General features: G+C 43.2%; 163 protein-coding genes, 3 tRNA genes, 1 pseudogene and 2 riboswitches (1 of these 169 running past the window's edge). Of the genes and pseudogenes, 99 read left to right on the top strand and 68 right to left on the bottom strand.

Annotated features, from left to right (window positions below; all coding sequences use genetic code 11):
* The 5 genes from D0T66_RS11765 to D0T66_RS11785 all read left to right on the top strand — a co-directional run.
* Positions 1–206, top strand: partial view of a hypothetical protein gene (locus D0T66_RS11765; RefSeq protein ID WP_163357496.1) — the 3' end only. 460 nt of this gene lie to the left of the window's left edge; only the last 206 of its 666 coding nucleotides appear in the window; the start codon falls outside the window, past its left edge; its stop codon occupies positions 204–206.
* A gap of 25 nt (positions 207–231) precedes the next feature.
* Positions 232–1,917 (top strand): energy-dependent translational throttle protein EttA, encoded by a 1,686-nt coding sequence (ettA, locus tag D0T66_RS11770; protein WP_163357497.1) that lies wholly within the window; start codon positions 232–234, stop codon positions 1,915–1,917.
* Between the two features lie 117 nt (positions 1,918–2,034).
* A complete protein-coding gene (locus D0T66_RS11775; RefSeq protein ID WP_163357498.1) occupies positions 2,035–4,602 on the top strand; it encodes a DUF5686 and carboxypeptidase-like regulatory domain-containing protein in 2,568 nt (855 codons plus the stop codon).
* Between the two features lie 44 nt (positions 4,603–4,646).
* A tRNA-Ala gene (locus tag D0T66_RS11780) sits at positions 4,647–4,720 on the top strand.
* Positions 4,721–4,788: 68 nt separating this feature from the next.
* The gene (locus D0T66_RS11785; protein ID WP_163357499.1) at positions 4,789–5,469 is read left to right on the top strand and encodes a hypothetical protein; all 681 of its coding nucleotides are present in this window, start codon (positions 4,789–4,791) and stop codon (positions 5,467–5,469) included.
* Between the two features lie 401 nt (positions 5,470–5,870).
* Here the strand turns inward: D0T66_RS11785 and D0T66_RS11790 are convergent, their stop codons facing one another.
* The 3 genes from D0T66_RS11790 to D0T66_RS11800 all read right to left on the bottom strand — a co-directional run bounded on the left by D0T66_RS11790 (position 5,871) and on the right by D0T66_RS11800 (position 7,528).
* The gene (locus tag D0T66_RS11790; protein WP_163357500.1) at positions 5,871–6,143 is read right to left on the bottom strand and encodes a hypothetical protein; all 273 of its coding nucleotides are present in this window, start codon (positions 6,141–6,143) and stop codon (positions 5,871–5,873) included.
* Between the two features lie 122 nt (positions 6,144–6,265).
* Positions 6,266–6,898, bottom strand: a complete 633-nt coding sequence (locus tag D0T66_RS11795; protein WP_163357501.1) for a hypothetical protein — start codon at positions 6,896–6,898, stop codon at positions 6,266–6,268.
* 66 nt (positions 6,899–6,964) lie between these two features.
* Positions 6,965–7,528, bottom strand: a complete 564-nt coding sequence (locus tag D0T66_RS11800) for a hypothetical protein (RefSeq protein WP_163357502.1) — start codon at positions 7,526–7,528, stop codon at positions 6,965–6,967.
* A 131-nt stretch (positions 7,529–7,659) separates the two neighbouring features.
* Here D0T66_RS11800 and D0T66_RS11805 point away from each other — a divergent pair, with 131 nt between their 5' ends.
* Positions 7,660–7,860, top strand: a complete 201-nt coding sequence (locus tag D0T66_RS11805; protein WP_163357503.1) for a hypothetical protein — start codon at positions 7,660–7,662, stop codon at positions 7,858–7,860.
* Between the two features lie 65 nt (positions 7,861–7,925).
* Here the strand turns inward: D0T66_RS11805 and creD are convergent, their stop codons facing one another.
* The 3 genes from creD to D0T66_RS11820 all read right to left on the bottom strand — a co-directional run bounded on the left by creD (position 7,926) and on the right by D0T66_RS11820 (position 10,345).
* A complete protein-coding gene (gene creD / locus D0T66_RS11810; RefSeq protein WP_163357504.1) occupies positions 7,926–9,350 on the bottom strand; it encodes a cell envelope integrity protein CreD in 1,425 nt (474 codons plus the stop codon).
* An 88-nt stretch (positions 9,351–9,438) separates the two neighbouring features.
* Positions 9,439–9,738, bottom strand: coding sequence for a transcriptional regulator (locus tag D0T66_RS11815; protein ID WP_163357505.1), 300 nt, complete (start codon positions 9,736–9,738; stop codon positions 9,439–9,441).
* 4 nt (positions 9,739–9,742) lie between these two features.
* A complete protein-coding gene (locus D0T66_RS11820; protein WP_163357506.1) occupies positions 9,743–10,345 on the bottom strand; it encodes a hypothetical protein in 603 nt (200 codons plus the stop codon).
* Positions 10,346–10,572: 227 nt separating this feature from the next.
* Between D0T66_RS11820 and D0T66_RS11825 the strand changes: the two genes are divergently transcribed.
* The 3 genes from D0T66_RS11825 to D0T66_RS11835 all read left to right on the top strand — a co-directional run bounded on the left by D0T66_RS11825 (position 10,573) and on the right by D0T66_RS11835 (position 14,412).
* Entirely contained in the window at positions 10,573–11,772 is a 1,200-nt protein-coding gene (locus tag D0T66_RS11825) for a DUF418 domain-containing protein (protein WP_163357507.1), read from the top strand.
* Positions 11,773–11,995: 223 nt separating this feature from the next.
* The gene (locus D0T66_RS11830; protein WP_163357508.1) at positions 11,996–13,522 is read left to right on the top strand and encodes a hypothetical protein; all 1,527 of its coding nucleotides are present in this window, start codon (positions 11,996–11,998) and stop codon (positions 13,520–13,522) included.
* Between the two features lie 161 nt (positions 13,523–13,683).
* Entirely contained in the window at positions 13,684–14,412 is a 729-nt protein-coding gene (locus D0T66_RS11835; protein ID WP_163357509.1) for a hypothetical protein, read from the top strand.
* A gap of 340 nt (positions 14,413–14,752) precedes the next feature.
* On the opposite strand, the gene D0T66_RS11840 is transcribed toward D0T66_RS11835, so the two are convergent.
* Positions 14,753–17,197, bottom strand: coding sequence for an endonuclease MutS2 (locus tag D0T66_RS11840; RefSeq protein WP_163357510.1), 2,445 nt, complete (start codon positions 17,195–17,197; stop codon positions 14,753–14,755).
* A 117-nt stretch (positions 17,198–17,314) separates the two neighbouring features.
* On the opposite strand from D0T66_RS11840, the gene D0T66_RS11845 reads away from it, so the two are divergent.
* Complete coding sequence (locus D0T66_RS11845) at positions 17,315–17,707, top strand: hypothetical protein (protein WP_163357511.1); 393 nt, start codon at positions 17,315–17,317, stop codon at positions 17,705–17,707.
* A gap of 7 nt (positions 17,708–17,714) precedes the next feature.
* Here D0T66_RS11845 and D0T66_RS11850 read toward each other — a convergent pair whose 3' ends face one another.
* Together D0T66_RS11850 and D0T66_RS11855 are read right to left on the bottom strand one after the other, a co-directional pair.
* Entirely contained in the window at positions 17,715–18,470 is a 756-nt protein-coding gene (locus D0T66_RS11850; protein WP_163357512.1) for a porin family protein, read from the bottom strand.
* A gap of 9 nt (positions 18,471–18,479) precedes the next feature.
* On the bottom strand, positions 18,480–19,553 hold the full coding sequence (locus D0T66_RS11855) for a PCMD domain-containing protein (protein ID WP_163357513.1): 1,074 nt from the start codon (positions 19,551–19,553) through the stop codon (positions 18,480–18,482).
* 161 nt (positions 19,554–19,714) lie between these two features.
* On the opposite strand from D0T66_RS11855, the gene D0T66_RS11860 reads away from it, so the two are divergent.
* The 8 genes from D0T66_RS11860 to D0T66_RS11895 all read left to right on the top strand — a co-directional run bounded on the left by D0T66_RS11860 (position 19,715) and on the right by D0T66_RS11895 (position 28,233).
* On the top strand, positions 19,715–20,164 hold the full coding sequence (locus D0T66_RS11860) for a hypothetical protein (RefSeq protein WP_163357514.1): 450 nt from the start codon (positions 19,715–19,717) through the stop codon (positions 20,162–20,164).
* A 46-nt stretch (positions 20,165–20,210) separates the two neighbouring features.
* Positions 20,211–21,857 (top strand): diphosphate--fructose-6-phosphate 1-phosphotransferase, encoded by a 1,647-nt coding sequence (locus D0T66_RS11865; protein WP_163357515.1) that lies wholly within the window; start codon positions 20,211–20,213, stop codon positions 21,855–21,857.
* A gap of 125 nt (positions 21,858–21,982) precedes the next feature.
* Positions 21,983–22,492 carry a hypothetical protein gene (locus tag D0T66_RS11870; RefSeq protein ID WP_221412219.1) on the top strand — a complete coding sequence of 170 codons (510 nt, stop codon included), beginning with the start codon at positions 21,983–21,985 and terminating at the stop codon, positions 22,490–22,492.
* 384 nt (positions 22,493–22,876) lie between these two features.
* Entirely contained in the window at positions 22,877–24,139 is a 1,263-nt protein-coding gene (locus tag D0T66_RS11875; protein WP_163357516.1) for an FISUMP domain-containing protein, read from the top strand.
* A 99-nt stretch (positions 24,140–24,238) separates the two neighbouring features.
* The gene (mtaB, locus tag D0T66_RS11880) at positions 24,239–25,555 is read left to right on the top strand and encodes a tRNA (N(6)-L-threonylcarbamoyladenosine(37)-C(2))-methylthiotransferase MtaB (protein WP_163357517.1); all 1,317 of its coding nucleotides are present in this window, start codon (positions 24,239–24,241) and stop codon (positions 25,553–25,555) included.
* Positions 25,552–26,469: a lysophospholipid acyltransferase family protein gene (locus D0T66_RS11885; protein ID WP_163357518.1), complete on the top strand. Its 918-nt coding sequence runs from the start codon at positions 25,552–25,554 to the stop codon at positions 26,467–26,469. Before mtaB ends, D0T66_RS11885 begins: the two co-directional genes overlap by 4 nt.
* Positions 26,466–27,491 carry a glycosyltransferase family 2 protein gene (locus tag D0T66_RS11890; RefSeq protein ID WP_163357519.1) on the top strand — a complete coding sequence of 342 codons (1,026 nt, stop codon included), beginning with the start codon at positions 26,466–26,468 and terminating at the stop codon, positions 27,489–27,491. The genes D0T66_RS11885 and D0T66_RS11890 overlap by 4 nt, the downstream gene beginning before the upstream one ends.
* Before the next feature lie 100 nt (positions 27,492–27,591).
* The gene (locus D0T66_RS11895; RefSeq protein WP_163357520.1) at positions 27,592–28,233 is read left to right on the top strand and encodes a DUF4294 domain-containing protein; all 642 of its coding nucleotides are present in this window, start codon (positions 27,592–27,594) and stop codon (positions 28,231–28,233) included.
* A 1-nt stretch (position 28,234) separates the two neighbouring features.
* On the opposite strand, the gene D0T66_RS11900 is transcribed toward D0T66_RS11895, so the two are convergent.
* The 5 genes from D0T66_RS11900 to D0T66_RS11920 all read right to left on the bottom strand — a co-directional run bounded on the left by D0T66_RS11900 (position 28,235) and on the right by D0T66_RS11920 (position 33,057).
* On the bottom strand, positions 28,235–29,332 hold the full coding sequence (locus D0T66_RS11900) for an LptF/LptG family permease (RefSeq protein ID WP_163357521.1): 1,098 nt from the start codon (positions 29,330–29,332) through the stop codon (positions 28,235–28,237).
* Between the two features lie 12 nt (positions 29,333–29,344).
* Positions 29,345–30,475, bottom strand: coding sequence for a tRNA guanosine(34) transglycosylase Tgt (tgt, locus tag D0T66_RS11905; protein ID WP_163357522.1), 1,131 nt, complete (start codon positions 30,473–30,475; stop codon positions 29,345–29,347).
* 21 nt (positions 30,476–30,496) lie between these two features.
* Complete coding sequence (locus tag D0T66_RS11910; protein WP_163357523.1) at positions 30,497–31,837, bottom strand: hemolysin family protein; 1,341 nt, start codon at positions 31,835–31,837, stop codon at positions 30,497–30,499.
* 107 nt (positions 31,838–31,944) lie between these two features.
* The gene (locus tag D0T66_RS11915; protein WP_163357524.1) at positions 31,945–32,325 is read right to left on the bottom strand and encodes a VOC family protein; all 381 of its coding nucleotides are present in this window, start codon (positions 32,323–32,325) and stop codon (positions 31,945–31,947) included.
* Between the two features lie 15 nt (positions 32,326–32,340).
* Positions 32,341–33,057, bottom strand: coding sequence for an MBL fold metallo-hydrolase (locus D0T66_RS11920; protein WP_163357525.1), 717 nt, complete (start codon positions 33,055–33,057; stop codon positions 32,341–32,343).
* A gap of 270 nt (positions 33,058–33,327) precedes the next feature.
* Between D0T66_RS11920 and D0T66_RS11925 the strand changes: the two genes are divergently transcribed.
* The 6 genes from D0T66_RS11925 (at position 33,328) to D0T66_RS11950 (ending at position 42,368) form a co-directional block, all read left to right on the top strand.
* Positions 33,328–34,749: a Gfo/Idh/MocA family oxidoreductase gene (locus D0T66_RS11925; RefSeq protein WP_163357526.1), complete on the top strand. Its 1,422-nt coding sequence runs from the start codon at positions 33,328–33,330 to the stop codon at positions 34,747–34,749.
* A 15-nt stretch (positions 34,750–34,764) separates the two neighbouring features.
* Complete coding sequence (locus D0T66_RS11930; RefSeq protein ID WP_163357527.1) at positions 34,765–36,108, top strand: DUF1080 domain-containing protein; 1,344 nt, start codon at positions 34,765–34,767, stop codon at positions 36,106–36,108.
* Between the two features lie 740 nt (positions 36,109–36,848).
* Positions 36,849–37,634, top strand: a complete 786-nt coding sequence (gene proC / locus D0T66_RS11935; protein WP_163357528.1) for a pyrroline-5-carboxylate reductase — start codon at positions 36,849–36,851, stop codon at positions 37,632–37,634.
* Positions 37,635–37,853: 219 nt separating this feature from the next.
* Positions 37,854–39,578: a single-stranded-DNA-specific exonuclease RecJ gene (gene recJ, locus D0T66_RS11940; RefSeq protein WP_163357529.1), complete on the top strand. Its 1,725-nt coding sequence runs from the start codon at positions 37,854–37,856 to the stop codon at positions 39,576–39,578.
* An 83-nt stretch (positions 39,579–39,661) separates the two neighbouring features.
* Positions 39,662–40,399 (top strand): MBL fold metallo-hydrolase, encoded by a 738-nt coding sequence (locus D0T66_RS11945; protein ID WP_163357530.1) that lies wholly within the window; start codon positions 39,662–39,664, stop codon positions 40,397–40,399.
* Between the two features lie 58 nt (positions 40,400–40,457).
* Positions 40,458–42,368: an ATP-dependent DNA helicase RecQ gene (locus D0T66_RS11950; protein WP_163357531.1), complete on the top strand. Its 1,911-nt coding sequence runs from the start codon at positions 40,458–40,460 to the stop codon at positions 42,366–42,368.
* On the opposite strand, the gene aroB is transcribed toward D0T66_RS11950, so the two are convergent.
* The 3 genes from aroB to D0T66_RS11965 are packed head-to-tail and all read right to left on the bottom strand — an operon-like array spanning position 42,363 to position 44,639.
* Positions 42,363–43,421: a 3-dehydroquinate synthase gene (gene aroB / locus D0T66_RS11955; RefSeq protein ID WP_163357532.1), complete on the bottom strand. Its 1,059-nt coding sequence runs from the start codon at positions 43,419–43,421 to the stop codon at positions 42,363–42,365. The genes D0T66_RS11950 and aroB overlap by 6 nt on opposite strands.
* A gap of 6 nt (positions 43,422–43,427) precedes the next feature.
* Complete coding sequence (gene fmt / locus D0T66_RS11960; protein WP_163357533.1) at positions 43,428–44,399, bottom strand: methionyl-tRNA formyltransferase; 972 nt, start codon at positions 44,397–44,399, stop codon at positions 43,428–43,430.
* A gap of 6 nt (positions 44,400–44,405) precedes the next feature.
* Complete coding sequence (locus D0T66_RS11965; RefSeq protein ID WP_163357534.1) at positions 44,406–44,639, bottom strand: hypothetical protein; 234 nt, start codon at positions 44,637–44,639, stop codon at positions 44,406–44,408.
* A gap of 171 nt (positions 44,640–44,810) precedes the next feature.
* On the opposite strand from D0T66_RS11965, the gene D0T66_RS11970 reads away from it, so the two are divergent.
* Both D0T66_RS11970 and D0T66_RS11975 read left to right on the top strand, forming a co-directional pair.
* Positions 44,811–46,841: a TonB-dependent siderophore receptor gene (locus tag D0T66_RS11970; RefSeq protein ID WP_163357535.1), complete on the top strand. Its 2,031-nt coding sequence runs from the start codon at positions 44,811–44,813 to the stop codon at positions 46,839–46,841.
* Between the two features lie 70 nt (positions 46,842–46,911).
* Positions 46,912–47,544, top strand: a complete 633-nt coding sequence (locus D0T66_RS11975) for a YiiX/YebB-like N1pC/P60 family cysteine hydrolase (protein WP_163357536.1) — start codon at positions 46,912–46,914, stop codon at positions 47,542–47,544.
* 65 nt (positions 47,545–47,609) lie between these two features.
* On the opposite strand, the gene D0T66_RS11980 is transcribed toward D0T66_RS11975, so the two are convergent.
* Both D0T66_RS11980 and D0T66_RS11985 read right to left on the bottom strand, forming a co-directional pair.
* Positions 47,610–49,229 (bottom strand): ABC-F family ATP-binding cassette domain-containing protein, encoded by a 1,620-nt coding sequence (locus D0T66_RS11980; protein WP_163357537.1) that lies wholly within the window; start codon positions 49,227–49,229, stop codon positions 47,610–47,612.
* 66 nt (positions 49,230–49,295) lie between these two features.
* A complete protein-coding gene (locus D0T66_RS11985; RefSeq protein WP_163357538.1) occupies positions 49,296–50,732 on the bottom strand; it encodes a PDZ domain-containing protein in 1,437 nt (478 codons plus the stop codon).
* A 133-nt stretch (positions 50,733–50,865) separates the two neighbouring features.
* On the opposite strand from D0T66_RS11985, the gene D0T66_RS11990 reads away from it, so the two are divergent.
* From D0T66_RS11990 to D0T66_RS12045, 12 genes are all read left to right on the top strand, one after another.
* On the top strand, positions 50,866–51,465 hold the full coding sequence (locus D0T66_RS11990) for a riboflavin synthase (protein WP_163357539.1): 600 nt from the start codon (positions 50,866–50,868) through the stop codon (positions 51,463–51,465).
* An 11-nt stretch (positions 51,466–51,476) separates the two neighbouring features.
* Positions 51,477–52,115, top strand: a complete 639-nt coding sequence (locus D0T66_RS11995) for a DUF6624 domain-containing protein (RefSeq protein WP_163357540.1) — start codon at positions 51,477–51,479, stop codon at positions 52,113–52,115.
* Positions 52,116–52,137: 22 nt separating this feature from the next.
* On the top strand, positions 52,138–52,683 hold the full coding sequence (locus D0T66_RS12000; protein ID WP_185154839.1) for a nitroreductase family protein: 546 nt from the start codon (positions 52,138–52,140) through the stop codon (positions 52,681–52,683).
* A 10-nt stretch (positions 52,684–52,693) separates the two neighbouring features.
* A complete protein-coding gene (locus tag D0T66_RS12005) occupies positions 52,694–53,308 on the top strand; it encodes a DUF2238 domain-containing protein (protein ID WP_163357541.1) in 615 nt (204 codons plus the stop codon).
* 3 nt (positions 53,309–53,311) lie between these two features.
* The gene (locus D0T66_RS12010) at positions 53,312–54,244 is read left to right on the top strand and encodes a DMT family transporter (protein ID WP_163357542.1); all 933 of its coding nucleotides are present in this window, start codon (positions 53,312–53,314) and stop codon (positions 54,242–54,244) included.
* Between the two features lie 61 nt (positions 54,245–54,305).
* On the top strand, positions 54,306–54,815 hold the full coding sequence (locus D0T66_RS12015; protein WP_163357543.1) for a hypothetical protein: 510 nt from the start codon (positions 54,306–54,308) through the stop codon (positions 54,813–54,815).
* A 2-nt stretch (positions 54,816–54,817) separates the two neighbouring features.
* On the top strand, positions 54,818–55,309 hold the full coding sequence (locus D0T66_RS12020; RefSeq protein WP_163357544.1) for a hypothetical protein: 492 nt from the start codon (positions 54,818–54,820) through the stop codon (positions 55,307–55,309).
* A 56-nt stretch (positions 55,310–55,365) separates the two neighbouring features.
* Positions 55,366–56,439, top strand: a complete 1,074-nt coding sequence (gene mnmA / locus D0T66_RS12025) for a tRNA 2-thiouridine(34) synthase MnmA (protein ID WP_163357545.1) — start codon at positions 55,366–55,368, stop codon at positions 56,437–56,439.
* A 5-nt stretch (positions 56,440–56,444) separates the two neighbouring features.
* Entirely contained in the window at positions 56,445–57,077 is a 633-nt protein-coding gene (locus D0T66_RS12030; protein WP_163357546.1) for a trimeric intracellular cation channel family protein, read from the top strand.
* Positions 57,078–57,131: 54 nt separating this feature from the next.
* Positions 57,132–58,274, top strand: coding sequence for an FkbM family methyltransferase (locus tag D0T66_RS12035; protein ID WP_163357547.1), 1,143 nt, complete (start codon positions 57,132–57,134; stop codon positions 58,272–58,274).
* 17 nt (positions 58,275–58,291) lie between these two features.
* On the top strand, positions 58,292–58,939 hold the full coding sequence (locus D0T66_RS12040) for a DUF1287 domain-containing protein (protein ID WP_163357548.1): 648 nt from the start codon (positions 58,292–58,294) through the stop codon (positions 58,937–58,939).
* Positions 58,940–59,150: 211 nt separating this feature from the next.
* Entirely contained in the window at positions 59,151–59,783 is a 633-nt protein-coding gene (locus D0T66_RS12045) for a peroxiredoxin (protein WP_163357549.1), read from the top strand.
* A 562-nt stretch (positions 59,784–60,345) separates the two neighbouring features.
* On the opposite strand, the gene D0T66_RS16360 is transcribed toward D0T66_RS12045, so the two are convergent.
* Positions 60,346–60,468: a hypothetical protein gene (locus tag D0T66_RS16360; RefSeq protein WP_255489817.1), complete on the bottom strand. Its 123-nt coding sequence runs from the start codon at positions 60,466–60,468 to the stop codon at positions 60,346–60,348.
* Between the two features lie 266 nt (positions 60,469–60,734).
* On the opposite strand from D0T66_RS16360, the gene D0T66_RS12050 reads away from it, so the two are divergent.
* The 3 genes from D0T66_RS12050 to D0T66_RS12060 all read left to right on the top strand — a co-directional run bounded on the left by D0T66_RS12050 (position 60,735) and on the right by D0T66_RS12060 (position 64,312).
* Positions 60,735–62,036: a leucine-rich repeat domain-containing protein gene (locus D0T66_RS12050; protein ID WP_255489818.1), complete on the top strand. Its 1,302-nt coding sequence runs from the start codon at positions 60,735–60,737 to the stop codon at positions 62,034–62,036.
* Positions 62,037–62,468: 432 nt separating this feature from the next.
* A complete protein-coding gene (locus D0T66_RS12055) occupies positions 62,469–63,653 on the top strand; it encodes a MalY/PatB family protein (protein WP_163357550.1) in 1,185 nt (394 codons plus the stop codon).
* A gap of 92 nt (positions 63,654–63,745) precedes the next feature.
* The gene (locus D0T66_RS12060; RefSeq protein ID WP_163357551.1) at positions 63,746–64,312 is read left to right on the top strand and encodes a peptidylprolyl isomerase; all 567 of its coding nucleotides are present in this window, start codon (positions 63,746–63,748) and stop codon (positions 64,310–64,312) included.
* 57 nt (positions 64,313–64,369) lie between these two features.
* Here D0T66_RS12060 and D0T66_RS12065 read toward each other — a convergent pair whose 3' ends face one another.
* Complete coding sequence (locus D0T66_RS12065; RefSeq protein ID WP_163357552.1) at positions 64,370–65,437, bottom strand: carboxypeptidase-like regulatory domain-containing protein; 1,068 nt, start codon at positions 65,435–65,437, stop codon at positions 64,370–64,372.
* A 290-nt stretch (positions 65,438–65,727) separates the two neighbouring features.
* Between D0T66_RS12065 and D0T66_RS12070 the strand changes: the two genes are divergently transcribed.
* From D0T66_RS12070 to D0T66_RS12085, 4 genes are all read left to right on the top strand, one after another.
* Complete coding sequence (locus tag D0T66_RS12070) at positions 65,728–66,426, top strand: succinate dehydrogenase cytochrome b subunit (protein WP_163357553.1); 699 nt, start codon at positions 65,728–65,730, stop codon at positions 66,424–66,426.
* Between the two features lie 44 nt (positions 66,427–66,470).
* Entirely contained in the window at positions 66,471–68,444 is a 1,974-nt protein-coding gene (locus D0T66_RS12075; protein WP_163357554.1) for a fumarate reductase/succinate dehydrogenase flavoprotein subunit, read from the top strand.
* 82 nt (positions 68,445–68,526) lie between these two features.
* The gene (locus D0T66_RS12080) at positions 68,527–68,901 is read left to right on the top strand and encodes a four helix bundle protein (RefSeq protein WP_163357555.1); all 375 of its coding nucleotides are present in this window, start codon (positions 68,527–68,529) and stop codon (positions 68,899–68,901) included.
* 72 nt (positions 68,902–68,973) lie between these two features.
* Positions 68,974–69,729, top strand: coding sequence for a succinate dehydrogenase/fumarate reductase iron-sulfur subunit (locus D0T66_RS12085; protein ID WP_163357556.1), 756 nt, complete (start codon positions 68,974–68,976; stop codon positions 69,727–69,729).
* 44 nt (positions 69,730–69,773) lie between these two features.
* Here the strand turns inward: D0T66_RS12085 and D0T66_RS12090 are convergent, their stop codons facing one another.
* Positions 69,774–70,655, bottom strand: coding sequence for a DMT family transporter (locus tag D0T66_RS12090; protein WP_163357557.1), 882 nt, complete (start codon positions 70,653–70,655; stop codon positions 69,774–69,776).
* A 471-nt stretch (positions 70,656–71,126) separates the two neighbouring features.
* Here D0T66_RS12090 and D0T66_RS12095 point away from each other — a divergent pair, with 471 nt between their 5' ends.
* Positions 71,127–72,914 carry a chloride channel protein gene (locus D0T66_RS12095; RefSeq protein ID WP_163357558.1) on the top strand — a complete coding sequence of 596 codons (1,788 nt, stop codon included), beginning with the start codon at positions 71,127–71,129 and terminating at the stop codon, positions 72,912–72,914.
* Between the two features lie 9 nt (positions 72,915–72,923).
* Here D0T66_RS12095 and D0T66_RS12100 read toward each other — a convergent pair whose 3' ends face one another.
* The 4 genes from D0T66_RS12100 to D0T66_RS12115 all read right to left on the bottom strand — a co-directional run bounded on the left by D0T66_RS12100 (position 72,924) and on the right by D0T66_RS12115 (position 76,663).
* Positions 72,924–73,523, bottom strand: coding sequence for a DUF4625 domain-containing protein (locus D0T66_RS12100; RefSeq protein WP_163357559.1), 600 nt, complete (start codon positions 73,521–73,523; stop codon positions 72,924–72,926).
* Positions 73,524–73,676: 153 nt separating this feature from the next.
* Positions 73,677–74,519, bottom strand: coding sequence for a DUF4465 domain-containing protein (locus tag D0T66_RS12105; protein WP_163357560.1), 843 nt, complete (start codon positions 74,517–74,519; stop codon positions 73,677–73,679).
* Positions 74,520–74,725: 206 nt separating this feature from the next.
* Positions 74,726–75,547, bottom strand: coding sequence for a DUF4465 domain-containing protein (locus tag D0T66_RS12110; RefSeq protein WP_163357561.1), 822 nt, complete (start codon positions 75,545–75,547; stop codon positions 74,726–74,728).
* Between the two features lie 27 nt (positions 75,548–75,574).
* Positions 75,575–76,663: a DUF4465 domain-containing protein gene (locus D0T66_RS12115; RefSeq protein ID WP_163357562.1), complete on the bottom strand. Its 1,089-nt coding sequence runs from the start codon at positions 76,661–76,663 to the stop codon at positions 75,575–75,577.
* A gap of 142 nt (positions 76,664–76,805) precedes the next feature.
* Positions 76,806–77,049: riboswitch (cobalamin riboswitch) on the bottom strand.
* 211 nt (positions 77,050–77,260) lie between these two features.
* Here D0T66_RS12115 and mgtE point away from each other — a divergent pair.
* Entirely contained in the window at positions 77,261–78,655 is a 1,395-nt protein-coding gene (gene mgtE, locus D0T66_RS12120) for a magnesium transporter (protein ID WP_163357563.1), read from the top strand.
* An 839-nt stretch (positions 78,656–79,494) separates the two neighbouring features.
* Here mgtE and D0T66_RS12125 read toward each other — a convergent pair.
* Positions 79,495–80,589 carry an FISUMP domain-containing protein gene (locus D0T66_RS12125; RefSeq protein ID WP_185154840.1) on the bottom strand — a complete coding sequence of 365 codons (1,095 nt, stop codon included), beginning with the start codon at positions 80,587–80,589 and terminating at the stop codon, positions 79,495–79,497.
* Between the two features lie 1,474 nt (positions 80,590–82,063).
* On the opposite strand from D0T66_RS12125, the gene D0T66_RS12130 reads away from it, so the two are divergent.
* Together D0T66_RS12130 and D0T66_RS12135 are read left to right on the top strand one after the other, a co-directional pair.
* Positions 82,064–82,753: an MIP family channel protein gene (locus D0T66_RS12130; RefSeq protein WP_163357565.1), complete on the top strand. Its 690-nt coding sequence runs from the start codon at positions 82,064–82,066 to the stop codon at positions 82,751–82,753.
* A gap of 92 nt (positions 82,754–82,845) precedes the next feature.
* The gene (locus tag D0T66_RS12135; protein WP_163357566.1) at positions 82,846–83,103 is read left to right on the top strand and encodes a hypothetical protein; all 258 of its coding nucleotides are present in this window, start codon (positions 82,846–82,848) and stop codon (positions 83,101–83,103) included.
* A gap of 2 nt (positions 83,104–83,105) precedes the next feature.
* On the opposite strand, the gene D0T66_RS12140 is transcribed toward D0T66_RS12135, so the two are convergent.
* On the bottom strand, positions 83,106–84,665 hold the full coding sequence (locus tag D0T66_RS12140) for an NAD(P)/FAD-dependent oxidoreductase (protein ID WP_163357567.1): 1,560 nt from the start codon (positions 84,663–84,665) through the stop codon (positions 83,106–83,108).
* A gap of 53 nt (positions 84,666–84,718) precedes the next feature.
* On the opposite strand from D0T66_RS12140, the gene D0T66_RS12145 reads away from it, so the two are divergent.
* A complete protein-coding gene (locus tag D0T66_RS12145; RefSeq protein WP_163357568.1) occupies positions 84,719–85,927 on the top strand; it encodes a hypothetical protein in 1,209 nt (402 codons plus the stop codon).
* On the opposite strand, the gene D0T66_RS12150 is transcribed toward D0T66_RS12145, so the two are convergent.
* Positions 85,890–86,642: an RNA methyltransferase gene (locus D0T66_RS12150; RefSeq protein ID WP_163357569.1), complete on the bottom strand. Its 753-nt coding sequence runs from the start codon at positions 86,640–86,642 to the stop codon at positions 85,890–85,892. The genes D0T66_RS12145 and D0T66_RS12150 overlap by 38 nt on opposite strands.
* A gap of 205 nt (positions 86,643–86,847) precedes the next feature.
* Between D0T66_RS12150 and D0T66_RS12155 the strand changes: the two genes are divergently transcribed.
* Positions 86,848–89,268, top strand: a complete 2,421-nt coding sequence (locus D0T66_RS12155; RefSeq protein ID WP_163357570.1) for a BamA/TamA family outer membrane protein — start codon at positions 86,848–86,850, stop codon at positions 89,266–89,268.
* Between the two features lie 8 nt (positions 89,269–89,276).
* Here D0T66_RS12155 and D0T66_RS12160 read toward each other — a convergent pair whose 3' ends face one another.
* Complete coding sequence (locus D0T66_RS12160) at positions 89,277–90,095, bottom strand: MBL fold metallo-hydrolase (protein ID WP_163357571.1); 819 nt, start codon at positions 90,093–90,095, stop codon at positions 89,277–89,279.
* Between the two features lie 296 nt (positions 90,096–90,391).
* Here D0T66_RS12160 and D0T66_RS12165 point away from each other — a divergent pair, with 296 nt between their 5' ends.
* The gene (locus tag D0T66_RS12165) at positions 90,392–91,594 is read left to right on the top strand and encodes an FISUMP domain-containing protein (RefSeq protein WP_163357572.1); all 1,203 of its coding nucleotides are present in this window, start codon (positions 90,392–90,394) and stop codon (positions 91,592–91,594) included.
* Positions 91,595–91,667: 73 nt separating this feature from the next.
* Here D0T66_RS12165 and D0T66_RS12170 read toward each other — a convergent pair whose 3' ends face one another.
* On the bottom strand, positions 91,668–92,270 hold the full coding sequence (locus D0T66_RS12170; protein WP_163357573.1) for a nitroreductase family protein: 603 nt from the start codon (positions 92,268–92,270) through the stop codon (positions 91,668–91,670).
* Between the two features lie 85 nt (positions 92,271–92,355).
* Here D0T66_RS12170 and D0T66_RS12175 point away from each other — a divergent pair, with 85 nt between their 5' ends.
* From D0T66_RS12175 to D0T66_RS12240, 14 genes are all read left to right on the top strand, one after another.
* A complete protein-coding gene (locus tag D0T66_RS12175; protein WP_255489819.1) occupies positions 92,356–93,021 on the top strand; it encodes an HAD family phosphatase in 666 nt (221 codons plus the stop codon).
* 7 nt (positions 93,022–93,028) lie between these two features.
* On the top strand, positions 93,029–93,931 hold the full coding sequence (locus tag D0T66_RS12180; RefSeq protein ID WP_163357574.1) for a class I SAM-dependent methyltransferase: 903 nt from the start codon (positions 93,029–93,031) through the stop codon (positions 93,929–93,931).
* 11 nt (positions 93,932–93,942) lie between these two features.
* Positions 93,943–96,534: a YfhO family protein gene (locus D0T66_RS12185; RefSeq protein WP_163357575.1), complete on the top strand. Its 2,592-nt coding sequence runs from the start codon at positions 93,943–93,945 to the stop codon at positions 96,532–96,534.
* An 8-nt stretch (positions 96,535–96,542) separates the two neighbouring features.
* Positions 96,543–97,454, top strand: a complete 912-nt coding sequence (locus tag D0T66_RS12190) for a glycosyltransferase (RefSeq protein ID WP_163357576.1) — start codon at positions 96,543–96,545, stop codon at positions 97,452–97,454.
* A gap of 3 nt (positions 97,455–97,457) precedes the next feature.
* A complete protein-coding gene (locus D0T66_RS12195) occupies positions 97,458–97,679 on the top strand; it encodes a hypothetical protein (protein ID WP_163357577.1) in 222 nt (73 codons plus the stop codon).
* Positions 97,680–98,417: 738 nt separating this feature from the next.
* Complete coding sequence (locus D0T66_RS12200; RefSeq protein WP_163357578.1) at positions 98,418–101,390, top strand: PEP/pyruvate-binding domain-containing protein; 2,973 nt, start codon at positions 98,418–98,420, stop codon at positions 101,388–101,390.
* Between the two features lie 75 nt (positions 101,391–101,465).
* A tRNA-Cys gene (locus tag D0T66_RS12205) sits at positions 101,466–101,536 on the top strand.
* Between the two features lie 528 nt (positions 101,537–102,064).
* On the top strand, positions 102,065–103,228 hold the full coding sequence (locus D0T66_RS12210; RefSeq protein ID WP_221412220.1) for a T9SS type A sorting domain-containing protein: 1,164 nt from the start codon (positions 102,065–102,067) through the stop codon (positions 103,226–103,228).
* 16 nt (positions 103,229–103,244) lie between these two features.
* On the top strand, positions 103,245–106,712 hold the full coding sequence (locus D0T66_RS12215; RefSeq protein WP_163357579.1) for an RHS repeat protein: 3,468 nt from the start codon (positions 103,245–103,247) through the stop codon (positions 106,710–106,712).
* Positions 106,713–106,725: 13 nt separating this feature from the next.
* Positions 106,726–109,581 carry a DUF6443 domain-containing protein gene (locus tag D0T66_RS12220; RefSeq protein WP_163357580.1) on the top strand — a complete coding sequence of 952 codons (2,856 nt, stop codon included), beginning with the start codon at positions 106,726–106,728 and terminating at the stop codon, positions 109,579–109,581.
* A 12-nt stretch (positions 109,582–109,593) separates the two neighbouring features.
* Positions 109,594–112,479, top strand: coding sequence for an RHS repeat domain-containing protein (locus tag D0T66_RS12225; RefSeq protein ID WP_163357581.1), 2,886 nt, complete (start codon positions 109,594–109,596; stop codon positions 112,477–112,479).
* Positions 112,480–112,482: 3 nt separating this feature from the next.
* The gene (locus D0T66_RS12230; protein WP_163357582.1) at positions 112,483–113,013 is read left to right on the top strand and encodes a hypothetical protein; all 531 of its coding nucleotides are present in this window, start codon (positions 112,483–112,485) and stop codon (positions 113,011–113,013) included.
* 641 nt (positions 113,014–113,654) lie between these two features.
* Positions 113,655–113,728 (top strand) — tRNA-Ile (locus D0T66_RS12235).
* 358 nt (positions 113,729–114,086) lie between these two features.
* Positions 114,087–115,400, top strand: coding sequence for a site-specific integrase (locus D0T66_RS12240; protein WP_163357583.1), 1,314 nt, complete (start codon positions 114,087–114,089; stop codon positions 115,398–115,400).
* Between the two features lie 124 nt (positions 115,401–115,524).
* Here the strand turns inward: D0T66_RS12240 and D0T66_RS12245 are convergent, their stop codons facing one another.
* Complete coding sequence (locus tag D0T66_RS12245) at positions 115,525–117,255, bottom strand: hypothetical protein (RefSeq protein WP_163357584.1); 1,731 nt, start codon at positions 117,253–117,255, stop codon at positions 115,525–115,527.
* A gap of 933 nt (positions 117,256–118,188) precedes the next feature.
* Between D0T66_RS12245 and D0T66_RS12250 the strand changes: the two genes are divergently transcribed.
* The gene (locus tag D0T66_RS12250; protein ID WP_163357585.1) at positions 118,189–118,575 is read left to right on the top strand and encodes a helix-turn-helix domain-containing protein; all 387 of its coding nucleotides are present in this window, start codon (positions 118,189–118,191) and stop codon (positions 118,573–118,575) included.
* A 561-nt stretch (positions 118,576–119,136) separates the two neighbouring features.
* On the opposite strand, the pseudogene mobV reads toward D0T66_RS12250, so the two are convergent.
* The 5 genes and pseudogenes from mobV to tssD (D0T66_RS12275) form a co-directional block, all read right to left on the bottom strand.
* A pseudogene (gene mobV, locus D0T66_RS16455) lies at positions 119,137–119,851 on the bottom strand (MobV family relaxase); the annotation flags it as partial.
* Between the two features lie 589 nt (positions 119,852–120,440).
* A complete protein-coding gene (locus D0T66_RS12260; protein WP_163357587.1) occupies positions 120,441–121,235 on the bottom strand; it encodes a hypothetical protein in 795 nt (264 codons plus the stop codon).
* 6 nt (positions 121,236–121,241) lie between these two features.
* Positions 121,242–122,306, bottom strand: a complete 1,065-nt coding sequence (locus D0T66_RS12265) for a hypothetical protein (RefSeq protein WP_163357588.1) — start codon at positions 122,304–122,306, stop codon at positions 121,242–121,244.
* Positions 122,303–122,746 carry a type VI secretion system tube protein TssD gene (tssD, locus tag D0T66_RS12270; protein ID WP_163357589.1) on the bottom strand — a complete coding sequence of 148 codons (444 nt, stop codon included), beginning with the start codon at positions 122,744–122,746 and terminating at the stop codon, positions 122,303–122,305. The genes D0T66_RS12265 and tssD (D0T66_RS12270) overlap by 4 nt, the downstream gene beginning before the upstream one ends.
* Before the next feature lie 14 nt (positions 122,747–122,760).
* On the bottom strand, positions 122,761–123,189 hold the full coding sequence (gene tssD, locus D0T66_RS12275; protein ID WP_163357590.1) for a type VI secretion system tube protein TssD: 429 nt from the start codon (positions 123,187–123,189) through the stop codon (positions 122,761–122,763).
* A gap of 714 nt (positions 123,190–123,903) precedes the next feature.
* On the opposite strand from tssD (D0T66_RS12275), the gene D0T66_RS12280 reads away from it, so the two are divergent.
* The 13 genes from D0T66_RS12280 (at position 123,904) to D0T66_RS12340 (ending at position 144,544) form a co-directional block, all read left to right on the top strand.
* Positions 123,904–125,799: an FAD-dependent oxidoreductase gene (locus D0T66_RS12280; RefSeq protein ID WP_163357591.1), complete on the top strand. Its 1,896-nt coding sequence runs from the start codon at positions 123,904–123,906 to the stop codon at positions 125,797–125,799.
* 176 nt (positions 125,800–125,975) lie between these two features.
* Positions 125,976–127,169, top strand: a complete 1,194-nt coding sequence (locus tag D0T66_RS12285; RefSeq protein ID WP_163357592.1) for an AGE family epimerase/isomerase — start codon at positions 125,976–125,978, stop codon at positions 127,167–127,169.
* Between the two features lie 13 nt (positions 127,170–127,182).
* A complete protein-coding gene (locus D0T66_RS12290) occupies positions 127,183–128,268 on the top strand; it encodes a DUF4434 domain-containing protein (protein ID WP_163357593.1) in 1,086 nt (361 codons plus the stop codon).
* A 49-nt stretch (positions 128,269–128,317) separates the two neighbouring features.
* Complete coding sequence (locus D0T66_RS12295) at positions 128,318–131,461, top strand: TonB-dependent receptor (protein WP_163357594.1); 3,144 nt, start codon at positions 128,318–128,320, stop codon at positions 131,459–131,461.
* A 13-nt stretch (positions 131,462–131,474) separates the two neighbouring features.
* Entirely contained in the window at positions 131,475–133,151 is a 1,677-nt protein-coding gene (locus D0T66_RS12300; RefSeq protein WP_255489820.1) for a RagB/SusD family nutrient uptake outer membrane protein, read from the top strand.
* Positions 133,152–133,172: 21 nt separating this feature from the next.
* The gene (locus D0T66_RS12305) at positions 133,173–134,891 is read left to right on the top strand and encodes a DUF5018 domain-containing protein (protein ID WP_163357595.1); all 1,719 of its coding nucleotides are present in this window, start codon (positions 133,173–133,175) and stop codon (positions 134,889–134,891) included.
* A gap of 105 nt (positions 134,892–134,996) precedes the next feature.
* Positions 134,997–136,364, top strand: a complete 1,368-nt coding sequence (locus tag D0T66_RS12310; protein ID WP_163357596.1) for an alpha amylase family protein — start codon at positions 134,997–134,999, stop codon at positions 136,362–136,364.
* 22 nt (positions 136,365–136,386) lie between these two features.
* Complete coding sequence (locus tag D0T66_RS12315; RefSeq protein ID WP_163357597.1) at positions 136,387–137,706, top strand: alpha amylase family protein; 1,320 nt, start codon at positions 136,387–136,389, stop codon at positions 137,704–137,706.
* A gap of 71 nt (positions 137,707–137,777) precedes the next feature.
* Positions 137,778–138,992 carry a phosphodiester glycosidase family protein gene (locus D0T66_RS12320; protein ID WP_163357598.1) on the top strand — a complete coding sequence of 405 codons (1,215 nt, stop codon included), beginning with the start codon at positions 137,778–137,780 and terminating at the stop codon, positions 138,990–138,992.
* Between the two features lie 124 nt (positions 138,993–139,116).
* On the top strand, positions 139,117–140,349 hold the full coding sequence (locus D0T66_RS12325; protein WP_163357599.1) for an ROK family transcriptional regulator: 1,233 nt from the start codon (positions 139,117–139,119) through the stop codon (positions 140,347–140,349).
* A 161-nt stretch (positions 140,350–140,510) separates the two neighbouring features.
* Entirely contained in the window at positions 140,511–141,935 is a 1,425-nt protein-coding gene (locus D0T66_RS12330) for a DUF5009 domain-containing protein (RefSeq protein ID WP_163357600.1), read from the top strand.
* A gap of 86 nt (positions 141,936–142,021) precedes the next feature.
* Positions 142,022–143,131: a DUF4434 domain-containing protein gene (locus tag D0T66_RS12335; RefSeq protein ID WP_163357601.1), complete on the top strand. Its 1,110-nt coding sequence runs from the start codon at positions 142,022–142,024 to the stop codon at positions 143,129–143,131.
* 12 nt (positions 143,132–143,143) lie between these two features.
* Positions 143,144–144,544: a sugar porter family MFS transporter gene (locus D0T66_RS12340; protein ID WP_163357602.1), complete on the top strand. Its 1,401-nt coding sequence runs from the start codon at positions 143,144–143,146 to the stop codon at positions 144,542–144,544.
* A gap of 70 nt (positions 144,545–144,614) precedes the next feature.
* Here the strand turns inward: D0T66_RS12340 and D0T66_RS12345 are convergent, their stop codons facing one another.
* Positions 144,615–145,727, bottom strand: a complete 1,113-nt coding sequence (locus D0T66_RS12345) for an ABC transporter substrate-binding protein (protein ID WP_163357603.1) — start codon at positions 145,725–145,727, stop codon at positions 144,615–144,617.
* A 53-nt stretch (positions 145,728–145,780) separates the two neighbouring features.
* A riboswitch (cobalamin riboswitch) is annotated at positions 145,781–145,975 on the bottom strand.
* 5 nt (positions 145,976–145,980) lie between these two features.
* Positions 145,981–146,400: a GNAT family N-acetyltransferase gene (locus tag D0T66_RS12350; protein ID WP_221412221.1), complete on the bottom strand. Its 420-nt coding sequence runs from the start codon at positions 146,398–146,400 to the stop codon at positions 145,981–145,983.
* Positions 146,401–146,483: 83 nt separating this feature from the next.
* Between D0T66_RS12350 and D0T66_RS12355 the strand changes: the two genes are divergently transcribed.
* A complete protein-coding gene (locus D0T66_RS12355) occupies positions 146,484–148,199 on the top strand; it encodes a 6-pyruvoyl-tetrahydropterin synthase-related protein (RefSeq protein WP_163357604.1) in 1,716 nt (571 codons plus the stop codon).
* Here D0T66_RS12355 and D0T66_RS12360 read toward each other — a convergent pair.
* Genes D0T66_RS12360 through D0T66_RS12370 form a run of 3 tightly spaced genes read right to left on the bottom strand, consistent with a single transcriptional unit; the run spans position 148,189 to position 149,870 of the window.
* Positions 148,189–148,530 (bottom strand): MGMT family protein, encoded by a 342-nt coding sequence (locus D0T66_RS12360; protein WP_163357605.1) that lies wholly within the window; start codon positions 148,528–148,530, stop codon positions 148,189–148,191. The genes D0T66_RS12355 and D0T66_RS12360 overlap by 11 nt on opposite strands.
* A 3-nt stretch (positions 148,531–148,533) precedes the next feature.
* Positions 148,534–149,067 carry an RsmD family RNA methyltransferase gene (locus tag D0T66_RS12365; RefSeq protein WP_163357606.1) on the bottom strand — a complete coding sequence of 178 codons (534 nt, stop codon included), beginning with the start codon at positions 149,065–149,067 and terminating at the stop codon, positions 148,534–148,536.
* Positions 149,064–149,870: a DUF3822 family protein gene (locus D0T66_RS12370; protein ID WP_163357607.1), complete on the bottom strand. Its 807-nt coding sequence runs from the start codon at positions 149,868–149,870 to the stop codon at positions 149,064–149,066. The genes D0T66_RS12365 and D0T66_RS12370 overlap by 4 nt, the downstream gene beginning before the upstream one ends.
* Positions 149,871–149,966: 96 nt before the next feature.
* Between D0T66_RS12370 and D0T66_RS12375 the strand changes: the two genes are divergently transcribed.
* Positions 149,967–150,599, top strand: coding sequence for a hypothetical protein (locus tag D0T66_RS12375; RefSeq protein ID WP_163357608.1), 633 nt, complete (start codon positions 149,967–149,969; stop codon positions 150,597–150,599).
* A complete protein-coding gene (locus tag D0T66_RS12380; RefSeq protein WP_163357609.1) occupies positions 150,589–152,001 on the top strand; it encodes an AAA family ATPase in 1,413 nt (470 codons plus the stop codon). Before D0T66_RS12375 ends, D0T66_RS12380 begins: the two co-directional genes overlap by 11 nt.
* A 3-nt stretch (positions 152,002–152,004) precedes the next feature.
* On the opposite strand, the gene D0T66_RS12385 is transcribed toward D0T66_RS12380, so the two are convergent.
* The 4 genes from D0T66_RS12385 to D0T66_RS12400 all read right to left on the bottom strand — a co-directional run bounded on the left by D0T66_RS12385 (position 152,005) and on the right by D0T66_RS12400 (position 157,874).
* Entirely contained in the window at positions 152,005–152,502 is a 498-nt protein-coding gene (locus D0T66_RS12385; protein WP_163357610.1) for a metallophosphoesterase, read from the bottom strand.
* Between the two features lie 94 nt (positions 152,503–152,596).
* Positions 152,597–153,502: a 1,4-dihydroxy-2-naphthoate polyprenyltransferase gene (locus D0T66_RS12390; protein ID WP_163357611.1), complete on the bottom strand. Its 906-nt coding sequence runs from the start codon at positions 153,500–153,502 to the stop codon at positions 152,597–152,599.
* 21 nt (positions 153,503–153,523) lie between these two features.
* Positions 153,524–155,968 (bottom strand): DUF5686 and carboxypeptidase regulatory-like domain-containing protein, encoded by a 2,445-nt coding sequence (locus D0T66_RS12395; RefSeq protein WP_163357612.1) that lies wholly within the window; start codon positions 155,966–155,968, stop codon positions 153,524–153,526.
* A 124-nt stretch (positions 155,969–156,092) separates the two neighbouring features.
* The gene (locus tag D0T66_RS12400) at positions 156,093–157,874 is read right to left on the bottom strand and encodes an ABC transporter ATP-binding protein (RefSeq protein WP_163357613.1); all 1,782 of its coding nucleotides are present in this window, start codon (positions 157,872–157,874) and stop codon (positions 156,093–156,095) included.
* A 201-nt stretch (positions 157,875–158,075) separates the two neighbouring features.
* On the opposite strand from D0T66_RS12400, the gene D0T66_RS12405 reads away from it, so the two are divergent.
* The 11 genes from D0T66_RS12405 to D0T66_RS12455 all read left to right on the top strand — a co-directional run bounded on the left by D0T66_RS12405 (position 158,076) and on the right by D0T66_RS12455 (position 170,800).
* Complete coding sequence (locus tag D0T66_RS12405) at positions 158,076–159,464, top strand: aspartate kinase (protein WP_163357614.1); 1,389 nt, start codon at positions 158,076–158,078, stop codon at positions 159,462–159,464.
* 379 nt (positions 159,465–159,843) lie between these two features.
* Complete coding sequence (locus tag D0T66_RS12410) at positions 159,844–160,656, top strand: MotA/TolQ/ExbB proton channel family protein (protein WP_163357615.1); 813 nt, start codon at positions 159,844–159,846, stop codon at positions 160,654–160,656.
* 76 nt (positions 160,657–160,732) lie between these two features.
* Positions 160,733–161,356, top strand: a complete 624-nt coding sequence (locus D0T66_RS12415) for a biopolymer transporter ExbD (protein WP_163357616.1) — start codon at positions 160,733–160,735, stop codon at positions 161,354–161,356.
* Positions 161,357–161,381: 25 nt separating this feature from the next.
* The gene (locus D0T66_RS12420; RefSeq protein ID WP_163357617.1) at positions 161,382–162,050 is read left to right on the top strand and encodes a biopolymer transporter ExbD; all 669 of its coding nucleotides are present in this window, start codon (positions 161,382–161,384) and stop codon (positions 162,048–162,050) included.
* 24 nt (positions 162,051–162,074) lie between these two features.
* Positions 162,075–162,908, top strand: a complete 834-nt coding sequence (locus D0T66_RS12425) for an energy transducer TonB (protein WP_163357618.1) — start codon at positions 162,075–162,077, stop codon at positions 162,906–162,908.
* A 355-nt stretch (positions 162,909–163,263) separates the two neighbouring features.
* Positions 163,264–164,241 carry a PstS family phosphate ABC transporter substrate-binding protein gene (locus D0T66_RS12430; RefSeq protein WP_163357619.1) on the top strand — a complete coding sequence of 326 codons (978 nt, stop codon included), beginning with the start codon at positions 163,264–163,266 and terminating at the stop codon, positions 164,239–164,241.
* A 56-nt stretch (positions 164,242–164,297) separates the two neighbouring features.
* The gene (locus D0T66_RS12435) at positions 164,298–165,947 is read left to right on the top strand and encodes a lipopolysaccharide assembly protein LapB (RefSeq protein ID WP_255489821.1); all 1,650 of its coding nucleotides are present in this window, start codon (positions 164,298–164,300) and stop codon (positions 165,945–165,947) included.
* A 214-nt stretch (positions 165,948–166,161) separates the two neighbouring features.
* Positions 166,162–167,430: a methionine adenosyltransferase gene (metK, locus tag D0T66_RS12440; protein WP_163357621.1), complete on the top strand. Its 1,269-nt coding sequence runs from the start codon at positions 166,162–166,164 to the stop codon at positions 167,428–167,430.
* Positions 167,431–167,488: 58 nt separating this feature from the next.
* Positions 167,489–168,208, top strand: a complete 720-nt coding sequence (locus tag D0T66_RS12445) for a DUF4271 domain-containing protein (protein ID WP_163357622.1) — start codon at positions 167,489–167,491, stop codon at positions 168,206–168,208.
* Complete coding sequence (locus D0T66_RS12450; RefSeq protein ID WP_185154842.1) at positions 168,205–168,957, top strand: uroporphyrinogen-III synthase; 753 nt, start codon at positions 168,205–168,207, stop codon at positions 168,955–168,957. Before D0T66_RS12445 ends, D0T66_RS12450 begins: the two co-directional genes overlap by 4 nt.
* A gap of 1,150 nt (positions 168,958–170,107) precedes the next feature.
* The gene (locus tag D0T66_RS12455; RefSeq protein ID WP_163357623.1) at positions 170,108–170,800 is read left to right on the top strand and encodes a M48 family metallopeptidase; all 693 of its coding nucleotides are present in this window, start codon (positions 170,108–170,110) and stop codon (positions 170,798–170,800) included.
* On the opposite strand, the gene cdd is transcribed toward D0T66_RS12455, so the two are convergent.
* On the bottom strand, positions 170,797–171,276 hold the full coding sequence (gene cdd / locus D0T66_RS12460; protein ID WP_163357624.1) for a cytidine deaminase: 480 nt from the start codon (positions 171,274–171,276) through the stop codon (positions 170,797–170,799). The two genes, D0T66_RS12455 and cdd, sit on opposite strands and share 4 nt — an antisense overlap.
* Positions 171,277–171,295: 19 nt before the next feature.
* Between cdd and D0T66_RS12465 the strand changes: the two genes are divergently transcribed.
* Together D0T66_RS12465 and D0T66_RS12470 are read left to right on the top strand one after the other, a co-directional pair.
* Positions 171,296–172,252 (top strand): glucosaminidase domain-containing protein, encoded by a 957-nt coding sequence (locus D0T66_RS12465; protein ID WP_163357625.1) that lies wholly within the window; start codon positions 171,296–171,298, stop codon positions 172,250–172,252.
* Positions 172,253–172,275: 23 nt separating this feature from the next.
* Positions 172,276–173,163, top strand: coding sequence for a DUF3078 domain-containing protein (locus D0T66_RS12470; RefSeq protein WP_163357626.1), 888 nt, complete (start codon positions 172,276–172,278; stop codon positions 173,161–173,163).
* A 248-nt stretch (positions 173,164–173,411) separates the two neighbouring features.
* On the opposite strand, the gene D0T66_RS12475 is transcribed toward D0T66_RS12470, so the two are convergent.
* The 16 genes from D0T66_RS12475 to D0T66_RS12550 all read right to left on the bottom strand — a co-directional run bounded on the left by D0T66_RS12475 (position 173,412) and on the right by D0T66_RS12550 (position 190,698).
* Complete coding sequence (locus tag D0T66_RS12475) at positions 173,412–174,554, bottom strand: OmpA family protein (RefSeq protein WP_255489822.1); 1,143 nt, start codon at positions 174,552–174,554, stop codon at positions 173,412–173,414.
* Positions 174,555–174,629: 75 nt separating this feature from the next.
* Positions 174,630–175,730, bottom strand: a complete 1,101-nt coding sequence (locus tag D0T66_RS12480) for a GDP-L-fucose synthase family protein (protein ID WP_370520802.1) — start codon at positions 175,728–175,730, stop codon at positions 174,630–174,632.
* Between the two features lie 8 nt (positions 175,731–175,738).
* Positions 175,739–176,890, bottom strand: a complete 1,152-nt coding sequence (gene gmd / locus D0T66_RS12485) for a GDP-mannose 4,6-dehydratase (protein ID WP_163357629.1) — start codon at positions 176,888–176,890, stop codon at positions 175,739–175,741.
* Between the two features lie 157 nt (positions 176,891–177,047).
* Positions 177,048–178,223 carry a peroxiredoxin gene (locus tag D0T66_RS12490; protein ID WP_163357630.1) on the bottom strand — a complete coding sequence of 392 codons (1,176 nt, stop codon included), beginning with the start codon at positions 178,221–178,223 and terminating at the stop codon, positions 177,048–177,050.
* A 13-nt stretch (positions 178,224–178,236) separates the two neighbouring features.
* Positions 178,237–179,667, bottom strand: a complete 1,431-nt coding sequence (gene cls / locus D0T66_RS12495; RefSeq protein WP_163357631.1) for a cardiolipin synthase — start codon at positions 179,665–179,667, stop codon at positions 178,237–178,239.
* Positions 179,668–179,690: 23 nt separating this feature from the next.
* Complete coding sequence (locus D0T66_RS12500) at positions 179,691–180,083, bottom strand: hypothetical protein (protein WP_163357632.1); 393 nt, start codon at positions 180,081–180,083, stop codon at positions 179,691–179,693.
* Positions 180,058–180,477 (bottom strand): DUF2809 domain-containing protein, encoded by a 420-nt coding sequence (locus D0T66_RS12505; RefSeq protein ID WP_163357633.1) that lies wholly within the window; start codon positions 180,475–180,477, stop codon positions 180,058–180,060. The genes D0T66_RS12500 and D0T66_RS12505 overlap by 26 nt, the downstream gene beginning before the upstream one ends.
* The gene (gene rsgA / locus D0T66_RS12510) at positions 180,458–181,387 is read right to left on the bottom strand and encodes a ribosome small subunit-dependent GTPase A (RefSeq protein ID WP_163357634.1); all 930 of its coding nucleotides are present in this window, start codon (positions 181,385–181,387) and stop codon (positions 180,458–180,460) included. The genes D0T66_RS12505 and rsgA overlap by 20 nt, the downstream gene beginning before the upstream one ends.
* Positions 181,388–181,472: 85 nt before the next feature.
* A complete protein-coding gene (gene frr / locus D0T66_RS12515) occupies positions 181,473–182,027 on the bottom strand; it encodes a ribosome recycling factor (protein ID WP_163357635.1) in 555 nt (184 codons plus the stop codon).
* A 42-nt stretch (positions 182,028–182,069) separates the two neighbouring features.
* The gene (gene pyrH, locus D0T66_RS12520; RefSeq protein ID WP_163357636.1) at positions 182,070–182,780 is read right to left on the bottom strand and encodes a UMP kinase; all 711 of its coding nucleotides are present in this window, start codon (positions 182,778–182,780) and stop codon (positions 182,070–182,072) included.
* A 60-nt stretch (positions 182,781–182,840) separates the two neighbouring features.
* On the bottom strand, positions 182,841–184,448 hold the full coding sequence (locus tag D0T66_RS12525; RefSeq protein ID WP_163357637.1) for a S41 family peptidase: 1,608 nt from the start codon (positions 184,446–184,448) through the stop codon (positions 182,841–182,843).
* A 73-nt stretch (positions 184,449–184,521) separates the two neighbouring features.
* A complete protein-coding gene (gene coaD / locus D0T66_RS12530; protein ID WP_163357638.1) occupies positions 184,522–184,992 on the bottom strand; it encodes a pantetheine-phosphate adenylyltransferase in 471 nt (156 codons plus the stop codon).
* Between the two features lie 3 nt (positions 184,993–184,995).
* A complete protein-coding gene (gene recQ, locus D0T66_RS12535; RefSeq protein WP_163357639.1) occupies positions 184,996–187,191 on the bottom strand; it encodes a DNA helicase RecQ in 2,196 nt (731 codons plus the stop codon).
* 200 nt (positions 187,192–187,391) lie between these two features.
* On the bottom strand, positions 187,392–188,633 hold the full coding sequence (clpX, locus tag D0T66_RS12540) for an ATP-dependent Clp protease ATP-binding subunit ClpX (RefSeq protein WP_163357640.1): 1,242 nt from the start codon (positions 188,631–188,633) through the stop codon (positions 187,392–187,394).
* A 17-nt stretch (positions 188,634–188,650) separates the two neighbouring features.
* Complete coding sequence (gene clpP, locus D0T66_RS12545; RefSeq protein WP_163357641.1) at positions 188,651–189,322, bottom strand: ATP-dependent Clp endopeptidase proteolytic subunit ClpP; 672 nt, start codon at positions 189,320–189,322, stop codon at positions 188,651–188,653.
* A gap of 224 nt (positions 189,323–189,546) precedes the next feature.
* Positions 189,547–190,698, bottom strand: a complete 1,152-nt coding sequence (locus D0T66_RS12550) for an FISUMP domain-containing protein (protein WP_163357642.1) — start codon at positions 190,696–190,698, stop codon at positions 189,547–189,549.
* Positions 190,699–191,803: 1,105 nt separating this feature from the next.
* On the opposite strand from D0T66_RS12550, the gene rsfS reads away from it, so the two are divergent.
* From rsfS to D0T66_RS12565, 3 genes are all read left to right on the top strand, one after another.
* Positions 191,804–192,163 (top strand): ribosome silencing factor, encoded by a 360-nt coding sequence (gene rsfS / locus D0T66_RS12555; protein WP_163357643.1) that lies wholly within the window; start codon positions 191,804–191,806, stop codon positions 192,161–192,163.
* A gap of 71 nt (positions 192,164–192,234) precedes the next feature.
* Entirely contained in the window at positions 192,235–194,274 is a 2,040-nt protein-coding gene (gene ftsH, locus D0T66_RS12560) for an ATP-dependent zinc metalloprotease FtsH (RefSeq protein ID WP_163357644.1), read from the top strand.
* Positions 194,275–194,295: 21 nt separating this feature from the next.
* Positions 194,296–195,147 carry a phosphatidate cytidylyltransferase gene (locus tag D0T66_RS12565; protein ID WP_163357645.1) on the top strand — a complete coding sequence of 284 codons (852 nt, stop codon included), beginning with the start codon at positions 194,296–194,298 and terminating at the stop codon, positions 195,145–195,147.
* A gap of 70 nt (positions 195,148–195,217) precedes the next feature.
* Here D0T66_RS12565 and D0T66_RS12570 read toward each other — a convergent pair whose 3' ends face one another.
* From D0T66_RS12570 to D0T66_RS12590, 5 genes are all read right to left on the bottom strand, one after another.
* A complete protein-coding gene (locus tag D0T66_RS12570) occupies positions 195,218–196,084 on the bottom strand; it encodes a YitT family protein (protein ID WP_163357646.1) in 867 nt (288 codons plus the stop codon).
* An 87-nt stretch (positions 196,085–196,171) separates the two neighbouring features.
* Positions 196,172–197,131 (bottom strand): hypothetical protein, encoded by a 960-nt coding sequence (locus tag D0T66_RS12575; RefSeq protein ID WP_163357647.1) that lies wholly within the window; start codon positions 197,129–197,131, stop codon positions 196,172–196,174.
* A 6-nt stretch (positions 197,132–197,137) separates the two neighbouring features.
* Positions 197,138–198,574, bottom strand: coding sequence for an MBOAT family protein (locus D0T66_RS12580; protein WP_163357648.1), 1,437 nt, complete (start codon positions 198,572–198,574; stop codon positions 197,138–197,140).
* Positions 198,575–198,580: 6 nt separating this feature from the next.
* Positions 198,581–199,555: a hypothetical protein gene (locus tag D0T66_RS12585; RefSeq protein WP_163357649.1), complete on the bottom strand. Its 975-nt coding sequence runs from the start codon at positions 199,553–199,555 to the stop codon at positions 198,581–198,583.
* A 6-nt stretch (positions 199,556–199,561) separates the two neighbouring features.
* Positions 199,562–200,167: MBOAT family O-acyltransferase (locus tag D0T66_RS12590; protein ID WP_304487041.1), on the bottom strand; the 606-nt coding region annotated here is incomplete at its 5' end.

Below are 200,167 nucleotides of genomic sequence, written 5' to 3' on the forward strand. Positions count from 1 at the left end.
TCGATCGCATGCTGAAATATCAGGAGGAAAACCCTTTCAATCCGATGGGGATGACTCCGCAACCTTTGCTGAAAAGTGAAGAGGTGCAGGCAGAGAAGCTGACGAAGATAAAAGAGAGCTATGCCGAGCAAAAAGAAAAGATGGACGAAAAAGCGGATTACATCAGGGAAACCCGCCTCGAAAACGGATTGGAAAACAGAAACTAACTATAAATAATTATTGTAACAAAAAATGGCAGACGACAAGAAAATCATTTTTTCGATGGTAGGTGTGAGCAAAACCTATCCACCACAAAAACAAGTGCTCAAAAACATTTACCTGTCATTCTTCTACGGGGCTAAAATCGGTATTATCGGTTTGAATGGTTCGGGTAAGTCTTCGCTCCTGAAGATTATTGCCGGAATAGATAAGGAATATCAGGGAGACGTAGTTTCGGATAAAACTTTTTCCGTTGGCTACTTAGAACAAGATCCGAAGCTCGATCCGACCAAAACGGTAAAAGAGATCGTGCAGGAAGGCGTGCAGCCGATTATCGACATTTTGAAAGAATATGAAGAAATAAACGAGAAATTCGGTCTGCCCGAGAATTATGAAGATCCCGACAAAATGGATGCTCTCATGGCTCGTCAGGCCGAATTGCAAGATAAGATAGACGCTACTGATGCGTGGAATCTGGATAACAAGCTCGAACGTGCAATGGATGCTTTGCGTTGTCCGCCGGAAGATCAGTTGACCGAAAACCTCTCGGGGGGAGAAGCCCGTCGCGTGGCGCTTTGCCGCTTGCTATTGCAAGAGCCGGACGTATTGCTGCTGGATGAGCCTACCAACCACCTCGACGCGGAATCTATCGACTGGCTGGAACAGCATTTGCAGCAATATAAGGGTACGGTTATCTGTATCACGCACGACCGTTACTTCCTCGACCATGTGGCGGGATGGATTCTCGAATTAGACCGTGGCGAGGGTATTCCTTGGCAAGGAAACTACACTTCATGGCTCGAACAGAAGACTAAGCGCATGGAGCAGGAAGAAAAGCAGGCCAGCAAACGCCGTAAAACACTCGAACGCGAACTGGATTGGGTGCGTATGGCTCCCAAAGCCCGCCATGCTAAGGGTAAAGCCCGTTTGAACGATTACGAGAAATTGCTGAATGCCGACCAGAAAGAGAAGGAGGAGAAACTCGAAATATTTATACCGAACGGCCCTCGCCTTGGTAATAAGGTGATTGAGGCGCATGGCGTCAGTAAAGCTTTCGGTGATAAATTATTATTCGATAACCTCGAATTTATGTTGCCGCCTTCGGGTATTGTCGGTATCATCGGGCCGAATGGTGCGGGTAAGACGACGCTTTTCCGCCTGATACAAGGCCTTGAGAATGCCGATAAAGGAACATTCGAAGTGGGAGAGACGGTAAAGATAGGATATGTAGACCAATCACATACGGCTATCGACCCGAACAAAACAGTTTATCAGGTTGTTTCGGAGGGTAGTGACTTCATTCGCGTCGGAGGACGGGAAATTAACTCGAGAGCTTATTTGTCCCGCTTCAATTTCACCGGAGCCGATCAAGAAAAACTCTGCGGCGTGCTCTCGGGTGGAGAGCGCAACCGTCTGCATCTGGCATTGACACTGAAATCGGAAGCGAACGTATTGCTGCTGGATGAACCTACCAATGACATCGATGTGAATACATTGCGAGCCTTGGAGGAAGGTTTGGAGGGCTTTGCCGGATGTGCCGTCGTTATTTCGCACGACCGCTGGTTTCTCGATCGTATTTGTACGCACATTCTTGCTTTCGAAGGGAATTCGGAAGTCTTTTTCTTCGAGGGTAGTTACAGTGAGTATGAGGAGAATAAGAAGATGCGTATGGGTAATGTCGAGCCGAAACGTATTCGCTATCGTAGCCTGACGAATTGAAAAAAATGATGAATATAGCGTCGAAGTAAAAAAATATAGTTACTTTTGATGCTTGAAATATAGGGATTGGTGCGCGTGTAAACGCACTAATTCCTTTTTTAGACTAAGTGATGTATAATGAATAAAAGCATTGGATATAACAGTTTGCTGAAAAGTACCTGTGCACTTTTATTGTTATTACTTTTTATAACAACAAACGCCTTTTCACAAAACACAACTACTATCAAAGGAGTTGTCAAAGACTCTGTCACGCAGGAATTACTACCCTATGTGACTATCAAGTTTGCCGGTACGACTATTGGGGACTACTCCGGCGAGGATGGAACTTTCCGCATCAGTAATAATCAGAATAAAACGGAAGTTATTGTATCCTTTCTGGGGTATAAGAGTGCCAAGTTTACGATACCGGCAGGTAAAACGACTACGAAGGAAGTGTTGCTCGTAACGGAGGATAAAACACTGAATGAGGTAGTTATCCGTCCTACTAAAGAAAAATATTCCAAGAAGAACAATCCGGCTGTCGAATTGATACAAAATGTAATCAAGTATAAAAAGAAGAACGGATTTCAGGCCGAAGAATATTATCAATGTAAAGAATATGAGCGTATTCTGTTTGCACTGAACGAATTTAAGCCGGATAAAGCCCAGTTCAAGAAGTTTAAGTTCCTGCCGAATTATATGGTAACGTCGGAAATCGATAACAAGCCGATTTTGCCTTTCTCGGTGCGCGAAACAATCAGCGACTACTATTACCGGAAAGATCCGAAAACCGAAAGGCGTATCGTTCAGGCATACGATCAGGCTGGTATCGATAAGGCAATGGAGCTGGAAGGGTTGGATGTTGTTATTAATGAGGTGTTTAAGGATGTAAATGTGTATGATAATTCCATTACTTTGCTGTTTCAGGAATTTGTCAGCCCGTTGAGTGAGCATCGTGCGGTCAGCTTCTTCAAATGGTATATTACGGATACGGTGACGGTAGACGATAAAAAATATACGCGTCTGGACTTTGTTCCCTTCAATACGCGCGATATCGGCTTCATCGGGAATATGCTTGTCACCACAGACAGCACGTATGCAGTGAAGAAAGTGACATTGCGGGTACCTACCAAATCGAATATCAACTTTGTGGACGAAATGGTGGTACAGCAGGATTTTCAGAAGGCAGAGGATGGAAAATGGATTCCCGAGAAACAGCAGATGTCCATTGACCTCTCGCTATATCAGCAGATAAAAATATATGTCGATAAGACCAGGGAATTCAGCGATTTTGTCTATAACGAGCCGCAGGATTCTATCTATTCCATAAAAGCTCCCATTACTTTTGTCGAGGATTTCAACGATAAGGACAAAACGTTCTGGGACGAGAACCGTCCGGCGGATCAGCACGTAGACTACCGTATGGACGAGTTGATGGATGAACTTACGAATATCGGCTTTTTGAAATTCTTTATCAATTTCGGGAAATTTATGGGTAGCGGAGGATATATCCGCACCAACAAAGATCCGGAGAAGAACAAAGTCGATTTGGGAACGGCTTTCACGGCATACAGTTACAATTCGGTCGAAGGAAACCGTTTGCGTCTCACAGCCCGTACAACACCTAATTTCAATAAGCATCTTTTCCTGTATGGATATGCCGCTTATGGAACGAAGGACGGACGCCCTAAATACTATGGTGAGGCTACGTGGTCGTTCAAAGAGCAGAAAAAGAATAAAGATGAGTTCCCCAAGAATAATCTGGTTGTGGGCTACAAATATGATATGAATAGTCTCGGTCAGCGTTTTACGCAGAACGAACGCGACAATATATTCGGTTCGATAAGTTCGACAAAGAACGAGAAATTTACCTATAATCGTCAAACACTTGTATCATGGGAGCGGGAGTTCTATAATGGTTTCTCTTTCGCGCTGAAAGGGCAGACTTTCGACGAACGCCCTGCCGGAAAGCTGAAATTTGAGCGGTTGGATGATTTGAATAACATCATTCCCGAGAATAGTATCCGCACCACTGAGGCGACATTGTCGCTGCGGTATGCTCCAAATGAGAAATTCTATCAGCATCACCGTACCCGCTACGATGTACCTTCGCCGGGTTATTCTGTGATTCTATCGCATACTAACGGTCTGAAAGGTGTTCTGGGTGGACAATACGATTACTACAAGTCATCGCTGATGTTCGAAGGACGCCTGTGGGTAGCGCAGTTCGGTAAGATAACCACTAATATACAAGCCGAAAAAGTATGGGGCGAAGTACCTTTCCCGCTTTTGTTGTCGCCCAATGCCAATAGCTCGTATTTGCTTCAAAAAGGAGACTTTTATCTGGTCGAACCGCTTGAATTCCTTCACGATAAGCAAATTACGTGGGATGTGGAATGGCAGATGGGAGGATATATCTTCAATCGCATACCTTTGATTAACAGGCTCAAATTGAGAGAGGTGTTTGGTCTTAGAGGGGCATGGGGAGATCTCGACGAAAGAAATGATCCGACCAAGAATCACGATTTACTGATATTCCCGAATGCAGCCTTTAAAGCTGATAATAAGCCTTATATGGAATATACTGTCGGGGTGGAGAATATTTTGAGTTTCATCCGGATTGATTATGTCCGTAGGATTAACTACCGCAATCATCCCGATATAAATAAGAGTGGGGTACGTTTTTCGCTTAAATTTACATTCTAAAAGAGAATGTAATTCGAGGAAATATTTTATCTTTGTATCCGATTGGGGAATTAGCTCATCTGGCTAGAGCGCAACGCTGGCAGTGTTGAGGTGATCGGTTCGAGTCCGATATTCTCCACAAATTGAATCCTCAGACAGAAATGTTTGGGGATTTTTATTTTTGTTTTGAAACAGAAAAAAAGCATTATGATAGAAATGTTGAAGGACAAAAAAAGTATAAAAATATCTAATATAGACACTTTTAGAAAAATTGAACTTCCAATTGAACCCGAATTAATAGAAACACTGTTTATTACAGGTTCTTTTATAGATGATTTCTCTTTCTTAGAAAGAATGAGAGAAATAAAAAAACTTGTATTCTTAGCCTGCAAAAGTGATATTTGGGAGGAACTTAAAGGAAATATATCAATAAAAATTTTACGATTACATAATATAAAACGAGGTAAATTTTATTTAAATAATATTGATTTTATAAATACATTCCCTTCTTTAGAATATTTATACATCAACATGTTGGGTATAACAGAATTTCCTGATATCGTAAAGCTTGAAAGGTTACATACAATTTGTAGCTCAAACAGAAACCTGGTGGACTTTTCAACTTTGGAATATGTCCCAAATCTACAAACATTTATTGGTTGGGCTGCAGTTGACAAACATCGAACTCCTGCAGAAGCTTTTATTCCAATACTTAAGAATACTAAATTGAAGGCTTTTAATTACTCTCAAATGTTTAATGTTGAAAAGAAAAAATTAAAGAAATATGTAGATTTGTATTGTCCTAATATTTTATACCCCATGTCTACTTTCGAAGGAATTGTTGTAGATAACAGAAAAGTCATGGACATTATAAAGTTATTTTTCTAATTATAAAAATTTATAAAGCTAACAATATTCTACCAATCCTCACAAAAAGAGTTCGAGCCTTTGGTGCTGTGCTCCACAGAATTTAGAATCCTCAGGCAGAAATGCTTGGGGATTTTATTTTTTTCTTCTGCTACTTATTTTGGCTCTCTTTATGCCTTTCTTCTTAGCCCATAAATTCAAATCAGAGTTTTTATCTTTATACTGTTCCTCCAATTCTTGTTTTGTTAACCTTCTAAAATTCTTTATTGTTATGTGAATGCTTCTTGACATATAGAATGATAATTATATACTTTCTATAAAGCTAACAATTTTCTCCCAATCCTCACAAAAAGAGTTCGAGCCTTTGGTGCTGTGCTCCACGAATTGAATCCTCAGACAGAAATGTTTTGGGGGGGGTATTTTTATTCAGAAGATTCGGGGTATTCGGAGAAATAAACGTCCATTCCAATATCTCCCATTATTTTCATAGATTCAGAACTTAATACCGCTCCTCCTCCCGTAGCATCTTTTCTTATATCGAAACCAATATCAGCAACATATGAACCTTTTGGCAATATAACTCCTTTTGTTTGAAGCCATTTTTCTAATGAATCAATCTGATTTGGTAAATCCCAAATATCTTCACATAAATAATCAATACGTTCAAAATTGTCAATGTAAATATTTATTGGCATAGTTATTAGTTAATATTTTCCATAAAGCTAACAATTTTCACCCAATCCTCCCACAAACAGAGTTCGAGCCTTTGCTGCTGTGCTCCATGAATTGAATCTTCAGACAGAAATGTTTGGGGATTTTATCTTATAATTGTACCATAATAACCAAAATCATGGCTTAAAATATTTCCTGTTACAGCATCAATTATACAATATTCAGTTTCTCCAGTATCTTTTCCCATTTCATTCTTATACTGTGTCAATATATTAGTAATAGTATATACATATACATTAAAATGATTGTTAAATTTTAGCTCCGGCTCTAATACTTTTATTCCTTTTTTATTCAATATTTTTTTTGCTTTGTCTAATATTAATGTAGGACTAATAAAATTTGAAGATTTTCCTTCAAGTAAGAAATCAGGTATAAATTTATAATCAAGAGCTTCTGTTAGTTCTAACTTAGAGTTGAGTTTTACCCACATACCTCCCCTTATCCCATCAATATGAGAATATTTAAATGAATATAAAACCCATATTTCATTAATTGCGCCTTTTATTGCTTTTTTCTTCAAGAATTTACTTGTATGATTCTTCACATCAGTATAATAAGAACCTTCTGATATATCGAAATATTGAAATAAAGAATCTCCTACAGTTTTTCTTACTATATCATTAGATACACTTATAATATCTTCTACCATAATTTTTTGTGCAGATAGAATTGAAGGTATAAGCAAGAAAATGCAAATAACTACTTTTACATTTTTCATATAATTTATTTTTGTTCCATAAAGCTAACAATTTCCTCTCAATCCCCACAAAAAGACCTTGACGTTTTAGTGGCAAAAATCCTCCTTTTCAATTTTAATAGCCTGAGGGATTGAGCTTTTTCTATGCTCAATCAACTTCCATATTTCACGGTTGCTGCTAAAAACAGTTATGCCTGTTCCTTTTTTAATAGTAATATTCGAAATCGTATCTTTTGGCATATCCTTGTAATGGGTAGCGATAGTACATTGCAATAAACTGTCGGTTTGTTCAGTTTTGTATTGATACTTGTTGCAAAGGAAAAAATGTATGTCTGAAGCACCAATTTCGTTGGAAAAATACCGAAAACTGATATCTAAAGAATCACTTCCCCCTTTGACAAGCAGGTTTATTCTGTCATTGCATCCACCGCATTTACTATTGGCCGGATAATTATTCATATGGTGGGCTACATAAGAATGAATAACATATTCTCTATATCCGCTATCATTCCCCAAAATGATAGTATCCCCCTCCTGATAAGGTATCCATTCCGTATAGGTAGTGTTGAAAGGTGGGCATTTGATCATTGTCTTACACGATATGAAGCAAAATGAAACTAAAAGGACAAACAGATATAATTTATTTCTCATATTATGCAATTATTTTATTTTGATTGGATATCTTCCCAAAGATAGTAGAAATCTGTATTCTTAGCCCTTTCGGGCGAATAAATGAACCAAGTTTTTGATACATTGTTATAACCATATAGATTATATTAGCGATGAAACTATATTCGGTACTTTCCTATATAAGCCTTGCCCTATTTGCTTCCAGCATTATCCTCTGGTACATATCGGGCAATTACATGAAAGAGCGGAAACCTGCTCTATCGCGGAAGGTGACCTATATAGGCGGGTTTATGTTCTCTTTCGCTATTTTTGGCGGTCTGGTAGCCTTGATTCTTTGGGCTACTGCCGGATAGAATAAAAGAAGCGGCACGATCGCTCGCACCACTTCCCTCAAATTAATTAATCTACTAAAAACGGTCTATTCATTATCAGGTGTATAAGGCGGGGGCGTCTCTTGCGGCCGGCTTTGCTGCTGGATGATTATATGAGACGGTTTTTGAGGAGCTTTAGGCTCTTCATCTTCTCTATCCTCGTCGCTTATCCCTATTTTATACCAATCGATCTTGCGTGAGGCATACATCACGATAGCCAGTGCAAGGAACAATCCGACAGAACCGAATAGCAACGCCAGATTCTCTAATTGCAATACAATATACAGGAATGAATAAAGGATGGCTAAGCATCCGCCCATCATTGCTGCGTGCTTCTTCCGGCTGAATATCGTCAGCGAATAGAGCGAAACCATGGCTACGATGGCTATGGCTGATATCAGGTAAGAAAGCTCGAATCCGATGTGTTCCGACAAAGAGAGTAGGAGGGTATAGAAAATAATCAGGGCGAAGCTGACCAATACATACTGCATCGGGTGTATCCTTCTGCGGCTCAATATCTCCACCAGGAAGAAAGCGACAAACGTCAGAGCAATAAACATAATTGCATATTTTACCGCCCGCATATTCATCTGGTACTGGTTGACAGGCATGCGCAGGCTGACGCCGAAATTGGAATCGGAAAGCATCGAATTATTCTCTCCCGTCCACGCAAATACATTTGTGGTGTTATAATCGAATAAATCCCATTTCGCTGTGAAGCCATTCGTAAAATCCCTTTCTGTCGGGAATGTATTGCCGGTAAAAGATACTGTCGACCAATCCGATTGCATATTTACCTGCATCTCTTTAGCGGCAAGGGAATAGGACAAATCCTCTGTCCCGTTCAACAATAAATCGAAGCTGAAATTGATTTTTTCGTCCTTCTTTTTCTGAGCAAGGGACAAAGGTATGGTTATCCCCGAACCTGTGACTCCACCTCTCGGTACACCTGGCTGTACGGCTAATAATTCGCCGTTGACATTTAGTTCGATTCGGTTTTTGATTCCTTGCAAATCTGAAATACCAATCACTAAGTATGCTTCCTCCCAGTGCATTTTTTCATCTTTGATATGCAATTTTTCATTGTCGGGGAAAGAAAAAGAACCAGCTATCTTCATCTTGGCCTGATAGACCAATGCTTTGAACAGGCTGCGTCCCCGTTCTTCCGTTTGCAAATCGCTGTCTATAGTCATATTGTCCGGCAAAAAATAGGCATATTCGAGCTTAGGTTCGCCTTTGGGCGGCTCTTTTCCGGCCTGAATCCTGATTGAAGGCTCGTAGGGAACGACAAGTATAGGACCTGTCAACTGTTGACTTCCGCCCCATTTTTCGTTTACTTCGGCGTCTACCGTCACCTTATTGTTTTCGCGTTCCTCGATTAAGTTTTTGACCAATTGTATCGGTATCAGCATCACTATTATCATTAATGCTACAATCAGCCCTTTAATCAGAATGTTGTTTGAATTCATCATGTTTTGTTTTTTTAATGTTATTATATAAATGGTTGTTATTTGTTTTATTGAAAGAACTTTGAAATTCAAAGTGAATGTATAAAAAAAATTAGCTAAGAGGATTAATCAACTTTTCAAGTGCGTCGATATGTTCTTTAAAAAGCTTTTGTCCCAAAGGCGTTATACTGTACGATGTATTCGGTTTTCGTCCGATAAATTGTTTCTTTACCTCTATCACTTCCTCCTTCTCCAAAGCTTTTAAGTGGCTGGCAAGGTTGCCGTCGGTCACGTCCAGCAGATCCTTCATAGTGTTGAAATCGACACTATCGTTGACAGCCAGAATGGACATAATCCCCAGTCGGACACGGCTATCGAAAATCTTATTCAGACCTGAAATAATATCTGCCATTTTGTTAAGCCTTTTTCTCCGATTTATCGTATTTGATATACATGACTATACCGTATATTATATGCATCAGCCCGAAGCCTATCGACCAGAAAAGCAAGCCGTTATATACAAAGAATCCCGCTAAAAGCCCGAGGATAATTTCGCAAGCTCCCAATATTCTGATGTCGCGGTAGGTGCGTGCTCCCGCCTGTATGAGCGCCAGGCCATAGAATATCAGCATGCTGGCGGCCACCATGCGGGTAGCCCCCTGATACATAAGCAGCAGACAGAAGATGCCGCCGACAATCATCGGTATTGCAAAATCCTTTACTATCTGCCATGTAACAGGCATCCAGAATTTTGCGCCGCTCTTTCGGGCTTTCCTGAGAGAGAAGAAAAGTCCTGCTCCCCCTGCCAAAGCAATGACTGCCACAGCCAAAAGAAACAAATCGGTCACCACATCGCTTGTTATGGCATAATGTCCTTTCATCCTGCAATGTGCCGCTCCTGCGCCTGCAAGGGCTATAAGGCCTGCCGAAACACCGGAAAAACCGCTTAGCGAAAGGAATTTTGACGACCGTTCCATCATAGAACGGATATGTTTCAGATCATCTAACTTTGTATTCATCTTAATTTACTTTGAATTACAAAGTAAATAATTATCCTTTATATCCACAATAGTTTATGTAACTTTTTGTACTTAAAATAATACTTGCTGGTCAGTTGGCGCAAATCGCTACTTGTTTACCACATATATAGACTAAATGACCGATTTTTGATACTATAAAAAAGGGTTGTTTTCCTATATTTGTGCAGTTAAAAAAATATTATCAAATAAATACATTGAATACTATTATGCCACAATCAGTTACTCCTAAAAAACGGATAAGCTCCATAGATGCTGTCCGTGGATTTGCCTTGTTCGGCATCCTGATGTTCCACTGTATGGAACATTTCGACTTGATGCACACACCAACACTGGATTCTCCTTTCTGGCAGCAAGTTGATAACATTGTCGTCGAGACAATAACGTTCCTCTTTGCCGGTAAGGCCTATGCCATATTCTCCTTGCTGTTCGGGCTAAGTTTCTTTATGCAGATGGATTCGCAGGCAGATAAAGGCGTCGATTTCAGGTGGCGCTTTTTGTGGCGGTTAACGCTTCTCTTAGTATTGGGTTATCTGAACGGTCTTGTTTATATGGGCGAATTTTTTGTCGTGTATGCCCTGTTAGGCGTGTTTCTGATTCCATTGTTCAAAGTCCCCACCAAGGTATTGGTAGGCTTGTGTATTTTATTATTCCTGCAGATACCTGATATCATAATATTTGTCAAAGCATTCTCCGTTGATGGGCCGAGCGAACCGACAAGTCTGGTCGTTTATATGGATCAGCTCTATGTCGAATGTGCCGAATTGTTCCAGAAAGGCTCTTTCGCCGATGTGCTGGAATTTAATTTATGGAAAGGACAGTTTGCCAAACTGTTGTGGGTATTCAATAGTGCCCGCTATCCGCAATTGATAGGATTGTTTATTATGGGCATGCTGATTGGGCGCAGCGGTATACATAAGAGCGAAGAGAAGATGATAAAATACAGCACGAAGGCATTACCGTACGCCATTGCACTTTTTGTGTTTTTCTACGCTATTGTATTGTTACTTCCTCATTTAGGCATTGAGGGCTTTGCTCTTCGGACAGGAAGGACTCTCTTTAAAGCATACGCTAATCTGGGTATGATGGTGATGTATGTAAGCGGGCTTACTTTGCTATATTACAAAACCCGCGTGCGGAAAGTAATGGATCGCATGGCTCCCGTAGGACGCATGAGTGTTACCAATTATATGATGCAGGGATTTATTGGGGTGCCGTTGTTCTACGGTTTTGGACTGAATTGGGCTGTAGAGCTCAGTTTTCTGCAATGTATGCTTGTCGGGTTGGCTATTTATGCCGTACAGGTCGTATTTAGCAATTGGTGGATGAGCCGCCACTACTACGGGCCGATGGAATGGCTCTGGCGGATAGCTACCTGGTTCACCAAAGTGCCGCTCCGAAGACACTGATACCTCATTAAAGCCCGGATGTGATATCCGGGCTTTTTTATTATGGCATAATGTAAATTAATATTTTTTGCCTTAATATTTGTTAATATGAAAGCCTGTTCGTATCTTTACTTCTTCAAGCAATAAAAGTGATAGGGCGAAATATGTGAAAATGAAAATAAGGAAATCTATATTTTTTCTGGTATTATATAAGTAATAAGCAAAACTAAACAATGTACATTTTATGAAAACCTGTATTAAAACATTACAGGTAATTGTTGTTATTTTAACGGCAATTACGGTATCAGGCTATGCGCAAGCTCCGAAAGGTCAAAAAAAAGTTAAATTGACAAGTCTAACCTCTCTGTCTCCCGTGGTGGATTCGGTAGAAGATCCCAAAAGCCGCGTCGGGCTTGTAGTATACAACACGGAAGAAGATGCGAGCAAGCGGCTTTATCCGGCTACCCATGTCTGGGACGGAGACAGATGGATCAACCTGGATAAGTTCTGGTTATCGGCTTCCGAAGAGGAAATTATCTTTTCTTCGGGTACAAAGGACGTTATTAACCCTTATACGGTTTATCTGGCCTGGGCTCCCGAAAGTAGTATACCTGCGATAACGACCTCTCCTGTGCCGGGCTTCCCGGAGATACAGGGCTATATACCAGCCGTAAGGTTGGCGGGAGGTGTTGCACAGGAAGTTATTACCCCAAAACCTTTTGAGGTGATTGAAGTAGAGAATAATCCGTTTCTCGAAAAGGCGCTCGACTTGACCGTCACGTTGAAGAATGAACAAGGAGAAGAGAAACAGAAGCGAATTACACTCCGGCAGCTCGACCACAAAATATTAACAAAAGAGGCTGCCGAGTACATCATGGATGGACAGGAATATCAGTTCAATATTAAGTCGAATGCACGATGGGTGGCCGAAGTTATCGACCCGGACGGCTTGATAGCTTCGCCTAAAAAGTCGCTTCTCTTATCGGGCGATGCCAATTATGCCGAAGGCTATAATTTCCAGTTCCAGACGAAAGTTGAAAAAGGAGCGAATAAGACTGCTCATATTAAATTTACAAGCCCCGACAATTTGTTTGCCGAGTATACCGTAACCATCAAAGGAGTAGTGCCTACGCTGGATATTACGCCGGGCACGCTCCTGATTCCTGAAGGAGGCGTCGATACGCTGCCATTCAATATTACGAGCAACTCCTCTTTGCCTATCAGGATAGTAGAAGTCGCTTATCCTAACAGTGTAGAGAATAAGTGGATTAAAAATGCCTGGATGGATCCGGATAATGATAAACTTCTCTTTGTTTCGACTAAATCGGCCGGAAAAGCTCGGACAGCTACCGTAACGGTTACGAACGGTATTCTGACGAAGACAGTGGAACTCTCGCAGAATGATGTGGAAGGGTTTATTGTTGGCGATTATGTTGTAGCGCGCTACGATGTCGGCATAATGAACTATAACAGAGCTAGTAAGGCTTGTAGCGAAATGAGTCCGGCAGGAGCATGGCGTTTGCCATCGATGGATGAGGTGAATACTATCGCCGAAGCCATTTTGAAGGAAGACCCTAATGTCACCAACAAGTATCATTTCTCGCCGGGAGGAAACTATTGGAGTTCGTCCGTAAGCGAAGAAAGAAGTTCGTACCGTTTGATTGTCCGCTTCTCTACAGCCCAAAATACAGGGTTTGCGCAGGTTTCGAATCAATATGACAACGACGAGACTGTAACCAATCAGGTGCGTTGTATCCGGGATTTGGAATAAAATCGCGCTTGAAAAGTAATATATACGCGAACGGCTGCCTTAGATTGAAGGCAGCCGTTTGTTGGTTTGTATGGTGCATTTTATTATATATGATAATTGCTTAAACCTTTTTGCAGCGTTCAAGTCTTATTAATAACGATTAACTATTAAAAGACAAAGCCATGAAAAGTAGATTTATAACACTTGCCGTATTGGTGATTTTCGCATGCAATTTATATTCGCAGAGTGCAATAGAAGAAGAGGGATGGCATTTTGGGTTTCGCGGAGGTGTCGGGATGTCCTGGATGACAGGTCTGAACAAGGCAAAATCCGAAGGATTGCCAAATGTTGATTATTATATCTCAAGTGATTTCAAGGCGAAGCCCAAATTCTTATGGGAAATAGGTTTTTCGTTTCAATACATTAAACCTAAAGAGTATTTTATTCAGATAGATTATCTGGCATATACAGAAGGAGGGGCTAAATTGAATGGTGTCGGGAGAAAGTCAAATGATGATATTACTGCTCTCAATATGCCGTCTATGCAATTGAAATCGTATTTCGGGAAAAAGGTTGCTTTGAATTCGTCGGGATCAACGCGTTTTGTCGTTGGAGGAGATCCTTATTTAGCTTATCTTTTCCCCGGATATGGAGGCAGTTCGGATACCCATTATTACGAAGTGTACGATCCGGACTATGACTATTGGTACGAAGAAAGTTATTCGGTGGGAGGGGATAAGCCGGATGTTAATAACATCGAAATAGGAGCCAATATTTTGGCCGGAATCGAGTGTAAGGATACTCAGTTTGCATTGACTTTTGATTATGGAATAACAAAGCCGTTTAAGAATAGTCGGTTGAATAGCCGGAATATGTCTGTCAGGTTTATTATTACGACCTACATCTTCTAAAATTGAAATAAATCGTTAACTTATATTCGCAAGTTTATCTATAGTTAGTTACGAGGAAAAGTAACTCGATAAAAACGGCTAAAATAAGTAGAGCTTTGTTACTTTTTTGGGGAAAGCGTTCTTCAAAAACTTAGTGAACTTTGTGTAACATCTTTGAGACCTTCGTGGTTAAATAATAAAAAGTAACTTGACAAAAATACAACAAAACAAGTATACTTTTTGTATACTTTTTTATCCTAATTAGCTCATAATAAAGCTGATTGCAAGTGACGAAAGTAACAGCAGGGTGACACATACAATAGCTTCTTGGGAGGGGGCAGAATCAATTGCTGTATATCCCTTACAAGTCTACTACGGTGATGCCTGCCCCGCCGAACTGTACATGCTCGTCGGCAAAGTGCGAGACGGCAGGAACGGTTTTCAGGTAGTCGCGGATAATCTGGCGCAAAGCACCTGTACCCGTTCCGTGAAGGATGCGGACACGTGACATACCGACCAGAATAGCGTCGTCGATAAAATACATCACAGCCTGCAAGGCCTCTTCGCCCCGCATACCGCGTACGTCGATGTCCTGCTTGAAATTGAGCTTTTTCGCCCGCATGTCGTCGCTCACCGATGCCGAAACAGGCACGGCTTTCATCTCTTTTTTCGTCTGCGATTTGCTTACGTATTCCAATGTGTCGAGCTTGACAGTGGACTTTATCATCCCGAAGGCAACCACGGCATTGGTGCGCTGGATATCCATCACTTCGCCGATAGACGTCTGCCCTTTGATGCGGACATTGTCGCCTATTTCGATAATCTTTTTGGTTGGTTCCTTGATGCTTTCTTTCTTCGAGTGCTTTTTGACCTTGTTTATCTTATTGGCCAACTTGCCCGGTAGCTGAACATCTTTGTCGTTCAGTTCGGAACGGAAATCGCTTAACTCCTGACGGGCGTGGCGTGTTTTTTCCTTGTCGGCCTGCGTCTCCTTGATTGTCCGTATCGTATTCTCGATCTTCGCATTGGCTTCCGAAAGCAATTGCTCGGCCTCGGCTTTAGCTTGTCGGATTATTTCCTTGCGCTGCTTTTCTACCGAGAGCAGGTCGTCTTCGTAGGTGGCTGTTATCTCCTCCAGACGTTTCTCCTTTTTGCGTATATTCTGGCGTTTCTCCTCCCAATAGCGTTTGTCGCGGACAATGTCTTGCAGGTACTTATCCATATTGATATAGTCGCTTCCGACTATCTCCGAAGCATCGGCAATAACGTCTTCGGGCAAGCCGATTTTGCGGGCGATTTCGATAGCAAAAGAACTACCCGGATTACCGATAGACAGCTTAAACAACGGCTGCATCAGATGCCTGTCGTAGAGCATTGCCCCGTTGACAACCCCTTCGTGCTCGTTGGCGTAGTGTTTCAGATTCTGATAGTGCGTTGTAATCACACCAAAAGCGCCTTTCTCGTTGAAGCGTACAAGCAACGATTCGGCAATAGCGCCGCCTATTTGGGGTTCGGTTCCTCCGCCGAATTCGTCAATCAGCAAGATGGTTTTCCGGTCGCAATTGCGGACAAAAAACTTCATATTGGTCAGGTGCGAGCTGTAGGTACTCAAATCATTTTCGATAGATTGCTCGTCGCCGATGTCGAGGAACAGCTTGTCGAAGATGCCGACTATCGAGCGTTCGTCGACGGGTATCAGCATGCCGCATTGTAGCATGTATTGCAACAGCCCTACGGTTTTCAGGCAGACGGACTTTCCTCCCGCATTCGGGCCGGAGATAATCAATAATCGCTTATTGTCTTCCAGTTCGATGTCGAGCGGAACGATTTCTTTCTGCTGCTTCCGGTGCGAAAGGTAGAGTAGGGGGTGCTTGGCGTAATACCAGCGTACGATTTGCTTATCCTCCACCGTTGGCTTTATAGCCCCTATGTCCAACGCGAATAGCGCTTTAGCGCGAATGAAATCTATCTCGGCAAGGAACTCGTACGATTGCACCACTTCGGGAGCAAGCGGGCGCAGTTCATCCGTGAATGCGACTAATATGCGCACAATCTCGCGGCGTTCTTCCCCTTCCAGTTCGCGTATGCGGTTGTTGGCTTCTACCACTTCGGCAGGCTCTATAAAGACTGTTTTTCCCGAGGCCGATTCGTCGTGTACGATTCCCCGTATCTTCCGTTTGAAAGCTGGGGCTACGGGTATAACCAACCGTCCGTCGCGCATGGTGGGGGTAACGTCTTTTTCGACCAACCCTTCACTTTGCGCCGAACGTAAGATAGCATTCAGGCTTTTGGATATGCCACTGGATGTGTTGTGCATCTCGCGGCGTATGCGGTTTAGTTCGGATGAGGCATTGTCTTTTATCCGTCCGAATTTGTCGAGAATATGGTCGATTTGCCGTATCAGTTGCGGAAAGACGGCAATGTCTCCTGCCAGCGCCTGCAAATGCGGATAAGGTGAGTTTTCATCCTCTTCCTTTTTCAGGAAGGCGACAATATCGCGTATTGTTTGCAACGAGCGCCGTAAGTCGAATAAGGCGGTTTCGTCTATCCATGTCCCTTGCACATGTATGGAGCGCAAAGCGGGGCGCACATCTATGAAATAGTTGGACGGGAAGTCGTCTTCTTCCTGTATGATACGTATAAATTCGGCTGTCTGGCTAAGTTGTTCGATGATAATGGGATAGGAGGGGGAGAAAAGCATTTCCTCTACCTTCTCCTCTCCGAGCGAACTAAGGCATTTAGCTGCAGTGAGTTGTCGTATTTTGTCGAATCCTATTTTCGATTCGAAGTTATCGGGATATATCATGTATTTGTTTTTCGCTATATAATTGAATTGCAAAGATAGATAAATTACTTATGCTTATCTACTAAACAGTTTTGTATATTTGCATACCTGCTAATCAGGCTAATTTAATCAAAGAGTATGATTCTGAAATCCTTATTGATATGGGTATGCATTATACCGTTGGCTATTGTTAACGGCATTATGCGCGAACAGGTTCTTTCGCCCATAATAGGCGAAAGCTATTCCCTTCCGCTAAGTGGTATTTTGCTATCTCTGTTTATATTCCTTTTGTCGTATTTTACTATAAAATGGGTGGGCGTGAGAAATGCAGCATCCTGCCGGCTGATAGGCATAATCTGGCTATTGCTGACGATACTTTTCGAATTTGGATTCGGCATACTGGCATTGAATAAATCTTTTACAGCATTACTCGATGCCTACGACCCGACAACAGGGAATCTCTGGATATTAGTTGTCGCCGTCACATTCTTTGCACCCCGGCTGGCTGCAAAAGCGCGGAAAATAATATGATACGGGCTTATTTCAGCTGGTAAGATAATCCTACTGTTCCGTAGATGTTATTCATCTTGAATTTGATAGGATTCTCGTTCTTGTAGAAATATGGCAGAAGCCCCCATGTGAGGTTGGCATAGCAGCCAATCCGGTCTGTCAGGGAGAACTTTCCTCCACCGAACACGCCGAAATCATAGTCGCGCGAATTTTCGCTGAAGTCAAAATAAGCCTTGTCTATTTCTTGCTTCTCACCAGTCGGAGTACCGAGCCTGATATATCCGTCGGTCACGTTTCCGTCGAATGTATTAGATAGTACCTTGGCGGCATATATTCCCAGTTTTACAGACCATTTGTCGTTGAAGGTATATGTTCCGTAAATCGGGATTGTCAGATGTGTCATATCCACATTTGTCATATTCTTACCGACAAAATATCCGGTCAGCTTATTATCGCTGCCTTCTTCCACTTCTACCGTAGTATACATATATTTAACCTCGTCTTTTACGCGCATCCCTTTCCAATCGATAGTAGCACCGATACCGATACCCCATTTCTCGTTGATGTTGTAAGTTGTCATCACTCCTATCTGAGGATTGAACTTGGGGTTGTAGCTATCGATTTTCCTCACTTCCTCCGGCAAAGGTACGGGAGCAGTAGCACCAATATTAACACCTAAAACGAGATCAACATTCAGGTTTTTTCCCAGATCAAACTGGGCGCTTACTTTCGGCACAACAGCTAATAACAGGAAAAGTATTGCAATGTGGTATTTTATTTTCATCTTGTTTCTTTATTCTTTAAAGCTTTCGCATACTATTTCTACGTCGTCTATTGTCAGTTTGCTGCCGATGGCGCCTCTGTAATAGTCTCCTTCGCGGCTCGACGCAAATACGACAGCCAATTTATAATCGTAGGTATCGTAGTCTATCACAGCACCCTCTTTATAGACAAATGGTAATTCGAATTGTGTAAATTCGCTTTTCTCGCTGCCGTCTTGTAATTTGGCAACGGCAACTACATTACTTGCCGTGAAGATATTCGTTCCGTCCAATGTTTCGGACGAGCCTTTGGTGATATGGTAAAGCACCGAATAAATCGAACATTGGTCTACAGCGCCTGTTACTACGCCGTTTTTGTCGATAACGGTTTCGCCGGGGATGTATTTGTAATATCCAGTGAATTTCACGGGTTTACCGTTTTCTTTCGGATGTATTTGCCCGAACTTGGCTGTCGAAGGAAGATTGTTCCAATCGACAGTACCGAACTTACCACGGAATAAAGAGCCGGAGAAAATAGGCACATATCCGACAACCATAAAAGTTCCTCCCTGTAAAGTTTCGAGCAATGCAGCCTTATTTCCGGTATAGGCATCGGTTGTGTCGCGTGTAGGATATCTCGATACCCTCCCGAATTTGGCAGTCATGATGCCTTTGTTGGCAGAATCCCACATAATATCATCCAACGCAGGATATTTCCAGAGTGCACCGGCCATGTACCAGTCTTCGAAATCGTATTTTGTACTGAGTTGAGGAGTAACACTTACAGTATATTGTTTGCTGTATTTTCCGTCTTCGGATAGTACGGTATACGTTTGATCATGCGTGAAATCGAGTGTGTCGCCAGATGGCGGTGTGATAGTCGCTCCCGATGTAAGATCAAAGACAGGCGCTATTTTTTTGTAGTCCACTTCATCATTCGAAACAACCAACTGTATTCTATTCTCTGTTATCGATGATGCGATCAAAGGATCTTCACCTAATCCGATACTTAAAATATCGGCTTCTCTGTTCAATGGTTCATCTTTTATGCAGGACGGTAAAAAAGGTATGATTATTGCAATCAGAAATGATAGTTTTTTGTTCATAGTTTATGCTTTTAGTCGTATGATTTGGCAAAGGTACATATTTATTATTATCAGTAGATATATGATATAATATTTTATTAACAAATCTCACTCTTCTGCTTCTAAAATGCTATCGAAAAGGTTTTCATATTTCAAGAAAAATAGCGAAATTTGTTGCGCTTATGAAAAAATATATATTCTTATTTTTCATTTTCATATTATTCTCCGGCTGTAGGTTTGGAAGCAGGGCTTACGAACCGAGCGAGGATACCAATACTATCATGAGCGAATATCCTTGGTATCTGGATATGGATACTTTGACGATGGAGCAGGCCAATACGATTTTTGCAAGTATGGAGGCCGACACGGATCTCAATATTGATCTCTCGAAAGTGGTAATAGATGCCCCTAAAGTGAAGATTCAGTATTTCTATAAGTCGTTTCTTACAAAAGAATCGTTTATACTGAAAGCCGATAATGGCGAAAATTTTACGGCACGAGAGATATTGTTTAAAATAAACGAGAAAACATCTAAGAACCTCAAAGGGCATGACCATGTCTTTTTCGAAGGCTTGGGATTCTTGGGATATGAGGGCGATATGCCTGTTTATGAAATACATCAGGGCAGTTGATAATGAATTCACTAAATATTATATAAATAAAATTAATTGAACCAACATGACAAAAAGTGCATTACAAGTAGCCCGTGCGGCTTACAAACCTAAAATGCCGAAAGCATTGTACGGCAATGTAAAAATCGAAGAGGGTGCTCCTACACAATCGGTAGCCAATCAGGACGAAGTGAAAAAGCTATTCCCTAACACATACGGAATGCCTACACTCAGATTTGTAGAATCGTCTGAAAAAGTGAACCTCCCTGCTATCAATGTAGGTGTTATCCTTTCGGGCGGACAAGCACCGGGCGGACATAATGTGATTGCCGGAATTTTCGACGGTATCAAAAACCTGAATGCAGGAAGTAAAGTTTACGGATTCCTTATGGGACCGGGCGGATTGGTTGACCACAAATATCAGGAACTCACAGCCGACATCATCGACGAGTACCGCAATACAGGTGGTTTCGATATGATCGGTTCGGGACGTACAAAACTCGAAACAAAAGAACAATTTGATAAAGGTCTCGAAATCCTTAAAAAATTAGATATCAAAGCCTTGGTTATTATCGGTGGCGACGACTCCAATACAAATGCCTGTGTGTTAGCTGAATATTATGCAGCTATCAATGCCGGTGTTCAGGTGATTGGTTGTCCTAAAACAATCGATGGTGACTTGAAGAACGAAATGATTGAAACTTCGTTCGGATTCGATACAGCATGTAAAGTATATTCCGAAGTTATCGGAAATATCGAACGCGACTGTAACTCGGCACGTAAATACTGGCACTTCATCAAATTGATGGGACGTTCGGCATCGCATATTGCTTTGGAATGTGCTTTGCAGGTACAACCAAACATCTGCCTTATCTCGGAAGAGGTAGAAGCGAAAAAACTTTCGTTGGATGACATTGTAACAGATATCGCTAACGCAGTTGCTAAACGTGCTGCAAACGGAAACAACTTCGGTACAGTGCTTATCCCTGAAGGATTGATCGAATTTATCCCTGCCATGAAAGCGTTGATTGCCGAATTGAACGACTATCTGGCGCATCATCAGGAAGAATTTAATGCAGTACCTAAAGCAGAGCAATTGGCATACATCAAGAAAAACCTTTCTGCCGAAAATGCAGCTGTATTTGCCAGCCTTCCGGAAGGTGTTGCCCGCCAGCTGACACTCGACCGCGACCCACACGGAAACGTACAGGTATCGCTTATCGAAACTGAAAAATTATTGGCCGAAATGGTAGGAAATAAGCTTGCCGAAATGAAGAAAGCAGGACAATATAACGGTAAATTTGCTTCGCAGGTACACTTCTTCGGATACGAAGGACGTTGTGCTGCCCCTTCGAACTACGATGCCGACTATTGCTACTCATTGGGTTATACAGCATCTGTTCTTATCGGTGCAGGCAAGACAGGATATATGTCATCTGTTCGCAATACGACAGCTCCTGCTGCCGAGTGGGTTGCAGGTGGTATTCCTATCACCATGATGATGAACATGGAACGCCGTCATGGCGAAATGAAGCCGGTTATCCGTAAAGCACTTGTGGAATTGGACGGCGCGCCATTCAAATATTTCGCAGCTAACCGCGACAAATGGGCGGTAGGAACGGAATATGTATATCCGGGACCTATCCAGTACTTCGGGCCTACTGAAGTATGCGATCAGCCTACTATCACGTTGAAGTTGGAGCAAGGAAAATAATCTTCTCCATAAAAATATTAGTCCCTCCCTTAAATATTTTAAGGGAGGGATTGTTTTTATATTTATATTTGCTTTTCTATTAATCTTGAGAGCTTTATTTGATTAACAACCTAAATGAATATTCTATGAAAAAATTATGTTACATGGCTATTGTAGCCCTCTCTGTCCTGTTATTAAGCAGTTGTACCTATCGCATAGTAGACTTTACGATTATTTCAACAAAAAACTTCGATTTGTCGAGAGCCGGATCCTTCTATAAGGGTACAAACAGAATAGAAGGCGAGGATAAGAAGTATATCATTATTATCATCCCTACCGGTATTCCGAATATGAAAACAGCTATAGATAACACTATCGAAAAATGCCCGGGAGCGGTTGCCCTGGTCGATGGCGTTGTATATTCTAAATCGTGGTGGTTCCTGCTTTATGGCGAAGAATCTTACATCGTAGAGGGAACTCCGCTGATCGACCCTCAATTGGCAGGAAACGAAGAATTGCCGGACTTTATGTATATGGAACTCGACAAGCAAGGAAACGTAAAAAAACAACAAGAACTTTCGGAGCAGGAATATCTGACATTGAGAACCAAACTCATAAAATCGGATAATAAAAAGCCGCTGGAAGAATTAAATTGATAACAACCAAGAGATTAATAGACATAAATGAGAGACTGCCCTTGACATCAGGGGTAGTCTCGTTGCTTGTATTATGATGATAAATGATCTTAATAAAATTTAATTGATTCATAGGCTCGTGAAATGCATTGTATTTTTGTGAGCAGGCAAAAGTAAGCAAGCGAAAGGGCATTTTCAACTTAACAATTAATCCGGGTTAGAATTTAAGAGCAAAAGGCTATTGAAAAATAGGCCAAAATCTTGTTTCGTCGCAGAAATAAGCATGTTCGTCATGTAAATAGCCTTGTTTGTCTCAAAAATTCAAACTCAATATATTAATGATTTATTTTTGCTAAGTTGTTACAATCAGTTTGTAAGCAAATATCTAATAACAAGCAATATTATATGATGAAACCACTGTTCAAAACTACTTTGCTAATCGTTTTAGCATTTATTTCAACCAATTCATTCGCACAAGTAACTATCGGATCGGAACAACCTCCGGCTATAGGAACATTGCTCGACCTGAAGACTGAGTCGGACGGAACATCTACCAAAGGCTTAGGAATGCCTCGTGTCAAGCTGATCAAAAGAGCCGATGCGGATATCTCTCTGACTATCGAAGGAGTTGCAGCAAATGAATATACGGGCGATCATACCGGATTACTCGTATATAATGCCGTAAGCCCTTCCGAAGCCATATGTGCGGATATTGCGTCCGGATTGTATGTTTGGGATGGAGGACAATGGCAGCCGTTAGCTTCCGGTGGTGTCAAGGTTTTCACAGATCCGCGCGATGGTGAAGAATATAAATATGCCAACTTCGGTTCGGCGGGAGACTGGATGATCGAAAATCTGCGGGCTACTACCTATGCGCAGGGAGGTACTCCTCCGTTGCTATCTACATGGAGAAAGGCAGGTGAACCGGGAGGCTCTTTCTATAAGCGTTACTGCTATCCTGTGCCTGATCCCCTTCCTAATCCATTGCCGGATGGCGCGACAGGAGCAACCGACGGAACGGATGATACCTATTTCAAATTACAGCGTTCGATGGGGCTTTTCTATACGCAGGGAGCGGCCTTGAATATTGTGAATTACGACGAAACAATCAGTCCGGGAGAGATTGTCGATAATATGTTTGCTGCAGCAGAATATGAAGGTGGAGCGAACGAGCTTGCTGTTGGCTATCAGGGTATTTGTCCTGCAGGATGGCATTTGCCGAGTGATGTGGAATGGAACCGGTTGGAACAGGAAATCTATAATAATCCCGAAAAATACAGTTCATATACTTCTGCCGATTTGCCTTTCAGCCCATCGGCATGGGATACCAACTGGAATACCAGTATGTCGAACGACCGGGGCTCTTCGGCTGCTGCGGGTCATGCCAAAGCCATGATGAGCCAATGCGAAACATTATATTCTACACATTCGTTCGTAGGAAAAAGCAAAGGTGTGCAGCAAGGGGGCTTTAATGCTTTGCCGTTAGGTTTTTATTCGGCATTTAGTGGAATTCCTTATAATTATGGAGGGACTGTTTATTTTTGGACTGGAATAAGGGATTTCGGGGGTGGTAATGCCAGAGTGATCGACTCACCATATCAAGTGATAAGTAGAGATGCGGGTGTGAAACCTTTCGAAATGTTGCCTGTCCGTTGTAAGAAGAATTAAGACTGGCTCATAAAATAGATACACAGCCTCCGAAGTTTTCGGGGGCTGCATTGTATTGGTATTTATCGTATCTTTGTAGCCTATATTGTGAGAGATTAAATGATAGACAATTCTATATTCGAGAATAAGCGTGCAGCCTATCTGACATTGGGCTGTAAGCTCAATTTTGCCGAAACGTCGGCACTGGGCAAGCAATTGGCCGCAGTGGGCGTCCGCAAGGCGCGCAAAGGCGAAGTGGCCGATATATGTGTGGTCAATACCTGTTCGGTGACCGAACTGGCAGATAAAAAATGCCGTCAATCGGTGCGTAAGCTGATAAAAGACCATCCCGGAGCTTTTGTGATTGTTACCGGATGCTATGCTCAATTGAAGCCGGAAGATATAGCGGCCATCGAAGGTGTAGACTTAGTTTTGGGTTCGGAGCAGAAGCTGGATGTTATTGCCTATTTGGACGAACTGAAGAAAAAAGATAAGGGCGTAATCTATACGACCCAGACGAAAGATATAAAAACCTTTGTGCCATCCTGTTCCGAAGACGACCGCACGCGCTACTTCCTGAAAGTGCAGGACGGTTGCGACTATTATTGCTCCTATTGCACCATCCCTTTTGCCCGTGGGCGAAGCCGTAACGGGACAATCGAGAGCTTGGTGGATCAGGCAAAAGAAGTGGCAGCCAAAGGCGGCAAGGAAATTGTGCTGACGGGTGTCAACATCGGAGACTTTGGGAAGACCACCGGCGAAACATTCTTCGACTTGGTGAAACGCTTGGACGAGGTAGAAGGTATCGAACGCTTCCGCATCTCTTCCATCGAGCCGAACCTGCTCACAGATGAGATAATAGAATTTGTTTCCGCCTCGAAACGCTTTGCTCCGCACTTCCATATCCCGTTGCAGTCGGGCTCGGATGATGTTCTGAAGCTGATGCGCCGCAAATATGATACGGCTTTGTTTCGTCATAAGATAGAGACGATAAAGCGTGTGATGCCGCATGCCTTTATCGGGGTAGACGTGATTGTCGGTACACGGGGCGAAACGGACGGGTATTTCGAAGATGCCCGCCGGTTCACCGATAGCCTCGACCTATCGCAACTGCATGTATTTACCTATTCCGAACGCCCGAATACGCAGGCGCTCAAAATAGATCATGAAGTTGATCCCAAAACGAAGCACAACCGTTGCCGGGCGTTGCTGGATATCTCCGACCGCAAGTTGCGGGCTTTTTACGAGGCGCAGCAAGGAAAAACAGCCAAAGTGCTGTTCGAACATACACAGCACGACGGAATGATGTATGGCTTTACGGAGAATTATGTGAAAGTGGGGATGCCTTACGACGAAGCGCTGGTTAATAATATTACGGATGTTCGTCTGGGCGAGTTCAACGAATCCGATTCAACCCTAAAAGTTGAGAAGTTATGAATAAAGTAGTTTACTATATCTTCTACATCTGGATGTTTCTGCATGCCCTTTTGCCGTTGGGTGTGTTGTATATCCTTTCGGATGTCTTGTATCTGCTTGTTTATAAGACAATAGGCTACCGCCTGAAAGTAGTACGCCTGAACCTGAAAAATGCTTTCCCCGAGAAATCGGAGGAGGAACGGCGCAAGATAGAAAAAGACTTTTACCATCACTTCTGCGACTATTTCGTCGAGACGATAAAGCTATTCCACATCAGCGACAAAGAGATGCAAAAGCGTATGCGTTTCGAGAATATGGAGCAAGTCGAACGTATCTCGCAGGCAGGTAATTCTATCCTGATGTTTCTGGGGCACTATGGCAACTGGGAATGGGTGCCGTCTATCAACCTTTGCAAAGAAAACGGAAAGATGCGACTGGGGCAGATATACCGCCCATTGAAAAACAAGGCATTCGATGATTTATTCCTGAAGTTGCGCAGCCGTTTCGGTTCGTTCGGTATCGCTAAGAATAATACTTTGCGGGAGATTATCCGCCTCAAAAAGGAGAATATCCAGACGATGATAGGCTTTATGTCCGACCAGACGCCGTCGCTCAATAATATCCATTACTGGACGAACTTTATGAATCAGGATACACCTGTTTATACAGGAGTGGAACGTATTGCCAAGAAAACAGGCTTTGCAGTTGCTTATTTAGATGTGCAGAAGGTGAAGCGGGGCTATTATACAGCATCCGTGCGCCTGATAAGCGATAATCCGCAGGCCGAACCCGAAAATGCTATAACGGAGCGTTATATACGCGAGATGGAAAAGACGATTATGCGCAATCCTGCTTATTGGCTGTGGACACATAAACGCTGGAAGTGGACACGCGAGAAGGTAGCGGCAAAATTAGCTGAACAACATAAAAAATGAAACGCACGGCAATTGTCATATTAAACTGGAATGGCGAGCAGTTGCTCGACTGCTTTCTACCGTCGGTGCTGGACAATACACCGTCGGAAGTAGCCGATGTGATTGTTGCCGACAATAACTCGACTGATAATTCCATTCAATTGCTCGAAACGAAATATCCGCAGGTTCGGGTAATCCGTCTGGCGGAAAACTATGGATATGCCGGTGGCTATAACAAAGCTCTGGAACAGGTGAAAGCCGATTATTTCCTCCTGCTCAATTCGGATGTGGAGGTGACACAAGGCTGGATTGAGCCATTGATCGAATGTTTGGACAAGCATGCCGATGTTGTTGCCGTTCAGCCGAAGATAAAGGCTTATCGCAATAAATCACTTTTCGAATATGCAGGTGCTGCCGGAGGGTTTATCGACCGTTTGGGCTATCCTTTTTGCCGTGGGCGTATTTTCGGCACGGTAGAGGAGGACAGAGGGCAATACGATACGGCACACGATGTTTTCTGGACGTCGGGGGCATGTATGCTTATTCGTTCGAAGGATTTTTTTGAGGCGGGAGGCTTCGATGCTTCTTTCTTCGCCCACATGGAGGAAATAGACTTGTGTTGGCGGCTGAATGCGCGTGACAGGCGATTGTGCTGCCTTCCACAGTCGGTTGTTTATCATATCGGTGGCGCTACGCTGGATGAGGAAAGTCCCCGCAAAACTTACCTGAATTTCCGCAATAACTTGTTGATGTTATACAAAAATCTGCCGGAGGAATCGTTTAAGAAAGTCCTGCGCGAACGCCATTTGTACGATTGGCTGGCGGCTCTTCGTTTTGTCTTGTCGGGTAAGTTCGGTCAGGTAAAGGCTATCCGCAAGGCACGGAAAGACTTCAATAAGATGAAAGCGGAATATGCGGCCGTCCGCTCGCAGAATTTGTCGCTGACAACATGCGCGACGATTAACACTATTTACCCCCGCAACCTGATAAAAGAATACTATCTCTCCGGCCGGAAATTATTCTCTCAACTCACGGGTTTTTGATAATTTAAGAGAAAACATACAACCAAAAACGATTATTCTTGTATATTTGGCGAGAATCTGTACACAAACGTCGAGGTATTAAATTCATTGTAGGCTAAGTATGAAACGACTGTTATTCATTGCATGTACCATCTTTTTGTTTGCTTCCTCCCTCTTGGCACAGGAAGCGGCGACTGATAGCGTGCAAGTCCCTATGCGCAGGCAGTTGTTCGTGATAGTCGATTCTGATACCATTCCTTTATTCGGACTTCGTCCCGTGCATATTTTTTCTACCCGCAAATTTAAGAGCCAGAAAGAGCGATTGGAATATACCAAACTGGTTCGCGATGTGCGCAAGACGCATCCCTATGCCCGTATGATAGCCAATTCGATTATCGAGACCTATCAATATATGGAGACACTGCCGGATGAGAAAGCTAAGCAAAAGCATCTGGAGGAGGTGCAGAAATATATGATGGACGAATACAAGCCGCATTTGATGAAAATGACTAAGAATCAAGGGAAAATACTGATTAAGCTTATCGACCGCGAGTGCAATACTTCTTCTTATACCATTGTGAAATCATTACTTGGAGACCTTCGTGCCGGTGTTTATAACACCTTTGCCGGATTATTTGGGAACAGCCTGAAAACAAAGTATGATCCCGAAGGGGCGGATGCCGAAATAGAAACGATTGTTATTCAACTGGAAGAAGGGTCGCTCGATTATTATATGGCTTCCTCTTTCTACTTCGGGCAGTAGATTAATTCGGCGCTTTGGTGTACAGATAAGCGGCGATGAACGAGTAGATGATATTGGGCAGCCACACGGCAAGTATCACAGGCATAGCACCCGATACGGCAAACGACGAACTGATAGTCTGAAACAAGATGTAAGTCACGCTCAATCCCAATCCTATTCCTATATTCAATCCCATCCCACCTTTCACTTTCCGTGCCGAGAGCGAAGCGCCTATAATGGTAAGGATAAATGCCGAAAGGATAGAGGCAAACCGTTTATGGAACTCCACTTCGAAGGAGGTTATGCTGACATCGCCGACGCTTGCTATGCCTCTCGCCCGCTGTCGTTTGATGTAGTTGTAGAGGTCTGGCGTGGTCATTATCTCGAAATCGGTTGCGGAGACTACAATATCCGAAGGCGTTACATTCAGCAGGGTATCCATAGTTGTCCCTGTAATGATTCTTTCCCTGTTTCCCTCGAAGATACGAATCGAATAATTATTTAATGTCCACGAATTGCTGTCGTTGTATTGAACCCTGCGCGCTGTGAGACGCGATTTCAGGTCTTTTCCGTCGAAATAATCGAGCGCTAATTCGGCGCCGGTCTTGTCCCTGTTGTTGAACCGTCCGAGATAAAAGATGGTACCTTCACCTATCTGCATTTGTGTGCCGTTGGCGTGGGTGGTACTTTTATCCCTGATATATGTATTCATAAAGTCGATGCGCGTCTTATTGGCCGGAGGAATGATAAAGCTGCTGAGTGTAAACGTTAGGGCGGCTATCACGGCAGCCGATATCATATAAGGTTTCATCAGCCGTTTGAAGCTCATGCCGTTGGACAGCATGGCTATAATCTCCGAGTTTTCGGCTAATTTGGATGTAAAGAAGATAACCGAAATGAAGACGAACAATGCGCTGAACAGGTTGGAAAAGTAAGGGATGAAGTTGAGATAATAATCAAAAACAACAGCACGCAGCGGTGCTTCTTTTTCGATGAACTTATCTAAACGTTCGTTGATGTCGAATACGATAGCTACGGATATAATAAGGATGATGGAGAAAATATATGTCCCCAGAAACTTCTTTATTATATATCGGTCGAGAATAGATATTAGCTTCATATTCAGTTTGTTTTATAACCTTCTCGATACGTTTTCCACCATTATTTTTTTCCACGAAGAAAAATCTCCGTTTATAATATGCTGACGAGCTTCGCCGACTAACCACAGGTAAAATGCCAGATTATGAATCGAGGCGATTTGTAGTGCCAGTATCTCGTTCGTGATAAACAGATGGCGAAGATAGGCTTTTGTGTACAAAGTATCAACGAATGACGCGCCATTTTCTTCAATCGGGCTGAAATCTTTAGACCATTTAGCATTTCGCATATTCATTATGCCGTTTTTGGTGAAAAGCTGCCCGTTGCGACCGTTGCGCGTCGGCATGATGCAGTCGAACATATCCACACCGCGCTCGATGGCTTCGAGCAGGTTGGCGGGAGTGCCCACCCCCATCAGGTAGCGGGGTTTGTCTTTCGGCAAAATTTCGTTCACCACCTCTATCATTTCGTACATCTTTTCGGTCGGTTCGCCTACGGCCAATCCGCCGATGGCGTTTCCGTCCGCTCCTTTAGATGCTACATTTTCGGCAGCCCGTTTGCGCAGGTCGGGGTAGACGCATCCCTGTACGATAGGGAAAAGCGCCTGCCGGTAGCCATATTCGCATTCCGTCTCGTCGAAGCGTTTGATGCAGCGGTCAAGCCAACGTTCGGTCAGTTCGAGCGATTGCTTGGCATAAGCGTAATCCGCATCACCCGGCGTACATTCGTCGAAAGCCATGATGATGTCTGCACCGATTGTCCGTTCTATGTCCATCACCGATTCGGGCGTAAACATGTGCTTCGAGCCGTCGATGTGTGAGCGGAAAATAGCGCCTCCTTCCGTCAGCTTCCGGTTTTCAGCTAACGAAAATACCTGAAAGCCTCCGCTATCTGTTAAAATAGGCTTACTCCAACTGTTAAATTTGTGCAGCCCGCCTGCCAGACGCAGCACTTCAAGCCCGGGACGTAAATACAGGTGATAGGTATTACCCAGAATAATCTGGGCATGTATGTCTTGTTCCAATTCGGTCATATGCACGGCTTTTACCGCACCTTGCGTGCCTACGGGCATGAAGATGGGCGTTTCGATTTGTCCGTGGTCTGTCGTAATCAGTCCGGCACGTGCATGCGAATAGTTGTCGGTATATTGTAATTCGAAATCCATTAAGCGGGTTTGCTTACTAATTTATTCACTTTCTTCCTCTTCTTTCGGAAGTAAGTCTTTCATTTGGACTAATGTAATGGTTGTTTTGTTCTTTTTCAGTACGATAAATTCATAATCTTCCGAAACTAATTTATCGCGTGTAGTCGGTATCCGTCCGAATTTGTCGATGAGATATCCGGCCAGTGTATCGTATTGTCCCTCTTTGTCGATAGGATGGGGGAGATCGTCGTTGATGTCGTCCATCGCGGCAGTGGCAAGCACCTGATAAGTGCTGTCACCCGTTTTTTCCACGAAAGGCGTTTCGTTATCGTATTCGTCTTGTATTTCGCCGACGATTTCTTCCAATATATCTTCCATCGTGATGATGCCTTCGACACCTCCGTATTCGTTTATCACCATCGCTATTTGCTGGTGTTTTACCTGAAACTCCTTGAGGAGCGCACCGATACGTTTTGTCTCGGGGATGAATGTAACGGGACGGACAATAGAACGGATATTGATAACATCCTCGTCCGATTTGTTTTCGCGCATTTTGCGCAGAATATCTTTCAGGTGCACTACACCGATGGTATTGTCTATATTATCCTCGTAGCACGGGATGCGGGAATATCCTTCTTCGATAACGAAATCGAGCGAACTGTTGTCATAGTCGTTCACGTCGATGGCTACCACTTGCGTCCGCGGAACCATAATCTGCTTAGCTGTACGGTCGGAGAAATCGAACGCATTTTGTATCAACTCATAGTCGGGGCCTCCCGTTTCTTCTGAATTTCCGCTTTCTTTTACTTGGTCGACCAAGTATTTCAATTCGTCGCTGCTGTATGATTCCTGTTCGGTCACTACATGCAAGCCCACGGCTTTGATGACTAAGTTGGCTATTCCGTTGAGGACATAGATAAATGGCTTGCAGACAAGGTAGAACCAGTGCAGGGGATACGAAACGATGAGGGTGGTTTGCTCCGCCCGCTGGATGGCCAGCGATTTAGGGGCAAGCTCGCCTAATACAATGTGCAGGATGGTGATAACAACGAATGCTGTCACCAGCGCTATTTTGTGAACGATAGACGGGTCTACCGAGAGATTGAACAAATCGAGCAGGCTCAGCAACAATTTAGATACGACAGGTTCTCCCAGCCAACCTAATGCAAGGGATGAAATGGTGATACCGAACTGCGTTGCGGCAAGATAAGCATCGAGATGATGGGTGATGTGCTTGGAGAGTATCGCTCTTTTGTTACCTTCCTGGATTTTGATTTCCAGCTGGGAAGAACGGACTTTGACGATAGCAAACTCTGCTGCCACAAAGAAACCGTTGAGAAATACAAAGAAAAAAGTAATTAAAACAGAAAGAAAAATATCCATCTTTTAAATTGAATGTTCAATGTTGCAAAGATAATATTTCATTGCATCATATCTTTAATTAAATCAGACTATTTTTAGCCGACCGGCGATTTATTTATTAAAAAATCTTATTTGAGCGGGAGCACTTCAATCCAGTAATCGTCGGGGTCGTTGATGAAGTAAAGCCCCATCGACGTGTTTTCGTAGCACACAACGCCCATTTCTTTGTGGTAGGCGCGCATAGCATCATAGTCGCCTTCCATACGCATACACAGGTGACTTTCGTTCTCGCCTAACTCGTAAGGTGTACCGGCATGGTCGCGCAGCCATGTCAGTTCGAGGCTGAACGGCGACACGCCATCGCCCAGATAGACAAGGATAAACGAACCGTCGGAGGCTTCTTTGCGACGGACTTCTTTCAGCCCCAAGGCTTTGTTGTAGAATTCGATACTTTTTTCGAGATTGGTCACATTGATATTGAAATGGTCGAATCTGCCTTTTACTTCCATGTTATATATAGTTTTTTAGATGATTATACTTTCTCCTGTGGATTTCCAGCAAATATACTGACAATGATGCTTATGGGCAATAGGCTCGAATAATTTTATTTTGTCAGGGGAGGCAGTGAAATGCATAGGCGCTAATACATCGGTTTGTATGGCTTCTATAAATTCTCTGGCGCCTTTCATAAAATCTTTGCCGAGACGGGCATCTATCGGAAATATCGCTAAATCCAAGTGCTTTACTTCCTTGCTTATTTCAGCTAACTCGTTATGATAAAAGTCTTCGGCTTCTTCTACCTCTTTGGCAGTCGATTCCTCGTTCCAGTGCCAGTTGTTGAGGTCGCCTGCATGGAAGTATCTTTTGCCTTCAACTTCGATGTAAAACGATATGCCCAAATCGGTAGAGCCGTATGCTTTTATCTTCAAGAACCTGTCTTCGTAAGTCTCTGTCTTTTGCAAGTAAAAGGCATCTCCTACCTTGCTTTTCCCTTCGTCTAAAAGGTCTTTCGAGAAGATGTAAATAATATCTTCCATTGGCGTTTCCCATCGAAGGATATCGGGATTGAAATGGTCGTGGTGCGAGTGCGAAACCAATACGTACAGCAGTTTTCCACTTGCCAGAAGTTGTTCCAGATACTCATCCGTACGCTTGTCCATGCTTTTATAGTAGTCGATAATAATAGCAAAATCATCGAATTCTAATACAAAGCCGCTGTGGTATATATAGGTCAGTTTCATATCGTTTCTAAAGATAGGGAAATTATAAATATGTTCAACAACATGTTTTAATGATTCGCCGATATTTTGAGAAAAGGGCTATTATTAGTTCCTTTGTTTAGCCAAACGATTAACCAAAGTGAATAGTTCATATTCACAACCTGAAGCTTTGACCTGATAAATTTTATTTGTTAGTCTGTATTATTATGGGCTTGCGTCTCGTCATAAAATAATAGCCGAAATATATTTTAACTACTTAACTAACATATATATAATACCTCATAGAGAATTATGGTTACAAGAAGGAATTTTTTGAAGACAGCCGGACTGGCATCGGCCGGACTTGCTGTCGGAAGTATTAACCCATTGAAAGCTGAAAGTTATAAGCGGGTAGTGGGAGCAAACCGCAAAGTCGATATTGCATACATCGGTATCGGTAACCGCGGCGAGCAAATTATTCTGGGTGATTTTGAAAAGACCGGCATGGTGAATGTTGTAGCGCTTTGCGATATAGACATGGGCGCTCCGCATACACGAAAGGTGATGGCTAAATACCCGAAAGCCAAGCAATTCAACGATTTTCGCGAGATGTTCGATAAGATGGGCAATCAGTTCGAGGCGGTTGCTATTGCAACGCCCGACCATTCGCATTTCCCTATCTGTATGATGGCGATGGCCTACGGCAAACATGTCTTTGTGGAAAAGCCGATGGCACGCACTTTCCTCGAAGCGGAACTGATGATGCAGGCTGCCCGTAAATATCCGAATGTGGTGACACAGGTCGGCAACCAAGGGCACTCCGAAGCGAACTATTTTCAGTTCAAAGCATGGCAGGATGCGGGAATCATCAAAGATGTGACGCATGTAGTGGCTCACATGAACAATCCGCGCCGCTGGCATGGATGGGACACGAATATCTATAAATACCCCGAAGCGCAGCCGATTCCGAAGACATTGGACTGGATGAACTGGCATTGTGCCGTTCCATATCACGAGTATAACAACAAATATGACAACGGCGAATGGCGTTCGTGGTACGATTATGGTATGGGGGCACTGGGCGACTGGGGTGCGCATATCCTCGACACGGCGCACGAATTCCTTGACTTAGGTTTACCGTACGAAGTGAATCCGATAAAACTGACGGGGCACAACGATTATTTCTTCCCTACATCGTCGACTATACAATTCAAGTTCGGGCCGAGAGGTAATATGCCTGCCTGCGATATTACTTGGTACGATGGGGTAGACAACCTTCCGCCTATCCCCGACGGATATGGCGAGTCGGCGCTCGATCCTAATATACCGGCTTCGGGCGCAGGCGAAATCAAGAAAACAACTATCAATCCGGGCAAAATTATTTATAGCAAAGAGCTGACATTCAAAGGGGCTTCGCATGGCAGCACGCTGTCTATCATACCCGAGAGCAAAGCCCGCGATATGGCTTCGAAATTGCCGGAAGTGCCGAAAAGCCCGTCGAACCATTATGAGAATTTCTTGCTGGCCTGTATGGGAATGGAGAAAACACGTTCTCCGTTTGAGATACATGGACCATTGAGTCAGGTATTCTCGCTGGGAGTGATGGCGCAACGCCTGAATACGAAATTCTATTTCGACAGCCGCACCAAGCAGATTACGAATAATGCCTTTGCCAATGCTATGTTGTCGGGTATTCCGCCACGCAAAGGATGGGAAGATTTTTATAAACTATAATTTAACCAATATATCATGAAGAAAAATATACTATTCGTACTACTTTTTCTCTTTGCGGCTTCGTTGGTAGCGCAGGAAAAATGGGAGCCTCTCTTTAACGGGAAGAACCTGAAAGGCTGGAAAAAGCTGAACGGAACGGCCGAATATAAAATCGTAGACGGTACGATTGTCGGTACTTCGAAAATGGGTACGCCCAATACATTTCTTGCAACGGCAAAGAATTATGGCGATTTCATCCTCGAGTTCGATTTTAAAGTAGACGACGGCCTCAACTCGGGTGTTCAATTCCGCAGCCTGAGCAAAAAAGACTACGACAAAGGCCGCGTGCATGGTTACCAGTTCGAGATAGACCCTTCGGGTCGTGCTTGGACAGGAGGTATCTATGACGAGGCGCGCCGTGGATGGCTCTATCCGATGAACTACAATCCTGCCGCCCAAAAAGCCTATAAGCAGGGATGGAATAAAGTACGCATCGAGGCTATCGGCAATTCTATCTGCACGTGGGTCAACGATATTCCGTGTGCTAATGTGTGGGATGATATGACGCCGGAGGGATTTATAGCCCTCCAAGTACATTCAATCGGGAACAAAAAAGAAGAAGGCAAAACAATAAGTTGGAAAGATATCCGTATCTGTACGACCGATGTGGAAAAATATAAACGCTCGTCGACAGCACCCGAAGTAAATGCTATCACCAATACGCTTTCTCCTAAAGAGGCGCAGGATGGCTGGAAACTTCTGTGGGACGGACAAACGACCAACGGCTGGAAAGGGGCACGATTGGCATCTTTTCCGGAGAAAGGCTGGGTAATTGATAAAGGGCTGTTGAAAGTGATGCGCAGCGATGGCGGCGAATCCACCAACGGCGGCGATATCGTCACTACCCGCAAATACAAGAATTTCATTCTTAAAGTCGATTTCAGAATAACACAAGGCGCCAACAGTGGTATCAAATACTTTGTGAATCCAGACCTGAACAAAGGCGAAGGTTCGGCAATCGGTTGCGAGTTCCAGATTCTGGACGATGAGAAGCACCCCGATGCTAAATTGGGCGTGAAAGGCAACCGGAAACTGGGTTCGCTTTACGACCTCATACCTGCCCCTGCCAACAAGCCGTTTAATAAAGGGTTGTTTAATACGGCTACTATTGTGGTGAAAGGCAACCATGTGGAGCATTGGTTGAACGGAACGAAGATTCTTGAATACGAGCGCAACAACGATATGTGGAATGCCCTTGTTGCTTACAGTAAATATCGCGACTGGCCTAACTTCGGCAACTGGGCGGAAGGGAATATCCTACTGCAAGACCATGGCGATGAGGTATGGTTCAAAAACGTGAAAATTAAAGAATTACCATAATTACAAGCATACATACAAACAGCAATTTACAAGTAAAAAGTCCCGGGATTATTCTCGGGCTTTTTTTGTTAATACGGGGCAATTATGTGGCTGGAAATTTATCAGTAATTTAGTTGCGAGTTACAAGTAAACAAGTTTACGAGAAATAAGTAGAACTATGTTGCTTTTTTGCTATGTGTCCTATTTTAGTTGATTGCCTCCACTTTTAAGTGGAGGTATAGATATGGGCTCTTTGAGAAAGGCTTTAGCCAAATCTTTTTGACTAAAGTCATTGTTTCGGGGAATGAACTTTACCCACGCCTTAAAAGGCGTGGCAATTCTCTTATTTTATGAATAGGACAATGGTTTGCTCCGTTCAGCATGGAAGGTACATTAAAAGTAACTTTGTGAAAATGCCCGAGATGAGTAGAGGTATGTTATTTTTTTGTCACTTCGAACGAAGGTGAGAAGTCTCCTCCTTATTGTGTGACGAGATGCCTCAGATAGACTTCGGCATGACAAAGAAAAAAGATATACATGAAAAATATTCGAGATGAATATACTTTTTCTCTGCTGTTTTACCTTAACCAATTCATAATGAGGTCAAAATAAGGGTAGCAAAAGTAACAGCAAGGTGACAAAAAAGTAACACTTTTGTCACTTTTGAGAGGGGATATAAAAGTCAGCATTGATTCGCTTTAAACGGCAGATTGTTGTATATTTGCTTTTGATTAAGGCATTTTATTACAAAAAGAAGAAATATGAAGATAGCAATTGTAGGTGGCGGCAATATGGGAGGCGCTATTGCTTTAGGGCTGGCGAGTGGAAACTTATTTGCACCCGAAGATATAACGGTTATCAACCGCCGTCAGGAGAAAGCCGATGAATTGAAACATGCTTGCAAAGGCATAAATGCAGTTGCAAATGATTATATTTCTATCAGTCAGGCGGATATTGTTGTGTTGGCGATAAAGCCTTGGTTGATAGCAGATTTTGTAGGAGATTACAGTCCGTTTCTGAATAATCCGAAGCAACTGCTGATTTCGGTGGCTGCTGGAATCACCCTCGCCCAGCTATCGGAATGGACATCCGACGATAAGCCTGTCTTCCGTGTGATGCCTAACACTGCTGTTGCAGTCAAACAAAGCATGACATTTGTCAGTGCAGCAAACGCGACGCCCGAACAAACCCAATTGGTGATGGACATTTTTGCCGAAGTGGGAAAAGTAGAACTGATAGAAGAGAAGCAAATGGTGGCAGCCATGTCGTTGGCTTCGTGTGGAATAGCCTATGCTTTCCGCTATATCCGCGCGGCATCCGAAGGGGGAGTGGAAATGGCCTTTTCGGCATCCAAATCGAAAGATATTGTCATCCAGACTTTGCGCGGAGCTATCGAGTTGCTCGAGGCAAACGGTACGCATCCCGAAGAGGAAATAGACAAGGTGACTACGCCCGGAGGTATTACCATAAAGGGTTTGAACGAGATGGAACATGCCGGATTCACATCTGCCGTGATTAAAGGTTTGAAAGCCAGTTTTATAAAATAAATGTTAGTAAAAATTAATTATTCGGCATGTAAATTTATATCCTTGGAAGACTGATTTCATATTATATATGTTATCTTTACGAATTAAGTGGTATCTATGTTCATGTGAGAGCTTTAAGATACCGTTCTGTCGCGGAAAGTCTTGTCTGTGAGGCAAATGTAGCTCGAGTTGTGCTCCTTTCCGTACCTGAACCCTGAGAAAGAAAAAACAATATATATAATGATTTACAAATGGAATTATCATGCCCTTACACCACAACAAACAGAAGAAAGAGATAAGTTAGCACAGGAGATGTCTATCAGTCCTGTCCTGGCTCAATTGTTGGTACAACGAGGTATCACGACCGGCCAGGCAGCGCGAGGATTCTTTTATCCGAGCCTCAAGGACTTACACGATCCTTTTCTTCTGCCCGATATGGGTAAAGCGATAGAAAGAATAGAAAAAGCGTTGGGGCAAAAAGAACGCATTCTTATCTATGGCGATTATGATGTAGACGGAACAACAGCCGTTGCTCTGGTTTATAAGTTCTTACGAAAGTTTACGACAAATCTCGATTATTACATCCCCGATCGTTACGACGAAGGGTATGGTATCTCGGATCAGGGGATAGACTACGCATCCGAGACGGGTGTGAAGCTGATTATCGCCCTCGATTGCGGTATAAAATCCATTGATAAAGTCGATTATGCCAAAGAAAAAGGGATAGACTTCATCATTGGCGATCATCACATGCCCGACGAAACCTTGCCCGATGCCGTGGCGGTTATCGATGCCAAGCGGTTGGATAACAAATATCCTTACGAGCATCTTTCGGGTTGTGGGGTAGGCTTTAAGCTGGTGCAGGCGTTAGCGCAAAACAATAGGATGCCTTTCTCGGAGCTGAACGATTTGCTCGACCTCGTAGCGGTGAGCATAGCTTCGGATATTGTGCCCATAACAGGCGAGAACCGCATTCTTGCCCATTATGGACTGAAACAAATCAATGCCAATCCCAGCCTTGGCTTACGCGGAATAATCGATATCTGCGGACTGGCAGGGAAAAAGATAACGATAGGCGATATCGTCTTCAAGATAGGCCCGCGTATCAACGCCTCAGGCCGTATGATGAACGGGAAAGAAGCCGTAGCCCTTCTGCTGGCAAGTTCGGTGGACGAAGCCCGTAAAATGAGCGAGAATATCGACCATTATAACGACGATAGGCGCGAACTGGACAAGCGCATCACCGATGAGGCTAATAGCTTCATAGACGGGCATCTGGACATGCTGAAAAAGAAGAGTATCGTTATCTATAACGAGAACTGGCACAAGGGTGTAATCGGAATCGTGGCTTCGCGCTTGACGGAGAAATACCTGCGTCCGGCTATCGTATTGACGAAGTCGAATGGGCTGATTACTGGTTCGGCGCGCTCGGTTGCGGGATTCGATGTCTACAAAGCGATAGAGTCGTGCAAGGATATCCTCGAGAACTTCGGAGGGCATACCTATGCCGCAGGCATGTCGCTGAAAGAGGAACATCTGTCAGAATTTCGCCGCCGCATCGAGGAAATATCCACCGAGGCCATAGCGCCCGAAATGATGCAGCCTCAAATTGATATAGATGTGGAGTTGACATTCAAGGAGATTAACCAGAAGTTTACGGATGATTTGGCGATGCTTGCCCCGTTCGGCCCTGAGAACGAAAATCCGATATTTATGACCCGCAAGGTGATGGACTACGGTACGAGCAAGCTTGTAGGTAAGTCGGATATGCACATCAAACTGGAAATGATAGATCAGAGCACTTCTTTGCCTGTCAATGGCATTGCGTTCCGCCAGGGAGATGTGTTCGGCAGTATAAAGAACGGTAACCTGTTCGATATTTGCTATACACTCGAAGAAAATAACCATCGGGGCAAGAAAACGATGCAGTTGTATGTAAAAGACATAGATACAACTAATTATTGAGCCTTATGAGAAAGACGTGTGTTTTATCGGCTATTCTGCTTTTGCTACTGTTTGTCTCATGTAACGGAAAAAGCAAGAATAATATGGAAACAGACAATAAGAATGAAGTACCATACGAGGTGCAGTCGGGGAAAGTGATTCCGGCAGATAAATACCTTGTGGGCGAAGATACATTGTATGTTACGCTGGTGGGGCACGGCTCTGTTATGCTCGAGTATAAAGGGCAGATTATCCATATCGATCCTTATTCGGCTGTTGCTGATTATTCGGAGTTGCCCAAAGCCGATTTGATCCTGTTGACGCATGAGCATCGGGATCATTTGGATATGGAAGCCTTGAAATTGGTGGAGAAAGAGGATGCTTTGACAAGCCTCATGCTCTCACAGTCGTGTTATGATATACTGAAATATGGCGAAGTGTTGAAGAATGGTGATATTGCTTCGTGGAATGGAATAGGAATCGATGTCGTTCCGGCTTACAATATAAAGCATGCGCTCCCTGATGGCAAACCATACCATCCCAAAGGACGTGGAAACGGTTATGTCCTGAAGTTCGGTAAGCCCGGATTTGTCGTGTATATAGCCGGTGATACGGAAAATATACCGGAGATGGATGTCTTGAAAGGAAAAGTGGATATTGCATTTCTGCCACAGAATTTACCCTATACGATGGATGCCAATATGTTTGTTGATGCGGCATTAAAGGTACAGCCGAAGTATCTGTACACGTACCATGCAAAGGAGGGGGAGATGATCCAATCCAAACGCATCGACAATAATGGGATTGAGCACCTTATTCGTCCGATGTCTAATAAGAAATAGTTACAGGTAGACAAGTTACGAGTTACAAGTTGGTTATTCAGAATACCTATGAAACCGAATGGATAAGTATCATGAAGTCTTGCATCGATATTGGGGATATACTTCCTTCCGTCCGTTGCAGGAAGATATTATCCATGCCATAAGCGAGGGCAAAGACACCCTCGGGCTGATGCCTACGGGGGGCGGTAAATCCCTTACTTTTCAGGTTCCGGCAATGACAAAGGAGGGAGTGTGTCTGGTTATTACCCCTTTGATTGCTTTGATGAAGGATCAGGTAGACAACCTTCGCCAACGGGGAATCAGAGCCTTGTCCGTCTATTCGGGTATGGCCCGGCATGAGATTATCACGACACTCGAAAACGCCATCTTCGGCGACTATAAATTCCTCTACGTCTCGCCCGAACGGCTATCTTCCGACATCTTTCTGGTGAAAATGCGCGAGATGAATATCTCGATGCTCGTAGTCGATGAGGCGCATTGTATCTCGCAGTGGGGGTACGATTTCCGCCCTTCTTACCTGCAAATAGCCAACTTGCGCGAATTGCTGCCCGAAGTGCCTGTGTTGGCTTTGACGGCAACGGCTACCCCCGAAGTAGTGGATGATATACAGAATAAGCTCCTGTTCAAGCAAAAAAATGTATTCAAGACCAGTTTCGAAAGGAAGAATCTGGCTTATCTGGTGCGCCATGCGGAAGATAAGAATGAGCAATTGGTCAAGATATTGAACCGTCTGCAGGGAACGGCGATTGTCTATGTCCGAAGCCGCCAGAAGACAAAAGAAATAGCCGAATACCTGCAACAACAGGGCTTTTCGGCAGACTTCTTTCATGCGGGACTGCCTCATACGGATAAGGCGAGGAAGCAAACGGCGTGGAAGAACAACGAATGTCGCGTGATTGTCTCTACCAATGCCTTTGGGATGGGGATAGATAAGCCCGATGTGCGTTTGGTGGTGCATATGGATTTGCCCAACGCCATAGAGGAATATTTTCAGGAGGCGGGGCGTGCCGGTCGCGATGGATTGGAGGCTTATGCCGTGATTCTGTATAATAAATCGGATGCGACCAAGCTGAAAAAGCGTATTGTAGATGAGTTTCCCGACCGCGATTTTGTAGCGCAGGTGTACGAGCGTCTGGCGTTCTACTTTCAGGTGGCCGAAGGAGCAGGGTTGAATATGACCTACGACTTCAACTTGAAGGAGTTTTGTGCCAATTATAAGTTGCCGATGATACCTGTGCATAGCGCCTTGAAGCTATTGGCGTTAGCCGGATATATCGATTACAGCGACGAGATTGATAACCGTTCGCGCCTGCTGTTTACTGTCTATCGGGACGAGTTGTATCACTTCAATTTCGATAAAGATACCGATGCGGTTATCAGTATTATACTACGCTTATATACAGGGCTTTTTACCGATTATGCCCATATCGACGAAGGGGCGATTGCTACCCGTTTAGAGATGAAGCGGAAAGAGGTGTATGAGATACTGAAAATGCTGGACAAAAGGAATATTATAGACTATATCCCGCATAAAAAGATGCCGTTGGTGACATATCGGCAAACGCGTGTGGATAAGAAATACCTTACTATTCCGCGCCTGATATATGAAGACCGGAAGCTGCGCTTCGATACCCGTATAAAAGCAATGACAGATTATGCACAGCAGCAATCCGTTTGCCGGAGCCGTTATTTGCTCAATTACTTTGGCGAGGAAACATCTAAGGATTGCGGACATTGCGATGTTTGTCTGGCTAAAAACGATTCGGGGCTGACCAATAAACGTTATAACGAAATAGCGGATGCTTTGTGCGGATTGTTAAAAGAAAAACCTCTTCCGATAAGCCTGCTTATAGAGACTTTAGCCATCTTCCCCGCAAAGGATGTAACAACAGTAATCCGCTTCGAAGCAGACAAAGGTACTTTCCGTATAGATGGCGAAATGGTCGCTCTGAGTAGGCAGGAATCATAGTCCGACGCTTTCGCGCAGGAAATCAATCGATTCGAAAATATCTTCTTTACTGGCCGACTGGTCTATCTCTATTTTCCCAATATCCGACAAAAAAGTGAAGTTTATCTTATCTGCCGCAGCATTCTTCTTGTCGTGCTTCATCAAGTCGTAGAGTTGTTCGTAGTCGTCGCAGTCGAAGATAAAATCAGGGTAGTTGTCGCGGATAAAATACACCGTCGGGTAGAATTTCTCTTTCGGGAAATGGCAGTATTTATGCGATAAATATAACTCACAGACGATTCCCCAAGCAACTGCATATCCGTGTTGAACGGGCTTGTTCTTTTCATAAGAAAGGCTTTCGAAAGCGTGTCCGATAGTATGCCCCAGATTCAAAGCCTTGCGGATACCTTTTTCGAAAGGATCTTGTTCCACGATTCTCTCTTTAACCTTTACGGAGCTGAACGTGAGTGTTTTTAATCGCTCGTAGTCAATCTCCTCCGTATCGAAAGAGGTAATCGCTTTCCATTCCTTATCGCTATCCAGCAAACTGTGCTTAATCATTTCGGCATATCCCGAGAGTAAGTTCTGATGGTTGAGTGTCTTGAAAAACTCCGAGTCTATCAAAACGGCTTCGGCAGGAGCAAACGCCCCGATTTCGTTTTTCAGACCGTCGAAGTTAACACCCGTTTTACCTCCCACGGCCGCATCTACAGCGCCGAGCAGGGTAGTGGGTATATTGATACACTTGATTCCCCGTTTGAAGCAGGCAGCAGCAAAGCCGCCAATATCGGTCAGCATTCCGCCGCCCAAATTAATAAGCAGAGAATGGCGGGTTGCCCCATGTTCAACTAAATAATGCCATATCTGCGACAGGGTGTCTATGCTTTTGTGCGTCTCCCCCGAACCGATAGTGATTTTTCCGGCTTGCGCGATGTACTCATTCCCTGCAATAAGCGGATAGCAAAGCTTATCGGTGTTGACATCGGTCAGCACGAACAGTTTATCGAAACTTAGTTGTCCGATAATGGCGGATAAATCCTTGTCGAGGTCGGAGACTTTTATTATTTGTTGCATAGATTCCTATTTAAAATAGCTGTCTTTATCGAACTTGTAGCCGTTCAATACTTCCTGAATAGTCATTGCTCGTTTTCCGGGAAATTGAAGCTGTTGCACGTCGATGTATCCATCGGGGCAGGTAACATGCAGATAAGTCTTGTTGTCGGTGTGGATGCTCCCCACGTGATGAGACGATTCCGATAAAGTATAATTAGCTGCGTATATTTTCACCATCAAAGGCTCTTGGTCACCACAGAGAAGCCCTGTCCAAGCGGCAGGGTAGGGCGATAGTCCGCGGATATGGTTGTAGACTTGCCATACAGACTTCGTCCAATCAATCCGGCAAGTATTTTTGAATATCTTCGGAGCGGCTTTCAATTGACCTTCATCCGAATAAAGTTGCTCCTGTGCAACGGCATCGACTTTGTCCTCCAGAATCAAATCGACTGTTTTCTGCACGAGTGTTGCCCCCAGATGCATCAATTCGTCGTGAACCTTTCCGGCATTGTCTTTCTCGCCGATGGTTATCTTTTCTTGCAGGATGATTTTTCCTGTATCTATTTCGTGTGTCAGGAAGAAGGTGGTTACTCCCGTTTCCTTCTCGCCATTGATGACCGCCCAATTGATAGGGGCAGCCCCCCTGTATTGGGGGAGGAGGGAAGAGTGAAGATTAAACGTCCCCAATCGTGGCATATCCCACACTACTTCGGGGAGCATGCGGAAGGCTACAACAATCTGCAGGTCAGCTTCCCATGCTCTTAACGCTTCCAAAAAGGTTTCATCTTTCAGCTTTTCGGGTTGTAATAGCGGAAGGTTCTTTTCCAATGCATATTTTTTGACCGGCGAGTGCTGCAATTGCATTCCGCGTCCGCCCGGTTTATCGGGCATCGTGATTACGCCTACTATATTATAACCGTTCTCTACTAAAATACGCAAACTCTCGACCGCAAAGTCGGGAGTTCCCATAAATACAATCCGCAAATCCTGTTTGTTCATATTTCTTTATCGTGTGTGCTGAGATTGATTCGACTTGTTTTTGTTCAGTGGTTCCCCTTTGAAAAATAAGGTTCTTATCAACCACAACAAGACTGCCGCGACACAGATCAACGCTACTGTTATAGCAGCCTTAACTATCAGCAGCCACGAGATAGGATAAATATCCCAAATGGACAAAAAGGTGAGTATGGTACCGGTGATGACCACAATCGTAGAAAGTATGCCTATTGCTATCTTCATAACTAACAATTTTTAGTGTTTGGGGCTGAAAAATAATATCCATGTAAAGATATTACATTCTGCCCAAGATACCTTATCATAAAAAAGTAAAAATATAAAAAAAGGCATAGATTCCTGAAAATCGATTATAATCTTTCTATCTTTGGCGCGTCAAATTTTAATAATTAACAAATGAAACAGAGACAATTTAATCAGAATCAGGGCTTTCGCTTCAAACGATTTGTGCGGAAGTCTTATGCTGCGTTCAATAGCCTGAACAAAGCAGTTACTATCGGGGTTGTTGTCGGTTCGGTGCTGACAGTGGCGCATACCACGAATGCTGTTGCCCAAACGACCGATATTCAGCAACGTAGCGAGTTAATGGAAAAAGAGCTGGACGAGGTGATGGTGACTGCCTCGCGCGCCGAAATGCCATTGAATGAGACCGCCAAGACGATTACCGTTATCACCAAAGAGCAAATCTCGCAGGCGCCCGTCCGAAGTATCGAAGACCTCTTAGTCTATCTGGCCGGTGTAGACGTTATTCAGAGAGGCCCTCACGGAGTACAAGCCGATATATCGGTGCGAGGGGGAACAGCCGACCAGACAGCCGTACTACTCAACGGTATCAATCTTACAAACGCACAGACAGGACACTACAGTTACGACCTTCCAATCAATCTTTCCGACATCGAACGTATCGAAATCATTCAGGGTTCATCATCCCTCATATATGGTGTGAGCGCTTTTGCGGGTGGTATCAACATCATCACGAAAAAGGATGCCGATACCAGAGCCTATCTGCGCGCAGGTGCGGGCGGACACGATTTGTTTGAGGCGGAAGCCCGGGGAGCATTAAAGACAGGTATAGCGACTAATACCTTATCGTTCGGATACAAGACATCGAACGGATACATCGCCAATAGCGATTACGACATTTATAATGCCTTATGGCAGACGCGGCTAAGTCTTGAGAATCAGTCGAAGATAGACTTTCAGTTGGGATATAATAACAAGCGTTACGGGGCAAATACCTTTTATTCTCCTGCCTATCCCAACCAATACGACCGTACAGATACTTATCTGGGGACGGTGAAAGGAACATTTGGCCGCCAATTCAAAATAATGCCGGCCTTGTATTGGGTAAGGCATCACGATCAATTTGACCTAATCAAGAACAGTACATCCGGACGAAACTATCACCGAAATGACACATACGGAAGCAGCCTCAACCTGCAATATAAGTGGCGATGGGGTACAACCAGTGCCGGAGGCGAAATGCGGCGCGATGAGATATTGAGCAGCAATATAGGCAAAAATATTAGCCGCCACGGAGCATACTATAGCAAATACGACAGCCGCACGAATACAAGCATTGCAGCGGAACATTCGATGCGGATAGAACAATTTACCTTATCGGTGGGGATGATGGCTAATTATTCTTCGAATGAGGATACATGGCGTTATCTGCCGGCTGCAAGCGTGAGCTATGCACCTGACGAACGGCTGAAATTTCATACCTCGTGGAGTAAAGGGATGCGCCAGCCGACTTTTACCGATTTGTATTATAAAGATCCGACACATTTAGGCAATGATTCGCTGAAAACAGAGCGTTCCGAGAATCTGGAATTGGGTTTCAAATACCGCAATCATTTTATGTCGGCCTATCTCACCGGCTACCTGATGTGGGGCAAGGATATGATAGACTGGGCACAGCGCCCAAATTCGGATGTGTGGGAGTCTCATAACCTGTTCAAAGTGAACAAACAAGGTGTAGAAATGGGCGTCCGATTCAACCTATACTATTTGTGGGATAAGCTGGGCGAGAATACGACACTCTCGCTCGATTATGTCCGTCAGCACCAGAAAAGGAACAAGATGGAGTTAGGTGTCGATAATTCGAGTTTTATAATGGATTATCTGCGCGATAAGTTCACCGTTTCGCTTACGCATTCGATAATAGATAATCTGTCAGTCAGTTGGTATTTCCGCATGCAAAAGCGTATGGGTGGATATAAAAGATACCGCAACGGCGCTTTGGAACAGCATCTGACGCCATACCCGTTCTATAGCCTGTTGGATGCGAAAATCAATTACCGCCTCAAAGCGTTCGACTTCAATCTCTCTGTCAATAACCTCTACAACCGTCATTACTTCGACCGGGGGAATATTCCTCAATCCGGTTTCTGGATGATGGGCGGAGTATCGTATACGTTTAATTAATAGTTACGAGTTATAAGAAGAGCCTCCCTACGGGGAGGTTTGGTGGGGCTAATTAACTAAAAGACAATTTATGGAAATATTACTTACGATTATATGTTGCCTCCTGCCGATAGATACGGCAGAATTTCGCTTGCAGAATGGCGACCTTATTTTTCAGGAGGCATGTCCCAGCAACCTCGAAAATTCTATCAAAGCGGTGACAACCAGTATCGACGATTACCAGTTTACGCATGTGGGTATTGTTTATATCGATGAGAATGAGACTGTTTTTGTTTTGGAAGCGACACGGCCGCAGGTGAAGCTGACGCCACTGAATGAATATCTGTATCCCGAAAAATATAAAGATTGCTATCCTAAATCGGTTGTCGGACGATTGAAAGCGGCGTATCAGCCGCTTATTGCCGATGCTTTGAGGGAGGGTATGTTGTTGATAGGGAAAGCGTACGACTATGGTTTTGTACTCGATAACGACAAATATTATTGCTCGGAGCTGGTATATGACATCCTGAAAAAAGCGAATGACGGGAAAGATGTTTTCCCGCTGAATACCATGACTTTCAAATCGAAGGAGACAGGAGAAATAACGCAAGGTTGGAAAGACTATTTCGATTATTTGAACCTGTCTGTTCCGGAGGGCGAACCGGGTATCAACCCGGGAGCCATGTCGCGTTCGGAAGTTGTTGATATAGTGTACAGTTTCTGATAACAAAAAAGCAGGTAGCGAATTTTGCTACCTGCCTGTTATAGAATCCCTTGCAAGGGTGAATCTTAGTTGTACATCTTCTCGCGAAGCGCTTTGATATCGTCTGATGTGACGTAGTCGTCATAAGTCATTAGTTTGTCGATAACACCGTTTGGCGTAAGCTCGATAACACGGTTCGAAACGGTTTCGATAAACTCCTGGTCATGCGAAGACATTAATACGATTCCTTTGAAGTTGATTAATGTATTGTTAAATGCCTGTATCGATTCCAAGTCGAGGTGGTTGGTTGGTGAATCGAGCACAAGGCAGTTAGCATCCTTCATCATCATGCGGGCAATCATACAACGCATCTTTTCGCCTCCCGAGAGGACTTTGGCACTTTTGAGCACCTCTTCGCCCGAGAATAGCATACGGCCTAAGAAGCCTTTGATATATATTTCGCTCGTATCGCTCGAGAATTGGCTCAACCAGTCTACGAGACTGATATCTTCCTTGAAAAAGTCGCTGTTGTCGAGCGGCAGATAAGCAGAGGTGATAGTTTGCCCCCAGCTGAATGTGCCCGAATCGGCTTTCATCTGTTCGTTGATAATCTCGAAGAAAGCTGTCATCGCACGCGGGTCTTTTGACAGGAAAATAACCTTGTCGCCCTTTTCTACGTTGAAGCTGATTTTGTCAAAGAGTACCTTGCCTTCTACCGACTTTTTCAACTCGTTCACTTCCAGGATCTTGTTTCCTACTTCGCGGTCGGGCGTAAAGATAATTCCCGGATAACGGCGCGAAGATGGCTTAATCTCTTCGATATTCAATTTTTCCAACATCTTCTTGCGGCTGGTAGTCTGCTTCGACTTAGACACATTGGCGCTGAACCGGCGGATAAACTCTTCCAGTTCCTTCTTCTTCTCCTCTGCCTTCTTGTTCTGGTTTTGTTGTTGGCGGAGGGCTAACTGGCTCGATTCGTACCAGAAGCTATAGTTTCCGGCAAACATATTCACCTTGCCGAAGTCGATGTCTATCGTGTGTGTACATACCGAGTCGAGGAAGTGACGGTCGTGCGAAACGACTAATACAGCCGTATTCTCGCAGTTGTTGGCGAGGTAGTTCTCGAGCCACATCACTGTTTCGAGGTCGAGGTCATTCGTAGGCTCATCCAACAGCAGGTTGTCGGGATTACCGAACAAGGCGCGGGCGAGCAGGATACGCACTTTCTGCTTACCGCTCATGTCAGCCATCTGCTGATAGTGCAGGTCTTCCGTAACGCCTAATCCGCTGAGCAGCATAGCTGCATCGCTTTCAGCGTTCCAGCCTTCGAGTTCGGCGAATTTCTCTTCCAATTCCGAGGCGCGGATGCCATCGGCATCGGTGAAATCCTCTTTCATATATAGCGCGTCTTTCTCTTCCTTGATGTCCCACAGTACGGTATGTCCCTGCAAAACGGTGTCCATCACCGACTGGTTGTCAAATGCAAAGTGGTCCTGAGACAACACCGACAGGCGCTCTCCCGGGGCAAGGCTGAAACTGCCTTGTGTAGCATCTTTCTCTCCGCTTAGTATTTTGAGAAAAGTGGACTTTCCTGCACCGTTTGCTCCGATGATTCCGTAGCAGTTGCCGTTTGTCAGCTTCAGGTTTACTTCCTGAAACAATACTCTCTTGCCAAATTGTATTCCTAAATTAGAAACTGTAATCATAATCTTCCTTCACTAAAAAAGGAGCTTTGATACTCCTTCTTTCTCTTCTTTTGTTTATATAATCAATTAATCTTTTATTCTGATAGTCGTCGACTTCCTTATCTCGGGCGTGACGCTGAACAGGCGCAGCTGAATGCCATCCCAAGCCTCTATTTTGACGTCGGTCATCGGTTTGTTATAGATATATTTCTCGAACCCGTACAGGTAGGCAAAGTGTGCCTGATAAGCCGGTTTGGCAAGCTCTTTGGCTATTGCGTCATAAGACTTCTTATCCCAGAACATGCAATCGTTGTATCCCGACGATATAGTGAAGCGTACACTCGGGTCGCGATAGAGCATTGTTTCGGTTATGAATTTCTTATACCCGTCGGACAAGGATTCCTTTGTATGGTCGAATTTCTTATTGTTGAGTTTCTGTATTTTGTAGCCTGCCCGTATGCCTACGCGGTATGCCGGCGAACCGGGAATAACGTCCTGAATGGTAACGAGGTTGTCGGTGTTGAAATACATCCCTGTATAGTTGTAACGGTTGAATTTGACCTCGTATTTGCTGCTCGTCTTTCCCGTTGAGTAAGGGAACTGCATCAGTATCAACGGTGTCATGATGCGGACGTATTCTTCGAGCGGGTATTTCTCAGCCAATAATTCCTGTATGTTGCAATCCCACACCTGCGTCATCTTCTCGGTGTCTATTATCTTCTTGTCGTAGAAGCTGATGCCGAACTCGACAATGTATTTGCACCTTTTCTCTGCCGATTCGTCCGAGGCATTCAGAGCCGGTATGGCAACCATTTTTCCGTGGTCTTTGTCGAAACGATATGCCGGCGCTACCGAATCGGTTGCAGCAGCTGAATATTTGGCATTGGGCGAGAATGAATAGTATGTCTGGATGAGTATATCCGGATTCTGGGTGTCGCGCACCATGCCTTTCGATTGCAATTCCATACTCACCAGATTGGTGATGTAGGTATCTATGGCAGGGATGCTTTGCCCCGGCTCGGTGTAGAAATCGTATGTATGGAAGTAAGTATAATCGGCATTGTCGTGCGGTGTTATTTTCACGGGTAGCGTAAAAGTCTGGCTATTGGTGTCTTCGAGGCTATAGAATGAGAAAAATTCAGACAGTTGCTGCTCGCTTATCGCATTCGTATTGATACAGTTGCGGGTTAGCGTGTATTCCTGAAAGCTGGTGCTTTGGTTGCGAATGGTGAATTTCACAGTCGGGTCGTACACATCGAACAGCCAGCGGGCGATAGTCGCATTATCGCGCAGAAAGGTAGCCTGCCCGTTGATTTCCATGATGATATCGTTCACCCTGAAGCCTGCTCTTTCGGCCGGTGAGTTTGGTTCTACGTCGGTAATCACCAATTCGCCGTAACCCCAATTCGGATTCTGGCTGAATTCGAATGTTATTCCGTAATAGCAGTTTTTATCAGTTAGTTGAGCATTGATATTCAGTATACCAAATGCAAGAAAAAGTAGGATAACGTAATATTTTCTCATTGCTAACTACCGGGTAAATAATTCAGGGTACAAATATATGATTTTTTAGTGGTTAAACGAATCGTTAGTTTCGATAATTATTCAGTAACTTTGTCTGATATTAACCAGAACTATAAAACAGAAAGGAAAATATATGTTTTCGGGAATTGTAGAAGAAGCTGCTCCTGTTGTGGCATTGAGGCCTGAAGGAGAGAATTTGCACATCACGATGAAGTGCTCTTTTGTGAACGAGTTAAAAATCGACCAGAGTGTGGCGCACAACGGCGTTTGCCTGACTGTGGTGAGCCTCGATGATAATACCTATACTGTGACGGCGATAAAGGAGACTTTAGACCGTTCGAATCTCGGTTTGCTCGAAATTGGAAGCAAAGTCAATTTGGAACGTAGTATGTTGATGAACGGGCGCTTAGACGGGCACATCGTTCAGGGGCACGTCGACCAGACGGCTACCTGCACCAAAGTAGAAGAAGCAGGCGGTAGCTGGTATTATACTTTCGAGTATAAGTTCGACCGCGAAATGGCTAAGAAAGGTTATTTTACGGTAGACAAAGGTTCGGTGACCGTCAATGGTGTCAGCCTTACGGTGGTAGCGCCTACGGATAATACCTTTCAGGTAGCTATTATCCCTTTCACACATGAACATACGAATTTTCACCAGATAAAGGAAGGAACGGTCGTAAACCTCGAATTCGATATTATCGGTAAATATATCAGCCGCTTACAGCAATTCTGATCCCTGTCTATATGATTCGATACATATTGATTTTCTTCTTTTCATTATCTCCAATCGTCCTTTGCGGCCAAACCGAAGGGAAAGTGGCTTTAGAAGAGAAATTGCAGGAGGTATATAAAGAAGATCAGGCCATACGTAAAAGTTTATCTAATATTAGCCGAGAATGGGCAGGCAAACCTGAGTTGAGGCAGAAAATAGATAGCATTGTTGCCGTAATACAGAAAAAAGATTCGGAGCACCAGCTATATATTTCTACTATTTTAGATACAAATGGTTGGCCTTCAGATTTGTCATCTAAAGCGAATACAGCTATATTTCTGGTCATACAGCACGCTCCATTGGATTATATGAAGAAATACAGTGAAATGGTTTCGGAACAATATGCAAATGGATTGATAGAACCAAGCCTGTATGCAATCTTCAAAGATAGATTGTTGATGTATAGTGATGAAAAGCAACTGTATGGTTCTCAGACAATGAACGGTTATGTATGGCCGATAGAAGATCCTGAAAATGTAAATGCGAGAAGAGAAAAAATGGGGCTGTCTACGATGGAAAAGTATTTAGAAATGTTCTCTAAATCAGGGGTAACCATTGTTTGGGAAAAAGATATTACAGTAGAAGAGCTGAGAGCTTTAATTAAAAGATAAGTAAAAATAAAATATAAGAAATATGGATTTTTACGAATTAGTTGCTCAACGTCAGAGTTGCCGCAAATTCGATACGGAGCGGATTGTCGACCGCGATACGATTAACCGTATTCTGGAGGCTGCCCGCCTGTCGCCCTCGGCATGTAATGCGCAACCGTGGCATTTTATCGTTGTAGACGAACCCGAAATGAAGAATAAGGTTGCCGATGCTGCTTCGACCAAATTGCTTGGGATGAACCATTTTACCAAGCAAGCCCCCGTACATATCGTGGTGGTGGAGGAGAAAATGAACGCTATGTCGGGTATCGGGAGTGTCATAAAGGATAAACACTTTGCTTTCCTCGATATCGGTATTGCCGCTACCCATATTTGCCTGGCTGCCGAAGCCGAAGGCTTGGGAACGTGCATATTGGGCTGGTTTGGCGAGAAGAAGATGAAAAAGCTACTCAACGTGCCGGACAATAAGCGCATTGTATTGGATATCCTTATCGGCTATCCGGCGCAACCGCTACGCGAAAAGAAACGGAAACCATTCGGGGAAGTGGTTTCTTACAATACCTATAAATAACACACAAAAAATGAAAAATCTGAAATACTGGCTTGGCCTGTTGCTTATTGCTATTGTGACCGTCTGGTCGGGCATCGATGCTTACGAAACGACTCTTTGGTTTCTCGAAGCCGGATTGTGCTTGGTGGGGGTTGCAGCCTTGCTGTTGACTTTCAATAAGTTTAAATTTACAAACCTGACCTATACGATTATTTTCTTCGAGTTTATCATATTGCTGGTCGGCGCGCACTATTCCTATGCGCGTGTTCCTTTGTTCGATTGGATTCGTGAAGTATTCGACCAGGACAGAAATAACTATGATAAGCTGGGACACTTTTTCCAAGGCTTTGCACCGGCATTTATCTCCCGCGAGATACTTATCCGCCTGAAAGTGTTGAACAAACGTAGCTGGCTGCCTTTCTTTGTTGTATGTATTTCGCTTAGTATAAGTGCTTTCTACGAACTGATAGAATGGTGGGGAGCTCTGCTTATCGAAAGTTCGGCCGACGACTTCTTAGGCATGCAAGGCTATGAATGGGACACACAGTCGGATATGCTTTGCGCTATGCTCGGGGCTATCAGCATGCTCGTTTTCTTCTCCAGATGGCAGGATAAGCAGATAAACAAGCTGACAAACGAAAAATAGCCAATGGCACTATCCTCTAAGGCGCAAGGGCATTTGATAATGCTGGCTGTAATGACCGTTTTCGGTTTGAATATCCCTGTCAATAAATACTTATATGCTTCGGGATATATCTCGCCGTTCGGGATGACGGCCACACGTATGACGTTCGCTGCCATTGCCTTTTGGCTTATATCGCTCTTTTTGCCGAAAGAAAAAGTCGACAAACGCGACTTGCTCTTGCTTGTGGGTGCAGGCCTTTGCGGGATGCTTTGTAATCAGGGGCTTTTTGCATACGGGCTGGGTATGACGTCTTCGGTGGATGCTTCTATTATTACCACCAGCGGGCCGCTGTTTGCCATGATTATGGCTGCCATAATACTGAAAGAGCCGATAACTTTTCAAAAAATAGGAGGAGTCCTTGTGGGTGGTGTTGGAGCTGTAATATTGGTGCTCACCGCTCATCAGATTGCTGCAACGGATTCGGGTAATAATATGATGGGAAATCTGTCTATATTCAGTGCGCAGCTGTTTTATTCGTTCTATTTGGTAATTACGCGTCCGCTGGCGACTAAATATTCGCCCATCACCATGATGAAATGGATGTTTCTGCCTTCGTCGATTATTGGCTTGCTGCTATTCGGGAAAGATATGGTTTATGCGCCCATGTTCCATCAGTCGGATATGACACCTTTGCTGATGATTGCTTTCACGCTATTCGGGGCGACGTTTTTTACCTACCTGATGATTCCGCTGGCGCAACGGCGCATACGTCCCACTACCATATCGATGTATAACAACCTGCAACCGCTGATAGCGACGATTGTTGCCATTGCGATGATGGGGGAGAAATTCTCGGTGATGAAACTGGTAGCATCCGTATTTATTTTTGCAGGGGTTTATCTGGTTACAACGAGCAAGTCGAAAGCGGATATAGAAACTGAAAAAATAATGAAATAGGCAGCATAAATTTACGTTATAAAAATAAAATGTACCTTTGTAGGTGTATTTACATTATTGAATGAAAAAAGTTTTATTGATAACCATTTTGTCTTTTATGGCAGTCGCTTCCTATGCCCAGTTTGTAGGAGTGGGAGCGCAATATGCCGATGCTAAGGGCAAAGGCAATGCTATTCAGTTCGCGGCCAATTTGTCATTCCCTTATTGGCACGAGGATAACGCACTGAATACGTTTGTTTCGGGCGGAATAGACTATACCGGAGGCAGTTCGCCTGTGGCGGGACTGAATGTTAAACCCATTATGCTGACAACTTATTTCAGCGAATCGTTGTTTAATAAATATCCCTTTACGGTGATGGCCGGCCTTGACGGAGGTTACCTGTTCAACTTCAGGCATGGAAAAAACGGTGTGGTGTTGACACCTAATATATACATCGATTATAAATTTTTCTTTGTAAAAGCCGGATACGATATGAATGTTACGGCGGGGAAAGAACAATTCTTTGTACGCGCTGGCATCTGCATAGGGATGGGTACTTTGAAAATGCTTCCGAATACGAAAATACGTTGATTATGAAGAAATATATTTTTATACTTTTATTTTTTATTCCTGTTGCGGGATTCTCTCAATTGGTAGGGGTTGCCGGACAGTGGACGAAATTTGAAGGGGATAGCCATTTTCAGTTTAATGCCTCGGCATCGTTTCCTTATTTAAACAATCTGGGCGACAAAACCTGCTGGATGTTTGGCGGAGGGGTCGATTACCTATCGGGGAGTACGACCGTTTCGGGGTTGAATATCAAGCCGGCACAGTTTGTTATTACATCGGCTAATATATTCGGGGTGAAAAGTTATACCATTATGTTAGGTGCCGATGCCGGATATAATTTCAACTTCAACCATGGTAACGACGGAATCATACTGACGCCGAACATATACATGGACTATAAGATATTTTACGTGAAAGCCGGATACGATTACAATACTTCCCACAACGAAGGACAATTCTTTGTGCGAGCAGGTTTAGGGCTTGGAGTCGGCTTTTTCAAGATGTTTAAACGTTAGCATATTAACTTTTCAAAAAAAAAGAAAACAGAAAGGCTGTTTCGGCATATCATACAATGAAAATAGCAGCGCTTGTATCAGGTGGGGTAGACAGTTCGGTAGTTGTGCATCAACTCAAGGAACAAGGATATGACCCTACCATTTTTTATATCCGCATCGGCATGGAGGACAAAGACGGTTATATCGACTGTCCTGCCGAAGAAGATATCGAGATAACGACTTACATCGCCAAAAGATATGGCTGCAAGATGGAAGTTGTCTCTTTGCACGAGGAATATTGGGATAATGTGGTGAGTTATACCATAGAAGCTGTGAAGCGTGGCTTGACGCCTAATCCCGATATGATGTGCAACAAGATGATAAAGTTCGGCTACTTCGACCAGAAGTGGGGACACGAATATGACAAAATAGCAACCGGACATTATGCCACAACCACCGAATTGAACGGGAAAACATGGCTCTCGACGGCCAAAGATAAAGTGAAAGACCAGACCGATTTTCTGGCGCAGGTTACCCCTGTCCAGATTTCCAAATTGATGTTTCCGATAGGGCATTTGCTGAAAAGCGAAGTGCGCGCCATAGCTGCCGAACAGGCTCTTCCGTCTGCCAAGCGGAAGGATAGCCAGGGGATTTGCTTCCTCGGTAAGATAGACTACAACGATTTCATCCGCCGCTATCTGGGCGAAAAAGAAGGCTTGATAGTCGAATTGGAAACGGGTAAAATCATCGGACGGCACAAGGGTTACTGGTTTCACACTATCGGACAGCGCAAAGGGCTTGGCCTGAGCGGCGGGCCGTGGTATGTGATAAAGAAAGATATCGATCGCAATATTATATATGTATCTAATGGCTACGATCCCGAAACACAATACGGGAAAGTGGTGAATATGTCGGGTTTCTCCTTTATCACCGAAGATATTTGGGGCGACTTCGAAGGGCGTAAGGATATAACCTTCAAAATTCGCCATACGCCTGAATTTACCAAAGGTCAGATTGAAAAAATCGGCGACTTGTACCGCATACATTCCGAAGAGAAGATACAAGGTATTGCTGCTGGACAATTCGGCGTCGTTTACGATGCTGATTCCCATTTATGTATCGGTAGCGGCGAAATCGTTCTCGAAAAATAATCTTCATGGAATATCTTGCAGAATTACCTGACATTCAGTTTGTCGATGTTATCGAAGCATTGGGTACGGTAGCCTTTGCTATCAGTGGCATCCGTTTGGCCTCGGCTAAGCGCTTCGATTGGTTCGGAGCCGTTATCGTAGGTTTTGTAACAGCTATCGGAGGCGGAACGATGCGCGACGTCTTACTGGATGTCACTCCTTTCTGGATGCAATCGAGCCTCTATATATGGTGTACGCTTTTCGCGTTTCTTATTGTGGCATTCTTCCGCCGCTTACTCGTTCATCTCGACAATACGATTTTCTGGTTCGACTGTATCGGGCTCGGGCTGTTCGTCGTGGTGGGATACGAAAAAACGATGATGCTCGGTTATCCGATGTGGGTTTGCGTCTTTATGGCGATGATAACCGGTATTGTAGGAGGGATTGTGCGCGATATGTTGATCAACGAAATACCGATTATTTTCACGCAGGAGTTGTATGCCGTAGCTTGTATTATAGGCGGTATTATCTTCGGTATATTGATATATTTCGGTGTGGGATTGGTGCTGACCGAAGTCATAACGGCTGTTTCTGTCGTAATTATTCGTATATTAGCTACCAAGTTCGGCTGGAAGCTGCCGAACCTGAAAGATGACTGATGATTTAATCATGGATGGAAACCCACTTTCGGATTGACCTAAATATAATCTAATATGAAAATAACCAATGCCTTTATACGGCAGCGCTTAACAGAACTAATCAAAGAAAAGCAGCAGCAGAATTCAACAGCCAAACGGCATTCGGCAAAGCTCTTTACTATAAAAAAGATTTTTCCTAAATTCCTTAGGGCGGTAATTTTTCATCCTTTCAATCCGTTTTATGCTGTATTCATGCAGTACAAAGCATCGAAAAGCAAACGCAAAGACTGTATCGCAGTACAACCTCTATACCCTTTTGCGGTAGACTTTTTCGACTATTTCCTGCAAAATGAAATAAACTTCGATTCGTCGCTTTATTATCCGCTTGATGATGAGGCCGAAATAGGGAGTTATATAGATAACCGGCTGATGTCGCTTATTCCCGGTTACGAATCGAAAAAGATGACCGGTACGCAGTCGGGCATATTAGCCAAGCAAAGGGAATTGTCGGGGAAGATAATGAAAGAGGGCGATTGGTTTCGCCTGTCTTTGGAGGGAAAAGACTATTATTTGCCCCGGAATGAGTTTGGCGAGCATACCTATATTCACCACTATGGCTTGGGTGTAGTTCCCGAAAGTGTGAAAAAGCACATCGAAGGAAAAGACTTTCTGGATGTTGGCGCTTATCTGGGCGATACTGCGATTTTTCTCCGTCAGAACTATGCTCCTTCTTGCATATATGCTTACGAACCAGTTTCGTCCAATGCAGAGCAACTGAAAAGTGTAATCGAGAAAAATAAAGCCGATAATATTGTGTTGGTAGCCAAAGGTTTGAGTAGTGAAAAGGCCGTAGCCGATATTTATATCGATGCAGACGCTTCGTCCGTTGCTTCTATCAATACGGCTGTTGTAGCTTCCGGTCGTAAGAAGGAATCGATACAGATTACGACCATCGACGACGAATGCCGGAATAAAACAATTGGTTTGATAAAGATGGACATCGAAGGGGCTGAGTTTAGCGCTATCAAAGGAGGCTTGGAAACTATAAAACGCGACAAGCCTGTATTGCTGATTTCGTTGTATCATACCGGAAAAGATTTCTTCGAGATACCGCCTCTGTTGAAAGAAGCAGTTCCGGAATATTGTTTCCGTTTTGTCGACCTCGAAATATTGAACCCTTTTACCGAAAAAGTGCTGGTTGCTTATCCCTCAATATGAACAATAACCATTTTGCCATGAAAATCTACCTGTATATATTATTCTTTTTCGCTTTTGCTGTTGTTTCCTGCGCGCAAACAACTAAACAAGAAGATGTTTCGCAAAAACAAGAGAAAGTAGATCCTTATCCCGATTTGGACGATTTCAGCAGGCAATTGTGTAAGGCAGCCTTGGAACTGACAAAGGATAAGGTGACATACGATCCTGCTTATGTGAAAATCCCTTATCCCAACGGCGATGTACCGGCCGACAGGGGAGTGTGTACTGATGTGGTAATCCGTGCCTATCGCAAATTAGGCATAGATCTGCAAAAAGAAGTACACGAAGATATGGTAGCCAATTTTTCCTTATATCCCAATCAAAAACGATGGGGATTGAAAACCACCGACACCAATATAGACCATCGCCGTGTGCCCAATCTGCAAGTATTCTTCACCCGTAAAGGGACGGTGAAGCCGATTACCGACAATCCGGACGATTATCAGCCGGGCGACTTGGTAACATGGGACTTGCCGGGAAACCTGACACACATCGGGATTGTGGTCAATATTAAATCCGAAGACGGGCTTCGTCCCGGGATAGTTCATAATATAGGCAGCGGGCAGGTTTTGCAGGATTGCCTTTTTGCCTTTCCTATAACGGGGCATTATGCTTTTCGTAGATAGATAATATCGATAGCTGTTCTACGGTTTCTATATGGTGATGTCTGTTTCGTAGTCTTTTCTGTAATCTTCATTTAGCCAGTTGGTTAGATTCTTTTCTTTTTTAGGTTATAGCTTCTGTCTATAAGGTGATAGTAAATATCTATTTGATTTATTGATTGAGACATTCTACATTTGTAATGTCAAAATAATAACGAACAAAGTAATAGATATTATGTCAGTACTTGTAGGTAAAAAAGCCCCCATTTTTAAAGCATCAGCCGTAATAAACGGAACAGAAATAGTAAATGACTTCTCTCTGGAACAATACCTTGGGAAGAAGTATGTGTTGTTTTTCTTCTATCCTGCCGACTTTACTTTCGTATGTCCTACGGAAATAATTGCATTTCAGGAACGCCTTGCAGACTTCGAATCGCGCAATGTAGCCGTTGTAGGAGCTTCGACCGATGGCGCGCAATCGCATTGGGCATGGCTTCAGACTGCACAGAATGCAGGTGGAATTCAAGGGGTTAAATACCCGCTGGTTGCCGACAATTCGCTTGTGATTTCTAAAGCATACGATGTGCTTGCCGGAGATCACGACTACAATGACGAAGGCGAAGAGATATTTGTCGGTTCGCCCGAAGCATACCGCGGATTATTCCTTATAGACAAAGAAGGGGTTGTCCGTCATCAGGTAGTGAACGATATGCCGCTCGGACGTAGTGTAGACGAGGCACTTCGTGTAATCGACGCCCTGCAATTTACGGAGCAATATGGCGAAGTTTGCCCTGCTAACTGGAAAAAAGGAGATAAATCGTTGAAGCCGACTCACGAAGGTATTGCCGATTATCTGTCTAAAAAATAAAATGCCGATAGAGGCATAAAGGTCTTCTCATGAATTTAGTGAGATGTGTTTAGGTTAATTATTACGCAGAGCCGGAGCTGTTGATAGCTGCGGCTTTTGTTTTTTAGGTTTTTGGGTGTGTTATTTTGTATGAAAATTGAAGCAGGACAGTGTGTTTCTAAAGATTTTCCTTACCTTTGCATAATACACAGATGTTATTTACGTGCAAGAAACAGGGCAAAATAATTCAATATTTTTAGTTAACATGTTTTTCATTAATGTGTTAACATTGGTCTTCTTCGTGCACACACACACACACACACACGAAATATAGTCAATATTTCGGATTAATCCAAGGTTTTAGGAAGTTTTTTAGAAAAAAGAGTAAACAAGTAGACAAGTTAACAAGTACACGAGGATGGAATAAACTTGTTTACTGGTCAACTCGTCTACTTGTCCACTTAAGATATGCTTGTGTTAATGTCAGGGGTATTCCGGGCTGCGACAGCCGTACCTACCTCCCCCCATCCCCCTCCACAAGAGGGGGAGCGAGGGGCAATATTTCAGTGAGCAGCAGGCCCCCTCAATCCCTCGAAAGGGGAAGTATATCATCCTCTTCTATCAACAATAAGGCTTTTGTAGGGGCGAAACATCGTTCGGCGAAGCGCAGGCGAGCCAAAAATCTTTCGCCCGCAATATCCGACATATACGGGGCAATATTTATTGCCCCCTACAAAACGATAGCGAGATCCCTCGTATCCACTTGGGATGACAATAACCGGCCCCCTTTATCCCCCAGAAGGGGAAATGGGTTTGTACCACCATTCAACAAAAAACGAAAATATATCCTTCCCTTAGCCTCCCCCACGGGGAGGTTTGGTGGGGCTCAAACAAACTATTTATTCACTTCATCTTTTTCTGTTACCCCTCTTGTGGAGGGGGGCAGGAGGAGGTGGTTAATTTTTTTATAACATGAAAAGAACTTTGACACAGGCTATTATGATATTAGCCTTATTCACGACAACCGCCTTGCATGGGCAGGTAACCATCGGCAGTGGCGAGAAACCCAATGTCGGCGCACTGTTAGACCTGAAAGAACATGCCCCCGATGCCAATAATGCAACGGCAAAGCACGGGCTTGGATTGCCCAAGGTGGAACTTTCGGATTTGAGCAAACTGAAGATAGGAACAGCCCCCGAAATAACGGGAGCGGACGCTTTGGAGCATACAGGTCTTATTGTTTATAATGCCGTACCTTCGCTATGTATTTCTGCGGGTATTTACATTTGGGATGGAACCCAATGGGAACAACTAACAAGAAAAGGAGCAGGAATCGGCAGTTATGAAGAAGATGTGCAAGCCCTGAAAGACCTCTACAATGCCAACCCGGGCAATACGCTGGGGTGGAATTTGAGTGGTGACCCCGCAAATTTTGCTGGGGTTACCTGGACGACTATATGTGGCGAAAAAAGAGCTACAGAATTGCGTATTATTAGTAAAAATCTGACATCTGCTACCGGAATAGATAAACTTTATGCTTTAACGGAGCTGTATTGTGCTGCTAACTCACTAACGAGTCTGGATGTATCGGGCGCCACGGCGTTAACGGACCTGTGGTGCAATGATAACCAATTGACAAGTCTGAATGTATCGGGAGCCACGGCCTTAGCAACGCTGTATTGCTATTCTAACCAACTGACAAGTTTGGATGTTTCGGCAAACACTAATTTAACATCGCTGGAATGCAGTTATAATCAACTGACAAGTTTAAACGTGTCGGCAAACACCGCTTTAAAGCGCCTCTCTTGCTCTTCTGACCAACTGACGAGTTTGGATGTGTCGACTAACACGGCATTAACGGAGCTGTATTGTGACTATAACCCACTAACGAGCCTGAATGTATCGGGTGCCACGGCCTTAACATACCTGAGATGCAATAATAACCAACTAACAAGTCTGGACATATCGGCAAACACTAATTTAACAATACTGAGATGCTCTTCTAACCAACTGACAAGTTTGGATGTCTCGGCCAACACGGCGTTAACACAGCTGTGGTGCTATACTAACCAACTGACAACTTTGGATGTTTCGGCAAACACTAATTTAACATCGCTGGAATGCCCTTATAATCAACTGACGCAAACAGAAGTGAATAAGTTTAAGCTTCACCCGAATTATTGCCCCTATATATCTGGTTGGTCTGTAACTCCCCAGTATTTCCCGGGCACGACGACAATAGATCCTTCTGTAGCCAATCCTACTTGTCCGTAATCCACCTCCCTTCCGTTCCCCCTCCCAATGGAGGGGGAGAATAAAAATAAAACAACTTTATCTATATTAGAAAAGTTGACAAGTAGACGAGTAAACAAGTTGACCTATTCTTTGTCATCCCGAGCGGATGCGAGGGATCTCGTTGTTCACAGTCGGGTTGGGATGCCTCGCATCCGCTCGGCATGACAGAACCGTTCTTTTACTTTGTGACCTCTGTGTAAAAACTTCGTGTCCTCTGTGGTTGAGTAATAAAAAAAAGACAAGAAAAAAACATTGTATCGCGTCAAAAATGTCAAGTGTGTCAAGTTTTAACTAAATATTGATTGATAATCAGTTGATTGATGTTTTTCTTAAAAAATGACAACTCAAAAAAGGAAAATAGCCCTGTCTGGATAGATTTTTCGTACCTTTAGGCATCTAAAATCATACAACATGGCTAACTATAATTTTGATGAAATAGTCGATAGAAGCGGGACAGATGCCATTAAGGTGGATTTGTTGAAAGAGCGCTTCGGCAGTGATAACCTCATTTCCCTTTGGGTGGCAGATATGGATTTTAAATCCTCGCCGGCCATTACCGAAGCCATTATCGAGCGCGCCCGTCACGGTGTTTTCGGTTATACTTGTGCTTCGCAGTCGTATTACGATGCCATTATCAATTGGCTCGCCCGCAGGCATCAATGGCAGGTTGAGCAGGATTGGATATCTTATATCCCCGGCATTGTGAAAGGGATAGCCTTTGTGGTGGATTGCTTTACAACAAAGGGCGATAAGGTGCTTATCCAACCTCCTGTTTACCATCCGTTCCGGATTATACCTACGTTGCACGAACGCGAAGTGGTAGACAACCCGTTAAGGTTGGAAGCCGGTGTGTATAAAATGGATCTGGATGATTTGAAACAGAAGATAAGCGGCGCTAAAGTGCTCATTCTCTGCAATCCTCACAATCCGGGAGGAAGGGTTTGGACGCGGCAGGAATTGATTGATATAGCCGAAATCTGCTACGATAATAATGTGTTGGTCATTTCGGACGAGATACATTCCGACTTAGCTTTCGGGCATGCCGGACATACGCATGTTCCTTTTGCATCCGTTTCGGAGAAAGCGGCGCAGAATAGTATAACATTTATGGCTCCGAGCAAAACATTCAATATCGCGGGCATTGTGAGTTCGTTTGCAGTCGTGCCGAATGACGAGTTAAGAGAACGTTTCTATTCCTATCTCGAAGCCAGCGAACTGCGCGACGGGCATATCTTTGCTTACACCGCCACCAAAGCAGCGTATAACGATGCCGAAGATTGGTTGGACGAAGCGAAAGCATATATCTGGCAGAACATTCAATTTGTGGATGAATATTTGCGAGCGAATATCCCTCAGATAAAAGCGATGATTCCGGAGGCTTCTTATCTGGTCTGGCTCGATTGCCGGCAATTGTGCTTGAAGCAGGAAGATTTGGTGTCTTTGTTTGTACATGATGCTCATCTGGCGCTCAACGACGGAACGATATTCGGGCAGGGAGGCGAAGGTTTTATGCGTTTGAACGTGGGCTCGCCCCGAAAAGTGCTCGAACAGGCTCTTAATAATCTGAAAAATGCAATTAATAACAAAATTAAATAATACCTTTGTCTTTCTGCTCTGAAAAGGGCACGGTAATTGTACCGGACAACGTGATATACTCTTAAATATTAATTAAAAAAAACTGGAACAAAATGAAAATCTCAACGCATAAATTGGTTGCCGTATCATATGACTTGAACGTAGGTGAGGGAGATGAGCTCGAACTGATGGAGCGCGCTACGCCGGAGCAGCCACTTGAATTTATCTTTGGAACAAATTCTATGCTCGAAGCTTTCGAGCGCAACCTCGACGGCTTGTCGGAAGGAGATACTTTCTCATTCCAATTGTCTCCGGATGAGGCATATGGCGAATACGACGACGATTATGTTGTAAGCCTTCCACGCAATATCTTCGAAGTGGATGGGAAATTCAACGAGGATGTTATCAAAGAAGGAAACGTCGTTCCGATGATGGATACGAACGGTAACCGCTTGAACGGGGCAGTCCTCGAAGTAGGCCCTGAATCGGTAAAGATGGATTTCAACCATCCGTTAGCAGGCGAAACGCTTAATTTCTCGGGTAAGGTTCTTTCGGTGAAAGAAGCCAGCGCCGAAGAAATAGCAGCATTGACAGCCTCTCACGGTTGCGGATCGGGTTGCGATTGCGGCGACGAAGAAGCCGATGCTTGCGGCTGCGGATCAAGTTGTGGTTGCCACTAAATAGTTACTACGCAAATAATTATACTAAGCCTTCGAGTGATACTCGGAGGCTTTTCTTTACTCCTCTAACCGGTAATCTAATGGCAGCATGCAGCCTACCTTTTGCCCTCCCCACAAGCCACTGTATATAATCTTATCGAATTGGGTGGTGTTGCCGAAAGCGTCTACCAGTATCTTGTCTGCATTGAATACGATGTCCGATTGTTGTCTTCCGTGCTGGTCTAATAGAACGGTTACCCTGAGATATGGTTGTTTTACCTTGAACGAAGATAAATCGATTCTTTCTTCGGCTATTAAATCGTTAGGGATTATTTCCAGCATCTTCATGGATAACGTATCCTTTATTATAAAGCATTTCTCGGAAGAGATTGGTAAACCATTCCTGAAAAGCTCATACTTAGTGCCTTTTAGTCCATTTTCTACAAGGTTTTTATAGAAGTAGTTGGTTGAGCTCATGTAGGCTTCTTTCCTGCGCTTTTCTATTTTATCATTGATTGTCTCGAAGTTGGAAAACATCGATTTCCCGCTGAGATAGGACCATTTAAGAAACTTCTCATTCAATGTGTTTTTCCAGGAGAATTTCAGTGTGAATTCCTGTATGTCGAAAACGACACGATAACCTAAATAGTTATTCTCGATAATTAACGGTTTGTCCGAAACGGCTTTAAGTTCTTTTTCCGATTCGTCATAGTAAATGTGTATATCGTCTTCATTTATTATCTTACATGCTTTTCCCGCTTTGTCTTTCCCTAAGAAGTATTTCCGGAATATGGCCAGTTTCTCTTTGCGCGAGAAGATATCGGGTAAAACCGTCACTTCACTTAATCTCTGGTATTCCTTTTTTAGGTAAATGATTTCGGGTATTTCGTTGAATGGTGAAGGAAAAACCGCCAATTCATAAGACAAATGAGAAATAATCAGGTTGGTAGTCATCAACGTATAAATAGGAATTTTAAATACCCCTTCTTTATCGGTGGTCGTATGTATCGATGTTCCGTCGAAATAGACATCGACATCTTGCAGCGGCTTTTTGGTGTCGGTGTCGTATACTTTGCCTGTCAGTATTTGTGCATAAGAAGAAAAACTGATAATCAGGAATAAGCAAAATATAAGTAATCTGTTCATTGTTGTCTTTGTTTTGTTTATATATATGCAAATATATGGAAAATATTCTTAAAAAAAGCGCTTTTTCTGTTATATGGTAAAGCGTCTTACGGGCGTATATTTTGATGTGGATAAGGCCTTATTTTTATCTCGAAACTTCTCCTGTAAAAAATTTTGTTTATCCTTTATTTTAGCTTATTTTTGCAATGCTGAAAAGCTATAGAAATAACCGATAAGTCATTTTTATTATTGATAAAGAACAGTCAACAGAAAATTATCTAATCATAACAACTAAAAACAATTAAAATTTTATGAGTTGCTTATTTACATCCTCAATTGGGAAGAAACTGATAATGAGTATATCAGGTGTCGTCCTGGTTTTGTTTTTATTGTTTCACGCAACAATGAACGTGATTGCTATCTTCTCCGAGGAGATGTACAATGACATTTGTGCCCTGCTTGGCGCTAACTGGTATGCCGTTTTAGGAACAGCAGCCCTTGGCGCGATAGTGGCTATTCACTTCATCTATGCTTTCGTGCTGACAATACAAAACCGTAAAGCACGCGGTAAAGACCGTTATGCAGTAACTAAGAAACCAAAACCGGTAGAATGGGCGTCGCAGAACATGCTTGTTTTGGGTATTATCGTTATCGGATTTTTAGGCTTGCACTTCAGCCACTTCTGGTACAAAATGATGTTTACCGAATTAATGGGGCATCATACCGTTAATCTGGGAGGCGAAGTTGTTTCTCCGCAAGACGGGGCAGCCTTTATTAAGTACTACTTCAGCCATCTGTGGATAGTAGTTGCATATCTTGTATGGTATGTGGCATTGTGGTTCCACCTTTCTCATGGGTTCTGGAGTGCGTTGCAAACAATCGGTTGGAACGGTAAAACATGGTTTAACCGTTGGAAGGTAATCAGCAACATTCTTGCTACTGCTATCTGCTTAGCCTTTGCTGCCGTGACGATCTTCTTCTATTTGAAATCGATTTACTGCCTCTGCTAAATCAGGGATGTTTAATTATTAAAGTCTAAAAAGAATTATACAATATGACAACTATATTAGATCCTAAAAAAGATTCTAAAGTTCCTGAGGGGCCACTCGAAAGGAAATGGACAGAATATAAAGATCACCAGAAATTAGTGAATCCTGCTAACAAGCGCCGCCTCGATATTATTGTGGTAGGTACAGGCTTGGCCGGAGCATCGGCAGCCGCTTCGCTTGGCGAGATGGGATTCAACGTATTGAATTTCTGTATTCAGGATTCACCTCGCCGTGCGCACTCTATTGCTGCACAGGGGGGTATCAACGCTGCAAAGAACTATCAAAACGACGGTGACTCGGTTTACCGTTTGTTCTACGATACAATTAAAGGTGGTGACTACCGTGCACGCGAATCAAACGTATATCGTTTGGCCGAAGTAGCAAATAGCATCATCGACCAATGTGTGGCTCAGGGAGTCCCTTTTGCCCGCGAATACGGAGGCCTTTTGGATAACCGTTCGTTCGGTGGTGCGCAGGTTTCGCGTACATTCTATGCTAAAGGACAAACCGGACAACAGCTTTTGTTAGGTGCTTATTCAGCCCTTAGCCGTCAGGTGAACAAAGGGACTGTGAAATTATACACCCGTTACGAGATGGTCGAACTTGTCCTTGTGAAAGATGAGGATGGGGTAGAGCGTGCGCGTGGTATCATTGCCCGCAACCTCGTTACAGGTAAACTGGAGCGTTTTGCTGCTCATGCCGTAGTAATCGGGACTGGTGGATATGGTAATACATTCTTCCTTTCGACGAATGCAATGGGATCGAACGGTTCTGCCGCTATTCAGGCATATAAGAAAGGTGCATATTTCGCAAACCCTTGTTTTGCACAGATTCACCCGACTTGTATCCCGGTACACGGCGAGTTCCAGTCTAAATTGACATTGATGTCGGAATCGCTTCGTAACGATGGACGCATTTGGGTTCCTAAGAAAAAAGAGGATGCAGAGGCTATTCGTGCAGGCAAGATGAAACCGACCGAAATAAAAGAGGAAGACCGCGACTACTATTTGGAGCGTCGCTATCCTGCATTTGGTAACCTCGTACCTCGTGACGTGGCTTCGCGTGCAGCGAAAGAGCGTTGCGATGCCGGTTTCGGTGTGAATAATACCGGCCTGGCTGTATATCTCGACTTCTCGGATGCTATCAACCGTTTAGGTCGTGATGTTGTTGAGGCTAAATATGGTAACCTCTTCCAGATGTATGAGAAAATCGTTGACGATAATCCGTACGAAACACCAATGATGATTTATCCGGCTATCCACTACACGATGGGTGGTATCTGGGTCGATTACGAGTTGATGACTTCTATCAAAGGATTGTTTGCTATTGGCGAGGCCAACTTCTCCGACCACGGTGCAAACCGTTTGGGTGCATCGGCATTGATGCAGGGATTGGCTGACGGATATTTCGTATTACCATATACTATCCAGAATTATTTGGCAGACCAGATTACTGTGCCGCGCTTCAGTACAGATTTACCTGAATTCCAGGCTGCTGAAAACGAGCTGAAAGAGAAAATCGCTAAATTGATGAATATCAAAGGTAAGCGTTCGGTGGATTCTATCCACAAAGAGCTTGGTATCATCATGTGGGATTTTGTAGGTATGGCGCGTACAAAAGAATCGTTGACAAAAGCTATCGATGATTTGAAGAGAGTGAAAGAGGAGTTCTGGACAAATGTTCGTATTCCGGGTGAAGCGAATGATTTGAATGTGGAACTTGAGAAAGCACTTCGTGTAGCAGACTTCATCGAGATAGGTTTGTTGATGGCATACGATGGGCTGAACCGTAACGAGTCTTGTGGTGGACACTTCCGCGAAGAATACCAAACTCCTGAAGGTGAGGCTATGCGCGATGACCAAAACTATTCGTATGTTGCTTGTTGGAAATATACTGGCGACAATGAAGCTCCTGAATTAATCAAAGAGCCTCTCGATTATGAATTTGTTGTGAGACAACAGCGTAATTATAAATCGTAAAATAGTTACGAGTTACAAGTTACGAGTTACAAGTTATTAGAGAATAATGAAGTAATTGGTAGCTTATAGATAGACTGAAAGTATGAAAACGCATAAAGACCTTATTGTCTGGAAAAAGGGAATTGATTTAGTGAAGTCAGCTTATGAATGTACAAGTCGCTTCCCTCAATCTGAGCAATTTGGATTAACTTCTCAAATAAGAAGATGTGCGGTTTCGATACCATCGAATATTGCTGAAGGATGTGGTAGGAACTCGGATAAAGAGCTGATTCATTTCTTGTATATTGCTCTTGGTTCGGCTTCGGAACTCGAAACACAGATTATTATATCTGTAGAATTAGGGTTTATGCCACAAGAACAATCGGATAATATTCATCAGCAAGTTAATGAAATGGTAAGAATGATTTCATCCCTGATAAAGTCTATTAAAACTCGTAACGCTGATTTAATTCATTAAGTTTAAATAAACAAAAGTTATATTGTACAGTTCTTGTAACTCGTAACTCGTAACTTGTAACTGATAAAAACAATGGATAAAACAATAAATATAAAAGTAAAAGTTTGGCGCCAGAGAGGTCCTAAAGTTAAAGGAGCTTTTGAAACATATGCGCTGGATGGCATTTCGGTTGACAGTTCATTCCTCGAAATGCTCGATATCCTAAACGAACAACTTGTAAACGAAGGTAAAGAGCCTATCGTATTCGACCACGACTGCCGCGAAGGTATATGCGGTATGTGTAGCCTCTATGTAAACGGAGAGCCGCATGGACCGGACACAAGTGTGACAACTTGCCAGTTGCACATGCGTAAGTTCAAAGATGGCGAAACTATTACAATCGAACCTTGGCGTTCGGCAGCCTTCCCTATCATCCGCGACTTGATGGTGGATCGTACGGCTTTCGATAAGATTATTCAGGCCGGAGGTTATACAAGTGTTAATACAGGCGGTGTGCCTGATGCGAATGCTATTCCAATCCCTAAACCGGATGCCGACGAGGCGATGGATGCAGCCTCTTGTATCGGTTGCGGAGCTTGTGTGGCAACTTGTAAAAATGGTTCGGCTATGCTTTTCGTATCGGCTAAGGTAAGTCAGTTGGCGCTCCTTCCGCAAGGACGTGTCGAAGCTGCCCGTCGTGCCAAAGCCATGGTTGCTAAAATGGACGAATTAGGATTCGGTAACTGTACCAATACACAGGCTTGTGAAGCTGAATGTCCTAAGAATGTTTCTATCAGCAATATTGCCCGTCTGAACCGCGAATTCCTGAAAGCGAAGTTTAAAGACTAAGTTTGCAGAACGAACTATATCGGCAGCCTAATCAATTTTATTGGTTAGGCTGTTTTTTTGCTGATTGATTTCTGTGCAACGACCAATATAACGGAAATGATGATGAGGGCAATGCCAATAAAGCTGTATAAACTAAACGCTTCGGAAAAATAAACAACCCCGACGGCGACTGCCACAACAGGCTCCATCGAACCGAGTATGGAAGTGGTGGTAGAACCCACATATTTTATTGCCAGCACCAAAGTGAGATCCGAAATGACGGTACATAAAAGTGCCAGTAAAGAGAGTTCGGTAAAAGCCGAAAAGCTTGGGATAGGTTGCACACCTCCCGAAAGCAGGGCATATACTAAGAATATAAGCGCGCCGAAGAGAAGAATGTAGAAAGTTAATACTTCGGCAGGCAATTTTCCCGCCTTACTCTGGTTAACGCCTACTATATAAATGGAATAGGTGAGGATGGTGATGCCTGCAATCAGTATGCCGAGCAGCCGGATATTACCACCGCCTGTCCAACAAAGAAATACAACCCCACACACGGCGATGATAGCGGCTAAGAGGAGGGATATAGACTTCCTCTCTTTGAAAAAGGCAACCATAAAGATGCTTACGGCAATGGGATACATAAAGTGTATTGTCGTCGCCATTCCGCTGGGGATGTAATGGTACGAATAGATAAGGAAAAGCGCTGTAGCTGCATATAAAGCACTCAGTGCGAATATGGAAAGCAGATGCCGCGAGGGTATTTTCAGGCTTTCTTTCCGGATAAGGCAGATGCCTGCCATCATGATGGCTGAGAAGAGAAAGCGAAAAAACAAAATGGATGGTCCCTCTAATCCCTTTTCCATTAAGGGAATAGAAAACAATGGAATGAGTCCGAACGTGCCGGACGAAACCAGTGCAAAAATGATTCCCTTTAGAGTTTTCATAAACGATGATCTTAATTAAGCCTGCAAAGATAGCTATTGTATGCTGTCTAAAAAAGCCTTCTTTGTTAATCAATTGTTTAATATTGTTATTGGTTTATCAATATTTTTTTAGTTGACGAGTAAACCAGTTGACGAGTAAACCAGTTGACGAGTAAACGAGTATACAAGTATACAAGAAGTAGAAGCCTCCCCGTAGGGGAGGTTGGAGGGGCTAAAAAGTAACTACAATAAAAAATGCATAGGATATATATACTTTTTGTCTATCTTTTTTACTTAACATGTTTACAGTAAGTATAATATGAAGTGTGCAAAAGTAACACGAGGGTGACAAAAAGGTGACACATTTGTGGCTTTTTGGGGAACAACTATAATCAGAATCGGAAAACGGCCGGAAGGCGTCTTTTTTAGTTAATTTTTTTCACTTTATCGTATAATTTTTTATACTTTTGGTGGCTCATAGAAAATAAGGAAATGTCAGTAAAAACTATATATGACAAGTTTATCGTTTGGAAAACTAACCACGTAAAATCCAATCAATTATTACTCTTTATCAGCTTTCTGATAGGGATACTGACTGCATTGGCTGCATATATACTGAAATCGCTGATTCATTTTATCCAACATCTGCTGACCTCGCACATAACAGGCGAGAGCGCCAATTACTTATACCTTATTTTTCCCGTTGTCGGTATTCTTTTGGCAGGGTTATTTGTCAAATACATCGTAAAAGACGATATAAGCCACGGGATTACGAGGATTCTGTATGCCATTTCGCAACGGAAGAGTTTTATCCGGCTGCATAATGTATATACCTCTATTATAGCCAGCTCCGTAACTATCGGGTTCGGGGGATCGGTGGGAGCTGAGGCGCCTATCGTTCTCACGGGATCGGCTATCGGTTCCAATCTGGGGCGCTTCTTCAAAGTGGAACAGCGCTACCTGATGCTCCTCATCGGGTGCGGTGCGGCAGGAGCTATTGCCGGAATCTTTAAAGCGCCGATAACAGGCCTGGTGTTTGTTATCGAGGTGTTGATGCTCGACCTCACACTGTTCACCATTATGCCTTTGCTGGTTTCGTCGGTCACGGCTGCTACCTTCTCCTATATTACGACCGGGACGAAGGCCATGTTTGAGTTTGCTCACGGCGATCAGTTTTTGATGGAGCGCATTCCGTTTGTTGTGTTGTTAGGCTTGTTCTGCGGCTTTGTGTCCCTTTACTTTACGAGGGCTATCATGTGGGCGGAAGGAAAATTCAGAAAGCGTAGCTACTGGACTAAATTCCTGATGGGCGCAACAACATTGAGTATTCTTATATTTATTCTGCCTCCCCTCTATGGCGAGGGTTACGATACAATCAACATATTGATCGGAGGTAGCCAGAATTTCGATTCTATCCTTTCGGGCAGTTTCTTCTATCAGTATAAAGACCAGAATTGGGTACTAATCGTATTCCTTGTTGGAGTAATCTTGTTTAAGGTCTTTGCTACGGCGGCCACCAATGGGGGAGGGGGTACGGGTGGTACATTCGCTCCGTCGCTCTTCGTGGGGTGTATAGCCGGCTTTGTCTTTGCCTTCGTTATCAACCAATATGGTGGATTCACCCATCTGCCTGTGCAGAATTTTGCCCTGATGGGGATGGCAGGCGTAATGGCGGGTGTTATGCATGCGCCGCTTACAGGGACATTCCTGATAGCCGAATTGACGGGCGGATATGAATTGTTCTTGCCGTTATTGATTGTTTCGGGGGTTGCCTACCTCACTATCAGGCTGTTCGAATCGCACAGTATTTACTCCATGCGTCTGGCTAAGAAAGGCGAACTACTGACGCACCATAAGGATAAAGCCATCCTGACATTGATGAATGGACGGGAATTGATAGAGACTAATTTTCAGAGTGTTACCCCTGATATGACCTTGGGCGATGTGGTAAAAACGATTGCCTGTTCGACGCGCAATGTCTTTCCGGTGGTCGATGATAATGGCCACTTTATGGGGATTGTACAAATGGATAATATCCGCAATATCATGTTCCGCCCGGAACTGTATAACCGCTTCAAAGTGACGCGCTTTATGACCTCTCCTCCGGCAGTCATACAAATGGGGATGACGGTGGAACAGGTAATGAAGCTATTCGATAAAACTAAGGCATGGAACCTCCCTGTAATCGATCAGGAAGAGAAATATCTGGGCTTTATCTCCAAATCGAGCGTACTGAATGTCTACCGCGAAGTTCTGGTAGAGACTTTCTCTGAAGGTTAATTCTTTTTTTTAAGGAGTGACTATCGAAGCCAGCGAATCGGGGGACAATACCACTATGGTGTGTGTACTGTCTATCTTTTGGTTTCCGGCTTTATCCACACAGCCGATAAGTAAAAAATACTCCCCTTGCCGATAAGGTGTTTCGTTCTGCCCGCCAGAGTTGGCAGATATGCGGATGTCACTTTGGTTATAAACAGTCGTGTCTGTTTTCCCGAAAATGGTGCTCCAAGCCCTTGTGATATATAATAAGGAGTCGGTCTTTCGCCATTGGCTACCAACAAGGATGGAGTCTCTTGGAGGATTCGGTGATATCTCGGTAGAGTCATATCTTAGCTTGATAACGAATGAGGACAGTCCGCCCTCTTTGTTATCCTCGAACCTTACCTTGAATTTCATTATGCGTCCCGGTACCAGCGTATCTCTCGAGGAGGTGTTGTTCCTGTTGAAGGTATAGGTTATTCCGCCATGTATAATGGTATCTTCGTAATTTATCCTTATATCGGATATGACAGGCGCAGTTGTGTCGTCCTTGTGTTCGTCCTTTCCGCATGAGAGGAAAGCAAGTACAGAGGCTAAAAGCAGGAATATAAGTGAAATCAGTTTTCTCATTGTCGTGTCCTAAATGGGTTATACCCTGCGAAGATAAGCAATTTCGTTAAAAAAACATGCGATGAGCCGAAAGAAACAAGCAGTTGAGAGGTTTCCCTCTCAACTGCCTGATAGTAATGATTAGTGATTGTAAATATAGAACCTCTTATGGAATTAATCGAAGAATTCCCATTCATACTTCCGGTCGTATACCGTTAGCCTGTCGATGCAGAAGTATGCAGGGGTGTTCATGCGGGTTGCCGAATTGTCGCTGCTTTCGAGCGTGAAGAAAATATAACGGACGTCTCCCAGCGAAGAGATATTGATTGTCTGCCATTTATCCAAGATAGATGTCTTGCCATCCCGGTAGTCGGCCAGATAGACTGTTACGGGAGCGGTGATTTTCATATCGCCATCCACCCCGTAGATGTTCAGTTTGAAATAGTCCCCGTTTTGGAAAGCCGAAGCTCCATTGTTGTTCCCATTCATGATGGTGTAATAGACCAACGACGTGTTAGTCACGGAAATCCGGTGTGCCCGGTAACGCTTTTTGCCCGATTGAATCTTTACCCATGAGGTGAAATCGTATTCGGAGAAGGTCTTTCCCTTGAGTGGCTCTGTGATGCGTGAACCTTCTACAAGTCCTTTGCCATAGTTCACGAGGTAGGGTTTTCCTTCGCCCGATAATCCGCCTTTTGGCATGGCTGCAAACTGATTGCCGGGATACCAGCCGCTGCCGCTGTGGTCGGAGTTATTAGCCACGTTGCTTACAACAAAGCCGTCGAAAACGGTTGAGCTTAGAGCGGTATGAGAGAACTTAAAGATGCCGGATTCGACATTCGTATTGTCTGTATAGGCATCTTTCCAATATTTGCCACCTGTGACAGCTACGCCGTCCGATAAGTCGAACTTATCTATATTGAGCTTTTTGTACTCACGGTCATAATCGTCTTTGCACGATAGGAAGCCCAGCAAAAGGGGGGCTGATAGAAGTAGGTAGAGATAAATCTTTTTCATGTTGTATGTAATTAAAATAATGTATTCTTGTATTTCTTCTGCCAAAGGTATCTCTTTAGGGGAGGGGATAATGACTTTTTAGACGAAACAGCCTGTTTTGTAGACGGAACAGTGTATTTTGGTGGGTGGGCCTAAAAAAGGGAGAGAAGAACTGCTACCGAACAACTCTTTTCTCCCCCTGAGGATTACTTAATATATTTGCTTCTTTATTTGACTTTATCTACGACGAGTCTATCCAGACAGAAATATGCCGGAGTGTTCATGTAAGTGCTGCCACCTACTGTACTGTTGTCGCTACTTTCGAGTATGAAGAAGATATAACGCACTTCGCCCAACGAAGAGATATTCACCTTCTGCCATTTGTCCAGAATAGCCGTTTTGCCGTCGCGATAATCAGCCAGATAGACTGTGACGGGAGCGGTGATTTTCATATCGGCATCTACCCCGTAGATGCTGATTCGGTAATAGTCGCCATTATCAAAGGCGTTGGCAGTACCATTCCCGTTCTTTATGGCATAGTATGTCAATGAAGTGTTGGCTATGGAAACGCGATGCGCTTTGTACCGGTCGCCGGCTGCTCCGACCTTTACCCAAGAAGAAAAGCTCGATTCGCTGAATGTCTTTCCTGCGTATGGAGCTGAAATAGCTGCTCCGAAGGTAAGTCCTTCGCCATAGCTCACGAGATAAGGTTTGCCTTCGCCCGCTACAGCGCCTTTCGGCATGGCCGCGAATTGATTGTCGGGATACCAGTCGCTTCCATGGTCGCTATTGTTAGCCACGTTACTTGCCGTAAATCCTTCGAAATAGTTGGCGAAAGCCGATGAGTGCGAAAACGCGAAGATGCCGGACGTGATATTGGTGCCGTCTATATAGGTGTTTTTCCAATACTTTCCATCTGTGACTGCTACTCCGTCGGACAAGTTGAAGGTACTCATGTCGAGGTCGACATAGTGGTGGTCATCATCGTCCGAACAAGCTGTGAACCCTAATGCAAGGGTTGCTAATAGTAATAAATAAATCTTTTTCATGTTGTATATTAATTGTTTATAGATTGATTAGTCTACTTTGTCGACAGTCAGTTGATCCATACAGAAATATGCCGAAGTGTTCATACCCCATATTGGATCACTATCCGTACTTTCGAGTTTAAAGAAAATGTATTTCACTTTGCCAAGCGGTGATAGATCCATCCATTCCCACGAATCGTTTACCGTCCATTCCGATGGATCGTCCGAACGATAGTCTGCCAGATAGAATTCTACAGGATCACTTATAGTATTATCGGCATCTACGCCATAAGCACGGAGTACAAAATAGTCTCCCTGAACAAACTGGCGTGCCGATCCGCTTCCGTTGACGATGCAGTAATAAGGCCATGCACTGTTGCAAACGTACATCCCCACAGCTTTGTAGGTGTTTTCTTCGTCGGCTATTTTTACCCATGAAGTGTATCTGGTTTCGGAGAATTCGCCTCTGTCGGGACGCATTCCGGCCATTAAAAACGAAACTAAGTAAGGAGTGGATTCCCCTTTTACACCTCCTTTTGCCATACAAGCAAATTGATTGGTTATGAAATCGGCCTGTTGGCTGTTATCGTTTGAGTTGCTTACGGTGAAACCATCCCAGAAAGCATATCCTCCGCCGAAATTCATTGAAGTATGTGAGAACCCGAAGATTTGGGATTCGACATGTACATTGCTGTCGTCGTATGTTCCCGACCAGTACTTTCCTCCGGCGGTAGCTACTCCGTCGGATAGGTCGAAGTTAGTCAGGTCTAACCGTACATAGTTTACATCCTCCGGCAAGACAGTGATTTCGACTTCACCTGTCGTCTTGGTATATTCCAAAACATTCACAACCATTAATGTCGCTTTGTGTGTGCCGGCTTGCATAGGCGTGTATTCCAACACCAACCTGTCGGAAACAACCTTGTCGTCTATGCTCCATGTAACGATGTCTCCCGAACGCATTTCGATTCCGGGATTTATGTTTAGGGTTTGTCCTTCCTTTAGTATATAGCCGTTTTCGGGTTCGGTTATGCTGATTGTTTTGGTGCTGTAGCCGGGTGTGTCATCGTCCGAGCAACTTGTGAATCCGAGTAGTACAGGTGTAAGTAGTAATAGAAACAAATAAACTTTTTTCATTTTTTCGTGTATATTTAGTTTAACATAAAAAGTTGCCCGCCAATGCCTTATAACATTGAGGAATGGATATAAACGAAAACGGTAAAATATGAATGTAGCATTCTTTTCTTAGCGTTTTCCGGCTTCATTTCCCCCGAAAGCCAAAAACATAATACAACTTGGCAGGTCTTCTGACTTACTCTTGTTTCTTACAGCCTTCCCTTCATTTTCTAAAAGTGGCGATAGATTGAAGAAACATTGTTATCAGTGTCTGTTAACTGTTGACTGTTAACTGCTCACTGAAAAGAGCTCACAGCAGCGGGTCTGTTCAGGATTTTCACCTGATTCCCTTTTCATCACGCATCCGAAGCATTTGGACTTGTGACACCAAACTGATGCGGCAAAGTTCTGGAATTTTGTTCAGACTACCAAAGTATTTCTTGTGAAAGAAGTGATTTTGGAAAAGAAAAGGTATATTTGCACCGCATTTGGGCAAGGGGTATTCCTGCATTGTTAGAAATGGCCGTATATCCCTTAAATGCATCGAGAGTTCATCCCAAAAACATTCCTGTGACTCGGATGTTTTTGTATTACTTACTTAAATAAACAACAACATGGATGAAGACGAGCATAGAACAACTAAAAGAACAAGCCCTCTCGCTCATCGAGGCAGATGATGTAAATCAATTAAGGATTTATTTAGATGAACAGCACATTTCGGATATCGAAGATTTGATAGACGAGATACCCGAGCATGCTGCACTTATCATCGACACCCTTAGTATAAAAAGGGCTATCAATGTATTCCGTATCCTCGACGTCCCTACGCAGGAACGGGTTATAAACAAGCTATCGGAAGAGAAGCTGTCGGAGATTATCAATGGTCTTCCGCCCGATGACCTTACCGCATTATTTGGCGAACTGGGCGATAGCTCGTTGGTAGACCGTTTGGCTTCGCTCCTTTCGGTCGAAGATCGCGACGAAGTATCGACACTCCTTTCCTATCCCGAAGATACTATCGGGCGTTTGATGACGCCTGACTTCCTGGCGATAAACAAGGATTATACGGTCAGGGAGGCGCTCGAGTATATCCGCCGGAATGGGAAAAACTATGAGACGATAGATGTCGTGTATATCCTCGACGATAAAGGCGTATTGATAGATGACCTCCGTATCAGGGAGTTATTGATAAATGATCCGGAAACACCTATTTCGGAACTGATGGACGGGCGTTTGATTTCACTGAAAGCCTTAGATCCTACGGAGGAGGGGATAAAGATATTCAAGATGAATAACCGTGTAGCTCTCCCTGTGATCGATGCTGACAGGGTATTGCTGGGTATTGTGACTATCGACGACATCCTGTGGAAAGCCGATGAGGAATACTCCGAAGATATGCAGCGCATCGGTGGTACGCAGGCATTGGACGAGCCCTATCTGGATCTCCCTATCCACAAGCTTATAAAAAAACGTGCCGGATGGCTTATCATCCTGTTTGTCGGCGAGCTGTTGACCGCTTCGGTCATGCAATACTACGAGGAGCAACTGGCGCAGGTGATTGTGCTGGCGATGTTCCTCCCGTTGATGATTTCCAGCGGAGGGAATAGCGGTTCGCAGGCATCTACACTGATTATCCAGGCCATGGCTATGGGCGAAGTGAAGCTGCGTGACTGGTGGCAGGTCTTCCGTCGCGAGTTGGTTTCCGGTCTGAGCCTGGGGCTTATTCTGGGTTCTCTCGGATTGTTGCGCATCTTTGTGTGGCACTCGATATTCCCCGATCTCTATGGCGAACAATGGATGCTTGTTGCCTTCACGGTAGCCCTTTCCTTGGTCGGGATTGTGATGTGGGGATCGCTTATCGGATCGATGCTGCCGTTTCTCCTGCGACGTCTGGGAGCCGATCCGGCAACCTCGTCCGCTCCGTTTGTGGCTACCATTGTCGACGTCACGGGATTGATTATATATCTGGGTGTCGCCAGTTTGATCTTTGGGTCTATTATGCACGGAGGATAGGGGATAATCCTCCCCCTCAAAAAGCCTCTAAAGTGTCGCTTTTGCCTCGCCTTCGCTTCGGCGAACGTTGTTTCTGTACCACTTTTTGTCCCACTAGTTGCTTTCTATGTACTCGTAATGAGCGTGTTAAGTCTATTTTTCGGTATAAAAAATAGCGTTTTTTGCTGAGGTCACTTCTTGTTTTTTACCACCTCGTTTTTGTCATGCTGAGCCGTTGTGTTTTTGAGTAGGGGCGAATAAATATTCGCCCGGATATACTCGTTTGGGTAAGCATGTATGTTGTTTTCGCGGGCGAAACAGCGTTCGGTGAAGCGTAGGTGGGCGAATATTTATTCGCCCCTACATAACGCTTGTCTCCTTCGCCAAGGGAACAAAGCCAAGCCTCTTTCCTTTTCCTGTTGCGCACTCTTCTCGTATGAGCCGCTGCCTGTCACCCTCGTGTCACCTTTGTATACCTGCGATTGTGCTCATTATAAATCAATTAAGTAAAAAAGGTGTGCAAAAAGTAACTATTTTTTGTGCGTTTTTTATCGAGTTACTTTTCGTTTTTTAACTACAACATTTTTGTCATGCTGAGCCGTTGGCGAAGCATCTCGTCTCGTTAGCGGAAAGAGATCCCTCACATCCGCTCGGGATGACAAAGTTGTTGACTGATAACTGCTCACTGTCAACTGTATAACTTCTCCCTGTACAGATAAAAATAGGCTGATATCTTTCTTACAATTAACAATCAGCGATCGAGGAGCGTAGGCGACTCAAAAAAGTCCCTCTCCTGCAGGAGAGGGATATAGGGTGAGGTGCTTCTCCCCCTCTGTAGGAGGGGGCTGGAGGGAGGTGGGTTAGTCATTCTTCTTGCAGCGGACAGAGCACAGGTTGCTGCGACTACCGTAGCCCCGGAACACTCGCGGGGACTGCTGGAACACGACCCGATAGCACGCCCAGCCGCTGTCGCGGGCGCTAGCCGACCAAAAGCAGCCGGAGTAGCCGTAAAGGTCGTCCATCAAACCACCGCTGGCGCTGCCTACAAGCAGGGCGTTGAAGCCGCCTTGTGCCGTAGGGAGGCTTTTTCCATCGGTGTCGCCGTAAGGGCTGCTAGGTGGTTTGCATGGGGACATCATAGACATACCGTGGCCGCCGGTGCCGGTAGAGCCACGCCAACTTGTTGTAGTATCCCAAGTCCAGCTGCCTGTAGTAGAGGTAGGATTCCAGATAGTAGTAGTGCCTAATTCGGTAGTAGTGTAGTGACTATATTCTTTAGCGTTTTCGTATAATTCTTTTTCCAGTTCGTTCCATTCGCGATCGCTGGGTACGTGCCACCCGGGAGGACAAATACCTTGGATTTTTCCGTTTTTATTACCTGACCCAACAGGTGTCTCATAAAGTGATTCTACTTCTTTGGTGCCGGGAGTTGCGCCTGCTATTTGTTGCTGGTTGTCGTTGTAGCCATCTTGTGCGGCACTTAGTACAGTAGCAGCGTAGGAGTAGAGTAGACCCTGTTTTTCGCTCCAGGTGGTGGGTGCAATTGCGCCTGGGTCTGTGCCTGCGGGATTTGGATAGGTGTAATATTTGTCGAGTGGATCGTAGTTAGTGTCCCCAGCTTTAGCAGTTATACTTCCATCGTTGGGTATGTAGCGCATGTTTTCGAGCATCCATGTACCGGCATTGCCGAAGGTGCTGTAAGGGTAGCTTTGGTTGCCTAGTAGCTGTGCCCTATTGTCGGGTTCGTAGCCTATATTGCCGGTTGCGCCCTTTTTGCCTAATTGCTGCCATCTAGTCCCGTCCCATACGTAGAGACCGTCCATGATGTCAGCGCATTCTTTGGGTGTAACGCCCGATACATTGTAGACAGTGAGGCCGGTATGGTCACCGGTGTATGCATTGGCAGCTACGCCGTCGATGGTTAGAGAGATGTCAACGTTAGATAGTTTGGCCAATTTGACGCGTGGTAGTAGTAGGCCTTTGGTAGCTGTGCCGTCCGCCTGGTTTTTGAGATCGAGTAGAGCGCCAGCGACAGGTGGCTCTGCACTGCCGATGGTCACTTGTGCTTGCAGCGCGGTTGTCGTGAATAAGGCTAATATGATAATAGCCTGTGTCAAAGTTTTCTTCATGTTGTAAATAAATTAGCCACCTCCCCCTGCCCCCTCCACAAGAGGGGGTAGCAGAAAAAGATGAAGTGAATAATATGTTTGTTTGAGCCCCACCAAACCTCCCCGTGGGGGAGGTTAAGAGAAGGATATATTTTCGTTTTTTATTGAATGGTGGTACAAACCCATTTCCCCCTCTGGGGGATAAAGGGGGCCGGTTATTGTCATCCCGAGTGGATACGAGGGATCTTGTTATAGCTTTGTAGGGGGCAATAAATATTGCCCCGTATATGTCGATTCGCGGGCGCACACATACATGTATATTCTTTTTAATTGCCTCCACTTTTAAGTGGAGGTCTCGAAGGGTTAGTTCAAAAAGGGCTTTAGCCAAATATCTTTTGACTAAAGTCATCTCCTGAAAAATGCAACCATACCCACGCCTTAAAAGACGTGGCAACATTAGAGTGTTATCTGTTGACTGATAGCTGTTAGTTTTATTGTCATCCCGATACGCAGTGAGGGATCTCTTTCGGATTTTGTGTAGGGGCAGACCTGTGTGTCTGCCCGATATATTGGTTTGCGGGCGCACACACAGGTGCGCCCCTATATTGCCTCTATTGTTGATAGAAGAGGATGATATACTTCCCTCTTCGGGGGATAAAGGGGGCCCGCTGTTAACTGAAAGACAGCCCCTCGCTCCCCCTCTTGTGGAGGGGGTTAGGGGGAGGTGGGTACGGCTGTCGCAGCCGGACATACCCCTGACATTAACACAAGCATATCTTTTAGTAGACGAGTTACAAGTTACAAGTGACGAGTAGGGGCAAAGCCATACAACAATTCGCAACTTATCCCTTGTAACTCGTAACTGTGCGAAGCACGAAGTAACTGCCCGTAGGGCGAAGTAACTCTTTTTTCTAAAAAACTTCCTAAAACCTTTGATTAATCCGAAATATTTGTTATATTTCGTGTGTGTGTGTGTGTGTGTGTGTGGGAATATCACCAATTATCACATTGGTAAAAAAGATGTTAACTAAAAATGTTGAATTATTTTCCCCTGTTTCTTGCACGTGAGTAAATTTGTGTACAATGCAAAGGTAAGAAAAATCTTTAGAAATCTAAACGTCTGCCCGAATTTTTATATGAAATAATAACTGACAGAGAGTACTTTTACGATTAATCGAACTCCCGGTTATTTATTGGACGGCGACAGATATTTTAGGCCAATTGTATATGAAGCGTAGGATTTTCCGTTAAAATCACTATATTTGTCGTCAAAATATGAACTTATACATTTTTTAATTAATAAATTACATTTGTTAGAGCAATGAAAAAATATCTTGCAGAACTTGTTGGAACCATGACACTTGTGCTCATGGGATGTGGTAGTGCTGTTTTCGCTGGTAATGCAGCCGGCGAAGTCAGTGCCGGAGTAGGAACCCTTGGCGTAGCTTTTGCTTTTGGTCTGGCTGTTATTGCCATGGCTTATACAATAGGAAAAGTGTCGGGATGCCATATCAATCCGGCTATAACGTTAGGCGTTTTCCTTTCGAAAAGAATGTCGGCGAAAGATGCCGTTATGTATATGGTTTTCCAGGTGATAGGAGCTATTATCGGTTCAGCCATTTTGTATGCACTCGTTTCTACCGGAAGCCACAATGGCCCTACAATGACCGGATCTAATGCTTTTGCCGAAGGGGTAATGGCTCAGGCATTCATCGCCGAAGCCGTATTCACATTCATATTCGTATTAGTAGTGTTGGGTACTACTTCCAAAAATGGAGCGGGCAATTTTGCCGGATTGGCTATCGGTCTTTCGTTGGTGTTGGTGCACATCGTATGTATTCCGATCACGGGAACATCTGTGAACCCTGCACGTAGTATCGGTCCTGCTATCTTCGATATGATAGAAGGCGGTAAAGCTATGGGACAACTTTGGTTGTTTATCGTAGCGCCATTTGTGGGTGCTATTCTTTCGGCTGTTGTCTGGAAAGTAATCGATACGGACAAGGAGTAATAAGCATTGAACGATATATCAGAAAAGAGCAGGAGGTTTCCTGCTCTTTTTTGTATCTTTACATATTCACAAACGAATATCCATATATAACTATGAAAGCAGTATCTATTATCCTTTTATCACTTTTCTTATCCTCTTTTGCCGTAGGCAATAATTCCAAGGAATTTGTGCAGAAAAAGAAAGAGGAAGTGTTTATTTGTACAGGAAAAGGGGCAAAATGTTATCACAACAATCGGAAATGTTGGGGATTGAATAAATGTGGAGAAAATGCCGATATTGTGAAAAAGACATTGGATGAGGCAAAGAAAGAGTATAGGGCTTGCAAGATTTGCTATAAAGTAAAAAAATAACTTTATTCCTTACCCATCCCTGCCACCGCCTCGGCACAACGCTCACCATCCATAGCCGCCGAAACGATTCCGCCGGCATATCCAGCCCCTTCGCCGCAGGGATACAATCCTTTTATCTCGGGATGCTCCAACGTTTCGCGGTCGCGGACGATACGGACAGGCGAAGACGTGCGGCTTTCGACCCCTATCAATAAGGCATCGTTTGTCAGGTAGCCTTTCATATTTTGCCCGACCTTTCGGAATCCCTCCTGCAAGCGCTTCGAGACAAAAGGCGGCATCCATTCGTGCATAGCGGACGATATAACTCCTGCCGCATACGACGTTTCGGGCAGCGAATTACTCTTTTTGTTGTTGACAAAATCATACATCCGTTGAGCCGGAGCAACCTGCGTCTTACCACTCTCAACCCATGCCTGACGCTCTAAGTCCTCCTGAAACTTCAACAAAGCCAGTTCGTTATATTGTGCATATTCCGGGAAATCTTCGGGGTGAATTTCGACTACTACGCCCGAGTTTGACCACTTCGAACCTCTATTGGAAGGTGACATACCGTTAACTACCAACTGCTCCGGGCCGCTTGCCGCAGGAACAATAATCCCTCCCGGGCACATGCAGAAAGAATAAACTCCCCGCTCTCCGGCTTGCACGACAAAATTATATTCGGCAGCAGGAAGGTATTTTCCGCGTCCTTCGGGCGAATGATATTGAATCGTATCTATCAGATGCGCCGGATGCTCGATGCGGAAACCGACAGCCAAACCTTTGGCTTCTATCTTTACTTGTTGATCGTGAAGCATATAGTAAACATCGCGCGCCGAATGTCCCGTAGCTAAAATGACTTTTCCGTCGAATCGTCTGCCCGTATTGGTTTCGATGCCTTTGACTTCGTTATTATCAATTATCAGCCTGTCCATGCGGGTTTCGAAGTGAACCTCTCCTCCCGAAGCGATAATCTGTTCGCGCATCCGTTCGATAATAGCGGGTAGCTTGTCCGTACCGATATGTGGATGAGCATCTACGAGGATAGAGGTGTCTGCCCCATGCTGGCAAAAGACATGCAATATTTTCTCCACATTTCCGCGTTTTTTGCTGCGGGTGTATAGTTTACCATCCGAGTAAGCTCCTGCGCCACCCTCGCCGAAGCAGTAGTTCGATTCGGGATCGACGCTATGATTGCGGCTGATCATAGCGGTATCTTTTTTGCGGTCGCGGACATTCTTGCCCCGTTCCACTACAATCGGCTTAATGCCCAACTCTATCAGGCGGAGAGCCGCGAAAAGTCCGGCAGGCCCTGCCCCAACAATAACCGTTTGAGGGGCATTGGAGACATCGGGGTAATTTATCGGGAGATATTCCGCATCGGCTTGTTCTTCGCTCATGTAGCCTCTTACGCGCAGATTAACCAGTATATTGCGTTGGCGTGCGTCTATCGAGCGTCGGATAATCCGCACGGAATGGATGTCGCCAAACGGGATACCCGCCTGCTTGCTGTATAGCTGTTTAATGATATTCATATCGGCCGCCTGCTTAGGGCTGACGCGCAAGTCGATGTCTTTTTGCATATCTTTTTTCTTAATTATGCCAAAGGTAATACTTTTCGCTATAGCTTTGCAGGATGATTCATTATTTCAATCCCGGACACGAGACGGCGGTGGTCAACGCTTCGCCTTACTATATGGCTCCTGCCAATGTGGTATTGATGCAGCGCCAGTTGGCTTATTTGCCTGCTTGGTATGCCGCGCCGGAAGATGTTGTCTTTGTGTGGGAGGTAGATGAAGCATTTCATTCCTGTTTGAGAGAGAACCTGCGACCGATAGCCTCACCGATAGGGGCTACCTCATTGCCGGACTATGCTGCGGAGGATGTTTGCCTGTGGGGTATTTCGCCTCAGGCAATCCACTTTTGGGAGGAACTGAAAGCAGCATACGAACTCGATATTCATTTACCGCAATGGCGGGAGGAATACCGTTATCTGAACAGCCGTCAGTCGGCGCAGGAAGTTCTGTCGCTTCTTTGCGGGCAAATAGCAGCAATAGAGGATACTATACTACCTGTCTTTACTTCCTCGCTGGATGAAGTGGAAAGTATGGTCGAACAGTCTACCATACAACTCCTTGCAAAAGCGCCTTATTCCTCATCGGGGCGTGGACTTCTGTGGCTGCCTGTGGGTGAACTGACCCGCACGGAACGGCAAATCTTGCATGGCATCATCAAAAAGCAACAAGTTGTCAGCATCGAACAGGCATTGGATAAGCAAGTGGATTTTGCGATGGAATTTCTTTCGGATGGGAAGGGAAAAGTCTCTTTTGCGGGATATTCGTTGTTTTATGCCTCATCCAAAGGAGCTTACGAGGGAAATTATCTGGGTAGCCAGAAGAAGATAGCCGCTTATCTATCTTCCTATTTATCAGCTGAATTATTAGAGCGAGTACAAAAGGAATTAGCACTTATCCTCTCGGATAAATATGCACTGTACGAAGGTTGTATCGGGGTGGATATGATGCTGTACAAATCGGGCGGGGAATACCGCTTGCATCCTTGTGTTGAGATAAATATGCGTTATAATATGGGCTATCTGGCTATGTGCTTTAGCCGCAATTATTTGCATCCGCAATCGGAGGGGGCGTTTTATTTAGATTACAATGCGGGGGAGGGTAGCATAATGCAGAAACACAACGAATTACAAACAACCCGCCCTGCCATTATCGAAGATGGAAGGCTCAAATCCGGCTATTTGCCCCTTTGCCCTGTGCGCGACGATAGCCATTATTGGGCGTATGTGTTGGTTACAGCAGACGGCGGCGAAATTCCGCACAAACGATAGCCGTAGCTATAGCCACATTTAACGATTCGGAGGTATGGCTGTCTTTCGGATAGTTGGGGATAAACAGCTTTTGCCTGATAAGCTTTTCTATTTCGGGACGAATACCGTTTCCTTCATTGCCCATCACAATGATGCCGTTGGGTGTCAGTTCTTCGCCGTACATATCTTTTCCGTCGAGCAATGTCCCGTAGATGGGATATGCACTATTCTCCTGAAGGAATGACTGTAAATCGGTATACTGCACATATACCCGTGCGATAGCGCCCATCGTAGCCTGCACGGTTTTGGGGTTATATATATCTACTGTGTCGGTAGAACAGACGATATGCCTGATGCCGTACCAGTCTGCCAGCCGCATAATCGTCCCCATATTGCCCGGGTCTTGTATGCCGTCTAAAGCGATAACCAATTCTTCGGCAAGGTCGATTGGCGGTGTTTCCTGCGATTGATAGAATACGCCCAGTACCTGTTGAGGCGTTTGTACGAAGCTTACGCGCGACAGCTCTTCGGGCGTGACTTCTATAACTTCTTCTACGTGCTGTGTGTTAGCCGTTTGCAGGAAATCGGAGGTCGCAACCAGTAACCGGCATCGGAATACTTCGAGCAGTTCCGATACGGTTTTGTGCCCTTCGGCAACAAAAACCTGATGCTCCGAGCGGGATTTCTTGCTTTTGAGCGACTGGATGTATTTTATTTTGTTCTTGCTTAAACTCATTGTTTGGTATATGGAGAGAGAACTTCTAAACGGTTGCCATCGGGAGCGAGCATTTCGGCCTTTTCAGGTCTTTCGTCCAAATGGCTATGTGCTCTGTTCTCATCTGATTAATTTTATGCTCTTTTTAGAACAAAAGTACCAAAAAAAGCAATTAAAGTCCTAAATTTGTCGTTCAATTGAAAAAGATAGCAGGATAACGGACAGGATGAGATTAAAAGTATTATTACCTTTTCTTTTTATAGCCTTGCTTTGCGCTGTGTTACAATCATGTAGCTCGACTAAGTTTGTGCCCGAAGGTGAATACTTGTTGTCCGAGGCCAATATCAAGACAAAGAATAAATCGCTTTCCACCATCGAGTTGGAGAGTTATATCAAACAGAAGCCCAATTATCGCACTTTCCGCCTTTTTAAATTGCCGTTAGGCATCTATAACCTGTCGGGGCAGGATTCTACCCGCTGGTGGAACAGGGCTTTGCGCAGCGCCGGCGAGCCTCCTGTGATTTTCGACAGTACGATGATAGAGCGTTCGGAAGAAGATCTGACACGGGTGATGGTAAACAAAGGTTACCTCGATGCAGAAGTCACTTCCTCTCTGGAGTTGAATAACAAGAAGAAAGCCAAAGTCTCCTACTATATACAATCGAATAAGCCATACCGCATCAATGATTATACGATTATGGTTCCCGATTCGGTCATCGATACGTCTATCCTCCCGGAAAGTATGCTCAAGTCGTTGAACCTTACTGCTAAACAGCGGCGTATGCTTCCTTCGTTGAGCACGGATACTATATTGGCGCGGAACTCATACCTGAAAAAAGGCGATATGTTCGATTTAGGGGTATTGGATGAGGAGCGCAGCCGTATAGCCTCTGTATTCAGGCGTACGGGCTATTATGCTTTCGATAAGGAGTATATAGGCTTTGTAGCCGATACGGCGGTGGGAGGAAATAAGGTCGATCTCGACCTGACGATATATCCTTTCTCGATGAAATCATCGGAAGGGAATATTATCCACGAGAAGCATCGCCGCTACATAGTGAAAGAGGTGAATATTTATGTCGATTACAATCCGCTTTCGGGCGAATCGATTTCCGATTTTACAGCGAGCGACATTTATCAGTCGGGGAATTACAAAATCCTTTACGGCGAACGTGGCAACTATATCCGCCCGCAGGTTGTCCTGAACAATTGCTTTATAGAACCGGGAAAGCTCTTCGATGAAAACCGGACAACGCAGACATATAGGGCGCTTTCGCAGTTGCGTATCCTGAAAAATGTCAGTATTTCCTATACCGAACTGATAGAAGGCGATTCGACGATGCTCCGGTGCAATATTACCTGTGTTCCGGATAAGAAGCAAGGTTTCTCGGCAGAAGTAGAAGGTACGAACTCGGGAGGATTCCTCGGGGTAGAATCCGGGTTAGGTTACCAGCACCGCAATATCTTCCGAGGTTCGGAGCAGTTTAGCATCAAAGCCCGCGGAGCGTATGAGGCGCTGACTTCTTCGTTCAGCAACTTCGACAACAACTATTTCGAGATAGGGGGCGAAACTTCCATCCTGTTCCCTCGTTTTATGGTTCCTTTCTTGAATAGTGAATTTAAGAGGAGTGTACATGCCTCCACCGAGTTTTCGGCCAGCTATACCTATCAGCGCCGTCCGGGTTATTTTACCCGTACCATCCTGAATTCGGGTATCAAATATATATGGCAGAGCAAGAATGTGACTGCTCCCCGACATACCATCGATTTGGTCGATATAAGCTATGTGCATGTGCCAACACTGGATTCGACTTTCAATTCGTCTTTGACGGAAAATGCCCGCCAATATAGCTTCAAAGACCAGTTTATCATGTCCATCGGCTATACCTATTCCAAGAGTAACCTGTTGGCACGAAGGAAAGGAAATTATGGGCGGCCGTTCAGTTCGATACGGGCATCCGTTGAGTCGGCAGGCGATGTTTTAGCGTTGGCGGCAAAAATAGGAAATGTAAAGAAAGAGAGCGACGGAACGAGAAAAATATTCGGCACGCGCTATGTACAATACGTACGTGGAACGACCGATTATAGCCAGACAATCCACATCGACGAGAAGAACAGCTTTGCATGGCACATAGGCGGCGGAATTGCCTATCCGCACGGAAATATAAAGGAAATCCCTATTCAGAAGCGCTTCTATGCCGGAGGTGCTAACAGTGTGCGCGGATGGGGCGTGCGAGAATTGGGACCCGGATCGTTTCATCCGTCCGACCGCAAGTATGATAACTTTTACTACCATTCGGGAGATATCCGCTTCGAAGCGAATATGGAATACCGCAGTAAAGTCTTTTGGGTGCTCGAACTGGCAGCCTTTGTCGATGCGGGAAATATCTGGACGATACGCAAATATGAGGGACAGAAAAAGGGCGATTTCAAGGTCGACCGCTTCTATAAGGAGATAGCATTGGCCTGGGGATTAGGTTTCCGTTTCGACTTCGATTTTGTCCTTATCCGCCTCGATTGTGGCTGGAAGGCATACGATCCTGCCCGCAAGCCGGGTGAATCTTCTTCTGACCAGTGGAAGATTAAAAATCCTTTCGATATGGGGCATAACACAGCATGGCATATTGCTGTGGGGTATCCGTTCTAACGAATCATCTAACGCTTTTTGGTATATAATCCGTTTTGCAGGTGTTTGACTTTGCTGCTGACACAATAGGCATCGTGGCAATAGACTAATGTATACTCATTTTCAACTGCTTCGATCAGAAACCTTACCTTTTCATTCAAAGAATCGATAGCACTTATATCATAAGCTGAAATCCATTCCAATGGCAGATGTGCAGCGGTCGGAATCAAATCGCCCGGAAAAGCGACTATTCCATCAATGGTATTTATGTATGCAACCAGTTGCCCCGACGAATGCCCGTCGAACAAGCCGAGACGAAGCCCATCATAAAGTTCGGTATCATCCTCGATGAAATGCAGCAGTCCCGCTTCGTGGACAGGTACAATATTTACGTCGAAAAAGGCGTCTTTCTCTAACCGGTTCGGGTGACAGAAATTATCCCACTGTTTGCGACTCAACCAATACTTCGCATTGGGGAAGGTTGGGGTGATAGAACCGTCCTCGCTTTTCGCGGTAGCATAGCCGCAATGGTCGAAATGGAGGTGGGTGATGATGATATCGGTAATATCGGCGCGGGAATAGCCGTATTCTTGCAATGAAGTGTCGATATCCTTTAGTGCGTGGGGCTGATAGTATTTCACCTCATCAAGATGCTTGTCGCCCATGCCCAAGTCTATCAGAATCCGCTTTGAATCGGAAACAGCAAGCACAGAGCGCATTGCTAAGCGGCACAGGTTGTTTTCGTCGCAAGGGTATTTGCGCATCCATGCCCGTTTCGGTACAGCACCGAACATCGCCCCGCCGTCGGCCATGAAATAGCCGTTTTCGATGATCTTTATTTCAAACATAGGGCTAAGATACAAAAAAAGAAGAGGTAATTTCACAATCACCTCTTCCCGAATAATCCAATACCTAAATAATACTCATACTATTATAAAAACTTAACCTGTTATCACTATATAAAACCAATAACTTGGAATTTAGTTCATCTTTTATACGAAAAAAAATGATTTTTCTTTTATTTGTCGTACTACGTGAGTATGTTAGGAATAATTCTTATCTTTGCGCTTGCACTTCGAGCACATATAAGCAATAAATTAGCATTATCGATTTTCACATTAACAGTACTATAAGAATTACATTTATGAAAACCAAAAAAAATCTTACACATCTAATACTTGTCCTATTTTTAATATTTATACCATTAAATTTATTCTCACAAGTAACGATCGGCTCTAACAGCACTCCTGTCGATGGAGCATTACTCGAACTCAAAGAAAAAAATGCACTTTCTCCCGGAGGCGAAAACTCAACAAAAGGTTTGGGGCTTCCCCGCGTTTCTCTTTCTTCTTTGACTATCCCGGCAGCAGGAACTAATCTGGCTACTACAATTGTAGGGACAATAGCTTCCGACAATTGGGATAAAGGCGATCACGCCGGTTTATTTGTCTACAATATGAGAGAAGATCTGCAATGCGTAGGCGAAGAATTAGATGGCATATACTCAATGATTCATGTCTGGGATGGCGAAAAATGGGAGCCTATAGGAAAGAAACGAAGAAAAGATGTTCGTTCGATAACTTACATTGGTACAAATCAGTTTAAGCTGGAATATAACGGAGAATCAACCACTTACTATTATGCCAGTTTTGGAGACGCAGGAAAATGGATGACTCAAAACTTAGCAACAAAATATACTCCTGACGGGACGCTTTTGAATAATGCAATAGCTAATCCTGATACACAAGGAAACTTTGCTTACGCTATAACATCCGGAACTTATACGCCGGGTCAGTCTGCTCCCGGATCCTGGACTGTAGAGCAAGGAATGCTTTACAGTTGGTTTGCAGGCATGAACGGAGATGTTTGCGTTACAAAGAATCAAGGACATCACGAGACTGACGAAGGACCTTCTGAATATGTACAAGGTATTTGTCCGAGAGGATGGCATGTACCAAGCGATAAGGAATGGAACCGCTTGGAACAGGAATTGGCAGAAAATTCTGTAAACTATACCATAACTCCAATTGCAAACGAGGTTTGGTATACTCCTTTAGAAATAGAAAATGATGTCAGAAGAGGGAGTCAGGCTAAAAGAATGTTTTCTGTAAGTGCTGGTGCAGGTGATTCTAAAACCGCTCAGAATGGAGGATTTGATGTCTTATATGCCAGTCCTTTATATGCAGGTACTACGATTATGCCGCAGGCTGGTTTTATGACAAGTAGCAAGTACAATGCTACGGATATGTGGATTAGAACTCTTTGGACTGCATACGGCAGTTGTATCGGGCGCTTTAATGTTCCGGTAAATAACTATATGATTGCTATACGTTGCAAAAAAGATTAATTGAAAACAAAATAAGAAAAGGTGCATTAAAAAACAATTTAGTGCACCTTTTTCTATTTATATTAAAAGTGAATTACTCAAAAATCTTTACTCGCTTTTCCAATGGTTCGAATTCTTTTTCGCCCGGTTTTCCGGTTGGATTGCCAAAAGGCATCTGAGCGATTAATTTCCATTTCGGATCGAGATTCCACGTCTTCCTTACTTCCTCGTCTATCAGCGGATTGTAGTGTTGTAGCGAAGCGCCCAAGCCTAACGCCTCCAACATGGTCCAGATAGCAAACTGATGCATAGCCGACGTTTGGATTGACCATCCCGGAAAATTGTCGCTGTAGGAAGGGAAGGCTTCCTGAAGGCTTTCGACCACTTCCTGATCTTCGAAAAAAAGGACTGTTCCATAACCCGAAGCGAAAGCATGTTTTATTTTATCTTCGGTTTTGCTGAATAATTCGGTAGAAACGATGGCCCGTAATGTTTCCGTAACGATGCTCCACAACTGTTGGTGCTGCTTGCCCAACAAGAGTATCACTCTTGTCGTTTGCGAGTTGAAAGCTGATGGAACATGCTTCACGGCATGGTTTATTACTTCTTTGATTTCTTCGTCCGAAACGGATATCTGGTTGTTTAAACTATAATAAGTTCTGCAGTTTTGTATCGCTTCTTTAAAATTTTTGCCCATAATCATGTTTTATTAGTTTACTCCCTATTAACAATCCGATGCGTGTAAAAGTTTATTTTGTACATTTGCAGGATATAAAGAACAAATGATGAACAGGAAATATACCGGAGTTGTTTTTGATTTCAACGGAACGTTATTTTGGGATACCCCATTACATAATAAAGCATGGAATATTTTTCTGAAAGAGCACAATCTGTACCTTTCGGATGATGACTTCTTCCGTGTTATTCATGGCAAAACGAATAAGGATATTCTCAAAGAGCTTTTCGGCGAAGATATTTCGGATGCAAAGGTGGTTGCCTATACCGGCGAGAAAGAAGCGCTGTACAGGCAATTGTGCCTGAAAACAGAAATCCGTTTAGCGCCCGGCGTAGAATCTTTTCTCGACTGTTTGAGAGACAAAAACGTCCCTTTCACCATCGCTACGGCTTCGGGGAAGGAGAACCTCAATTTCTATTTCGAGCACTTGCCTTTGAAAAAGTGGTTCGACCTCGATAAGGTTGTGTACGACGATGGCACAATGCGCGGAAAACCGCATCCCGATTTGTACGAAAAAGCAATGAAACTGATAGGTATACAGCCGGAGGAAGTCACTGTTTTCGAAGATGCTAATATGGGTTTGCTGGCGGCTAAGAATGCCGGAGCAGGCAATATCATTGTTGTCAATTCCAACGACGACGACTATTCCGATTGGGCAGCATACCAGATAATAACCAATTACAATCAGGTCGATTGTGCCTTATTCCAATAATAACCGAATGCCGAAAACAATACATACCGAGAATTGTCCTGTTTGCCAACGTGCGGACATCAAGCCCTATCTGCGGTGCAGGGATAATTTTGCAACAGGCGAGCAATTCGAAATAGACATCTGCAACGCTTGTGGTTTTGCCTTTACGCAGGACTTTCCTGCCGAAGCGGAGATTGGCAGGTACTACGAGTCGCCCGAGTATATCTCGCATACCGATACGCAGAAAGGGATAATCAACCGCTTGTATCATTTGGCACGCGAAATGGCGTTGAAATCGAAATCGAAGCTTGTGCAAAAATATACCGCTTCGGATAAAGGTTCTTTACTCGATGTGGGCTGTGGAACGGGCTATTTCCTGCATACGATGAAAGAAGCGGGATGGAAGGTAGACGGTATAGAGCAATCGGCTGAGGTGCGTCAGGTAGTGAAGGAGAAATTTGGTATAGAACCTTATCCTTCCGAATACTTGTTCGATATTCCTGCCGCTTCGTACGATGCCATCACGATGTGGCATGTGCTGGAACATATGGAGCATCTGGACAAGGTGATGCAGTCGTTGCATAACATACTGAAAGATGATGGAACGATTTTTATAGCCCTGCCCAACAAAGTATCCCGAGATGCCGAACACTACAAGGCAGACTGGGCGGCCTATGATGTTCCGCGCCATTTGTGGCACTTCTCGCCCGATGATTTTAAGCTATTGGCAAACAAACATAACTTCGAACTGAAAGCTATCAAACCCATGTATCTGGATGCTTTCTATATCGCTATGCTTAGCGAAAAGAATAAGAAAACCCCGTTGGCATCCCTTATCGGGTTGATGGCGGGAAATGTCTTTTTCGTGCGCAGCCTGATACACAAGAAAAAGGCCAGTTCGCTCGTTTACATATTGAAAAAACAACGATAATAATATATACTATGCTCAATCAGGAAAAATCGCTCATTCGCAGAATATTGCCGCATATCGGTGCAATCATCTTATTCATCGCCATTACGATGATATATTTTGCGCCTCTCTATCAAGGAAAAGTCCTTAATCAGGGCGACCGTACGCTATTCCTCGGCTCATCCGAAGAACTACGCGAGTATTATGACGATGAAGGCGAAAGCTCGGCATGGACAGGTACAGTCTTTTCGGGGATGCCTGCCTACCAGATTGGTATCTGGGGAGGAGCGCCCAACGTGCTCAGCTATATAGAGAAACCCGTCAGGGAATTGACACATGGCACTGCCGGGCCGGTACTGATGGCTTTGATTGTTACCTATATCTTGTTTTGTCTGGGTGGCTTCAAACCGGGTGTATCCATAGCAGGGGCAATAGCTTATGCTTTCTCGTCCTACAACTTTATTATATTGGTTGCCGGGCATATGACCAAAGCCTGGACGATAGCCTATATCCCGCTGATTGTGGCAGGATTGCTGGTATTGTATCAGCGAAAGTATTTATTGAGCGGCATACTCATGGCATTAGGGCTGGGGCTTCAACTCCGGAATAACCATGTGCAGATGACCTATTACACAGCCATTATGTGTGCTGTTATCTATATTTTTGTTCTGATTGATTTTATACAGGCTAAAGAGTTTAAAGGCTTGCTGAAAGGTACGGGACTGTTGGTCGCTGCTGTTATATTGGCGCTTGCGGCTAATTACTCGAATGTGTACAACAATTACCTGATGTCGGAAGAAAGTATCCGTGGCGAATCGGAATTGACAGCTAATGTTGGCGAAGATGAGAAAAAAGCAGCGGGTGCCGACTGGGACTATGTTTTCCGTTGGAGCTATGGAAAAGCAGAGACATTCAGCCTGTTAGTGCCGGATGTTCATGGAGGTATATCCAAACAATACGGCGAAAACTCGGCACCTTACAAAGCACTTATACAAGGGGTGCAATCGGGACAGATACCTCAACAAAACGCTCAACAACTCTATCGCTATACGACCGAATATTGGGGAGCGCAGCCGTTCACTTCCGGCCCTGTATATTTGGGGGCTATTATTTGTTTCCTCTTCCTGCTGGGGATGATTATAATCCCTCACAAGCTGAAATGGGGCATGCTGATAGTGACCGTCTTATTTATCCTCTTGGCTTGGGGTAAGAATTTTCAGGCATTTAACGACCTGTTCTATTATTATTTCCCGCTCTATGCCAAGTTCAGGGCAGTATCGTCGGCGCTTGTCATCCCGGCATTTACTATTGTTTTTGTAGCCATTTGGGGGTTAAAAGAATTTCTCTATGGCGATATGGAAAAGAAAAAACGCCAGAAAGCCCTCTATATTTCGCTGGGTGTGACAGGAGGAATCTGTTTCTTATTATGGATTGCTCCGGGAGCATTCTTCAACTTCATTTCGCCTGTAGACGAGCAAACAGGCTTAACCCAAACGGGCGGTTTCTGGCAGGCTGTTTTGGCTACGCGTAAGGGAATGCTATCGTCCGATGCTCTCCGTTCGCTTATGTTTATCCTGTTCGCTACTGTGGTTTTATGGCTTTCGACACGTCCTATGAAGATGGACAAAACGAGAATGGCGCTTATTGTATCACTCATCATTGCCGCCCTCGTATTAGTCGATTTGTGGGGAGTGGATCGTCGCTATATCGACGAGGATAATTATATGCCCGAAGATTATTATGAGAAAGTAATATTCAAACAATCAGAGGCCGATAGATATATCCTTCAGGATAATGACCTTTCGTACAGAGTGCTGAAACTGGGAGACCCGTTCAACGAAAATTATACCTCCTACTGGCATAAGTCGATAGGCGGGCACAGTGCAGTTAAGCTGCGTCGCTATCAGGAGATGATAGACTATTATATGGGCGCTGAGGTGCAATATATAACGGGCGTTTGCAGCCAGCAATTCAGCAAGGTAGCAGCAGAGATGCAGAATAACGAGCAAGCAACAATGAATGACCTGTTGATGGGAATGAATCAAGGTGTATATCCGGCATTTGCCAATACGCCTATGCTGAATATGCTGAATGCCAGATACATTATTTATGCTGCCGAATATCCTCCGGTAGTCAATCCGCATGGAATGGGCAATGCATGGTTTGTGCCTGCTTATAAACTGGTTGAAAATGCCGATGAAGAAATCAAGGCGTTAGGCGATATACATCCGGCTGATTATGCAATTGTAGACAAACGTTTTGCCGGTCAGTTAGATGGATTGAATATCGTTCCCGATTCGACGGCAACGATAGAAATGACTGTGTACAAGCCGGATAGAATTACGTATAAGTCGAAAGCTGCTACGGAGCAACTGGCTGTTTTCTCGGAGATTTACTTTGCCGAAGGATGGGAAGCGCGTATCGATGGCGAATTGACCGATTATATGCGTGCCGATTGGACATTACGCGCGTTGCGAGTTCCGGCGGGTGAACATGAAATCACTTTCGAATTTATTCCGCATGCCTACAATACTTCGCGGGTTATTACTACGATATGCAGTAGTCTTATGATATTGCTTGTGCTGGCTGGATTGGGAGTTTTAATTCTTCGTAAGAAAGAGTAAAAATACGGATGGAAAAACGTTGTTCGGTCATATTCTGTACCTATAACAGGGAAAAGTATATCTACAATGCTTTGAAGAGTATTGCCGGACAAGATTATCCTGCCGGAAATTATGAGATAGTTCTCATCAATAATAACAGTACGGACAGTACCGAGGAGATTTGTAGGCAGTTTTCGCAAGATTTCCCGCAGATTGACTTCCGCTATTTGGTAGAAACCAACCAGGGACTCTCTTATGCCCGCAACCGGGGCGTACAGGAGAGTAGGGGAGAGATCCTTGTCTTTGTCGATGATGACGCTACGGTTTTCGAGCACTACCTGTCTTCTATAGATACATTTTTTTCGCAATATCCACAGGCTATGGCTTGTGGAGGGCCTATCGTGCCTGTGTATGAAACGGGTGAGCCCAAATGGCTCTCGCATTATACCAATGCCTTGATAGGCGGGGCGTTGTATGAGGGTGAAGAACTAAAGCCTTTTCGTAACGGGCGTTTTCCCGGAGGAGGAAATTCGGCCTTTCGCAAAGAAGTATTCGAAAAATACGGCTTGTTTAATGTCGAGCTGGGACGAAAAGGTACGAGCCTGATAGGGGCGGAGGAAAAAGACCTTTATGACCGCCTGACACGAGGTGGCGAACAGTTTTTCTATCTCCCGCAGATGGGTATTTATCACTATATTCCGGCAAAGAAACTCACGAAGGAATATTTTAAGAACCTGACCTATTCGATAGGTAAGAGCGAACGGATACGCACCAAATCGGTGTCTGCTGCTGCTTATTACAAGCGTATATTTCAGGAGGTTATAAAGTGGGGGGCATCCTATCTCTTATTTGCTTTTTACTTTTTTACGCTTCGTCCGTCGAAGGGTATTAAGCTGTTGCAATTTCGCTGGCATGTGACGCGTGGATTATTGGGAGGATAGCGTATGAAAGCTTTCCGTAAATTTCTCAAACGCACATTTATTGTTCTGGCTATCTTTTTCCTGCTTCTTTTTATTTTCAGGGGATTTTTATATCAATCATTTGTGACTTATTCGGATGCAGGGGACAGGAAGTCATACATTGTCACCAATAGAGCATTAGCTGCTTATATCGATTCGTCGGTTTACGATTATCTGAATGTTAGCCGTGTTAATAAGTTCGAATAATGGGGGAAGTATTTATCTATATATTTTTTAGTTGACGAGTAAACAAGTAAACAAGTAGACGAGTAGACAAGAAAAAGGTCACCTCCTCCCAGCCCCCTCCACAAGAGGGGGAGTAGAAGGCTCCTCTGTAGGGATGTTTGGCGGGGTTAAAAAGTAATTCGGTAAAAATACCAGAAACAAGTATACATGTGTTACTTTTTGAAAGTTTTGTCATGCCGACAGCAGGAGGCATCTCGCTCTGATAGTGTAAGGGAAGAAAAGATAACACTGAGTTTCGCAGAGGAGACACTGAGACACACTGAGAAAAAGTAACCTGACAAAAAACGCTCGAAATGAATAGAGGTATGTTACTTTTTGAGAGAATAATATGTCATCCCGAGTGTATGCGAGGGATCTCTTTCGGATAGACGGTATGACAAGCGTGTTTGCTGCTTTGTGACCTTAGTATGGAGTCTTTGAGCCATTTGAGTCGCCTACGCTCCTCGAAACAACGTTCGACGAACGAAGGTGAGTCAATGTTAATTGTTATTTTTTTCTATAGAAAACTCCGTGAAAAACTCTGTGAAACTCCGTGGTTAAAAAGAAAAAGTAACTCGATAAAAAACGGTCAAAATAAGTAGAGGAATGTTACTTTTTATATTTAATTCTCTGAAAAGCAGCTGTGTAATAAAAGAAAAAAGTAACACGGCGATAAACAGGAAGATTTTTAATATCTTCGTTTGATTAAATAAGATACGCATGAAAGAAATACTCGATATAAAAGATTTCAGGTTTAAAGATACTTCGTTTGCAAGTCTGATGAATAAACGGATTTATAATGTGTTGCTGATTGCAACTAAATATGATTCGTTTATGCTGGAGGACGATGGGCGCATCGACGAACAGATTTTCAATGAATATACGTCGCTCAACCTGCGCTATCCTCCTCGTTTTATGCAGGTTATATCGGAAGAAGAGGCGCTTGCCGAACTGGCGGCAAATCATTACGATTTGATTATCCAAATGCCGAATATGGATGATGCAGAGTTGTTTATTACCGCCAAACACCTGAAAGCATTATATCCCGATATACCTTACGTGGTGTTGACGTCCTTTTCGCGCGAAGTATCCAAGCGTCTGGAAACGGAAGATTTGTCGGCTATCGATTATGTTTTCAGTTGGTTAGGCGATTCCGAACTTTTGTTGGCTATCATTAAGCTGATAGAGGATGCGATGAATGCCGAGCAGGATACCGAAAGCGTTGGCGTACAGGTTATTTTGTTGGTAGAAGATTCGGTACGTTTTTATTCGACAGCGCTCCCGGTATTGTATAAAATTGTGATGGAAGAATCGCGCGAGTTCTCGAAAGAGGCCTTGAATGAGCATGAAAAAATGCTCCGTATGCGGGGACGCCCTAAGATTATGCTTGCCCGCAGTTACGAAGAAGCAGTAGAGATTTGTACCCGTTACGAAGATAACCTGTTGGGGGTGATAACCGATATGAGTTATATGCATGACGGCGTGAAAGATAGATTAGCCGGTTATGAGCTGGCAAAATGGTTGAAAACGAAAGACCGTTTCCTGCCTGTGGTAATTAACTCGTCGGAAACAGCCAATAAGAAATATGCTGACGATGTCGATTGTGTCTTTATAGATAAGAACTCGAAAACATACTCGCAAGACCTGAAAAAGGAGATTCGTAATAATTTTGGTTTCGGAGATTTTGTAATAATCAACCCTGAAACGAATGAACAGATATTCCGCATCCGAAACCTGAAAGATTTGCAGAAGCGGATATACGATATACCTATCGATTCGTTGGTGTATCACATGAAGCATCATCATTTTGCCCGGTTCTTCTATTCGCGCGCTATCTTTCCTATTGCCGCCTTGCTGAAGAAGATAGATATATCGGATTTTGAGGATTATGAAGATGCCCGCAAGGTTATTTACGATTCTATTATCAAGTACCGGCGGATAAAGAATACGGGCGTTGTAGCCATTTTCGACAAAGACCGATTCGATGCCTATTCCAATTTTGCCCGTATCGGCGAAGGCTCTATCGGAGGGAAGGGGCGAAGCATCGCTTTTATGGATAACTTGGTGAAGGAGCATGTCGAATTGGGACGTTTCGATGATGATTTACCTATCCGCATACCGCGTACAGTCGTTTTATGTACCGATATATTCGATGAGTTTATGGAGGCGAATGATTTGTACGAAATAGCCTTGTCGGAAAGGACGGATGATGAGATACTGCGCTACTTCCTGAAAGGGCGTTTGCCGGAAACATTGATTGAAGATTTGTTTGCTTTTATGGATTCGGTCAACGGTCCTATTGCCGTTCGTTCGTCAAGTTTATTGGAGGATTCACATTATCAGCCGTTTGCGGGTGTTTATTCCACTTATATGATTCCAAAGACGGATGACAGGTACGAATCGTTGCACATGCTGAGTAGCGCGATAAAGGCTGTATATGCCTCTGTTTTTTACCAAGATAGTAAAGTGTATATGGCTGCCACCCAGAATCTTATCGAGCAGGAGAAGATGGCAATTGTTTTGCAGGAAGTGGTTGGTACTACCTACGGCGACCGTTTCTACCCTACGCTTTCGGGAGTTGCGCGTTCGCTCAACTATTACCCTATCGGTCACGAGAAGCCCGAAGAAGGCATTGCGAGTATTGTGTTAGGATTTGGGAAATATATCGTCGACGGAGGCACCAGCCTTAGCTTCTCTCCCTATCATCCGGCAAGCATTATGCAGCTTAGTTCGGTCGAATACGCTTTGCGCGATACGCAGCGTCTCTTTTATGCACTCGATTTGACGAATAAGGCAGAACGTTTCTCAACGGATGATGCCTTTAATATGCTGAAACTGACGATTAAAGATGCCGATAAAGACGGTTCGTTGAAGCTGATAGCTTCGACTTACATCCCGGAAGATGATACGATATATGACGGTTATTATGAGAACGGACGTAAGGTTATTTCGTTTGCCAGCGTCTTGCAGCACGATTCTTTCCCTTTGGCTGAAATACTGAGAGAGGTTATGCGCATCGGGCAGGAAGAAATGGGACGGGCTGTTGAAATAGAATTTGCTGTAGATTTGAAAAGCCGTACAGAAGGTTATTTTTATCTGTTGCAAATAAGGGCTATTGTCCAGAACCGCGAGATAATGCACGAGGATCTCACCTCTGTGGATAAAGATAAGCTGATATTATCTACTAATACGGCTTTGGGGCATGGAGTGATGAATGATATATATGATATTGTATATGTTAAAACAGATAACTTCGATGCCATCAATAATATTAATATTGTTTCTGAAATAGACCAGCTTAACAGGCAGTTTCTGGACGCGGACAAGGGATATGTTTTAATTGGTCCGGGACGTTGGGGGAGCAGTGACCCGTATTTGGGAATACCGGTAAAATGGTCACAGATATCAAATGCGCGGTTGTTGGTGGAGATGACATTGGACGGTTATCGTATCGATCCGAGCCAAGGTACACATTTCTTCCAGAATCTCACATCTTTTGGTGTTGGTTATTTCTTTATCAACCAGCACGAAGAGGGTGGAGGATATATAGATAAGACCTATTTAGATAACCAGCCGGCTGTATACGAATCGGAGTATATACGCCATATCCGCTTTAAGAGCCCTGCCGTGACCAAGATAAATGGGAAAAATACGATTGGGATAACCTTGAAGCCAAAAGAAAATATCGATTAGTGCCGAAAGATAGTTAGCCTAATCTTTGCACTATCGGGAAAATATTATATCTTTGTCCTCGCAAAAGCAAAAATTGGTTCCTTGGCCGAGTGGCTAGGCGCCGGTCTGCAAAACCGTTTACGGCGGTTCGAATCCGCCAGGAACCTCTATTTGTAAAAGACAACTATCAATTCGATTGTTGTCTTTTTCTATTTTATTAAATACCAGTTAGTTATTTGAGAAATTCAAAAGGTCAAAAATTGGAAATTGTAGACCAAATGTAGACCACAGGGTATAAAATGACTCAAATGTAGACCAACATGGTACAAATTAATCTCTATTTACGACCTGGTAAATCAGACAAAGGATATGTCTGGGTTAAATTTTATGTGAACAGGCACATTAATAACTCTTCAAGCCCCTCTAACAGCCCTCTACATAAGGTATTTTTTTTATTTATGTTCGATAACATAAAAAGAATCATTGCAAATCCGCGGAATAAAGTTAAATTTGCTATATAAAAGTTAAAAAGCACCCGTAAATGGGCCCTGATAATCGATTCTTTTATCAATAGAAAAAATAAAGAGAATGAAAATACATCCCTCTTCAAAGCAGAGAGGTCGGTATAATAAAAAGAACCCATTGAGCTTTTATACTATGCTAACAAATAATACCATAATAATACCATTCAATTTATGAAGAAGCTACAATCATTTCTGCTGCTTATATCACTGCTGAGTTACAGTACATACAGCTTTAGTCAGTTAACCAAGGAACATAACACTATCCGTTGCGGCGATGTGCTTATCAAACAACAAGTCGAGTATATAGCCCCCGGTGACCCCGGCAAAAGCATCATCTGGAATTTCACCACACTTCAAAGCATTAACGATGAATATAAACTCACCTATAGCCCCGCCCCATTGCAAGGCGACAGCCTCTATATCATGGGCTACAACACCTTCGAAAAAGAAGATAATACCATCCTCCCATCCGATTTGATAGTAGGTACCGAACATAACACCATGTACTACTACCAAATAAAAGACAATACCCTCTTACTCCTAGGCCATGAAAACCCCGTAGTCAAACTCCAATACACCCCCGCCTATCCCCAGATAACCTATCCATTCAACTACGGTAATACCATCAGTGCCCCCTATACTACCCGCGGCTACTACTCCGGCACGGAACCCATCCATACCCAAGGCATCGTAACCATCACAGCAGATGCCTATGGCAAGATGATATTACCCGGTGGTGATACTATCAACCCCGTACTAAGAATCAAAACCATTCAAACCATACAAGACCTCTCAATCAACACAGTCAGCCAAGAACCCACGAGCGAAAAACACTTAGAAACCTATCGCTGGTACACCAAAGGCTATCGCTATCCTATCTTCGAAACCATCCGTAATATCGATACCAAGGATAACAGTATCCTTTTCGCTACCAGCTTCTACTATCCCCCTCAAGAACACCTGTATATAGATACCGACCCTGATAACCAACGTATCTTGGATGAAATGTGGGACATAAACAAGAAGAAAGAAGACAAATCAGAGGAGACGAAGAAAGAAAATATAACCAATCTGATAGCTAACTACAACTACTATCCTAACCCCATACAAGATAACTTAACTCTGAGTTACGAACTTAGCCAACAAGCAAAAGTTCAAATCACCCTCTACTCGATCGTCGATGGGACGATGTATTACAGGTCCAAACAACAAGTACAGGAAGCCGGTAGACATCAGACCAATATTGACTGCCACACTTTACCCAAAGGCGCTTATGTCCTGCAAATCATAACCGACAATCAAATCTCAGTCGCTCAGAATATTATTAAAAAGTAATTTTTAGAAACATATCATGAAAAGAAGTATTATTATATTATTGAAGATCTTTGTAGTTTTGACCCTTTTGGCTCAAAATGAAGATGTTGCTAGATCTCGAGATCCGGAAAACTATTTCAGATCACCAGAAGTGGCGGATATAATGCGTTTTGGAAATACTCCTGTTTCTCAGAATGCCGGACGTTTTAATCTATCAGTCCCCTTGGCGGAGATTAAGGATCAGGATTTCGAACTCCAAATATCAGTCAATTATAACTCATCTGGTTTTATGCCGATGAAAGCAGAAGGTTCTGTAGGCCTCAACTGGTCTCTGTCAGGGGCAGGCGTTATCAGTCGTGAAGTAAAAGGGATATCTGATGATGAAGAAATATACGACAATCAAGATGTTCGCGGGTTTATGTATTTTCTGAAAAATAAAGGAAAATATAACCAAACAGATATTATCACTAATCATACAAAATATATTCCTACTTCTTTTTTAGCACTACCCTATCCTATATTTACAGATAACACTCAATATCCTAACATTGATATTGAAGCAAATTCTGATATATACCACTTTAATTTTGGAAGGCATTCGGGAAAATTTATGATAAACTTTGATGGAAGCGTTAGCGTGTCCTCAGAATCAGGCGGCAAATATAAAATATTGTTAGACGAGTATACATATGCTCAATTTAACTCTAATTACTACTCTACTATTAAGATCATAACCGATGACGGCTATACGTATTCTTTCGGAGGATCGTATGATAATATGGAGTATAGCCTTTCATGGAGTCATCGCATGAATGGGTTGCTTCAGCACGACGGCTTTTTTGATCTTCTGGAGAACCATGAATTTAAACCTTCCATATCATCTTTTTATTTATATAAGATAGAAGCGCCAAATGGAAGAGTTCTGAATATCAAATATAAACCGCTGTCTACAGAATACCATGCTAAACATAATTGGCAGAGGTTACTCCCATCATCCGAGGCTACCCAATATAAAATGAATTATTTATCTTCTTTTTCGTGGGATGCCAGTTCCTCATTATCGGCGAGTGCAAATTATCCTAATTCTGTTTCGACTAATATCAATCACACCTTGACCAAGGTAGCATTAATAGATGTGATATTCACAGACAATCAACTCATTCGTTTTCATTATTCCCCGATAAACAGTCGTATTCCGGTAAGAGAAGAACATTTCTTTGAATTGGAAAAGCAAGCAGGAGCGAAATTAGATTCTGTCTCCACGTACTACACAGACAATGGAGCTCAGGTCGAAAAGATAAATACAGCTTCTCTTTCCTATCATAGCACAAATGAGCAATATAGCCGTTATTTTTTATCCGGTATCAAATTGTCTAAAACAGGAATTTATAACTTTTACTATAACTTAGGGACTTTGCCTTCTCCGTTAACTAAAAATATCGATTATTGGAATTATTGGAGAGGAACCCCTGTTGAGGAAGGAGATCTGATACCAAAAGCAAAAAGTATTAATGCCACCTCGATAGAGTATGAAACTAACCGAAGGGAGCCTACAGATAAAGATTTTGATCTGGCAATGCTTAGTCGTGTCGTTTATCCAACAGGAGGATGTTCTTATTTCAAATATGAACAACATACATATAATAAAATAATATCCCGAACCTCCGCATCATCTTACTATCCGGCATTATTATCTATAGGCAACCCCGAAAAAGCCGGAGGCGTCAGAATACAAAAAATAATTAATACTCCCAATGTTTACCTTAGCAACAACGGAGAAGTTGTCAGGTATATTTATAAGGACTCTTTCAAAGCAAAACAATCCAGTGGGATATTAAACTATAAACCCATTTATCACCAGAGAATCGATTATCTGGGAAGCGGTTATCTTGGGCAAGGTGGTTATTATAAAGTTGAAGCCCCTTTCTATTATACAACAAGCGCAGGCTTCAATCTTCGTGCTTACGAGAACGATCATGTAACGTATTCCTCTGTTATCGAAGCCCGTTATGATATAAAACATGATAATGATTCAATAACAAACCTGAGTATATCCCCGTTAGACCCTGTACGAATCCGACATATCAATGACATTATCATTGATGATATATACTCCCAGACATGGGATATTACTGGCAAAGGCTATAAAAACGGGGCAAAAGCAAATCTGTTTATAAGAGGACCTGTTACAAAAAAAATAGTTTTCGACAAAGAAGAACGTGAATCTTACGTTGAGACTCCTGCATCCTTGGGGCTTACTACAGGCCGGTATTCTATTTACGTTATGACCGATTCTATGGCTAGTATTGCCTTGGAGATTAGGTATGACAATACCGATCTGACTAAAATTCCACTAAAGGAATATACCATCTCAAAGTATACAGACCATAGCAATTGGCCAGATTTAAATCCTCTGTCGGTTTATGGAAAACTCCCGGATAACGCTAGCGATTATACAAAGAATTCGAAAATTGAATTCATCGATCGGTCGCGAATGAGAGGGCAGATTCTTTCCGAAAAGATGTATAATGCCAATCATCAGCTATTAAGACAAGCGGAGTATACCTATAATCTATCCGAAAATGAACAAAAGAGCTATACTTTCAATAAATTAATTGATTTAACAACAGTGATTTATAACGGAGGTGCTCCTGTTTACGGAAAAGCATATGGAGCATATTTTCAGATGAGACCAATTGAATTTAGCACCAGTCAAATGGCCGGGAGAAATACAAGGGAATTTGTATATGCTTCCGACAAAGATTCAATTCCTAAGGAAATAGTCGAAAACAATGAGTTGTACCATTATAATAAAGGATATTTAAAGAATAAATCATCAATCGGATCAGATCAAAAGAAAATGTATACAACCTATGTATATAGCTTTGAGAAGCAAGGAGCTCCGTACGAGCGGATGTCTTACTTGAATATTCTCTCTCCTATTGTCGAAACAGAGCAACTCAAAGGTAATACGATAATATCTGTAACAAGAAATAATTATTCTTTAGTAGAAAACACACAAAACCTTCCTAATAGATTACCTGTAATAACATCCGTAGAGACCGGAAAAAAACGAGAACACAGAGAGGTCAGAGTTGAATATCTTAAACATGATAAGTATGGTAACCCGATTCATCTCCGAAAAGATAATGCAACAAACATTGTATACTTATGGGGACACGAAGGACAATACCCTGTTGCCCAGATTGTAAGTGCAACATATGCAGACGTAGAAATTGCGTTAGGAGAAAAGCCCGAGAACATCTCTATGACAGGACATACCAAAATGGAAAAGATAAATAATCTAAGAGCAAAACTGCCTGATGCCCAAATCTCTACTTATATCTATAAACCATTCGTTGGCCTGATCTCAACAACAGATAGCAGTGGAATGACTATCTATTATAGCTATGATAATGCCGGACGTCTTACCGAAAGCTATCGGATAGAAAAAGGAAAAAAGGTAATAATGCAGAATCAGGAATATAAATATGTGCAAGAGTAAAAAAGAAAAATATATGAAACCAACAATCCAATATATACTGCTACTTATATTAGCATCAACTGGTAATATATATGCCATGGAGAACGCGGAGCCTGTACGTGAAGTAACCACGCAACTGCTCTATGAATTTTCGTTGAGCCAACCTTCTTCTGTAATTTTACACCATTGGGACTCCGAAGCAAGTGCTACTAAGATGACGCTGACAGACTCTGAGAAAAATATAATTGATATAAAATACGGATCATGGGATATAGCGAATAGTCCTAACATATATCAATCCTATATAAAAAAAATCTTACCTGCAGGAACATATACATTACGTTCTGAAAGTTTAGATGGAGGAAAGATCATGACATGCATAGAGAAGACCCCTTTTTCTATAACTGTAAAAAGCGATTATGCCGAAGGAATTCATGTACCTATCGAGGTAGGCAAGCATAGCTCCAACTTTTCCTTTATAGATGCCCGCAATACAGAAGAACATAATGGAAGTTTATCAGGATATAACTATGGGATACTTTTTTCTAGATCAAACGATGTTTATTACCATTTGACTTTGGAACAGCCAATGGATATAATAATAAACCATAGTCTATCCACTCTTAAATATGCTACGTTAATTCATCTTCTTACATATAAAGAAAGCTATGAAATGAGAGATGGAGAACCATATTATTATCCTATAACAACCCACGTTAAAACTGTAGGAGGCTATTGGGATTACGATAAACCTTATCGGCCGTCGTCAAAAGCAAATATGCAAATCCAAAGATTACCCGCAGGTGATTATCTGATATATGTAGAAGGCTCGGAATATACAACCAATTTAAAGACAACAACGACAAATGGAATAATTGTTACTTCAATTGAAGGTCGGGTTCCCGAAGGAGATGTCATAGACTTCCCTATAAACATTGGCGAATATGATTATGATTTCTCCTATAGCGATAAGAAAGACAGCTATTGGTATGCCGATAACCTGGATTCTTACCATATAGACAGAGGTGCTGATATTTTCTATCAATTCACAATAAACTCACCAATGAATGTCGAGATTTCGGCAAAAAGATCCCATGTTCCGACAAAAATATTTTTATATGAAGTTGGTGACAGGGCAGAGAAAAGCTGCATTGTCTGGGACGCCCCGTCTGTCGAAGGGCTGACTCTACCTGCAGGAACTTATATTGCCGTATCAAAAGCTATTATACCATCAGGGAGTATCGCTGAAGGAGATAATATTATAACAAATATTACTGGGAGTTTGTCTACAAATAATGGTAGTGGAACAGAAGAAGGAGGAAATATATCAATCCTGAAAAACATAATTCGCCAAATAACACCTTTAGTTGAAACATCCTCAATCTCCGAATTAAAAGCGGGTCAACAAATAAAAGTGACGCGTTATTTCGATGGATTAGGCCGTCTCGAACAAACCATACAACATGGTATTACCCCAACAAAAAAAGACTTAGTTACCTTGCAGGAATACGACCCTTTTGGGAGAGAATCAGTAGCTTGGCTTCCCTATGTAAAGGAAAGGAGTTCTTCCGATTATTTTATAAATCCCAAAAACATTAAGGAGAATATAATTACCCAATATGCAAATGATACTACCCCTTACAGCAACCCCGTCTACGAGAACTCTCCCCTGAACCGCGTGACCGAACAATATGGTCCCGGTCAACACTGGCATACCAATGGGAAATCTGTCAAAACCCACTACCTGACCAATAACACAACCCATCCCTGCCTCTATTTCGAAGCAGGAGCCAATGGCATAATCAAAAAAGGCAACTACCCGTCAGGCGAACTCTACGTAACCGAAATAAAAGACGAAGACGATAATACCAGCTATGAATTCAAAGACAAACTCGGACAGGTCATTCTGACGCGTCAACTAAATGGCAGCGAGAAATACGATACCTACTACGTTTACGACGAGTATGGTAATCTCAGATATGTATTGCCACCCTTAGCCGTAGACAAACTCACCAGCGACCTGAGCGATGACAACGAAATCATGCAACAATACGCCTACCTCTATAAATATGACCACCGCAACCGCTGCATCAAAAAACGCCTTCCCGGCTGCGACTGGATTTATATGGTTTACGACCAAGCCGACCAACTTATCTTCACCCAAGACGGTGAACAACGCAAGACCAACGAATGGACATTCAACAAGTATGATACCTTCGGAAGAATCGTGATGACAGGACTACTTGTGACAGCCAAAACACACGAAGCTCTGCGTGATATGACAGAAACAACCCTTGTCGTTGAAAAATACCAAGCAGACCATTGGTCCTATAGCTGGAACAGTCTTCCGGAGCTGATAACACCTAACACTTACAAACGAATTCTACAAGTCAATTATTACGACAATTATCAGTTCAGGGAGCGCCCCGAATATAAAGAAGACAAGTTTTCCTTTGCCAACAAAGGAGCCGAATATAACACCCGCTATGGAGATGATAATAGTACTTACCAGCACAAAGGTTTGTTGACAGGAACTGCTACTGGCTTACTCGATAATCGGAATAAGTTCACCTATAGCGTAATCTATTACGACAACAAAAAACGTCCGATACAAACACGTTCTACTAACCACATCGGCGGCATGGATTATACCTACACTGCCTACGACTTTGTAGGTAACCCGACGAAGATGTATACTGAACAGACAGCACACGGTATAACAACCAAAGAACAGTATACCTACAGATATGACCATGCCGGACGCTTGAAAGAAACCCGTCATCGGCTGAATGATAGTCGTATCATTATGGCGACTTTGAATGAGTATGACGAATTAGGCCGTCTCAAAACCACCCGTCGCAACACCTACGAAGAAATTACCAACCCCTAAAGTATAGATATTATGACAACAACTATATTTAAACAACTATTAATAAGTATTAGCCTCCTTACATTAGGGGTAACATATGGGCATGCACAAGAAATCAATCCCCAGCATAAAGCCCATATCAAAGAACGCTATGCTATAGAATATCCTCAACGTGATACCCTATCTCATATTCTTCCAGCAAAACAACGTGCTTCCCGGATATTTATTGGAGATGACGAACTCGCTCCCGTATATGGCTTCAATGGTGATTCCTTTGTCCTGTATGATATACAAGATCCGTGCGAAAGCCTCGAACATGGAGGCGAATGTACCTGTATGGAAAAATTTCCACAAAATAATTATGGGAATCCTATTGGCATACGTTTCAGGACAGTTGAGACAATGGATATAATGATAACGAATATACTTCCGCAAACAAGAATATACGGAAACGAAATAACCTTATATGGTCCTAATGGGGTGGTTTATCCCACTAAAGATTGCTTCTTTTATCACGACTATGATAAAATCGGAGCTATGTCAGAGGAATATAGGACATCATTTTATGGATTAAATAGCTTTTTTGCTGACGATTTGCCTCCGGGAGATTATTACGCTGTGATAACAGGCGTGAAAGTAACAAACGGCGGAACAGCATATGGACGCATTGAAACGTTAATAGTAGGCGCATCGAAAACTAAGATGGGATGGAAATCCTCGGAAATCTCTAACCTTATGGTTCCGACAAAACAAGGTTTCGATTTGGAGCACACTATACATGCCGGAAACTATGCTCAAGACTTTACTTATACGAATCAAGTAAATGACATGGAACAATATGTAGGTTTCCATCATGAAAACGAACCATTTTACTATTACGTATACCCCGAAGAAGATGATATATCGTGGATAGACAGATTCTTTGGATACATGAGAGAATATAAGCCCAACGAAGGGCGCAATGTCGTATATACATTCGACATCACACAATCCACTATGGATCTTGCCGTCACATCAGGCTCCTCCATATCCCTTCTCGACAGTAACAAAGAATCCCTTGCCACGGGAAACAGAAGCCTGAATAAAACAGTCGGGCCGGGCAGCTACTATCTTGTGACCTCGACCAACGACCTCACCGAACAAATTACCCTGAGAGGGACAGTATCTACCTCCACCAACCCCGGAGGCGGAACCAATCCCGGAGGCGGAACCAATCCCGGAGGCGGAGAAGGCGGCAGTACCGACCCCGGAGACGATGAGGAAAGACCCTACTTAGACGGGCTGAGGCCTGTAGGAGAAGAAATCGTCACCACCTACACCTACAACATACGCTCGTGGGTGACCGATATACAAGACAGCCACTTCGCCGAAACGCTGACCTATAGCTATAGTGGCAACATCAGTGCCATGGGGTGGACACAAGAAGGGAAAACACGCAGGTATAACTATACTTATGACAACCTTTCGCGCCTGCTGAAAGCTGACTATACAGGAGCAAACCAGAACGAGAAATACGGGACACAATACACCTACGACAAGATGGGTAATATGATGACCCTGCAACGCTATGGCAAGATAACGGCTAACAACTATAACATAGTTGATAACCTGACCATGAACTACAACGGTAACCAACTGATAAAAGTGACCGATACGGGAGCAAAGGTTACTTTGGGTGAATCAGAAGACTTCAAAGACTGGACAAACCAGACCATTGAATATACCTACAATAAAAATGGTGCGCTGACCAAAGATTTAAACAAAGGAATTGGCAAGATTGAATATAATTCCCTAAATTTACCGAAACTGATGGATATCAAAAGTCCTGTAGCCGAAGCAAGAAATGAATACCTCTACTCAGCTACAGGGACAAAATTACGGGTTACACAGCGGTATAACTCGAGCTTTAATACGGGACCAATCATGGGTTCAGATATTAATCTCTCCGCCTTGGATAAGAGCAAAACGACCGACTATGTAGGTAACAAAATCTATGAAGATGGCTCATTAAAGAAAATATTGGTAGACGGAGGTTACATCGAAGGCGGACTATATCATTTCTATGCCAAAGACCATTTAGGAAATAACAGAGCCGTGGCCACTTCAAACGGTACAGTAACCCAACAGAACCATTACTATCCATTTGGAGCAAGCTTTGCTGATGGGTTGAACAAAGACAAAGATGCCTACAAGTACAATGGCAAAGAACAAGACCGAATGCATGGCTTGGATTGGTACGATTATTCGGCAAGGCATATGTCTCCTGCTGTACCGAGGTTTATGACGGTGGACCCACATGCAGAAAATTATTTCTCTTGGTCGCCGTATGCGTATTGTATGAATAATCCTATGTTCTTTGTTGATCCAGACGGAAAAGATCCAATAGACATATTAGTTGGATTTATGCATGGCTTAATTGGCCATGATGCAGAAGATGTTGCTCAAAGCGAATATCTTTTGGACACAGGGCGATGGAAAGATCCAAACCATGAAAGGAAAAAAGGCAATGCTGACTATGAGAATGGCAGAAATTTTGGTGAATCAACAATGGAAGTCGCTGAATTTGTAGCACCTACTCCTGTGGGAAAAGTAAATAAAGGAGTAAAAATTGCTAAAAAAGCTCCAAAGGTAGCTAAAGTAGTACAAAAAGCCTTGCGTAAAACTGATGATGTAGCAAAGCGGGGTGTTAAAAAGGCAAAACCTACTAAAACAGAGCGAATGATCGAGAAGAAGGCTAAAAAGAAAAGTAAAAATAAATCTTCATCTTCATCTGAAGCTTCTGAGCAAAAAGTCAAAGGAGGACATAGGTCTAATCAATCTCCAAGTAAACGAAATCAACATGAGAAAGGAGATTCAAGAAGAGCTAAAGACCAAAAACGAGGAGAAAAAGGAGATTCAAGAAGACCTTATAAAAGATAAAATATGGAAAAGAAATATGTTATTAAGATTATTGTTCGAGATTGCTCGTATCCTGTATATGGAATTATTATTGAAGAAGGATCTGATTGGATTTTGCTAAAAAGTTTGAATGATTATTTTGTTGATGGTTTTGTTCTGATTAATAAAAAATATATAAAAAAAATAGAGCATACGGATGATGAGATTTTCATTGAAAAGGTTTTATCTGCAAATAATAAATTAAACTTTCAATTGAGAACAGATATACCTTTGAATACACAAGATCTATTCTCTTATATATTTATTAAGAATATAACTTTTCAGATTTCATTTAAGGACGATTCTTTTTCATATATTGGAAATATTAAATCTTATTTAGAGAAATCCTTTTATCTGAGAAGAATTAACTCCAGAGGTATATGGTTAGATGAAAATTTACGAATTCGAATTGATTTTATACGGAAAATCGAATTTGATACAGATTATATTAATTCTTTATTAGTTTATAATAAAACTTTTATTGAAAACTCAATAGAGGATAATATTCAGGACTAGATAATAACCAAAGAAAAATAATAATATAATTCCTTAAATTTACCGATGGCTATAGAGATAGCCAATCCTCATGCTAAGGGACGGATTAAGTATGTATATGCAGCCACGGGAGTAAAATAAGGACTATTCACGAAACCGACCCTGTGACCTATATGGCCCCTATGGCAGCAGTAACAACTTATGGTATCGGAACGACTACTACTAAGACCACCGACTATATTGGTAACAAGATCTATGAAGATGGCTCATTAAAGAAAATTCTCAAATAAAACAAGAAAAATCTTGCAGTCAACAAACCGAATTTACTTATCTTTGTAATAAGTAAAGAAATAAAAAGAGATTAATAACAAAATTATAAACTAAACAAAAAGTTGTACAATTGTTAGACTAAAACCGAGTAGAAAAGAAGTTAACTTTTTAATATCCAATCACTAACAAGAAGATAAACATAATCTGCCTGGGACTACAGATACAGCGAAAGCAAGAGTGACAAACGCACTCTACAAAGAGACAATAAAAGANGAGATGACTCTGGTCGAGATACTTGAGTACTACACACTTGCTTAAATCAACTATTTCTTTAACTAATATGAATTACAATAAAAAAGACAAGCTGGAGTCATCCGGCAGAGACAAAAGCCAGTCCTATAGCTCAGTTGGTTAGAGCGCTACACTGATAATGTAGAGGTCGGCAGTTCAAATCTGCCTGGGACTACAGATACAGCGAAAGCAAGAGTGACAAACGCACTCTACAAAGAGACAATAAAAGACAAACACTTATAGATCAGGAGATTTATAGGTGTTTTTTTTATGTCTTAACGAATCAGAAAAAGATAAGAATAAGACAATAAACCACCCAAAAAGGACACGTTCCGCCACCGCATCATGTGAAAAAACATGTGAATGAAAACACCCCCTTTTACTCACACGAAAAACGAGCAAAATACTGAAAACCAAACTGTCACAGTAGGGTGTCCCCTGTCGCTGACTGTCTACTGCATTATTTTGACCAAACCAATACTTTCGTAAAGAAAGTATAAAGCAAAAAATTACTAACTCAAAAAAATGCACTTATGAAACACAAAATGTCTCAAACCTTTTTCATCCGTAAAACCCGTCCCAATAAAGACGGCTCAATTACCATTATGGCACGCATCACCATCAACCACAAAACCCTCGACTTCACAACCGGTATAAACATCCATACCCCCGAACTATGGAATCCCACACTCAACCGAATGAATACCAAACGCACCCAAGCCATAGAAACCAATAACACCCTCGCCCTCATAGAAAAGAAACTCGAAGCAACCTATACCACCCTCTACCAAACCAACACACACATAACCGTAGAAATGGTACGCGATGCCTTTCACGGCAAAAACCAAGACCAATACACCCTTCTAACCCTCTTCGATAAACTCATAAAACAGAAAAAAGCCTTAGCCAAAACCATCATTACCCAAGACACCGTAGAAAAATACCAATGCACCAAGAAAAAAGTACAACACTACCTTCAAACCACCTATAAACAAAAAGACATCCATATCAAAGAAGTCAACTACGACTTTATCCATAACTATGAAATTTATCTGCTCTCAGACGGAGGCTGCGGACACAACACCATGGTGCGCCATATGCGTTACCTTAAACAAGTTATAACCGATGCCCTCAAATGCAATTACATCACCCGTGATCCCTTCTATAACATCACCCTCTCTTCCAAACGCACCAACCCCAAATACCTCACCGAAACCGAACTCGCCAAAATCCTCCACACCCCCTTTCAAAATAAAATCCTCGAACAAACCCGGGACATCTTTATCTTTTGCAGTCTCACAGGACTATCCTATATAGACGTAAAACACCTGACACCCCGACATATCATCACCGACCAGAACGGCAAAGAATACATTCTCAAAGACCGAAAGAAAACAGGCAACCAATCCTTTATACCCTTGCTCTCACAAGCAAAACAAATTATTGAGAAATATCTAAATACGAACTACTATCAAAATAATAACAATCAAGAGAATACTAACAACACTATCTTCCCAGTTGCACCCTGTCAATGCATGAACCGTTACCTCAAAGAAATAGCAGCCCTTTGCGGTATCGATAAGAACCTGACGAGCCATTGCGGACGCCATACCTGCGCTACCCTCATGCTGACCAAAGGAGTATCCATCGAAAGTGTATCTAAAATGCTAGGACATACCGATATCAAAACCACACAGATATACGCTAAAATCCTCAATGAAAAAGTACAGGCGGAGATAAGCGAAGTAGAATCTAAGCTTAATCTAACGCTAACTACTCCAAACCCTCAAAATCAAATACAGCCTCAGCTATCAAAGCAAATAAAGGGAATAGATTATAGATATTAAGTAGAAACCAATAAATTTATCTCTAATCTCGGAATCAAATTATATTGTTGAACAAATAAGGAGTTACAATATCTATTGTAACTCCTTAATATTTTAGCTATGCAAATTTAGCATTCGATAAGATTCATAATTTTGAAGTTTTTTTTGTAAAACCTAGGCAATCAAATAAAGATGTTAGACTTCTTTTGTCTGGCTTATTGGGATAATATTTGTAGTAAAATAATTCGAAACTCCTATATAAATTTAAAAATCTGTCTTCGCCTTTTCTTTTTTCAAAAGATTTTGCGTCTGATTTAATCTTTTTATGGTAATTATCTATTAGTCTTTTCAAATCAAGTTCTTTATTTCTTAAACGGGTAAAATTCGTAACTATAAATTCGAGATTAATAATAGTCAAATCTTTAATTCTGTTATCTTCCATATTTATATTATTCTTAAACTTTTGGTTTAAATAATCATTAAGCCCTGATAATTCATATCTATAGTCAGTGTATATAATAATTGGATAAATAACTAAATTCCTTTCTTTTATTCCTTTTAATAAGTAATCATCATATTTTTTGTATCTATTTTCCTTTATTCCATTTATGTAGTCTGCTAGTTGCAAAACTGCTTTTTTTCGACCTCTACTTGATTGTACAAAGGTGTTGTCTATGTGTTCTTGTATTTCTTTAAAATCATAACTATTATGTATTTTATCAGGCATTAAGCTATCCTTATATTCAAATAAGAATATATATTTTCCATTCCGAACATAAAAGTCTGGTAAATTTTTATTAATATCACTATTATGTATAGTATAAAAACCCTTTCTATCTTGAAAAATACTTTTAATGATGGGAACAAAAAAAGCTGACTCACTTATATTTTGCCCTATAAATGATTTAAAATCTCCAAAATTGAGGTGTTTACAATTTATTGATGAATTATTATAAAAATCAAATATAAATCCAGTGTATATTTGGTTGGATAATAATCTCCAACTTAGAATATAATATGTATTGCCCTTTTTAATTAGTGGTTTTTCTTTGATTCCTATATATCTTTTTTGTTTCTCAATATTTGTCTGATAATCTATTATATCCAGACATAAGTTATCGAAAAAAGCAGTAAGGGAATCATCAACAGAAAAAGAATATTGTATGTGTCCCAATTCTTTTTCATCTTTAACATGAAGGTCTGTGTATAATCTGAGAAAATTGAATACAAATTCCCACGAAATTTGGATATCCTTGATCAATTTATAATTATCAACATATTCTTTATAGTCTTTAGATTCCTCAAAATAATTTAATATTGACATCGTTTTAAAAGACTCATAAAATAAATTTAAGTTGTGTTGCACCTCTGAATTTTTGAGAATAAACCCCCAATTCATTCTTTGAAAGAAAAAGTCAGGTTCTCTTCTTGCCTCAGCAAAGCCTCTTTCAATTTTTTCGTCATCGTGGATAGTTCTGGTATCGTTTGCTATTAAAATGATTTTATATAAGATCAATTCATCATTAGGCTTTGTGTCTCTTACTATTGGAAGTCCATTATAACATAATAGTAACTGATGAATCAGTTCTACTATTCCAAGCGGATTAAATAAAATGGTAGTACTTCCTTCTCTTTCTACTTTCTTTTTGAACTTTGATAAAAGATATTTATCATAATCAGGTATTCTATGAAAGAAAAGATCAAATAAGAATGAATCTACTTTTTTTGTATCATCTTTATTAGATAATTGTGCATTAATATGAAGTGCGACTTTAAGAAATAAAGTCGGGCTGATATCTGTTTGAGAAAGTAATTCCCTTACTGATGGAATCTTCTCACCATAGATTGCAGAGTAAGAAGCATATATATAGAACATCTTATTATTTGTAATTAATACGAATTAGGTCTATACAATAATATAGTTTAAAGATAACATTTATTTGTAAAAATTCACAATTAAAATATATATATAATAATAGGCGAATCTTCATAGATTCGCCTATATCTCTGCTTGTGGGCAATAGCGTCGTAAAATTAAACAGTGTTATAGTTGGAAAGAATTGCTTCCTCTTGGTATATCATTTATAATATTTATCCTATCCTGCTCCGTACTTAATATATCTAGTATACTCATTGTATATAAAGTATGCATTGTATTCAGGCTCTTTTCAATATTCTCTAAATCCTTTAATAAACTATCGTTTTTGATTTGTTCCTTTAATAAAAATATGGATTGACTTATTTCCAGTTGTCGCAGTTCAATAAGGGATAAGTAAACTTTCAGGTTTGAATTGGTCTTTGGGTCTTGTTTTCTGTTAGGCATAAATAAAATAATTATATTCATCTGCTGTCCTTTCCTAATGCAGACAATAAAATAAAAAAAAGCGGGAGGACATTAACCTATCCGCAGAACAGGGAGTCCAAGCCCCGAAGCACAAACAGGAAACGCCTCCCGCCCTATATGATAAGACGGGATTGGCGTTCTACTGCTTCTTAGTGCTTCTACTAAATTTGGACTTTTGTTCTACACCGAATCAGCTAAACGCTTAATATCTTTTCTCTATAATCTACGCCTGTCATAATCAGACTTAGCAAAGATAGTAGATATTCTTTTATCTTTTATTACAAGCCAAAAATACGAAGGATAAATGAGTAAAAAAAAAGTATTTATATTCGATATAAATAGCTGTTTAAGGATATCTTATAATAATGTAATTGTTAGAAATGAGTAAAAATACATGACCATTCTAAAAAGGATACTAAATATTATTTTCTATATTTGAATTTGTTTTCAATTTAATATATAATTATGGATACAGCTAAAGAGAATAACAGTAAACATCACGGAGAAAATATCAGAAAAATAAGACGTATTATAGGGTTGAATCAGTACGATTTAGCTGATAAGATGAATACTAATCAGCAATTTGTATCTAGAATGGAAAGCAAAGAGGAATTAGATGAAGAGACTTTGCAAAAAGTGTCAAAGGCTCTGGGTGTTCCTGTCGAATTAATAAAAGAATACGACCACGAATCAACTATCCAAAATTTCTTTAATAATACAATAAACACCGTAAACGGAGACTGTTTTATAAACCCCTTAGAAACAGTTAAAGATTTATATGAAAGACTTCTGAAAGAAAAAGATGAAAAGATTCAGTTGATGGAACAATTTTTAAAAGAGAAGAAAAAATAGCAACTTATATTTTCCGTCCCTTTCGTTCTGTATTTTCCGATACACCCAAATTTTTAACGAATCTGCTATTTTCTGCTTTGAACCACGTTTGTATTGGTGTGTTGTTTACTGTTAAAACATATCTGCTTGTTTGACTATCCTTAATGAAAGAAACTTTCGCCTCCGTTAAGTCGAAATACTTATTATGCTCTTTCGAATATAACTTACCAGTAAAAGTTATAGGTTGGTTATTTAGTAATTGCTTTGTTTGCTCCTGTGAAAGCCCTGTGCTTAGACAAAAATACGCCCACCTCAATAATCTCGGTATCTCAGGAAACATCGTTTTAATCAGATTCAAGTCCTTTCGGATATTATCAGGATCAAGCATCCTCTCAGCCTCTTTGATTTTTTCGAGCAGCAATTTAAGCTCTTTCTCCTTTTCCATTAACTTCTGGTGAATAGTTAGGAAATCCCCCTTAATTTCATCTTTTTGTTCATAAAGATCGTATATCTTCTCCTGTACCTCTTCTTTTTGAACAGACAAAGACTGTACACTTTCCTGTATATCATTCTTCTGGGCAAACAAATCCCTGTAATACTGCGAACTCGCTATATGCCTTGCTGTAGAACCCTCTATCCCCCTCTCTAAACCATAAACTTTCATTTTTTGAGCATAGGTATCCTGATATCCTTTCAGCTTATCCCTTGCCATTACATCATCCGCACATAAACGGACTGTATCAGTCTTTTTCTTCCGATACCTTTTTTTAGGTTTATGTGTGTTATTATCTGTACTATGCTCTATACTAACATTTTCACTTTCTTTTTTTATCTCTACCTCCCTTTCCCTCTTCGCCTTTCTTCTTTCCCCTGTCACAATAGGAACAATAGTGGCATGAATATGCGGAGTAGCCTCATCCATATGCAAAACCGCAGAGACTAAATTCTCTTTACCGAAAGTCTCCCTTACCCAATCCAAACTATCATTACACCAACCATCCAATAAACCATTCTCCTGTATTCTTTTCATATCCTCTGCTGAACCCGATAAAATAATACGGATAGCCCGGACTTGATTACTGCCTATCTTTCGTTTTATATCCGCATGCTCTATCCTGTAAGCAATAGCCTCACTTCGCTTCTCTACCCCTTGGGGAAACTCAACCAACTCTTTATTCAGGTGTGTTCTCTCTTCATCCGCATTCTCTGGAATCCTGTCACGTTCTATATGCTTACTCATCCCTGAATCTCCTCCGCTACCTTTAGCCTTTTGCATATGTAATACTACATATCCCATATAAATACCTTTTCAATATTTATATCTATCCAAACACAAAAAGCAATTATAGAAACAGCCATGATAACTAACAATAACCTCTTACCATTATCATCATACCGCAGGATTCCAAAGGGGGCACGCCTTTGGCTTATTGGGGCATTTTTAGAGAAGTGAAACGCATCGTCAAGAAAATGCCCTAATAAGCTAGGTCTTTTACAAAGTACCGTAGTCGCAGCGCAGCACGGATTTATACGAAGCCTTATACGCTTAAAGAATATGCTCCCCGCAAAAGACAAAGAGTTATCATTATATCGAGATGCCACAAATAAAACAACACAATAATTCATCGGTCGGGGAACGCCCAGCGGCAAGGGGGGAGACCACTCCTCCCGACGAGCGGAAAAGGAGGATTCAAGAATGAAAATTGCATCGGATAAATAGCACATAATCACTATATTTTTTGTTATTTCAACAAAAGAATACAGTAAATGAGATTATTCTAAATCGGTGGACAGATAAGTCCATTTATGACGATATAAGTCGCTATATAATGACAAAAAAACTACAAGTAGATACTTGTAGTTTAAATATTCTAAATAGAAAAGTATTAGTTATCAAAATCTTTGTTTTTTCTCCATTTCTTTTTTCTGTAATCTCTAATAATTACCTTTAAATCCATGTAGAGATAGAACGATGCAAAACTTATTACACCTATTCCGACTAGTCCAGATTTCCAATTTATAGGTGATAAAAGACTATAAATTCCTAATCCTATCAGAAATATACAAAATGGATAAGAAATGAGCCGAATTAATATACGTTTGGCAGACCATTCTTTTTCTATTTTTTCTGGTTTTCGTTTCGCTGGTTCACCTTTTAATACATCTCGTAGATTCTTGAGGAATATTTGATAGTTTCTTCTATTTCGTCCCCATGTTGCACTTAAAGTATATCTATTAGGATCTAGAATGCTATTAAATAATATTTTATCTTCTTTTCGGATAACTGTTATCATAAAACCTTGCACTCCCATAAAATCGAAGTTCGAATAAGCTTTGAAATAGCCGTTTTCATTTATTTCGACTAGTAAATCAAGCTCTCGAATCGTCCTCTTTAAAGTTTCTTTAAATTCAGATGTAGAGCATGTTATTTCAAGTATTTTATACCTTAATGCCCGCTTAAGCCGGATATAATCATAAATGGCTACAGTCAACATAGGAATAGTCATCAAATATATAAGATTATATTTTCTATCTTCTGATGCACTCTCTGACAATAATCCTAGCCAATCAGCAATTATTATGAATATTGGAATCATTGCCAATAGAAAGAATGCCTGTGCAAGTAAATAGTAGTTTCTTCTTTGCGATTTATCTAACAAAACTTTTTCGTACTTTTTCATGCTTTTTCAATATCCAAATTGCTCTCTTCGCCAGGGCAGAATGTAATAATATTTGAAATTTTGATAACCTTCGGTCTCTGTTATTAATCTACCACCTTCCCAACCTAATCCCCATGCCGCACCATAAGGAAAAGGCAATTTCCAAGAAATAAATGACGAAGTTTCTTCAGCCACAAATTGTGCCGTATTTATTTCATCGTTCCAATATTGAACACCTGTACCTCCCATGCTTACTAAAGTCAACCCTGTACCTAATTTTCCGAAAGCTTTAGATGCTTTTAAAGCTCGCGCTTTTCCTTCTGCTAACATTGGTTTAGTCATATGCTGATTGCCATTGAAGTTGTGCTTATAATATTTCATATTACGAATGTTAAGCCATGCACTTTTATTATAAGTTGCTATTGTTCCATAAGATAACCCTGCATTGACGACAGCATTTGCCATACCTATGTATCCACTATGCTTGGGGTTAAGATGGGGATTTTCCTTAATATGTTGTATATAGAAATAATAGCCAATCTCTTTTTTGATAGAGGGATAATCAAAAATATGTATATCTTCGGGCTTCAACGTATTGTTTAGGACTTTTTGCTTCAGCTGTTTAAATTCCCTTTGTAGCAAAGACTTCTCTACATTTACCTGATCGGGAGACGTGAGACCTAAGGCTAGTATTCCCAGATCTTTCTTTACCCTATTATATTCCTTTTGCTGAAAATGCCTTTCAAAGGCATCAATCATCATATGGTTTACCGAAAGGTTGAATATCCCCTGTTGTATCTGTGTATCCATCTTAACTTCCAACGCTCCATTATCAAATTGAATTTTATCATTCATAATCTTTATTCCTGGTATTGGACGTTCGATATATTTCACACTGGGTATCATGGTGTATTGAGTATATTTACCCATACTCTCGGTTGTTTGCCTTGCTGTGACTACTACTTCCGGTAGCACATAAGAAATCGTTCCGTCATTGTAGATCACAAATCCTCTGTATGACTCATTTTTTCTAACTTTTTCCCAATATACCACCTCAGGTATCATGGAATGTTGTTCATTTGGTCTGCTCATTCTACCCAAAGATTATCATGTTCTACTCCGTTTATCATTATTCGCTCTGGAGAGATAACAAGTCTTGTAGACAAACCTCCTCCATTTTCACTGACTTCCCTACCAAAGCTAATACAAGCTGCCCGAAAGAACTTCATCCATAGAGGAGCACCTCCTGTCTGTATCTTGAAATTGACAGCTCCATCTTTGTATAGCCCTGGTTTAATAGCCCACTCATAAAAGGAATCGGGTAGAGCTTCACTCAAAGTTACCATCAGTTGTCCGCCTTTTGTTTCAGCTTGGGGTTCACCTTTATAATCAGTTGGTTGGCTAAATCCTATTTTAAACTGTTCTACTTCGTATTCATGTCCGTCTATTTGCAGCCATACAGTTACATTACTGTCAGTCAAAGGAAAACTTAATAATGAAGCCGCTTTGTTTAGTCCGTCTTTTAAATTCATGTTTGTTCCAATTTTTATTTGTTAACCCATTTACTTTCGTATGTTATACTCCCTATTGTTATGGTCTTTGCACTCAGTACCAATGACGTGGAGATATAAGAGGAGCCACTGCGAGCATAGCTGATATCCATTGAAATGCAAGCAACATCCTCTAGTTCAAGTTTTTCTAATGAAACCCCCGATTCATCACAGAATGTGATTTCACAGGGTAAATACAAACGTGAATTCAAAGCCCATGTAATCAACTCATTTGAAGGTAATGCCGAAATGTTAATTTCGATTATTCCTCCGGCAGCCCTTGATTGTACCTGTCCTTTGTTATCTATATTTTTCAGGAAAGAATAATTGCAACTGGCTAATTCGTAACCATTTTTAGTTAAGTCAAAGATATTTCCCGCAGAGGAAACAGTCCCAATTTTTAAGAAACTTTTGTGTGAAAACATAATTGTGTTTTAGTTTGGTTAGACATTGGATCTTGTAAGATCAGATCTTCATTACCTCAAAGATATAAATATTTTAACAGTTTTGCCAAAAAATGCACAAATGATTTTGTAAATCTATTTGCAAAATGCAGTGTAATATCAAAGTTATCTAGTAAAAAAGAGGCTTTAGTATTGCTATTTAATAGCCGATTATTTATCTTTGCTATTAGTTAAAATAATGCATATCCGTTAACGAACGGCAGTTGTTTTTAGCTTATGTAAAATTCGTGTGAATAAAGAAATTTCCCATCTATAAGAATCTAATCTACATTGTCTTATCCCAAGCTATTCAAATCTGCCTGGGACTACAGAGACAGCGAAAGCAGAAGCTAAAGTGACAAGAATAGTTACAAAGAAGCAGAGTTGAGCAGAACAAAACAAGAAAACATGAGGCAGTAAATCAATCGATTTGCTGCTTTTTTTTATGCCTTATTTATACACATACCAACTTATAAATATAGATAGACCTATTTATCTTTTATTATTATATAATAGAAGAAGACATTTATAAGATAATCACAAAAAACATTCTTCATTATTAAAATATTTTATTAAACAAAACTTATTTTAAATAAATATTTATATATTTGTTGCATAATAAGGTAATAAAATATATAATTTTTTATTTTATTCGCTAATTAGACAGAAAAGAACAACCTTCATCGCCTAATCATTATGAAAATATTTAAAAACATAACACCCGTTTTATTCGCCCTACTACTTTTATCGTGTAATTCAGCAGAACCACACAAAGTAGAAATACTCATCATCGGCGGAGGAGCGAGTGGAACAACGGCAGGAATACAGGCTGCCCGCATGGGTAGCAAGACCTTGATTATAGAAGAATCCACTTGGCTGGGAGGCATGCTGACTTCGGCAGGAGTAAGCGCCACCGATGGCAACTACCGCATGCCGGGAGGCTTATGGGGCGAATTTCGCGAAGCGCTGGCCAACCATTACGGAGGATTGGAAGCACTCAAAACCGGATGGGTCAGCAATGTATTGTTCGAACCATCGGTCGGCAACAAGATATTTCAGTCGATGGCTGCAAAAGAAGAAAACCTCGATATCTGGTTCGAAGCAAAAGTCAAGACCGTACAAAAAGAAGGCGAAAAATGGAAAGTAGAAGTAACAACCCAAAATGGCGACACTAAAACCATAGAAGCAACCATCCTGATAGATGCTACCGAATTGGGCGATATAGCCAAAATGTGTGGTGTGAAATACGACATCGGCATGGAAAGCCAGAAGATTACGCACGAAGACATTGCCCCCGCAGAAGCTAACGGCATCATACAGGATTTGACGTATGTTGCCATACTAAAAGAATACGACCGCGACATGACTATCGCCAAGCCCGAAGGTTACGATCCGTCGCAGTACCTCTGCACTTGCATCAATCCACTATGCGTTTCACCTTTAGAGCCGGAGCGCGTGGTATGGAACCGCGACGAAATGATGAATTACGGGAAGCTTCCTACCCTCAACGGAAAGGCTAAATATATGATCAACTGGCCGCTCGAAGGCAACGATTTCTATCTGAATATCATAGAAATGACGCCGGAGGAACGCACCGAAGCATTGAAAAAGGCTAAAAACCATACCTTATGTTACCTCTATTTCCTGCAAACAGAATTGGGACTGAACAACTTAGGATTGGCTGACGACGAATACCCAACCGAAGATAAACTTCCATTTATCCCTTACCATCGCGAATCGAGGCGTATACACGGTTTGGTACGCTTCCAGCTGAATGACATCACTAACCCATTCGAGCAGGAAACCAAATTATATCGTACTACCATCGGCGTAGGCGACTACCCTGTCGACCATCACCACAAAAAATATACAGGCGAAGAAATCCTGCCCGACCTGCACTTCCACCCTATCCCATCCTACGGGCTGCCATTGGGTACATTGATACCTAAAGACGTGGAAGGATTGATAGTGGCGGAAAAATCGATTTCCGTATCCAATATCGTCAACGGAACAACGCGCCTGCAACCCGTAGTGTTGCAAATAGGTCAGGCTGCGGGAACATTGGCTTCGCTTGCCGTAAAAAATAAGTTAGCTATCCATAACGTGAATGTACGGGATGTTCAGCGCGAGATTCTGTCTGCAAATGGCTATTTAATGCCTTATCTCGACGTTCCTGTCGGAAGTCCTTTATTCAAACCGTACCAACGGATAGGGGCAGCCGGAATCTTGCGCGGAACAGGAAAGAGTGTCGACTGGTCGAACCAGACATGGCTACGCGCCGATGACCTCTTACTCGCAACCGAACTGGAAGGATTGGCAGCGTTTTATCCATCCGTACCAGTAAACTTCCCGGGGAAAACAATAAGCGTAAACGAAAGCCTGAATTTAATCAAAGCAATTGCTGAAAAAGAAAATATCGAACTGCCACAGGATATAGAAGCCGAAAGCAGGCAGCTGTTCGAAAAATACGGATTCGGGACTCTATCGGCCGCCAACAATATAAAAAGAGGCCAGTTTGCAGTGCTGATAGATGCATTTCTCAACCCATTCGACAGCAAAGATGTAGACATACAAGGGGAGATCAAAAAATAGGTGAGATACCGGAGAAGAAGGATTTTTCGAATTCTCCATTTTCAGATAATAATATAACGAGTCTATAAGAACAGATTAATTCATACTCAATAATCTTTTTGTTAAGACCTCTTTCCGGTATCTCACTTTTTATCTGAACCTGACAATAAATCTAATACTCACTAAAAATCAAGGATATGAATTTTAAAGAACTGGCAAAACAATACAAGGACGAACTATTCGAGAAGGTTCTTCCTTTCTGGCTCGAAAAGTCACAGGACAAAGAGTTTGGAGGCTATTTCACATGTCTTGACAGGAAAGGTGCAGTTTACGACACCGATAAATTCATCTGGTTGCAAGGACGCGAAGTGTGGATGTTCTCGATGCTCTACAACAAAGTAGAGAAACGGCAGGAGTGGCTCAATTGTGCCATACAAGGAGGCGAATTCCTGAAAAAGTACGGGCACGACGGCAACCTCAACTGGTACTTCTCGCTCACCCGCGAAGGAGAACCGTTGATTGAGCCGTACAACATTTTCTCGTACACCTTTGCTACGATGGCATTCGGACAATTGAACCTCGCAACCGGCAAACAGGAATATGCCGACATAGCCAAAAAGACATTCGACATTGTATTATCCAAAGTAGGAAATCCAAAAGGGAAATGGAATAAAGCGCATCCGGGAACACGCAACCTGAAAGGGTTTGCCCTACCGATGATATTGTGCAACCTCGCCCTCGAGATAGAACACCTGCTCGATAAGGATTTTATGACCAAAGTGATGGACGATTGCATACACGAAGTGATGGACGTATTCTACCGTCCCGAACTCGGAGGGATTATCGTAGAAAACGTCACCGCCGACGGGCAATTATCCGACACCTTCGACGGACGCCTATTGAATCCCGGGCATGCCATCGAGGCCATGTGGTTTATTATGGACCTCGGCGTGCGCCTCAACAGGAAAGACCTCATAGAGAAGGCCGTAAAAATAACCCTCACCACGATAGAATATGGCTGGGACAAAGAGCACGGAGGTATTTTCTACTTCATGGACAGGCTGGGTTATCCGCGCCACGAACTGGAATGGGATCAGAAACTCTGGTGGGTACACCTCGAAAGCCTTATCTCCTTATTGAAAGGCTATTATCTGACCGATAACGAGGATTGCCTGAAATGGTTCGGGAAACTGCACGAATATACCTGGAAACACTTTGCCGACAAAGAATACCCCGAATGGTTCGGCTACCTCAACCGGCAAGGAGAAGTATTGCTCCCACTGAAAGGTGGCAAATGGAAAGGATGCTTCCACGTTCCGCGCGCCCTCTATCAATGCTGGCAGACGCTTGCCCTCATACAACAGAAGAAAGAAGAACAAGTAACCATATAATTAATCGAATACTATGAATAACAATCGCCGTAATTTTCTGAAAGGAGCGTTGGCATCTGGTGCACTCGTTGCCGGACAGAAATTATTTGCTGTAAACAAAAGCCTCAGCAAGGTCGACGAGCAATTCCGGACGATACCTTCCGGAATGCCCGATTTCGCTACGCCGGGGCTATTGAAAGGGATGCCCATCCACGCCACTTTCTTAGACGAGGTGAGCTGGGACATTCCGCATCAGAACTGGGGTGTAAAAGATTGGGACAAAGACTTTGCTGCTATGAAAGCTGTCGGCATCAACACTGTGGTGATGATACGCTCGGGGCTTGCCAAATGGATAGCTGCACCATTCGAGACGATCCTTAAATCGGAAGACGTATATTATCCGCCTGTCGATTTAGTCGAAATGTTCCTCTATTTAGCCGACAAATATGATATGAATTATTACTTTGGCATGTACGATTCGGGAAAATATTGGATAGAAGGGCAATTTCAAAAAGAAATTGACTTAAATTTAAGGCTGATTGACGAAGTGTGGAAAAAGTACGGACATCATAAGTCTTTTAAAGGGTGGTATTTATCTCAGGAAGTTAGCCGAAGAACGAAAAACATGTCGCGCATCTATGCCGACGTAGGCAAGCATGCCAAAGCCATATCGGGCAACCTGACAACGATGGTTTCGCCATACATACATGGCGTGAAAACCGATCAGGTGATGAGCGGCGACAAGGCTTTGAGCGTGAAAGAACACGAAGACGAATGGAACGAAATTCTGGGAAATGTACAAGGTGCTGTTGATATATTGGCTTTCCAGGACGGACAGGTCGATTATCATGAACTCTACGATTATCTTGTGATAAACAAGCAATTAGCAACCAAATACAACATGCGATGCTGGACAAATCTTGAATCTTTTGACCGCGATATGCCTATACGTTTCTTACCCATCAAATGGGAGAAAATGCTCTACAAATTAGAAGCTGCGCGTAAGGCGGGAATGGAAGACGCCATCACATTCGAATTCTCTCATTTCATGAGCCCCAATTCGACTTACCTACAGGCAGGGCATTTGTACGAGCGCTATCGCGAACACTTTGGGTTATAAACAATTACATTAAATAAGGATTTATTCTAAATCTTAAATTGCTTAAGCTATGCAAAAACTAAAATCAAAAATCTGGATGAAATTCAGCCTATTGTTAGGATGCTTGTTTCTCTTTACAAGCATGCAAGCTCAGCTGAATGTTAAGGGGAAAATTGTCGACGGTGACAATGAACCTCTGATTGGCGCTAGTGTTTCCGAAAAGGGGACCTCTAATGCGGTAATGACCGATATCGACGGCAACTATCAAATTTCGGCTACCAACAATGCTACCTTAGTATTCTCTTACGTAGGCTACACAACCAAAGAAGTAGCTGTGAACGGAAGGACAACTATAAATATGACATTGAGTGCCAAAGAAGATATCTTAGACGAAGTCATCGTTGTAGGATATGGTACACAAAAGAAAACGTCGCTGACGGCGGCAGTATCGCAAATCGACGGGAAAGACATCCTTACCACTCCTTCGACCAACATTTCCAGCGTATTAGGCGGACGCCTTCCGGGCGTATCATCGCGGCAGGAATCGGGACAGCCGGGGATGGATAATGCAGCCCTCTACATTCGTGGTTCGCGTATCGGAGCCACCTACATCGTCGATGGCATCCCGCGTGCAATCAACGACATCAACCCGAACGACGTTGCTACCGTTTCGGTATTGAAGGATGCATCTTCAGCAGCCGTATATGGTTTGGGTAGTGCCGGAGGGGTAATCATCATCACCACCAAATCAGGGAAAAAAGGAGAATCGAAAATAACCTACGACGGCTCATTCGGTATCTCGAAGAATGCTAATTTCCCTAAATTCCTCAATGGACCCGAATATGCTTACTACTACAACAGGGGATTGGAATTAGACGGCGGACAGGCAATTTTCACCCAACAGCACATCGATATGATGACCAATGGCGACGACTCCGACGGATGGGCGAACACCAACTGGATAAACAAAGTTTTCGGCACAGGCCATAATCAGCAACATAATATAACCCTGACAGGCGGTGCAGAAAAATTCAACTACTACGCATCGTTAGGTTATATGGATCAACAAGGTAACATCGACCGTTTTTCGTACAAAAGATACAATCTGCGTGCTAAGGTCGATGCAGAAGTGGCTAAAAACCTGAAAATGACAGTCAATGTTTCGGGTATCAGAGGTGACCGCAATTCCCCGGCATTTGCCGCAGGAGGAAACTCCGGCAGCGGAGGAGACGACCACTGGATGTCGATTGCCCGACAGACAATCGCCAGCATGCCTTTCATTCCGGTGCAATACAACGGTTTGTACACGGCCTCGGGTAACACATTGGCACAGCCAAACAGCCCGATTGCAGCCATCAATGAATCGGGTAAATACAAAAACAATACGATGAAAATACAGACCAACGTTTCGTTGGAATGGAATGTGCCTTGGCTGAAAGGTCTAAGTGCAAAGGTGAACGGTACGTATGACTATTCGAACGAGACAGCTAAAAACCTGTCTACTCCTTACAAAGTGATGTTGGTTAAGCTGCCGAGTAGTACCCTGCCGAACCTGCAATATAGCGAACAGAACGACCCGCGTGCCGCCCGCAGTATCACGCTGACCGAAGCGCATGGCCGTAATAATTTCTTAGTGGGACAAGCAAGCCTGAACTACGAAACCAAAATCAACAAAGACCACAGCATCAAAGCAATGATATTGGGCGAGGTACAGGAAAACAAATGGAACAACCTCCAGGCATCGGCCAAAAACCTCGACTTCCCCGAACTTCCCGAGTTGAGCAACGGTGTACCGGCCGATCAGCCGATTGCAGGGGCAAGCACACACTGGCGCAAAGCAGGATTTGTATACCGTATCAATTACGATTATGCAAGTAAATATATACTGGAACTATCGGGACGTTACGACGGATCGTATAAATTCTCGGGTAACCGCTCGAATAAGCGCTGGGCATTCTTCCCTTCGGCATCCGTGGGATGGAGAATCTCGGAAGAAGACTTTATGAAAGACTTCGAATTCATCGACAACCTCAAGTTGCGTGCAGCTGCAGGCCGGTTGGGAACCGATGGTGTTCCGGCATATTCTTACCTCAGCCAGTATAGATATGGCAATCCTATATTATTGAACGGAAACCAAGTGAATACAATGTATCAGAATGTGGTGGCCAATATAGACCTGACATGGGATTACACCCGCTCGACAAATATAGGGTTCGATGCCACACTCTGGGGTGGACTGTTGGGCGTAGAATTCGATGTATTCTATAACTATCGTTACAAAATGTTAGCAGCAAACAATGCCAATATTTCACCATCAATGGGCGGATACTACAAAACATACGCAAATAATGACAGACAAGACTCGAAAGGGGTTGAGATTATCCTTACTCACCAGAACAAATATGAGGTAGATGGCAAAACGCTGAATTACGGTGCCAAATTCAATATGGGATGGGCTAAAACCCGCTGGCTGAGATATGGTGAATCAACCGATCTTCCGGACTATCAACGTACACCGGGAACGGCTGCCGGAAGCCTCAAAATATACAAAGCCGACGGCTTGTATAAGAGCGAAGAAGACATCGACAACTCTCCTTGGCGCGGAAATACCCGTCCGAGAGTGGGTGATGTGAAATATGTAGACGTAAACGGCGACGGTGTCATCGATGAGCAAGACCGCGGATATTTCGGCAAATCGAATATCCCTGAAATCACAGGTGGTTTAACATTATATGCCGACTGGAACGGTTTCGACATAAATGTATTCTTCCAGGGAGCAACTAAATGCGAGGCTTCGCTCACAGGCGTATATTTCAACGGGCACGACGACACCAGTGTTTTCACCCGCCTGTTCAAAGATGCAGGAAACTCGCCTCGTTATCTGGCTAAAGGCGCATGGAGCCCCGAAAACCCGAACGGAAAATATCCTCGTCTGTCGGTAAATACACCGACCAACGCCAATGGTTATGCTTCGACATTCTGGATGAGAAACGGCGAATATCTGCGTCTCAAATCTATGCAGATAGGCTACACATTGCCTAAGCAGCTTATCAGAAAAGCGGGAATAGACAATGTACGGTTCTATGTAGAAGGCTCCAACCTGCTGACATGGTCGCATCTGCCGAAAGGTATCGACCCTGAAATGCCGGCTGTAACAAATGGTTATTATCCTCAACAACGAGTATTTATGACAGGTCTTAGTGTTACATTCTAAAAAAGAACGAACAATGAAATACAATATACGAAAAACAGTAATCGGAATAACATTGGCTTGTACCATGTTAGCTTCGAGTGGATGTAATGAATTTTTGAACGACACCATGCCTACCGACAAGGTATCGGACAAAGTGCTGTGGAGTAAACCCGAATATGCCAAATTGGCGCTGAACAACTGTTATCACTATATCCGCATCTATGGCGTATACGACAACGACGGAACAGGACAATCACGCATCGGACTAACCGAAGGTGCTACCGAAACCTTGAAATACGGCTCATTGACGCGCATGCCGCACATGTCTTTTGCCAACGAACTGGCATTCGGGCAGGCAGCAGCCGATTATACAACAGCCGAAAGCTTCCTCGGCGGATGGGGCAGTTACTATAACCGCATTATGGCTGTCAACCGGACTTATGCAGATTTCAAAAAATATGCAAGTTTCGATCAGGCCACTCAGGATCTGATAGAAGCCGAAATACGCTATTTCCGCGGATACTTATATTTCGAACTTATCAAACGCTTCAAGACTGTTGTGTTGCGCGACGAAAATCTGGATGCTGTAGGCCCTAATGCACCATTAATGACCGAGGCCGAAGGATGGGAATTTGTCTATCAAGACTTACTGTTTGCAGCACAAACACTTCCCGTAGACCGCACAGGCGAAGATGCCGGACGATTGAACAAAGCTGCTGCTTACGGTATGCTGTCGCGCGCCATGCTATACGCCGAGCGCTGGCAAGATGCACGCGATGCTGCCAAGGAAGTTATCGACCTGAATAAATACGACTTGAATCCGGTATTTAAAGATGCTTTCAAATCGAAAAACATCGAATCGATACTTGAATTCAACTACCAATTGGCAGGACCTAACCATTTGTTCGACGACATATTCGCACCGAAAGGCGACGCTGGTGTAGTACGCGGCGGAATGGGCGTTCCGACACAGGAAATGGTGGAATCGTTCGAACTGGCAACAGGCGGATTCGCTAACTGGACACCTTGGCATGCCACATCGGGCACGACTGTCGATCCTCCGTATGCAAGCCTCGAACCACGTTTCCATGCTACTATCCTCTACAACGGGGCTACATGGAAAGGTCGTACAATAGAACCGTTTATCGGTGGACGCGACGGATGGTGCTCGTATAAAGACGACCCCGATCCTCAAGGACGTACAACGACAGGTTATTATCTGAGAAAGATGCTCGACGAAGGACACGATTTATCCGTAAACTACTATAGCACACAACCATATATCGCTATCCGCTACGCAGAAATATTGCTCAACTATGCCGAAGCTTGTTACCACAACAATCAAGGGACAGACATATCGGAAGCAAACTGGGCTGTGAAAGAAATCAGAGATCGCGTAAGCTTGCCATATACCAACAAAACTGGTACAGCGCTGATGGATGCCATCCGTCAAGAACGTAAAGTGGAATTGGCTTACGAGGGACACCTCTATTGGGATATGCGCCGCTGGCGATTGGCTCATACAGCTTACAGCAACATGCGTGTGCATGGGTTGAAGATAGAAAATGTAAGTGCCGGAGTATTCCGCTACAGCTATGTGGATTGCGACAAGCAAGACCGCCAATTCCCTGAAAAGCTATACCGGATTCCTCTTCCGCTGGGCGAATTACAAAATAACAATATGGTTGAACAATTCCCTGAATGGAGATAATAAACTGTAACACACGAAGATATGAAAAAGAAATTCTTATACATAATAGCCGGGCTATCAGTCGTACTCTTTGGCTGCGAAAGCCCCGATGATATTGCTCCTGAAACTACTTCGAAAGTTATATCGAGCGTTTCGGCAACCTTTGTCGAAGGCGATTACAGCTACGATAAAAATCCGAATAGTATTTTCACCTACCTCATTACCAATGAGAATGAAAGCGACTTCAAAATCGAAATCCCCTGGTTCTATCCTGAGGAGACGAACAATCAACCCGACATCACCAAGATGCAGGTGCGGGCTAAGTTGGCTAACAACTGCTACATCAGCCCCGAGCTCGGTGTGTTGGATCTGAGCCAGGTAAATACTTTTACGCTGACCGATTACAATGGTGGCAAGCGCCAGATAACCATCACAGGCGAAGTGTACAAGTTGAGAGGTTGCACGGTAGACGAGTTGACTGTAACGGATAATCTCACCGGAGAAATAATCTCGGGTATTATCGACGAAGCCCGCAACCAGATATCGATTATTTCGACAGATGCGCTGACGGACGTGAATATCACGTACGAGTTGTATCCGCATGCCACGGCAACGATTACAGGAGGCAGCTTCAACAACGTCGACCTATCCACGTCGCCTCAGATGACGGTGACTGCCCACAACGGTGTCGACACCAAAACATATACCATTGTGAAAGACATCCCTAACAAGGTGACGAAAGGTATACGCGAAGGTAGTGCGAAGCTCTTATTTGCCAAACAGCTGAATGCCGATCTGGGTATCACTACGGCGAATGTTACGGGAGGTATTGCCGCGACGAAGGATTATGTTGTTATCAATACACGTAACGAAGCAAGTGTTTACATTCATGCCAAGACGGGTGCTAAGATAGGAGCAGTCAACTTAGGTGCTATAACCGGCAACCTGACGAACTTCTACAACACAGCCGATTCGAAAGGTAATATCTTGATAAATAACCTTTCTCCGGGTGGAGGAACGTTCAAAATCTACAAGCTTACATCCGTAACGGGAACACCACAATTGTTCATCGACTGGACAGGTTCGGGTGCCACAGCGATAGGACGCAAAGTGTCTGTACAAGGGAACATCGATGGCAATGCCATTATCACGGCACCTATACATGATGCGAGCGTTACCAAATTTGCGCGCTGGACTGTCGTGGGCGGAGTATTGACGTCGCACACACCTGATATCGTAACCGTTTCGGGATGGAGCCGTACAAGCCCTGACAATATCGACGTGGTATATACTTCCGATACGAACGTAAATGCCGACTATTTCCTTATCGGATATTCCAACAACCGCCTGACGCGTATCGACGGAACTACGAATACCGTGAAAGCACAGTTGGACGTACTTGATACGAATTACATCACCAACGCTGTCGATTTCACCATGTTCAACAACAACGAATATGTCGCATACGGACAATTCAACAGTTTCACATGGGGACAAGCCGACCAGGCATGGGTTATCAATGCCGAATCCGGATTCTCCGGCAATCCGGGTGCTTCGGGCACAACAGGAAACTGTTCGGGTGCCATCTGGGGAGCACCGAAAGGGACTTACGGCCCGAATGCCATAGGTGGTGTACAAAACGGTAATGGTAGCGGAGACGTAGCATTACGCGTATCAGACGACGGATACTACATGTACATGTACTTTATGATTACAAACGGTTATGTTGTAGGAGTACAATTCGACTGTATCGATATGTAATACTTTTTCTGTGAAAAAGAATGGGGAGATGAACGGATTCTCCCCGTTCTTCTTTAAATTGTACCCAATAATGGGTTATCACTTCTCAAAAAAAACGGAACAAACATGAAAAAGATTTTTTCTATCCTCCTCTTAGTATTTGTGACAACAATCATCTTTGCCTGCTCGTCTTCCGACGACGATACGCCGCCGTGGAGATGGCCCGACGACGAGGAAGAAACCGATGCAAAGCCCCGCTATGTATGGATAGACGCGGCAGCCAATTTCCCCGATTATGCCGACAACAAAAATAAAATCCGCGAAGATCTGGCAAAAGTCAAAGAAGTAGGATTCACCGATATTGTTGTAGATGTTCGCCCGACAACAGGCGATGTGCTGTTCAACACCTCCGCTTGCGATCAGGTACGAAGGGTTGCCTATTGGGATGGCCCTACCTACAAACTCTACGACCGCACGGCGACATGGGATTACCTGCAAGCCTTTATCGATGCCGGTCACGAAGTAGGACTGAAAGTACATGCCGGCATCAATACCTTTGTCGGAGGCAATACCTATGCCTATGGTCTGGGCGAAGACGGAATATTATTCCGCGATGCATCCAAGAAAAACTGGGCAACTTCGCTCAACACTACTACGGGCATCAAAAATACGATGGACATTACTGACGGTTCGTACCGGACAAAATTCTTTAACCCTGTGAATCAGGATGTGCAGAACTATTTGCTGACAATCATCGGCGATTTGGCTACTTACGACCTCGACGGAATATTCCTCGACCGTTGCCGCTACGACGAGCTGGAAAGCGATTTCTCGGATTATACCAAAAGTAAATTCGAAGCCTATATCGGTCAAACAATCAGCAACTTCCCCGGCGATGTAGTCGCACCCGGAACGGCTGTTTATCCTTTACCGGCTACCCTACCCATCCATTTCAAGAAATGGCTCGAATTCCGCGCGAAAGTGATACACGATTTTGTCGAAAAAGCCCGTGCCAAAGTGAAATCCGTGAATGGCGATATTCAGTTCGGCGTATATGTAGGCGGCTGGTATTCGACCTATTACGGTGTCGGTGTCAACTGGGCAAGCCCCAAATACAACACCGCACAATACCACTCGCAATGGGCTTCGGCCGATTACAACAAATACGGCTATGCCGACCATCTCGATTTCTTATTGTTGGGGGCATATGCTTCTGCCGACAAGATATACGGAACGGGTGAATGGACAGTGGAAGGATTCTGCAAACAAGCGGATGCCAAAATTCTGGGCGATACCAAGTTTGCCGGAGGCCCCGATGTGGGCAACTGGAATGTCCCTGCCGGAACAAACGTACATACATCTGTGACCAATTCGATAGATGCAGCCTATCACGCAGGAAACGGTTACTTCCTTTTCGACCTGATTCATGTGAAGAAGTCCGATTTCTGGAACGACCTGAAACAGGGATTCGACAAATTAGAACCTAAAAAATAATCATAAAATCGACAATAATATAATGAAAAAAATATTTTTACTCCTCGCACTCGTACCACTCCTTTTTGCTTCGTGCGACCAAAAAGAAGAAAAAACGCATGGCAAAGAAGCCCTGATGTGGTTCGATGCCACAGCCAATTTCGAACGCTTTGGCAATCCCGATTCTATCGACTATTACCTCGAGAAAGTACATTCTCTCGGCTTCACGCATGCAGTGGTAGACATTCGTCCCATATCGGGCGAAGTATTGTACGACAGCAAAATAGTGCCGCAGATGCTCGAATACAAAGGATTCACGAGAGATAAAAATTTCGATTTTCTGCAACATTTTATCGACAAGGCACATAGTCTGGGAATGGAAGTACACGCATCGCTGAATACTTTTGTTGCCGGTCACAATTATGTAGACAGAGGTTTGATTTACGACGGACATCCCGAATGGGCAACAATGGTATATACGCCCGAAAAAGGAATCGTATCCATCACCACACAAAAGCATAAATATTCGGCGATGGTGAATCCTATCGATCAGGACTTTCAGCAACATATCCTCAGCGTATTCAAAGAAGTTGTGGCCAAATATCCGAAATTGGACGGATTGATTCTCGACCGCGTACGTTACGACGGCATTATGGCTGACTTCTCCGAGATGTCGAAGAAAGCATTCGAAGAATATGCAGGCGTGGAAGTGAAACGCTTCCCCGAAGACATCTACGAATGGGCAAAAGGCGAAGATGGCAAATATACCCGTAAGGATGGCGTGCACTTCAAAAAATGGATTGAATGGCGTGCTAAAACGATTTACGACTTTATGGCATTAGCCCGCAAAGAAGTGAAATCCGTCAACCCGGATATATCCTTCGGGACGTACACAGGTGCCTGGTATCCATCCTATTACGAAGCAGGCGTCAACTGGGCAAGCAACACCTATGATCCGAGCAAAGATTTCGACTGGGCTACACCGGAATACAAGAACTTCGGATATGCCGAATTGTTAGACCTTTATACGACAGGTAACTATTACACCGACATCACTATCGCCGACCGTCGCGCCAATCCGAACAGCGTATGGAACGAAACGGACAGCGAAGCGCAAAGCGGCGACTGGTACTGTGTAGAAGGTTCGTGCGAGAAAATACGCGGAATCTTAGGCAATAAGACATTCAGCGGAGGAATATTGGTTGACCAGTTCTACAATAAGCCGGAAGATCTCACTCGCTCCATCGAAATGGATTTGGCGAAATCCGACGGAGTAATGGTATTCGACATCGTGCATATTATCGAGAAAAACCTTTGGAAAGAGGTGGAAACCGGTATGCGCAACGGTGGCATGATAGAATAATATTCAGTTACAAGTTACTTCGCCCGTTGGGCAGTTACAAGTTACAAAGTAACTAATTAAAACAAAAGACGATGAAGACGAAATTATACCTATTGCTGCTCTTTATTGCAAGCTCGGCTATGGCCGCTTGCGGGAGCGATAGCGACGACCCTGTAAAGGAAAAATACATTTCCTCGGTGGAAGTGATGAATAAAGAACGCGGGGAAATAGAAATCGATAATTTCAGCCGGACAATCAAAATAGAATTGGTTAAATGGCAGGATTATTCGGACGTACGCCTGAAAATAGGATTGGAAAAGGGCGTTAGCATGTATTCCCCCGAAAGCGAGGAAGCAAGTTACGACCTTCGTGAGAGTGGAACGTTAACCCTAATGTACAAAAAGCATCCGGTAACATTCCAGATACAAGTCGTACAAATCGACGAGCCTTTAGACACCTACAAAGGATGGCCTCAATCGGCCGATTTCGGTTCCCTTCCACAAGGATTGAAGGTGTATAAATCACCCGAAACGCTTCAGGGACAAAATGCTATCGCTTATATAGCCGTTGCCGATATGAGCAAAATCTCATTCGAAGTATTGGGCGAATCGGGCTACAAAACACCGAGCCAGTTCTACCAAGCCGGAGGGCAGCCAATCGTTATCAATGCCGGTTATTTCTGGGCAGGCGAAACGGTAAGCCTTATCGGTAAAGAAGGACAGATAGTCAAGACGAACGGCTATGTATATAGCGGAGGGGATGTTTATTATCCTACCCGCGGCGTATTCGGGCAGATGAACGACAACACCTTCCGCACCGACTGGGTATTCACGGTGGCATCGCCATTCACCACCAATACATACGCCTACCCTGCCCCATACGAAACGGCAGCCAATGTAGCCCCTACACCGGCAAATCCGGCAGGAGCATGGCCATACGAGGCTCGGACGGCTATCGGTGGAGGCCCTGTACTGGTTAAAGGTGGTGTATATAAAAATACCTGGGAAGAAGAACTATTCGGACCGTCGAGTGGTATCGGGGCAACAGCGCGTCATCCGCGTACGGCAATCGGCTACACGGCGGACAACAAGCTGATATTGTTCGTCTGCGAAGGTCGAAACATGACACCCGATGTTCCCGGATTTACATTGGAAGAAACCGCCAAAATATTGCTCGACTTAGGATGCGTGGAAGCGCTCAACCTCGACGGAGGCGGCTCTACCTGCATGTTAGTCAACGGACTGGAAACGATAAAACCAAGCGACGGCACACAACGTCAGGTTGTTACCGCCATTGGTCTTCAATAACCGTTAAAATCAAAGTAAAACAATTTTGAAAAATAGCGTCGCGATGACGCTATTTTTTTATTAATAGGCTGAGTTATTATTTATTTTTTTAAATTTGTAACCTTAACTATACACATTATAGACCATGAACCTGAAAACCGTATTGGGTAACTGCGAAGATAACAGCTTGTCGGGCATAAAATGGCACGCTTTGAAGCAATCGATTGTCAAGAGCCTGCTATCGATGGGTGATGCTACCATTGCCGAATTGAGCACCGATCTGCAATCGAGTGTACCGACCGTAACCAAAGCCCTGAACGAACTGTTAGCTTCCGGCTTGGTTATCGATTCGGGTAAAATATCCAATAGCGGAGGGCGTCGTCCGTCGTTGTATAGCATCGCTCCCGAAAGCGCTTATTTTCTGGGGGTGGAAGCCAATCGGTCAAGTATGTCGATAGGTATCCAGAACGTGAAAAACGAGTTTGTAAGCATCGACCTCAACAGCTCCTTTATATTAGAGAACTCATACGAATCACTCCTCGAATTTTGCAAGCGTATCAATGACTTTATCGACGACAGTCAGGTCGACCGTTCGTTGATTATCGGCGCCTGCATCAACCTTTCGGGGCGTATTAACTCCAAAGAAGGCTTTAGTTACAACTATTTCTTCGACGAAAACCGCCCTTTGGTGGAAATCATTTCGGAGCTTATCCATCTGCCTGTATTCCTCGAGAATGATACACGGGCAATGGCTTTCGGCGAATACTCGCAAGGGGTGGTCGAGGGCGAACAGAATATCGTTTTCCTTAATTACAGCTGGGGCGTGGGTACGGGAATCGTCACCAACGGAAAGCTGTATTATGGCAAATCGGGCTATTCGGGCGAACTCGGACACTGGCCAACTTTCGACAACAACAAGCTCTGCCATTGCGGCAAATCCGGCTGCCTCGAAACCGAAGCATCGGGATGGGCATTAGTGGAGCAGTTCAAAAAGGCCTTATCGGAAGGCAAGAAATCGCATATATCCATCGACCCGCATCAAAGCCCGATGCAGATGTACCACAAAATTATCTCCGGCGCACTTATACAAGAAGACAATTTATGTATAGACCTCATTACCAAGCAGTGCGAGAATATCGGACGCATTCTGGCCGGTCTGATTAACCTGATAAATCCCGAATTACTCGTTATCGGAGGAGACTTCTCGCAACTGGGCGATTTCGTCTTATTACCTATCCAATCGAGCCTGAAAAAGTACTCATTAGGGCTTGTCAACAGAGACGTCGTACTAAAGAAATCCATCCTCGGACGCCGCGCGGGAGTGATAGGGGCTTGCTATATCATCAAGAACAGGGTACTCTTCCCCGAAGACGCGTAAAAGCATCCTTTGAGAATTATTAAAATATTTTATTAATAAAGCTTGTTATTTAAAAATATTAATAATATATTTGTCTTATTATAGAAATCGTTCAATAATAACCTGAAAAACACGCGGCCAATATCTGATAAAAAGATACCGCCCGAATAAGACAATATAACATGAATACCAGAGCTTTATCCTTAGATGCCTTGCGTGGGTTCGCCATTATCATTATGGTCTTATCCGGCTCGATGTACATGGCAGACTTACCTGCCTGGATGGCACATGCGCAAGTTCCGCCCGGCAAAGGCTTCGACCCCTCAATATACGGCATTACTTGGGTAGACCTGGTTTTTCCGTTCTTTTTGTTCTCTATGGGCGCGGCTTTTCCGTTCTCTATCGGCAGAAAGATAGACAACGGGATAAGGAAGCCCAAATTATACTTCGATATTGTTTTACGAGGCATATTCCTCGGATTTTTCGCCATATTCTATATGCATTTGCATCCGCTCACACTGGGACAGGAAAGGGGTATAACTTCCAGCCTGTTGTCATTATCAGCCTTCGCTTTGATGTTCCCGATGTTCATGCATATAGATGTGCCGAAGCTTAAAAACACCAAGTATGCATCGGCAGCCAGCTGGACAGTCAAAATACTGGCTTTCGTAGCCGCTTTCATACTGATGAAAGTTACCTATTACGAAAAAGCTCCTCACGAATTCAGCCCCTACCGCAGCGATATTATACTCATGGTATTGGCTAATATGGCGCTTTTCGGAAGTATTATCTATTCGCTGACATGGAAGAAGCCTGTCGCCCGCATGGGCGTACTGGTCGTATTGGCGGCTGTTTTCCTTGCCGGAAAAGGCGGAGAGGGATGGGTAAAAGATGTATTCGACTACTCCCCTTTGCCATGGGCCTACCGCTTCGATTTTCTCAAATACCTCTTCATTGTCCTGCCGGGCAGTATCGCCGGCGATTATCTTTATCAATGGATAAACAAACGGAAAAGCCTGCAAAGCGAAGAGCCGAAGAACAATCCGCAAGCCATAGCAATGGTTATACTGCCGTTGCTGCTTATTATCAGTAATGTAGCCTTATTATTCGCGCGACACTTGATTCTTAACTTAGTTATAACAGCAATATTGCTTGTCATTTGCTACCTTGCATTGAGGAAGCAGAGCAACTCATTCTCAACCTTTTGGAAGCAGCTTTTCACAGGAGGGGCGTTTTGCCTGCTGGTAGGCTTGATATTGGAATCTTACCAGGGAGGTATCCGCAAGGATGACGCTACATTCAGCTACTTCTTCGTGACGGCCGGACTGGCATTCTTTATGCTTATGCTGTTATCGTCGCTTTGCGATTACTTCAAATGCGCCCGTTCGACGAAATTCCTCGTCATGTCGGGGCAAAATCCAATGGTTGCTTATACCAGCCTTTGGCTTGTAGTGATGCCGATATTAACGATTACGCATCTGAAAGGGCATCTCGACATATTCTATCATGGAGCATTCTTGGGATTCCTGCAAGGGGTCTTCCTGACGACGCTCTGCGTACTGATTACGATGTTCTTTACCTATAAGAAATGGTTCTGGAGAACATAATTTAGTTACGAGTTACTTCGCCCTTCAGGCAGTTACAAGTTACATTACATTATAAAGACATAAAAAACAACTTAAATATAATACTTATGAAAAAGAATAACAGGCGGGACTTCCTGAAAACGATGAGTATAGGAGCTGCTGCCATGGCGAGCGCCCCTATACTGAATGCCTGCAATGGAACAACCAGCGCAGCAACCAATTCCGAACGTCCAATTTTCACATCGGATGCCGAAACCAAACTTATCGTTCCTCATGCCGAAGGGCTACCGCTCTCGGGTGCATTTCTGGACGAGATTTCGCACGATATACCGCACCAAAACTGGGGCGAAAAGGAATGGGAGCAGGATTTCATGTATATGAAAGCTATCGGCATCGACACGGTTATTATGATACGCTCGGGATACCGCAAATTCATCACCTATCCATCGGAATACCTGCTAAAAAAAGGCTGTTATAAACCATCCGTCGACCTACTCGATATGTTCCTGCGCCTTGCCGACAAGCACGGGATGAAGTTCTACTTCGGGCTGTACGACTCGGGGCATTACTGGGACACGGGCGATATGTCGCACGAAGTGGAAGATAACCGCTTTGTGATAGACGAAGTATGGGAGAAATACGGACAACACCACAAGAGTTTCCAAGGGTGGTATATCAGCGGCGAGATAAGCCGCGCCACCAAAGGGGCTATCGACTCGTTCTACAAGATGGGTAAACAATGCAAGGACGTATCAAATAACCTGCCTACTTTCATTTCTCCGTGGATTGACGGAAAAAAAGCCGTGATGGCCTCATCGAGCCAGATATCCCGCGCCGAATCGGTATCTATCCAACAGCACGAAAAAGAATGGAACGAAATATTCGACGGCATAAAGGGAGCAGTAGATGCCTGCGCCTTTCAGGATGGGCAAATCGACTACGACGAACTGGATGCCTTTTTCACCATCAACAAGCAATTAGCCGACAAACACGGCCTGCAATGCTGGACAAACGCCGAATCGTTCGACCGCGATATGCCTATCAAATTCCTGCCTATCAAGTTCGATAAACTTCGCATGAAATTAGAGGCAGCCAAACGTGCCGGATACGACAAGGCCATTACCTTCGAGTTTTCTCACTTTATGAGCCCACAATCGGCTTATATACAGGCCGGACACTTATACGACCGCTACCGCGAATATTTCAATATCAAATAACAACTATAACCCATGGAATCAACCGCAAATCTTAAATACGTCAGCTTTCTGGCTCTTGCCGCAGCTTTGGGAGGCTTCTTGTTCGGGTACGATGCCGCTGTTATCTCGGGAACTATTAGCCAGATAACCAGCCAATTTCAACTGGATGCCATCTCTCAAGGCTGGTATGTGGGCTGCGCCCTTATCGGCTCTATTTTCGGAGTGGCAATAGGCGGTTTTCTGAGTGATAACTTCGGACGGAAGAAAACGTTGCTCGTCTCAGCCACCCTGTTTGCCGTATCGTCGGTATGGTGCGCTTCGGCATCGGACTTCGACCATCTTGTATGGGCACGGATGATGGGTGGTGTCGGCATCGGAGTAGTATCCATCGTATCACCACTGTATATCTCCGAAATATCCGTTGCCCAATATCGCGGGCGTATGGTTTCGCTATATCAGTTGGCGGTAACAATCGGATTCTTAGGGGCATACCTTGTCAACTTCGGCTTACTCAACTATTCGCGAGGAGGCGCGACAGAGTTAACAACTCCTTGGCTGGCAACTATATTCCACGACGAGGTGTGGCGAAGCATGCTGGGCATGGCAGCCGTGCCGTCCGTGTTGTTTTTCATCATCGTATTGCTTATCCCTGAAAGTCCGAGATGGTTGATTCTAAAGAACAAGGAAGAAAAATCGCTTTCTATCCTGCAACATATCTACGGTTCGATGCAAACGGCCAAATATGAGTTGAACGAGACAAAGACAAGCATCGGCAACGAAACCAAAGCCAATTGGCGCGAACTATTGAAACCGGGCATTATGAAAGCCGTACTCATCGGGGCGGCAATCGCTATACTCGGACAATTTATGGGCGTCAATGCTGTATTGTATTACGGTCCGTCTATCTTCGAGAGTAGCGGATTATCGGGCGACGATTCGCTGTTCTATCAGGTGATTGTCGGATTGGTAAACGTACTGACAACCATCTTAGCGGTATTTATCATCGACAAGGTCGGACGGAAGAAACTCGTCTACTTCGGGGTGACAGGGATGATCGTTTCGCTTATCCTGATTGCCGTTTACTTCTCTTTCGGTGCATCGCTGGGAATACCAAGCGCTTTGATGCTGGTTTTCTTCCTCGCCTACGTCTTTTTCTGCGCCATCTCTATCAGCGCCGTCATTTGGGTATTGCTATCCGAGATGTATCCTATCAAAGTGCGCGGATTGGCCATGTCTATAGCGGGATTTTCGCTGTGGGTAGGAACATACCTCATCGGTCAGCTGACGCCATGGCTACTCCAAAACCTGACGCCGACAGGAACATTCCTTCTGTTTGCCGCTATGTGCCTGCCATATATGCTTATCATCTGGAAGTTAGTTCCCGAGACGACCGGCAAATCGCTGGAGGAGATAGAGAAAATGTGGGAGAAGTGAGAATTATAAATTATGAGTTATGGATGATGAATAAAGCTATTGATACTAATTCATCATCCATAATTCTTAATTAATCTTTCAGCCGCTCATAATAGCGAGGCGTATAAGCAGGAAACAACTCCGGGTGAAAAGCTGCTGCCATATCTTTCAAAATCCAATCGGGATGGATAGGTAAATCGCCGAAATAATCGTTTCGGATAGTATTGCAACCGTATATCTTTTTGTCCTTCCATGCCTTGAAATGGACATACTTGGCATTCTCCTTTTTCAGGCTTTGATAGGTAAGATCTTCCGGCGAATAGTACTTTATCAGCCACATATCGGCATCGCCCGCCTTATCCAGAACAGCCTCGAACGGCAACGGATGGAATTTGGTCGATTCATCGTCCGCCCAAACGTAATTAGCACCCGCATCTTTCAGCATTACCGCTACGTAGCTCTTTCCCCCGGGCATATTCCAGTTGCCCTGATAGGGCGTATCCATAAAGACAGAGGGGTGTTTTTTTCCATCCCTAACCAGTTCTTTTACCTCATTATAATTGCTTTCGGTAAGGCTGAACAAGGAATCAGCCCTTTGCCGCGTATTGGTAAAGAATGAATAAAAACGTATCCATTCGGCACGCGCCAGCGGTTCATTTTCGAGATAATCGATAGTTTGGATAATCGGTATCTTTGTCTTTTCCACCTGCCCGAATCCTTGCCCAGCAATAGGCGAAGCAAATATCACTTCGGGATCGAGTTCGATTATTTTCTCCACATCAGGGTTATGCCCTGCACCGACATCCGCGATTGTGCCATTTTTAACGCCTTCCTGTATCTGCGGGATTTTTATGTAGTGAGGTTCACAAACACCTTTAATTATATCGAGGGAGTTGAGCTCGTCCAACGTCGTACAATTCACCGTAGAATAAGCTACAGCCGAGCGGATCGGGGTACGTACAAGTACTCCTGCAGGGAGATTTTCGGGTAGCTCTTTGTTTCTATCCACCAACACATAGGTTTGTAATAAGCGGGTTGTGTCCCACGGATCTATCAGTTTGATAAGGGTATAATCCTCTTGCTCGTCTACTGTAAATGCTTTGGCATAACGAAGTTCGAAATTCCCCCCAACATTCTGAGGAGTTTTGTTGCAAGCTGTAGCAAACAGCAGTGCACATGAAAGAATAAGCATGATTTTGTTCATTTCCTGCAAAGTTAAAATAGTAAGTAAATTTCTTTTTGCCTTGTCTTAATCCCGAGACGTACAGCAAAAATGGCAGGTTTTCTGACTTCTCCTTTCCAAACAGACCTTCCCGGCGGGATGCCAGTGGTTGCAGATTTGTTCCTCGTAGCGAGGGGAGTTACAGCAACGGGTATTGTTCCGGACTTGCACCGGATTCCCTCTCATCGCCGCCGGATGCTAAGCGATTCACCATAATCAACAGCAAAGATACTATTTATTGCCCGAAAACGATCTCCATCACGATATAATCATGTCCGTCGCGCGAGAATCGTTCTTCCGTTTCGCGAAAACCTTCGCTTCGGTAAAATCCAGTGGCTTCGGCACGGGCATTGCACCACAAACGATTGAGTTTTACATCTTTGGCATAATCAACCAGCCATCGGAGCAAAGCGCCTCCATAACCTTTCCCCTGCATATCCTTACGGATAGCCAGCTTGCGAAACTGTACACTTCGATTGGGATGCATAAACAGCGAAACAACACCAACCAAGGTGCTGCCCTCGTAAGCGCCCATATGGATTCCCATATCGTCGTCGGGCAGTTTTACAAAGTCGATAGCTTCTTCAGGGTACATTACCTGTCGGCGCATGGCAAGCACGTCGTTATAATTGGCTTCGGTGATTGTTATATTCATATCTTTTCTGCTAAATTCAGCGATAAAGATACCATATTTTCTTTACATTTGCAGATAATAATCCGAGGAGAGATTACACAAATATGAAATATCTGAATCGTTTTGCCGATAAGATTTCCAACAGCAGCCGCCTGCAGCTATGGCTGGCTATTGCTTTAGTCACTGCCCTATCGGGCATTATGCTGATTGCCTACAATCCGATTTATCTTATTCCGGATTCGGTTTTCCATATGAACAGGATGCTGGTCTTGGCAGAAGCTATACAAAACGGTGATTTCCCTACTTATTTAGACTATAATTCGATCGAAGGATATGGCTATTTCTCTAAGGCTTTTTATCCCGATTTCACATTAATACCCTTTGCGGTACTTGCTCTCTTTACAGATGTCGTTTTTGCCTATAAGTTTTTGTTGTTTTCGACATCTGTTATTTGCGGAATAACAACTTATATGGCAGTCAAACGGATTTACAAAAGCGCTTATTGTGCTATTCTTGTATCGTTGCTGTTTACTTTTTCGTCCTATAAAATATTTCAGACATTCTACTTTTCCGTTATTCAGGAAGTGTTGACCTTCATGTTTATCCCCCTCGTTATCTGGGGAGTATATGAAATTATTGCAGGTAATTACAAAAAATGGTATATCCTCACCATCGGCTTTGTATTTATAACCCTTACACACCTGATGACCACCGTTTTGCTGGCGATGTTTGTCTTGCTGTTCCTCATCATTTATTACAAAAGATTCATAGCCGAACCTGCAAGAATCAAGTATCTGGCAATTGCGACAGCTATCTGCATTGTACTGTGTGCCTATTTCATCTTTCCCATGCTGGAACAAATGTTGTCCAATTCGTTCTACTACCAAGACAAACCGCTTTTTACCACTATGGGCTATGGCGCTACCATTAAGCAGCTTTTCGAAGGTATTACCAACAATATGGCCAACGCCGACCACTCGTATATCCTGCCTAAAATCGGCGGACTTCTAACCGGTCTTATCTGTTTGAGGTTTTTCATTAAGGGAAAATCGAAATCGCTCAGAAGTGTCGATATTATGGTTGTTTTCGGATTAGTATTAGTTATGCTGAATCTTCACAATATCAACTGGAATATTTTTCCTTTAAACAAATTTATCTTCATTCAATTTCCGTGGCGATTTCTGAAATACGCGACAATCTTTTTTGCTATTGCAGGAGGTTTCTATTTGAGTCGATTGGTAACGGACAATAAGCGAAAAATGGCATCGGTACTGTTTCTTTCTGTCTTTTTATCGGCGACTTTCGTATTCGATGCCGTCGACTACCGCGACATGCGTTCTTGGGAAGGGATAGCTCTCAGCGACCTGACGTCAAAGGGAAAGGTAAAAGAGCAACTGACATTGGGTGGCGGAGCGGAATATCTCCCCTCGAAAATGCCGACGCAAAACTATCCGTTCGAGAGAGGCGTAATAGTAACCAAACAGCAGGAAGAAACCTTATTGAGTAATTTCAAGCGGGAAAAAGGCAACATCACTGTCGATGTAATTACCCAAGGAGATAAACTAGAAATGCCTCTGACTTACTACAAAGGTTATAAAGCAAGCTTGGATGGAAAGACTATAACTGTCCAACAAAGTGAAAACGGCTTAATAGAAGTACCTATCGACAGGTCGGGAGAGATAAAAGTATGGTATGGTGGCACTACAATACAGACAATCAGTTGGATTATTTCTCTTATTTGCGCAATTCTGTTTTGTGCCTATATCTTTTATTTCCAATATATACGACAAAAGGCAACGATGCAAAAAGCTATAGCGTAATTTCTTCCATCGGATCCCAGAAAATAGTTTTCCATTTACAGATGCGATTATTGGACACTGCGACACCTTCCTCTTTCAGCAGTTCCCGTTGCAGGGAAAATACATTGCCGGCAGACAGCACTCCCTGACTATTGACTACACGATGAGCAGGAATATTGGAAGCATCAGCATCGCACTCGCACATCACCCGCCCTACAAAACGCGACATATTGGGATAGCCAACGGCTCTGGCAATAGCACCGTAGCTTGTAGCCCTTCCGCGAGGAATTGTTTTGACAATATCATAGACTGCCTGCGTAAAAGCTTGCTTATCCTCAACCCGTGTCCTCATCACTTATTTTTCGAATATACTGAAATGGACGCTGCCATATTCCCGTTTTTCGCGGAACAAGGGAAGTGTAGAAAAATCATACTCTTTGGAATGTTCCTGCACGAAAACTCCGCCTTCATTTAATAAATCTTTCTCCAAAACGAGGCAGGGAACATCGGCGAAATTCTTTAAATCGTAAGGAGGATCGGCAAATATAAAGTCGAATTTTGTAGAGATTGACTCCAAATATCTGAATACATCCAATTTCAAGACCTTCATATTGCTGATTTTCAATTCGGCTTTCACTTTCTCTATAAAGGCTGCATGGTTGTGTTGCTTTTCTACGCAAGTCACGAAAGGGCATCCGCGCGAAATAAGTTCAAAACTGATGCTACCCGTACCGCCGAAAAGGTCGAGAGCTGTCGTTTCTTCCCAATCGATTTCATTGTTTAGGATATTGAACAGGTTCTCTTTGGCAAAATCGGTTGTCGGTCTTGCTTTGAAGTTGGAAGGAGGAGAAAAACGCCTTCCTTTATATTTACCGCTGACTATTCTCATAAGGCTAATAATAATAAATCCAAAGGAGCTTTTTCGGCATCCTCGTTCCAAAGATAAGCTTCCGTCGGGAAGTTGCAAGTTTCGATACTGAGGACGTAATCCTTGAAGCCATCCATCACCTGTTCATCGGGATGCCCGAGAACATACAGGATGTCTGTTTTCTGGTCAAATTCGCATTTCTCCCAAAGCTTCAATATATAATACAGTTGATTAGCCGGTTTCTCCCCTTGATAAGTGATGCAATGCAATAACCGGTTGGTCGAAAAGCAAAGCACATCTACCATATCGTCGTGAAAATTGACAATCATACGCGAAGTAAGATTTACATTCTTACCCTTACTCTCGAAACGGCTTATCACCGGAGTTGTATGATGCAGAAACTCGGGATTATAAAGGCTGCGCGCCAGAAACTCGTACAACTCCTTATCTATATTGAAAAGGGTTACCGTTTCTTGCTGCTCGTTTCTGTTTATCATAATATGGCTCGATTGATTATAGTGGACGAAATCATAAATGAGTGATTTCTGCTTCTCCACAAAATAAGCCGACGGCACAATATCATACTCCTTCGAAACAAAGATTACATTCGTTTGCCGGTATTGCTGCGTCAGAAAATTCAGGTCGAAGATAATCCGTTGAATGTTCTGAAACAACGAATCTTCCGAGAAAGTCGTTTCCCGCAAGCAATAGTTCCTGCCATCCTCTGGGTCGGCAATAGCAAACATAAACCCATCGGGGCGTATGCGGATGGATAAGTCGTATTTCTCTGACTGACCGAGGTCTATGGTTTCGGGAATGAACATAGTTGCTTTTTAGTTCAGGCAAAGTTAAAGATATTCTATTGAAGTTCGAAAATTTTATTATAATATTGCGTCGAAGTTTATAATAAACAATCATACATGAAAAAAAATCTATTTTACCTATGCATTATACTATTTTTCGGAAGCTGTGCTTCCGGGAAAATAAAAACAACAGATACTAAAACTGATGAAGTTTTTATTTTTGGCAAACTTTCTATAAATGAGGAAGAGGCTCGCAGCTACGAGAAAGTATTCCTTTATTTCAATACTCCTGACGGGTTAGATAGTGAAGCTAAAAAGATAAGAGTAGATTCTACAGGTTTTTTTTCGAAGAAACTGCCTAAAGGAGAGTATTTCATTTCAGTTCTCGGCTATGGAAAAAAAACAAAAAAAATAGCAAAAGGCTATATAGTTATAAATACCATGGAAACAACCAATTGCCTCTATATTGGCGATATTTTTATTGACTGGAAACCTACATTTCGAAACAATCAATACTTAGCAACTGCGGCTGGTGGGGTTATTGGATACGCCTTCATAGCTTACGAAGACGGAGAAGCTCTTCCTGCTAAGGTAATAAATTCCGATACTACAATTCAATATTTTAAGGGGCAATACCCAAGCAATACGAAGGAAATTGAAACTCAACTAGCAGTAATAAATGAGACAAAAAAGAAAGAAAAGCAATCTGACCATAAGCGGTCTGTAAGAGATAGAAGAGGTGTTAAGTAAATTCTTTCTGACAAAAGTAGTCGAGAACTTCCCGTTCGAACCGACGACGGAGCAATACGCAGTCTTACAAAAGGTTGTGGATTTCCTCTTTTATCCGAAAGAAGAAGCTTTATTCCTATTGAAAGGATATGCCGGAACGGGTAAATCGTCTTTGTTGGGGACATTGGTGAAAACCATGACCGAGTTTAAGCAGAAAACCGTACTTTTAGCCCCCACCGGACGCGCCGCCAAAGTTTTTTCGTCTTACTCCAACCATCCGGCATTTACCATCCACAAAAAAATATACCGCCAGCGCAAGTTCTCGGAAGATGTAGGCAATTTTTCGATTATGGATAATCTGCACAAAGATACCTTATTCATTGTCGACGAGGCCTCCATGATAAGTAACGACGGGCTGGATTCGGCTGTTTTCGGGACGGGGCGATTGTTAGACGATTTGATTCATTATGTCTACACGGGCGAGAATTGCCGTTTGTTGCTGATTGGCGATACGGCGCAGCTTCCTCCTGTGATGCAGGAAGATAGCCCTGCCCTGCAAAAGGAAAATCTGGAAGGTTACGACTTGGAAGTTTTCGAAGCAACTATGACACAGATTGTCCGTCAGGCAGAAAGTTCGGGGATTGTATTCAACGCCACCGCCATCCGCAATGCGCTGCATAACGACACAACAGAGGATTACCCGAAGCTGACATTAGCCGGCTTTGATGATATTGTAAAAATCACAGGCGAAGAACTGATCGACGAAATTTCCTCTGCCTACGACCGCGACGGGATAGAAAACACGATGATTATCTCCCGCTCCAACAAGCGTTCGAATATCTATAATCAGGGTGTTCGGGCACGAATCCTTTGGCGCGAAGAAGAACTATCGTCGGGCGATTTGCTGATGGTAACCAAAAACAACTATTTCTGGACGGAAAAATTGGAGGGGATAGAGTTTCTTGCCAATGGCGAGATTTTAGAGGTCGTACGCATCCGCAAGATGCAGGAGCTATACGGTTTCCGTTTCTGCGACGTATTGGTTCGCAGCATCGACTACGATATGGAACTGGAAATAAAAATCCTGCTGGATACGCTCACTTCCGAAACGGCAGGCTTATCGCGCGAGAAATCGCAGGAGCTTTTTTATAATGTCATGGAGGATTACAACGACCTCTCGACCAAAGCCGCCAAAATGCGGAAGATGAAGGCCGATCCGTTTTACAACGCGGTGCAGGTGAAATTCGCTTATGCCGTTACCTGCCACAAGGCACAAGGTGGCGAATGGAAAAATGTTTTTGTGGATTTGGGGTATGTGCCGCAGGAATATCTGGGTATCAACTTCTACCGCTGGCTTTATACAGCCTTTACGCGGGCAAGCAGCAAATTATATCTGGTCAATCTGCCGGATGAGTTTTTATAACCGTTAGTCTCTTTCGTTCAGTTCGATAACTTCCAAATCGCGGATATTTCCCTCATCCAAGACGAAACGTATAAGCGTCCGCACGCGATGAAAGCCGTATTTACCCGCAGCCCCCGGATTGATATGCAGGCAGTTGAGCTTTTTATCGAACATCACTTTCAGTATATGCGAGTGCCCGTCTATAAATAGTTTAGGAGGGTTAGCGAACAGCATATTCTTGACTTTCGGATCATATTTGCCGGGATAGCCACCGATGTGAGTCATCAGTACATCTACCCCTTCGAGCGTGAAACGCAGAAATTCGGGGAAAGCGGCACGCACCTTGCTATCGTCTATATTGCCATATACTGCACGAAACGGTTTGAATGCCTCGAACTTTAGCGCCAAATCCATCGAGCCGATGTCGCCGGCATGCCACACTTCGTCGCAGTCGGCAAAGTAGGTCGTATATTTTTCATCCCACCAGCCGTGGGTATCGGAGAGTAAGCCTATTTTTTTCATAATTATTTTCTCAATACCACTTTTTCATTACTTAACCACGAAGTACACAAAGTTTTTCCTCGTAACCGTGCGAAACGCAAGGTAACTTGTCACTTTACACATTTATACTGATTACAAATGCCAAAGACAACAAAAACGCCGACATAGACGTAAACTTGAGATAAGGATCTAAGCGGGCATTTTCCTGCGTATTCAGCACCTTTGCCAATATAGCGATAAGCAGCAAAAAGACAAGCACATAGAGATATTGCCACCAGTGCGAAGTGTATAAGATATTGAATAGCACAAAGCAAGCAATCGCCCCCAACAGGAGGAAAGCATGATAAGCCTTTGCACCCTTTATGCCGAGGCGGACGGGGATAGTTATTTTACCTGACTTGCGGTCGTTTTCCAAATCGCGCATATTATTGGTATTCAATACGGCAGCCGAAAGGAATCCCAATGCTATTGCCGGCAGCCAAGGCACAAAATCCAGTTGCTGCGTGTGCAGAAAGTATGTACCCACTACGGGTACAGGCCCGAAGAAAATAAAAGAGAACACATCGCCCAACCCTTTGTAGCCATACGGATTCTTGCCTGCTGTATATTTAACGGCTGCAACGATTGCCAGTAAGCCAAGAAGAATGAAAACAACAATATAGATAATATTGATAAATTGCAAAGCAATATAGACAAGCAACAATCCTACAATAGCCGATAGAATAGCTGCCACGAGTACAGCCCGTTTCATCTCCTGCTCGGTAATGGCTCCGCTCTGAACGGCACGCTTAGGCCCTACCCTTTCGCCGGTAGTATCTGTACCATGCTGGAAATCGCCCAAATCGTTGGCAAAATTGGAGAGGATTTGCAGGACGGATGCCGTCAGTAAGGTCAGAATGAAAACCCGGACACTGAAATGCCCAGTGTAATATGCCAGCCCACTCCCGCAGATAGCCGTTCCCACAGCCAGAAAGAGTGTACGCGGACGCGCCGCCGAAATCCATGCGTTGATAAATGCCATGTAGTTGAATTGTCTTTACTTCTATTTGTCCAATTTCATCGTGAACCTGAGCCCGACGCTCTCATAATGTCCTTTCTTAAACGAAGCAAAGATACCTAAATTCATCGAACGGACGAAATCGACCGAGTAGCCAATTTCGGTATAAAGTTTAAAATCGGGAGTATACAGATTCTTCACATGCAGGCTTTCGGTAAACATCTTGCCTTGTAGGAAAGGCAGGCGTTTCAGCAGCAAATAGTGGTCGTTATAATTGAATGCCGTACGCAGCCACCAGTCGTTGGTCGAGGCTTCGTAATTGTCGAGCAGCATAAACGACTGATATGGTGACTTAAAGGTAAACATCAGATTGGCTGTATTGAAATGCTTGAAGTCGGTAAAATGAATACGGCTTTTGTCTCCAAGAAAAGCGCCCCCTTCGACTAAATAGTCGAACCTGCGGAAGAAGCCTATCGGAATTTCCTGTTTGACACCTCCCATCAGCAGGCGGAAGCGGGAGTTATCCCTCTGCGAAGTACCTATCGCCTCCCTGTAACCAACCATAAATATAGGTGAAGTGATTTTCCGGTAATATTTCTTCCCTTTCCATTTGGAGTAATAAGCAAAAGGGGCATAGTTAAGCGAAACCATATAGGACGTTCGGTCGAAACGTTCGCCGGAGAATGGATTCTGCTTTATATAGCGTCTCTTGCCCCATGTATAGTCGGTCTGATTCTCCAGCCCTTCGCGGCGGGCTATATCAAATTCGGTGCGCAACACCAATCCATTGACCAAGTCGATCTGATTACGGAAAGCGATAAAATCTTTCTGGTAGAAAAAGTTTTCGTTCTTACCCCGCATCAGCGAGCGCAAAGCATTATTCAGACGGGGAATACCATCGGGATTGAAGTCCTCGGATAACGAACCGCCTTCTATCTCGAAGCGTCCCTGTCGCATAGGAGCATAATCGTACTGAAACTTTCCACCCCCCATCAACTTCTTGCGGGAAGTGGTATAATAGAGGTAAGGTTCGATTCTGATATTGTTTACACTATCGCGCTTAATGTTGACTTCGAATTTCTGTCCTACCCATAGCCCATCTACGAAATTGAAATCCCGTAAGGCATGGAAAAGACCGCCATACTTAAACGTAACCGTTGATGAATCGTGTCCGACTTGCCCACCCGTGAGCAAATCATCCCATTCGAATTTATGAGATTGATGCTTATCGCGAATGGAATCGACACGCTGTTGAATAGAATCCCGGCGGTTGAGGCTGGTTATCTCATCTATTTCCAGCGGCACAACGCGCACCTGCTCCCAGTAGAGCGAATCGCGTTTTTTAGCCAGCGAATCTGATTCTATTTTGTATCTGTCGCTATAATTTTTCAGCTCTAACTCTCGCTTTTTCTTTCCTTCGGACTGCAATGCTGCTAAAGGATTCTCTTTGACCTTTACATCTTTATAAGTCAGCGAAGCATAATAATCCAACAGTCCATGAATCCCCATAAAATCGACTTTATAGTTGACCTGATAAGTCACAGGCAAATATGCTGCATCGCCCAGCATCATATAGGTGATATGGTAGTTTGGCTTGATACCGTAAATGTCGCCCGAAAGTTCGGCATAGGTCACATGCCACGTATCATCGGCAATGTAGAGGTAGCCATTGAAAAGCTGCGGGTCTTTCACCTTGGCTATCACCTGTATTTTGTTGATGGTCATCCCATCTTCTTCGGTATATCCTTCGTATCGGAAGCGGTAATAGGAGAAAGTCCCTTTGCACAAGGGCGATGCCTGCCCATTGAAGCGTTCGTTATATATCGAACCACCCATTACGCCCATTACATCTTTGGCATCCAGATTATCGGGGAAGCTGCTCGTAAAGGCGTTCACCTTTTGCTGATACATATCGGGAGCCGTGAACTGAATCTCGTTGTAAGATTCCTGCACAAAAGTCTGGTTCTTAAAGTCTGCCATCTTCACCCCATCATCGGATTTGGAGGACATAAATTCCATAAACTTGGACATGCCCGTCAGGATGGCGTTGCCTTTGATATAGGCATCAGCCGAATAGCTTTCGACGGCTGCCGCGTAATAAGGAGCCTTCTCTATGGCTTTGCGCATAATGGGATAAGCGGGATCTTCCTGTGCCGAGACTTCCACCTGTGCCAGTTCAAAGGGCTTTTCTTCCAATACGAAGTCCAGAACAGTACTTCCGCCTTGTGGGACGGTGACAGATTTAGTTGCAGGCTTGTAGCCAATACACCGCGCTTCGAAGGTATAGCTCCCTGCTTTGAGCGTTGCCTGATAAAGCCCGTCTTCGTTGCAGAGCAATCCTTGATTCGTTTCTTTAATATAAATGGTTGCGCCGGGAACAGCCTCATTCTTGGCATCGACAACCTTCCCTGTCAATTTCTGCGCCGAAAGCGTGTGTATGAATGTAAATGATAAGAGTATTAGTATAAGCCTGATTCGTAATATTTTCATAACTGAGCGTTTAGGTGGTACGGTACGGCAAGTATAAGTCAATTGTTAATCCTGACCTCAAAAATAATCGTTTCTACTTATGTAGCAATAGCCAGTTATGAATAATAACGTACCCGAAGCAAAATTATTCCAATGTCCGGGATATTTTGTCGATATTCAGGCTGCGCGCCATGGCATCGAAGATGTCTTTGTACACCCCTTCCTGCGCATAAACTTCTTCGTGTGTACCCGATTCCACCACCATTCCGTCTTTCATGACATATATGCGGTCGGAGTCGATAATCTGCGAAATGCTGTGCGAAATAATGATTACCGTACGATTTTTCTTGATAGCATCGAGGCTGTTCTTTATCTGCTCGGTGGAGACTGCATCGAGGCTTGCCGTAGGTTCGTCCAGAAAGATTATCGGCGGATTTTTCAGGAACATGCGAGCAATGGCTATCTTCTGCTGCTGCCCGCCCGAAAGGGCAAGCGCCGAGGTTTGGTACTGTTCGGGGAGCAACATTATCTGATCGTGAATATAGGATTGGCGGGCGGCATTTTCGACTTCCCCGAAGGTGGCATCGGGTTTCCCGTAGCGGATGTTTTCCTCTATCGTCCCGCTGAATATATGATTCTTTTGCAGCACCAATCCAATATTTTCGCGCAAGAAAGTGGTGTCGTATTCATCTAACGGCACTCCATCCAACAGGATTTTCCCCGAATCGGGCTTATAGAACTTGTCCAGCAGGTTGATTAAAGTACTCTTGCCCGCACCGGACAATCCGACCAACGCCGTAATCTTGCCCGGCTGTATATGCATATTAATATAATGTAGTGTACGTGTTGCATTGCCGGGATAGGTGAAGTTAACGTTTTCCAGCTGAAATTCCCCTTTTATCCGTGCGGGCTTATACGAACCCGAATCTTCGATCTGATGATCGGCATGCAACACTTCGAAGAATCCTTCGGAGTAAATCAAAGCATCGTTCATCTGGTCGTATATCCGATGCAGTTGGCGGATAGGAGCCGAAACGTTATTAAACAACAGGATGTGAAACATAATCGCCCCTATCGTCATCTGCCCTGTCAGGACGAAATAGGCGGTCAGTATAATAATTATCACCACGCCGATTTGCTCGATAAAGCTTTTCAGCCCGTCGAAGAAAAAGCTTGTCTTGCGGGTTTTCATCTGCGTATCAGTCAATGCCGTCTGCAATCCCATCTGTTTCTCGCCCTCGATATGCTCGCGGATAAAGGACTTGATGACAGGGATAGATTCTATTATGCTCAGTATTCCCTGACTTTTGTTCTCTCGCAACTCTTTGATTGTCCGCCTTGCATTTTTCAGCTTTTTGGCTTGCAGTTGGCTGACATAATAATAGATAGGCACGATACACAATCCCACGAGCCCGACATAAAAATTCGCATTGAACATCATTATCAAAGCGACTATGGAATTGGCAAAGAGGGGTAATATATCGATAAAGAAATTCTGCACAAGGCGCGTCAGACTTTCCACACCCCGGTCTATCCGCGTTTGCAGTTTTCCGGCCTGATTTCCTCCCGATGTGAAGAATGCCATCTGATAGGTCAATACCTTTTCGACTACTGCCTGCGCCAAGTCGCGCGAAATAAATATACGCAGTTTCTCGCCGTAATATTTCTGCCCGAACTGGATGAAAGAGTTTATGATTTCCTTACTAATCAAGATAACGGATATCATTATCAATACATTCAGTCCTTCCTGCAACATGCGATGCTGTTCGACCAAACCGTTTATCTCGTCTACCGTATATCGCAATACCCACGCGTTGACCTGCGCCGTCAACGAGCCGATAAACGTCAGCACCAATGCAAATACAACCAGCCACCTGTATGGTTTCACATACGGCCAAAGGTTCTTGAATAATTGTAACAAATTCATCCCGAAACGTCTTTTAGTATATAAAACGATTGGCAGAGATTTTTGTTTTAAACCGAAATCTGTTGTTTCATGCTATTAAAATGTCAACAATATACAGCTTTTCACTTCATTCTATTCCTTTTACATCAAAAACCGATTGATTTATAATATTTATTTATATTTTTGCGCTGGTAAAATAACAGCCAAGTTAAAACAAAACAAATGTTGACAGTAGAAAAGATTGGCGGAACTTCCATGTCTCAATTCAACGAAGTTCTGAATAATATAATAATCGGCAAGCGGAAACCCGACGAATTATATAACCGTATATTCGTCGTCTCGGCCTATAATAATGTAACTAACTGGCTACTGGAACATAAAAAAACGGGCGAACCGGGAGTATATGTCCAATTCCTCGAGAATGCCGATTACAGTATCGGCCTCGATAGCGTTTGCATGCGATTGCTCGAAATAAACCAGCAATTTGCTGAAATAGGATTAGATCTGGTGGCTGCCGAAGAGTTTATCTCGCACCGTATAAAGATGGCCAAGACTATGCTTTACAGCCTGAGTGGCGTGATGGCATCCGGTTACGTAAAAACCGAAGATATCTGCCTTGCTGCCCGCGAAATACTCGCCTCCATCGGCGAATCGCATTCGGCATGGAACTCGGCGAATATCCTCCAGAACAACGGCATAGAGGCTCGCTTTATAGACCTCTGCGGATTCAACGATTCGTTGCCGCTGACTATCGACGAGCGCATCCACAAAGCTTTCAAAGGAATCGATTTCAGCCAGACGCTTTGCATCGCTACCGGCTACACCAAAGGTATAGAAGGCATTATGCGTGCTTTCGACCGTGGCTATACGGAAGTCACTTTCAGCAAGATTGCCGTAGAAGTCAAGGCCGACGAAGCGATTATCCATAAGGAATACCACCTTTCGAGCGCCGATCCTAACATTGTAGGAGTCAATAAGGTTGTTCCGGTGGGACAAACCAACTTTATCATTGCCGATCAGCTGGCCGATATAGGTATGGAAGCCATTCACCCGAAAGCATCGAAACCCCTCGAACGGGCAAATATAAATATACGTATCAAAAACACGTTCGAGCCGGAACATCCGGGAACACTTATCTCTAAGGATTATGTTTCGGAAGTGCCGAAAATAGAAATCGTATCGGGAACAAATAAGGTATTAGGAATTGAAATTCACGATCCGATGATGGTAGGCGAGGTAGGTTTCGACTTGCGCATCATGCAGCTCTTTGAGAAGCATGGCGTCAGCTATATTCTGAAATCGACCAATGCGAACTCTATCACCATGATCGTTTGGGACAACTATAAATCGAGGGAACTGATAGCCGATCTCGAGCGTAATTTTTATCAGGTAACCACCGAACGGGTAGCCATCGTGTGCGTAATGGGGACTAATATTGCCATCCCCGGATTCCTTTACAGGGCAGCCAAAGCGCTATACGAAGGAGGTATCAACGTCGAGAGTTTCGGTCAATCGCTCCGGCAGGTCAATATGCAGTTCGTTATCAGGCGCGAGCATTACGAAAATGCCGTCAGATCGCTCAACGACGCCTTGTGCCTCGGACAAAATTGATGTTTTTTTCTAATAAAAAAGCGCATAATATCGAATTTTATTTTAAATTTGTCTCTCGACAAAAAAATGATGGATGCTGTTGATACCTGTAAAACGCTGTTATATTATTATATCATTGGAATATATTATACTAAGTGAGGACGAATTCCGTTTAGAATGAGATGGAATATGAAAGGTTCCGAGTTAGCTTTAAACAGTTAAAAATATTACTAAATATTGCAATAATGCGGAACCAAGCCATTGAAAAACAAAATGGATTCGTATATTTGTATGTTTTAATGCGTTAAAAATACAAATTTCAGCAATAGCAAACTGAATATCAAAACAATAAACTAAACTATAAAATTAATTTACTAAACTAATTTATTTTTTTATCACTATGGAAGCTAATAAAAAACCAACAAAAGCAAGATCAAAAGGTCTTTCATCAGGATGGATTATCGTTGGATGCGCTATTGTCGCAGCCGTATTTTTCTTCGGATATTGTGGTCATCCGATGCACATGGACGAAAGAGGTATACATCCAATCGACCTATTCGGTACATTGTACCAGGGTGGAGTCGTTATTCCTTGCGTATTAACACTCCTCTTCACAGTAATATGTCTTGCTGTAGAAAGATTTTTTGCACTTAACAGAGCGAGCGGTAAAGGTAGCATTGCTAAATTTGTCGTAGCTGCTAAACACAAACTCGAAAAAGGCGACATCGACGGAGCAAGCAAACTTTGCGACGAACAAAAAGGATCTGTAGCTAATATCCTCAAAGCAGGATTAGTAAGATATAAAGATGTTGAAACAATTACAGACAAAAACAACGCTGAAAAAGCTGAAATGATTCAGAAAGAAATCGAGGAAGCAACTACTTTGGAATTGCCTTACCTTGAAAAGAACCTGAACATCATCGCTGCTATTTCATCTTTGGGTACACTCTTCGGACTCTTCGGAACGGTAGTCGGTATGATCAAATCATTCCAGGCGATGGGACAAGACGGAGCTCCGGATTCAACTCAGTTGGCGATTGGTATCTCTGAGGCCTTGATGAACACGGCTGCAGGTATCGGTACTGGTGCGCTTGCTATCATTTTCTATACATATTTTACAGGTAGAATTGCCAGCATGACAAATGCTGTTGACGAAATTGGTTTCGCTATCGGTCAGACTTATACTGAAAAACACGGTGGTATAACTAAATAATTTCAATTAACAAAGTTTCACACTTTCGGGTGTGGAATCGATTAATAATTCTACTCAATAAAACAAAAAGAGAAATATGGCAAAAGGAAAAAAACACGATATATTCATCGACATGACAGCCATGAGCGATGTGTGTGTACTCTTGCTTACTTTCTTCATGTTGACAGCAACATTTAAACCGAAAGAGCCAGTTGAAATTATTGCACCTCAATCTGTATCGGAAACAAAGGTACCTGAACATAATGTCGTAACAATTCTTATCGACATTGAAGGCCAAGTGTTTATGCAGGTAGATGGCGACAATAACAAAAGTGCCCTTCTCAATAAAGTAGCTGCCGCTTACGGTCTTAAATTGAATGAGAAACAGCGTAAATCATTTATCACACAACCTTCGATAGGTGTTGCGATAAAAGATCTTCCCGCTTTTCTGAATTTGAGTATGACAGAGCAGGATCAGGCAATGAAGAAATTAGGGATCCCTACGGATACAGCAGGTGGCGCTCGTAACGAGTTAGCCGACTGGATTCGTTTCGCAAGAGAAATAAACGAAGATGAAATAAAATTCGGTATCAAAGCAGACGCCAATACACCTTATCCTAAGGTGGACCTCGTGATGAAGACAATGGTAGCTCAAAAAGCGAACCGTTACAGCCTCATGACAAGTTTGAGAGCGATGCCGGATATTGCAGCGTCTAATTAGTAACAAAACATAAAAGAACAGAAAAATGGCAAGTGTAGATACTGGCGGTGGGGAACAGAAAAAAGGTAAACCCCAACAGAAAACACTTCGGGTAGATTTTACGCCGATGGTGGACATGCTGATGTTGCTTATTACTTTCTTCATGTTTTGTACTACTTTGGCAAAACCGCAGGTAATGGATATTGTGATGCCATCGGACGATAAAACCCTGAAAGAAGAAGAAAAAGATCAGGTGAAAGCGTCTAAAGCTATTACAGTATTGCTCGGACAGGATGATAAAGTTTATTATTACACCGGACAAATTACCACTGACTCTTATAGCGATTATACTACGCTTAAAGAAACAGACTTTTCGGCAAAAGGGGTTCGTTCCGTTCTCCTTAGTCGCAATGCGGATGCTGTAAGAAAAATGCAAGAACTGAAAGAGAAAAAAGCAAATGACAGAAGGATGACGGAGGAAGACTTTAAAAAGCAAGCCAACGAAATCAAAAACGACAAAGAGGCTCAGGTTGTTATCATAAAAGCGACAGAAGAAGCGAAATATGAAAACCTGGTCGACATTCTCGATGAAATGCAGATTTGCAGTATAGGTAAATATGCAATTGTGGATATTACTGATGGAGACAAATTTTTGATAGAGAACCTGAAGACCAAAGGAGAATATGGTAGTCAGCATCTTGCTCCTAAGCAATAAAGAATCGTGTTAAAATAAGAAACTATGGGAAAAGATATTAATATTGATTCTAGTGAATGGGTAGACCTTGTCTTCGACGGAAGAAACAAGCAATACGGAGCATACCACTTGCGTCAGACATCGGACAAACGTTATGTAGTAGCATACATTGCAGTGATTATATTTGTCATCCTTTTGGCTGTAGTGCCAAGATTGATAAGTGCTGTAAGTGAGCTCGCTAACAGAAACAGGGTTGAGAACATAGACGAAGACTTCGCTCTCTCGAAAGTTGAGATGGACCAACAGGTTCCGGAAGAAAACATCGTGAAAGAAGAAGTTGCTCCTCCGCCTCCACCTTTGAAATCGACTATCAAATTTACGCCTCCTGTTATCAAGAAGGACGAAGAGGTAGCCGAAGACAAAGAAATGAAAGCGGTGAGTGAAGTTCTCGAAACCAAACTTCAAGTTTCGATGGCAGACGTAAAAGGTACCGACGAAAAATTTGGTGTGGACATTGCAACACTGAAAGACCATAAGGTTGTGATGCAAGAGAAACCCCAAGAAAAACCGTTCACTACTGTAGAACAGATGCCAACTTTCCCTGGCGGAGAAGGTGAAATGAACAAATTTATCCGTAACAACCTGAAATACCCTATCTCTGCACAAGAGAACAGTATCCAGGGACGTGTAACAGTTCGTTTCGTTGTAACTGCTTCAGGAGAGATTTCAGATGTAAGAGTATTGAAGGGTATCGACCCTGCCTGCGACAGAGAAGCTGTGCGCGTGGTGAAATCGATGCCGAAATGGATCCCGGGTAAGCAAAATGGACGTCAAGTAGCCGTTTATTTTACATTGCCTATCGTATTCAAACTTCAATAATTATTCAATGTTTTCAAACTGAGGTCTGAAAATGACATTAGAATAGAAATACAAAGTAGAAAGAAGAGAAGCTGGATAACATCTTCTCTTCTTTTTCGAATTTAGAAAATGGACAATAACAAAGAAAAAGACAAAAAAAGTTTCAGATTTATATGGAGTTTACTCATGGTATTCATCTATATGGGTATAGCATACCTATTCACAATGACACCGATTTTTGAGGATAAAATAGATTGGAATATACGAGTAGGAATAGCTATATTGGTCACAATATATGCAATAATCAGAGGATATCGTCTCTGGAAATTAGGAAAATAAAATCTGAAAAACAAAAATCTTTATAAATAAGACGCTTATGAAAAAACTTGGATTCATTCTATGTATTTCGACTATAATTGTTTTTTTCACCTCCTGTTACGAAAACAAGTCGACACGGACTGATACTATGACCAGCGGTATAGCTGAAATAGTAGTGGACGAGTGTATGGCGCCCATCATAGACGAACAGATAAACGTATTCGAGGCACTATACCCGAATGCGACAATTATCCCTACCTACACCAACGAGTACGATGCATACCAGATGTTAGTAAACGACAGTATGCGCCTCATCATCGGAGCACGCGAACTTACTCCGGGAGAAGAGGCAAAAATAAAAGCACGCGAACAGCGTGTATTAACTCACAAAATAGCTGTCGACGGGGTAGCAATCATTGTAAATCCTCAGAACAAGTTATCATACCTCTCGACTGCCGATCTAAAAAAAGTATTTACCGGGCAAGCAACCAATTGGAAAGATATACACCCAGGTTCGAAATTGGGTAATATATCTGTCGTATTCGACAGCCCCAACTCAAGTACTGTCCGCTTCATACAAGACTCGATATGCCGCAAAGATCCGCTCGGATCGAATGTAAAAGCCATATCTAAAGATACAGCCACTATAAATATCAATGAAAAAACCCCCAACCAGAGGGTATTGGATTACGTTTCATCTACGCCTAATGCAATGGGTGTAATAGGGGTAAACTGGATAAGCAACCCGACGGACACTACAAGCCTCAGCTTCATAAACGGCATAAAAGTGCTGGCTGTGAGCAAGGACGAAGTAGCAACGCCGGACAACAGCTACCAGCCTTATCCGTATCAGTTTGCATTAAATCAATATCCACTGCAAAGAGATATTTATATAATAATAACAGATCCCAGTGGTGGATTACCCTCAGGATTTGTTAATTTTGTTACAAAAGAAAAAGGACAACGCATCATACTCAAGGCTGGATTACTTCCGGCAACACAATTAACGCGTTTGGTCCGCATAACAACCGATTAGAAATTAAATTTATTAAACCTGAAATAATAACCTTGAAAATAAATAAAAGTATGAAGATGAAATTTTTATTTGGCGCAATACTTAGCTTAGCTTTCAGTATCGGCGCATTCGCTCAGAGCCCGGGGGTAGACTATTACAGACTTGGGGAGAAAAAATTGGCTAAAGAGGTATTAACGAAAGAAATCAGCCAGAATCCGGCACAGGCATATTATTACTTAGGTCAGTTAGCTTTTCAGGCAGGTAACATGGCCGAAGCTAAAGCCAACTACGAAAAAGGATTGGCTGCCAATGCCGAAAGTGCAATCAATCAGATAGGTATTGCTAAAATGGATCTGAAAAGCAATACTAAAGAAGCGGCTAAAACGCTGAACAATATTGCAAAAAAGAACAAAAAGGATGTAGTTGTCCTTACTGAAATCGCACAAGCATACCTGGATAACGGTATGATAAAAGAAGCTTTGGAAAAAGCGGAAGAAGTGCGCAAAGCAGACAAAAAATCAGCATTAGGATACATCATCGAAGGTGATATTTATGCTAAAGAAAACAAAGCGGGTGATGCTGCAACTCAATACGAGCAGGCATATACATTCGATCCTTCAAGCACAATTGCTTATGTGAAATATGCAAAGGTATATGAAGGAATCAATTCGGAATCATCTAAAAGCATGCTCCGCAAAGCACTCGAAATCAATCCTAAATTCGCTATCATCAACAAGTATCTGGGAGATTTGAACTACTCTACCGGACACTATGCGCTTGCTATCGACTCGTACAGCAAATACTTTGCTGCCGGTGACTACTCTATCGACGACCTTACGCGCTATGCTGGAGCTTATTTCTTCACCGATAATTATACTGAAGCTGAACGCTTGATTTCGGAAGGGATGAAAAAAGAGCCGAACAACTTCGTGTTGAACCGCCTGTTGATGTATACACAAGCCAGCACCAAAGATTACGACAATGCACTGGCTACCGCTGATAAATTCTTTAACCGTCAACTGGCAGGAGATGAGAAATACATCCCTCGCGACTACGAAACGTATGGCGAAATCCTGCTCGAATCAGGCGATGTACAAGGAGCTTTGGCGCAATATGCTAAATTGATAGAATTGGATGAAACTAAACAATCTATCTACAAAGATGTAGCGACAAGACTTGCCAACGAAGATAAAAACGCCGAAGCTGCTGCCGTATATGCTAAGTATATCGAAACTGCAGGCGAAGCTGTAGAATCACTCGACTTCTATCAATTGGGACGCTACTACTATCTGGCAGCGCAAAACCTTATCAAAGAAGAAGACGAAGATATGGTTGCTCTCCGCAACTCGTATATCGAAGCGGGAGACAAAGCATTCACAACTGTGACAGAACGTCTTCCTGACAATTTCTTAGGCTACTTCTGGAGAGCCCGTATCCACACTCTGGCAGACCCTAACACTACCGAAGGTTTAGCTAAACCTTATTACGAAGATACTGCCCGTGTGATTACTGAAAGCGGCGAAGTCGAAGAAAATGCAGGTATACTTGTCGAAGCATATACTTATCTCGCATACTACAACTATCTGCAATGGGTAGAAAATACCAATGCGAAAAAAACGACTGCTGCCAACGAAGCTAAAGCAAACATGAAGAAATACACCGAAGCATTGTTGGAAGTAGATCCGACGAATGCAACAGGACAGCAATTCATGGAAGTATTGAAATAATACGCCTTAAAATATATGACAGAACCGGTATTATTGTTAATACCGGTTTTTCTTTTTGTCCGAATCAAAGAAAATATTGTATCTTTGCACCAGAATTAAATTACGTGGATAGATTTGTATGATTGCAACCACAGGAAAAAATGCTAAAACATGTTTCTCCCCTGCAAACATATACTCATCCTCCTATTTATTATTAATAATTTAATAACAGATTATGAGTTATTTATTTACATCCGAATCGGTATCGGAAGGGCATCCTGACAAAGTTGCCGACCAAATTTCCGACGCCTTGCTTGACGAGTTTCTGGCTTACGACCCGAACTCTAAAGTAGCTTGCGAAACATTAGTAACAACCGGACAGGTCATATTGGCCGGAGAAGTAAAATCCAACGCTTACATCGACATTCCCGAAACGGCCCGCAAAGTAATCAGCCACATAGGTTACACCAAAAGCGAATATCGCTTCGATGCAGATTCGTGCGGAGTATTGTCAGCCATCCACGAACAGTCGGACGACATCAACCGTGGTGTGGACGGAAAAACAGATCCGATGGATCAAGGTGCCGGCGACCAAGGGATGATGTTCGGCTATGCCACAAACGAAACAGACAATTACATGCCATTGGCGCTGGACTTGTCGCACGCTTTATTGTTGGAATTGGCTGCTATCCGTAAGAACGAATTGCACCTGATGCCTTATCTCCGTCCCGATGCCAAATCGCAGGTAACGATAGAATATGACGACAACGGAACGCCTTTGCGTATCGACACAATCGTTATCTCTACACAACACGACGATTTCGGCGATGACGAAACCATGCAGCAGAAAATCCGCGAAGATGTTATCAACATCCTTATCCCGCGCGTGAAAGAGAAATATAAATTCCGCGAAGATGTATTGAAACTTTTCTCGGGAGATATCAAATATTACGTCAACCCTACGGGACGATTCGTTATCGGCGGCCCTCACGGCGACACAGGTCTGACAGGCCGCAAAATCATCGTAGACACTTATGGTGGAAAAGGCGCGCACGGCGGTGGAGCTTTCTCGGGCAAAGACCCATCGAAGGTAGACCGTTCGGCAGCGTATGCAGCCCGCCATATTGCGAAAAACTTAGTGGCCGCCGGAATAGCATCCGAGGTATTGGTACAGGTTTCGTATGCGATAGGTGTTGCCCGCCCGATGAATATCTACGTGAATACGTACGGAAAAAGCAATGTAAACCTCTCTGACGGCGAAATAGCCAAGAAGGTGGAAGCCTTATTCGATATGCGCCCGAAAGCGATAGAGGAACGCCTGAAACTGCGTAATCCTATCTACTCGGAAACGGCTGCATACGGACATATGGGACGCGAACCGAAAGTGGTGAAAAAGCATTTTACTTCGCGCTACAACCCGGAAGGGATAACCTGCGAGGTGGAGTTGTTTACATGGGAGAAACTCGACTATGTAAATGAAATAAAATCAGCCTTTTCGCTCTGATAAATAATAAATTCCCCAACAAGGATTTATGATGACCGGACTAAAACATATATGCTCAATGGCTAACGGGATAACCACACACGAAGGAATCCCGTTACCATTTAGTCTGGATCAGACAAACGCCGCTTTTATACTGGTTCTCATCTGCTTAATATCCTTTGCTTTTATTTACAAAGGGGATTTTGCCACGATGAAAGTCAACCTGTATGCGCTCGTTTCTTTCAACAGGAATAAGCGGATAGAGACCGAATATACGGTAAAAAACACCTGGCATACGTACTACCTCATCCTGCAATTTACCATTCTCAGTTCGATAAGTATCTACAGCATACTCAGCGAACAAATGGGATATGAAGCAGAACATCACCCTTTGAGGACAATCGCCCTATTTGGCCTGTTCGTAAGCCTCTTTATATTCGCCAAATTTCTGATATATAATCTGGTAGGATTCATATACAACATGCAGGAAGAAATAACGCTTTTCAAGCACTGGAGCATCGTTCTCATGGAGTTTCTGGGCATCAGTTATTTCATACCTACGCTTTTGCTGCTATATGCCGATTACTGGCATACAGAAATTGCCCTATTTATGATCGCACTGTTCATTATAGCGCAATTAATTCTTTTTTGCAGGCTAATTGTATATTTTGTCCGGGAAAAATTAAACTTTTTGTTTTTGATTGCCTACCTTTGCAGTGTGGAAATTATACCATGCATATTCTTAGCCTCAGGGCTACTATTTTTGTACAAAACAGATGAGTTGACTGTATTATGGTGAAAGTGAAAAAAATTCTTATCTCGCAGCCAAGCCCCAAAACCGAGAAATCCCCTTATTTCGATATTGCCGAAAAATATAAGGTTCAAATGGATTTCAGACCGTTTATCAGGGTAGAAGGTATTGATGCCAAAGAATTCAGAGCTCAAAAGATAAATATACCTGACTATACGGCTGTTATATTTACCGCTAAAGTTGCTATCGACCACTTCTTTGCCTTGTGCGAAGAGCTGCGTATAGCAATGCCCGAGACTATGAAATATTTTTGTATCTCCGAAGCGGTGGCTCTATACCTGCAAAAATATACCGTATATCGTAAACGCAAAATATTTTTCAGTACGACAGGCAAAATGGACGGATTGTCTACTGCGCTGACTAAACATAGTAAGGACAAATACCTGTTGCCGGTTTCGGATGTACATCAGGAGGATTTGACCGTTGTGCTGAACGAAAAGAAAATAGATTATACCAAAGCCGTGATGTACCGCACGGTAAGCAACGACATCACCGAAGACGAAATAATGTCTTACGACATGCTTATATTCTTCAGCCCTTCGGGTATTGCGTCTTTGCTCAAAAATGCACCGAACTTCAAACAGGAGGAACGGGCTATCGGATGTTTCGGGGCGGCGACTGCCAAAGCTATCAAAGATGCCGGACTACGGTTAGATTGCGAGGCTCCTCTGCCGGGAATGCCGTCGATGACTGCTGCTTTGGAAGCGTTCCTGAAAGAGAATCATAAGAAGAAATAATTTTTCTACATATAATAGTGTATCAAAGGCTTAACGTTGCATTGTCAGGGTTAAGCTTTTTTATTAAGAATGTGAATCGGTTTGTGATAGGTTTATCTATGTTTTAGTTACAAGTTACTTCGTGCTTCGCACAGTTACGAGTTACTAGTAAATAAGTTTACGAGAAAAGGGTAACACTGAGTTTCTCAGAGGAGACACTGAGGTACACTGAGAAAAAGTAACTCCATAAAAAAAATACTCCAGAGCGATGGAGGTAAGTAGAGAAATGTTACTTTTTATTGTCACTTCGAACGAAGGAGAGAAGTCTCTTCCCGATAAAGCGACGAGATGCTTCGGTTCACTCAGCATGACAAGAACCATTGAGCTGCACTGAGAAAAAGTAACTCGATAGAAAACGCCCGAAAGAAGTATACTTGTGTTACTTTTTGAGAAAGTGTCCTTAGAAAGACTTGGTGCTCGTGGTGGTTAAGTAATTATTCAGTTGACGAGTAAACAAGTTTACAAGTAGACAAGAAAAGTAACTCCATAGAAAAAATACTCCAGAGCGATGGAGGGAAGTAGAGAAATGTTACTTTTTTATTGTCACTTCGAACGAAGGTGAGAAGTCTTTTCCCGATAAAGCGGCGAGATGCTTCGTTTCACTCAGCATGACAAGAACCATTGAGCTGTACTGAGAAAAAGTAACTCGATAGAAAACGCCCGAAAGAAGTATACTTGTGTTACTTTTTGGGAAAGTGTCCTTAGAAAGACTTGGTGCTCGTGGCGGTTAAGTAATTATTCAGTTGACGAGTAAACAAGTTGACAAGTAAAGTAACTCTATAGGAAAATACTCCAAAGCGATGGAGAGAAGTAGAGAAATGTTACTTTTTTATTGTCACTTCGAACGAAGGTGAGAAGTCTCTTCCCGATAAAGCGGCGAGATGCTTCGTTTCACTCAGCATGACAAGAACCATTAAGCTGTACTAAGAAAAAGTAACTCGATAGAAAATATCGTTTCTTTGCACCGGTTTTCGAAATATTACACACTGATAATCAGAAAAATAAACATCTAAAGACGCTAAAAAAAGTAACAAAAAGTAATACGAAAAAGCGACACATATGTCACCTTTTAGGGGGATAAAAGAAGTCACTGATTCGCATAAATGGCTATATGACTAAGGAATTAGATAAATTAGGAAAAGTAACACTGAAACCGAATGCCCGGGCGCGACGCGTTATCGTCCGCTACCGGGAGAATGCGTTCGTTGCAACTTACCCTGCCAAGATGAAAATCCCGGAGGTGGAAAAGACGTTGGAAAGGATGCTGCCCGATTTACTAAGCCTAAAAGAGAGAACCCCGCAAAACCATTTATTTACACCCGAAGCCGAATTCAGGACATATCCATTTGAGGTGAGGATTATAGCCGAAGGGGCGAGATTTTACCTGACTTTGAAGGAAAAGGTATTGTATATTGTCTGTCCGGCACAAAGCGACTTCCAAGACACGGCACTTCAAAACCGCATCCGCGAAGGCATAGAGGCGGTATTGCGCAGCGAAGCCAAACGGATATTGCCCGCTTGGACCAAGTTATTGGCCGGCAAGCATGGCTTCGAAATCAATCAGGTAAAGATAAACAAGAGCCGTTCGCGCTGGGGAAGCTGCTCCATGCAGAAGAATATCAACCTCTCCTACTTTTGCCTGCTCCTACCCGAACATTTGATAGAATTGGTTATTCTCCACGAGCTTTGCCACACAAGGGTTATGAACCACGGAGAGGCATTTTGGGTACTCCTGGATAAAGTCACGGATGGGAAAGCACAAATGCTGACCAAAGAATTGGACAAGCACCACACGCGCTTTTAAATCATCGAATCCGCACCGAAGCTAAGAGGTAAGAGGTCTTTGGCAGAATCGACTTCGTAAACGTATTCGTCGCTGCACATCAGCACTTTAAACGGGGCGCCTCCTTTGTTCTCGAACTCGGTCATCACCTGACGGCAAGCACCACATGGCGTGCAAACTTCGCGCGAGAAGCTGTTATTGAAGGATGCTGCTATGGCAACGGCCACTACCCTATCGGCGGGATATTGCGCATTGGCATAGAAAAGGGTTGTCCGCTCGGCGCAAAGCCCTGAAGGATAGGCGGCATTCTCTTGGTTATTCCCGGTCACCACAATGCCGCTGGACAAGAGAACCGCACAGCCTACATGATAGTGGGAATAAGGGGCGTAAGCCTTTTGTGTAGCCTCCTGCGCCTTTTCTATCAGCATTTTCTTCTCATTATCGCATTCCGCTATCTTATAAATCCGTATTTTTGTAGAAATAGTTTTAACATTCATCTTCATCGAGTTTGAGTATATGAGACAAAAATACATATCAAATAGGATATTCTGCCTGCTATCAGTGCTTTTTTTTATTGCCGGCGCCCATTATACGGCATCCGCCCAAGTGAAGAAAAGCAAGGTCAACGAAGACTATATCAGGGACTACAAGGATTTAGCTATAACCCAGATGAAGAAATATAAGATTCCCGCAAGTATCACCTTAGCCCAAGGGATTCTGGAATCGGGCGCAGGGAAAAGCGATTTGGCAAAACGGTCGAACAATCACTTCGGGATAAAATGCCACAACGACTGGAAAGGCGAGAAGGTCTATCACAACGACGATGCCCGCAATGAATGCTTCCGCAAATACAAGAAGGTATCGGAATCGTTCGAAGACCATTCCAAGTTCTTAGTCGGAAAGCAGCGCTATGCATCGCTTTTCAGCCTGAAGATAACCGATTACCGCGGTTGGGCCAAAGGACTGCAGAATGCAGGATACGCCACTAATAAAGCTTATGCCAACAGGCTGATAAAGTTGATAGAAGACTACGAACTTTATCAATACGACAAGGGCTATTCGGGAGGCAAGACAGATAGCAAGAATACACAAGTCTCGCCGGCAAATAATACGCCCAAGAAGACTTATCTGAACAAGCATACTCCATACCGCACACACAATCTGGTATACGTCATAGCGCAGGAGGGTGATACTTACGAGGATATAGCGGGCGAATTCGACTTCAAGGCGAAAGACTTAGCCAACTGGAACGAAGTTCCGCAAGGCTTCCCGCTGAAAAAAGGAGATTTAGTATATTTCCAGAAAAAGAAAAGCAAGGCCGACAAGCCATACTACGAGCACGTTGTGCAAGTGGGGGAATCTATGCACAGCATCTCTCAACTCTATGGTATCAAAGTGAAGAACTTATATAAAATGAACAAGAAAGACCAAGAATATGTTCCTACAGAGGGAGATGTACTGAAATTACGATGACTTGAACTAAATTAACAATTATAATGAAAAAGTTTTTTTTAATTGTAACACTCTTTGTTACAACGCTCTGTGCTGCAGCACAAGACAAAACAGAAGAAGATGTCGACGGTAAATGGATATTGGATGGGGTAACAGGCCTCAATATATCGCAGACATCATTTAGTAACTGGTCAGGAGGAGGAGAAAATTCCTTAGCTGGAAATATCTATCTAAACGGCTCATTGAAACGGAAGAGCGGCAACTGGCTGTGGGTAAACACTCTGGCTCTTGACTATGGTTTAACGAAAAACAAATCGGATGGTATGCGCAAAACCAATGATAAGATAGACTTATCTACCCAGCTCGGCTATTCGACAGACAACAAGTGGTTCTATACGGCAATGGCCGACCTGAAAACCCAGTTCTACAAAGGATATGATTACCCGAATAAGGATAATTACATCTCCAAGTTCTTCGCGCCTGCTTACGTAAACGTTTCGCTCGGTATGGAATACCGCAAAGACTGGTTCTCGGTTTACCTATCGCCTGCCGCGGGCAAAATGACATTTGTCGAAGATTCCTATCTATCCAATAGGCCGGGAGGAAGCTTCGGTGTAGATGAGGGCGACCGTTTCAAAGCTGAATTGGGTGCATACCTGAAAGGACGTCTCGAGAGAACTATAATGGAGAATGTGAAGGTTATCTCTACTGCCGACTTCTTTACAGCTTATGACGACTCGTTCGGCAATGTCGATATCAACTGGGATGTTATGATAAGCATGAAGATCAATAAGTTCTTGTCGGCATCTTTGAATACGACGCTCAAATACGACGATGATGTGAAAACATACGACAGCGCAGGTAACTGGAAAAGCGGCGCCAAAGTACAGTTCAAAGAAGTGCTGGGTATAGGGCTTGCATATAACTTCTAAGGAGAAGATAGCTTAATATAGGGTAAGTAGCGGGATAACTTCCTGCTACTTTTTTTATACCATATTCTTACTAACATAGCAAAACGGTCTATCGCCTATTGAGAAGCCCTACACACTGGTTAGCATAGGGCTCTATGATAGCGGCACGATTTCTACTGCGTCATCGTTATACTACCTTCCTATAAGGCACAAAAAAACTGCCCCTCTCGGAGGGGCAGTTTTCTATTTCGTTACCTTGTAGTACTTTATTAGTCTTGAACAACAAATATAGCTACACGGTTCCATTCGTTAGTTGAATATGGCTGTACATTAGAGCCTTTGTACTCAACATCTACACGGCTGCTGTTGATGTTATGTTTCTTGATCAATCTGTCAGCTACGTTCTTAGCACGTCTTTCAGACAATCTTTCGTTGTAAGAAGCAGTACCAGTTTTCTTATCAGCGTATCCAACAACTTTGATCTTAACGTTAGGGTTATCTTGCAGATATTTAGCAACGTTGTAGATAGTCACTTCTTGTCCGCGGTCGATAGTAGAGCTGTTCAAACGGAAGAATACTACGTTAACCGGAGCTGAACCTTTCACTTCTTTCACGATAGTTTGAGCTTCAGGACACTTAGGACAACGCTCAGGACGAGTAGAGAGTTCAGCATTTTCGCGACGAAGTCTGTTGATTTCATCGTTCATTCTATCAATCTCAGCCTGATCTCTCAACAATGCTTCAGAGAATCCTGTTTTACCAAGTTTGTAAACCAAGCTTGCCGAAACACCTGCGATAGCATCGTAGTTAACTTTTCCAGGACCCATTTTATCCAAGTTGTCTTTTACCAATGTAGCATAAAGCTCAACATCGAGAGACAATCTGTTAGAGAAACGGAAGTTGTTGATGATACCGGCATTAGTAGTGATACTTCTTGTTTTAGCATCTTCCAATCCCATTACAGCATAGTTGTCATAATCCCATGCGTGAAGGTATCCGATACCTACATAAGGAATAAAGCTATAGAAACGTTTTTCGTTGTAACGTCCGAATGTATTCGATACATTCCACATGAAGTCAACGTGTCCGTTTACATAGTTGTTTTTCAACATCGTGTTACCATTGTTCATGAAGTTGTGAAGTCTTCCGCCTTCTACCTTCAAACGAGATCCCCACATTGGGCTAAACCATTTACCTACCTGTACTGTAGGAACAAAGTTTATACGACTTTGGAAATCAGCTTCAGCACCTTTGTCACCGAGTGATACATTGGCAGCAGCACCGGCTCCGATAAACCAGTTATCCCAGAATCCATTTTTCTCAAATACAGTCTTGCGTCCAGCCTGAGCACTTTGCCCAGATGTTTCTTGAGCAGAAACAGTCAGCGTGGCAAGAATCAAAATTAAAAGCAAACTTACTTTTTTCATAACCGTTCAATTTTTATTAATTAATTAATTTAGTTCTATGTTTAAGTTCTTAGTTCAGAATTAGTTGTTATTGTATTGTATGTACCATCTATAAATTCTCTCCAACCCTTCTTCGACTTCGACTTTGTGTTTCCATCCTAACGAATGCAGTTTGGAGACATCTGTCAGTTTACGCATCGTACCATCAGGTTTTTGGGGATTAAACCAGATTTCACCTTTAAATCCTATAATTCTTTCTATTAGGCCGGCTACATCTTTTATGGAAATCTCTTTCCCTGTTCCGATGTTTATATGCGTATTTCGGATTTCTTTGTTATTTATAACACCCGCTAAGTCCGAAAAGTTTACGTGTTCCATGATAAATATGGTTGCGTCTGCCATTTCTTCACTCCAAAGAAATTCACGCATCGGATTGCCTGTCCCCCAGAGTTCTACCTGAACAGTTCCGTCCGGTTTATGCCTGATACCATATTTAGATAACACCTCCACGATTTCCTCTTTAGTGGATTTATCGGAGACTCCTTCTATCGGGCGCTTTTTCAAATCCTTCGCAATCGTCTCCCAGTCGTTATTCTCGAGGCATTTACCTAAATGTATTTTGCGTACCATTGCCGGTAAGACATGGGAAGTTTCGAGATTGAAGTTATCATTCGGGCCGTACAGATTCGTTGGCATCACAGCTATAAAGTTGGTTCCATACTGGATATTATAGCTTTCGCACATCTTTATACCGGCTATTTTGGCAATAGCATACGGTTCGTTGGTATATTCGAGCGGAGATGTAAGCAAAGAGTCCTCGCGCATCGGCTGAGGCGCTTCTTTCGGGTAAATGCAGGTACTTCCGAGGAAGACCAGCTTTTTCACGCCATTTTTATATGCCTGATGGATAACGTTGTTTTGTATCATCAGGTTTTCGTATATAAATTGTGCTCTGTACTTATTGTTGGCGACAATGCCACCCACTTTGGCAGCAGCCAGAATGACACAGTCGGGCTTTTCTTCTTTGAAGAAAGCTGCAACAGCTTCCTGAGAAGTCAAATCCAATTCAGCATGAGTACGGACGACAAAATTTCTGTAGCCTTTGGATTGTAAGTTTTTTAATATAGCCGAACCGACTAAACCCCGGTGACCAGCTATATATATTTTCGCATTTTTATCGATCATCCAATTTATTCAAAATAATTCAAGATCCTGTAGCCGCCATCCTTCAGATACTCTTCTTTTTTCATCAGGTTCAAATCGTTAGCGACCATGTCCTGACAAAGAGCTTTCAGGTCGTATTCAGGAGTCCAGTTCAGTTTTGTTCGTGCTTTTGTACTATCTCCAATCAAAATATCTACTTCAGTAGGTCGGAAGTAAGCAGGATCTACTCCTACTACAACCTCTCCGATTCTCTTCTTAAACATTGCCAGCTGTTCTTCACCGACAAGCTTAGCAAATTTAGCCTCATCTATCGATGCTATTATGCCGACTTCGTCGACGCCCTCTCCTTTGAAAGCGACTTCGACACCGACTTCATTGAAAGCCATCTTGATAAAATCGCGGATAGTCGTTGTCACGCCGGTTGATATTACGTAGTCATCCGATTCTTCTTGCTGAAGGATCAGATACATAGCTTTTATATAGTCTTTGGCATGTCCCCAGTCGCGCTGGCTCGAAAGATTTCCCATAAAGACTTCCTTCTGCAAGCCAAGTACAATGCGCGCTACAGCACGGGTTACCTTACGGGTAACGAATGTTTCGCCGCGCAAAGGCGATTCGTGGTTGAACAGTATTCCGTTGCTTGCATGCATGCCATAAGCTTCGCGATAGTTCACTGTTATCCAGTAAGCATATAGCTTAGCTACAGCGTATGGGCTGCGCGGATAGAACGGAGTTGTTTCTTTTTGAGGTATCTCTTGTACCAAGCCATATAACTCGGAAGTTGAGGCCTGATATATTCTTGTTTTCTTCACCAAGTCCAACAGGCGGACAGCTTCCAATATGCGAAGCGTACCTATACCATCGGCATTTGCTGTATATTCGGGTGTATCAAAGCTAACCTTCACATGGCTCATGGCTGCGAGGTTGTATATCTCATCCGGTTTTACATCACCAATAATACGTGTTATATTCATACTATCGGTCATATCTCCGTAGTGAAGAATCAAATTACGGTGAGACTCATGCGGATCCTGATAGAGGTGATCTATCCTGTCGGTATTGAAAAGCGACGAACGACGCTTGATACCATGCACTGTATAACCTTTTTTAATTAAGTATTCAGCCAGATAAGCTCCATCTTGTCCTGTAACACCTGTGATAAGGGCAACTTTTCCCATGTAAATCAGTCTTTTTTTTAGTATATATTAATTTTGTATATAACGCTATGTTTGGGGCAAAGGTACGTTTTTTTAGAAAAACAGATCTATTTTCTTTTCTATTTTCACGTTTTATCAGAGTTTAATACTTTTTATAATATCTTTTAACATAAAAATATCAAAAACTCATCGCATCTAATGACCCATAACGTCCAATCACTTTATTATCTTTATCCAAAAGGAAATAAGTAGGGGTTCCTATGATACCATAGTTCGTATAATTAGTCCCGCCAAATCCCTTGAAATCACATAGTTTATCCTTCCACTGAAATCTGGAAGCCATAGTCTTATATTCATTCTCGTCATGATCTGCCGAAATCGAAATCAGCCGTACATTTTTCTCCTTGATAGATGGATACCGGGCTATCAGCTTTTCCAATTCCAATTTGCAATTCGGACAATCAGACTCGTAGAAAAATAGAATCGTATGCGCATATTTCCCCGCAACCATCGGTGCCTGCAAACCTTCCAATTCGGGAACAAGCATCCCTTTGCGCAACTTGGCAAGCGTGAAAGCAGCATACATATTCCCCTGAGGGTGCTCTATCCTACCCGATTCCACTACGTAAGGGATAATGATATCGAAAGCATCGTCCCAGGCATATTGGTTGACAATGGTCAGCAAATCGTCTGCCAATGCTTCAAAAACAAGTTGGGATTTTATCCTGTCCAAAAGCTTTACCATATCCTGTCCAAAAGCTTTCTGTCCTCCTATCCTCGACAACGGATCGATGATAAAATACCATAGGCTACTGGTATATAAAGCCTCTGCATTCAATTCATTTTGAGCATATTGATGTATTTGGTAAAGAGTTTCCAGATTTCGCTGTTGCTGTCCCGAAGCCATCCCGCTGAGCATATTCATGTACTGCAATAGTTCGATGAATTTATCGGCATACAGGCTCGTATCCCTCTGCGCCGGCCCTGTCTGCTTCAGGTAAGCATACAAATAATCGTTCTCCGGCGAGTTCTTGAATACAAACTGATTGTCGGCATAGTTGACAGAAAAGTTTTCCTTGTTGACAATAAACATTGCCGATTTCTTACCTGAAACCTGCAAAGAAGCCATACCGGCATAATCCTTATATTTGTTGGGGATGGTGATAGTAGCGCTGCCGCCAAAACTGAACATTCCGGACTGAACGGTATCTTGTTTCAACCCTTTATTGAATATCAGGTAATATTGCGAATTGGCATCTTCGGGGATGGTGACGTTTATCTGTTGCGCAAATACGCTACTTGAAGTAAATAATAGAGCTAAGAGAACAAATAAAAATATTGTTATTCTTTTCATTTAAATTCAATTTTTAGAGTAACGGCGAAAACAGCCGCACAATTGATTCTGCAAATTTACGGAAATTTGACCGTTTTGCCCAATCTTCGGGGTACAATAATGATGCCATCACCATATCCTGTTCGAATATCCGGCGTGCACTACGCGCCGAACCTTCATTATAGATAAACGCATCTATCTCGAAATTATGTTCGAAGCTGCGCACATCCATATTAGCCGAACCTGTTATGGTCAACGAATCGTCGATGACAGTCATCTTGGAATGAAGGAAGCCTCCTTCGAAAAGGTAAACGCTGACACCCGCCTCCTGCAACTCCTTGATAAAAGACATGGTAGCGATATGCACAAAAGTAGTATCGGAGTTTCGCGGAATCATCAACCTGACATCTACGCCCCGCATGGCAGCCGTCTGAATAGCCGACATCAACTGATCGGTCGGGACGAAATAAGGGGTTTGGATATAAATATAATCCTTGGCATTATAGATGGCTTGTATAATACCGATGTGGATGCTTTTGTATTGCCCCATAGGGCCACTCGTCACAAACTGGACGAGGTTATCTCCTTGTGTGGCAATCTTCGGAAAATAGCTATCATCGGACAGAAATTCCTTCCGCGAATAATTCCAGTCGATAATAAAAGAGGTCTGCAAGCCGGCTACGGCTTTGCCTTCCACTTTGATATGGTTATCGCGCCATATGCCATAATCCACTCCTTTTATGTAGCGGTCGGCAACATTCATACCGCCCATAAAACCGACTTTGCCATCAATCACAACTATTTTGCGATGGTTGCGGTAGTTGACGCGGCTGGCTAAGAAACGGAATGTCACTTTCAGGAAGGCTTGTGTTTCTATTCCTTGTTGTTGCAACTCTTCAAAGAATTTCCGCTTGGCATTCCACGAACCCACATCGTCGTACATCAAACGCACGGTGACGCCTTGCTTCGCTTTTTCGAGAAGGAGGTTTGCCAGTCGATGCCCCATATCATCATCCATAAAGATATAATACTGGATATGAATATGATGTTCGGCCTTTCTTATTTCTTCGAACAGGGCGTCGAATTTGCTTACGCCATCCGAATAGAAAGTTATTTTATTGCCGGAATACAGGGCTGCCCTATCCATACGATACAGCAAACTGATAAGATTCGAATATTTCTCGGGCGGAGGGATTAACTCTTTGGGTTCTATGCGGTTTATGGCTTTCTTGCTCAGTTTCCGAAACATCCTGTGCGAGATAAGGCGTTTCTTTCGCCCGTCTTCGCCGAAAAAATAATAGATAATCAGCCCGACAAGGGGAAGGAAAACCAGAATAAGTATCCACGAAACGGTCTTGACCGGATTGCGGTTCTGCGTGATAATAACCACTATCACCCCAATTGCCGTAATTACATAAAACAATTGCAGGAACAGGATAAGATTATCAGACGTAAAATCTATCATGCCGACCGATTAGTTTAGTGTGTTCAACTTTCGTCTAAAAGCCGCAATATATCTTCTTTCAGCACGGTGCGATCCCACGAATAGGTAGCATCGGCGTGTTCGATATATTCTACCAAAGATAAGGCTTTTCTTAAATTTTCGTCATATTTTATGTCAACAGTTTGATATTCATCGGTTAGTATGCGTGCATACTGCTCTATCAACCCGAAGTCTTCCAGCAAATTAATTATTTCGACAGCCGAATCGGAACGCTCCACATGGTAATAGTCCCGATACAGTTCGAAGCATTTCTGCAATATCCTTTTCTGCTCTTCTTTAGGCGCTTTCGGCCTTTTGAGATAAAGCTGGTTCAGCTTGGCAAAAAACTCCTGTAAAATACGCTGTATGTAGTCATCTTTTCGTATCTGTTGTACCATACAATTTCCTTCCGTCTATCAAATAGCAAATAAATGCTCCTATCGTATAACAAAGTATGTCTCCCCAACTAAAGGAAGAACCGAGAACTGTTCGCAAAATAGCATTATCCTGCACTCCCAAGGCCTCCACCATGCGAAAATATTGAGCTATCTCCACCGCATAGGCGAAAAGGAGTGTAGGGATTATCAAATATAAGGATTTTGTCTGAATAAATGTTTTCAGGAAATAATATATCAGTATGACAACAATTATATCCCCTCCGTAGGGGCGGACAAACGAATCGTTGACAAACAGGGCAATAAGCACCTCAACCAAGAACAGGAGCACGAAAACAATAAATGAACGGATACTGAACCGGAAGCGGAAAAGCGGGTTATTTGCGGTATTTTTCATCTACTTCTTCCTCCATGATGTTGAGATATGACTTGTAGCGGCTCTCGCTTATATAGTGATTTTCGACAGCTTCGCGGACAGCACATCCGGGCTCGTTCAGGTGCAGGCAGTTATTGAAACGGCAATTTGCCGATGCTTCGAATATTTCGGGGAAGTAATGCGAGATTTCTTCTTTCTCCATATTCACCGTCCCGAAGCCTTTTATACCAGGCGTATCGATGATATAGCCCCCTTCGGGCAATTCTATCATCTCGGAAAAAGTTGTGGTATGCATCCCTTTCTTATGATAATCGGAGATAGCGCCCGTCTTCAGGTTTACATCGGGGATAAGGGCGTTTATCAACGTCGATTTACCAACCCCGGAATGCCCTGAGAAAGCGGTAACTTTTCCCTTTATCTTTTCGTGGATAGCTTCGAGGTTCTGCTTGTTCAAAGCCGAAATACAGATACACGGGTAACCGATATGCTCGTAGAGATGAACCAAGCCATCCATGTATTCCTTGTCATCCTCGTCGTAGAGGTCTGTTTTATTCAGTATCAGATTGACGGGTATGCGGTATGCTTCGGCCATAGCTAGAAAGCGGTCGATAAACACCGTAGAAGTCACCGGATGATCGACTGTCACCATCAAGAAGCATAAATCCACATTGGCGGCGATGATATGCGATTGTTTCGACAAGTTCGATGCCCGGCGGATAATGTAATTTTTGCGGTCTGTTATGTCGGTGATAAGCGCCGTGCCTTCGGCATTCCGTTCGATAGAAACGATGTCGCCCACCACCACCGGATTAGTACTGCGAATGCCTTTCAGACGGAAGTTTCCTTTCACCTTGCACTCTACATCCTGCCCCTCGTCGGTGCGGACAATATACCAGCTTCCCGTATTTTTTATTACCAGACCTTTTGTCATGTACGCCTTTCTATTAAAAATGGTAAAACTCAAAGTTCTGTAAAACCTTGAGTTTTAAACCGAAAACAGTCAAACAAATGTTCGATTATACGGTCATTATTTCTTTTTCCTTAGCTGCAAAAACTTCGTCTATCTTCTTGATATACTTGTCATGCATTTTCTGCATATCATTTTCCGCATCTTTGGCTACATCCTCAGGCGTACCGTCTTTCACCGATTTCTTGATAGCATCGATAGCATCGCGGCGGGCATTGCGAACACTGATTTTCGCTTCCTCGGCCTCACCCTTAGCTTGCTTAGCCAATTGCTTACGGCGCTCCTCTGTCAATGGGGGAATGCTCAGGCGGATGACCTCTCCGTTGTTATCCGGCGTAATGCCGACATCGGAATCCATGATAGCTTTCTCCACATCGCGCATCATTTGCTTTTCCCAAGGCTGTACCACAATCGTACGGGCATCGGGGGTACTGATAGAGGCGACTCCGCTCAATGGCGTCAATGTTCCGTAATAGTCGAGCTTGATTCCGTCGAGGATACGCGGATTCGCTTTTCCGGCACGGATATGTGCCAACGATTCGTCGAGATACTCGATAGCACCTTGCATCTTTTTCTCTGCTTTTTGCTGTATTTCTTTTATCATAGTCTATATCGTTTATATTTTTTCTTTCTCTTTCCGAATACTTTACGCATGCACGTATGTACCGATATTTTCGCCACGCATCACCTTTTCGAGATTGCCCGGGGTATCCATATCGAATACGACTATCGGCAGGTTATTTTCTTTGCACATCACGGTTGCTGTCAAGTCCATCACTTTCAGTCCGCGTTGCAATACTTCGTCGTACGAAATAGTGTCGAATTTGGTCGCAGTAGGATCTTTCTCCGGATCGGCCGTATAGATACCATCCACGCGCGTGCCTTTCAGCATCACATCGGCCTCAATCTCGATCCCCCGCAAGGAAGAACCGGTATCGGTCGTAAAAAACGGATTGCCCGTTCCGCACGAAAAGATGGCTACCTCGCCATTTTCCATCGTCTCTATAGCTTTCCATTTGGTATATAATTCGCCTATCGGCTCCATACGGATAGCTGTCAGGACGCGGGCTTTTACGCCTGCTGCCACAAGTGCCGAACTGAGCGCCAAGCTGTTAATCACCGTAGCCAGCATACCCATCTGATCGCCTTTCACCCGGTCAAAACCTTTAGAGGCGCCACTCAAACCCCGGAAGATATTTCCGCCGCCGATGACAATACCTATCTGCACACCCATTTCGGCTATATGCTTAATCTGTTGGGCATATTCGTTCAACCGGTTGGTGTCGATACCGTATTGCTGGCCGCCCATGAGCGACTCGCCGCTTAGCTTGAGAAGTATTCTTTTATATTTTGCCATTTCGTTATTTCGTGATATGCAAAACTAACATTTTTTCGTAACAAAACAAAAGCGGCGACGTCAATCGTCCCGCTTTTTAGTCAGTAAGCTATTATATAATGTCGTATTTTTTATTATTTCGAATCCTTTACCGAATACAGGGTTCTCATGGTTCGAAACCTTAAAGTAAGCGGCATTATCGAACAAATCCCTTGCTATCAAGGATTTCAGATCCGATTTTATCAACTCCTCGGAACGCTTATATTCCGCCTCATCGAATTCTATTTTTTCCGCCTCACCTGCTGCTATCAAATTATCCAGCAACTTCTGCGGAACGGTATATCCTTTGATAAAGCTATCTATCGTTGGATATTGCTGCAACAGTTTTTTGCGGTGCAGATCCACCTCGGTCAAAGCGGTCTTGTTCAATGCGCCATGCCAAATCAATTTGCTGCGATAAGTCGTATACATCGTTGTATCGAACGGAACAAAGTAATCCGGCATAATGCCGCCACCACCGTAGACAGTACGCTCGTTAACCAACGTTTTGAATTTCAATGAATCCGGGAAGTGAATGCTATCGCTGCTTTGCAGTTCGCCCCTGTTATAGCGTTCGTAGAAATCGGCAGCATAAGCCTCTTGATTTCCTTTCTCATACGGACGTTGGATAGAACGTCCTGTAGGCGTATAATAGCGGGCTGTTGTCAGGCGCATTTCCGAACCGTCGGGCAATGGGAACGGCCGTTGCACCAATCCTTTCCCAAAGCTGCGGCGACCGACAATCACGCCTCTGTCCCAGTCTTGTATTGCTCCCGAAACGATTTCGCTTGCCGATGCCGACGACTCGTTTATCAGGACAACCAATTTACCTTTCTTGAAAATTCCTTTATTGTCCGATGCTGCTTGCTGACGGTTTTGATGTGCTCCTTCGGTATAGACTATCAAATGATTCGCTCCCAAAAACTGGTTCGAAACTTCGATAGCGGCTCCCATATAACCGCCGCCGTTTTGTTGCAGGTCGAGAATCAGATCGACCATTCCTTCTCCCTGCAATTTCTTGCACGATTCCAGAAACTCGGCTCCTGTCTTCGCTCCGAAGCGGCTCAAACGAATATAGCCTATCGTCGGCGTCACCATATAAGCGGCATCTATGCTGGTGATAGGAATACGGTCACGTGTTATCTTGAAGGTAAGCAATTCGGGCATTCCGCGACGGACAACTTTCACGTTTACGATAGTCCCTTTTTTACCTTTCAATCGTTTCATAATAGCCTTTTGCGGCATTTTTACCCCTGCAATAGACGTATCGTTCACCTGCACAATGCGGTCGCCGGGCATAATCCCTACCCTCTCGGACGGGCCTCCCGAAACGGTCTCGATAACATACAGCGTATCCGCCATCATATTGAACGAGATACCGATGCCATCGAAGTCGCCTTCTAATGGTTCGTTGGCTTCTTTCAATTCTTCCGCACTCAGATACGAAGAGTGAGGATCCAACGTTTGCAGAATGGATTTGACGGCATCTTCCGCCAGCTGGTCTTCGTCTACTTTATCTACATAAAAGTTTTCGACAAAAGTCATGGCCGTAGCCACTTTGCGTGTAGCATCGCTGGTTCGCAGCTGCTGAGCTGTAAGTGAGGATAGCGCTACCACGAGCGCAAACAGAGTGGTATATATCTTTTTCATACACATTCGGGTAAAGCCTCGAGAGCTTTCTTTTGAATTATCTTTACTCAGATAGTCCTATTTATAATTAGTTTCAATCTCGTTTGGTTATGTCGAGCCCTTCGGGTATAAAACGGCTGACATCGTGCCCATATTGTATCAATTCGCGCACGATGGAGGAACTGATATGTGTCAATTCGGGTTCGGTAAATAGTATAACAGTTTCTACCCCCGATAATGTTCGGTTTATGTCGGCAATATTTTTCTCGTATTCGAAATCGTTCACCGAGCGGATGCCCCGTATTATGATAGAAGCGTCTATCTCGCGGGCAAAATCGATTGTCAAAGTCCGGTATGCTTCGACCGATATGCGCGGTTCGTCGCGATATAATTCGCGAATCATAGCCAGACGCCTTTCGGAGGTGAATAAACTTTTTTTCGCGTCGTTCACCCCGATAGCAATAACAAGCTCATCGACAAGTGCCAATGAGCGTTTTACTAATGAATAGTGCCCGATAGTGAACGGATCGAATGTACCGGGAAAAATACCTTTTCTTTTCTTCATCGTTTAGTTTCCTACATCGGAGAGGAATTTGATGCGTACCAGACGGATTTCTTCTTCGGTATATTCACCCAATTCGTTGATTGCATCTTCCAGATTGTCCGATTCGGCTTCATTAAAATATTGAAATATATCTTCCAGGTGATCTTCGTCGATCACTTCGTGCAGGAAGTAGTCGATATTGATTTTCGTTCCCGAATATACGATAGCTTCTACTTCGTCGAGCAGTTCGTGGAATTCTATCCCTTTCGATTCGGCAAGGTCGTCTAATGCCACTTTGCGGTCGATACCCTGCACGATGGCTACTTTCAGTTTCGACTTGTTGGCTACGGTTTTTACGCGTAGGTCTTCGGGACGTTCTATTTCGTTTTCTTCGACGTGCTTTTTGATGATAGTTACGAATTCGGGACCGTAACGTTTCGCCTTCCCGGCTCCTACACCCGGTATATTCTGCAGTTCTTCCAGATTTATCGGGTAGATAGTCGCCATCGCTTCGAGCGAAGGATCCTGAAAGATTACGTACGGAGGGACGTTCAGTTTCTTGGCCATTTTCTTCCGCAAATCTTTCATTATCGAGAAGAGTACGGGATCGACGGCCGAACCGCCACCGCCACCTTTTACTACCACATCGTCTACATCTTCGGTGTCGTCATCGTCATCATCGCCCACCTTGGTGATCTTGAACGAAGTCGGTTTTTTAAGGAATTTATCTCCTTTTTTCGTCACCTTCAGCAGTCCATAATTTTCGATGTCTTTTTCGAGGTAACCTTCGATAATAGCCTGACGGAAAACTTCGTTCCACACTTGCTCGTCCGTGTCGTCACCCGAACCGAAGACTTCGATATCCTGATGGTTATAGGTTTCTATTTCTGATGTTTCTTTTCCTCGTAGAATATTAATTACATATTCTGTCTTGAATTTTCCTTTTAATGCGATCACGGCTTCGATCGCTGTTTGTAACAATTCTTTCGCTTCCACTAAAGTTTTTGGATTAACACAGTTATCACAATTTCCACAATTCTTTTCTTTATATTCTTCCCCGAAGTAATGCAACAACACCTTTTTGCGGCACATAGCCGTTTCGGCATAAGTTGCAGTTTCGAGTAACAGTTGTTTTCCGATTTCTTGTTCGGCAATAGGCTTGCCCTGCATAAACTTTTCGAGTTTCAGCAGGTCCTTGCTCGAATAGAATGCTATACAGCGTCCTTCGCCACCATCGCGTCCGGCACGCCCGGTCTCCTGATAATAGCCTTCGAGGCTCTTAGGCATATCGTAATGGATAACGAAGCGTACATCCGGCTTATCAATTCCCATCCCGAAGGCGATAGTCGCTACAATGACATCGACTTCTTCCATGAGGAAGGCGTCCTGATTCCCCGATCGTGTAGAGGCATCCAGCCCGGCATGATAGGGGCGGGCATTGATATCGTTTGCTTGCAGAATTTCGGCAAATTCTTCTACTTTCTTTCTGCTGAGGCAGTAAACGATACCCGATTTTCCAGCTTGAGATTTGATGTATTTAATGATGTCCTTGTCGACATCTTTTGTTTTCGAACGTATTTCGTAATAAAGGTTCGCCCTGTTGAAAGACGATTTAAAGACGTCGGCCTCGACCATACCGAGGCTTTTTTGTATGTCATATTGTACCTTCGGCGTAGCGGTGGCTGTGAGCGCGACAATAGGATGCTTGCCTATTTCGTTCACAATGGGACGGATGCGGCGGTATTCGGGACGGAAATCGTGCCCCCATTCCGAGATACAATGCGCTTCGTCTATGGCATAGAAAGAGATAGGTATTTCACGGAGAAATTCGACGTTTTCTTCTTTTGTCAACGATTCAGGTGCTACATACAGGAGTTTTGTCTTTCCCTCGCGGATATCGTTTTTTACTTTTTCTATCGCTGTTTTGTTGAGCGACGAATTCAGAAAATGGGCGACGCCTTCGGTCTCGCTGAAGTTCCGCATGGCATCGACCTGATTTTTCATCAAGGCGATGAGAGGGGATATAACAATAGCCGTTCCATTCATCATCAGCGCGGGAAGCTGGTAGCAAAGCGACTTACCTCCCCCGGTCGGCATCAACACAAACGTATCTTTCCCATCCAGCAGATTCTGGATGATCTGTTGTTGGTTTCCTTTGAACTTATCGAAGCCAAAGTTCGTTTTCAACGAGCGGATTAATACGTCTTCCTGAGCAGACATAATGAATTTGTTTTATTCTATTATTCTTATTATTTAAGTATCAAGTTGCCCCTTTTTTTGCGGGGTATTCTTCAGAATCCTGTAATAAGCAATTCTACCGTGCAATTAGAGTATCTCTATACGAAGATATATCCTTATTCTTTAAACATCAAAGGTTATTGGAATATTTTTTTAGTTCTGCCCACATTTTTAACATGAAGCTACGACGCTTTCAGCCTGTCAAGATTCGACGAAGCCAGTTGTTGTTCGGCATATTGCTTGGTTATGTGCAGCTTGTCTCCTCCATCCGACGGCATGGTGAACATGGCATCCATCATAATGGTTTCGACAATCGAACGTAGTCCGCGTGCCCCGAGTTTGTATTCGATCGCTTTATCGACAATGTATTCGAATACTTCCTTGTCGAAAGAGAGGTCGATATTATCCATCCTGAAGAGTTTGAGGTACTGCTTTATGATGGAATTCTTCGGTTCGGTCAGAATACGCAGCAAAGCATCCCTATCCAGCGCATCGAGGTGGGTAAGGATAGGCAATCGCCCGATGATTTCGGGGATTAACCCGAAGGATTTCAAATCCTGCGGCGTAACGTATTGCAACATATTGTCGCGGTCGATATCGGCTGTCTGGCTTGCTGTGGCATATCCTACCACGCGCGTATTGAGGCGCTGTGCAATCTTCCGTTCGATTCCGTCGAATGCTCCTCCACAGATGAACAGAATATTTTTGGTATCGACAGGTATCATCTTCTGATCGGGATGTTTACGTCCTCCCTGCGGCGGCACGTTGACAATAGAGCCTTCGAGCAGCTTCAACAATCCTTGCTGAACACCTTCGCCGCTAACGTCGCGCGTGATGGAAGGGTTATCGCTCTTGCGGGCAATTTTGTCTATCTCATCTATGAAGACAATCCCTTTTTCGGCTGCTGCAGTATCATAGTCGGCGGCCTGCAACAAACGCGTAAGGATGCTTTCGATATCCTCGCCGACATATCCGGCTTCGGTCAATACGGTGGCATCTACAATAGCAAAGGGGACGTGCAGCCTTTTGGCTATGGTGCGGGCAAGCATCGTCTTCCCTGTCCCGGTAGGGCCTACCATGATGATGTTGGATTTTTCTATCTCCACATCATCGTCGATATGCTGTATCAGGCGCTTGTAGTGGTTATAAACGGCAACGGACAAAGACCGCTTGGCGCTGTCCTGTCCGATGATGTATTCGTCTAAATAGGCTTTTATTTCTTTAGGAGTAGGGAGTTTGTCCTTCTCCAGTTTTCCGCTGTTGGTTGTCTGCTTTTTTGCCTCGAGGTTCTCTTTTACTATCTGATAGGCCTGTTCGGCACAGCTATCGCAAATCTGGGCAGAGATACCCGAGATGAGAAAATTCACATCCCGGTCACTTCTTCCACAAAACGAGCAATAGTCGCTGGTTTCTTTTTTAGCCATGTATTATTCTACTGGTTTTACTTTTTTTCTTTGGTTAATATTTTATCCACCATTCCGTAATCTAATGCTTCGCTCGACGTCATCCAGTAGTCACGATCCGAATCGCGCTCTACTTGCTCGAACGGTTTGCCCGAATGTTCCGAGATAATAGTATAAAGCTCTTTCTTCACTTTACCTATTTCGCGGGCGGTGATTTCGATATCGGATGCCTGTCCCTGTGCTCCTCCGAGCGGCTGGTGAATCATTACGCGGGAATGTTTCAAGGCAAAGCGTTTTCCTTTTTCGCCGGCAACGAGCAACACGGCTGCCATAGAAGCGGCGATACCTGTACAGATAGTAGATACGTCGCAACCGATATATTGCATCGTATCATAAATTCCGTATCCTGCATATACCGATCCTCCGGGAGAGTTGATATAAATAGAGATATCCTTGCCCGGATCGGAGGTATCGAGGTAGAGCAACTGCGCCTGAATAACATTGGCAGTATAGTCATCGACTTGCGTGCCGAGGAAGATGATACGATCCATCATCAAACGCGAAAACACGTCCATCTGCGCCACATTCAACTGGCGTTCTTCAATAATCGTCGGAGAGATATAACTGCTGGTTATATCCATATATTTTTCAAGCCCTAAACTATTCAGTCCTAAATGCTTGGTAGCATATTTTTTAAAATCGTTATTCATCGTCTTTTATTTTTTAGTGATTAATCTGAAAATACAGTATATAAAGCCCTACAAGTTTTATGCCACATATTAACAGATTAAGCTATTGTTGTTCTCAAACAAAAGTATAACAAAAAAACGGAAACGCATAAAAAAACAGGCAGCAAGATTTTTTTCATCTGCGGCTGCCTGTTTTTAGTATCTTATTCAGCGTATATTACCCGTCTTTTTTTCGCTATACTCTCTCAATCCCGGACACAACGGACCGAAAGCCCGTTCCAGACGAAAGGAGAAGGAACAATAGTCCCATCAGTAAGCGAAGGCGTATTATTTATCAATTGGCGGTAGCGGTAAGACGTTCCGACGATAGTAGACGACCACCAATAGGCATGCCTACCAAACCAAGTAGCATAGAGATGACTGTAGTCGACATCGCCGGACGGCACGGCGTCAAAGCCGGATGGCTCCGGAGTACCGCCGTCGCAGCAGCCCCACGAAAGAATAGCATTTCCATTGGCATCGGTGTAAAACTTTCCATATTTGTCCGCTTTGCGCATTTTCCGGGCGGCATCAGCTGCACCACCAAATACATCAGCCAGCTTATCCCACTCGTCATCGTCGGGCACGTGCCAGCCGGTAGGACACACAGACTCAAATAATGGTAAACCAAAGACGAAGTAATGCAATCCATATTCTTTCGCAAAATCCAGATAGCTTGTTTCTGGGTTGTTCTGAAGCACACCCCAGGTATCGCCTATCCCCCAGATATTGGCAGGGATATTGTTTCCCGTCAGGTCTGATACGCTACTAATAACCGCTGTTGTACCGCCTGCAATACTCAACTTGGCTCTATTACCTAAGGGATTCCCGTCTCTGTTGCGGGTAACGTACAAGTTGCTGGTAGTCCAATAAGCGCCATCGCACAGGTCTACACCAAACCACCGGGCATTGTAGACGTTGCCGTCGATGTCCGTCATCGTTATATCTCTTCTTCCCTGATAGGGCGGTATAAGCGGTTCCCACTTTTCACCATCCCAGATAAATATACCCGGATCGACCGCCGGCTGGAAAACATTCGCTATACATGTAGGTTCCATCTCCTGCATGTTGTAGACCAACAGGCCGAGGTGCTCGTCTTTGTCCCAACTGTCACTGGCTTCTGTGCCGTCGATGGTTTGTGCCAGCGTCTTGCCGGCAGGGATAGTCAGTGATGTCAATTTCACCCGCGGAAGCGCAAGGCCTTTGTCAGCATTGCCTCCAGCTAAATTTTTCAGGTCGAGCAAAGCGCCGGCATTAGGCTGTTGCCCGCTACCGATAGTCACCTGCGCTTGCAGGTTGATTGTTGTTGTGAATAAGGCTAACAGTACGATAGCCTGCGTTAAGATTCTTTTTTTCATGTTATAAAAGAATAAGCCACCTCCCCCTGCCCCCACAAGAGGGGGTAACAGAAAAAGATGAAGTGAATAATATGTTTGATTGAGCCCCACCAAACCTCCCCGTGGGGGAGGCTAAGAGAAGGATATATTTTCGTTTTTTGTTGAATGGTGGTGCAAACCCATTTCCCCCTCTGGGGGATAAAGGGGGCCGGTTATTGTCATCCCGATACGGAGCGAGGGATCTCGGTGCGTTCTTACTAATTGCCTCCACTTTTAAGTGGAGGTCTCGAAAGGTTGGTTCAAAAATGGCTTTAGCCAAATATCTTTTGACTAAAGTCATCTCCTGAAAGATGCAATCATATCCACGCCTTAAAAGGCGTGGCAACATTAGACTATTAGCTTTGTAGGGGGCAATAAACATTGCCCCGTATATGTCGGATATTACGGGCGAATATTTATTGGCTCGACTACGCTTCGCCGAACGATGTTTCGCCCCTACATGGATTTTGTTGTTGACTGTTGACTGATAACTGTTGACTGAATAGTGCTGCTCACTGTTGACTGAAAAATCCCGCTTCTCCTCACGGAGAAGACGGGACAAAATGGGGGTTCTTCCCCTGACATTAACACAAGCAATTTGGCACCCCCTCCCTGCCTCCCCCATTAGGGGAGGAGATAGGAAAAGGGTATATATTTTTACTCCCCCTCTGTTGGAGGGGGACGGGGGGAGGTGAATATTTTTTGAAAAAACTACCCTGAAAATTTGGTGGCCTAAGAAATAATCGCTAAATTTTCGTGTGTGTGTGTGTGTGTGTGCACGTAGATAACAGAATATATCATATTAGAATACAATATATTAACTGAAAAAATGGTCTTATTATATCTGTTTTTTAGCACGATATTTGTGTTGTATGATACTGCAAAGAAAGTACTTTTTATTGACAAATACACCATTTGAAAGAAAGAAAATAGTCAATCGTCACAATCAAAAGCCGGAAATTTATTATCTCAACCGATAGCTTTTTCCCTCTTATTCAACACTTATACCTGACATACAACTATTCATAATCAAAAAAAGACTATATTTGTAGGCTTAATTTAATAATATCGGAACAAAATATACTGAATGGACAACGCTAAAATCATTGTAAACAACGTCGTGGCAGCTTGCCAGGAGAAAAAAGCCCGTAACATTGTAATCGTAGACATGACAGAGATGATAGGAACCATCTGTCAATATTTCGTAATATGCGAAGGACGCAGCCCTACACAAGTATCGGCAATAGGTGAGGAAGTTATCGATTCACTCAAAAAGAACATGAAAGAACGCCCTATCGCAAGCGATGGTGTAGTGGAAGGACGTTGGGCAGGAATAGATTATGGTACGGTTATTGTTCATATATTTTTACCCGAATTGCGCGAGTTTTATGACATCGAACATTTGTGGGCTGATGCGCAGTTGGAAACGATTCCCGATATCGACTGACAACTTTTCATCTGAAAGTTTGTTCATTTAGTAGAATTATTTTGTCGAATTTTAATTTTTCCAGTTAACATATGGATAACTACAACAAAGAAGAAGGTCAGAAAAAGCCACGAATACCAACCCCCCAGAAACCGAAAAGCTCCTTTAATCTCAACTGGTTATTCCTGTTAATCTTTGCCGGAATAATCGGAGTTTATTTCTTTTCGCAGAGTGCATTCTCGAAAGAAGTTGCCTGGTCGGATTTTCAGGGGTATGTCAAGAAAGACTATATCAACAAGATTGTTGTTGACGGAAAATCGCGTACCCTGCGCGCCTACGTGCGTAGCGAATCAATAAACGAGGTATTCAAAGACGAAGCTAAATCCGAAAACCTGCCAAAAAATCCTTTTATCTCCGTTAAGATTCCTTCGGCCGATAAATTTTCGGACTTCTACGACCAGATAAAGAAAGATCACAACTACAATATAGACGTCAGCTACGAAGAGAATGTCAGCATTTTCGACTTTCTCATCGGTGCACTGCCATTCCTGCTGCTTATCGGGCTGTGGGTATTTATGATGCGCCGTATGTCCGGCGGAGGAGCCGGTGGTGGCGGCGGAGTATTCAGCGTAGGAAAATCCAAAGCACAATTATACGACAAAGCGTCCGATCTGCGTGTGACATTCAAGGATGTTGCCGGATTGTCGGAAGCAAAAGAAGAAATAGAAGAGATAGTAGAATTTCTCAAAAACCCTTCGAGATATACCGAAATCGGGGGTAAAATACCGAAAGGCGCCTTGCTTGTAGGCCCTCCGGGAACAGGTAAAACGCTTTTGGCAAAAGCGGTTGCAGGCGAAGCCAATGTACCGTTTTTCTCGATGTCGGGTTCCGACTTTGTAGAGATGTTTGTCGGCGTTGGAGCTTCGCGTGTGCGCGACCTCTTCAAGCAGGCTAAGGAAAAATCGCCTTGTATCATCTTCATCGACGAGATAGACGCCATCGGCCGTGCCCGTGGCAAGAATCCGAACTTCGGCTCGAACGACGAACGCGAGAATACATTGAACCAGCTCCTGACCGAGATGGACGGCTTCGGTACCAATAGCGGTATCATCATCCTCGCGGCAACTAACCGTGCCGATATTCTGGACAAAGCACTCCTGCGTGCGGGACGCTTCGACCGCCAGATAAATGTCGATTTACCTGACCTCAATGACAGAAAAGCGATATTCAAAGTACACCTTCGTCCTGTGAAAATAGACGACAGCGTAGATGTCGATTTCCTTGCCCGCCAGACGCCGGGATTCTCGGGAGCTGACATTGCCAATGTGTGTAACGAAGCGGCTTTGATTGCTGCCCGTAAAGGAAAGAAAATAGTACAAAAAGAAGACTTCCTGAATGCTGTAGACCGCATCATCGGGGGGTTGGAAAAGAAAAATAAGGTTACAACACGCGACGAGCGCCGCACGATTGCTATTCACGAGGCGGGACACGCTACGTTGAGCTGGTTCCTCGAGCATGCCAATCCGTTGGTGAAAGTTACGATTGTTCCCCGCGGAAAAGCATTGGGAGCAGCATGGTATCTGCCGGAAGAAAGGCAAATCACCACCAAAGAGCAGATGCTGGACGAAATGTGTGCCTTGCTCGGAGGACGCGCCGCTGAAGAGGTCTTTATCGGACAAATATCTTCGGGTGCAGTCAACGACCTCGAACGTGTAACGAAGCAGGCTTACGCGATGATTTCCTATATGGGGATGAGCGACAAGCTGCCAAATATCAGCTACTACGATTCGGCCGATAATTACGGCTTCACAAAGCCATACAGCGACGATACGGCCCTGCTTATCGACCAGGAGGTGCAGGCGATGATTAGCGAACAGTACGAGCGTGCTAAGCAGTTGCTTCGCCAACATTCGGACGGACATCATGCCTTGGCTGACAAACTGATGACCGAGGAAGTTATCTTTGCCGACGACCTGAAAAAGATTTTCGGTTTACGTCCGTGGGTATCCCGTTCGGATGAGATTATGAAAGAAAACGAAGAAATCGTGAAAGAGGTTGAAGAAGAGAAAGCCAAAGGCGAAGATGCGCCGGGCATTCTCGCACAGCCGGGACAATCGGAAGAGATAGAATAATAATATAACAGTCATTATATTTTGAAGAAACTGCCAAATATTGTCGTCCGCATCCTTGCCGGAATCGTATTTGTAGGATTGTTGCTTGCCGGAATCCTGATTAATGAATTCACTTTTGCTGCTATATTCGCCCTGCTCACAGGGTTGGCTCTGTACGAATTTTATGGGTTGATAGAAAAGGCCGCCAATGTCAAAGTATCGAAATGGCTGAATATCATCGGGGGGCTTCTTTTATTTGGCGGAGTGTTTTGGTATAGCAATTCGGTAACTTGCTTCAGACCGGATTTGTTTTTCTACCTTACACCTTATGCCATTTTCTTATTAGTCCTCTTCGTAAGCGAGTTGTATCGGAAGCATGCCAATCCGTTGCAATCGCTCGCCTATTCCTTCTTAGGGCAACTTTATATTGCTCTACCTTTTGCGTTGACTAATAAGTTGGTGCTGACTGCCTCTTTCTACACCAGTTACAACTATATCTTCCTTTTAGCTATTTTAGTTATTATCTGGGTCAACGATTCGTTCGCTTACCTCACGGGTATGACTTTCGGTAAACATCGCCTGTTCGAGCGCATATCGCCAAAAAAATCGTGGGAAGGATTCTTTGGAGGGTTAGCTTTCGCCATAGGAGCATCCTTGGTGCTGGCATATTTTTATCCCGAGTTGTCTACTCCTAAATGGATAGGCTTTGCAATTGTAACGGTTGTATCCGGCACATTCGGCGACTTGGTAGAATCGCTTTTCAAACGCACATTGGGTGTCAAAGATTCGGGTAACATGATTCCGGGGCATGGCGGTATCCTCGACCGCTTCGACAGCACCATTCTTGCCATTCCGGCTATTGTAATATATCTGGAGGTGATAAAGATTTTTTAAATATCCGCTTTCTTCGTCCTCGCTCTTAAAAATGAGACTATTCCTTTTTCTCAGAAAATGCAAAACTTCTCTAACTCCTTATCTTATCGAACCCTTCGCCATAAACCCCACGCACGGTCGTTTGCGAGATAAAGGCTTTTTCATCGATTTTTTGTATCAGGCGGAACATCTGTATCGATTCGGAACGCTTAGCTAATACAACCACCACCTTTATCGGTTTACCCGTATAAGCTCCCGTACCGTCCAACAGGGTACAACCTCTATGCAGTTCAAAATTAATAGCTTTCGCTATTGTCTCATACTTATCAGAGAAGATAAAGAACTGAACCGATTGACGGAATCCATTGATAACCATATCAATGGTGTATGTCATCACACCCATTACGATAAGGGCGATAATAATCTTCTGATAATCATGGAAAACAAAATAGGAGCAACAAATAATAGTAAAGTCGCAAAGTAACATTCCGCGACCGAAAGAGATATTCTTATATTTATTGATGATGGCAACAACAATATCCGTACCGCCCGTACTCCCGTTTGCGCTAAATACAAGCGCTATGCCGGCTCCACACATCATCCCCCCTACTACACCCGAAAGTGTCGGTTCAGAAGCCATCAGAGGCTCTTTAAAGATTAATTGAGCAATCGTAATGAGGGCCGTAAGAACTACTACCCCGTATATTGTTTTGGCGAGGAATTTTATGCCTAATATCTTCAAGGCAACCAAAAGCAAGGCGCAGTTAGTGAAAAAATATACATATTGCAGTGGTAATCCGGTACTGTATTCAATCAAGAGGGCGATACCGGTCAGTCCCCCTGTTACGATTCCACCGGGCTTGATAAAGCCTATCAATCCAACTGCGTATAAGACAAGACCGACAGTTATTAACAGATAGTCTTTCCAATAAAAATCTTTTAAGTATCTGCGAGGCATATGGTTAGATATTATAATTTCGACGCAAAGATAAGTAGGATTTTCCATTTCATCTCTCAAAAAAGAGAGAAATAAGAACAACAATATTTATTTTTTATCCGAAATCAAACCATCCCTCATCAAGTCTTGTATCATCTTGTGCGTAAAGAGTTTGCTACCTCTGTTATTCATATGCATCGAGTTGTAGAAGTAGTCTTTATGATAACATATCGAATCATTGGAATAATCAAAAAACGGGATCGCATATTTGTCCGAAAATTTTTGATAGATAGCAATAACGGAGTCCTTATTTGATATAAATTTCTGTCCCTCGATATACTCGGGTGTATAAACAAAAATCAACGGAATATCTTCTTTTTTGGAATCGATAATAAAATCTTCAAATAACCTTACAGAAGTCGTATCGATATAGGCTTTGTACGACTTCATATTGCCTTGTGCTCTCTCTAATGCGCCATCCCATTCTTTTTCGTATCCTTTATATCCTTTCTCGCGGAAACGGGCATCAGGATTAACATAATAATTCAGTCCCGAACGGATAGCATCGAAACGCCCGATATAGCGGTATAAAGGGATAATGAAATCGGGACAAGTAAAACCTTCGTATGTCAATGTTGTCTCTGCTACATCTTTGTTCCATAGCATATAAGGCAGGAATTGCCCCAAATTATATAAATCAGGACGTTTCTCAAGCGTAAAGACATCCAAGGCATAAATAATTGCTTCCGGCTTCGGGTTATGTCGCAGATACTCACGATGTCTTAAACTTTGCAGATAGAAGTTATGAGCATTCAGACCAAAATTATAGGCCGGGTGCCCGGTTTCTTTTTCTATCATCATAGGGTCAATATGGATCCATGCACGCGAAGAACCATAGATAAGATAATCGGAATTGACCTGACCAGTATAAATATCTGTCCATGTTTCTATTTCACCATCTGAATAAACAGAATGAGCCAAGCCGTTTGAAATAAACCAATCGGCAGGATAAGCCAATACGATTATCGGGCAAACAAATATCAATAGTTTTTTTAGTAGCTTCTTCATTCCTGCTTAGAATTGGAAATAGATGAATTGTTGCTCGCCTCCGGCAAATAAAATAATAAATACGATAATCATATAATAGAATGCCCACCGGAAGAAGCGGCTACGCTTCGCTCCGAAGAATTCCAAACCATACTTATTTTCTCTACCTAACCATTCGACAATAAACATCAGCAAAAACATACCGATAGTTATCAAAGTTTTGGTATCATAATGAGGTGAGGTAAGTAATTCTTTAGGTATACTTGCAATGTATTCGAAAGCATGCGTCATGTTATCGGCACGGAAGAAAATCCAGGCAAAAGCAGCCAACGCAAATGTTATGCCCACATGCAGAATATCCTTGAACGAAGGTAATAACTTACCTTGCGCTACCACATCCAGATTCTTCCGGTTCTGCTTCATAATAATAGACGGCATAATAAACAAGGCATTCAGACCGCCCCAGGCGATAAATGTCCAGTTAGCGCCGTGCCAGAAGCCACTGACAAGGAATATTATAAACGTGTTGCGTATCGTCTTTAACATCGTACCTCTGCTCCCTCCGAGTGGGAAATAGAGATAGTCGCGAAACCACGAAGACAAGGATATATGCCAACGCCGCCAGAACTCGGCAATATCGCGCGAGAAATACGGAAATTTGAAGTTCTGTAATAATTCAAAGCCAAGCATCCGCGCGGTTCCCAGCGCTATATCCGAATAACCCGAGAAGTCGCCGTATATCTGTATCGTAAAGAAAATAGCCCCCAACACCAATGTACTCCCCGAGTGTTCGCCTCCATTAAAAGCCATATTGGCATATTCGGCACAGTTATCGGCTACAACAACTTTTTTGAACAAGCCCCAAAGGATTTGCTTCAAGCCATCTACCATCTTGGCGTAACGGAATGTACGTTCCTGTTCTATCTGAGGGAGTAGGTGTGTTGCCCGTTCGATAGGCCCAGCAACCAATAAGGGAAAGAAGCTGACGAACAAAGAATAGTCTACCCAGTTGCGGGTAGGCTTTATTCTATCGTTATAGATATCGAGCACATACGAGAGCCCGTGGAATGTATAGAACGATATACCAACCGGCAAAATAATACTTAGTGTGTGGATACTTGATGATAAACCGAATAGCTGCAGGAATTCCTGAAACTCGTGTATAAAGAAATTAAAATACTTAAAGAAGCCCAGAAAACAGATATTCACAATGACTGCGATAAACATCCAAGTCTTTCGTCCGCTCTTAGTCGTTGCCGTACTGACTCTTAGCCCTCCGTAATAGCAGAGAATAGTGGAAATAGCCAGCAGAAAAAGAAAACGCCAATCCCAGCAGCCATAGAAGAAATAACTGGCAACAAGCAAGAAAACATTCTGTGCCTTTTTGTTATTCTTCAATACCAGCCAATAGATAAAAAAAACTATCGGAAAGAATATGGCAAAGTTGATTGAGTTAAAAAGCATATTTAGTTAATTTAATTTGAGTTGTTGCAATTCGATTCCCAATTCCCGAGAGAATTTACGGCTACCTTCAACATTAAGGTGAAGCACATTATAAAAGTATGCCGTATCGGAAGCCATAGGATCGTCAGCGTAATTGAAAAAAGGAACATCATACTCCCGGCTCACTTTCTCATAATATTGGTTTGCCTGTACCACAGTAGCCACCACGTGATCTCTGTCCTTGTACTCGGGACTATAGACGAGTACCAATTCGATACCTGCAGCCTTACATTCTTCAATAAACTGAGTAAATAAATCTTTATATAACAAATGATTCTCGTAATCATCCTCCCATATATCACGTTTGTCATTGACGCTTTTATCGTAGGGCACCTTGCCATGAGAAAGTGTATACCAGTGATAATACACAGGAACATAGCCCTTTCTCCTATATCTTTCTTTTTGAGGGATAAGATAATGTCTTATCGAGAATTTCAGGGCGCTGAAATCACCTATATATCTCAGCATAGGAATATAATAATCGCATTTAGAGTAGTTAAGCCACTTGCCAATAGATTGTTGCATTTCCGAATTGAACAGCATAAACGGCAAAAAGCTCTTTTTGTCGACCTCTGATGGAGAGCGTATCGAAAGATTGTCGAGTGAAAGGACGATTGTTTTAGGCTTATCGTTATAACGTAAATATTCTTGCAAAAGCTCATATTGGATATTGAAGCGGGAGCCATCGAACGCTAAAACATAGGCTGACATATTCGTTTCCTGCTCCAATATATCCGGATCGACATGATATAATGCCCTGGACGATCCCAGAACAAGAATATCTGTATTGATATCTCCGGAATACAAATCATTACAGATTTCGAAATTACCTACATTCTCATACGACTTTCGCAAGCCTTTAGAAATAAACCAGTCAGCAGGATAGGCCAATACAATTATCGGGCAAACAAATATCAATAGTTTTTTTAGTAGCTTCTTCATTCCTACTTAGAATTGGAAATAGATGAATTGTTGCTCGCCTCCGGCAAATAAAATAATAAATACGATAATCATATAATAGAATGCCCACCGGAAGAAGCGGCTACGCTTCGCTCCGAAGAATTCCAAACCATACTTATTTTCTCTACCTAACCATTCGACAATAAACATCAGCAAAAACATACCGATAGTTATCAAAGTTTTGGTATCATAATGAGGTGAGGTAAGTAATTCTTTAGGTATACTTGCAATATATTCGAAAGCATGCGTCATGTTATCAGCACGGAAGAAAATCCAGGCAAAAGCAGCCAGCGCAAATGTTATTGTTACATGAAAAATCTCTTTTGGCGAAGGGAATAATTTACCTTGCGCCACGACATCCAGATTCTTCCGGTTCTGCTTCATTAGAATAGACGGCATAATAAACAAGGCATTCAGACCGCCCCAGGCGATAAATGTCCAGTTAGCGCCATGCCAGAAGCCGCTGACAAGGAATATTATAAATGTGTTGCGTATCGTCTTTAACATCGTTCCTCTGCTCCCCCCGAGTGGGAAATAGAGATAGTCGCGAAACCACGAAGACAAGGATATATGCCAACGCCGCCAGAACTCGGC

The sequence above is a fragment of the Dysgonomonas sp. 25 genome (assembly GCF_010501075.1).
GTDB lineage: Bacteria > Bacteroidota > Bacteroidia > Bacteroidales > Dysgonomonadaceae > Dysgonomonas.

Bases quoted from the DNA above. Each gene is read 5' to 3' on its own strand.
- D0T66_RS11885 (WP_163357518.1), top strand. From the start codon at position 25,552: ATGAATAAAGTAGTTTACTATATCTTCTACATCTGGATGTTTCTGCAT.
- D0T66_RS12505 (WP_163357633.1), bottom strand. From the start codon at position 180,477: ATGAAAAATACCGCAAATAACCCGCTTTTCCGCTTCCGGTTCAGTATC.
- D0T66_RS12055 (WP_163357550.1), top strand. From the start codon at position 62,469: ATGGCTAACTATAATTTTGATGAAATAGTCGATAGAAGCGGGACAGAT.
- D0T66_RS11910 (WP_163357523.1), bottom strand. From the start codon at position 31,837: ATGGATATTTTTCTTTCTGTTTTAATTACTTTTTTCTTTGTATTTCTC.
- D0T66_RS12040 (WP_163357548.1), top strand. From the start codon at position 58,292: ATGAAAATCTACCTGTATATATTATTCTTTTTCGCTTTTGCTGTTGTT.
- D0T66_RS12525 (WP_163357637.1), bottom strand. From the start codon at position 184,448: ATGAAAAAGATATATACCACTCTGTTTGCGCTCGTGGTAGCGCTATCC.
- mgtE (WP_163357563.1), top strand. From the start codon at position 77,261: ATGAAGACGAGCATAGAACAACTAAAAGAACAAGCCCTCTCGCTCATC.
- D0T66_RS12060 (WP_163357551.1), top strand. From the start codon at position 63,746: ATGAAAATCTCAACGCATAAATTGGTTGCCGTATCATATGACTTGAAC.
- gmd (WP_163357629.1), bottom strand. From the start codon at position 176,890: ATGGGAAAAGTTGCCCTTATCACAGGTGTTACAGGACAAGATGGAGCT.
- D0T66_RS12075 (WP_163357554.1), top strand. From the start codon at position 66,471: ATGACAACTATATTAGATCCTAAAAAAGATTCTAAAGTTCCTGAGGGG.
- D0T66_RS12200 (WP_163357578.1), top strand. From the start codon at position 98,418: ATGAAAGAAATACTCGATATAAAAGATTTCAGGTTTAAAGATACTTCG.
- mnmA (WP_163357545.1), top strand. From the start codon at position 55,366: ATGAAAATAGCAGCGCTTGTATCAGGTGGGGTAGACAGTTCGGTAGTT.
- D0T66_RS12145 (WP_163357568.1), top strand. From the start codon at position 84,719: ATGATTCATTATTTCAATCCCGGACACGAGACGGCGGTGGTCAACGCT.
- rsgA (WP_163357634.1), bottom strand. From the start codon at position 181,387: ATGACAAAAGGTCTGGTAATAAAAAATACGGGAAGCTGGTATATTGTC.
- D0T66_RS12315 (WP_163357597.1), top strand. From the start codon at position 136,387: ATGAAAAAAATATTTTTACTCCTCGCACTCGTACCACTCCTTTTTGCT.
- D0T66_RS11790 (WP_163357500.1), bottom strand. From the start codon at position 6,143: ATGCCAATAAATATTTACATTGACAATTTTGAACGTATTGATTATTTA.
- D0T66_RS11945 (WP_163357530.1), top strand. From the start codon at position 39,662: ATGGAAACAGACAATAAGAATGAAGTACCATACGAGGTGCAGTCGGGG.
- D0T66_RS12335 (WP_163357601.1), top strand. From the start codon at position 142,022: ATGAAAAAGAATAACAGGCGGGACTTCCTGAAAACGATGAGTATAGGA.
- D0T66_RS12405 (WP_163357614.1), top strand. From the start codon at position 158,076: ATGTTGACAGTAGAAAAGATTGGCGGAACTTCCATGTCTCAATTCAAC.
- D0T66_RS12215 (WP_163357579.1), top strand. From the start codon at position 103,245: ATGAAAAGAAGTATTATTATATTATTGAAGATCTTTGTAGTTTTGACC.
- D0T66_RS12265 (WP_163357588.1), bottom strand. From the start codon at position 122,306: ATGAGCAGACCAAATGAACAACATTCCATGATACCTGAGGTGGTATAT.
- clpP (WP_163357641.1), bottom strand. From the start codon at position 189,322: ATGAATAACGATTTTAAAAAATATGCTACCAAGCATTTAGGACTGAAT.
- D0T66_RS11895 (WP_163357520.1), top strand. From the start codon at position 27,592: ATGAAACGACTGTTATTCATTGCATGTACCATCTTTTTGTTTGCTTCC.
- D0T66_RS12410 (WP_163357615.1), top strand. From the start codon at position 159,844: ATGGAAGCTAATAAAAAACCAACAAAAGCAAGATCAAAAGGTCTTTCA.
- D0T66_RS12190 (WP_163357576.1), top strand. From the start codon at position 96,543: ATGGAAAAACGTTGTTCGGTCATATTCTGTACCTATAACAGGGAAAAG.
- D0T66_RS12325 (WP_163357599.1), top strand. From the start codon at position 139,117: ATGAACCTGAAAACCGTATTGGGTAACTGCGAAGATAACAGCTTGTCG.
- D0T66_RS12280 (WP_163357591.1), top strand. From the start codon at position 123,904: ATGAAAATATTTAAAAACATAACACCCGTTTTATTCGCCCTACTACTT.
- D0T66_RS12165 (WP_163357572.1), top strand. From the start codon at position 90,392: ATGAAAACCAAAAAAAATCTTACACATCTAATACTTGTCCTATTTTTA.
- D0T66_RS11845 (WP_163357511.1), top strand. From the start codon at position 17,315: ATGATTCTGAAATCCTTATTGATATGGGTATGCATTATACCGTTGGCT.
- D0T66_RS12385 (WP_163357610.1), bottom strand. From the start codon at position 152,502: ATGAAAAAAATAGGCTTACTCTCCGATACCCACGGCTGGTGGGATGAA.
- D0T66_RS11965 (WP_163357534.1), bottom strand. From the start codon at position 44,639: ATGAAGATAGCAATAGGCATACTTTCTACGATTGTGGTCATCACCGGT.
- D0T66_RS12455 (WP_163357623.1), top strand. From the start codon at position 170,108: ATGACTAAGGAATTAGATAAATTAGGAAAAGTAACACTGAAACCGAAT.
- D0T66_RS12000 (WP_185154839.1), top strand. From the start codon at position 52,138: ATGGATTTTTACGAATTAGTTGCTCAACGTCAGAGTTGCCGCAAATTC.
- D0T66_RS12005 (WP_163357541.1), top strand. From the start codon at position 52,694: ATGAAAAATCTGAAATACTGGCTTGGCCTGTTGCTTATTGCTATTGTG.
- D0T66_RS12210 (WP_221412220.1), top strand. From the start codon at position 102,065: ATGAAGAAGCTACAATCATTTCTGCTGCTTATATCACTGCTGAGTTAC.
- D0T66_RS11980 (WP_163357537.1), bottom strand. From the start codon at position 49,229: ATGATTACAGTTTCTAATTTAGGAATACAATTTGGCAAGAGAGTATTG.
- recJ (WP_163357529.1), top strand. From the start codon at position 37,854: ATGATTTACAAATGGAATTATCATGCCCTTACACCACAACAAACAGAA.
- D0T66_RS11920 (WP_163357525.1), bottom strand. From the start codon at position 33,057: ATGAAACTGACCTATATATACCACAGCGGCTTTGTATTAGAATTCGAT.
- D0T66_RS11915 (WP_163357524.1), bottom strand. From the start codon at position 32,325: ATGGAAGTAAAAGGCAGATTCGACCATTTCAATATCAATGTGACCAAT.
- D0T66_RS12365 (WP_163357606.1), bottom strand. From the start codon at position 149,067: ATGAGAATAGTCAGCGGTAAATATAAAGGAAGGCGTTTTTCTCCTCCT.
- D0T66_RS11815 (WP_163357505.1), bottom strand. From the start codon at position 9,738: ATGGCAGATATTATTTCAGGTCTGAATAAGATTTTCGATAGCCGTGTC.
- D0T66_RS12285 (WP_163357592.1), top strand. From the start codon at position 125,976: ATGAATTTTAAAGAACTGGCAAAACAATACAAGGACGAACTATTCGAG.
- D0T66_RS12050 (WP_255489818.1), top strand. From the start codon at position 60,735: ATGAAAAGAACTTTGACACAGGCTATTATGATATTAGCCTTATTCACG.
- D0T66_RS12290 (WP_163357593.1), top strand. From the start codon at position 127,183: ATGAATAACAATCGCCGTAATTTTCTGAAAGGAGCGTTGGCATCTGGT.
- D0T66_RS11900 (WP_163357521.1), bottom strand. From the start codon at position 29,332: ATGAAGCTAATATCTATTCTCGACCGATATATAATAAAGAAGTTTCTG.
- D0T66_RS12360 (WP_163357605.1), bottom strand. From the start codon at position 148,530: ATGAGGACACGGGTTGAGGATAAGCAAGCTTTTACGCAGGCAGTCTAT.
- D0T66_RS12065 (WP_163357552.1), bottom strand. From the start codon at position 65,437: ATGAACAGATTACTTATATTTTGCTTATTCCTGATTATCAGTTTTTCT.
- mtaB (WP_163357517.1), top strand. From the start codon at position 24,239: ATGATAGACAATTCTATATTCGAGAATAAGCGTGCAGCCTATCTGACA.
- D0T66_RS12135 (WP_163357566.1), top strand. From the start codon at position 82,846: ATGAAAGCAGTATCTATTATCCTTTTATCACTTTTCTTATCCTCTTTT.
- D0T66_RS12435 (WP_255489821.1), top strand. From the start codon at position 164,298: ATGAAATTTTTATTTGGCGCAATACTTAGCTTAGCTTTCAGTATCGGC.
- D0T66_RS11865 (WP_163357515.1), top strand. From the start codon at position 20,211: ATGACAAAAAGTGCATTACAAGTAGCCCGTGCGGCTTACAAACCTAAA.
- D0T66_RS11950 (WP_163357531.1), top strand. From the start codon at position 40,458: ATGGATAAGTATCATGAAGTCTTGCATCGATATTGGGGATATACTTCC.
- tssD (WP_163357590.1), bottom strand. From the start codon at position 123,189: ATGTTTTCACACAAAAGTTTCTTAAAAATTGGGACTGTTTCCTCTGCG.
- D0T66_RS12245 (WP_163357584.1), bottom strand. From the start codon at position 117,255: ATGTTCTATATATATGCTTCTTACTCTGCAATCTATGGTGAGAAGATT.
- rsfS (WP_163357643.1), top strand. From the start codon at position 191,804: ATGGACAACGCTAAAATCATTGTAAACAACGTCGTGGCAGCTTGCCAG.
- D0T66_RS12115 (WP_163357562.1), bottom strand. From the start codon at position 76,663: ATGAAAAAAGTTTATTTGTTTCTATTACTACTTACACCTGTACTACTC.
- proC (WP_163357528.1), top strand. From the start codon at position 36,849: ATGAAGATAGCAATTGTAGGTGGCGGCAATATGGGAGGCGCTATTGCT.
- D0T66_RS12090 (WP_163357557.1), bottom strand. From the start codon at position 70,655: ATGAAAACTCTAAAGGGAATCATTTTTGCACTGGTTTCGTCCGGCACG.
- cls (WP_163357631.1), bottom strand. From the start codon at position 179,667: ATGATAGATTTTACGTCTGATAATCTTATCCTGTTCCTGCAATTGTTT.
- D0T66_RS11925 (WP_163357526.1), top strand. From the start codon at position 33,328: ATGGTTACAAGAAGGAATTTTTTGAAGACAGCCGGACTGGCATCGGCC.
- D0T66_RS12575 (WP_163357647.1), bottom strand. From the start codon at position 197,131: ATGAAGAAGCTACTAAAAAAACTATTGATATTTGTTTGCCCGATAATC.
- D0T66_RS12295 (WP_163357594.1), top strand. From the start codon at position 128,318: ATGCAAAAACTAAAATCAAAAATCTGGATGAAATTCAGCCTATTGTTA.
- D0T66_RS11870 (WP_221412219.1), top strand. From the start codon at position 21,983: ATGAAAAAATTATGTTACATGGCTATTGTAGCCCTCTCTGTCCTGTTA.
- D0T66_RS12105 (WP_163357560.1), bottom strand. From the start codon at position 74,519: ATGAAAAAGATTTATCTCTACCTACTTCTATCAGCCCCCCTTTTGCTG.
- cdd (WP_163357624.1), bottom strand. From the start codon at position 171,276: ATGAATGTTAAAACTATTTCTACAAAAATACGGATTTATAAGATAGCG.
- D0T66_RS12550 (WP_163357642.1), bottom strand. From the start codon at position 190,698: ATGAAAAAAAGAATCTTAACGCAGGCTATCGTACTGTTAGCCTTATTC.
- D0T66_RS16360 (WP_255489817.1), bottom strand. From the start codon at position 60,468: ATGTCGGATATTGCGGGCGAAAGATTTTTGGCTCGCCTGCGCTTCGCC.
- D0T66_RS12465 (WP_163357625.1), top strand. From the start codon at position 171,296: ATGAGACAAAAATACATATCAAATAGGATATTCTGCCTGCTATCAGTG.
- D0T66_RS11860 (WP_163357514.1), top strand. From the start codon at position 19,715: ATGAAAAAATATATATTCTTATTTTTCATTTTCATATTATTCTCCGGC.
- D0T66_RS12375 (WP_163357608.1), top strand. From the start codon at position 149,967: ATGAAAAAAAATCTATTTTACCTATGCATTATACTATTTTTCGGAAGC.
- tgt (WP_163357522.1), bottom strand. From the start codon at position 30,475: ATGGATTTCGAATTACAATATACCGACAACTATTCGCATGCACGTGCC.
- D0T66_RS12240 (WP_163357583.1), top strand. From the start codon at position 114,087: ATGAAACACAAAATGTCTCAAACCTTTTTCATCCGTAAAACCCGTCCC.
- D0T66_RS12490 (WP_163357630.1), bottom strand. From the start codon at position 178,223: ATGAAAAGAATAACAATATTTTTATTTGTTCTCTTAGCTCTATTATTT.
- D0T66_RS12170 (WP_163357573.1), bottom strand. From the start codon at position 92,270: ATGGGCAAAAATTTTAAAGAAGCGATACAAAACTGCAGAACTTATTAT.
- D0T66_RS12195 (WP_163357577.1), top strand. From the start codon at position 97,458: ATGAAAGCTTTCCGTAAATTTCTCAAACGCACATTTATTGTTCTGGCT.
- D0T66_RS11855 (WP_163357513.1), bottom strand. From the start codon at position 19,553: ATGAACAAAAAACTATCATTTCTGATTGCAATAATCATACCTTTTTTA.
- D0T66_RS12470 (WP_163357626.1), top strand. From the start codon at position 172,276: ATGAAAAAGTTTTTTTTAATTGTAACACTCTTTGTTACAACGCTCTGT.
- D0T66_RS12500 (WP_163357632.1), bottom strand. From the start codon at position 180,083: ATGGTACAACAGATACGAAAAGATGACTACATACAGCGTATTTTACAG.
- D0T66_RS12355 (WP_163357604.1), top strand. From the start codon at position 146,484: ATGAAATATCTGAATCGTTTTGCCGATAAGATTTCCAACAGCAGCCGC.
- D0T66_RS12030 (WP_163357546.1), top strand. From the start codon at position 56,445: ATGGAATATCTTGCAGAATTACCTGACATTCAGTTTGTCGATGTTATC.
- D0T66_RS11850 (WP_163357512.1), bottom strand. From the start codon at position 18,470: ATGAAAATAAAATACCACATTGCAATACTTTTCCTGTTATTAGCTGTT.
- D0T66_RS12395 (WP_163357612.1), bottom strand. From the start codon at position 155,968: ATGAAAATATTACGAATCAGGCTTATACTAATACTCTTATCATTTACA.
- metK (WP_163357621.1), top strand. From the start codon at position 166,162: ATGAGTTATTTATTTACATCCGAATCGGTATCGGAAGGGCATCCTGAC.
- clpX (WP_163357640.1), bottom strand. From the start codon at position 188,633: ATGGCTAAAAAAGAAACCAGCGACTATTGCTCGTTTTGTGGAAGAAGT.
- D0T66_RS12305 (WP_163357595.1), top strand. From the start codon at position 133,173: ATGAAAAAGAAATTCTTATACATAATAGCCGGGCTATCAGTCGTACTC.
- D0T66_RS12230 (WP_163357582.1), top strand. From the start codon at position 112,483: ATGGAAAAGAAATATGTTATTAAGATTATTGTTCGAGATTGCTCGTAT.
- D0T66_RS11800 (WP_163357502.1), bottom strand. From the start codon at position 7,528: ATGAGAAATAAATTATATCTGTTTGTCCTTTTAGTTTCATTTTGCTTC.
- D0T66_RS12580 (WP_163357648.1), bottom strand. From the start codon at position 198,574: ATGCTTTTTAACTCAATCAACTTTGCCATATTCTTTCCGATAGTTTTT.
- D0T66_RS12220 (WP_163357580.1), top strand. From the start codon at position 106,726: ATGAAACCAACAATCCAATATATACTGCTACTTATATTAGCATCAACT.
- D0T66_RS12390 (WP_163357611.1), bottom strand. From the start codon at position 153,502: ATGGCATTTATCAACGCATGGATTTCGGCGGCGCGTCCGCGTACACTC.
- ettA (WP_163357497.1), top strand. From the start codon at position 232: ATGGCAGACGACAAGAAAATCATTTTTTCGATGGTAGGTGTGAGCAAA.
- coaD (WP_163357638.1), bottom strand. From the start codon at position 184,992: ATGAAGAAAAGAAAAGGTATTTTTCCCGGTACATTCGATCCGTTCACT.
- D0T66_RS12175 (WP_255489819.1), top strand. From the start codon at position 92,356: ATGATGAACAGGAAATATACCGGAGTTGTTTTTGATTTCAACGGAACG.
- D0T66_RS12095 (WP_163357558.1), top strand. From the start codon at position 71,127: ATGTCAGTAAAAACTATATATGACAAGTTTATCGTTTGGAAAACTAAC.
- D0T66_RS12225 (WP_163357581.1), top strand. From the start codon at position 109,594: ATGACAACAACTATATTTAAACAACTATTAATAAGTATTAGCCTCCTT.
- D0T66_RS12420 (WP_163357617.1), top strand. From the start codon at position 161,382: ATGGCAAGTGTAGATACTGGCGGTGGGGAACAGAAAAAAGGTAAACCC.
- D0T66_RS12570 (WP_163357646.1), bottom strand. From the start codon at position 196,084: ATGCCTCGCAGATACTTAAAAGATTTTTATTGGAAAGACTATCTGTTA.
- D0T66_RS12080 (WP_163357555.1), top strand. From the start codon at position 68,527: ATGAAAACGCATAAAGACCTTATTGTCTGGAAAAAGGGAATTGATTTA.
- D0T66_RS11835 (WP_163357509.1), top strand. From the start codon at position 13,684: ATGAAAAGTAGATTTATAACACTTGCCGTATTGGTGATTTTCGCATGC.
- D0T66_RS11775 (WP_163357498.1), top strand. From the start codon at position 2,035: ATGAATAAAAGCATTGGATATAACAGTTTGCTGAAAAGTACCTGTGCA.
- D0T66_RS12430 (WP_163357619.1), top strand. From the start codon at position 163,264: ATGAAAAAACTTGGATTCATTCTATGTATTTCGACTATAATTGTTTTT.
- D0T66_RS12185 (WP_163357575.1), top strand. From the start codon at position 93,943: ATGCTCAATCAGGAAAAATCGCTCATTCGCAGAATATTGCCGCATATC.
- D0T66_RS12160 (WP_163357571.1), bottom strand. From the start codon at position 90,095: ATGTTTGAAATAAAGATCATCGAAAACGGCTATTTCATGGCCGACGGC.
- D0T66_RS11975 (WP_163357536.1), top strand. From the start codon at position 46,912: ATGGAAATATTACTTACGATTATATGTTGCCTCCTGCCGATAGATACG.
- D0T66_RS12445 (WP_163357622.1), top strand. From the start codon at position 167,489: ATGGCTAACGGGATAACCACACACGAAGGAATCCCGTTACCATTTAGT.
- D0T66_RS11785 (WP_163357499.1), top strand. From the start codon at position 4,789: ATGATAGAAATGTTGAAGGACAAAAAAAGTATAAAAATATCTAATATA.
- D0T66_RS12310 (WP_163357596.1), top strand. From the start codon at position 134,997: ATGAAAAAGATTTTTTCTATCCTCCTCTTAGTATTTGTGACAACAATC.
- D0T66_RS12415 (WP_163357616.1), top strand. From the start codon at position 160,733: ATGGCAAAAGGAAAAAAACACGATATATTCATCGACATGACAGCCATG.
- D0T66_RS11985 (WP_163357538.1), bottom strand. From the start codon at position 50,732: ATGAGAAAATATTACGTTATCCTACTTTTTCTTGCATTTGGTATACTG.
- D0T66_RS12140 (WP_163357567.1), bottom strand. From the start codon at position 84,665: ATGCAAAAAGACATCGACTTGCGCGTCAGCCCTAAGCAGGCGGCCGAT.
- D0T66_RS12425 (WP_163357618.1), top strand. From the start codon at position 162,075: ATGGGAAAAGATATTAATATTGATTCTAGTGAATGGGTAGACCTTGTC.
- D0T66_RS12110 (WP_163357561.1), bottom strand. From the start codon at position 75,547: ATGAAAAAGATTTATTTATTACTATTAGCAACCCTTGCATTAGGGTTC.
- D0T66_RS12010 (WP_163357542.1), top strand. From the start codon at position 53,312: ATGGCACTATCCTCTAAGGCGCAAGGGCATTTGATAATGCTGGCTGTA.
- pyrH (WP_163357636.1), bottom strand. From the start codon at position 182,780: ATGGCAAAATATAAAAGAATACTTCTCAAGCTAAGCGGCGAGTCGCTC.
- D0T66_RS11970 (WP_163357535.1), top strand. From the start codon at position 44,811: ATGAAACAGAGACAATTTAATCAGAATCAGGGCTTTCGCTTCAAACGA.
- D0T66_RS11890 (WP_163357519.1), top strand. From the start codon at position 26,466: ATGAAACGCACGGCAATTGTCATATTAAACTGGAATGGCGAGCAGTTG.
- D0T66_RS12585 (WP_163357649.1), bottom strand. From the start codon at position 199,555: ATGAAGAAGCTACTAAAAAAACTATTGATATTTGTTTGCCCGATAATT.
- frr (WP_163357635.1), bottom strand. From the start codon at position 182,027: ATGATAAAAGAAATACAGCAAAAAGCAGAGAAAAAGATGCAAGGTGCT.
- D0T66_RS12045 (WP_163357549.1), top strand. From the start codon at position 59,151: ATGTCAGTACTTGTAGGTAAAAAAGCCCCCATTTTTAAAGCATCAGCC.
- D0T66_RS12340 (WP_163357602.1), top strand. From the start codon at position 143,144: ATGGAATCAACCGCAAATCTTAAATACGTCAGCTTTCTGGCTCTTGCC.
- D0T66_RS11930 (WP_163357527.1), top strand. From the start codon at position 34,765: ATGAAGAAAAATATACTATTCGTACTACTTTTTCTCTTTGCGGCTTCG.
- D0T66_RS12070 (WP_163357553.1), top strand. From the start codon at position 65,728: ATGAGTTGCTTATTTACATCCTCAATTGGGAAGAAACTGATAATGAGT.
- D0T66_RS12130 (WP_163357565.1), top strand. From the start codon at position 82,064: ATGAAAAAATATCTTGCAGAACTTGTTGGAACCATGACACTTGTGCTC.
- D0T66_RS12150 (WP_163357569.1), bottom strand. From the start codon at position 86,642: ATGAGTTTAAGCAAGAACAAAATAAAATACATCCAGTCGCTCAAAAGC.
- D0T66_RS11995 (WP_163357540.1), top strand. From the start codon at position 51,477: ATGATTCGATACATATTGATTTTCTTCTTTTCATTATCTCCAATCGTC.
- D0T66_RS12350 (WP_221412221.1), bottom strand. From the start codon at position 146,400: ATGAATATAACAATCACCGAAGCCAATTATAACGACGTGCTTGCCATG.
- D0T66_RS11825 (WP_163357507.1), top strand. From the start codon at position 10,573: ATGCCACAATCAGTTACTCCTAAAAAACGGATAAGCTCCATAGATGCT.
- D0T66_RS12300 (WP_255489820.1), top strand. From the start codon at position 131,475: ATGAAATACAATATACGAAAAACAGTAATCGGAATAACATTGGCTTGT.
- D0T66_RS11805 (WP_163357503.1), top strand. From the start codon at position 7,660: ATGAAACTATATTCGGTACTTTCCTATATAAGCCTTGCCCTATTTGCT.
- fmt (WP_163357533.1), bottom strand. From the start codon at position 44,399: ATGAACAAACAGGATTTGCGGATTGTATTTATGGGAACTCCCGACTTT.
- D0T66_RS11840 (WP_163357510.1), bottom strand. From the start codon at position 17,197: ATGATATATCCCGATAACTTCGAATCGAAAATAGGATTCGACAAAATA.
- D0T66_RS12180 (WP_163357574.1), top strand. From the start codon at position 93,029: ATGCCGAAAACAATACATACCGAGAATTGTCCTGTTTGCCAACGTGCG.
- D0T66_RS12345 (WP_163357603.1), bottom strand. From the start codon at position 145,727: ATGAACAAAATCATGCTTATTCTTTCATGTGCACTGCTGTTTGCTACA.
- D0T66_RS12330 (WP_163357600.1), top strand. From the start codon at position 140,511: ATGAATACCAGAGCTTTATCCTTAGATGCCTTGCGTGGGTTCGCCATT.
- D0T66_RS12100 (WP_163357559.1), bottom strand. From the start codon at position 73,523: ATGAGAAAACTGATTTCACTTATATTCCTGCTTTTAGCCTCTGTACTT.
- ftsH (WP_163357644.1), top strand. From the start codon at position 192,235: ATGGATAACTACAACAAAGAAGAAGGTCAGAAAAAGCCACGAATACCA.
- tssD (WP_163357589.1), bottom strand. From the start codon at position 122,746: ATGAATTTAAAAGACGGACTAAACAAAGCGGCTTCATTATTAAGTTTT.
- recQ (WP_163357639.1), bottom strand. From the start codon at position 187,191: ATGTCTGCTCAGGAAGACGTATTAATCCGCTCGTTGAAAACGAACTTT.
- D0T66_RS11990 (WP_163357539.1), top strand. From the start codon at position 50,866: ATGTTTTCGGGAATTGTAGAAGAAGCTGCTCCTGTTGTGGCATTGAGG.
- aroB (WP_163357532.1), bottom strand. From the start codon at position 43,421: ATGCAACAAATAATAAAAGTCTCCGACCTCGACAAGGATTTATCCGCC.
- creD (WP_163357504.1), bottom strand. From the start codon at position 9,350: ATGATGAATTCAAACAACATTCTGATTAAAGGGCTGATTGTAGCATTA.
- D0T66_RS11820 (WP_163357506.1), bottom strand. From the start codon at position 10,345: ATGAATACAAAGTTAGATGATCTGAAACATATCCGTTCTATGATGGAA.
- D0T66_RS11875 (WP_163357516.1), top strand. From the start codon at position 22,877: ATGATGAAACCACTGTTCAAAACTACTTTGCTAATCGTTTTAGCATTT.
- D0T66_RS11795 (WP_163357501.1), bottom strand. From the start codon at position 6,898: ATGAAAAATGTAAAAGTAGTTATTTGCATTTTCTTGCTTATACCTTCA.
- D0T66_RS12085 (WP_163357556.1), top strand. From the start codon at position 68,974: ATGGATAAAACAATAAATATAAAAGTAAAAGTTTGGCGCCAGAGAGGT.
- D0T66_RS11830 (WP_163357508.1), top strand. From the start codon at position 11,996: ATGAAAACCTGTATTAAAACATTACAGGTAATTGTTGTTATTTTAACG.
- D0T66_RS12035 (WP_163357547.1), top strand. From the start codon at position 57,132: ATGAAAATAACCAATGCCTTTATACGGCAGCGCTTAACAGAACTAATC.
- D0T66_RS12155 (WP_163357570.1), top strand. From the start codon at position 86,848: ATGAGATTAAAAGTATTATTACCTTTTCTTTTTATAGCCTTGCTTTGC.
- D0T66_RS12400 (WP_163357613.1), bottom strand. From the start codon at position 157,874: ATGAATTTGTTACAATTATTCAAGAACCTTTGGCCGTATGTGAAACCA.
- D0T66_RS12020 (WP_163357544.1), top strand. From the start codon at position 54,818: ATGAAGAAATATATTTTTATACTTTTATTTTTTATTCCTGTTGCGGGA.
- D0T66_RS12260 (WP_163357587.1), bottom strand. From the start codon at position 121,235: ATGAAAAAGTACGAAAAAGTTTTGTTAGATAAATCGCAAAGAAGAAAC.
- D0T66_RS12320 (WP_163357598.1), top strand. From the start codon at position 137,778: ATGAAGACGAAATTATACCTATTGCTGCTCTTTATTGCAAGCTCGGCT.
- D0T66_RS12250 (WP_163357585.1), top strand. From the start codon at position 118,189: ATGGATACAGCTAAAGAGAATAACAGTAAACATCACGGAGAAAATATC.
- D0T66_RS12370 (WP_163357607.1), bottom strand. From the start codon at position 149,870: ATGTTCATTCCCGAAACCATAGACCTCGGTCAGTCAGAGAAATACGAC.
- D0T66_RS12015 (WP_163357543.1), top strand. From the start codon at position 54,306: ATGAAAAAAGTTTTATTGATAACCATTTTGTCTTTTATGGCAGTCGCT.